Source organism: Kocuria palustris (assembly GCF_007666205.1).
Classification (GTDB): Bacteria; Actinomycetota; Actinomycetes; order Actinomycetales; family Micrococcaceae; genus Kocuria; species Kocuria palustris_A.
Genome location: NZ_VDOR01000001.1, coordinates 113,115 through 338,165 on the forward strand (window position 1 = coordinate 113,115; position 225,051 = coordinate 338,165).

General features: G+C 71.6%; 204 protein-coding genes, 2 tRNA genes, 3 pseudogenes and 1 riboswitch (2 of these 210 running past the window's edge). Of the genes and pseudogenes, 106 read left to right on the forward strand and 103 right to left on the reverse strand.

What is annotated here, in order from left to right:
* Both FSY66_RS00500 and FSY66_RS00505 read right to left on the reverse strand, forming a co-directional pair.
* Nucleotides 1–175, reverse strand: partial view of an RNA-binding S4 domain-containing protein gene (locus FSY66_RS00500; protein WP_144790224.1) — the 5' end (the start) only. Its footprint begins 209 nt before the window's first position; the window shows 175 of its 384 coding nt (coding positions 1–175); the start codon lies at nt 173–175; its stop codon lies off the left edge, out of view.
* A gap of 494 nt (nt 176–669) precedes the next feature.
* Entirely contained in the window at nt 670–1,137 is a 468-nt protein-coding gene (locus FSY66_RS00505) for an SRPBCC family protein (RefSeq protein ID WP_144790226.1), read from the reverse strand.
* Between the two features lie 121 nt (nt 1,138–1,258).
* Between FSY66_RS00505 and FSY66_RS00510 the strand changes: the two genes are divergently transcribed.
* Both FSY66_RS00510 and FSY66_RS00515 read left to right on the forward strand, forming a co-directional pair.
* Nucleotides 1,259–2,233: an N-acetylglucosamine kinase gene (locus FSY66_RS00510; protein ID WP_260853271.1), complete on the forward strand. Its 975-nt coding sequence runs from the start codon at nt 1,259–1,261 to the stop codon at nt 2,231–2,233.
* A gap of 41 nt (nt 2,234–2,274) precedes the next feature.
* On the forward strand, nt 2,275–3,612 hold the full coding sequence (locus FSY66_RS00515) for a hypothetical protein (protein WP_144790228.1): 1,338 nt from the start codon (nt 2,275–2,277) through the stop codon (nt 3,610–3,612).
* Between the two features lie 112 nt (nt 3,613–3,724).
* Here FSY66_RS00515 and FSY66_RS00520 read toward each other — a convergent pair whose 3' ends face one another.
* On the reverse strand, nt 3,725–4,723 hold the full coding sequence (locus FSY66_RS00520) for a hypothetical protein (RefSeq protein WP_144790230.1): 999 nt from the start codon (nt 4,721–4,723) through the stop codon (nt 3,725–3,727).
* 240 nt (nt 4,724–4,963) lie between these two features.
* Between FSY66_RS00520 and FSY66_RS00525 the strand changes: the two genes are divergently transcribed.
* Nucleotides 4,964–5,491: a mycothiol transferase gene (locus FSY66_RS00525; protein WP_144790232.1), complete on the forward strand. Its 528-nt coding sequence runs from the start codon at nt 4,964–4,966 to the stop codon at nt 5,489–5,491.
* 52 nt (nt 5,492–5,543) lie between these two features.
* On the opposite strand, the gene FSY66_RS00530 is transcribed toward FSY66_RS00525, so the two are convergent.
* The 3 genes from FSY66_RS00530 to FSY66_RS00540 form a co-directional block, all read right to left on the reverse strand.
* A complete protein-coding gene (locus FSY66_RS00530; RefSeq protein WP_144790234.1) occupies nt 5,544–6,206 on the reverse strand; it encodes a hypothetical protein in 663 nt (220 codons plus the stop codon).
* A 166-nt stretch (nt 6,207–6,372) separates the two neighbouring features.
* Complete coding sequence (locus FSY66_RS00535) at nt 6,373–7,311, reverse strand: hypothetical protein (protein WP_144790236.1); 939 nt, start codon at nt 7,309–7,311, stop codon at nt 6,373–6,375.
* A gap of 264 nt (nt 7,312–7,575) precedes the next feature.
* A complete protein-coding gene (locus tag FSY66_RS00540; protein WP_144790238.1) occupies nt 7,576–8,499 on the reverse strand; it encodes a hypothetical protein in 924 nt (307 codons plus the stop codon).
* A gap of 222 nt (nt 8,500–8,721) precedes the next feature.
* Between FSY66_RS00540 and FSY66_RS00545 the strand changes: the two genes are divergently transcribed.
* The 3 genes from FSY66_RS00545 (at nt 8,722) to FSY66_RS00555 (ending at nt 11,141) form a co-directional block, all read left to right on the forward strand.
* Complete coding sequence (locus FSY66_RS00545; protein WP_144790240.1) at nt 8,722–9,636, forward strand: HpcH/HpaI aldolase/citrate lyase family protein; 915 nt, start codon at nt 8,722–8,724, stop codon at nt 9,634–9,636.
* A gap of 145 nt (nt 9,637–9,781) precedes the next feature.
* A complete protein-coding gene (locus FSY66_RS00550) occupies nt 9,782–10,603 on the forward strand; it encodes a VOC family protein (protein WP_144790242.1) in 822 nt (273 codons plus the stop codon).
* Nucleotides 10,604–10,793: 190 nt separating this feature from the next.
* On the forward strand, nt 10,794–11,141 hold the full coding sequence (locus FSY66_RS00555) for a cupin domain-containing protein (protein WP_144790245.1): 348 nt from the start codon (nt 10,794–10,796) through the stop codon (nt 11,139–11,141).
* A gap of 18 nt (nt 11,142–11,159) precedes the next feature.
* On the opposite strand, the gene FSY66_RS00560 is transcribed toward FSY66_RS00555, so the two are convergent.
* The 10 genes from FSY66_RS00560 to FSY66_RS00605 form a co-directional block, all read right to left on the reverse strand.
* A complete protein-coding gene (locus FSY66_RS00560; RefSeq protein ID WP_144790247.1) occupies nt 11,160–12,026 on the reverse strand; it encodes a PaaI family thioesterase in 867 nt (288 codons plus the stop codon).
* Nucleotides 12,027–12,103: 77 nt separating this feature from the next.
* Nucleotides 12,104–13,300 carry an MFS transporter gene (locus FSY66_RS00565; RefSeq protein WP_260853273.1) on the reverse strand — a complete coding sequence of 399 codons (1,197 nt, stop codon included), beginning with the start codon at nt 13,298–13,300 and terminating at the stop codon, nt 12,104–12,106.
* A gap of 22 nt (nt 13,301–13,322) precedes the next feature.
* Nucleotides 13,323–13,853 carry a DedA family protein gene (locus FSY66_RS00570; RefSeq protein ID WP_144790249.1) on the reverse strand — a complete coding sequence of 177 codons (531 nt, stop codon included), beginning with the start codon at nt 13,851–13,853 and terminating at the stop codon, nt 13,323–13,325.
* Nucleotides 13,854–13,968: 115 nt separating this feature from the next.
* A complete protein-coding gene (locus FSY66_RS00575) occupies nt 13,969–14,961 on the reverse strand; it encodes a 2-hydroxyacid dehydrogenase (RefSeq protein ID WP_144790251.1) in 993 nt (330 codons plus the stop codon).
* Nucleotides 14,962–15,197: 236 nt separating this feature from the next.
* Nucleotides 15,198–15,818 carry a superoxide dismutase gene (locus FSY66_RS00580; RefSeq protein WP_144790253.1) on the reverse strand — a complete coding sequence of 207 codons (621 nt, stop codon included), beginning with the start codon at nt 15,816–15,818 and terminating at the stop codon, nt 15,198–15,200.
* Nucleotides 15,819–15,932: 114 nt separating this feature from the next.
* Nucleotides 15,933–17,687: an alpha-amylase family glycosyl hydrolase gene (locus tag FSY66_RS00585; protein WP_186304330.1), complete on the reverse strand. Its 1,755-nt coding sequence runs from the start codon at nt 17,685–17,687 to the stop codon at nt 15,933–15,935.
* Nucleotides 17,688–18,693: 1,006 nt separating this feature from the next.
* Nucleotides 18,694–19,656 carry an ABC transporter substrate-binding protein gene (locus tag FSY66_RS00590; RefSeq protein WP_144790257.1) on the reverse strand — a complete coding sequence of 321 codons (963 nt, stop codon included), beginning with the start codon at nt 19,654–19,656 and terminating at the stop codon, nt 18,694–18,696.
* Nucleotides 19,653–20,333, reverse strand: coding sequence for an ABC transporter permease (locus FSY66_RS00595; RefSeq protein WP_144790259.1), 681 nt, complete (start codon nt 20,331–20,333; stop codon nt 19,653–19,655). Before FSY66_RS00595 ends, FSY66_RS00590 begins: the two co-directional genes overlap by 4 nt.
* Nucleotides 20,330–21,067, reverse strand: coding sequence for an ABC transporter permease (locus tag FSY66_RS00600; protein WP_260853274.1), 738 nt, complete (start codon nt 21,065–21,067; stop codon nt 20,330–20,332). Before FSY66_RS00600 ends, FSY66_RS00595 begins: the two co-directional genes overlap by 4 nt.
* Nucleotides 21,064–22,230 carry an ABC transporter ATP-binding protein gene (locus tag FSY66_RS00605; protein WP_144790261.1) on the reverse strand — a complete coding sequence of 389 codons (1,167 nt, stop codon included), beginning with the start codon at nt 22,228–22,230 and terminating at the stop codon, nt 21,064–21,066. Before FSY66_RS00605 ends, FSY66_RS00600 begins: the two co-directional genes overlap by 4 nt.
* Nucleotides 22,231–22,453: 223 nt before the next feature.
* Between FSY66_RS00605 and FSY66_RS00610 the strand changes: the two genes are divergently transcribed.
* On the forward strand, nt 22,454–23,407 hold the full coding sequence (locus FSY66_RS00610; protein WP_144790263.1) for a DUF808 domain-containing protein: 954 nt from the start codon (nt 22,454–22,456) through the stop codon (nt 23,405–23,407).
* Nucleotides 23,408–23,654: 247 nt separating this feature from the next.
* On the opposite strand, the gene FSY66_RS00615 is transcribed toward FSY66_RS00610, so the two are convergent.
* Nucleotides 23,655–25,523 (reverse strand): ABC transporter ATP-binding protein, encoded by a 1,869-nt coding sequence (locus tag FSY66_RS00615; protein ID WP_144790265.1) that lies wholly within the window; start codon nt 25,521–25,523, stop codon nt 23,655–23,657.
* A gap of 167 nt (nt 25,524–25,690) precedes the next feature.
* Nucleotides 25,691–26,161 carry a MarR family winged helix-turn-helix transcriptional regulator gene (locus FSY66_RS00620; protein ID WP_260853275.1) on the reverse strand — a complete coding sequence of 157 codons (471 nt, stop codon included), beginning with the start codon at nt 26,159–26,161 and terminating at the stop codon, nt 25,691–25,693.
* 105 nt (nt 26,162–26,266) lie between these two features.
* Between FSY66_RS00620 and FSY66_RS00625 the strand changes: the two genes are divergently transcribed.
* Both FSY66_RS00625 and FSY66_RS00630 read left to right on the forward strand, forming a co-directional pair.
* On the forward strand, nt 26,267–27,157 hold the full coding sequence (locus tag FSY66_RS00625) for a dioxygenase family protein (RefSeq protein ID WP_144790267.1): 891 nt from the start codon (nt 26,267–26,269) through the stop codon (nt 27,155–27,157).
* A gap of 50 nt (nt 27,158–27,207) precedes the next feature.
* The gene (locus FSY66_RS00630; RefSeq protein WP_144790269.1) at nt 27,208–28,038 is read left to right on the forward strand and encodes a hypothetical protein; all 831 of its coding nucleotides are present in this window, start codon (nt 27,208–27,210) and stop codon (nt 28,036–28,038) included.
* A gap of 312 nt (nt 28,039–28,350) precedes the next feature.
* Here FSY66_RS00630 and FSY66_RS00635 read toward each other — a convergent pair whose 3' ends face one another.
* Entirely contained in the window at nt 28,351–29,097 is a 747-nt protein-coding gene (locus FSY66_RS00635) for an MOSC domain-containing protein (RefSeq protein WP_144790272.1), read from the reverse strand.
* A 208-nt stretch (nt 29,098–29,305) separates the two neighbouring features.
* Between FSY66_RS00635 and nhaA the strand changes: the two genes are divergently transcribed.
* Nucleotides 29,306–30,703, forward strand: a complete 1,398-nt coding sequence (gene nhaA, locus FSY66_RS00640) for a Na+/H+ antiporter NhaA (protein WP_144790275.1) — start codon at nt 29,306–29,308, stop codon at nt 30,701–30,703.
* A 149-nt stretch (nt 30,704–30,852) separates the two neighbouring features.
* On the opposite strand, the gene FSY66_RS00645 is transcribed toward nhaA, so the two are convergent.
* On the reverse strand, nt 30,853–31,323 hold the full coding sequence (locus FSY66_RS00645) for a hypothetical protein (RefSeq protein ID WP_144790277.1): 471 nt from the start codon (nt 31,321–31,323) through the stop codon (nt 30,853–30,855).
* A 103-nt stretch (nt 31,324–31,426) separates the two neighbouring features.
* On the opposite strand from FSY66_RS00645, the gene FSY66_RS00650 reads away from it, so the two are divergent.
* The 3 genes from FSY66_RS00650 (at nt 31,427) to FSY66_RS00660 (ending at nt 34,865) form a co-directional block, all read left to right on the forward strand.
* The gene (locus tag FSY66_RS00650) at nt 31,427–32,287 is read left to right on the forward strand and encodes an SIR2 family NAD-dependent protein deacylase (RefSeq protein ID WP_144790279.1); all 861 of its coding nucleotides are present in this window, start codon (nt 31,427–31,429) and stop codon (nt 32,285–32,287) included.
* Nucleotides 32,288–32,324: 37 nt separating this feature from the next.
* On the forward strand, nt 32,325–33,149 hold the full coding sequence (locus FSY66_RS00655; RefSeq protein ID WP_144790281.1) for an aldo/keto reductase: 825 nt from the start codon (nt 32,325–32,327) through the stop codon (nt 33,147–33,149).
* 183 nt (nt 33,150–33,332) lie between these two features.
* Complete coding sequence (locus FSY66_RS00660; protein ID WP_144790283.1) at nt 33,333–34,865, forward strand: APC family permease; 1,533 nt, start codon at nt 33,333–33,335, stop codon at nt 34,863–34,865.
* 230 nt (nt 34,866–35,095) lie between these two features.
* On the opposite strand, the gene FSY66_RS00665 is transcribed toward FSY66_RS00660, so the two are convergent.
* The gene (locus tag FSY66_RS00665; RefSeq protein ID WP_144790284.1) at nt 35,096–35,971 is read right to left on the reverse strand and encodes a hypothetical protein; all 876 of its coding nucleotides are present in this window, start codon (nt 35,969–35,971) and stop codon (nt 35,096–35,098) included.
* Nucleotides 35,972–36,178: 207 nt separating this feature from the next.
* On the opposite strand from FSY66_RS00665, the gene FSY66_RS00670 reads away from it, so the two are divergent.
* The gene (locus FSY66_RS00670) at nt 36,179–36,496 is read left to right on the forward strand and encodes a glutaredoxin domain-containing protein (protein ID WP_144790285.1); all 318 of its coding nucleotides are present in this window, start codon (nt 36,179–36,181) and stop codon (nt 36,494–36,496) included.
* 278 nt (nt 36,497–36,774) lie between these two features.
* Complete coding sequence (locus FSY66_RS00675; protein WP_144790778.1) at nt 36,775–38,193, forward strand: sugar porter family MFS transporter; 1,419 nt, start codon at nt 36,775–36,777, stop codon at nt 38,191–38,193.
* Nucleotides 38,194–38,322: 129 nt separating this feature from the next.
* On the opposite strand, the gene FSY66_RS00680 is transcribed toward FSY66_RS00675, so the two are convergent.
* From FSY66_RS00680 to arsB, 3 genes and pseudogenes are all read right to left on the reverse strand, one after another.
* A complete protein-coding gene (locus FSY66_RS00680) occupies nt 38,323–39,600 on the reverse strand; it encodes an FAD-dependent oxidoreductase (RefSeq protein ID WP_396350868.1) in 1,278 nt (425 codons plus the stop codon).
* A gap of 96 nt (nt 39,601–39,696) precedes the next feature.
* Nucleotides 39,697–40,086, reverse strand: a pseudogene (locus FSY66_RS12725) (arsenate-mycothiol transferase ArsC); the annotation flags it as partial.
* 46 nt (nt 40,087–40,132) lie between these two features.
* Entirely contained in the window at nt 40,133–41,203 is a 1,071-nt protein-coding gene (gene arsB, locus FSY66_RS00685; RefSeq protein WP_144790782.1) for an ACR3 family arsenite efflux transporter, read from the reverse strand.
* 124 nt (nt 41,204–41,327) lie between these two features.
* Here arsB and FSY66_RS00690 point away from each other — a divergent pair, with 124 nt between their 5' ends.
* Entirely contained in the window at nt 41,328–41,699 is a 372-nt protein-coding gene (locus FSY66_RS00690; RefSeq protein ID WP_144790287.1) for an ArsR/SmtB family transcription factor, read from the forward strand.
* 23 nt (nt 41,700–41,722) lie between these two features.
* On the opposite strand, the gene FSY66_RS00695 is transcribed toward FSY66_RS00690, so the two are convergent.
* On the reverse strand, nt 41,723–43,174 hold the full coding sequence (locus FSY66_RS00695; protein WP_144790288.1) for an MFS transporter: 1,452 nt from the start codon (nt 43,172–43,174) through the stop codon (nt 41,723–41,725).
* 704 nt (nt 43,175–43,878) lie between these two features.
* Nucleotides 43,879–45,327, reverse strand: a complete 1,449-nt coding sequence (locus FSY66_RS00700; RefSeq protein ID WP_144790289.1) for a glycosyltransferase family 39 protein — start codon at nt 45,325–45,327, stop codon at nt 43,879–43,881.
* Between the two features lie 230 nt (nt 45,328–45,557).
* On the opposite strand from FSY66_RS00700, the gene FSY66_RS00705 reads away from it, so the two are divergent.
* Nucleotides 45,558–46,874 (forward strand): glycosyltransferase 87 family protein, encoded by a 1,317-nt coding sequence (locus FSY66_RS00705; protein WP_186304331.1) that lies wholly within the window; start codon nt 45,558–45,560, stop codon nt 46,872–46,874.
* 150 nt (nt 46,875–47,024) lie between these two features.
* Here the strand turns inward: FSY66_RS00705 and FSY66_RS00710 are convergent, their stop codons facing one another.
* The 4 genes from FSY66_RS00710 to FSY66_RS00725 form a co-directional block, all read right to left on the reverse strand.
* On the reverse strand, nt 47,025–48,017 hold the full coding sequence (locus FSY66_RS00710; protein WP_144790292.1) for an alpha/beta hydrolase family protein: 993 nt from the start codon (nt 48,015–48,017) through the stop codon (nt 47,025–47,027).
* Nucleotides 48,014–48,964, reverse strand: coding sequence for an alpha/beta hydrolase family protein (locus FSY66_RS00715; RefSeq protein ID WP_144790294.1), 951 nt, complete (start codon nt 48,962–48,964; stop codon nt 48,014–48,016). The genes FSY66_RS00710 and FSY66_RS00715 overlap by 4 nt, the downstream gene beginning before the upstream one ends.
* Nucleotides 48,961–49,818 carry a sulfurtransferase gene (locus tag FSY66_RS00720; RefSeq protein WP_186304332.1) on the reverse strand — a complete coding sequence of 286 codons (858 nt, stop codon included), beginning with the start codon at nt 49,816–49,818 and terminating at the stop codon, nt 48,961–48,963. The genes FSY66_RS00715 and FSY66_RS00720 overlap by 4 nt, the downstream gene beginning before the upstream one ends.
* A gap of 76 nt (nt 49,819–49,894) precedes the next feature.
* On the reverse strand, nt 49,895–50,767 hold the full coding sequence (locus FSY66_RS00725; protein WP_260853277.1) for an ArgP/LysG family DNA-binding transcriptional regulator: 873 nt from the start codon (nt 50,765–50,767) through the stop codon (nt 49,895–49,897).
* A gap of 82 nt (nt 50,768–50,849) precedes the next feature.
* Between FSY66_RS00725 and FSY66_RS00730 the strand changes: the two genes are divergently transcribed.
* The 4 genes from FSY66_RS00730 to FSY66_RS00745 are packed head-to-tail and all read left to right on the forward strand — an operon-like array spanning nt 50,850 to nt 53,515.
* The gene (locus FSY66_RS00730) at nt 50,850–51,458 is read left to right on the forward strand and encodes a LysE/ArgO family amino acid transporter (protein ID WP_144790298.1); all 609 of its coding nucleotides are present in this window, start codon (nt 50,850–50,852) and stop codon (nt 51,456–51,458) included.
* Complete coding sequence (locus FSY66_RS00735; protein WP_144790300.1) at nt 51,455–52,507, forward strand: dihydrofolate reductase family protein; 1,053 nt, start codon at nt 51,455–51,457, stop codon at nt 52,505–52,507. Before FSY66_RS00730 ends, FSY66_RS00735 begins: the two co-directional genes overlap by 4 nt.
* Nucleotides 52,508–52,565: 58 nt before the next feature.
* A complete protein-coding gene (gene cmtR, locus FSY66_RS00740) occupies nt 52,566–52,925 on the forward strand; it encodes a Cd(II)/Pb(II)-sensing metalloregulatory transcriptional regulator CmtR (protein ID WP_144790302.1) in 360 nt (119 codons plus the stop codon).
* Entirely contained in the window at nt 52,922–53,515 is a 594-nt protein-coding gene (locus FSY66_RS00745; protein ID WP_144790304.1) for a cadmium resistance transporter, read from the forward strand. The genes cmtR and FSY66_RS00745 overlap by 4 nt, the downstream gene beginning before the upstream one ends.
* A gap of 101 nt (nt 53,516–53,616) precedes the next feature.
* Here the strand turns inward: FSY66_RS00745 and FSY66_RS00750 are convergent, their stop codons facing one another.
* Nucleotides 53,617–54,042 (reverse strand): GNAT family N-acetyltransferase, encoded by a 426-nt coding sequence (locus FSY66_RS00750; protein ID WP_144790306.1) that lies wholly within the window; start codon nt 54,040–54,042, stop codon nt 53,617–53,619.
* Between the two features lie 116 nt (nt 54,043–54,158).
* Between FSY66_RS00750 and FSY66_RS00755 the strand changes: the two genes are divergently transcribed.
* The 5 genes from FSY66_RS00755 (at nt 54,159) to FSY66_RS00775 (ending at nt 59,466) form a co-directional block, all read left to right on the forward strand.
* Complete coding sequence (locus tag FSY66_RS00755) at nt 54,159–54,968, forward strand: hypothetical protein (RefSeq protein WP_144790308.1); 810 nt, start codon at nt 54,159–54,161, stop codon at nt 54,966–54,968.
* A gap of 112 nt (nt 54,969–55,080) precedes the next feature.
* Nucleotides 55,081–55,839 (forward strand): helix-turn-helix domain-containing protein, encoded by a 759-nt coding sequence (locus FSY66_RS00760; RefSeq protein WP_144790310.1) that lies wholly within the window; start codon nt 55,081–55,083, stop codon nt 55,837–55,839.
* Between the two features lie 87 nt (nt 55,840–55,926).
* Nucleotides 55,927–56,457 (forward strand): hypothetical protein, encoded by a 531-nt coding sequence (locus FSY66_RS00765; protein ID WP_144790312.1) that lies wholly within the window; start codon nt 55,927–55,929, stop codon nt 56,455–56,457.
* Nucleotides 56,458–56,720: 263 nt separating this feature from the next.
* The gene (locus FSY66_RS00770) at nt 56,721–57,971 is read left to right on the forward strand and encodes a metallophosphoesterase family protein (RefSeq protein WP_260853280.1); all 1,251 of its coding nucleotides are present in this window, start codon (nt 56,721–56,723) and stop codon (nt 57,969–57,971) included.
* A gap of 85 nt (nt 57,972–58,056) precedes the next feature.
* Nucleotides 58,057–59,466 carry a dihydrolipoyl dehydrogenase family protein gene (locus FSY66_RS00775; RefSeq protein ID WP_144790314.1) on the forward strand — a complete coding sequence of 470 codons (1,410 nt, stop codon included), beginning with the start codon at nt 58,057–58,059 and terminating at the stop codon, nt 59,464–59,466.
* Between the two features lie 54 nt (nt 59,467–59,520).
* Here the strand turns inward: FSY66_RS00775 and FSY66_RS00780 are convergent, their stop codons facing one another.
* Nucleotides 59,521–60,267, reverse strand: a complete 747-nt coding sequence (locus FSY66_RS00780; RefSeq protein ID WP_144790316.1) for a TetR/AcrR family transcriptional regulator — start codon at nt 60,265–60,267, stop codon at nt 59,521–59,523.
* A gap of 139 nt (nt 60,268–60,406) precedes the next feature.
* Between FSY66_RS00780 and mhpA the strand changes: the two genes are divergently transcribed.
* From mhpA to FSY66_RS00815, 7 genes are all read left to right on the forward strand, one after another.
* A complete protein-coding gene (gene mhpA, locus FSY66_RS00785) occupies nt 60,407–62,047 on the forward strand; it encodes a bifunctional 3-(3-hydroxy-phenyl)propionate/3-hydroxycinnamic acid hydroxylase MhpA (RefSeq protein WP_222115489.1) in 1,641 nt (546 codons plus the stop codon).
* Between the two features lie 17 nt (nt 62,048–62,064).
* Entirely contained in the window at nt 62,065–63,153 is a 1,089-nt protein-coding gene (locus FSY66_RS00790) for a maleylacetate reductase (RefSeq protein WP_144790318.1), read from the forward strand.
* Nucleotides 63,150–64,055, forward strand: coding sequence for an intradiol ring-cleavage dioxygenase (locus tag FSY66_RS00795; protein WP_144790320.1), 906 nt, complete (start codon nt 63,150–63,152; stop codon nt 64,053–64,055). The genes FSY66_RS00790 and FSY66_RS00795 overlap by 4 nt, the downstream gene beginning before the upstream one ends.
* Before the next feature lie 104 nt (nt 64,056–64,159).
* On the forward strand, nt 64,160–65,107 hold the full coding sequence (locus tag FSY66_RS00800; RefSeq protein ID WP_144790322.1) for an L-lactate dehydrogenase: 948 nt from the start codon (nt 64,160–64,162) through the stop codon (nt 65,105–65,107).
* 98 nt (nt 65,108–65,205) lie between these two features.
* A complete protein-coding gene (locus FSY66_RS00805; RefSeq protein ID WP_144790324.1) occupies nt 65,206–66,804 on the forward strand; it encodes an L-lactate permease in 1,599 nt (532 codons plus the stop codon).
* A 72-nt stretch (nt 66,805–66,876) separates the two neighbouring features.
* A complete protein-coding gene (locus FSY66_RS00810) occupies nt 66,877–67,551 on the forward strand; it encodes a LysE family translocator (protein WP_260853281.1) in 675 nt (224 codons plus the stop codon).
* A 163-nt stretch (nt 67,552–67,714) separates the two neighbouring features.
* Nucleotides 67,715–69,859: a beta-glucosidase gene (locus tag FSY66_RS00815; RefSeq protein WP_144790326.1), complete on the forward strand. Its 2,145-nt coding sequence runs from the start codon at nt 67,715–67,717 to the stop codon at nt 69,857–69,859.
* A 115-nt stretch (nt 69,860–69,974) separates the two neighbouring features.
* Here the strand turns inward: FSY66_RS00815 and FSY66_RS00820 are convergent, their stop codons facing one another.
* Genes FSY66_RS00820 through eat form a run of 5 tightly spaced genes read right to left on the reverse strand, consistent with a single transcriptional unit; the run spans nt 69,975 to nt 75,771 of the window.
* Nucleotides 69,975–70,760 (reverse strand): 3-oxoacyl-ACP reductase, encoded by a 786-nt coding sequence (locus FSY66_RS00820; protein WP_144790328.1) that lies wholly within the window; start codon nt 70,758–70,760, stop codon nt 69,975–69,977.
* Nucleotides 70,761–70,806: 46 nt separating this feature from the next.
* Nucleotides 70,807–72,162, reverse strand: a complete 1,356-nt coding sequence (locus tag FSY66_RS00825) for an aldehyde dehydrogenase family protein (protein WP_144790330.1) — start codon at nt 72,160–72,162, stop codon at nt 70,807–70,809.
* Nucleotides 72,162–72,929: a gamma-glutamyl-gamma-aminobutyrate hydrolase family protein gene (locus FSY66_RS00830; RefSeq protein ID WP_144790332.1), complete on the reverse strand. Its 768-nt coding sequence runs from the start codon at nt 72,927–72,929 to the stop codon at nt 72,162–72,164. The genes FSY66_RS00825 and FSY66_RS00830 overlap by 1 nt, the downstream gene beginning before the upstream one ends.
* On the reverse strand, nt 72,910–74,283 hold the full coding sequence (locus FSY66_RS00835) for a glutamine synthetase family protein (RefSeq protein ID WP_144790334.1): 1,374 nt from the start codon (nt 74,281–74,283) through the stop codon (nt 72,910–72,912). The genes FSY66_RS00830 and FSY66_RS00835 overlap by 20 nt, the downstream gene beginning before the upstream one ends.
* Nucleotides 74,284–74,328: 45 nt before the next feature.
* On the reverse strand, nt 74,329–75,771 hold the full coding sequence (gene eat, locus FSY66_RS00840) for an ethanolamine permease (protein ID WP_144790336.1): 1,443 nt from the start codon (nt 75,769–75,771) through the stop codon (nt 74,329–74,331).
* Nucleotides 75,772–75,953: 182 nt separating this feature from the next.
* Between eat and FSY66_RS00845 the strand changes: the two genes are divergently transcribed.
* From FSY66_RS00845 to FSY66_RS00855, 3 genes are all read left to right on the forward strand, one after another.
* Nucleotides 75,954–76,658 carry a FadR/GntR family transcriptional regulator gene (locus tag FSY66_RS00845; RefSeq protein ID WP_222115490.1) on the forward strand — a complete coding sequence of 235 codons (705 nt, stop codon included), beginning with the start codon at nt 75,954–75,956 and terminating at the stop codon, nt 76,656–76,658.
* Nucleotides 76,659–76,784: 126 nt separating this feature from the next.
* Nucleotides 76,785–77,105: a nucleotide pyrophosphohydrolase gene (locus tag FSY66_RS00850; RefSeq protein WP_144790338.1), complete on the forward strand. Its 321-nt coding sequence runs from the start codon at nt 76,785–76,787 to the stop codon at nt 77,103–77,105.
* Entirely contained in the window at nt 77,092–78,861 is a 1,770-nt protein-coding gene (locus FSY66_RS00855) for a DUF2075 domain-containing protein (RefSeq protein WP_144790340.1), read from the forward strand. The genes FSY66_RS00850 and FSY66_RS00855 overlap by 14 nt, the downstream gene beginning before the upstream one ends.
* 57 nt (nt 78,862–78,918) lie before the next feature.
* Here the strand turns inward: FSY66_RS00855 and FSY66_RS00860 are convergent, their stop codons facing one another.
* Together FSY66_RS00860 and FSY66_RS00865 are read right to left on the reverse strand one after the other, a co-directional pair.
* A complete protein-coding gene (locus FSY66_RS00860; RefSeq protein ID WP_186304333.1) occupies nt 78,919–80,931 on the reverse strand; it encodes a glycoside hydrolase family 3 protein in 2,013 nt (670 codons plus the stop codon).
* Nucleotides 80,932–81,218: 287 nt separating this feature from the next.
* Nucleotides 81,219–82,703, reverse strand: a complete 1,485-nt coding sequence (locus FSY66_RS00865; protein WP_144790342.1) for a protein adenylyltransferase SelO — start codon at nt 82,701–82,703, stop codon at nt 81,219–81,221.
* 70 nt (nt 82,704–82,773) lie between these two features.
* On the opposite strand from FSY66_RS00865, the gene FSY66_RS00870 reads away from it, so the two are divergent.
* From FSY66_RS00870 to FSY66_RS00885, 4 genes are all read left to right on the forward strand, one after another.
* On the forward strand, nt 82,774–83,682 hold the full coding sequence (locus FSY66_RS00870; protein ID WP_186304334.1) for a winged helix DNA-binding domain-containing protein: 909 nt from the start codon (nt 82,774–82,776) through the stop codon (nt 83,680–83,682).
* Between the two features lie 146 nt (nt 83,683–83,828).
* Entirely contained in the window at nt 83,829–85,142 is a 1,314-nt protein-coding gene (locus FSY66_RS00875) for an aromatic amino acid transport family protein (RefSeq protein WP_260853283.1), read from the forward strand.
* 352 nt (nt 85,143–85,494) lie between these two features.
* Nucleotides 85,495–86,193 carry a hypothetical protein gene (locus FSY66_RS00880; RefSeq protein ID WP_144790348.1) on the forward strand — a complete coding sequence of 233 codons (699 nt, stop codon included), beginning with the start codon at nt 85,495–85,497 and terminating at the stop codon, nt 86,191–86,193.
* 29 nt (nt 86,194–86,222) lie between these two features.
* Complete coding sequence (locus FSY66_RS00885; RefSeq protein WP_144790350.1) at nt 86,223–86,798, forward strand: hypothetical protein; 576 nt, start codon at nt 86,223–86,225, stop codon at nt 86,796–86,798.
* A 95-nt stretch (nt 86,799–86,893) separates the two neighbouring features.
* On the opposite strand, the gene FSY66_RS00890 is transcribed toward FSY66_RS00885, so the two are convergent.
* The 3 genes from FSY66_RS00890 to FSY66_RS00900 all read right to left on the reverse strand — a co-directional run bounded on the left by FSY66_RS00890 (nt 86,894) and on the right by FSY66_RS00900 (nt 88,809).
* On the reverse strand, nt 86,894–87,406 hold the full coding sequence (locus FSY66_RS00890) for a hypothetical protein (RefSeq protein WP_144790352.1): 513 nt from the start codon (nt 87,404–87,406) through the stop codon (nt 86,894–86,896).
* Between the two features lie 72 nt (nt 87,407–87,478).
* Entirely contained in the window at nt 87,479–87,763 is a 285-nt protein-coding gene (locus FSY66_RS00895) for a YrhK family protein (protein WP_144790354.1), read from the reverse strand.
* Between the two features lie 74 nt (nt 87,764–87,837).
* Nucleotides 87,838–88,809: a TIGR03571 family LLM class oxidoreductase gene (locus FSY66_RS00900; protein ID WP_260853284.1), complete on the reverse strand. Its 972-nt coding sequence runs from the start codon at nt 88,807–88,809 to the stop codon at nt 87,838–87,840.
* 174 nt (nt 88,810–88,983) lie between these two features.
* On the opposite strand from FSY66_RS00900, the gene FSY66_RS00905 reads away from it, so the two are divergent.
* Together FSY66_RS00905 and FSY66_RS00910 are read left to right on the forward strand one after the other, a co-directional pair.
* On the forward strand, nt 88,984–89,502 hold the full coding sequence (locus FSY66_RS00905; RefSeq protein WP_186304335.1) for a DUF4282 domain-containing protein: 519 nt from the start codon (nt 88,984–88,986) through the stop codon (nt 89,500–89,502).
* 156 nt (nt 89,503–89,658) lie between these two features.
* The gene (locus FSY66_RS00910; protein ID WP_144790360.1) at nt 89,659–90,984 is read left to right on the forward strand and encodes a CHAD domain-containing protein; all 1,326 of its coding nucleotides are present in this window, start codon (nt 89,659–89,661) and stop codon (nt 90,982–90,984) included.
* A gap of 112 nt (nt 90,985–91,096) precedes the next feature.
* On the opposite strand, the gene FSY66_RS00915 is transcribed toward FSY66_RS00910, so the two are convergent.
* Nucleotides 91,097–93,046 carry a BCCT family transporter gene (locus FSY66_RS00915; protein ID WP_260853285.1) on the reverse strand — a complete coding sequence of 650 codons (1,950 nt, stop codon included), beginning with the start codon at nt 93,044–93,046 and terminating at the stop codon, nt 91,097–91,099.
* Between the two features lie 115 nt (nt 93,047–93,161).
* On the opposite strand from FSY66_RS00915, the gene FSY66_RS00920 reads away from it, so the two are divergent.
* The gene (locus FSY66_RS00920) at nt 93,162–93,536 is read left to right on the forward strand and encodes a GNAT family N-acetyltransferase (RefSeq protein ID WP_144790362.1); all 375 of its coding nucleotides are present in this window, start codon (nt 93,162–93,164) and stop codon (nt 93,534–93,536) included.
* A gap of 52 nt (nt 93,537–93,588) precedes the next feature.
* Here FSY66_RS00920 and FSY66_RS00925 read toward each other — a convergent pair.
* The 7 genes and pseudogenes from FSY66_RS00925 to FSY66_RS00955 all read right to left on the reverse strand — a co-directional run bounded on the left by FSY66_RS00925 (nt 93,589) and on the right by FSY66_RS00955 (nt 99,329).
* Nucleotides 93,589–94,760, reverse strand: a pseudogene (locus tag FSY66_RS00925) (thiolase family protein).
* A complete protein-coding gene (locus FSY66_RS00930) occupies nt 94,741–96,135 on the reverse strand; it encodes a class I adenylate-forming enzyme family protein (RefSeq protein WP_144790364.1) in 1,395 nt (464 codons plus the stop codon). Before FSY66_RS00930 ends, FSY66_RS00925 begins: the two are co-directional and overlap by 20 nt.
* A gap of 2 nt (nt 96,136–96,137) precedes the next feature.
* Nucleotides 96,138–96,629: a GNAT family N-acetyltransferase gene (locus FSY66_RS00935; protein ID WP_144790366.1), complete on the reverse strand. Its 492-nt coding sequence runs from the start codon at nt 96,627–96,629 to the stop codon at nt 96,138–96,140.
* Between the two features lie 2 nt (nt 96,630–96,631).
* A complete protein-coding gene (locus tag FSY66_RS00940; RefSeq protein WP_144790368.1) occupies nt 96,632–97,048 on the reverse strand; it encodes a hypothetical protein in 417 nt (138 codons plus the stop codon).
* A gap of 209 nt (nt 97,049–97,257) precedes the next feature.
* Nucleotides 97,258–97,689 carry an acyltransferase gene (locus FSY66_RS12995; protein ID WP_144790370.1) on the reverse strand — a complete coding sequence of 144 codons (432 nt, stop codon included), beginning with the start codon at nt 97,687–97,689 and terminating at the stop codon, nt 97,258–97,260.
* A gap of 31 nt (nt 97,690–97,720) precedes the next feature.
* The gene (locus FSY66_RS00950) at nt 97,721–98,410 is read right to left on the reverse strand and encodes an MOSC domain-containing protein (RefSeq protein ID WP_144790372.1); all 690 of its coding nucleotides are present in this window, start codon (nt 98,408–98,410) and stop codon (nt 97,721–97,723) included.
* Between the two features lie 16 nt (nt 98,411–98,426).
* Nucleotides 98,427–99,329 carry an aldo/keto reductase gene (locus FSY66_RS00955; protein ID WP_144790374.1) on the reverse strand — a complete coding sequence of 301 codons (903 nt, stop codon included), beginning with the start codon at nt 99,327–99,329 and terminating at the stop codon, nt 98,427–98,429.
* 229 nt (nt 99,330–99,558) lie between these two features.
* On the opposite strand from FSY66_RS00955, the gene FSY66_RS00960 reads away from it, so the two are divergent.
* The gene (locus tag FSY66_RS00960) at nt 99,559–100,341 is read left to right on the forward strand and encodes a thioesterase family protein (protein WP_144790376.1); all 783 of its coding nucleotides are present in this window, start codon (nt 99,559–99,561) and stop codon (nt 100,339–100,341) included.
* Between the two features lie 362 nt (nt 100,342–100,703).
* Here the strand turns inward: FSY66_RS00960 and FSY66_RS00965 are convergent, their stop codons facing one another.
* The 4 genes from FSY66_RS00965 to FSY66_RS00980 all read right to left on the reverse strand — a co-directional run bounded on the left by FSY66_RS00965 (nt 100,704) and on the right by FSY66_RS00980 (nt 104,110).
* On the reverse strand, nt 100,704–101,693 hold the full coding sequence (locus FSY66_RS00965; protein ID WP_144790378.1) for a bile acid:sodium symporter family protein: 990 nt from the start codon (nt 101,691–101,693) through the stop codon (nt 100,704–100,706).
* Nucleotides 101,694–101,845: 152 nt separating this feature from the next.
* On the reverse strand, nt 101,846–102,256 hold the full coding sequence (locus tag FSY66_RS00970; RefSeq protein ID WP_260853286.1) for a RidA family protein: 411 nt from the start codon (nt 102,254–102,256) through the stop codon (nt 101,846–101,848).
* Nucleotides 102,257–102,356: 100 nt separating this feature from the next.
* On the reverse strand, nt 102,357–103,553 hold the full coding sequence (locus FSY66_RS00975) for an FAD-dependent monooxygenase (protein WP_144790380.1): 1,197 nt from the start codon (nt 103,551–103,553) through the stop codon (nt 102,357–102,359).
* Nucleotides 103,554–103,624: 71 nt separating this feature from the next.
* On the reverse strand, nt 103,625–104,110 hold the full coding sequence (locus tag FSY66_RS00980; protein ID WP_260853287.1) for a hypothetical protein: 486 nt from the start codon (nt 104,108–104,110) through the stop codon (nt 103,625–103,627).
* Between the two features lie 165 nt (nt 104,111–104,275).
* Between FSY66_RS00980 and FSY66_RS00985 the strand changes: the two genes are divergently transcribed.
* Entirely contained in the window at nt 104,276–105,106 is an 831-nt protein-coding gene (locus FSY66_RS00985) for a hypothetical protein (protein ID WP_144790382.1), read from the forward strand.
* A 111-nt stretch (nt 105,107–105,217) separates the two neighbouring features.
* On the opposite strand, the gene FSY66_RS00990 is transcribed toward FSY66_RS00985, so the two are convergent.
* Together FSY66_RS00990 and FSY66_RS00995 are read right to left on the reverse strand one after the other, a co-directional pair.
* Nucleotides 105,218–105,991: a nuclear transport factor 2 family protein gene (locus FSY66_RS00990; RefSeq protein WP_144790384.1), complete on the reverse strand. Its 774-nt coding sequence runs from the start codon at nt 105,989–105,991 to the stop codon at nt 105,218–105,220.
* 10 nt (nt 105,992–106,001) lie between these two features.
* The gene (locus tag FSY66_RS00995; protein ID WP_144790386.1) at nt 106,002–107,438 is read right to left on the reverse strand and encodes an aminobutyraldehyde dehydrogenase; all 1,437 of its coding nucleotides are present in this window, start codon (nt 107,436–107,438) and stop codon (nt 106,002–106,004) included.
* Nucleotides 107,439–107,626: 188 nt separating this feature from the next.
* Between FSY66_RS00995 and FSY66_RS01000 the strand changes: the two genes are divergently transcribed.
* The 8 genes from FSY66_RS01000 (at nt 107,627) to FSY66_RS01035 (ending at nt 114,205) form a co-directional block, all read left to right on the forward strand.
* Nucleotides 107,627–108,373, forward strand: a complete 747-nt coding sequence (locus tag FSY66_RS01000) for a FadR/GntR family transcriptional regulator (protein WP_186304336.1) — start codon at nt 107,627–107,629, stop codon at nt 108,371–108,373.
* A 19-nt stretch (nt 108,374–108,392) separates the two neighbouring features.
* Nucleotides 108,393–109,061, forward strand: a complete 669-nt coding sequence (locus tag FSY66_RS01005) for a cache domain-containing protein (RefSeq protein WP_144790390.1) — start codon at nt 108,393–108,395, stop codon at nt 109,059–109,061.
* 11 nt (nt 109,062–109,072) lie between these two features.
* The gene (locus tag FSY66_RS01010) at nt 109,073–110,047 is read left to right on the forward strand and encodes a pyridoxal-phosphate dependent enzyme (RefSeq protein ID WP_144790392.1); all 975 of its coding nucleotides are present in this window, start codon (nt 109,073–109,075) and stop codon (nt 110,045–110,047) included.
* Nucleotides 110,048–110,126: 79 nt separating this feature from the next.
* Nucleotides 110,127–110,339: a heavy-metal-associated domain-containing protein gene (locus tag FSY66_RS01015; RefSeq protein ID WP_186304337.1), complete on the forward strand. Its 213-nt coding sequence runs from the start codon at nt 110,127–110,129 to the stop codon at nt 110,337–110,339.
* Nucleotides 110,336–110,521, forward strand: a complete 186-nt coding sequence (locus tag FSY66_RS01020; protein WP_144790396.1) for a hypothetical protein — start codon at nt 110,336–110,338, stop codon at nt 110,519–110,521. The genes FSY66_RS01015 and FSY66_RS01020 overlap by 4 nt, the downstream gene beginning before the upstream one ends.
* Nucleotides 110,522–110,587: 66 nt before the next feature.
* Nucleotides 110,588–112,924, forward strand: coding sequence for a heavy metal translocating P-type ATPase (locus tag FSY66_RS01025; RefSeq protein ID WP_144790398.1), 2,337 nt, complete (start codon nt 110,588–110,590; stop codon nt 112,922–112,924).
* A gap of 161 nt (nt 112,925–113,085) precedes the next feature.
* The gene (locus tag FSY66_RS01030; protein ID WP_260853367.1) at nt 113,086–113,355 is read left to right on the forward strand and encodes a metal-sensitive transcriptional regulator; all 270 of its coding nucleotides are present in this window, start codon (nt 113,086–113,088) and stop codon (nt 113,353–113,355) included.
* 85 nt (nt 113,356–113,440) lie between these two features.
* Nucleotides 113,441–114,205 (forward strand): hypothetical protein, encoded by a 765-nt coding sequence (locus FSY66_RS01035; protein WP_144790402.1) that lies wholly within the window; start codon nt 113,441–113,443, stop codon nt 114,203–114,205.
* A 25-nt stretch (nt 114,206–114,230) separates the two neighbouring features.
* Here FSY66_RS01035 and FSY66_RS01040 read toward each other — a convergent pair whose 3' ends face one another.
* Together FSY66_RS01040 and FSY66_RS01045 are read right to left on the reverse strand one after the other, a co-directional pair.
* Complete coding sequence (locus FSY66_RS01040) at nt 114,231–114,773, reverse strand: VOC family protein (RefSeq protein ID WP_144790404.1); 543 nt, start codon at nt 114,771–114,773, stop codon at nt 114,231–114,233.
* Between the two features lie 151 nt (nt 114,774–114,924).
* Nucleotides 114,925–116,130, reverse strand: coding sequence for a pyridoxal phosphate-dependent aminotransferase (locus tag FSY66_RS01045; RefSeq protein ID WP_144790406.1), 1,206 nt, complete (start codon nt 116,128–116,130; stop codon nt 114,925–114,927).
* A gap of 242 nt (nt 116,131–116,372) precedes the next feature.
* Here FSY66_RS01045 and FSY66_RS01050 point away from each other — a divergent pair, with 242 nt between their 5' ends.
* The gene (locus FSY66_RS01050; protein ID WP_144790408.1) at nt 116,373–118,154 is read left to right on the forward strand and encodes a DUF262 domain-containing protein; all 1,782 of its coding nucleotides are present in this window, start codon (nt 116,373–116,375) and stop codon (nt 118,152–118,154) included.
* Nucleotides 118,155–118,472: 318 nt separating this feature from the next.
* The gene (locus FSY66_RS01055) at nt 118,473–119,915 is read left to right on the forward strand and encodes an APC family permease (RefSeq protein WP_260853291.1); all 1,443 of its coding nucleotides are present in this window, start codon (nt 118,473–118,475) and stop codon (nt 119,913–119,915) included.
* A 12-nt stretch (nt 119,916–119,927) separates the two neighbouring features.
* Here the strand turns inward: FSY66_RS01055 and FSY66_RS01060 are convergent, their stop codons facing one another.
* The 8 genes from FSY66_RS01060 to FSY66_RS01095 all read right to left on the reverse strand — a co-directional run bounded on the left by FSY66_RS01060 (nt 119,928) and on the right by FSY66_RS01095 (nt 128,347).
* Entirely contained in the window at nt 119,928–121,238 is a 1,311-nt protein-coding gene (locus tag FSY66_RS01060; protein WP_144790410.1) for an aspartate aminotransferase family protein, read from the reverse strand.
* A gap of 31 nt (nt 121,239–121,269) precedes the next feature.
* The gene (locus tag FSY66_RS01065; RefSeq protein ID WP_144790412.1) at nt 121,270–122,439 is read right to left on the reverse strand and encodes a M20 metallopeptidase family protein; all 1,170 of its coding nucleotides are present in this window, start codon (nt 122,437–122,439) and stop codon (nt 121,270–121,272) included.
* 29 nt (nt 122,440–122,468) lie between these two features.
* The gene (locus FSY66_RS01070; RefSeq protein ID WP_144790414.1) at nt 122,469–123,641 is read right to left on the reverse strand and encodes an amidohydrolase family protein; all 1,173 of its coding nucleotides are present in this window, start codon (nt 123,639–123,641) and stop codon (nt 122,469–122,471) included.
* The gene (locus tag FSY66_RS01075; protein ID WP_144790416.1) at nt 123,631–124,929 is read right to left on the reverse strand and encodes a glutamine synthetase family protein; all 1,299 of its coding nucleotides are present in this window, start codon (nt 124,927–124,929) and stop codon (nt 123,631–123,633) included. Before FSY66_RS01075 ends, FSY66_RS01070 begins: the two co-directional genes overlap by 11 nt.
* A gap of 126 nt (nt 124,930–125,055) precedes the next feature.
* Nucleotides 125,056–125,925, reverse strand: a complete 870-nt coding sequence (locus tag FSY66_RS01080) for a MurR/RpiR family transcriptional regulator (protein ID WP_144790418.1) — start codon at nt 125,923–125,925, stop codon at nt 125,056–125,058.
* Nucleotides 125,926–126,067: 142 nt separating this feature from the next.
* Nucleotides 126,068–126,247: a hypothetical protein gene (locus FSY66_RS01085; RefSeq protein ID WP_144790420.1), complete on the reverse strand. Its 180-nt coding sequence runs from the start codon at nt 126,245–126,247 to the stop codon at nt 126,068–126,070.
* Nucleotides 126,248–126,342: 95 nt separating this feature from the next.
* On the reverse strand, nt 126,343–127,674 hold the full coding sequence (dnaB, locus tag FSY66_RS01090; protein WP_260853292.1) for a replicative DNA helicase: 1,332 nt from the start codon (nt 127,672–127,674) through the stop codon (nt 126,343–126,345).
* Between the two features lie 397 nt (nt 127,675–128,071).
* On the reverse strand, nt 128,072–128,347 hold the full coding sequence (locus FSY66_RS01095) for a hypothetical protein (RefSeq protein ID WP_144790422.1): 276 nt from the start codon (nt 128,345–128,347) through the stop codon (nt 128,072–128,074).
* 270 nt (nt 128,348–128,617) lie between these two features.
* Between FSY66_RS01095 and FSY66_RS01100 the strand changes: the two genes are divergently transcribed.
* The 4 genes from FSY66_RS01100 to FSY66_RS01115 all read left to right on the forward strand — a co-directional run bounded on the left by FSY66_RS01100 (nt 128,618) and on the right by FSY66_RS01115 (nt 133,018).
* On the forward strand, nt 128,618–129,199 hold the full coding sequence (locus tag FSY66_RS01100; protein ID WP_144790424.1) for a MarR family winged helix-turn-helix transcriptional regulator: 582 nt from the start codon (nt 128,618–128,620) through the stop codon (nt 129,197–129,199).
* 160 nt (nt 129,200–129,359) lie between these two features.
* Entirely contained in the window at nt 129,360–130,496 is a 1,137-nt protein-coding gene (locus FSY66_RS01105; RefSeq protein WP_144790426.1) for an LLM class flavin-dependent oxidoreductase, read from the forward strand.
* Nucleotides 130,493–131,164: a CE1759 family FMN reductase gene (locus FSY66_RS01110; RefSeq protein ID WP_144790428.1), complete on the forward strand. Its 672-nt coding sequence runs from the start codon at nt 130,493–130,495 to the stop codon at nt 131,162–131,164. The genes FSY66_RS01105 and FSY66_RS01110 overlap by 4 nt, the downstream gene beginning before the upstream one ends.
* Before the next feature lie 146 nt (nt 131,165–131,310).
* Nucleotides 131,311–131,403: riboswitch (TPP riboswitch) on the forward strand.
* Nucleotides 131,393–133,018 carry a bifunctional hydroxymethylpyrimidine kinase/phosphomethylpyrimidine kinase gene (locus FSY66_RS01115; RefSeq protein ID WP_186304338.1) on the forward strand — a complete coding sequence of 542 codons (1,626 nt, stop codon included), beginning with the start codon at nt 131,393–131,395 and terminating at the stop codon, nt 133,016–133,018. Its footprint overlaps the riboswitch before it by 11 nt.
* Nucleotides 133,019–133,114: 96 nt before the next feature.
* On the opposite strand, the gene rplI is transcribed toward FSY66_RS01115, so the two are convergent.
* The 9 genes from rplI to FSY66_RS01160 form a co-directional block, all read right to left on the reverse strand.
* Entirely contained in the window at nt 133,115–133,564 is a 450-nt protein-coding gene (gene rplI / locus FSY66_RS01120; protein WP_144790430.1) for a 50S ribosomal protein L9, read from the reverse strand.
* A gap of 18 nt (nt 133,565–133,582) precedes the next feature.
* Nucleotides 133,583–133,819 (reverse strand): 30S ribosomal protein S18, encoded by a 237-nt coding sequence (gene rpsR, locus FSY66_RS01125; RefSeq protein ID WP_006214361.1) that lies wholly within the window; start codon nt 133,817–133,819, stop codon nt 133,583–133,585.
* 115 nt (nt 133,820–133,934) lie between these two features.
* Complete coding sequence (locus FSY66_RS01130) at nt 133,935–134,528, reverse strand: single-stranded DNA-binding protein (RefSeq protein ID WP_144790432.1); 594 nt, start codon at nt 134,526–134,528, stop codon at nt 133,935–133,937.
* Between the two features lie 131 nt (nt 134,529–134,659).
* Nucleotides 134,660–135,007 (reverse strand): 30S ribosomal protein S6, encoded by a 348-nt coding sequence (gene rpsF / locus FSY66_RS01135; RefSeq protein ID WP_144790434.1) that lies wholly within the window; start codon nt 135,005–135,007, stop codon nt 134,660–134,662.
* A gap of 167 nt (nt 135,008–135,174) precedes the next feature.
* Nucleotides 135,175–136,338, reverse strand: a complete 1,164-nt coding sequence (locus FSY66_RS01140) for a hypothetical protein (RefSeq protein WP_144790436.1) — start codon at nt 136,336–136,338, stop codon at nt 135,175–135,177.
* On the reverse strand, nt 136,335–137,591 hold the full coding sequence (locus FSY66_RS01145) for a glycosyltransferase 87 family protein (RefSeq protein WP_260853298.1): 1,257 nt from the start codon (nt 137,589–137,591) through the stop codon (nt 136,335–136,337). The genes FSY66_RS01140 and FSY66_RS01145 overlap by 4 nt, the downstream gene beginning before the upstream one ends.
* The gene (locus tag FSY66_RS01150) at nt 137,584–139,062 is read right to left on the reverse strand and encodes a glycosyltransferase family 87 protein (protein ID WP_144790438.1); all 1,479 of its coding nucleotides are present in this window, start codon (nt 139,060–139,062) and stop codon (nt 137,584–137,586) included. The genes FSY66_RS01145 and FSY66_RS01150 overlap by 8 nt, the downstream gene beginning before the upstream one ends.
* Before the next feature lie 20 nt (nt 139,063–139,082).
* Nucleotides 139,083–140,525, reverse strand: coding sequence for a glycosyltransferase family 87 protein (locus FSY66_RS01155; RefSeq protein WP_186304339.1), 1,443 nt, complete (start codon nt 140,523–140,525; stop codon nt 139,083–139,085).
* Complete coding sequence (locus FSY66_RS01160) at nt 140,522–141,931, reverse strand: CCA tRNA nucleotidyltransferase (RefSeq protein WP_222115491.1); 1,410 nt, start codon at nt 141,929–141,931, stop codon at nt 140,522–140,524. The genes FSY66_RS01155 and FSY66_RS01160 overlap by 4 nt, the downstream gene beginning before the upstream one ends.
* Before the next feature lie 135 nt (nt 141,932–142,066).
* Between FSY66_RS01160 and FSY66_RS01165 the strand changes: the two genes are divergently transcribed.
* From FSY66_RS01165 to FSY66_RS01190, 6 genes are all read left to right on the forward strand, one after another.
* Nucleotides 142,067–142,567, forward strand: a complete 501-nt coding sequence (locus FSY66_RS01165) for an NUDIX hydrolase (protein ID WP_144790444.1) — start codon at nt 142,067–142,069, stop codon at nt 142,565–142,567.
* Between the two features lie 87 nt (nt 142,568–142,654).
* Nucleotides 142,655–144,310 (forward strand): murein biosynthesis integral membrane protein MurJ, encoded by a 1,656-nt coding sequence (gene murJ / locus FSY66_RS01170; RefSeq protein ID WP_144790446.1) that lies wholly within the window; start codon nt 142,655–142,657, stop codon nt 144,308–144,310.
* 95 nt (nt 144,311–144,405) lie between these two features.
* Complete coding sequence (locus FSY66_RS01175; RefSeq protein ID WP_144790448.1) at nt 144,406–145,890, forward strand: hypothetical protein; 1,485 nt, start codon at nt 144,406–144,408, stop codon at nt 145,888–145,890.
* A gap of 195 nt (nt 145,891–146,085) precedes the next feature.
* On the forward strand, nt 146,086–147,111 hold the full coding sequence (gene trxB, locus FSY66_RS01180) for a thioredoxin-disulfide reductase (protein ID WP_144790450.1): 1,026 nt from the start codon (nt 146,086–146,088) through the stop codon (nt 147,109–147,111).
* 46 nt (nt 147,112–147,157) lie between these two features.
* Nucleotides 147,158–147,487: a thioredoxin gene (trxA, locus tag FSY66_RS01185; protein ID WP_144790452.1), complete on the forward strand. Its 330-nt coding sequence runs from the start codon at nt 147,158–147,160 to the stop codon at nt 147,485–147,487.
* 161 nt (nt 147,488–147,648) lie between these two features.
* The gene (locus tag FSY66_RS01190; protein ID WP_144790454.1) at nt 147,649–148,863 is read left to right on the forward strand and encodes an N-acetylmuramoyl-L-alanine amidase; all 1,215 of its coding nucleotides are present in this window, start codon (nt 147,649–147,651) and stop codon (nt 148,861–148,863) included.
* A 263-nt stretch (nt 148,864–149,126) separates the two neighbouring features.
* Here the strand turns inward: FSY66_RS01190 and FSY66_RS01195 are convergent, their stop codons facing one another.
* Complete coding sequence (locus FSY66_RS01195; RefSeq protein ID WP_260853301.1) at nt 149,127–150,167, reverse strand: ParB/RepB/Spo0J family partition protein; 1,041 nt, start codon at nt 150,165–150,167, stop codon at nt 149,127–149,129.
* Between the two features lie 139 nt (nt 150,168–150,306).
* On the opposite strand from FSY66_RS01195, the gene FSY66_RS01200 reads away from it, so the two are divergent.
* Nucleotides 150,307–150,819 (forward strand): hypothetical protein, encoded by a 513-nt coding sequence (locus FSY66_RS01200; protein WP_144790456.1) that lies wholly within the window; start codon nt 150,307–150,309, stop codon nt 150,817–150,819.
* 897 nt (nt 150,820–151,716) lie between these two features.
* On the opposite strand, the gene FSY66_RS01205 is transcribed toward FSY66_RS01200, so the two are convergent.
* The 7 genes from FSY66_RS01205 to rpmH form a co-directional block, all read right to left on the reverse strand.
* A complete protein-coding gene (locus FSY66_RS01205; RefSeq protein ID WP_396350870.1) occupies nt 151,717–152,577 on the reverse strand; it encodes a ParA family protein in 861 nt (286 codons plus the stop codon).
* A 288-nt stretch (nt 152,578–152,865) separates the two neighbouring features.
* Nucleotides 152,866–153,447 (reverse strand): 16S rRNA (guanine(527)-N(7))-methyltransferase RsmG, encoded by a 582-nt coding sequence (gene rsmG, locus FSY66_RS01210; RefSeq protein ID WP_260853368.1) that lies wholly within the window; start codon nt 153,445–153,447, stop codon nt 152,866–152,868.
* Between the two features lie 135 nt (nt 153,448–153,582).
* Complete coding sequence (locus tag FSY66_RS01215) at nt 153,583–154,233, reverse strand: Jag family protein (RefSeq protein WP_144790460.1); 651 nt, start codon at nt 154,231–154,233, stop codon at nt 153,583–153,585.
* Nucleotides 154,234–154,309: 76 nt separating this feature from the next.
* Entirely contained in the window at nt 154,310–155,446 is a 1,137-nt protein-coding gene (gene yidC / locus FSY66_RS01220; RefSeq protein ID WP_144790462.1) for a membrane protein insertase YidC, read from the reverse strand.
* The gene (yidD, locus tag FSY66_RS01225; RefSeq protein WP_260853369.1) at nt 155,443–155,874 is read right to left on the reverse strand and encodes a membrane protein insertion efficiency factor YidD; all 432 of its coding nucleotides are present in this window, start codon (nt 155,872–155,874) and stop codon (nt 155,443–155,445) included. The genes yidC and yidD overlap by 4 nt, the downstream gene beginning before the upstream one ends.
* A 62-nt stretch (nt 155,875–155,936) precedes the next feature.
* Nucleotides 155,937–156,290 carry a ribonuclease P protein component gene (gene rnpA / locus FSY66_RS01230; RefSeq protein WP_144790464.1) on the reverse strand — a complete coding sequence of 118 codons (354 nt, stop codon included), beginning with the start codon at nt 156,288–156,290 and terminating at the stop codon, nt 155,937–155,939.
* A gap of 90 nt (nt 156,291–156,380) precedes the next feature.
* Nucleotides 156,381–156,518: a 50S ribosomal protein L34 gene (gene rpmH, locus FSY66_RS01235; protein ID WP_006214384.1), complete on the reverse strand. Its 138-nt coding sequence runs from the start codon at nt 156,516–156,518 to the stop codon at nt 156,381–156,383.
* A gap of 520 nt (nt 156,519–157,038) precedes the next feature.
* Between rpmH and dnaA the strand changes: the two genes are divergently transcribed.
* The 10 genes from dnaA to FSY66_RS01280 all read left to right on the forward strand — a co-directional run bounded on the left by dnaA (nt 157,039) and on the right by FSY66_RS01280 (nt 168,740).
* Entirely contained in the window at nt 157,039–158,757 is a 1,719-nt protein-coding gene (gene dnaA, locus FSY66_RS01240; protein ID WP_144790466.1) for a chromosomal replication initiator protein DnaA, read from the forward strand.
* Between the two features lie 712 nt (nt 158,758–159,469).
* Nucleotides 159,470–160,594, forward strand: a complete 1,125-nt coding sequence (dnaN, locus tag FSY66_RS01245) for a DNA polymerase III subunit beta (protein ID WP_144790469.1) — start codon at nt 159,470–159,472, stop codon at nt 160,592–160,594.
* Between the two features lie 13 nt (nt 160,595–160,607).
* Complete coding sequence (recF, locus tag FSY66_RS01250) at nt 160,608–161,807, forward strand: DNA replication/repair protein RecF (RefSeq protein ID WP_144790471.1); 1,200 nt, start codon at nt 160,608–160,610, stop codon at nt 161,805–161,807.
* Nucleotides 161,804–162,409, forward strand: coding sequence for a DciA family protein (locus tag FSY66_RS01255; protein ID WP_144790473.1), 606 nt, complete (start codon nt 161,804–161,806; stop codon nt 162,407–162,409). The genes recF and FSY66_RS01255 overlap by 4 nt, the downstream gene beginning before the upstream one ends.
* A gap of 392 nt (nt 162,410–162,801) precedes the next feature.
* Entirely contained in the window at nt 162,802–164,937 is a 2,136-nt protein-coding gene (gene gyrB / locus FSY66_RS01260) for a DNA topoisomerase (ATP-hydrolyzing) subunit B (RefSeq protein WP_144790475.1), read from the forward strand.
* 154 nt (nt 164,938–165,091) lie between these two features.
* Nucleotides 165,092–167,731: a DNA gyrase subunit A gene (gene gyrA / locus FSY66_RS01265; RefSeq protein WP_144790477.1), complete on the forward strand. Its 2,640-nt coding sequence runs from the start codon at nt 165,092–165,094 to the stop codon at nt 167,729–167,731.
* A complete protein-coding gene (locus tag FSY66_RS01270; protein ID WP_144790479.1) occupies nt 167,728–168,276 on the forward strand; it encodes a DUF3566 domain-containing protein in 549 nt (182 codons plus the stop codon). The genes gyrA and FSY66_RS01270 overlap by 4 nt, the downstream gene beginning before the upstream one ends.
* Before the next feature lie 131 nt (nt 168,277–168,407).
* Nucleotides 168,408–168,481: transfer RNA gene (locus FSY66_RS01275), tRNA-Ile, on the forward strand.
* Nucleotides 168,482–168,516: 35 nt separating this feature from the next.
* Nucleotides 168,517–168,645: a hypothetical protein gene (locus FSY66_RS12735; protein ID WP_260853305.1), complete on the forward strand. Its 129-nt coding sequence runs from the start codon at nt 168,517–168,519 to the stop codon at nt 168,643–168,645.
* 22 nt (nt 168,646–168,667) lie between these two features.
* A tRNA-Ala gene (locus FSY66_RS01280) sits at nt 168,668–168,740 on the forward strand.
* A gap of 82 nt (nt 168,741–168,822) precedes the next feature.
* Here FSY66_RS01280 and FSY66_RS01285 read toward each other — a convergent pair.
* Nucleotides 168,823–169,419, reverse strand: coding sequence for an EthD domain-containing protein (locus FSY66_RS01285; RefSeq protein WP_144790481.1), 597 nt, complete (start codon nt 169,417–169,419; stop codon nt 168,823–168,825).
* 43 nt (nt 169,420–169,462) lie between these two features.
* Nucleotides 169,463–170,044 carry an EthD family reductase gene (locus FSY66_RS01290; protein ID WP_144790483.1) on the reverse strand — a complete coding sequence of 194 codons (582 nt, stop codon included), beginning with the start codon at nt 170,042–170,044 and terminating at the stop codon, nt 169,463–169,465.
* Between the two features lie 132 nt (nt 170,045–170,176).
* Here FSY66_RS01290 and FSY66_RS01295 point away from each other — a divergent pair, with 132 nt between their 5' ends.
* The 4 genes from FSY66_RS01295 (at nt 170,177) to FSY66_RS01310 (ending at nt 173,715) form a co-directional block, all read left to right on the forward strand.
* Nucleotides 170,177–170,554, forward strand: coding sequence for a MerR family transcriptional regulator (locus FSY66_RS01295; protein WP_144790485.1), 378 nt, complete (start codon nt 170,177–170,179; stop codon nt 170,552–170,554).
* Between the two features lie 37 nt (nt 170,555–170,591).
* On the forward strand, nt 170,592–171,506 hold the full coding sequence (locus tag FSY66_RS01300; RefSeq protein WP_186304341.1) for an arginase family protein: 915 nt from the start codon (nt 170,592–170,594) through the stop codon (nt 171,504–171,506).
* 8 nt (nt 171,507–171,514) lie between these two features.
* Nucleotides 171,515–172,321: a PIG-L deacetylase family protein gene (locus tag FSY66_RS01305; RefSeq protein WP_144790486.1), complete on the forward strand. Its 807-nt coding sequence runs from the start codon at nt 171,515–171,517 to the stop codon at nt 172,319–172,321.
* Nucleotides 172,322–172,404: 83 nt separating this feature from the next.
* Entirely contained in the window at nt 172,405–173,715 is a 1,311-nt protein-coding gene (locus tag FSY66_RS01310) for an Nramp family divalent metal transporter (RefSeq protein WP_144790488.1), read from the forward strand.
* Nucleotides 173,716–173,821: 106 nt separating this feature from the next.
* On the opposite strand, the gene FSY66_RS01315 is transcribed toward FSY66_RS01310, so the two are convergent.
* Entirely contained in the window at nt 173,822–174,724 is a 903-nt protein-coding gene (locus tag FSY66_RS01315) for a hypothetical protein (protein ID WP_144790490.1), read from the reverse strand.
* Nucleotides 174,725–174,926: 202 nt separating this feature from the next.
* Here FSY66_RS01315 and FSY66_RS01320 point away from each other — a divergent pair, with 202 nt between their 5' ends.
* The 3 genes from FSY66_RS01320 to FSY66_RS01330 all read left to right on the forward strand — a co-directional run bounded on the left by FSY66_RS01320 (nt 174,927) and on the right by FSY66_RS01330 (nt 178,071).
* Nucleotides 174,927–175,469 (forward strand): peptidylprolyl isomerase, encoded by a 543-nt coding sequence (locus tag FSY66_RS01320; protein ID WP_144790492.1) that lies wholly within the window; start codon nt 174,927–174,929, stop codon nt 175,467–175,469.
* Between the two features lie 233 nt (nt 175,470–175,702).
* Nucleotides 175,703–176,500, forward strand: a complete 798-nt coding sequence (locus FSY66_RS01325; RefSeq protein ID WP_260853308.1) for a rhomboid family intramembrane serine protease — start codon at nt 175,703–175,705, stop codon at nt 176,498–176,500.
* A gap of 374 nt (nt 176,501–176,874) precedes the next feature.
* Entirely contained in the window at nt 176,875–178,071 is a 1,197-nt protein-coding gene (locus FSY66_RS01330; protein ID WP_144790494.1) for a globin domain-containing protein, read from the forward strand.
* A gap of 113 nt (nt 178,072–178,184) precedes the next feature.
* On the opposite strand, the gene FSY66_RS01335 is transcribed toward FSY66_RS01330, so the two are convergent.
* Nucleotides 178,185–179,426, reverse strand: a complete 1,242-nt coding sequence (locus tag FSY66_RS01335; RefSeq protein ID WP_144790496.1) for a benzoate/H(+) symporter BenE family transporter — start codon at nt 179,424–179,426, stop codon at nt 178,185–178,187.
* A 212-nt stretch (nt 179,427–179,638) separates the two neighbouring features.
* Here FSY66_RS01335 and FSY66_RS01340 point away from each other — a divergent pair, with 212 nt between their 5' ends.
* Nucleotides 179,639–180,514 (forward strand): helix-turn-helix transcriptional regulator, encoded by an 876-nt coding sequence (locus tag FSY66_RS01340; RefSeq protein ID WP_144790498.1) that lies wholly within the window; start codon nt 179,639–179,641, stop codon nt 180,512–180,514.
* A gap of 81 nt (nt 180,515–180,595) precedes the next feature.
* Here the strand turns inward: FSY66_RS01340 and FSY66_RS01345 are convergent, their stop codons facing one another.
* From FSY66_RS01345 to FSY66_RS01360, 4 genes are all read right to left on the reverse strand, one after another.
* On the reverse strand, nt 180,596–181,459 hold the full coding sequence (locus tag FSY66_RS01345) for an SMP-30/gluconolactonase/LRE family protein (RefSeq protein WP_144790500.1): 864 nt from the start codon (nt 181,457–181,459) through the stop codon (nt 180,596–180,598).
* A gap of 84 nt (nt 181,460–181,543) precedes the next feature.
* Nucleotides 181,544–182,452 carry an SDR family oxidoreductase gene (locus FSY66_RS01350; protein ID WP_186304342.1) on the reverse strand — a complete coding sequence of 303 codons (909 nt, stop codon included), beginning with the start codon at nt 182,450–182,452 and terminating at the stop codon, nt 181,544–181,546.
* A gap of 18 nt (nt 182,453–182,470) precedes the next feature.
* Nucleotides 182,471–183,508 carry an acyltransferase family protein gene (locus FSY66_RS01355; protein ID WP_186304343.1) on the reverse strand — a complete coding sequence of 346 codons (1,038 nt, stop codon included), beginning with the start codon at nt 183,506–183,508 and terminating at the stop codon, nt 182,471–182,473.
* A 333-nt stretch (nt 183,509–183,841) separates the two neighbouring features.
* Nucleotides 183,842–184,960: an alkene reductase gene (locus tag FSY66_RS01360; RefSeq protein WP_144790506.1), complete on the reverse strand. Its 1,119-nt coding sequence runs from the start codon at nt 184,958–184,960 to the stop codon at nt 183,842–183,844.
* A gap of 196 nt (nt 184,961–185,156) precedes the next feature.
* On the opposite strand from FSY66_RS01360, the gene FSY66_RS01365 reads away from it, so the two are divergent.
* Nucleotides 185,157–187,232, forward strand: coding sequence for a fructose-specific PTS transporter subunit EIIC (locus FSY66_RS01365; protein ID WP_144790508.1), 2,076 nt, complete (start codon nt 185,157–185,159; stop codon nt 187,230–187,232).
* 39 nt (nt 187,233–187,271) lie between these two features.
* Here FSY66_RS01365 and FSY66_RS01370 read toward each other — a convergent pair whose 3' ends face one another.
* Together FSY66_RS01370 and FSY66_RS01375 are read right to left on the reverse strand one after the other, a co-directional pair.
* Entirely contained in the window at nt 187,272–189,248 is a 1,977-nt protein-coding gene (locus FSY66_RS01370; RefSeq protein ID WP_144790510.1) for a vWA domain-containing protein, read from the reverse strand.
* An 84-nt stretch (nt 189,249–189,332) separates the two neighbouring features.
* Complete coding sequence (locus FSY66_RS01375; protein WP_144790512.1) at nt 189,333–190,727, reverse strand: sigma 54-interacting transcriptional regulator; 1,395 nt, start codon at nt 190,725–190,727, stop codon at nt 189,333–189,335.
* A gap of 177 nt (nt 190,728–190,904) precedes the next feature.
* On the opposite strand from FSY66_RS01375, the gene FSY66_RS01380 reads away from it, so the two are divergent.
* The 6 genes from FSY66_RS01380 to FSY66_RS01405 all read left to right on the forward strand — a co-directional run bounded on the left by FSY66_RS01380 (nt 190,905) and on the right by FSY66_RS01405 (nt 198,084).
* On the forward strand, nt 190,905–191,510 hold the full coding sequence (locus FSY66_RS01380; protein WP_144790816.1) for an MSMEG_4193 family putative phosphomutase: 606 nt from the start codon (nt 190,905–190,907) through the stop codon (nt 191,508–191,510).
* A 16-nt stretch (nt 191,511–191,526) separates the two neighbouring features.
* Complete coding sequence (locus FSY66_RS01385; protein WP_144790514.1) at nt 191,527–192,249, forward strand: SCO1664 family protein; 723 nt, start codon at nt 191,527–191,529, stop codon at nt 192,247–192,249.
* 328 nt (nt 192,250–192,577) lie between these two features.
* Nucleotides 192,578–194,656 (forward strand): glucose PTS transporter subunit IIA, encoded by a 2,079-nt coding sequence (locus FSY66_RS01390; protein ID WP_144790818.1) that lies wholly within the window; start codon nt 192,578–192,580, stop codon nt 194,654–194,656.
* 82 nt (nt 194,657–194,738) lie between these two features.
* Nucleotides 194,739–196,157, forward strand: coding sequence for a glycoside hydrolase family 1 protein (locus tag FSY66_RS01395; RefSeq protein ID WP_144790516.1), 1,419 nt, complete (start codon nt 194,739–194,741; stop codon nt 196,155–196,157).
* Between the two features lie 106 nt (nt 196,158–196,263).
* The gene (locus FSY66_RS01400; protein WP_144790518.1) at nt 196,264–197,115 is read left to right on the forward strand and encodes a PRD domain-containing protein; all 852 of its coding nucleotides are present in this window, start codon (nt 196,264–196,266) and stop codon (nt 197,113–197,115) included.
* A gap of 90 nt (nt 197,116–197,205) precedes the next feature.
* Complete coding sequence (locus FSY66_RS01405) at nt 197,206–198,084, forward strand: Cof-type HAD-IIB family hydrolase (protein WP_144790520.1); 879 nt, start codon at nt 197,206–197,208, stop codon at nt 198,082–198,084.
* Nucleotides 198,085–198,093: 9 nt separating this feature from the next.
* On the opposite strand, the gene FSY66_RS01410 is transcribed toward FSY66_RS01405, so the two are convergent.
* Nucleotides 198,094–200,151, reverse strand: coding sequence for an NADPH-dependent 2,4-dienoyl-CoA reductase (locus tag FSY66_RS01410; protein ID WP_144790522.1), 2,058 nt, complete (start codon nt 200,149–200,151; stop codon nt 198,094–198,096).
* A 185-nt stretch (nt 200,152–200,336) separates the two neighbouring features.
* On the opposite strand from FSY66_RS01410, the gene FSY66_RS01415 reads away from it, so the two are divergent.
* The 4 genes from FSY66_RS01415 to FSY66_RS01430 are packed head-to-tail and all read left to right on the forward strand — an operon-like array spanning nt 200,337 to nt 205,314.
* Nucleotides 200,337–201,119: a LamB/YcsF family protein gene (locus FSY66_RS01415; RefSeq protein ID WP_144790524.1), complete on the forward strand. Its 783-nt coding sequence runs from the start codon at nt 200,337–200,339 to the stop codon at nt 201,117–201,119.
* Entirely contained in the window at nt 201,116–202,786 is a 1,671-nt protein-coding gene (locus tag FSY66_RS01420; protein WP_260853315.1) for a 5-oxoprolinase subunit B/C family protein, read from the forward strand. The genes FSY66_RS01415 and FSY66_RS01420 overlap by 4 nt, the downstream gene beginning before the upstream one ends.
* Before the next feature lie 10 nt (nt 202,787–202,796).
* Nucleotides 202,797–204,545 carry an acetyl/propionyl/methylcrotonyl-CoA carboxylase subunit alpha gene (locus tag FSY66_RS01425; RefSeq protein ID WP_144790526.1) on the forward strand — a complete coding sequence of 583 codons (1,749 nt, stop codon included), beginning with the start codon at nt 202,797–202,799 and terminating at the stop codon, nt 204,543–204,545.
* Nucleotides 204,546–204,585: 40 nt separating this feature from the next.
* Nucleotides 204,586–205,314: a GntR family transcriptional regulator gene (locus FSY66_RS01430; protein WP_186304344.1), complete on the forward strand. Its 729-nt coding sequence runs from the start codon at nt 204,586–204,588 to the stop codon at nt 205,312–205,314.
* Here FSY66_RS01430 and FSY66_RS01435 read toward each other — a convergent pair.
* On the reverse strand, nt 205,311–206,054 hold the full coding sequence (locus FSY66_RS01435; RefSeq protein ID WP_144790822.1) for a hypothetical protein: 744 nt from the start codon (nt 206,052–206,054) through the stop codon (nt 205,311–205,313). The two genes, FSY66_RS01430 and FSY66_RS01435, sit on opposite strands and share 4 nt — an antisense overlap.
* Nucleotides 206,055–206,227: 173 nt before the next feature.
* Here FSY66_RS01435 and FSY66_RS01440 point away from each other — a divergent pair, with 173 nt between their 5' ends.
* The 3 genes from FSY66_RS01440 to FSY66_RS01450 all read left to right on the forward strand — a co-directional run bounded on the left by FSY66_RS01440 (nt 206,228) and on the right by FSY66_RS01450 (nt 209,475).
* The gene (locus FSY66_RS01440) at nt 206,228–207,382 is read left to right on the forward strand and encodes a GmrSD restriction endonuclease domain-containing protein (RefSeq protein ID WP_260853316.1); all 1,155 of its coding nucleotides are present in this window, start codon (nt 206,228–206,230) and stop codon (nt 207,380–207,382) included.
* A 204-nt stretch (nt 207,383–207,586) separates the two neighbouring features.
* Nucleotides 207,587–208,888 (forward strand): MFS transporter, encoded by a 1,302-nt coding sequence (locus FSY66_RS01445; RefSeq protein WP_144790532.1) that lies wholly within the window; start codon nt 207,587–207,589, stop codon nt 208,886–208,888.
* A gap of 167 nt (nt 208,889–209,055) precedes the next feature.
* The gene (locus FSY66_RS01450) at nt 209,056–209,475 is read left to right on the forward strand and encodes an organic hydroperoxide resistance protein (protein ID WP_144790534.1); all 420 of its coding nucleotides are present in this window, start codon (nt 209,056–209,058) and stop codon (nt 209,473–209,475) included.
* 9 nt (nt 209,476–209,484) lie between these two features.
* Here FSY66_RS01450 and FSY66_RS01455 read toward each other — a convergent pair whose 3' ends face one another.
* Nucleotides 209,485–210,279: a putative hydro-lyase gene (locus FSY66_RS01455; protein WP_144790536.1), complete on the reverse strand. Its 795-nt coding sequence runs from the start codon at nt 210,277–210,279 to the stop codon at nt 209,485–209,487.
* Nucleotides 210,280–210,310: 31 nt separating this feature from the next.
* Entirely contained in the window at nt 210,311–211,648 is a 1,338-nt protein-coding gene (locus FSY66_RS01460; RefSeq protein ID WP_144790538.1) for an NRAMP family divalent metal transporter, read from the reverse strand.
* 251 nt (nt 211,649–211,899) lie between these two features.
* On the opposite strand from FSY66_RS01460, the gene FSY66_RS01465 reads away from it, so the two are divergent.
* The 4 genes and pseudogenes from FSY66_RS01465 (at nt 211,900) to FSY66_RS01480 (ending at nt 215,744) form a co-directional block, all read left to right on the forward strand.
* Nucleotides 211,900–213,708, forward strand: coding sequence for an AMP-dependent synthetase/ligase (locus FSY66_RS01465; protein ID WP_144790540.1), 1,809 nt, complete (start codon nt 211,900–211,902; stop codon nt 213,706–213,708).
* Between the two features lie 101 nt (nt 213,709–213,809).
* Nucleotides 213,810–214,790, forward strand: coding sequence for an LLM class flavin-dependent oxidoreductase (locus FSY66_RS01470; protein ID WP_144790542.1), 981 nt, complete (start codon nt 213,810–213,812; stop codon nt 214,788–214,790).
* A gap of 20 nt (nt 214,791–214,810) precedes the next feature.
* A pseudogene (locus FSY66_RS13075) lies at nt 214,811–215,107 on the forward strand (YdhR family protein); the annotation flags it as partial.
* Nucleotides 215,108–215,255: 148 nt separating this feature from the next.
* Nucleotides 215,256–215,744, forward strand: a complete 489-nt coding sequence (locus tag FSY66_RS01480) for a DoxX family protein (RefSeq protein ID WP_313955525.1) — start codon at nt 215,256–215,258, stop codon at nt 215,742–215,744.
* On the opposite strand, the gene FSY66_RS01485 is transcribed toward FSY66_RS01480, so the two are convergent.
* Nucleotides 215,661–217,583: a BCCT family transporter gene (locus FSY66_RS01485; RefSeq protein WP_144790544.1), complete on the reverse strand. Its 1,923-nt coding sequence runs from the start codon at nt 217,581–217,583 to the stop codon at nt 215,661–215,663. The genes FSY66_RS01480 and FSY66_RS01485 overlap by 84 nt on opposite strands.
* Nucleotides 217,584–217,793: 210 nt before the next feature.
* On the opposite strand from FSY66_RS01485, the gene FSY66_RS01490 reads away from it, so the two are divergent.
* Both FSY66_RS01490 and FSY66_RS01495 read left to right on the forward strand, forming a co-directional pair.
* Nucleotides 217,794–219,128, forward strand: a complete 1,335-nt coding sequence (locus FSY66_RS01490; protein ID WP_144790546.1) for a sensor histidine kinase — start codon at nt 217,794–217,796, stop codon at nt 219,126–219,128.
* Entirely contained in the window at nt 219,116–219,871 is a 756-nt protein-coding gene (locus tag FSY66_RS01495; protein ID WP_144790548.1) for a response regulator, read from the forward strand. Before FSY66_RS01490 ends, FSY66_RS01495 begins: the two co-directional genes overlap by 13 nt.
* 56 nt (nt 219,872–219,927) lie before the next feature.
* Here the strand turns inward: FSY66_RS01495 and FSY66_RS01500 are convergent, their stop codons facing one another.
* Nucleotides 219,928–220,236 (reverse strand): 4a-hydroxytetrahydrobiopterin dehydratase, encoded by a 309-nt coding sequence (locus FSY66_RS01500; RefSeq protein WP_144790550.1) that lies wholly within the window; start codon nt 220,234–220,236, stop codon nt 219,928–219,930.
* Nucleotides 220,237–220,356: 120 nt separating this feature from the next.
* Here FSY66_RS01500 and FSY66_RS01505 point away from each other — a divergent pair, with 120 nt between their 5' ends.
* Complete coding sequence (locus FSY66_RS01505) at nt 220,357–221,364, forward strand: hypothetical protein (RefSeq protein ID WP_144790552.1); 1,008 nt, start codon at nt 220,357–220,359, stop codon at nt 221,362–221,364.
* Here the strand turns inward: FSY66_RS01505 and FSY66_RS01510 are convergent.
* From FSY66_RS01510 to FSY66_RS01525, 4 genes are read right to left on the reverse strand one after another with little or no spacing between them, the layout of a single operon-like run.
* Nucleotides 221,256–221,969 (reverse strand): OBAP family protein, encoded by a 714-nt coding sequence (locus FSY66_RS01510; protein WP_144790554.1) that lies wholly within the window; start codon nt 221,967–221,969, stop codon nt 221,256–221,258. The two genes, FSY66_RS01505 and FSY66_RS01510, sit on opposite strands and share 109 nt — an antisense overlap.
* 52 nt (nt 221,970–222,021) lie before the next feature.
* Nucleotides 222,022–222,969 (reverse strand): VOC family protein, encoded by a 948-nt coding sequence (locus FSY66_RS01515; RefSeq protein WP_144790556.1) that lies wholly within the window; start codon nt 222,967–222,969, stop codon nt 222,022–222,024.
* A gap of 11 nt (nt 222,970–222,980) precedes the next feature.
* Nucleotides 222,981–224,096 (reverse strand): cytochrome P450, encoded by a 1,116-nt coding sequence (locus FSY66_RS01520; protein ID WP_144790558.1) that lies wholly within the window; start codon nt 224,094–224,096, stop codon nt 222,981–222,983.
* Nucleotides 224,077–224,706, reverse strand: a complete 630-nt coding sequence (locus FSY66_RS01525; protein ID WP_144790560.1) for a DinB family protein — start codon at nt 224,704–224,706, stop codon at nt 224,077–224,079. The genes FSY66_RS01520 and FSY66_RS01525 overlap by 20 nt, the downstream gene beginning before the upstream one ends.
* A gap of 209 nt (nt 224,707–224,915) precedes the next feature.
* Between FSY66_RS01525 and FSY66_RS01530 the strand changes: the two genes are divergently transcribed.
* Nucleotides 224,916–225,051, forward strand: partial view of a glycoside hydrolase family 13 protein gene (locus tag FSY66_RS01530; protein ID WP_144790562.1) — the 5' end (the start) only. It continues 1,595 nt past the right edge of the window; only the first 136 of its 1,731 coding nucleotides appear in the window; it begins with the start codon at nt 224,916–224,918; its stop codon lies beyond the right edge, outside the window.

Sequence of the window (225,051 nt, forward strand, 5' to 3'; positions counted from 1 at the left end):
TGACCGCATCGCCCACCCGCAGCGCCTGGGCCGCCTTCACGGGCGCGCCGTTGAGCCGCACGTGGCCGGCCCGGCAGGCCGTGGTGGCCTCCGATCGCGTCTTGAAGATGCGCACCGACCACAGCCACACGTCCAGGCGGACGGAGGAGGGGCCGTTGTCCGAGGGAGCGCTCATGCCCTCCATGATCCCATGCGGCAGTCGGCCGGGTCCTGTCAGGTGTGCTCTTGCTCACATCCGGGCCCGGGAGTAGCGTGCACCGCACCACAGGCCGACAGACGGGAGTCCGGATGGAGAGCGCGTTCCGCAGCGGCACCGAGACGGGCAGGGCTGCCGAAGCCGTGCAGGGACAGGCCGGAGCAGACCGCAGCAGCCGACCGGTTGACGATCGAGCCCAGCACAACGGGAGACGGGTCATCAACACACCGGCGGCGCGCATGCGGCGCAGGCGAGAACCATCGAGAGAGCACGGTGGCGAGCCGACCCCGCAGTAGGACCGAGAAGACCGCAGGACCCCGGAGGCGATCGCGACGCCCCGGGGTCCTCGCATGTCCGGGCACCCGGGCACCCGGACACAGAGCCGCGCCCCCGGTCGTGCAGACCGGGGGCGCGGCTCGTCGTCATCACGCGCCTGCGCTCAGCCGAGCGCGGACGACGCGCGGGTCAGTCGCTCAGGAGGCGACCGCGGAGGCCAGCCGGTTCATGGACTGCTCCAGCTCCTCCTCGGAGATCATCGGGAAGTGGACCTTCTTGAGGATCTCCGGGTTGGCGTCCTTCCAGGTGTAGGTCTGGGTGACGCGCGTCTGGGTCTCGCCCAGGTTCTCGAGCTCCCAGACCCACTCCCAGCCGTTGTCCTCGACCGTGGTGCCCTGTTTGGCGGGCTTCCAGGCGATCAGCTTGTTGGGGTCGAAGCCGGTGACCGTGTTGTCGGTCTTGTACTCCCCGCCCTGGTCGTCGCGGTACATGTCCATCGTGAAGACGTCGCCGACCTTCTCGATGCGCTGGTCCGAGCCGTTCTTGACGCTGCCCGAGCCGTCGATGTCGACGTGGCGGGCAGGGAGGGACAGGACCTCGAAGATGTCGGCGGCAGCGGCGTCGATCTCGCGGGTGACGATGACCGAGGTGTCATTGGTCGTCATGAGGAGGTCTCCTTTCATGAGGTGGCGTTCGCGGGCTCCACAGTAGGAAGCCTGCGGCCCCGATCACAACGACGTTCTCCCGTAGGTGAACACCTCGGTCGCCCCTGGCTAGGCTGAGCGCATGAAAGGGCAGCTGCGGACCGTGCTCGGCCTGGACATCGGCGGGACCTCGACCCGCGGTCTGCGCGCCGACGGCCCCGCAGGAGCGCCGGCGCGCGAGCTGCGCCTCCGCGCGGAGGCCTCCGGCGGCAGCGCGAACATCCAGAACGTCTCGTCGGACGCGGCCCGCGACGTGCTCTCCCGAGTGCTGGGCGAGCTGGGCGCGAAGGACGTCGCCGCCTTCGGACGCACGGACGTCGTGATCGGCGCCGGGGGCGTCGACACCGACGCGGACGCGCAGCGCCTGCGCGGCCTCGTGCTCGAAGCCGCCCCTGGGCTGGCGGGCGCCTCCCTCCGGATCGTGCACGACACGCGCCTGCTGCTGGCCGCCGCCGGCGCGGACACCGGGATCGCCCTGATCGCGGGGACCGGCTCGGTCGCCTGGGGGTGCTCCCCGGACGGGTGCGAGGCCCGCCGCGGCGGCTGGGGCTACCTGCTCGGCGACGAGGGCAGCGCCTGGTGGCTGGGGCGCGAGGCCGCGCGCCGGGCCCTGGCCCGCGCGGACTCCGGAGCCCCCGCCGATGCGCTCGACCGCGCCGTGCTCGCCGCTCGCGGGCTGCGGCGGCCCTCCGAGCTGATCGGCGACTTCCATGCGCACCCGGACCGGACCGCGTGGGCGAGCCTGGCGGCCGAGGTCGATCGCTGCGCTCGGCACGGCCACGACGGCGCCCGCGCGCTGCTCCGGACCGCCGCCGGAGAGCTGATCCGCCTGGCGGCCGGCGTGGGCGAGCAGCTCGGGCTCACGGGCCCGCTCGTGGTCGGCGGCGGCCTGACGGCGTCGTCCCTCCTGGTCGAGGCCCTGGCCGACCGGGCCGGCGGGGCCGGGCTGGCCGCCCCGCTGCCGCTGAGCGAGCCGCCCGTCCGGGGCGCGCTGCACCTGGCCGACCGCCCGCCGGCCCCGGCCGGCGCGCCAGCAGGGGCCGAGCCGCCCGCGTAGGCTCGGGCACGACATCCCTTCCGACGAAAGAGGTGCCGATCGTGTCTCCGAACCGCTCTCGCGGCTCCACCGGAGGATCCGCCGACCGCCCGGACGACGCCTCGTCCGGGCCGCTGTCCTGTCCGTCCCGGCTGCTGCAGGCCGGCCCCGATCAGCTGCGCCCGCTCACCGCGCAGCCCGAGGCCTCCCGCGAGTCGCTGCGCGCCGTCGCCGCGGACTCCTCGGCGGCCGTCGAGGACCGGATCGCCGCGGCCGTCCTGCTGGACGCCGTGCTCGACGATCCCCGCGCCGCGGAGACGGTCGCCGCGGAGGACGCCGAGACGCCGGAGGCGCTGCGCCTGCGGTTCTCCCCTCAGCTGCGCCCGTCGGCGGCCAGGATCCTCGGCACGCCGGCCACGATGCGCCTGCTGACGTGGGCCGCCGAGAGCACCCCGGGGGCTCCGCCCGTCGAGGCCGCGGAGGCCGCCGCGCACCTGGGCGTCGACGACGACGGCCGAATCTACGGGCGCGTCTCCCAGCGAGCCGTGCAGATCGCCGAGCACGGCGGCCTGGGCCGGGCCGCGAAGGATCGCCTGCGCACCTTCACGGACGCGCTCGGGGCCGCGGACCAGCAGGCCAGGAGGCAGCGGGCCGAGCGCGCGGCCTCCCGCCCCGATGTCGCCGCTGCCTCGGAGCAGGACCCCGCTTCGGAGGCGCCCGCCTCCGATCCGCGCACACGGGCGGCCCCCGAGGCCCCTGCCCGCCGGGGCCCTGAGGAGCCGGGGCCGGACCCGCACGATGCCGACGACGACGCGGCACCGGCCTCGTGGACCTCGGCGGACGATGCGGCCCTGGCCTCCATGCTCGGCCACGGCGCCGACGCGCCGAAGGACGAGCGCGGGCTGGAGGACCGCGACCGGGACGGGCAGGGCCCGGGCACCGCATCGGCACGGGACAAGGGCGACGACGGCCGCGGGCCGTCGTCGCCCGCCGTCGGCGGCGCCATCGCCGCCTCCGGATCCGGTCCGGGCCGCGATGCCCCGGCGGATCCGATGGCCGGGCAGCAGCCGCCGGAGGCCCCGGCGTTCGGCCGCCCCGTCGGCTTCGACGGCGGCGCCGACGGCACCGCCGGGTCGGGCGCCTCAGCAGCCGGCGGGCCCGGGGGCCCGCTGGAGGAGGGCGTCGACGACCGGCCGGGGACCGGGCCGGGATACGGCCCCACCGGAGGGACGACCGGCACGGAGCCGCCGCGCTCCTACGACTTCCGCTATCTCGGCGACGACACGAGGTCGCCGAGCAGCGAGGCCGAGAAGGCGGAGTTCCGGACCACGCTGCGCAATTGGGGCCTGTTCGCTCTGGCCCTGGTCTTCGTGCTGATCATCGTGGGCATCATCATCTGATCCCCGTGCCGATCCGGCCGCGATGAAGGCCCTGCCCCCTCGAGGGGGCAGGGCCTTCCGCGGTCCTCGCCGCCGGGCCGGGGACCGAGCGCCTGTCCGGCCGCTCGCCCGATCACTTCGCGGTGAACTCCCACGGGCCGTTGGACTCGACCGTGATGAAGTACTCCTCGTCCGGCAGCTCCATGGTGCCCTCGCCCGGTCCCTGCTCGTTGAAGACCGTCTGCGCGGTGGGGCCGTCCGGGTCGGCCGTCTCGGCCTTGACGATGAAGTTGCCGTCGCCCTCGACCTCGACGTCGAAGCCGGTCTTCTCCTCGCCCTGCCAGTGGAAGACCTTGGCCCCGTCGCCCTTGACGGACTGGCCGGCGGAGACGTCCGGGATGTCCTCGATCGAGTAGACGTCGAACTCCCACTCGACGCCGTCCTCGGCCTCGACCTCGACATCGGTGATCCGATCGTCCATCCAGTAGGGGTCCTCGAAGCTGATGCCGGTCTGGCCGTTGCCGATGCCGCCCATGGACACGGACGATCCGTCGGTGCGCTGGCCCGTGAAGTAGGTGTACGAGTGATTGCCGCCGGTGGCCTTGCGGCTCGTGTAGACCGGGGCGTCCTCGCCGTCAGGGTGCTCGAGGGCGAACGTCGCATTGCCGGTCCCGGACTCCGACTGCGCCGGCTCGGCATCGGGGAGACCGGAGAGCTCGACGGTGCCGCCCGAGGCCGCGGCGGCGCCGGACCCGCTCTCCGCGTCGTCGGCGGAGGGCTCCTCCGACGGCTCGGGCGAGGAGGTCTCGGAGGCGTCCTCCGAGGGCTGCTGGCTGCTCGGCTCCTCCGCAGGCGACGACTCCGCCGACGAGCTCTCCTCGGATCCGCCGGCGCCCTCGGAGGCCGAGGGGTCGTCGCCCCCCTCATCCGCGGACGGGACGCAGCCCGCCAGGACCAGCCCGGCGCTCAGCGACAGCGCGCCCAGGACCAGCGGCGAGCGCCGCCTGCGCGCTCCCTCGTCCGGGCGGGGTCGGCCGATCCCGGCGCCGGGATGTCCGGCGGCGGACTGACCGGCGCCGGTCTGCTCGGGGTTCTGGGGATGCTCGGGGGTCTCGGGGGTCCGAAAGCGCATGGGGGGTCCTCTCCGCAGTGGGTCGGCGGGCGCCGGGGGCCAGCCGTGTGAGGTCCATCATCCTCCGCTTATTCCCTAACGCACATCATTTTCCCAGCATGACCGTCCATGACAGCGACAGGCGGAGCAGCCGGGGTGCCGGCGACGGCCACGCAGTCATAGGCTCGAGGCGGGCGGCATCGTCGAGACGAGCGCGCCCGCAGCCCTTCGCAGGACACGATCGACCCGCAGGAGCAGCAGATGACCGCAGCGCAGCAGATCCTCAGCGACCTCGCCCGTCGCTCCTCCCGGACCGCAGGCCTGGTGCTCGACGGCCTGAGCCTCGAGGATGCGCACACCCAGCCGGGAGGGACCCACAACTCCATCGTGTGGCTCGTGTGGCATGCGGCGCGCCAGGAGGACGTCCAGGTCGCGCAGCTGACCGGCCAGGAGCAGGTCTGGACGGCCGGCGCCTGGGCCGACCGTCTGGGCATCGACCGCGGAGCCGACGACTTCGGCTTCGGGGACACCGTCCAGCAGGTCGGGCAGGTCACCACGACGTCGCTCGACGATCTGGCCGCCTACCTCGAGGCCGTGACGGAGCACGCGGCGCAGCACGTCGAGACCCTGTCGGACGAGGCCCTCGTGGGGGTCGTCGACGACTCCTACGACCCGCCCGTCACGCGCGCCGTCCGGCTGGTCTCGACCTTCGAGGACGCCTCGACCCACCTGGGGCAGGCCGCCTACGCCCGCAGCCTCGTGGAGAGCGGCTGGTCGATCGGCTTCTGAGGCCCCGCCGCCCGCACCGGGACGCTGGACCCCGGCTCGGCCCGTCGACGGGTCAGCCCGTCAGCCCGGAGTACCACCGCCACGTGCGGTCCTTGTCCGCGGTCATCGACCCGGACACGATCCACGCGACGTCGTCGGTGTCCAGCGGGAAGAGCGGGCGCCGAGCCGCCTCCTCCCCCGGGAGGTCGGCGGCGCCGGAGTCCGTCTCCGGAGCGCCGTCGACGAGGCCCGCCCACGGGTCCTCCTGAAGCTCCTCCGGACGCGCCAGGCTCCACAGCTGGGCGAATCCAAGCGTCCGCCCGCACCGGTCGGCCAGCTCACGAGCGGTCTCGTCCGCATCCTGCGCCCCGCGCATCGGCTCCCCGTCCGCGCAGCGCACCTGCTGGGCGCCGCTCGGCGCGGCCTGCTCGCCGGGGGTCCGCGCATCCGCGACCTGCAGGAAGGCCGTCAGCAGCGCCAGGCAGGCATCCAGCACGCGCAGATCCGGGTCCGCTCCCTCGGACGCTCCCGGATGGTCGGTCGCAGCGGACGCCCCTTCGTCGAGCTGCTCCCAGGCCCAGCGCAGCCAGGACCACTGCTCTCGGGAGCCGGGCCGCACCTGGGGCCGCCACCGGGCCGCCGCGCTGCCCCAGCGCTCGTCGAGCTCGACGGCCCCGGCGACCTCGGAGTCCCGGGGCTGCTGCGGCGGAGGCGGGGGCGCGGGGTGGCTGAACATGCTGCCAGGCTACTGACCGCGGCGGGTCGCCGCCGGACACCGCGCAGCGCGCACGGCGCAGCCGCGCCGCGGCACCGCTGTCGAGCGGATCCGCGGCGCGGCTGCGGCACCCCGAGGGGCCGGGGCTCCCCGACCGGCGGCCCGGGCCGATGACCGGGGCTGCCGGTCAGGACTCCGAGGAGGCGCCGGCGGCCTCGTACTCCTCCTCGGTCATCGGGGTGAAGCTCCAGGCGCCGTCGGCCTCGACGGTGATGATGTACTCGCCCTCCTCGATCTCCATGCCGCCGGTGATGGCGCCGATCTCGTTGAACACGTACTGCGAGCCGGAGCCGTCGTCGACCGGGGACTCGCCGTGGACGATGAAGTTCGACTCGCCGTCGTGCTCGACGCCCATGTACGCGTCCTCCTCCGAGTTCCAGCGGAAGACCCCCGGGCCCTCGGCCTCGACGGTGTCGCCCGCGCCGGCCTCCGGCATGGCATCGAGGTCGTAGAAGCTGATCGTGTAGGTCTCCCCCTCGCCGGCTTGCATGTCCCACTCGGAGGTGCTGGAGGCCAGTCCGCCGCTGGAGCCGTAGGGGTCCAGCAGGAACGTGGCGGTCTCGCCCGAGTCCGCCCCGGGCAGCGCCTGGCCCTTGTCGGCCTCGCCGTAGATGTAGGTGTGCTCCTTGTCGGAGGTGTTCTCGAAGACGACCACGAGCGGCTCGTCGTGCTCGGGGACCTCGACGGCGCCGCTGCCGTGACCTTGGACGACCTCGATCGGCTCGCCGTTCATGGCGCTCGCGTCGACGGTGTCGCCGGAGGCGGAGCCGGCCTGCTTCCCGCCCGTCGTCCCGCCCTTGGCGTCGGTGCTCGGCTCGTCGTCCGGCTCGGGTGTCGACTCCTCGGTCGAGTCCTCCGTCGGCTCCTCGGAGGGCTCCTGGGTCTCGGGGGCGGACGGCTCCTGCGTCGGCTCCGTCGTCTCCGTCGTCTCCGTGGCCTGCGTGGTCTCGGTGGGCTCGTCGGGGTCGGCAGCCCCCTGGGGGACGCAGGCGGTCAGGCCGAAGGCCGCGGTCACCGCCAGCATGCCGACGGTCAGCGGGGTGCGGAGAGTGCGGGTGGTGCTCATGACGACCTCCTGGGATCGTGTGCTGCGTGCTGCTCGGGTCGAGTGCTCGTCGGCCCTCTTCGTTCCGACACCAATGAGTTAACCATTGCAAATGTGCGTGTGCAAACCCAGAGGCCCCGGGGGGCGTCGTGTGACGAATATTTTCGTCAGCAAACCGTCTTCCTGTTGCCCCGGCACGGCTGAGGGCCCCGTCCGCGCATCCGCGGACGGGGCCCTGCACTGCGGGTCCGCGCCCAGCCCCTCAGGCCGGCGCCCGACGCCCCGTCACTCCTCGACCGGCTCGTAGTCCGACTCGTAGTCCTCCTCGCTGATGGGGCTGAAGCTCCACTTGCCGTCGGCGTTGACGGTGATGATGTACTCCCCGTCCTCGACCTCCAGGCCGCCGTCGATCTTGCCGATCTCGTTGAAGGCCAGCTGCGACGTGTTCCCCGTGTCCTCGGGGGATTCGCCCTCGACGATGAAGTTCGACTCGCCGTCGTGCTTGACCGCGAAGTAGCCGTCGTCCTCGAGATTGAGGCGGAACAGGCCGTAGCCCTCGGCCTCGGCGCCCTCCCCGTCGGCGACCGTCGGGATGGAGTCCATGGGGTAGAAGCTGATCTTGTAGGCCTCGCCCTCGTCGGCCTCCATGGTCCACTTCCGGGTCGTGGACTCGAGGCCTCCGCTGTAGCCGTACGGGTCGAGCAGGAAGGTCACCGTCTCGCCGGAATCGGCCCCCTCCAGGGACTGGCCGGGATCCGCGGTGCCGTAGATGTAGGAGAACTCCTCGTCCGACTTGTTCTCGAAGACCACGACGAGCGGCTCGTCGTGCTCGGGGACGTCGACGGTCCCGCCGCCCTCGCCCTCGACGACCTCGATCGGATCGCCCGACAGGGCGGTGGCATCGGCCATCCTGCCGCCGCCCGCCGGGGCCGCCCCGCCGGAGTCCTCCGAGGCATCGTCGGAGGACTCCTCGGAGGCCGACGAGGAGTCGTCGGAGGATGCCGAGGACTCGTCCGAGGACGACTCCTCCGCGGGCTGCTCCTCGGCCTGGGTCTCCTGCGGGGTCTCGGGCGCGGCGGCCTCCTCGTTCTGCCCCGAGCCCCCGGAGTCCTCCTCCACGGTCGGCACGCAGCCGACCAGGCCGAAGGTCGCGGTGACGGCCAGCAGGCCGACGGTCAGGGGGGTGCGGAGACGGCGATCCACGCTCATGCGAAGCTCCTCGGGAAGCGGCGCCCGTCATCGGGCGGAGGGGGCGCGAGGACGTGATCGCCCTCGCGCTCGAGACCAGTCCAGGCAACCATCCGGAGCCGCGCTGCAGATGTCGGCGCGGCAAGATTTCAATACATGACGCGGGATGGATATGCAGGAATGTCTTGAGATCCAGCCGGTCGCGGCGCGTGCCGCTCCGGCGCCCGGGCCTAGTCTGGGCCCATGACGACGCGCACCGCCCTGCTCGCCACCGCCCGCACCGCGCTGTTCACGCCGTCGCTGCGGCCCGATCGGATCCTGAAGGCGACCGGCTCGGACGCCGACGTGGTGATCGCGGATCTCGAGGACGCCGTGCCGGCAGCGGACAAGGACGCAGCCCGGGAGCATCTGATCGCTCTGCTCTCCGGGACCCATGATGCCGGCCGGCTCGGAGCACCCGTCGCCGTGCGGATCAACAGCCCCTCGACCGATGCGGGGCGCGCCGACCTGGAGGCGCTGCGCGCGATCGCCCGGCCGGACGGGGGGCGGGGCTCGGCACGGGCCGCAGCGGCGGCGGTCGGCGCCGGGGCACCGGTGGGCCCGCAGACGCCCGATCTGCTGGATGCGGTCCTGATCCCCAAGCTCGACACGGCCGAGCAGCTCCGCGAGGTCCGCGACGGCCTCGGTCCCGGCATCGGGATCGTGGGCACCGTAGAGTCCGCGGCCGGGCTCCTGGCGCTCGAGGAGGTCACCGCACAGGAGGGCATGGTGCGCCTGGCGGTCGGCGCTCTGGATCTGGCCTTCGACCTGGGCTGCTCGGCGGACTCGCGCACCATGGCCGCCGCGATGGCCCGGGTGGTCACGGCCTCGCGGGCCCGGGGCCTGGCCGGGCCGCTGGATTCGCCCACGCCGCAGTTCCGCGAGCTCGACCCGGTCCGCGAGGACGCGCAGCGGGCCAGGGAGGACGGCTTCACCGGCAAGCTGTGCATCCATCCGGCGCAGATCCCCGTCGTCGCCCGGGCCTTCGCCCCCACGGAGGACGAGATCGCCTGGGCGCATTCGGTGGTCGACGCCGCGGACGGCGCCAGCGCCGTGGACGGGGCCATGGTCGATGCCCCCGTGATCGCCCGGGCCCGTCGCATCCTGGCCGGCGGCTGATCCGCCGCGGCGGCCTCCGGCGCGGCGGTCCGCGCTCCGGCGTCCCCGACGCCCCGCCGGGTCCTGCCCCGGCCCGGCCCGGCCCGGAGCCCTACACTCCGAGCGGAGGCCCGGGATCAGCTCGGGCCCGCCGAGAGGAGATCGCATGCCCGCGCAGCAGCTGAACCCCGTCCAGGGCGGGCCCATCTGGATCGATCTGACCACCCACGACCTCGACGGCGCCCGGTCCTTCTACTCCGAGCTCTTCGGCTGGAGCTTCCAGGACGGCGGCCCGGAGTTCGGGCACTACCACATGATCTCCCACGAGGGCCGAGCGATCGGCGGCGCGATGTCCTCGCTCATGACCCCCGACGGGCCCGTCGAGCAGCCCCAGGCCCCGACGGCGTGGACGGTGTACCTGCGCACCGCGGATATCGCCGACAGCGTCTCCCGGGCCGAGGCGGACGGGGCCCGGGTCTCCTTCCCGCCCATGCCGGTGGCCGATCTGGGCATCATGACCGTGCTGAGCGATCCGGCCGGCGCCGCGGTGGGCCTGTGGCAGCCGGGGACCTTCGACGGGATCCAGGCAGCCGCCGCCCCGGGGCTGCCCTGCTGGTTCGAGTGCATGTCGATGGACTTCGAGGCCTCCGAGGCGTTCTACCGCGACGCGCTGGACTGGGACGTCGCGCGCATGGGCGCGGATGATCACGAGCAGTCCGAGGACGCCCCGTCGGGCATGCGCTACTCGACCCACGGCGCGGGCGAGGCCGCCGCGGCGGGGCTGTGCGAGGCGTCGTCGTTCCTCCCTGCCGGCACCCCGTCGTACTGGCGCGTCTACCTCGGCACCGACGACGTCGATGCGGCCCTCGCGACGGCGACCCGACTGGGCGGGACCGTGCTGGACGGCCCCATGGACTCCCCCTACGGCCGCCTGGCCACCGTGGCCGACCCCCAGGGCGCGAGCTTCCAGCTCATCCAGGCGGTCTGAGCCCGGGCCGGGGCCGGTAGACCCCCGGGGCTTCCGGGCACCGCGGTTGATGCGGGTCAAGGCCGCGGGGGCGTCCCCGGGTCACAGTGGACGGTGACCCACGACGGCACCCGCCGTCCGCGCGCGACGTCGCCGCATCCTCCGGCGCGCTGCGTGCCGGTCTGCCGACCGACCCGGAAACGGAGCATCCATGGAGCCGCTGAACCGCATCGTCGACGAGCTGCTCGAGGCGGCGCGCGCCGAGGAGCACGGCCGCGCCGCGCGTCTGCTCGTGCACGACGGCCCGCTGCGCCAGACCCTCGTGGCCCTGAGATCCGGGGCCGTGCTGGCCGATCACAACTCCCCGCCCGCCGCGAGCATGCAGGTCCTGCGCGGGCGCGTGCACGTGACGGCCCAGGAGCACGACGAGCTCTCCGAGGGCGAGATCGCCGCCCTCACCCACCACCGCCACGGGGTGGAGGCGCAGGAGGACTCCGCGTTCCTGCTGACCACCGTCACCGGCGTGCCCGGGATGGACAGTCACGCCGACGGGGACTGAGGCGGCCCGCCTGCCGGCCTAGCTCCGGGCCCAGACGATCTCGCTCGAACCCAGGAGGCGGCCCTGGGGATCCCGCACCCGGGACTGGGTGATCGCGACCCGGCGACCGTCCTTGAGCACCTCGACGCCCACGTCCAGCGTCGGGCCGCCGACGGGCACGGGGCGGTGGTAGGTCGTCTCGATCGCCACGGCGCGCAGGGGCCGGGTCTGCTCCTGCGACTCCGCGCGGGCGGTCAGGACGCGGCTGCCTGCCATCTCGTGCAGGCGCATCTGGATCCCGCCGTGCAGGATCCGAGCGCTGTTCGCCGCCTCGACGCCAGGGACCACAGTGAAGCGGGTCTCGTCGTCGCCGGGAGCCAGGGGGAGGGCCTCGGCCCAGTCCGTCGGGGCGGGGACGTCGCCCCACGCCTCGGTGGGGGCCGAGGCGTCCATCGTGTAGCCGCCCGGGCCGTCGACGGCCATGAACCGGCCGAGCGCCTCGGCGACCGGGCGCCCGTCCTCGCCCACCAGCACGCCGCGAGCGACGATGCCCTCCGGCCGGGCGCTGAGCAGCTGGCCCGCACCGCGCAGCGTCTCACCCGGGAGGGCGGGGGCGAGCTGCTCGAGACGCAGCGACAGCGTGAGCATGGCCTCGCCCGCACCGAGTCCGTCGCGGATCCCCTGGGCGACGGCGATGTCGCAGGCCGCGCCCAGATGGCTCGCGACCGGTGCCTGCGGCATGCGCGACAGGACCGCGAACCGGCCGTCGTCCATGCGCAGCGCGCGAGTGCTCGAGAGAGCATCGCCAGGCTGGCGGGAGGCGAGCACGACGGTGGCGTCGTCAGCGGTGAAATCGTGCCCGATGGCCGCCAGGGCGGGCGAGGGCTGCAGCGGCTGGGAGGACATGGGCGATGCTCCTGAGATCGAGAGGGGACCCCTTCACCCTAGGCCGTCCGCCGCGGCCGCAGGAGGGCCGTCCGCGCTCAGCTGCGGGCCGCGCGCTCGGCGCCCGAGATCGCCAGGACCGCGCAGGAGAGCCAGATCGCGCTCGCCGGCCCGAGCGGGGCGGCCACCGCGCCTGCGATCAGCGGCATCCCCACCTGCCCCAGGCGGTTGGCCATGAGCCGCACGGCCAGCGCCGATCCGCGCCAGCTCGCCGGCACGGCCGTGGTGATCATCGACATCGTCAGGGGCTGCCCGAGGCCCAGGAAGAATCCGCCGATCGCCAGGAGGACGGCGGCGAGCCACACATGCTCCATGACCAGCGGCGGGATGGCGAGGGCGCCGGCCGAGCCCAGCAGGCTCGCCGTGAGCAGGCCGGACCGGGAGAAGCGCACCACCAGCCGGGGCAGGACCACGCGCGAGAGGATCGAGGCCCCGCCGCGGATCGCCAGCAGCACGCCCACGACCACGGGCGCCACACCGGCCTGCTCGCCGACGAGCGGCAGGAAGGCGGTGAGGATGTCGAGCATGGCCAGCAGCCCCAGGGACGCCGCCATCTGCGGCGTCACCCCGGGCGTGCGCATGACGCTGAGGATCGAGGCCTTCGGGGCGCCGTCGTCGTCGCTCCTTCCCGGCCGCATGGCCCCGGAGCTCGAGCGCAGGACGACCGGCACCATGGCCGCGAGCGCGAGCCCCGCGCCGACCCACAGGGCGAGCTCGATCCGGGCCAGGCCGTCGGCGGACCCGGTGACGGCCTGCGAGCCCACGAGGGCCCCGCCCAGCAGCGGCCCGACCATCTGCCCGACGGAGTACGACGCCGTGAACCAGCCGAAGCCGGCGTCGAGCCGGCTGTCGGGGGCGATGCGCGCGATCGACGTCTGCCCGGCGATCGTGAACGCAAGGTGCCCCAGGCCCAGGACGGCGCTGGCCGCCGCGATCCCGAGGACCGAGGGCAGCACGGCCAGGCCGATGCCGCCGATCACCAGCAGGGCCACGCCCGCGCCGAGCATCAGCCGCAGCGACGAGAGGCGGTCCGAGAGCCGCCCCAGCCACAGGGCGGTGAGCAGCGGCAGGACGGCGTAGGCGGCCGTCGTGATGCCGATCGTGAGCGGGCCCGCCCCGAGGGCGATCAGCTTGTAGCTCGTGATCGGCCGCAGCAGGTTCAGCGCGGTCTGGGTGAGCGCCCCGGCCAGGCACAGCAGCCACAGCCACATCAGGGGGCGCGGGGAACGAGTCATCGCAGGCGAGGATACGCCCGCCTCAATCGAGGGGCGCGGCGATCTCCGGGTCCAGGCGCCGGCGGGCGTCGCGGCGGCGCCAGTGCGCGCGCAGGACGATCACGAGCGCGATGAGCACCACGAGGACCGCCGCCGTGATCAGGGGCTCGCGCAGCCACGCCTGGATGACGGCCATGCCGACCGTGCCGTAGATGCACCCCCACATGAAGGTCCCCGCGAGCATGGCGGGGATCCAGCGCACCAGCGGCATGCGCGTCAGCCCGGTCGTGACGATGACGGCGGTCTGGAAGCCGACCGTCAGGAAGCAGGCCGGCACCGCGAGCACGCCCCAGCGGTTCACGAAGGCCTCGGCGCGCAGATAGGCCGGCGAGGAGACCACGCGCTGGACGAGCCGAGAGCGCCGGCCGCCGCTGCCGGCCGCCCGGGCGATCCAGAAGACGATCGACGTCCGCAGGATGCCGACGGCCCAGAAGAACAGGACGGCCCCGACGACCGGCAGCGACTCGATCCAGGCCGCCATCGCTTCGACGACAGAGGAGAGCCGGGCGATCATCCGGCCACCCTACAAGCGCGTCATCGGGCGGCTTGGCGACGGGGTGTCGACCCGACGGCGGCGCCGACCCCACCGGGGGCCGGCGCCGTCGTCCCGGATCGGCAGGCCAGAGGCCTCAGCCCTTCTTCGCCTCCGGGTTCACCGGGTACGGCGGGACGTCGCCGCGCGCGATCGCCAGGGCGTTCTCGGCGCACATCTCGCCCATGCGGGCGCGGGCGGACTTCTCGGCCGAGCCCACGTGCGGAAGCAGGTACGCGTTGGGCAGATCGACGAGTCCCGGGGCGAGCTCGGGCTCGTCCTCGAAGACGTCCAGTCCCGCGGCGGAGATCTCGCCCTCGCGCAGGGCCGCCACGAGGGCCTTCTCGTCGACCACGGGACCGCGAGCCGTGTTGACCAGCACGGCCGTGGACTTCATGGCACGGAGCTCGGCCTCGCCGATGAGGTGCTCGGTGCCCTCCGCCAGCGGGACGTGCAGCGAGATGTGGTCGGAGGTCTCGATCAGCTCCTGGAACGGGACCTGGCGCACCCTCCCGGCCAGATCGCCCAGCTCCTCGTCGGAGACCTCGCGGTCCTCGGGAGCGCGCTGCACGAACACGACCTCCATGCCGAAGCCGAGCGCGCGCCGCGCCATGGCCTTGCCGATCCGGCCCAGCCCCACGATGCCCAGGCGGGTCCCCGAGACGTCCTCGGAGAGCATCTCGTCGGGCTGCAGCGGCTGGAACCGGCCGCCGCTGTCGCGCACGAGCTGCTGCATCTCGTAAGCGCGCCGCGCAGCGCCCAGCAGCAGGAGCATGGCGATGTTGGCCGTGGGGTCGGAGACGACGTCGGGGGTGTTGCCGATGAGCAGCCCGTGCTCGGTGGCCGCGTCGACGTCGAAGTTGTTGAAGCCCACGCCGAAGTTCGCGAAGCCCTTGACCGTGGCCCGCGCCATGAGATCGGCGTCGACCTTCTGGGACAGCTGCTGGATCACGGCGTCGTACTCGCCGCCGGTCACCGCCGCCTCGAAGTCCTCCCGGGAGATCCCCTCGACGACGTCGACCTCACCGGCCTCCCGGAGCATCTCGACCGCGGGACCGGGGACGTTGAAGGTGCACAGGAACGACGGCATGGGGCTTCCTCTCGACGGTCGGACCGGGCTGTGCGCTGGAGGGCCAGCGATCGCGTGCGGCCCGGGTCACACGCGCGCGCGTCTCATCGTCTCCGGGATCGCGCCGGGAGTCCACTGGGCCGGGAGCGGTCCCGCGGTCCGGACACGGCTCCGCCCCCGGCGCCACGCGGCGACGGGGGCGGAGCCGACCGCTCGGCGGCTGCCGGCCGACGGCGGGGAGTCGACGACTCAGCGACTCAGATGAGCGAGGAGGCGCCGGAGCAGGCCTTCTCCAGACGCTGCTGGACGTCCTCCCAGTTGACGATGTTCCACCAGGCCTTGACGTAGTCCGGCTTCACGTTCTGGTAGTCCAGGTAGAAGGCGTGCTCCCACATGTCCAGCTGCAGCAGCGGGAACGTGGCGACGGGGACGCCGTTCTGCTGGTCGTACATCTGCTCGATGACCAGGTTGCCGGCCATCGGCTCGTAGGCCAGGATCGCCCAGCCGGAGCCCTGGATCGTGGTGGCCGCAGCGGTGAACTGCGCCTGGAAGGCGTCGAAGGAGCCGAAGGCGTCGTCGATCGCGGAAGCCAGCTCGCCGGTGGGCTTGTCGCCGCCGTCCGGGGACATGTTCTTCCAGAAGATCGAGTGGTTGACGTGGCCGCCCAGGTTGAACTGGAGGTCCTTGGAGAGCTTCGCCGCACCGGCCGAGTCGCCGTTGGCGCGGGCCTCCTCCATGGACTCGAGAGCCTTGTTGGCCGCCGTCACGTACGTGTTGTGGTGCTTGTCGTGATGCAGCTCCATGATGCGACCGGAGATGTGCGGCTCCAGCGCGGAGAAATCATAGGGCAGGTCGGGCAGAACGAACTTCTCAGCCATGACACTTCCTTCCTCTGTCGATGTGACTCTTCCATCCAATAGACGTGAGTCACGCGGGTCAAGGAGGTTCAGCCGATGGCTGAGCCGCTCGTCGGACCCATGGCGGAGGCTCCCTCAGCGGGGGATGACCCGGATCCAGCGCCACCCGTGGGCCTCCAGGAGGATCCCTTCGCGCAGGTCGATCTCGGAGTCGTCGCGCAGGCGGGTGCCGCGCGGCAGGAACCCGGACAGGGTCTCCCCCGTGACGTACTGGGCCCAGTCGGAGAAGTTCGCCAGGCACAGCACGACCGTCTCGACGGCCCCGCTGTCCGGGTCCGGGCGCATGCGCTGCAGACCCAGCACGGCGGGGTTGCGGGCGTCGAACGGCACGACCTGCTGGCCGTCGAACTCCGGGGCCGACGCGCGCATCTGGGCCAGGCGCCGGATCGAGCCGTAGACCTGGGCGGCCGTGGCGAACAGGTCGTGGCGCTGCGCGAGCAGCTCGGGCCCGATCCGCGGGCGATGCAGCCAGCGCGGGTCCCCCTCGTGGCCGGGCTCCTCCGCCCATTCCACGTCGTTGAGCACCGCGAGCTCGTCGCCGAGCCACAGCTCGGGAACCCCTCCCATGGAGAAGGCGACGGCGTGGGCCAGCAGCAGACGGTCGGCGCCGGGCCCGGTGTCCTCGCGGAGGCCGCTGAGCGAGGCGGAGGTCCCGCACACCCCGGAGACGGTGCGCAGGCACCCGGCGCCGGCGGCGAAGGAGCCGGGGAAGCCCCCGGTGTAGAAGCTCTCCAGGAACTCGCGATGCGCCTGGGGATCCGTGTCGGGCGGGACCTGGCTGTCGTCGAAGCTCCAGCTCAGGGCATCGTGCTGGCGCACCGGCAGGAGGTGCCCGGCTCCCTGCGGAGCCGCGTCCACCGCGCGCTCGAGCATCTCGACGCTGCGGGTGGCCAGCGCGCTCCAGATCAGCGACGTCCGCCCGAGCCCCTGGCCGACCGCAGCCCCGGCGAGGCTCACGTCGCCCGCCTCCTGCGACTCGAGCGTGACCGACGGCGCGGCGATGCGCAGCACCGCGGCCAGCGCCTCGAGGATCAGCAGCCCCCGGCGGTGGGACTCCCCGGCGTCGTCGTCGCCGCACAGCCGCGAGGCGGCGTCGACCCGCAGGACCTGCGCCCCGCAGCCCGCCACGTGCAGCAGCTCGCCGACGACGGCCAGCAGCACGCGCGGCGTGGACCAGTCCAGATCCCACTGCTCCGGCCCGGCCGTCGAGCGCACGAGCCGCGGGTCCGAGGTGCGCGCGGGATCGACCGGGACCCATTCCCCGCCTGCCGCCGAGCGGGCCTGGACCTCGCTCAGCGACAACGGGCGGGACGAGCCGGGACGCGTCCGGCGGCGCATCTGGTAGAGGTCCTCGAAGTACGGGCTGCCCTCGGCCGCCGCCCGGGCCCAGGGGTGGTCCGAGGCCGTCCGGGACGTCACGACGTCGAGCATCAGGGCGATGCCGGACTCCCGCAGCGCCTCGGCGAGAGCCTGCAGCTCCTCGGGGGATCCGAGCCGGGGATCGGTCTGCCGGTGGCTCGAGACGGCGAAGCCGCCGTCGGGATGCACCGGGTGCGCGCGGAACGGCGGCATCAGGCGCAGATGGGTGACGCCCAGCTCCTGCAGGTACGGGATGCGCTCGCGCACTCCGGCGAAGCCCCCCGCCCAGCGGTCGGCATAGGCCGCCGCGGCCAGGGTGCCGCCCGACAGCCACCAGGGCTCGGCACCCTCGGCGGAGGCGTCGGCGGCGCGCAGGGATTCGGGACGGGCGGACCAGGAGTGGGCCAGCACGGAGGCGAGATCGCCGACGACGACCGCCAGCTCCTGCGGCTCGACCCGGTCGCCGTACACCCCGTGGACGAGGTCGACCAGCCCGCCGAGGTGCTCGTCGAGCCGACGGCGGAACTCGTCCGCCCGGGGGAGGGCGCCGATCTGCTCGTCCGCCAGCCGGGCCCACGCGATGCGCAGCAGCTCGGCCCGGGGCTCATCCTGACCCGTCGCGCCCCTCGGCGGCTGCGCGGAGGGGGCATCGAGGCCGACGAGCCGCAGCGATGCGGCTCCGCGCCTGCCTGCCGCGGCGGCGCGGAAGCCGGATCCGCCACGCGGCCCCCCAGCGGGCTCGGGGGCCGGCGGATCGTGCGGCGGCGGCTCGCCGCCGTCGGCGAGGCGGGCGCGGATGGCGAACTGAGTGATGTCGTCTCCCTGGTGTCATCCCGCGCAGCGGATGCGGGAACGGACTCAGGATCGCCATCGACTCCGAGTGGGGCATGCCGTCCGACGAGCGGCTCCTGGGCGCGATCACCAAGGGCGCTTCCAGTCAGGACCCGGCCAGCATAGCGACCGCCTCGCAGGACGCCACTTCGTTGCATGCCGGCCCCGTTTCATTGCACGACGGCCCCGTGGGCCCTTCAGGGGACGTGACGGCAGATGTCGGGAGCTCCGGGCGCCGAGGCGGCGTCGTCCACCGTGACGCACAGGCGGTCCACACGACGATCCACAGAGTTCTCCACAGATGGTGGACAGTCCACGGGATGAGCCACAGGTTGTCCACCGAGTTCTCCACAGGCTCCGCTCGGCAGCCTCCCGGCACGAGCGTCATCGGCACTCGTGAGACCGCTGTTTCCCCTGGTCATCCCCGGGATCATCGTGGTTCGACGATCTCGACGACAGCCCATAGCACACGACGAGGGGCGGTGACGATCTGTGGATCGTGTCCTGCCGCCTGTGGAGACCCGGTGGACAGCGCGGCCTTCCCTGTGGAGAGACCGGGAGGGCCTGGGGATTCCCACAGGGGGGCACTGGCCGACCGCCGCCTCATGACAGGGCGCCGAGTCTCCCCAGGCTGTGGACAGCCGGCTCAATCGATCTGGCGATACCAGTTCTCCTTGAGCCAGTGGTCGGCGGCCTGCTGCGCGGAGACGGCCTCGTCGCCCGAGACCTGCTGATTGAGCTCGATGAGGTCCTCGGTGGTCAGCTTCTCCGAGACGTCGTCCATGACCTCGGCGGCGCCGTCCGGCAGCCGCTGCTGCGCCACGAGCGGGATGACCTGCTGGGCCGCGAAGTTGCTCTCGGGATCTTCGAGGACCACGAGGTTCTCCTCCACGATGGCCGGCGTGGTGGTGAACACGTCGGCGGCATCGGCGTCGCCGCTGGTCAGCGCCCCGATGGTGAGCGGTCCGCCGGCGTCGTTGATCGGGTCGAAGGATCCGGGCTCGCATCCGTAGTGCTCCGCCAGCCCGTCGAGCCCGTAGGTGCGCTCCTGGAACTCCGGCGGGCCTGCGAAGGTCATCTCCCCGCACAGGGGCCCGATGTCCGCGAGGCTGCTCAGCCCGTGCTCTTCGGCCGTCTCCTGGGTGACGACGATCGAGTCCTTGTTCTGCGCCGGAGCCGGCTCGAGCACCGACAGGCCCTCCGGGAGCGCCGAGGGGAGGGCGTCGAGGATCTCCTGCTCCTCGGTCGCCGTGGCCTCCGGATCCATGAAGGTCAGCAGGTTGCCCGTGTAGTCCGGGACGACGTCGATCGAGCCGTCCTCGAGCGCCCCGATGTAGGCCTCGCGAGCGCCGATGCCCAGCTGGGTGTCGGCCTCGATCCCCCGGGAGATCAGGGCCCCCGCATAGATCTCCGCGATGATCTGCGACTCCGGGAAGTCCGCCGAGCCCACGGTGACCGATCCGTCCGGGGTGCTCGCTCCGCCGCCCGTGGCCAGCGGATCCGAGTTCAGGCCGCAGCCGCTGAGCAGCAGCGCGGCCGCCGCGGCTCCGGCCCCCAAGGCGCGGCGCCGGCCCGCGCGGGGTGTCGGATGGGCGTCTGGGCGGCTCATGCGGTGCCTCCGTTCAGGGCGCGGATGCCGGGCGAGGTCAGCCGGCGCTGCAGCAGCGACAGGAGCAGGTCGACCAGGATGGCCAGCACGGCCACGAGCAGCACCGAGCCGAGCATGCGGCCGTAGTCGCGCACGGCCAGTCCGTCGATGAGGTAGCGCCCCAGCCCGCCCAGGTTGATGTAGGCGGCGACGGTCGTGGTCGAGATGACCTGCAGGGCCGCATTCCGGATGCCGCCCATGAGCACGGGGATCGCCAGCGGGATCTCGACGCCCGTGAGCACCTGCCGCGATGTCATTCCCTGGGCATAGGCCGCGTCCTTCACCTGCGGCGGCACCTCTGCCACCCCGGCGCAGGCCGCGGTCAGGATGGGCGGCACTGCCAGGATCACGAGCGCCAGCAGCGGCGGGACGAGCCCGAGCCCCAGCAGCAGCGAGAACAGGGTCAGGAGACCGAGCGTCGGCAGGGCGCGCAGGGCCCCTGCCGCGCCGATCACCAGACCGGCGCCGCGCCCCGTATGCCCCACGGCCGCCCCGAGCGGCACGGCGATGAGCAGGGCGATCAGCAGGGTCAGCCCGGAGTAGAGCAGGTGCTCCAGGATGCGCATGGGGATCCCGGCGTCGCCGCTCCACTGCAGGGGATCGGACAGCCATGCCCAGGTCTGCTCGAGGAGGTTCACGCGGCACCTCCTGCCAGCGCGTTCGGATCGGCGACGGCCGCATCGGGTCGTCGGCCCGGCGCCGGCTCACGGGATGCGGAGGGCTGTGCGGCTCGGCCCCCTCCCGGGCGCTGCCAGCGCGTGAGCACCCGCCCGAGCAGCCGCAGGAGCTGATCCAGCACGAGCGCCAGCACCACCGTGAGCACGACGCCCACCGCGATCTCCTCCACGATGCCGCGGCGCAGGCCGTCGGTGAACAGCGTGCCCAGGGACTGGATGCCGATGACCGCGCCGACCGAGACCATCGAGATGTTGGCCACCAGCGCGGTGCGCACCCCCGCCAGCATGACGGGCACGGCCAGGGGCAGCTCGACCGAGAAGAAGCGCTGCCGCCGGGTGTAGCCCATGGCCGTGGCCGCCTGCAGCACGTGCCGGTCGACCGAGTCGAAGGCGTCGGCGCACGAGCGGACCAGCAGGGCGATGACGTACAGCGTCAGTGCGACGATCACGTTCCACACCGAGGTGATCAGCGTGCCCAGGATCAGCGGGAGGAGCACGAACAGCGTCAGCGACGGGATGGTGTAGAGCAGCGCCGCGCCGTTGACGAACAGGGGCCGCAGCCACCGGGAGCCCACAGCGGCGCGGGCCACCGGGATCGAGATCAGCAGGCCGACGACCACCGGCACGACGGACTGCACCAGGTGCGTGAGCAGCAGCTCGCGCACCCACGGCAGGTTCTCCGGCAGCCAGGTCATCGGCGCGACTCCCGATCGTGACGCGCCGCCTCGATCTCCGCGAGCACGTCCTCGGGGCGCAGGACGCCGCGCACGCGGCCGTCGTCGTCGACCGCGACGGCCAGGCCCGACGGCGAGGACAGCGCCGCGTCCAGGGCCGAGCGCAGCGGGGCGCCCTGCCGGTGCAGGGAGCCGCCGACGCGCTGGGCGTCCTCGCGGTCGCCGAGCTCGGGCTCCGGCTCGCGGCTCCACGGGGCGGCCGGGGCGCGCTCCGGGGAGGGAGCCAGCCAGCCGACGGGGCGGCCGTCGTCGTCGACCTCGAGCGTCCACGCCGCGGCCGGGGCCTCGCCGCCGACGGACGACGTGCGGCCCTGCGGATCCCGGACGCGCACGCCGGTCAGGGCCACGTCGGCCTGATCGAACTCCAGAGCCCGGAAGCCGCGGTCCCGGCCCACGAAGTCGGCCACGAACCCGTCGGCCGGCGCGCGCAGGACCTGCTCGGGGGTGTCGTACTGGGCCAGGCGCCCGCCCTTGGCCATGACGGCCACCCGGTCGCCGAGCAGGACGGCCTCGTCCATGTCGTGGGTGACGAACACGATGGTCTTGTCGAGCCGCCGCTTGAGCGAGATCAGCTCGCGCTGCAGATCGGCGCGCACGAGCGGGTCCACGGCCGAGAAGGGCTCGTCCATGAGCAGGATGGGCGGGTCCGCGGCCAGCGCGCGGGCCACGCCGACGCGCTGCTGCTGCCCGCCCGAGAGCTGCGACGGATAGCGCGATCCCAGAGCGGGGTCGAGCCCGATGGTCTCCATGAGCTCGTCGGCCCGCTCCCGGCCCGAGGAGCGCGACCGCCCCTGCAGCCGCGGCACGGTCATGATGTTCTCGCGCACCGTGCGGTGCGGCATGAGGCCCGAGGCCTGCATGACGTAGCCCATCGACCGCCGCAGCTCGTGGGCGGGGACGCCGGAGACGTCGCGGCCGTCGACCTCCACGGCCCCCGAGGTCGGCTCGACCATGCGGTTGATCATCCGCAGCGACGTGGTCTTGCCGCAGCCGGAGGGGCCCACGAAGACCGTCAGCGAGCCGCGCGGCACCTCCAGATCGAGGTCGTCGACCGCGGTGGTTCCGTCGGGATAGGTCTTGCGGACGCCGCGGAAGGCGATCGCGATCTGGCCGGGTGCGCTCACAGGGATGTCCTGACGTCGGGGAGCTCCCACTGTAATCCGAGTCACCAGCAACTTCTAAGCGCCCTGGCAGTTTCCCGCGACCGGCGTGGCGGCGGAGGTCGCAGCCGACGCATCGGGGCGGCTGCGCTTACTCTGCTCGCATGACCCGGACCCCCGCGATGATCTCGCGCTCCCGCCCCTCTGCGATCGCCCCCCGCGCGAGCCTCCGGATCGGAGCCGCGCGATGAGCGGCGGGCTGATCGCACTGCTCGACGACGTCGCGGCGATCGCCCGGGTGACCGCCGCCTCCGTCGACGACATCGGCGCCGCGGCCGGCCGCGCCTCCGTGAAGGCCGCCGGCGTGGTGGTCGACGACACCGCCGTGACCCCGCAGTACGTCAAGGACGTCGAGGCCTCCCGCGAGCTGCCGATCATCTGGCGGATCACCAAGGGCTCGCTGCGCAACAAGCTGCTGATCATCCTGCCGATCGCGCTGCTGCTCAGCCAGTTCGCGCCCTGGGCGCTCACGCCGATCCTCATGCTCGGCGGGTCCTACCTGTGCTTCGAGGGTGCCGAGAAGATCTGGAGCGCGCTGGCCGGGCACACGCACGAGGAGCCCGCGGTCGACCAGCAGGACGACGCCGACGGCAAGTCGGCCGAGGACAGGATGGTCGCCGGGGCCGTGCGCACCGACCTCATCCTCTCGGCCGAGATCATGGTCATCTCGCTCAACGAGGTCGCCTCCGAGGGCTTCCTGGCGCGCGCGATCATCCTGGCGATCGTGGCGGTGCTGATCACCGGCGTCGTCTACGGCGTCGTCGCCCTGCTGATCCGCATGGACGACGCCGGGCTCAAGCTCGCGGCCACCCGCTCCGGTGCCCTGCAGACGATCGGGCGCTCCATGGTCAAGGCCATGCCGCGGATCCTGCAGGTCATCTCGGTGGTCGGCACCGTGGCCATGCTCTGGGTGGGCGGCCACATCATCCTGGTGGGGCTCGACGAGTTCGGCTGGCACACCCTCTACGGCTTCGTGCACCACGCGGGCGAGGCCGCGGCCCACGCCGTGCCGGTGCTCCAGGCAGCGGTCTCCTGGATCGTGAACACCTTCTTCTCGGCGGTGCTCGGGCTGATCTGGGGCGCGATCCTCGTCGCCGTGGTGACGCTCGCGCAGAAGGCCCGCGGCCGCACGGCCCACTGACGCCCGCCTGCCGCCGTCGACGCTCCCTCCCCTGCCCCCCCCTCGCGCGAGCGGCCGATTCCTCACCGTTCCCTGCGCGAGTGGCCGCTTCCTCACCCTTCCCCCCGCGAGTGGCCGACTTTCCACCGTTTCGACGCTGAAACGGTGAGAAAGCGGCCGGTCGCGGCAAGAGGGGTGAGGAAGCGGCCGCTCGCGGGCAGAGAGATCCGGATGGGGCGGCAAGAGGGGTGAGGAAACGGCCGCTCGGTCACTCCTGGTCGGCGAACTGCGTCTCGTAGAGCTCCGCATAGCGCCCGCCGGCGGCCAGGAGCTGCTCGTGCGGGCCCTGCTCGACCACGCGCCCGGCCTCGATCACCAGGATGCGATCCGCCTTGCGGATGGTCGACAGGCGGTGCGCGATCACCAGCGCGGTGCGATCGGCCATGGCCTCGTCGAGCGCGGCCTGGACGTGGGCCTCGCTCGTGGAGTCCAGCGCGGAGGTGGCCTCGTCGAGGATCACGACCCGCGGTGCCGCCAGCAGCAGGCGCGCGATGGTCAGCCGCTGCCGCTCGCCGCCCGAGAGCCGGTAGCCGCGCTCGCCGATCATCGTGTCGAGCCCGTCGCCGAGCTCGCGGACCACGTGGTCCATGCGGGCGCGCGCCAGCGCCGACCACATCTGCTCGTCATCGGCGTCGGGTGCGGCGAGCGCGAGGTTCTGCCGGATCGTCTCGTGGAAGAGATGGCCGTCCTGGGTGACCATCCCGACGGCTCCCTGGAGGTCCGAGAACGCCGCATCGCGCACGTCGACGCCGCCGATCCGCACGGCGCCCGACGTGGCGTCGTAGAGCCGCGGCACCAGGGAGGCGATCGTGGACTTGCCGGCGCCCGAGGACCCGACGAGTGCGACCGTCTGCCCGTGCTCGACCGTGAAGCCGACGCCGTGCAGCACCTCCTCGCCGGCCCGGGAGTCGAGGGTCGTGACGTCCTCGAGCGAGGCCAGCGACGTCTCCTGCGCCGTGGGGTAGGTGAAGCGCACGTCGTCGAACTCGACCGCCACGGGGCCGTCGGGCAGCGGGGTCGTGGTCTCGCGCTCGCGGATCAGCGGCGGGAGGTCGAGGATCTCGAAGACCCGCTCGAAGCTCACGAGCGCGCTCATGATGTCCAGCCGGGCGTTGGCCAGCATGGTCAGCGGCGTGTAGAGCCGGGTCAGGAGCATGGCCAGGGTGACGACCTGCCCGGCGTCGAGGTTGCCCAGGATGGCCTGCACGCCGCCCACGCCGTAGACGAGCGCCAGCGCCAGGGCAGAGACCAGCGTCAGGGCGGTGACGAAGGTGGCCTGGAGCATGGCCACCCGGATGCCGATCGTGCGCACGCGGCCGGCGCGGCGGGCGAACTCGTCGGACTCGGACTGCGGACGGCCGAAGAGCTTGATGAGGGTCGCGCCGCCGGCCGAGAAGCGCTCGGTCATCTGCGTCGACATCGAGGCGTTGTGCTGGGCGGCCTCGCGCTGCAGCGCGGCCAGGCGCCCGCCCATGAGCCGGGCCGGGATCAGGAAGATGGGCAGCAGCAGGACCGACAGCAGGGTGACCTGCCACGAGATCGAGACCATCACCCCGACCGTGAGGATCAGCGAGACCAGGTTCGAGACCACGCCGGAGAGGGTGTTCGAGAACGCCCGCTGAGCCCCGAGGACGTCGTTGTTCAGCCGCGAGATCAGCGCGCCGGTGCGCGTGCGGGTGAAGAAGGCCACCGGCAGCGTCTGGACGTGGTCGTAGACCGCGGTGCGCAGGTCGAGGATCAGGCCCTCGCCGATGCTCGACGACAGCCAGCGGTTGAGGATGCCGAACGCGGCATCCAGCAGCGCGACCAGCGCGATCAGCAGGGCCAGCCGCACCACGACGTCCACCGCGCCGCTGCCGGTGATCGCATTGACCACCCGCCCGGCCAGCACCGGCGTGATCACGCCCAGCACGGCCACGACCACCGACGTCAGCACGAACGCGAGCAGCATCCTGGAGTGCGGTCGCGCGAAGCGCAGCACGCGGCCGACGGTCTCCCGGGAGATGCGCGAGCCCTTGGCCTGGTCGGAGCGCCGGGCGCTGTACATCAGGGTCCGGGCGGAGTCGTGCATGCTCATTGCGCCAAGAGTAGGCCCGTCCCGGCGGCGACCGGCGCGCCGGGGCCCGACTCCTCACAGGGCGAACAGGGGCGGGTGGACGCCCGGCCGGATGAGCGGGAGCGGTCGTCGCCCCCCCCGGGCACGTCGGGGCCGACCCGCGCGGCCCTGGGCGCCCCGGGCCCGTCTCACACGCGCCGGGGCTCGGCCGCCTCCGTCAGCGCGTGGCCGATCTCTGCGATCTGGTCGACCTGACCGGAGCTCAGGCGGTCGAAGATGATCTCCCGCACGTGCGCCACATGCCGCGGCGCGCCCTGCCGGATCTTCTGCCAGCCCTCCTCCGTGAGGGTGGCCACCACCACGCGGCGATCCTGCTCGTTGGCGCTGCGCCGCACGAAGCCGTGGCGCTCCAGCCGGGCGACGATGCGGGAGAGGCGGGACTGGCCGGTGTAGGTCGCGGCCGCCAGGTCCGACATGCGGTGGCTGCGGTCGGGGGCCTCCGAGAGCATCGCCAGGACCAGGTACTCCGCGAGGCTGAGCCCCTCGTCCTCGATGAGCTGCCGCTCCACGATGCCGGGCATCTTGAACATCAGGGCGACCAGGGACAGCCAGGCCTCGCGCTCATCGTCGGTGAGCCACTCCGTCTCGTGCATAGTCATCACCCTACTGTGCATCTCACATACTTGACGCATCACGCAAAACTGGTAAGAATACTTTCCGACGCAACAGCCAGACGGCTTGCCGCTTCTCGAACGGAGTCCCCCATGTCTGCTCAGCCCACCTCCGCCGGAACCGCCCCGGGAATGGTCGCCCTGGACCGCCACGACCTCACCGCGGTGCCCCGCAGCGCCGCGCAGCGCCGCTGGCAGGAGGGCGACGCACCGCTGCCCGCCTTCTACATCGGCCACGGCTTCCCCGGCCTGCTCGACGACCAGCTGTGGATGTCGGAGCTCTTCGAGTGGGCCGTGTCCCTGCCCAAGCCCAAGGGCATCGTCATCGTCTCGGCCCACTGGGAGCAGGCGCCCACCATGATCACCGCCCCGGCGGCCGGAACCCCTCTGGTCTACGACTTCGGGGGTTTCGAGGACCGCTTCTACCGCCTGCAGTACGCGACCCCGGACGCCACCGAGCTGGGCCTGCGCATCGCCCGCACCATGCCGGACGACGAGCCGCTCTACCAGCACCGCTTGCGCGGACTCGACCACGGCGCCTGGGTCCCCCTGCGCGCCATGTACCCGCTGGCCGACGTCCCGGCCCTGCAGGTGTCCATGCCCACGCACGAGCCGGATCGGCTGATGGATCTGGGCCGGCGCCTGCGGGAGCTGCGCGCCGAGGGCTACCTGGTCGTCGGCTCCGGCTTCATGACCCACGGCCGCCCGGCCGTCCAGCTGCTGCGCGCCGATGACGGCAGCGCCGAGAGCTGGTCCACGGACTTCGACCTGTGGGCCGCGGAGATGCTCGACGCCGGCCGCGTGGACGCGCTGGCCGACTTCCGCACGCAAGCCCCGGGCATGCCGCACGCCCACCCCACGGTCGAGCACTTCACGCCCCTGTTCATCACCCTGGGCGCGGCATCCTCCCCCGACGAGGAGGTCCGCACCCGGATCGAGGGCTTCAAGATCGGGCTGTCCAAGCGCTCGATCGAGATGAGCTGACGCCCCTCGCGAGGCCCGCCCTCCCCCTCTCCTCTGCCAGGATGGACGGCATGGATGATCAGGGAACCTGGCCCGTGCCGCTGTCCGCGCAGGATGGGACCGACGCGCGCGCCTTCGACCGCCAGATGATGGACGAGATCCGCTCGGACCCGCAGGCGCTGCAGGAGATCGGCGGCGTGAAGGGCAATGTGCTGATCGTGCTCGTGCCGTTCCTGGCGGCCGTCGCCGCGGTGATCCTGCTGCTGCAGTGGATGCGCGACGGCTCCTGGATCTGGTTCGCGCTGCTCGCGGTCGTGCTGATCGTCGCGGCGATCATCTGGATCGGACGCCTGCGCGCCGTCATGGGCCAGGCCCGTGAGGTCCTGGGCCGTGCGGCCACCGGCTCGGTCGGCTACGGCATCGGCATCATCCGCGATCTGCACCTCGAGTCGGAGGCCGAGAACGGCATGTCTTCCGACGACCCCGTCGACCCGGCCGAGGAGACGGGTCCCGCGGAGGGGGCCGGGCGGGCGGAGCACCTCGACGACAACCGCACGCGGGCCGGCGTCGACGAGCCCGTGACGGCGGCGGATGCCTCGCAGCCGTCGGGGGCGACGGCGGCGGGAGCGCCGGAGGAGGCGGAGCCGTCCCCGGAGGACGGCGACGACCTCTCGTCGATCGAGGCCCGGCTGACCCTGGCGGTGACGCCGGCGCGGGGCAAGCCGTTCACGGCCGAGCTCACGCAGCGCTACGCCACGATCGACGCCCTGCGCCTGGAGCGGGGACAGCACGGCCCCGTGCGCTATCTGCTGCGCGACCCCGAGGCCACCGCGGCCGTCGACAGCAGCCTCAGCCCCGAGGCCGTCGAGCGCCTGTATCGCGCCGCCGCGCTCAACGGCTGAGGCCCCGCCCGGCAACAGCGAGGCCTCCCGCACCGTCCGGCGTCTGGCGACCGGCCGAACCTTCACCGCGCCGCGAGCGACCGGCCGAACTCTCACCGCACGACGATCCATTGGCCGCTTCTTCACCGATTCCACGACGAAACGGTGAAGAAGCGGCCACTCGCCTCGGGAGGGGTGAGGATTCGGCCACTCGCGTCGGGAGGGGTGAGGATTCGGCCACTCGCGGGGCGCGTCGGGCGGGGGCGCGTCGGCCGGGAGCGGGGCGGGCGGCATCAGGGGCGAGGCGCGCCCCGGCACCTCGGACGGGTCACCTCAGCTCGGCAGCTGCGGATCCGCGCCGTCGGCGAGGGCCTGGAGCCGATCGAGCAGCTTGGGGCTGAGGTCCTCCCCGGCCTCGAGCACCCGGGGCACGAGTTCCCGTTCGAGCGTCCGCGCCCGGAACGCCTCGGCGACCGTCACTCCGTGCCCGGGCCGGGAGGCCACCCGCACCTCGTCGCCGCGCCGGATCTCGCCGGCGCTCTCGACGGCCAGGTACGCCCCGGAGCGCGCCCGCTGCGTGAAGCGGCGGATCCAGCCCTGCTCCTGCATCACCCCGGCGAAGGTGCCGCACGGGATGCGCGGCTCGGTCACGCGCAGCCGGGCCGTTCCGATCTCCCAGACCTCGCCGATCACGGCGTCGTCCACGGCCACGCCCTCGAGCGTGAGGTTCTCGCCGAACATGCCGTCGTCGATCGCCCGGTCCAGCTCGCGCTCCCACCGGTCCAGCTCGGCCCGGTCGAACGCGTAGAGGGCCTGGAACCGGCCTCCGTGGTGCGCCCGATCGCCCACGAAGTCGCCCGCCGCCCCGGAGGCGACCGCGGCGGACGGATCCCTGGGCCCGGGATCGGCGATCGCCACGGGGCCGTCGACGGGCTCCTTGAAGATCCCCGTCGACACGCGGCGCGGCGCCGGGTTCTCGCGCTCGGCGCCGATGTTGAGGCTGCGCACGATCCCTCGGCCCTGGAACGGAGGGTCCGCGGGGGCGCCGCCGTCGTGCGGCTGCGGGAGATGCACGGTCATGTCGGCAGACTAGACCCTGCTGCCTGGGGTCGCCCCGCGCCCTTTGCTACGGTGGCCGCTGGTGAGCCGGGAAGTCTGGTCGGCCCGCGAGAGCGGAATGCACACAGCAGTGCCCGCACGCAGGCCGTCCCCACCCTCCGAAGCGACTCCTTCCCGGTCGTCGTCCGGCGAGGACGCGCTGCTGCGGGACGAACCCCACAGGAGCTCGATGACACCGCCCGCAACGACCGCCGACGCCCCCCAGGGCGACGCCCCCGACAAGCCGACCTACGGCGCCGCCGACACTCCCTCCGAGAGCGGCCTCGGCCGACTGCTGCGCTCGGAGCCGGTCGCCGGCGTCCTGCTGCTGATCGCGACCGTCCTGGCGCTGATCGCCGCGAACGCGCCCGTGCTGCGCGATCTCTACGAGTCGGTCAGCGACTTCCACTTCGGCCCCGTGCTGGGCGATCCGGACAGCCCGCTGCTGAGCCTGGACCTGAGCGTGAGCCACTGGGCCGCGGACGGCCTGCTGGCCGTGTTCTTCTTCCTGGTGGGCCTGGAGCTCAAGCAGGAGTTCGTGGACGGCGAGCTGCGCAATCCCGGCAAGGCGGCCGTGCCGATCGCCGCGGCCGCGGGCGGCGTGATCCTGCCGGCTCTGATCTTCGCGGCCATCGTCTCCGCGGGAGGCGGCGAGGCGCTCGGCGGCTGGGCCGTGCCCACCGCGACCGACATCGCCTTCGCGACCGCCGTCCTGGCCATCGTCGGCTCGCACCTGCCGCTGGCCATGCGCACGTTCCTGCTGACGCTGGCCGTCGTCGACGACCTGATCGCCATCACGATCATCGCGGTGTTCTACACGTCGGATCTGAGCCTGGGGCACCTGGGCGCTGCGATCGTGCCGATCGCGGTCTTCGCCGTGCTGGCCAGGAAGGGCCAGCGGACGTTCTCCGAGAAGGCGTGGACGTCCTGGCTCGTGCTGTTCCCGCTCGGCGCGATCACGTGGGCACTGTTCTACAACTCGGGCGTCCACGCGACGATCGCCGGGGTGGTGCTGGCCTTCATGGTCCCGGTGCACCCGTCCCGGAAGCAGGGCGACGGCACCGGGGCGGCAGGCCTGGCCTCCCACCTGGAGCACCGCGTCCGCCCGTTCTCGGCGGCACTGTGCGTGCCGATCTTCGCGTTCTTCTCCGCCGGCGTGTTCGTGGGCGGATGGAGCGGACTGACCGAGGCCTGGACCTCGGCCACCGCCCTGGGCGTGATCGCGGGCCTGGTGATCGGCAAGGCGCTGGGCATCACCGGCACCACGTTCCTGGTCACGCGGATCAGGCGGTTCAACCTGGATCCGGACATCCAGTGGATCGACGTGCTCGGGCTCGCGCTGCTCGGCGGCATCGGCTTCACGGTCTCGCTGCTGATCAGCGAGCTCTCGTTCGGCTCCGGCTCGGAGCTGGACGCCACCGCGAAGGTCGGCATCCTGACCGGCTCGGTGCTCGCCGCGATCCTGGGCGGCACGCTGCTGTCCGTGCGCAACCGGCACTACCGCAGGCTCGGCGAGGCCGGGCCCCAGGCAGAGGCCCGGAACGAGTCCGGGGACCGCGGCTCGGACATGATCCCCAGCCGGGACTGACTGCCTGCCCCGCACCGCATCGCACCGGATCACGACGACGGGAGGGCCGGGACTCGATGTCCCGGCCCTCCCGTCGTGCGGCGGCGCGGCGGACCCGGCTCAGCCGGAGCGGGGCCGCGGCTCAGCCGCCCGGCGCCCGCCCGCCCGGGTCACTCCCGGGCGCCGGCCGCCGAGGAGCCCGACGGGCGCGCGGAGCCGGGCACCGCGGTGGAGCCGGCGCGGGAGTACGCCGACTTGTCGCCCTTGCCGGGCTTGCCGTCGCGCGGGGCGGGGACGGCGGCGCGCGTGCTCTCGACCGGCTGCCCGTCGGCATCGCGGACGGCGTCGGCCTCGATCTCCGCATCGGGGGCGGCGGCGTCGCGCAGCGCCATGCGCTCGCGCGCGGAGCGATCGGCGTCGCCGGGGCGGGCCGACACGCGGCGGGTGCCGTCGCCGGGGCGGTCGGCGGGCCGGTCGTCGATCTCGGTGACCGCCACGGCCGTGATGTTCAGTGCGATGCCGGCCAGGCCGAGCACCCAGGCGAGGACGAACCAGCCGAAGCTCGCGAACAGCAGGGCCAGGAGGACCAGGCCCAGCGAGGTCAGGACGGCGGGAGTGAGGCGTCGGAAGTCGAACTTCATGGGTCCATTCCATCACAGGCAGATCAGGGGGACCTGCCTGCGCGGATGTGGTGAGCGACTCTCCCAGCAGAGGCCCAGCCGATGAGCGCCTACCGTGGAGGACATGAGCGAGAACCAGAAGGCCCAGGAGCCGGAGGAGTCCCTGACGCAGCGCGCCGGCCGGCTCAACGACCAGCTCCGGGCGATCGGCCCGGACGTGCTCGACCTGTGCCGCTCGGCCTCCAAGGTCGCCGTGCTCTCCGGCGCGGGGATCTCCGCGGAGTCCGGCGTGCCCACGTTCCGCGCCCCGGAGACCGGCCTGTGGGCCCGGTACTCCCCGCAGGAGCTGGCCACCCCCGAGGCGTGGGAGGCCGATCCCGAGCTCGTGTGGGCCTGGTATATGCAGCGAGCGCGATATGTCCGCCAGTGCGCCCCGAATCCCGGGCACCGTGCGCTGGCCTCCTGGAGCGAGTACGCCGAGGTCTCGATCGCCACGCAGAACATCGACGACCTGCACGAGCGGGGCGGGTCCTCGTCGGTCTCGCACCTGCACGGCTCCCTCTACTCGTTCCGATGCTCGCAGTGCGGGCGCCCGGCCGATCAGTGGCAGGTCGCCGACCTGCGCCTCGGGGAGCCGCCCCTGGAGGAGCCGCAGCCCGAGGCCCCGCCCGAGTGCCTGGAGTGCGACGGGCCCATCCGCCCGGACGTCACGTGGTTCGGCGAGGCCCTGCCCGAGGGCGCCTTCGACGAGGCCGAGTCCGCGATGGCCGCGGCAGAGCTGGTGCTCGTGGTCGGGACGTCGGGACTCGTGCAGCCGGCCGCCTCCCTGCCGCTGACGGCCCTGGGGCTCGGCGTCCCGGTCGTGGAGATCAATCCGGAGCCGACCGGCTTCTCCTCCTACGCCGATCACAGCGTCCAGCTCCCGTCGGGGACGGCGCTGCCGCTCATGCTCTCCGCCGCCCGCCGCAGCCCGGGCCGAGCCTGAGCTCGAGCCCCGTCCCGCATCCCCGCAGAGGAGATCCATGACAGCACCCCGACTGACCATGCTCGACGAGCGCACGATCCCGCAGCTGGGCGTGGGCACCCGGACCATGGACCCCGGTGATGTCCAGAGAGCCGTCGAGGCCGCCCTGGAGACCGGGTACCGCCACATCGACGCCGCTGCGCTGCACGGCGGCGAGCAGGCCGTGGCCCGGGCGGTCGCGGCCTCCGGTCTGCCCCGGGAGGACCTCTTCCTCGCGGCCGAGCTCCCGGAGGGGGCCCGCGGGCGCGATGACGTGATGGCCGCCTGCGATGCCGCGCTCGAGCGGCTCGGCACGGACCACGTCGACCTGTGCCTCCTGCGCCGACCGGGTCCGCAGGCCGACGACCGGCCGGCGGCCTGGAGGGCGATGGGCGAGATCCGGGACTCGGGGCTGGCCCGGTCCGTCGGCGTCGCCGACGTCCCCGCCGGGATGCTCCAGGAGGCCGTGGACACGGGCGTCATGCCGATGGTCCATCAGATCGAGCTGCATCCCTGGTTCCCGCAGATCGAGATGCGGGCGGCGGCCGCCGCCCACGGGATCCTCACCGAGGCCCGGTCCCCCCTGAGCCGGGGCGAGCAGCTGCTCGAGGACCCCGTCATCGTCGGGATCGCCGAGGAGATCGGGGCCACCCCCGCTCAGACCGTCCTGGCCTGGCACCTGGCGATCGGCGACGTCGTCGTCCCCACATCCGTCACACCCGAGCACATCCGGGAGAACTGGGGCGCGCTGGACATCGTCCTGGGCGAGGAGGAGCTCGAGCAGATCACCGCGCTGGGCAGGGAGGACGGGCGAGTGGGCCGGACCGCCGCGCAGCTCGGCTGAGCCCGCGCTCCCGTCGTCGCGCGGCATCTCCTGCGCGGACACGGCGGATGTGCCGCATCCGCGACGCGGCGGTCGTACAGTGGGCGCACCCTGTGGGGTCCATCACAGCTTCCTGTGATGCCGTGAGCAGCGCACCACCTGCCCCCGGCAGACCCCTCCGCCACTGTCCCCGGGAGACATCCAGTGAGCACCAACTCGCGCGAGAGCGCGCCGTCCGACCCGCGCGGCACCTCCACAGACGGCGCCCCGCCCATCGAGAGCGGAGACCTGGCCAAGGTCATGGGCCCCGGCCTGCTGCTGCTGTTCATCGTCGGCGACATCCTGGGCACGGGCGTCTACGCCCTGACCGGAACGATCGCCGGCGAGATCGGCGGCGCGGCCTGGGCCCCGATCCTGCTGGCGTTCTTCGTCGCCACGGTCACCGCCTTCTCCTACCTGGAGATGGTGACCAAGTACCCCGGCGCCTCGGGCGCCGCCCTCTACACCCACAAGGCCTTCGGCATCGGCCTGCTGACGTTCATGGTCACCTTCGCGGTGCTGGCCTCGGGCCTGACCTCCGCGTCGACGGCCGCGCGCACCGTGGCCTCGAACCTCGTGGCCGGCTTCGGCTGGGAGGACCCGCCCATCACCGCCGTGACCCTCATGGCCGTGGGCTTCATGTTCCTGCTCATGATCATCAATCTGCGCAGCGTCAAGGAGTCCCTGATGCTGAACGTGGTGCTGACCTGCATCGAGCTCAGCGGCCTGGCGATCGTGATCCTCATCGGCCTGTGGGCGGTCACGCAGGGCAACGCGGACTTCTCGCGGACCATGATCTTCGAGACGCCGGAGGACAAGTCCCTGTTCCTGGTGCTGACCTCCGTCACCTCGCTGGCCTTCTTCTCCTTCGTGGGCTTCGAGGACTCGGTCAACATGGTCGAGGAGACCAAGGACCCGCAGCGGACCTTTCCGCGGATCATGCTGATCGGCCTGTGCATCACCGGCGCGGTCTACGTCCTGGTCTCCATCCTGGCCGTGGCCGTCGTGCCGATCGGCGTGCTGGGCGAGTCCACGACCCCGCTGCTCGAGGTCGTCAACGCCGGCGCCCCGGGTATTCCGATCGGGGCGATCTACCCGTTCCTGACGATCTTCGCGGTGGCCAACACCGCGCTGATCAACATGCTCATGGCCTCGCGCCTGCTCTACGGCATGGCTGCCCAGGGCGTGCTGCCGGGCTTCCTGTCCAAGGTCAGCACCAAGCACTCCGTGCCGTGGGCCTCGGTGGTCTTCACCACCCTGCTGGCCGCCGCGCTGATCCTCGTGGTCGGCCAGCTCATGGCCAAGGAGACCGCCGCCGCGCTCGGCGGCACGACCGCCCTGCTCCTGCTCGGCGTCTTCGCCGTGGTCAACGTCTCCGTGATCGTGCTGCGCCGCGACCGGTCCCGCGAGGGCACCGGGTACTTCCGGGCCCCGACGTTCATCCCGTTCGTCGGCGCGGCCACCACGCTGTTCCTCATCGGCCCGTGGGCCCAGGACCCGATCGAGTACCAGATCGCGGCCGTCCTGCTGGGCATCGGCCTGCTGCTCTCGGCGCTCAACTGGGCCTACAAGCGCTTCGTGAAGCACGAGCCCATGGGCTTCGAGGACACCCAGGCCATCGCCCATCTCGGCGAGGAGCCGCACGGCCACGACATCCGCGGAGAGCATCGCTCGACCCACGATCGCCCGCAGCGGTGATCATCGCCCCGCCCGCGGCGGGGATGCGGTGACCGCGAGGGGCCCGTCGACTCGCTCGACGGGCCCCTCCGCCGTCCCGGTCGCCGGGACCGGGGACTTCCCGCAGGCGCGGGTCGCCAGGACCGACCCTCCGCAGCCGGCCGCCGGGACCGGGGGAGCGGGCAGCGCGCCGCGGCACGACGAAGGGCGCATCTCCCGCGGGGAGATGCGCCCTTCGGACAGCGCGGCGATCAGGCTGCGGCGTCGTCCTCGCGGATGACGGGCAGCTCCTCGGTGTCGGGGCCGTCGTCGAGATCACGGGGCGCGGAGACGGCGGTCGCGCCGCGGGCCCCGGAGCGCGCGTAGGCGGTCTCGACGTCGCTGTAGCGCGGGGCTTCGCGGTGGGCGAGCTTGCGATCGGCGCGCGGGGCGCCCCAGCCGAGGCGATCGGCCAGCGCCGGGACGATCCGGTTGGCCAGACCGCAGCCCAGCACGACGCCGGCCCAGGCCACCGGCAGGGCCAGCACGACGTCGAGCACGTAGGCCGAGGAGGTCAGCAGGGCCGACAGCGCCACCAGGAGGCTGAGCCCGCCGCCGATGGCCAGGATCGGCATGCCGGGGAGGTGGCGGCGCGAGGCGACCAGGAAGGCGAGCGTGATCCCGATCGCGGCGCACACGGGAGCCGAGGGCAGGGAGGAGCCGACCTCAGCGGTCAGCACCCCGTCGCCCATTCCGGGGGCCGGGCGGCCGATGAACTGCTGCGCGGTGCTCGCGACCACGACCATCACCACGGAGGTCACCGCGAACCCGGCGGCATCGCGTCCGGCGCGCTTGACGACGGCCAGCCAGGCGGTCAGCGCGGCGATGATGCCGTAGACCCACGGCGCGCCGAAGATGCCGTGGACGAAGCCCGCGACGGCCAGGGTGAGGCCGGATCGGGCGGGCTCGAGGGCCGCGAGGACCTGGGACTCCATGGCGCCGATCTCAGGCGTGAGGCTCACGATCCGTCCGAGGGCTCCGATCGCCAGGACGACGATCAGCGGGACGATGATCCAGTGCTCCAGCTGCGGCAGGCGCCAGGTGGTCCGGTCCGGCGAGGGGGAAGAAGACTGCGCCGGGATAGACATTCTTCGATTCTGGCATCACGACGCGCGTGACCCGGCAGACACAGCGCGGGGGAACAAAAATGCGCAGGGAATTTTCTCCGTTCCCACAGGTCCTGTCATGTTCACGGGAACAACCAGGACGTCCGGGGCGCTGAAGCATCAGATCCCCACATCACGATCCGATGACCGTCGCGTCATCGCCCGTCAGCACCAGGAGGAGCACGCCGGATGACCCTCGAGAACCGCCCCAGCGCCGATCAGCCCGCCGCGCTGCAGCACATCGCCGACGGCGGCGCCGTCGTCTACTGGCGCCCCGGCTGCGGATTCTGCGCGGCCCTCGACGACTCGCTGGGCGAGATCGGCGACCGCGCCCTGTGGGTCGACATCTGGCAGGACGATGCCGCGAAGGACTACGTCGCCGAGATCAACGACGGGAACTCGACCGTCCCGACGCTCGTGACCACGAAGGCCGCCTTCGTCGTCGCGACCCCCGAGGAGCGGGCGCTCGCCGCGACCGCCCTGGAGCAGGCCGCCCCCGCCGGCTGACCTGCGGGCCCGCCGCCCGCGGCCCCGCAGCGCCCCCGGAGCGCGTCGCCGATCGGCGGCGCGCTCCGCCGTCGATCTGCGACGGCGGCGCCCGATGGACATCGCCCCTGCCCGGACCTACCCTGTGCCCACTGTTCACCTCCGGTTCATCATGGGCGATCCTCCTTGCCCAGCCGCAGGCGACGGCGCGGCGGGCCTGCCCGCGCGCCACCTCCGGCTCGTCGACCACGGGCACGGGCACAGCGAAGGAGCTGAGATTGTCCACCTACACCTCGCCGATGTCCCTGGGCGGGCAGACGGCGAACATGGGCGCGGTCCTGCGGATCAGCCTGGTGGCCGCCATGGGCGGCTTCCTGTTCGGCTACGACTCCGCCGTGATCAACGGCGCCACCAGCGCCATGCAGGAGTACTTCGGCGTCTCCCCCGGGGCCCTGGGCTCGGCCGTCGCCTCGGCCCTGCTCGGCGCGGCCGTCGGCGCGTTCTTCGGAGGCCGCCTGGCCGACAGCATCGGCCGCGTCAGGGTCATGCGCATCGCCGCGATCCTGTTCCTCGTCTCGGCCGTCTTCTGCGCCTGGGACCCGTTCTTCGGCGCTGACACCGCAGGCTTCGCATGGCTGGTCTTCTGGCGCGTGGTCGGCGGCCTCGGCGTGGGCGTCGCCTCGATCATCGCCCCGGCGTACATCGCCGAGGTCGCTCCCGCCGACGTCCGCGGGCGCCTGGGCTCGCTGCAGCAGCTGGGCATCGTGACCGGCATCTTCGCCTCCCAGATCATCAACCGCATCATCGTGGGCGTCGCGGGCTCCGCGGACGCGCATGTCCTGGGCGGCATGGACGCCTGGCGGCTCATGTTCCTGGTCTGCGCCGTCCCGGCCGTGCTGTACCTCGTGGGCGCCTTCCTGATCCCCGAGTCCCCGCGCTGGCTCGTGGGCCAGGGCCGCCGCGACGAGGCGCTGCGGATCATGACGCACCTGCAGGGCCAGGGGCCCGCGGAGCACCGCCTCGGCATCATCGACCGCACCCTGGACTCGGAGCGCAAGCCGCGCTTCTCCGATCTGCGCGGGTCCGTCGCCGGCCTCAAGCCGATCGTGTGGGTGGGCCTGGGCCTGGCCGCGCTGCAGCAGCTGGTCGGCATCAACGTGATCTTCTACTACTCCAACCAGCTGTGGCAGTCCGTGGGCTTCCAGGAGTCCGACGCCTTCACGATCTCCACGATCACCTCGGTGACCAACGTGGTCGTGACCCTGGTGGCGATCGCCCTGGTGGACCGGATCGGGCGCAAGAAGCTGCTGATGATCGGCTCGGCCGGCATGGCCCTGACCCTGGGGACCATGGCCGTCGTGTTCTCGACGGCCACGATCACCGACGCCGGCCCCGTGCTGGGCGACACCGCCGGCCCGATCGCGCTGGTCGCCGCCAACCTGTACGTCGTGTTCTTCGGCGTCTCCTGGGGCCCGGTCATGTGGGTCCTGCTGGGCGAGATGTTCCCCAACCGCATCCGCGGCGCCGCCCTGGCCATCGCGGGCCTGGTGCAGTGGCTGGCCAACTGGGCCGTCACCGCGACCTTCCCGATCCTCTCGGAGGCCTCCCTGGTGCTGGCCTACGGCCTGTACGCGTTCTTCGCCGTCGTGTCCCTGATCTTCACCGCCAAGGCGGTGCGCGAGACCAAGGGCGTCGAGCTGGAGGACATGCAGAACTGAGCTGCGGCTCGGCTTCCGAGCGGCAGGAAACGACGACGGAGGGGCTCGGCGGGATCTCGCCGAGCCCCTCCGTCGTCTCGCGGGAACGCCCGCACCGCGGGCCGGGCCGCCGGTGCAGCCTCGGGGCCCTCAGCCGCAGCAGGCCCCCGCGCCACCCGCCGCCGGTCCGGTGAGATCGGTGGAGCAGACGCCGGTCTCGGGCAGGACCAGGTGGAGGTCGTCGGCGGCCTGCTGGTCGCCGGCCAGGGATGCGGCGATGGAGCGGACCTGCTCATAGCCCGTGACCATGAGGAAGGTCGGCGCCCGTCCGTAGCTCTTCATGCCGACCAGGTAGAAATCCGGCTCCGGATGGGCCAGGACGCGCTGCCCGTGGGGCTCGACCGACCCGCAGGAGTGGAACTCGGCATCGATCAAGGGCCCCAGCTTCCGGGGCGCCTCGACCGCCGGGTCCAGATCCAGACGCACCTCGCGCAGCATCCCCAGCTCGGGCCGGAATCCGGTGGCCGGGATCAGCACGTCCGCCTCCACCTGCTGGTCGCCCTCCGGCCCGCCGACGACGGTCAGCCCCCGGGCATGGGAGTCCACCCGGGTGATCGGAAAGGAGGTGCGCAGCTCGATCGCCCCGGAATCCACGAGCCCCCTCAGCCGCGCCCCCAGGGCGCCGCGGGCCTGGAGCTCGTCTCGCTCGGCACCTCCATAGACACGGTGTGCGTCTGCGGAGCGGATCGCCCAGATGATCCGGGTCCCCGGCGCGCTGCGTGCCAGCTCGGCGAGATCCGTCAGCGCTCCGGCGGCGGAGTGTCCGGCACCCACGACGACGACGCGGCGGCCCGCGAACCGCTCTCGGTCGGTGCCGAGAACGTCGGGCAGCGCAGCGCAGATCCTTCCCTCAGCTCGGGCCCGGGCTTCACCGGGCGCTTCGAGCCCGCCCTGGCCCAGGGGGTTGGGGGTCTCGAAGGTTCCGGAGGCGTCCAGGACGGCTCTGGCCTGCAGGTCCTCGATCTCGCCGCCCGGTCGGCGGACCCGTACCAGGAACGGCGTCCGCTCCCGGTTCGCCGAGCGCGTGCGGTCCATGCCCGCTCGCGAGACCGCCAGGGCCCTCGTACCCGTGCGCAGACGGTCTCCCAGGGCCGTCCCCAGAGGCACGAGGTACTCCTCGACCAGCTCGATACCTGTCGCCAGCCGCTCGGGGTCGGGCGCCTGCCAGCCGCCGGGCTCCAGGAGCCGGCGGGCGGCCTCGTCGATGGAGTAGCGCCACGGAGAGAACAGTCTCACGTGCCCCCAGCGGCGGATGGATGCCCCGACCTGATCGCCCGCCTCGAGGACCAGCGGGTTGAGGCCGCGCTCGAGCAGGTGGGCCGCCGCTGCCAGCCCGACCGGTCCGGCCCCGATCACGACGACGGGCAAGAGCTCCCTCGAGGAGGCATCTCCCGGCGCGAGCGTCGGCTCCCCCGCTTCCGGCGCTGCCGCCGGCCCCGCCAGCTCCTCGAGCAGGCGACGGACGCGGGCGTCGATGTCGTCGCGGATCAGGCGCATCCGCTCGAGGCCCACGATCCCGCGCGCAGAGGGCTCGTCGGTCTCCCACGTCTCCAGCCGCCCTGCGAGCTCCGCCTCGGTGTCGAGCCGGGCCTCGGTGCCCAGCACGATCACGCGATCGGCCCGGCGCAGCAGCTCGGGGTCGATCGGACGCGGCCGCCCCTGGGACATGTCCGCCCCGAGCTCGGCGACGGCCTCGACGGACTGCGCGTTGAGCGCGCTGCCGGGCTCGGTGCCGGCGGAGCTGACGCGCACGGCGCCGGCGGCGCGGTGCTCCATCAGGGCGGCGGCCATCTGGGACTTGCCGCCGTTGCGCACGCAGACGAACAGGATCTCGGGGCGGGTGTCGTCGGTCATCGGGGTCTCCCTGGGTCGACGGGGACGGATCGGAACGGGCCGCGCGTCAGCGGGCGACGGACCCGGCGCGTCCGGGGACCGTGGGGTCGCCGGGGAACAGCCTGGGCGCGGCCCACAGCGAGACGTAGACGAGCCCCACGAGCACCGGCACCTCGATCAGCGGGCCCACGACCCCGGCCAGCGCCTGTCCGGAGGTCACGCCGAAGGTGCCGATCGAGACCGCGATGGCCAGCTCGAAGTTGTTGCCGGCCGCGGTGAAGGCCACCGTCGTGGAGCGGGCGTAGTCCAGGCCGACGGTCTTGGAGACCACCAGCGCCAGGGCGAACATCAGCACGAAGTAGGCCAGCAGCGGCAGCGCGATGCGCGCGACGTCCCACGGGCTGGTGGTGATGGCCTCCCCCTGCAGCGCGAAGAGCAGCACGATGGTGAACAGGAGCCCGCGCATGGCCCAGGGGCTGAGGCGGGGCAGGAACGTCTCCTCGTACCACTGCCGGCCCTTGGCACGCTCCCCCAGCACCCGGGTCAGGAACCCGGCGATCAGTGGGATCCCCAGGAACACCAGGACGCTGAGCACGATCGCCCCGACCGAGAACTCGACGGACGTCGTCGGCAGGCCCAGCCACGACGGCAGGACCTGGAGGTAGAACCAGCCCAGGGCGCCGAACGCGATGACCTGGAAGACCGAGTTGATCGCCACCAGGACGGCCGCGGCCTCGCGGTCGCCGCAGGCCAGGTCGTTCCAGATCAGCACCATGGCGATGCAGCGCGCCAGCCCCACGATGATCAGCCCCGTGCGGTACTCCGGCAGGTCGGGCAGCAGCAGCCAGGCCAGCGCGAACATCAGCGCGGGGCCGACCACCCAGTTGAGCACCAGCGACGTGCCCCTCAGGCGCGGGTCCGCGGCGATGCGACGCGTCTCGTCGTAGCGGACCTTGGCCAGCACCGGGTACATCATCACGAGCAGGCCCAGGGCGATCGGGAGGGAGACGCCGGCGACCGACACGGATTCCAGCGCGGTGTCCAGGCCCGGCAGCAGGCGTCCCAGGGCCAGCCCCAGGGCCATCGCGAGCAGGATCCACACCGGCAGCCAGCGGTCGGCGAAGGACATCTCCTTCATGACGGGCTGCTCGGTCGGGGACGGAGCGGTGCTGGTGGCCACGCGGTGCTCACCTCTCGGATCGACGGATATCGATGCGAAGGCTACGACGACATATCGACAGACGTCAATGTATGATGACGGCATGGTCACCGTCGCAGCCGAGCAGAGCCCCCGGATCGAGTCGAATGCCGCCGTCGCGGCAGGCACCTGCTGCTCGCTGTCCGCCGGCCCGCTGAGCAGGGCCGACGCCGAGCGCTCCGCGGAGATGTTCAAGGCCCTGGCCGATCCCGTGCGCCTTCGCCTGCTCTCCCACGTGGCCGCGCAGGGCTGCGAATCCGTGTGCGCCTGCGATCTCACCGAGCCGCTCGGGATCAGCCAGCCCACGGTCAGCCACCACATGAAGCGGCTCGTGGAGGCCGGGCTCCTGACCCGCGAGCAGCGCGGCAGGTGGGCGCACTACAGCGTGGTCCCCGAGGCCTTCGCGCAGCTGCGCCAGGTCCTCGATCTTCGCTGAGCCGTCCGCCCAGCCCGTGCGGCTCAGCCCGTCAGGGGGTGGGCGATCTCGTCGCGGGGCATCCGGAAGGCGAGCCACACGACGACGGCCATCACCGCCGGCACGATCGCGGCGGCCGCGAAGATCAGGGCCACGGGGACCACCGCGGACAGCGGGCCGACGACGGCCATCGACACCGGCATGAGCAGCAGCGAGACGAAGAAGTCCAGGCTGGACACGCGCCCGAGCATGCGACCGGGCACGCGACGCTGGAGCAGGGTCCCCCACAGGACCTGGCCGATGCCGTCGGTGGCGCCCACCACGATCATGATGGCCACCAGGACCGCCCAGGACCGGGTGAGGCCCACGAAGAGCAGCGGCAGCGTGCCGAACCCCCAAGCGGCCATGATCCAGGTCAGGTAGCGCCGCGGCAGGGGCAGCCCGGAGACCACGAGCGCGCCGACGGCCGAGGACGCGCCGGTGACCCCCAGCAGCAGGCCGACCTCGGCCGCTCCGCCGCCGAAGGAGTCGCGGACGACGAAGGGCAGCAGCACCTCGAGCGGGCCCACGAAGCAGAACACGGTGATCACCGCGAAGATCAGGGTGCCCAGCAGCCAGGCCGTGCGCCGCACATAGGACACCCCGTCCATGATGTCCGCGAGCATCGAGCGCAGCCCGCCCGACGGGGCCTCCGCGGGGTCTGCGGGGAAGCGGATGACGGTCTCACCGTCGTCGTCGTGCCGGAGGGCCTGCCCTGCCGATCCCGCCGGATCCGCCTCCGGGATCCGTGAGGTCTGCTCGCCGACCCGCTCCGGCGCCAGGGCCGGGACCCGCAGCCCCAGGAGGATCACCGCGGCCGCGGCGTAGCACAGCGCTACCACCGCGAAGCCCGCGGTCGGCGAGAGGGCGGCGGCCAGCAGCCCCGCCAGCGCGGGCCCGGCGGCGGTCTGCAGCAGGGGCCGCGCGGAGCCCTCCAGGCCGTTGGCCGCCAGCAGGGCCTCGGCCGGCAGCAGCCGCGGGAGGGAAGCGGAGTACGACGGGTAGAAGATCCCCACCCCCGCCAGGACCAGGAACGACGCCGCGGCCAGCAGCCCCACGCCGAGCACACCGGCGGCGCTCAGGATCGCGGTGGCCGTCGTGACGACCGCGGATGTCATCATCACCGCGCGCAGGACCAGGTGCGGTGGGAAGCGATCGGCCACGACGCCGCCGATCAGAGCGAACATCACCATGCCCATGGCACCTGCGGCGGACACGACGGAGAGCTCGACCGGGGAGCCGCCCTGGGCCATGACCTCGAAGACGATGGTCAGCGCCCATGTCCCCTGGGCGAGCACCACGGCCAGCATGGCCGCAGCCAGCCGCGGGTAGCCCGCATGGCCGAAGGGGGCCACGGCCCGCCGCGCGGCCCGGGACGCTCCCGCCAGGGGATGAGGCCTGCCGTCGCCCCGGCCGGGATCCGGCGAGGGGTTCGGCGGCGGAGCAGTCGGGGTCATCGCGGGAAGTCTAGGTGCTGGTGCTCAGGCGTCGACCAGGGCGGCGCGAGAGCGGCCTGGGCCGCCTCCGGATCGGCACTACAGCAGTCCGCGGATGGTCTGGAAGAGCCCGGCCACGGCTACCAGAGCACCCATCACGCCCATAGGCAGCATGATCCGCGGACCACCACGCGCGATCCCCTTGTTGATGACGCGCCTCACATGCAGCCGATGGCCGGAAGAGAGATCCCAAATACGTCGATCAAAATTCATCGCTCCCTTCATTGATTCAAGGTGACCCCTGCGTTCAATAAGGTCACCCTCGCCAGACTGGCATAGCAAGCAAGAATTATTGAAACTTCCACAGCTATTCAAGAGGTTCTAGCGAAGGCGGGGGTTGCGAATTTGGTCGACCTGGATTCTCTCTCCTGGAGAAAAATGCGAACGAATTTTTCTCTCGGGTCGCGGCGCTGCGGTCGGATGGGCCCGGCGACCCCGGAGATCATATGGACCGGCCTGCGAACCGCAGGCACCGATGCACTGTCTCGACACAGTCGTCGCATTCCCCGCGGTTTGAGAATGCGGCTCTTCTGCGGTTTCGACGCCGACGCGCTCCCTGCGATGCCTCATCGGCGGCAGCCGTCGCCGAACCTGGCGATCATGCACCCTGGGGATCGGCGAGATCCCGATCGAAGACGACCGGCGAAGGAGTTCGGACTCCGACGTCAGGCGGGGCAGTCCATAGTGGTGATGCTGAACCGGGTGCTCGCGTCACGGCCGGTCTCCGAGCAGCCTCGGGCCTCCAGAGTGTCGACGACCGTCTGGTGGTACTTGTTCGAGTGATGGGAGACAACCGCCGTGGGCCCGTCCACGGGCACCTCCCACGCCATCCACCCCTCACGGTTGATGCCCCAGAGCGTGTCCGAGGACAGCCGATCCTCCGCCAGCATGGGGTCTTCGATGGAGTGCCCCAGGGGATGCGCATAGAGAAGGCTCCGATCGACAGCCTCCATGAAGATCACCGACTCGGGATCGCCCATGAACTCCGCGGCAGTGCGGTACTCGTGACCGATCTTGGCATCCTGTTCGTTCTGCCCGATCAGGGAGGGAATGAACCCCGCCACCAGCACCCCGGTCAATGCCACGCTCAACCCACGAGACGGGAGAGTCGCCAGGCTCAATGCGAGCAGCGCGACGACGACCGGGGCGGCGAAGGCCAGATACCGCTCGGTGTAGAGCTGCATGCCCGCAGCGCGAGCGACCAGGAGAGCGACCGCGGGCAGGACGACATAGGCGAGGAGCCAGAACGACAGTCCCCGGTTCCGGGAACGACGCAGTCCGATCACCACGAGCACTGCGCTCAGCAGCGCCAGCCACGGCGCCAGAGCGTGCCCGATGCCTCCCCAATGGCCATCGGCGTTCGCCGGGCTGAAGAAGTACTGGGCCGCCATTCGCTGCAGCATCTCGGGTATGCCCCGATTGATCCAATCGACCTGGCCGCTCTGCGAATACGCCAGCGCGACCAGCGGCGAGACGGGCACGAGAACGACCGCTGAGGCCAGCAGGGTCGGCAGGGCGCGAGTCCTCCCGGCGAGGACAGCTCGCAGGACGAACAGCGGCAGCACGAGGAGCGAGTACATGGTGAAGCCTGCAGCCAGGATCTGGACCACTCCGAAGCCGAGCAGAACCGTGCTGCGGTGCTCACGCAGATAGTTCTCGAAGCACCACAGTGCTACGACGCAGGCCAGCATCCCCATGGCATAGCCACGAGCCTCCTGCCCCGCCCATGTCAGACCGGGAAGCGTCGCGGCGAGAACTGCGGTGAGGGCCCCTGTGATCTCACGGCTGCCCCCCCCCGTCACCGAGGCGGCCCATCTCATGGCGAGCCTGGTGAGCACGCCGCTCATCAGAGTGATCGCGATGGCCGAGGGGGTCCGCATGGCCAGCTCCGACGTCCCGAAGACAGCCGCCCACGGGTGCATCAGCACGTAGTACAGGGCATGCACCGCATCGACATTGCGGAGCATCTGCAGAAGCTCGGGGAACGGACGAGTCACCGCCGAGATCGTGGCGACCTCGTCGTGCCAGAACTCAGGCTGAGTGATGCCCCAGAACGCGGTGCCGAAGCTCAGCACCATTGCCAGGGCAACAGGCCACAGCGGCAGCCGCTGCATGATTCCTGAGTTCGGTTCAGATCCGGTGCGCCGATCACCGATGTCAGGAGCTGCAGTGCTTGAGGGCATGATCCTCCGAGGTCTCGAGAGCGGCGGGTGCGTGGGGCGACCCCGCGCAGAACCCTCCGCGAGACCATGATCATCCGGTTGCCCCTAGGCTATCCCCGTCGTCGCGGCATGCGGCGATGCCCTGGGCCGACCCCCGCGCCCGCGCCTTCCGGAGGAGACCGATGTCGAGCACCCTCTGGCGAGACGTCAGCACAGCCGCCTCAGCCCGCCAGGCTCCGCGGTGGGCGATGCGCGCCGGAGTCGCCGTGATCGGTGTGCTCTTTGCCGCCTATATGTCCGCCATCTACTGGGGCACCCCAGGGCTGGACATGGAGGTCTATTGGCGGGCTGCGCAGGTGCTCCATGGCCTGAATCCGGCGACCGATGAGCTCTATGCCCCCTCTCTGGTGGAGACGCGGAGGTTCGAGCTGCCCTTCACCTATCCGCCATCGGCCGCACTGCTGTTCTTTCCCCTGGGCGGCCTGAGCCTCGAACAGGCTTGGCACCTCATGTGCCTCGGCGGTTCGCTGCTGATGGTCGTTCTGGTGTGGCTGGTCCTGCGCCTCGCGCCGTTCTCCCGCTCGTGGTTCGGCGTCCGGGTGGTTCCCACTCTCGTGGCGTTCTCCCTGGGCTGCCTGGCCGCCAGTCACCTCTACCCGGTGCGCTACACGTTCTTCTACGGCCAGATCAACACGCTGCTCGCGGTGCTGATCCTCTTCGACCTCGGCCGCGAGAGCACCCGTCGTCGTGCCGCTGGCTTCCTGACAGGTCTTGCCGCCGGGCTGAAGATCACGCCAGCCGCCATGGGCCTCGTTCCGCTGGCTCTGCAGCAGTGGCGGACGATCGCGGGCATGGCTGCCGGGTTCGCGGCCACCGTCGTATTCGCCGCCCTGTTCCTGCCCCGGCAGGTGTTCTCCTACTTCACCGACCAGCTGTGGTCCACCGACAGAGTGGGCGATGCCACCCGCCTGTCCAACCAGTCGCTGACCGGAACGCTGCATCAGTGGGGGTTTCCCGACGGGTCCGTCCGCCCCCTGTGGCTGGTGCTGTCCCTGCTGCTGATCGTGGCCGGCGCCCTGGCCATCCGTCGCCTCGCCCGTCACGACGACCTGTTCTCGGCCGTGTGCATCGGCGCGATGGTGATGCTGCTGATCTCGCCGATCTCCTGGGAGCATCACTGGGTCTGGGTTCTGCCGCTGGCCGCGGCCCTCATCCCGCATGCCCCCGCCCAGCGCACGTCCGTCGGCTGGTCCATATCCCTGGCGCTGTTCGCGTCGCTGTGGTTCCTGTTCGCCAACAACCCCGCGCTGATCGCCGCGCACATGCTGGGCGATCTGAATGCTGACTACTACTTCTACCCGGACAGCCGCCTGCAGGCAGTGGTGGCCACTCTGCCGGTGCTGGCCGCGATCGCCGCCGCCGCCTGGATCAGTCTGCGCCCGCAGCGCGAGGTTCAGGAGCCGATGGCCCAGGGCCCCAGCTCACGCACAGATCGATGATGAGCTGCGCATCCGCTTCCCGAGAGTCCCCGCTGGTCTGAAGCTGACTCCGGTGCAGCGATCGGCCTGCGATCAGGCCAGCCGACGCTGCGCTCTCCCTGATCCAGGCCGATACGGCTTCGCGCTCCGGGAGATCCGCGCCGCTGAGCCTCAGCGCCCGCCGGGCGCCCCCACCGCCTCCAGACACACCTCCCGCGCCACGGCCCAGGCGCGGTGCCGGACCTCGATCAGGTCGTTGTGCCCGGCCCCGGCCAGCAGCTCGATGCGCCCGCGGTTGCCGGTGGCGCGCAGCCTCTCGATGTACGGCTCGACGGTCCCCACGGGGACCGTGGCGTCGGAGCGGCCGTGCACGACGTTGATCGGGGCATCCACCGGCAGCTGCTCGAGCGGGGAGGCGCGGCGGTAGCGCTCGGGCACCTGGGAGACCGTGCCGCCCAGCAGATCCACGACGTACTCGTCCCGGTCCTGCTCGACCGCCCGGACCGGATCCAGCACCCCGGCCAGGGACGTCGCGCTCGCGGGCCGCACGCTCGGGGGCCCGGACCCGCCCGTCGATCCGCTGCCCTCGCCCAGACCGGCGAGCCACGCGGCGAGCAGGCCCCCGGCGCTGTGCCCGACCAGGTGGATGCGCTCCGGATCGGGCGAGAACGGGGCGTGGTCGCCCAGGTGCGCGGTGAAGTCGAGGCCGCCCACCGCGTCCTGGAACGTCCCGGGCCATCCGCCCGGCGACGGCGTCCCGCGGTAGTCGGGCAGCCACACCGCCACTCCGTAGCGCGCCAGGTCCTGGGCGGCGCCCAGCACGTAGCCCGATCCGGAGGAGTCCTGCCATCCGCCGCCGTGGAAGAGGACGACGACGGGGTGGCGCGGGCTGTCGGTCCCGTCGCCCCAGGCCCGAGTCTCGGGCAGCAGCAGGCGACCGCTCTGGCGGGACGGATCGTCGCCCCAGGCGATGTCCCCGAGGTCCTGCCAGGATCCCGCTCTCGGGCGCCCGGCCACCGCCTGGGCCTCGGCGCGGGCGGAGCCCAGGAACGTGGTGCCGGCCGCGGCAGTGCCGAGGCCGGCCAGCACGCCGAGCCCGCGCAGCAGCCCTCGGCGGGTCGGACGCGCGGGCAGGCGCCGCGGGCCGGATGGTGCGGAGCTCATCGCGCGAGCTCCGCGATCAGCGCCTGGCGCGCCCGCGCCCAGGGGATGCCGCGGACGTCGGTCCAGGCGTCGTGATCGGTCTGCTCGAGGACCTCGACCACGCCGTCGTTGCCCGTCTCCTCGTGGCGCTGCACGTAGGTCTCGATGCTCCAGGCGGGCACGATCTCGTCGTCCTGCCCATGGAGGACGTTGACGGGCCGGTCGATCGGCAGCTGCTCGATGGGAGAGGCCAGCGCGTAGCGCCGCGGGTCCTGCTCAGGGGTGACCCCGCCGAGCAGGTCCTGGACGAGCTCGCCGCCCGGCACCTCGGCCACCCGGGAGAGGTCGTAGATCCCCGCCATCGCCGTGGCGCTGCGCGGGACGATCCGACCGCCGGCACCGGGGGCATCGTCGGGCAGCCGGTCGCGACCCAGGGCCCAGGCGGCCAGGTGCGCGCCGGCGCTGTGGCCCAGCAGGTGGACGCGCTGCCGATCCGGCTCGAAGCCGCCGGCCTGGCCGAGCTGCGGCACGAAGTCGATCGCGTCGGAGACGTCCTGGAAGGTCTCGGGCCAGCCGCCGGGTCCCGAGATCCCGCGGTAGGTGGGAGCCCAGACGGCGACGCCCCGGCTCGCGAGATCCCATGCCAGATCGGCCATGTACCCCGGGTCGGAGGCGTCGTCCCAGCTCCCGCCGTGGATCATGACCACCACGGGATGGACGGGGCGCTGCGAGCCCTCACCCCATGCAGAGGGATCGGGGACCAGCAGCCAGCCGGTCTGACGCTGCGCGTCCGGGCCCCAGTCCAGGCGCCCGGCATCCCGCGGAGTGCCTGCGGGGACGCGGTCCTCCCCGCCGATGACGGGGATGCGCGACGGCGGGACGGGCGTGGACAGCGCCGCACCGGCTGCCAGCACGGCCGCGGCGCCGCCGATCCGCAGGGCGGTGCGCCGGGGGAGCCGATCGCTCACGGCTCCCGGACCACGGGGCGACGCTGCGGGTCCTCGGTCTCACGGCCCCATTCGGACCAGGATCCGTCGTAGATCGTCAGGTCCCGGTCGTCCCATCCGGCGGCCACGGCGGCGAGCGCCCCGACGCACGCGGAGACGCCGGACCCGCAGCTGAAGGCCACCGGACCGCGCCCGCCCAGGCGCTGCTGGAGCAGGGAGTCCAGCTCGGCGGCGGGCAGGAGGTGCCCGCCGGGGGCCAGCTCGCCGAAGGGCAGGCTCACGGCACCGGGCATGTGGCCGCGGCGCAGACCGGGACGCGGCTCCTCGACCGCGCCGGCGAAGCGCTCGGCCGAGCGCGCGTCGGCCACCGCCCCGTCCCGCTCGGCCAGCCGGCGCGCGACGTCGTCGGCATCCGTGAAGGCGGAGGGGTCCAGTCTCACGCGCGGGGGCGGCGCGGGTGACGGGTGCTCGTCGATCGGCCCCTCGGGTCTGCCCGAGGCCGTCCAGGCGGGGAGGCCGCCGTCGAGCACGAACGGGGTGCCGACTCCGGCCGCGCGCAGCATCCACCATGTGCGGGCGGACGAGAAGATGCCCTGGCGGTCGTAGGCGACCACGACCGTCTCGTCGCCGATGCCGAGCTCGCCCAGCCGTCGGGCGAGCTCCTCGTCGGAGGGCATGGTGTGCGGCAGCTGCGCGTCCTGTACGGACAGCGGCCCGTCCAGGTCGAAGCGGCGGGCACCCGGGATGCCGGTGGCGGCCCCGCGCTCGCCCATGATCGAGGCGTCGACGACCACGACCTCGTCGAGATGATCGGCCAGCCAGTCGACGTCGACGACGGGACCCGCCGGAGGCTGCTCGATGCGTGCGTTGTCCATGTCCGGCATCTTCGCACTCCCCGCTCTCCAGCACAGCGGCTCGGAGCGCACGGGGCCGCGGCCGGCCCGAAAGGGACTACAGGAGATCGCGGACTCCGCGCCGCACGGCTTCCTCCAGCATCGCCAGGGCCGGCAGCGCCGTGGACCAGCGCTGCAGGTGCAGGCTCACCGGCTCCGCGGCGAGACCCGGCACGGGCAGCAGCGGGACATCGACGGCCGCGAAGCGCGCGCCCGGCATCTGCAGCAGAGGCACCATCCCCCAGCCGATGCCGTCGGCCACGGCGCGCACGAAGGCCTCCGCGGACGGCACGCGGTGCTCGGGCGGGCGCCGATCCACCCCGGCTCGGCGCAGCGCCTGGGACTGGAGATCGTCCTTGTCGTCGTAGACCACCACGGGCAGGCGCGAGAGGTCGGGATCCGGCCCGGCGTGCTCCAGCAGCGAGGCCGCCGCCCGCGGCTCGTAGACCATCCGCCCGAGCGGGATAGTGCGGCAGCCGCTGACCGGAGCCGAGGACGTGGTGATCGCCGCGGCCACCTCCCCGGCCAGCAGCAGCCGGCGGGAGTGGTCCTGGTCCACGGAGCGCAGCCGGACGCTGATGCCGGTGCCGGGGGCCGCCAGCTCGGCGAGCACGGGCCGGAACCACGTGGCCAGGGAGTCCGCGTTCACGGCGATGTCCAGGGGCGCGAGCTCCGCCTGCTCCAGACCGAGCTCGACCCGCGCGGCGTCGTGCAGGGACAGGACCTGCCGCGCCATCCGCAGCACGGCCTCCCCCGCCTCGGTCGGCCGCACGGGCGATGACCGGCGCAGCAGCACCCGGCCCGTCCGGGCCTCGAGCGCCTTGATCCGCTGGCTCACGGCCGGCGGGGAGACCCGCAGGCTCGCCGCGGCACGGTCGAACGCGCCCTCGTCCACGGCCGCCACCAGCGTCCGCAGCTGCTCGATGTCCACGCCGCCTCGCTTTCGATTTGCTGAACCAGCGTCAGGATATTTCGCTGGCCTGAACAATCTCGGCTCCGTAGGTTTCCGGCCCATGGACATCTTCTTCACGGGCATGCTCACCGGGCTGGCGCTGATCGTGGCCATCGGGGCCCAGAACGCCTTCGTGCTGCGCCAGGGGATCCGGCGCGAGCACGTCCTGGTCGTCGTGGCGATCTGCACCCTGGCCGACATCCTCCTGATCACCGTGGGCACGCTGGGGATCGGCACGATCGTGGAGCGCGCCCCGTGGCTGCTCACGGCGCTGCGCTGGGGCGGAGCCGCGTACCTGATCTGGTTCGCGATCGGCTCCTTCCGCTCGGCGATGACCGACCACAGCCTCAGCGCCGCCGACGCCCGCGCGGCCGGCACCGGCTCCCTGCGCCGGGTCGCCCTGACCGCGCTGGCGCTGACCTTCCTCAATCCGCACGTCTACCTGGACACCGTCGTGATGCTCGGCAATCTGGCCAATCAGAACGGGGACCAGCGCTGGACGTTCGCACTGGGCGCCTGCACCGGGTCGATCCTGTGGTTCTCGGCACTGGGCCTCGGAGCGCGCGCGCTGGCCGGGCCGCTGGACCGCCCGGGCACTTGGCGCGCCGTGGACATCGGGGTCGGCGCGGTCATGCTGCTGATCGCGGTGCGGCTTATCGTCTCCGGATGAGATCGACGACGACGGCCGAGGGCCGCACCTGGACCGGGACCGTCTTCTGCGGCGTGAGCCTGGACGGCTTCATCGCGCGGGCGGACGGGGACATCGACTGGCTGGAGACCCCGGCCCCCTCCGGGCAGGCGGCCGCCACCGAGGTCGCCCCCGACTCGGATGCTGCCCGCGTTCCGGACGTCGACGCGCTGCTGGCGCGCGTGGACCACCTGGTCATGGGCCGTGCCACGTTCCAGAAGGTCCTGGAGATCGGCTTCTGGCCCTACGATCCCGTCCAGGTCATCGTGCTCAGCTCCACGCTGACCGGCCCGCAGCCCCACGGGGCACTGGTGGCACCGGATCTGCCGGCCGCCGCCGCGCTGCTGGAGTCCCGCGGCGCCCGGGGCGTCTACTGGGACGGAGGAGCCACGATCCAGGCGGCCCTGCGCGCGGACCTGGTGGACGAGCTCGTGGTGACCACCGTGCCCCGGCTGATCGGCGACGGCATCGCACTGTTCGGGCACCTGGACCGGGACGTCCCGCTGCGCCTGCGCGGCAGCCGGGTGCTCGACGGCGGCATGGTCAGCACCCGCTACGACGTGGTGCGGGAGAGCCCGGGGGGCACGCCTTCAGGGCTGATCTCCCGCGCGCCCTCGTCGTATCGTGTCTGCGGATCACCGCCGCGGTGCTCCCCATCCCCGTCGAGAGGACCCGCCATGCCCCAGTTCTTCATCTCCGTGAACCACTCCGACGACGCCCAGATGCCCGAGGACGTCACCGTGGAGCAGCTGCACACCGACGTCATGGCCTTCAACGAGAAGATGGCGGCGGAGCAGCGCGTGGTCTTCGTGGGCGCGCTCGAGCAGCCCGCCTCCGACGCCCACCTGGTCGATGCCACGAGCGGCGAGCCCATGATCGCCCAGGAGACGGCTTCGGGGGCCGAGATCCAGCTCGGCGGCTTCTGGATCCTGGAGGCCGCGACCCAGGACGAGGCGCTCAACCTGGGCGCCCAGGCCTCGGCCGCGTGCCGCCAGCCCGTCGAGGTCCGCAGGATGCAGGACGAGGGCTGAGCCTGCGCCAGGCGGCCCATGCGCCCGCCGATTCAGCATCGGCTGTATAGTTCAGCGCATGCTGACGATCTCCGACCGGCTCGACGTGATGCATCGGCTGGGCCGAGCCATGGCCGACCCGACCCGTTCACGGATCCTGCTGACGCTGCTGGACGGGCCCGCCTATCCGGCGCAGCTCGCCCGCGACCTGGAGCTGACGCGCTCCAACGTCTCGAACCATCTGGTGTGCCTGCGCGACTGCGGGATCGCCGTGGCCGAGCCGCAGGGCCGGCAGACCCGGTACGAGATCGCCGACCCGCACCTGGCGCACGCGCTGGGAGCCCTGCTCGAGGTCACGCTGGCGGCCGATGCGGATACCCCGTGCCTGGACCCGGCCTGCGCGGCTCCCGGCTGCCATGAGGCGGGGGCGAGCGCGTGACCCTGTCCGCGATCCTGCAGGCGATCGGGCTGTGCGTCGCGACGAACATCGACGACATCATCGTCCTGTCGCTCTTCTTCGCCCGAGGGGCCGGTCAGCCCGGCACCACCGCCCGCATCCTGGCCGGTCAGTACCTCGGCTTCGCGGGCATCCTGGGCGCGGCCGTGCTCGTCTCCGCGGGAGCGGGCGCGATCCTGCCCGCGGAGGCCATCCCGTACTTCGGGCTGATCCCCCTGGTCCTCGGTCTGTGGGCCGCGTGGCAGGCCTGGCGCGGGGACGACGACGATGACGACGAGACCGGAGGCAGGAGCGTCACCGCATGGACCGTCGCGGCGGTGACGTTCGCCAACGGCGGGGACAACATCGGCGTCTACGTCCCGGTCTTCCTCAATGTCGGCCCGGCGGCGGTGGCCGCCTGCTGCATCGTGTTCCTGCTCCTGGTCGCGGCGCTCGTGGGCGCGGCCCGGTTCGTCGCGACCCGCAGGGGCATCGCCGAGGTCCTGGAGCGCTGGGAGCACATCCTGTTCCCGATCGTCCTGATCGGCCTGGGCATCGCCATCCTCGTCGGCGGCGGCGCCTTCGGCCTCTGATCCGCTCCGGCGGAAGAGGCCGGGAGGGAGGACGCGACGGACGTGTCGCCGACTGCCCGGATGCCCGGATGCCCGGATGCCCGGATGCCCGGATGCCCGGATCAGGGCATCCGGCGGAACATCCCGGCGGAGACGTCGTAGCGGTCCGCGAAGCCGTGCCGGGCGTAGAGCTTCCGACCCGGGGGGTCGGCCATCATCGAGACGTAGGCCCCGGCCGGCGCGCGGTCGGCGATCTCCTGCAGCAGCCGGGCGAGGACCGCATCGCCGATCCCGCGGCGCTGATGCGCCGGCAGCACGGCCATGTCGACCACCTGGAACATCCAGCCCCCGTCGCCGATCAGCCGGCCCATGCCGACCGCACGGGACTCGTCCTCCTGGGTGACATGCACCGAGGCCCACCCGCCGGCCACGGCGAGCTCGGCCTGCTCCGGGGTGACCGGGGAGAGCCCGGCCTCCCGGCGCAGGGCGGCGAAGTCCTCCGCCGACGGCGCGGCGACATGCAGGTGGTATCCGTCAGGAAGCGTCATGCGGACATTCTGAGGGCTCGGCGGCCCGTCGCGGCCCCGATGCATCAGTGTCTCGATCTCATCACGATCCGCGCGACCGGGTTGGCTCGATCGGGCCCTCTCGACACCGTGGGCCCATGGACACCGACGCCAGGACCCGCCCGCACCACGATCCCGACCCCGGCCGCCCGCCGTCGGCGCGGGAGAGCTCATGGGCCGATGTCGAGGCCGCACAGGCCGATATGCAGGAGCGCCTCCGGCCCCGATGGTGGCTGCGGCTTCCGGAGCTCGCGGCGGCAGCGGGAGTCTTCACCGCGCTGCTCCGTCCCGACGGGTCCGGAGGGCTGCCCTTCGCCCTCCTCTTCCTGCTGCTGCTCCCCATGCTCTCGGCCACGCTCCGCCGGGCGGCCCCGGCCCCGACGGCGACGGCCCCGGCGACCTGGGTCTTCCTGGCGGTCGTGCCGCTCATCGCGGCCACCGCCCTGGGCGCGTTCGGGCAGGAGGCGGAGGACGCGGTCCGGGCCCGTCCGCTGATCGGCGGCCTGCTGCTCGGAGCCCTGTTCTACGGCGCTCTCCTGCTCGCGGAACGACGCTCCGCCCGCCGCCTCCGCCGCGCCGGCGAGCGCCTGGCGGCTGCAGGCGAGCGGGGCGGCACCGGACGGGCTGCGACCTCGCACAGCCTCCTCCGCGATCCCCCGGTCCTGGGCGTCATGATGCGGCTGAGCATGGCCCGGGAGATCGAGGTCAGCGCCCTGCAGCACGACCTGGGCGTCTCGACGGAGCAGCTGGACGGCCTGCTCGGCAGGCTCGAGGACGAGCGGCTGATCAGCGTCTACACGAAGTCCATCACCGGCGGACGCGGCAGCACCTGGGCCGCCCTGTCCCCCGGCGGCGAGCGCGAGCTGAGCCGGCGGCTTGCAGTCCTGGCGAGAGGGGCAGCCAGATGACGATGCCGCCGATCGACCCCCGTCCCGCCTGCCCGATGCGTGGATGTATCGATCCGGTAACCACTGCCGCGTCCCGGTTGAGGACGGGACCCGCTGCCCTCACGGTGGGAGCATGACCACCGTCACTCAGGGACCATCGGGCACCGCGCAGCGCGACGACGTCGCGGCCGCACTGGAAGCCGTTCAGCGCCAGTGCCACCAGCGCTGGTGGTACCACGTGCCGGAAGGGCTGGCTCTGGCCGGGATCGTGGTCTGGACCGTCCATCCGGACATCCCGATCCTGGTCTACACCGCCTCCCTCATGGTCCTGCTCCTGCCCCGCTTCCTGTACCAGAGGCACCGCGGCATGGCCCCTCGCCTCCTGACGAGCAATGCGGCGGTGATCACCAATTTCGTGGGCATCGGCGCCCTGCTGGCGGCCGCGATCGTGGCCGCCCTGATCCCGGGTGGGGCCTCGCCGCTGAAGACGGGGATCCTGGCCGTCGTGATGGCCGCGCTTCTGGCGAGCACCTTCACGATCGCGGACCGGGGCTATGTCCGCGATCTGCCCCGCCTGGGCGTCGACCTGGCCGCCTCGGCCCCCGAGGGCCCCCAGCCCGCCGCCGTGCTCGGGGATTCCCGCGCTCTGCGGACGATGGTGATCCTGGCGGGTGTTCGGCAGATGCGGGGCTGGGCCCTGCGCGATGCCCTTGGCACGACGATGGACGAGACCCGCCGGGCGGTGGAGCCGCTCGAGGGCCAGGGGCTGATCAAGGGGTTCCGCGAGCTCTTCGGGAGCCGCCGCGCAGAGCGCCGGTGGTACCGGATCACAGCTCAGGGCGAGCGCGTCCTGCGGTCGCACCTGGCGGCCCCGGCGAGAGGGACCGCCTGATCACGGCGCCGTCGATCGACCCCCGTCCCGCCGAGCACCTCGGTCGGCGCCTGGACGGACCGGTCCTGGCTGGTCGGGGGCGGCAGCGTGCTGACGACCGTCGTCTGCCTGGCCGAGATGAGGCGTCGTCGGGAGCGCGACGGCGCCGTCGCCCACCAGAGCTATGCCTGGCACGGCCGCCTGGGCTGGGGCTTCGCCGGGCTGTTCGTGGGCATCGTCGCCGCGGGGTTCTGGGCTCCGCTTCTGCTCGAGGGAGTCATGGACCCCGAGAACGCGCCGCCGTGGCTCCAGACAGGACTCTGCCTGGTGCTGGCCCTCGCGTTCTGGGGCGGCACCCAGGCATGGCTGCGGGCCAGGGCCCGGTGCGTCGGCTCTCCGGGCGGACAGAGTCCCGACGTCCCAGACGCTCTCGCTCGCGCTGCCCCCTGCGACCCGCTGGACGCGGCCGTCGCCGATCTGCTGTCCCGGACCCAGACCATGCGCGCCCTCGCCCTGTCCGAGGACCTCATGCTCCCGGCCGAGCAGCTTCGCCCGCGCCTGGACGATCTGATCCGTCAGGGGCTGATCAGCCGGGAGGCCCTGCGACGTCGGTCAGCGACGAGCACCGGGAGCGCGTAGGAGCCGACGACGCGGCGCAGCCGTCGTCGCCTGAAACCCCCGCCGACCGGGCGATCCCATGCGCTGAGAGGCCGCTCAGCGCACGAAGGTGCCCGCCCGGCGCAAGAGGGCGATCCCATGACAATGCACATCAGCGCAGGTCAGCGGACAGTTCTGCGTCATGCCGCCGACGGGAGGCGTTCACGGCCAGGACGTGAGCCGCTCCTAGGTTCGACATCGCCCGCAGCCGTCGCCGCGGGTTCGTCGAACCAGGAGGCACCGTCATGGATCAGCACAGGGAAGACCACTCCGCGCGCAGCGCCTCGGGCATGGACCGCCGCGGCCTGTTCCGCGTCGGCGGCATGGGGGCCGTCGGCCTCGGGGCCACCGCGGTCGCAGGCACCACGGCCGCGAACGCCGCCCCGCCGCGCCGCCACGGCCGCGGCTGGACCGACACCGCCACCGGGGTCAGCACCAAGCCCGCGCTGACGTTCAACATGGACGGCCGCTTCACGATCCTCCAGTTCAACGACACCCAGGACGGCCCGGACACCGACCGCCGCACCCTCGAGCTGCAGCGGAAGGCCATCGAGAAGGAGAACCCGGACCTGGTGGTCCTGGCGGGCGATCAGCTCACGAGCGCACCGCGCTCGGCGCAGGAGCAGAAGCAGGCGCTGAACAACATCATCCGCCCCATGGAGGACGCCGGCGTCCCGTGGGCCCTGACCTTCGGCAACCACGACGAGGACGCCACCGAGCGCACCGGCTTCGGCGAGCCGCAGATGCTCGAGTTCATCCAGCAGTACGAGCACAACATGAACGTCCCCGGCTCCCCCGCCGGCGTCACCGGCACGGGCAACATGAACCTGCTGATCGGCGATTCCAAGACCAACCGCCCGGCCTTCGGCGTGTGGCTGCTGGATGCGGGCCGCTACGCCCCGGAGCGGATCGCCGGCCAGGACTTCGAGGGCTACCCCGACTGGGACTGGCTGCGCGCCGACCAGGTCCGCTGGTACCTCGACTCCTCCCAGATGCTCGAGCAGGAGCTGGGCCGGAAGATCCCGTCGTTGATGTACCTCCACATCGCCCTGTGGGAGCACCGCTTCATGTGGTTCGCCTCCGTCGACTCCCGCACGGAGGCAGACCACCAGCGCGCGCTCGCCAAGCACTCGATCGAGGGCGAGCGCAACGAGGACGAGTGCCCCGGCCCGTTCAACTCCGGCATGTACTCCGCGCTGCAGCACCGCGGGGACGTCAAGGGCGTCTTCGTGGGCCACGACCACACCAACACCTACGTCGGCGACTACTACGGCATCCAGCTCGGCTACAGCCCCGGCACCGGCTTCGGCCCCTACGGCATGGACGGAGATCGCAAGCACCGCAACCGCGGCACCCGCGTGTTCGAGCTCGACGAGCGCGTGGAGGGCCTCTACGCCGACACCCGCCTGGTCTTCGCCCGCGATCTCGGCATCGACATGGCGGTCGGCAAGCAGCCGGTGGACAAGCCGCTCGATTTCCCTCGCGGCGTGCGCTGACCCTGCCCCCTCCGCGCTCGGCACCCCGCGCCCCGGACTCCCACCGAGCGGGCGGCAGGGGTGGGCGGGGGCGTAGCGTGGTGGCATGAGCGAGTTGAGCCAGTCGGCAGATGTCATCGTGATCGGCGGCGGCCCCGTGGGCGAGAACGTCGCGCAGTACGCGATCGAGGGCGGGCTCTCCGCCGTGATCGTGGAGCACGAGCTGCTGGGCGGCGAGTGCTCCTACTACGCCTGCATGCCGTCGAAGGCGCTGCTGCGCCCGCTCGAGGTGGTCGCGACCGCGCAGCAGTTGCCCGGCGCCGCCGGGGCGCGGGCCGATGTCGAGGCGCTGCTGGCCCGCCGCGACGACTTCGTCTCCCACTACGACGACGACGGGCAGGTCTCCTGGGCCCGCGACGCCGGCGCAGAGGTCGTGCGCGGGCACGGCGAGCTGGCCGGCGAGCGGCTGGTGCGGGTGCGCGGCGACGACGGCGAGCGGATGCTGCGCGCCGAGCGGGCCGTCGTGATCGCCACCGGCAGCACCGCGAGCGTCCCCGGGATCTACGAGGGCCTGGGCGCGTGGACCTCCCGCGATGCGACCGGCGTCCGCGAGATCCCGCAGCACCTGGCGATCGTGGGCGGCGGCGTGGTCGCCTGCGAGGCCGCCGCGTGGATGGCCGGGCTCGGCTCCCGGGTCACGATGCTCGTGCGCGGCGAGTCGCTGCTGGGCGGCATGGAGCCGTTCGCCGGCGAGCACGTGGCCGACGGCCTGCGCGCCGCCGGCGTCGAGATCCGGTTCCGCACCGAGGCCTCGTCCGCCTCCCGGCCCGAGGTCCGCGACACGGGTCTGGGCCGCCTCCACGGCGGGCCGGTCGCGCTCTCGCTGCCGGACGGCGAGCAGCTGGAGGCCGATGAGCTGCTCGTGGCGGCGGGCCGGCGCCCCGCCCTGGACGCCGTGGGGCTCGACGCCGTGGGCCTGGAGACGCAGGACGTGCTCGAGGGCCGGCTGCCCGAGTGGCTGCACGCGATCGGCGACGCCGGCGGCCGCGCCGCGCTGACCCACGGCGGCAAGCACGACGCCCGCGTGCTCGGCTCGCACCTGGCCGCCGCGGCCGGAACGGCCCCCGCCGAGAGCCCCGAGCCGGGGACCGTCCCCGTGCCGCAGGTGGTCTTCACCGATCCGCAGGCGGCCATGGTGGGATGCACCGAGGCGCAGGCCAGGAAGCTCGAGCTGGACGTCGTCGTCGCCCGGACCCCCTACGGCTCCGCGGCGGGCACCGCCCTGCTGCGCGACGACGTCGACGGCACCGCGCAGCTCGTGGTGGACCGCGGCGCGGGCACGGTGGTGGGTGCGACGTTCGTCGGCCCGGAGGCGGCCGAGCTGCTCCACGCGGCCACGATCGCGATCGTGGGGCAGGTGCCGGTGCGCCTGCTGCGCCACGCGACCCCGGCCTTCCCGACGGCCTCGGAGCTGTGGCTGCCGCTGCTGGAGCAGCTGCCGCGCGAGCTGCGCTGAGCGCTCAGGGCCGGTCCCGCGGCCCCGCCGGCGAGCGCGGTCGACGAGACCTGATCAGGCCTGCGCCTCGAACGCCTCGCCCGTCGGCAGCGGGCGGCTGACCACCTCGTGGGCCTGCTCGCACGTCAGCCCGACCATGCGCAGCATCCCCTCCGCGAAGTGATCGGCCAGCTCCTCCCGGGCGCGGCCGCTGGTCACCAGATGGATCGCCGAGGACAGCGACCCGAAGGTCGACACGACCGCCATGTCGAGGTCGATCACCTGCAGGCGCCCGGTGTCCATCCCGCGCTGGATGTCCCGGCGAGCCCTCGGGCCCAGGATCTCCACGACCGCCGGGTGGGCCACGCCGAGACGGACGTACATCTGACCCCACAGGGGGTCGCCGAGCGCGTGCCGCACGAGCAGGCGCAGCGATCCGGCGTAGATCTCGGCCGGGTCGTCGGTCACCTCCGCCACCCGGTCCAGCCGACGCCCCACGGAATCGATCTCGCGCTCCACGAGCCGCTGGATCAGCGCCTGAACCGTGGGGAAGTAGTTGTAGACCGTTCCGGCGGCCACCCCGGCCTCCGAGGCCGCCTCCGACATCGTCACGGCGTCGAGCCCCCGCTCGGCCACGAGGCGCCGAGCCGCGTCGAGCAGCCGCGCCTCCGTGCGGGCCCGCTGCCGCCACTGCCGACCGCTGCTGCTCGCCGACGGCCCCGCTGCCGCCCCGGCCGTCGTCCTGACCGGCGCTCGGGCCCCCGTCCCGGCACCCCGCGCGCCGGCAGTCCGGACAGCGCCCGCCTGATCCTCATCGTCCATGGGGCCAGCCTACGAAGTCCCCGGGACGTCCCTGACGGACTCTCGTCGACGTTTTCAAGATTGACTCTTGCTTCAAGACTGAGACTTATCTCATACTGAGAGCCAGTTCACATCACTTCGACGCAGAGGACGTCCGGACATGAGCACTCCGCAGACCAAGGCGATGCCCGTCATCCCCACGAACCCCGAGACCCAGCGGCACCGGGCGGATGTCGCGATCATCGGCTACGGGCCGGTGGGCGCGCTGCTGGCGCTGCAGCTGGCGCAGAACGGCCACAGCGTGGTCGCCGTCGACCGGTGGCTCCAGCCGTACACGCTCCCGCGGGCGGTGACCTACGACCACGAGATCGCCCGCATCCTCTCGACCCTGGGGATCGACTCGGACGACGACCCCGCCGTGGAGCGCCATCCTGAGATCTACTACTGGAAGAACGCCGAGGGCCGCACCCTGCAGGAGGTCGACTGGGGCAGCGACAACCCCTCCGGCTGGGCCACGAGGTACTGGTTCTACCAGCCGGAGCTCGAGGAGCGGCTGCGGGCCATGGCCGCCCAGCACGACGACGTCACCCTCCTGCGCGGCTGCCGGATCCACGACCTGGTCCAGGACGACGACGGCGTCACCCTCAGCGGCGTGAGCACCGACGGCCACGGCGACTCGAGCGCCGTCGAGATCTCGGCGTCCTACGTCATCGGCTGCGACGGCGCCAACAGCTTCGTGCGCGAGCACGAGCAGATGGCCTACGAGGACCACGGATACTTCTTCGACTGGCTGATCCTGGACATGAAGCCGACCGTCGAGCGGGAGTGGTCCCCCACGCACTGGCAGCTGTGCGATCCGGCCCGCCCCACCACGATCGTGCCGGGCGGGCCCGGCCGGCGGCGCTGGGAGTTCATGGTCCTGCCGGGCGAGCAGCCCTCCGAGCTGGCGGCCCCGGAGAGCGCCTGGAAGCTGCTCGAGCCGTGGGACGTCACCCCGGAGAACGCGCAGCTCGAGCGCTCGGCGGTCTACCGCTTCCAGGCCCGGTGGTCCGACGAGTGGCGCCGGGGACGGGCGCTGATCGCCGGCGACGCCGCGCACCTGATGCCTCCTTTCGCCGGGGAGGGCATGTGCACCGGCCTGCGCGACGCCGTCGCCCTGGGGTGGCGCCTGGACCTGATCCTGCGCGGCCTCGCCGACGACGCCCTGCTGGACAGCTACGGCACCGAGCGCCGCGAGCACGTCAAGCACTACGTCGAGTTCTCCATGGAGCTCGGGAAGGTCATCTGCATCACCGACCCGGCCGCCGCGGCGCAGCGCGACGAGCGCATGCTCGCCGAGATGGAGGACTACGACGGCACCCCGGTCAACACCGACATCGGCGTCCTCGGCCCGGGCATCGGCGCGGACGACGACCCCCTGGTGGGCACGCTCGCGCATCAGGGCATCGTCGAGCAGGACGGGCGGCGCGGCCGCTTCGACGACGTCGTCGGCCGCGGCTGGATCCTCGTGGGCCTCGAGCAGGACCCGTGGGAGGCCCTGGACGACGCCCAGCGCCGGGCGCTGCAGGCGCTGGAGACCCGCTGCGTGCGCGTGGGAGCTCCCGGCGGCGACGCCGAGGTGCAGGACGTCGACGGCGTGTTCGCCGCCTGGCTCGGCGAGGCCGGTGCGACCTATGCGCTCATCCGGCCCGACTTCTACGTCGCAGCCGCTGCGCGCGATGCCGAGCATCTGCGAGCCTCTCTGGAGACCGTGATCCCACGGCTGCACCTGACCGACGCCCGCCTCACGGCCACGGCCTGAGCGAAGGAGACAGACCCATGACGTCCTTCACCCACGACACCCTCGGCCAGCGGGTCATCCTGGATGCCGGCCGCGGCGCCGAGCACCTGGCCGAGGAGGTCGAGCGCCTCGGGGGCCGGCGGATCATGCTGATCGCCTCGAGCTTCGAGCAGGAGCTCGCCGAGGGGCTCGTCGGCGAGCTGCCGGTCGAGCTGACCTGGACCGAGGTCCAGCAGCACGTCCCCCGGGAGAACGCCGAGCGCGCCCGCGCGGCGGCAGCCGAGCACGGGATCGACCTGCTGGTCAGCGTCGGCGGCGGCTCGACCACCGGCCTGGCCAAGGCGGTCGCGCTCACCACGGGGCTGCCGATCATCGCGGCGCCCACCACCTACGCCGGCTCGGAGGCCACCCGCATGTGGGGCATGACCGAGGACCGCACCAAGTCCACGGGCCTGGACGACCGCGTGCTGCCCCGCACCGTGATCTACGACTCGACGCTGACCACGTCGCTGCCCGTCGAGCTCTCCGTGGCCTCCGGGTTCAACGGCCTGGCGCACTGCGTGGACTCGATGTGGGCCCCGGCCACCGACCCGATCGCCCAGGCCATGGCCCTGGAGGGCATCCGGGCGCTGAGCGACGGCCTGCCCCGCGTCGTGGCCGACCCCCAGGACCTCGACGGCCGCGACCAGGCGCTCTGCGGGGCGTATCTGTCCGCGGTGTCCTTCGCCTCGGCCGGCTCGGGGCTGCACCACAAGATCTGCCACGTCCTGGGCGGGACCTTCGACCTGCCACACGCGCAGACCCACGCGATCGTGCTGCCCTATGTGCTGGCCTTCAACGCCCCATCCGTCCCGGAGATCGCCGCCCGCCTGGCCCGCGCCTTCGGCGCCGAGGACACATCCGACCCCGCCTCGGCGGCCGTCGGCGGACTCGAGCGCCTGCGCGAGGCCACGGCTGCCCCCCGCGCGCTGCGGGATCTGGGCATGCCGGAGGACGGCATCGCCGAGGCGGTCGAACGCAGCCTGGCGGCGGCGCCGTCGTCGAACCCCACCCCCGTCACCGAGCAGGACCTGACCGATCTCCTGCGCGCCGCGTGGGAGGGAGCAGACCCCGGGAGGACCGCATGAGCACCGAGAACCGCACCCAGAACGTCTCCGCCGAGCAGGCCGAGCGCGAGCAGTTCGTCACCGACATCGCCCTGAAGTCCTTCGAGGACTCCCCCGATGACCGCCTGCGGGAGATCATGCAGTCGCTCACGCGGCACCTGCACGAGTTCGCCCGCGAGGTCCGCCTGACCGAGGACGAGTGGAACGCCGGCATCAGGTTCCTGACCGATGCCGGGCACATCACCACCGACGTGCGCCAGGAGTTCGTGCTGCTCTCCGACACGCTGGGCGTCTCCATGCAGACCATCGCGATCAACAACGAGGCGTACGAGGACGCGACGGAGGCCACCGTCTTCGGGCCGTTCTTCGTCGAGGACGCACCGGAGATCGAGCAGGGCGGGGACATGTCCTTCGGCGCCAAGGGCCAGCCGTGCTGGGTCGAGGGCACCGTGCGCGGCACCGACGGCGAGCCGCTGCCCGGGGCCCGGATCGAGGTCTGGGAATGCGACGAGGACGGGTTCTACGACGTCCAGTACGACGACGACCGCACCGCCACCCGCGCGCACCTGTTCGCCGACGAGAACGGCGAGTACCGGTTCTGGGGGCTCACCCCGGTGCCCTACCCGATCCCGTACGACGGGCCCGTGGGCAAGATGCTGGAGGCCGTCGGGCGCTCCCCGATGCGCGCCTCCCACCTGCACTTCATGGTCTCCTCCCCCGGCAAGCACACGCTCGTCACGCACATCTTCGTCGACGGCGACGAGTACCTGGAGCGCGACACCGTGTTCGGCGTCAAGCCCTCGCTCATCAAGGACTTCGTCCAGCAGCCGGCCGGAGCGCCGACCCCCGACGGCCGCGAGCTCGACCGCGACTGGGCCCGGGTGCGCTTCGACATCGTGCTCCCGCCGGAGACCACCGCCTGACCCTTCCACCCCCGATCTGCGGTTGTGATCGACCTCATGGCAAACAGCGCGGCAATCGCAGGCAATGCCACCCGTAGCCACACAAGCGCTCATAACCTGGGGTCATGAGCAGAAATGGGAAGCTGACCGTCGTCGGAGCCGGAGCCGTGGGTTCGAGCGTCGCGTACGCGGCGATGATCCGGGGCTCCGCCCGCCATATCGCCCTCTACGACATCGCCGCCGAGAAGACCGAGGCCGAGGTCCTGGACCTCTCCCACGGCACCCAGTTCGCCGCCGGGACGGACATCATCGGCGGATCCGACATCTCCGTGACCGAGGACTCGGACATCGTCGTCATCACGGCCGGCGCCAAGCAGCGCCCCGGGCAGACCCGCCTGGACCTCGCGGCCACGAATGCCGGCATCCTGGGCTCCCTGATGCCCCAGCTGCTGGAGGCCTCTCCGGATGCCGTCTACGTGATCGTCACCAACCCGTGCGATCCCATGACGACCGTCGCCCAGCAGCTCTCCGGCCTGCCGCCCGAGCGCATCTTCGCCTCCGGCACCGTGCTGGACACCTCCCGCCTGCGCTGGCTGCTGGCCCAGCACGCCGGGGTCTCCACGACGAGCGTGCACGCCCACATCGTCGGCGAGCACGGCGACAGCGAGTTCGCGCTGTGGTCCACGGCGACGATCGGCACCGTCCCCATCCTCGAATGGACCCAGGACGGCAAGCCGCTGTTCACCGCGGATGACCTCGAGAAGGTCGCCGACGAGGTCCGCGGGGCTGCCTACAAGGTCATCCAGGGCAAGGGCGCGACCAACTACGCGATCGGGCTGTCCAGCGCCCGGATCGTCGAGGCCGTGCTGAGGGACCAGCACACCATCCTCAACGTCGCCCCGGTGCTCTCGGACTTCCACGGCATCGACGGCGTCGCGCTGTCCGTGCCCAGCATCGTCGGCGCGCACGGCGCCGTCCCCATCCGCGAGACGCCGTTCTCCGACGAGGAGCTCACGCGGCTGAAGGCCTCGGCCGACGCGCTCGCCGCGGTCGTCGCCGACCTGGACGGCTGAGCCCGCCGACCCCTCGGCCGCCGTCGTCCACCGCCCGAGCCCGACGACGGCGGCCGCTCCACGTCCCCGCCCGCCCCTGACCGCTGGAGACCCCTGCCATGTGGACCCAGAACATCGACCCCCTCGGAAGCCTGCCCTTGTCGGCTCTCGTGGCCGCGCTGCCCATCATCGTGTTCCTGGCGTGCATGGTGCTGTTCAAGCTGACCGGCCTGAAATCGGGGGTGATCGCCCTCGTCGTGCAGGCCGTCGTGGCGCTGGCCGTGTTCGGGATGCCGGCCTCGGCCGCCGCCGGAGCCGGGCTGCTCGGGCTGCTCACCGCCCTGTGGCCCATCGCCTACATCATCATCATGGCCGTCTGGCTGTACCGGCTGGCAGTGCTGTCCGGGCGCTTCGACGTGATCCGCTCCTCCATCGCGGCCGTCTCGCGCGACCAGCGGATCCAGGTGCTGCTGATCAGCTTCGCCTTCGGCGCGTTCCTGGAGGGCGTGGCCGGATTCGGCGTGCCGATCGCGATCTGCGCGGCGCTGCTCGTGCAGCTCGGCTTCCCGGCCGTGCGCGCGGCCGTGCTCTCGCTGGTGGCCAACGTGGCCGCCGGGGCCTACGGCGCCATCGGCGTCCCGGTGCTCATCGGCGCGCAGGTCACGGGCATGGAGGTCATGGACCTCTCCCGCACCCTGGTCATCCTCCTGCAGCCCCTCACCTTCCTCATCCCGTTCCTGCTCGTGATGATCGTCGACGGCGTGCGCGGGCTGCGCGAGAGCTGGCTCCCGGCGCTCGTGGCCTCGGTGGTCTTCAGCGCGGTGCAGGGCGGGATCCTCTGGTTCCTCGGCCCGGAGCTGGCCGACCTCGGCGCCGGCCTGGCGGCCATGGTCGCGCTGATGGCGCTGTGCCGCGTGTGGTCCCCGCGCCGCATCTCCCAGGCCGAGGAGGCCTCGGAGACCGCGGAGGAGTCGCATTCGGGGCGCGAGGTCCTGGTCGCCTGGAGCCCGTTCTACATCCTGTCGGGGATCATCCTGGTGTGGTCGATCCCGGCCGTGCAGTCCCTGTTCATGACCGGCCCCCTCGGGTTCACCACGCTCGAGTTCCCGATCCCCGGGCTCACCGACCAGATCGCGACGTCGTCCGGCGACCCCGTGACGGCCACCTGGAGCCTCTCGATCCTGGGCGCCACCGGCACCGCGATCCTGCTCTCCGTCATCGTCTCCTTCCTGACCACTCCCCAGGTCTCGCTGAGCGGGCTGCTCGGCGAGCTGCGGGGCACCGTCAAGGATCTGGGACCGGCCATCGTGCTGATCGCGGTGATCCTGGTGCTGGCGAACATCGCGAACTTCTCGGGCGGCTCCACCTCGATGGGCTCGGCCCTGGCCGCGGCCGGCCCCGTGTTCCCGCTGATCGCTCCGATCATCGGCTGGATCGGCGTGTTCCTCACCGGCTCGGTGGTCAACAACAACACCCTGTTCGCGCCGCTGCAGACCGCGACGGCCCAGGGCATCGGCGCCGACCCTGCCGTGCTGGTGGGCGCCAACACGGCAGGCGGCACGACCGCAAAGGTCATCTCCCCGCAGTCCATCGCGATCGCCGCCGGCGCGGTGGGGCTCAACGGCAGGGAGGGCGAGATCCTGCGCGGCTCGATCGCCTACAGCCTGGGCATGCTCGCGGTGATCTGCCTCTGGACGTTCCTGCTCGCAGCGCTCTGAGGACGACGGGAGCCGCGCCGTGCCCCGGCACGAGCGGCTCCCGCGCTCGGCCGATCCCCTAGTCTCACCCGCATGGAGCTGTGGTCGGCCGTCCTCTCGTTCGCCGTCGTCGCCGGGCTGATGACGATCACCCCCGGGCTCGACACCGCTCTGGTGATCCGCACCGGGGCCCGCGCGGGACGGCGATCCGCCATGGCGGCCACCCTGGGGATCGTCAGCGGCATCTTCCTGTGGGCCGTCGTCGCGGCCGTGGGCATCAGCGCGCTGCTGCTGGCCTCGTCGACCGCCTACACCGTCGTGAAGATCGCCGGCGCGGTCTACATGGTCTGGCTCGGCGCGGGCATGATCCTCTCCGCGGTGCGCCGCCGCCGCGAGGAGCCCGCCGCCGACACCGGGATGATCGACGCGACCGCCGTGGCCGAGGGCGCCCGGTGCCGCACCGGGCGCCCGATCGCGTTCTACCGGCAGGGCCTCCTGGCCAATCTCATGAATCCCAAGATCGGCGCGTTCTACGTGGCCCTCATCCCGCAGTTCCTCCCTCCCGAGACCCCGGCCCTGGTCGGCGGCTCCGTGCTCGGACTGGTCCACGTCGTCGAGACCCTGCTGTGGTTCGGGCTGATCATCCTGGCGGTGCATCGGATGAAGGACTTCTTCGCCCGCCCTGCGGTGCAGCGCTGGACCGACGCCGTCGCCGGCACGGTCATCACCGCGCTCGGCGTGCGGCTGGCGCTCGCGCCGTCGGACTGAGGCCGTCGGACCGGGGCCGGTCTGTGGGGAGGGGACCGGCTGATGACGCCGCCCGGCAAGGACCCGCAACCCCTGGCGGCCGCTCGTGCACGCCTGTGAGGCTGGTCTCACCGAGCAATCCCCAGGCGCCGTCGACGACGACGGCCAGAAGGAGGACGACCCCATGAGCACCGACCAGAAGCCCTGGATGGACGGCTCCAAGGCCCCCCGCGAGCGCGCCGAGGCGCTCGTGGAGGCCATGAGCCTCGAGCAGAAGATCGCCCAGCTGCACGGCAACATGGAGACGATCGACATCTACGCGATGACCAATGACGTCTCCAGCAACGACGAGATGGAGCAGCTGGCCGCGCAGATCCAGATCAAGCGCCACGTCGCCGCCACGGAGGAGCTCGACATCCCCCGCATGCGCGTGACCAACGGACCCGTGGGCGTGGGCATGGGCGACGGCACCCCGTCGCCGCCCGCGACCGCGCTGCCCATGACCATCGGGCTGGCCGCCGGCTTCGACCCCGAGCTGGCCCGCGAGTACGGCGACATCATCGGCTCCGAATCCGCGACCCTGGGCCAGCACGTCCTCGAGGGCCCGGGCGTGTGCCTGCACCGGACCCCGATCTCCGGGCGCAACTTCGAGTACTTCTCCGAGGACCCCTACCTCTCCGGCGTGATGGGCGTCGAGGTGGCCAAGGGCATCCAGGACCACGACGTCATCGCGATGGGCAAGCACTACGTGGTCAACGACCAGGAGGTCGAGCGCTTCCGCGCCTCCGTCGAGGTCGACGAGCACGTGCTGCGCGAGCTGTACCTGCTCCCGTTCGAGATGCTGGTCAAGGACGCCCGCATCGCCGCGATCATGAGCGCCTACAACCGCGTGCGCGGCACCTACGCCACCGAGAACCGGTACCTGCTCCACGACATCCTGCGCAGGGAGTGGGGCTTCGAGGGCTACGTCCAGTCCGACTTCTGGTCCTGCCGCTCGACCGCCGCCTCGCTCAGCGCGGGCATGGACCTGGAGATGCCCGACGCCAAGTTCCTCAACGAGGACACGGTCAAGGCCGCGCTCAACGACACCTCGCTCGAGATCGAGACCGTGGACCGCGCGCTCGTGCGCCGCTTCACGCAGATGTTCCGCTTCGACCAGTTCGGCAAGGACTACGACCCGGGCGAGATCGACGCGGCCGCCCACGGCGCCGTCTCCCGCCGCATCGGCTCGCAGCTGGCCGTGCTGCTCAAGAACGACGACGACCGCCTCCCCCTGGACCCCCAGGCCGCCCGGAGCGTCGTGATCATCGGCCAGCCGGACTACGTGGACGTGGCCTGCAACGGCGGCGGCGGGTCGTCGAAGGTGGATCCGCTCTACACCGTGACCCCGCTCGACGGGATGCAGGACGTGCTGCGCGATCTGGGCTCCGACGCCTCGGTCTCCAAGGTCACGGTCTCGCGCGATCTCTCCGACCTGGACCAGGCCGTCGCGGCAGCCCGGGACGCCGATCAGGTGGTCATCATGGCCGGCATGGTCGCGACCGAGGGCGCCGACGGCACCACCTCCCACCTGGGCGACGACCAGGACCGGATGATCGAGGAGCTGCTGGACGCGGCGCCGTCGGCCGTCGTCGTCCTGAAGGACTCGACCCCGGTGCTGATGCCGTGGATCGACAAGGCGAGCGCGGTCCTGGAGGCCTGGAATCAGGGCGCCGAGGACGGGCACGTGGTGGCCGACCTGCTGTTCGGGCGGGTGAACCCGTCCGGCAAGGTGCCGACCACCTACATGCGCCGCGAGCAGGACAGCCTGTACCACGACCGCGCCGAGCGCCACCCCGGCGTCGACGAGGGCGACGGCTACCCCACGATCCGCTACTCCGAGGGCCTGGAGATGGGCTACCGGTGGTTCCAGTCGCAGGGCATCCGGCCGCTGTTCCCGTTCGGCCACGGGCTGTCGTACACGAGCTTCGAGCTCGACGACGTCGCCGTCTCCGAGACCGTCACCGGTGCCACCCACCCGCTGATGGTCTCGGCAACCGTCACCAACACGGGTGAGACGGCGGGCGCGGAGATCGTGCAGGTCTACCTGGGCGTGCCGTCCGCCGGCCAGCCGCCCAAGCGCCTGGTGGGCTTCCGCAAGGTGCACCTGGAGCCGGGGGCCTCGCAGCGCGTGGAGATCGTGCTCAACCCGGAGGCCACCGCCAAGCCGTTCAGCGTGTGGGACTACGAGCTGGGCGAGTTCACGATCCCGGTGGGCGACTTCACGGTCTACGTGGGGACCTCCTCCGAGGACACCCCGTTCACGGAGACGGTGACGGTGCTGGAGTGAGCCTCCCTTCGGGGCGCGCCTGCTGAAGCGGGCACCTGCATCGCGCGAGCGGGCGATCTCATGCGCCATGAGCACTCATAGGGCACGGGATCGCCCGCTCCGCGCGGGTGGGGGATCAGATCTGGTCGAGCGGGGTCACGTAGGCGCTCGAGATGCCGCCGTCGACCAGGAAGGTCGACGCCGTCATGAACGACGAGTCGTCGCTGGCCAGGAACGCCACGGCCGCCGCGAGCTCCTCGGGCTCGGCGAAGCGGCCCATGGGCACGTGGATGAGCCGGCGGGCAGCCTTGTCCGGATCCGTTGCGAACAGCTCCTTGAGCAGAGGCGTGTTCACGGGGCCGGGGCACAGCGCGTTGATGCGGATGCCCTGGCGGGCGAACTCGACGCCGAGCTCCCGGGTCATCGACAGGACGCCGCCCTTCGAGGCGCTGTAGGAGATCTGCGAGGTCGCCGCCCCCATCACCGCAACGAACGACGCCGTGTTGATGATCGAGCCCTTGCCCTGCTCCTGCATGTAAGGGATTGCGGCCTTGCAGCACAGGTAGACGGAGGTCAGGTTGACCTGCTGCACCTTGTGCCAGGCGTCGAGCCCGGTCTCCAGGATCGAGTTGTCGTCATCGGGCGCGATGCCGGCGTTGTTGAAGGCGATGTCGACGCTGCCGTGGGCCTCCTTGGCGGTCGCGAACAAGCTGTTCACCGCGGTCTCGTCGGTCACGTCGACCTGGACGAAGCGTCCGCCGACCTCGGCGGCGGCCTTCTCGCCGGCGGCAGGGTCGATGTCGCCGATGACGACGTTCGCACCCTCCTGGGCGAAGCGCCGGGCGGTGGCGAGTCCGATGCCGCTGGCTCCTCCGGTGATCACGGCGCAACGGCCTGACAGTCGCGCGTTGATATCGGTCATGGTGTCCTCCTGGGTCACTGAGCTGTGGGGGATGCTCCGAGTCGGGTCACTCGGAGGAGATGAAGACGTTCTTGGTCTCGGTGAACGCGTCGGGCGCGTCCGGGCCGAGCTCGCGGCCGAAGCCGGACTGCTTGAATCCGCCGAACGGCGTCCAGTAGCGGACCGAGGCGTGGCTGTTCACCGACAGGTTCCCGGCTTCGACGGCCCGCGAGACGCGCAGAGCCCGACCCACATCGCGGGTCCAGAGGGACCCCGAGAGCCCGTACTCCGTGCTGTTCGCGATCCGGACGGCATCGGCCTCGTCGTCGAAGGGCACGACGGAGATGACGGGCCCGAAGATCTCCTCGTCGAAGTCCGGGGCGCCCTCGCGGGAGTCGAGCACGGTCGGCGGGAACCAGAATCCGCTGCCCGACGGCGCCCGGCCCTGGAAGAGCACGGAGCCGCTGTCGACGTACCCGGCGACCTTGTCGCGATGCTCGGCGGTGATCAGCGGCCCCATCTCGGCATCGGCCGAGCTCGGGTCGGTGCAGACGAAGCCCTTGACCGCCGGCTCGAGCAGCTCGAGGAAGCGATCGACGGCGCTGCGCTCGACCAGCAGCCGCGCCCGCGAGCAGCAGTCCTGGCCCGCGTTGTCGAAGGCCCCGCCGGGGGCTGCGGCCGCGGCGGCCTCGAGATCGGCATCCGCGAAGACGAGGTTCGCGTTCTTGCCGCCGAGCTCCAGGGTCAGCCGCTTCACCTGCTCGGAGCAGCCGGCCATGATCCGCTTGCCGACCTCGGTCGAGCCGGTGAACACGATCTTGCGGACGTCGGGATGCGTCACGAAGCGATCGCCCACGACGGAGCCCTTGCCGGGCAGCACCGTGAGCACTCCTTCGGGCAGGCCCGCCTCCAGCGCCAGCTCGCCCAGGCGCAGGGCGGTGAGCGGCGTGACCTCGGCCGGCTTGAGCACGACGGTGTTGCCCGCCGCGAGCGCCGGGGCGAGACCCCATCCGGCGATCGGCATGGGGAAGTTCCAGGGCACGATCACCCCCACCACTCCGAGCGGTTCCTGGAAGGTGATGCTGACCCCGCCGGGGACGGGGATCTGACGCCCGGACAGCCGTTCGACGCCGCCGGCGTAGTAGGCCAGGACATCGCGGACGTTGCCGGCCTCCCACGTCGCATTGCCGATGGTGTGCCCGGCGTTGCGGACCTCGAGCCGGGCGAGGTGGTCGATGTCCGCGTCGACGGCGTCGGCGAAGCGCCGCAGCAGTCGCGCGCGGTCCGCCGGATCGATCGACCGCCAGGACTCGAACGCGCTCTTGGCGCGCGCGATCGCCGCATCGACCTCCTCCAGGGGAGTCTGCTCGACCTGGGTGAGGGTCTCGCCGGTCGAGGGACTGAGGATGTCGGTGGTGCTCATCAGAGGGGGGCCTCCTGGTCGGCTGCGGATGCTCGGGAGACGTCGCGGCCCCGCAGGGCGTCGACGAACCCCTCGAAGAGCCGCGGGTCGCCGCGGTTCTCCTCGGGGTGGAACTGGACGCCGACGACCCAGCTGCCGTCGGCGGTCTCGACGGCCTCGATGGTGCCGTCGTCTGCGGAGGCGGTGACGGTCAGGCCGTCGGCCACCCGGTCGAGGGACTGGTGGTGGTAGCACGGCGACCAGGCGCGCTCGCCGAGCAGCGTGCGGCAGATCGAGCCGGGGGCCGTGCTGAACTCGACCCGGCCGTACTCGCCGGGTGCCGGCCGGTACTCGTGGGCCCTGTCGGTGATCTCGGGCAGGTGCTGGTGCAGCGTCCCGCCCAGCGCCACGTTGAGGATCTGCGCGCCGCGGCAGATCGCGAGGACCGGCAGCCCCCGATCCATCGCTGCCCGCGTCAGCTCGATCTCGAACGCGTCGCGCAGCGGCTTCGGGTCCGTCTCGGGATGCGGTTCGGCCCCGTAGTGCGCGGGGTCGACGTCCGGGCCGCCGATGATGATCAGGCCGTCGAGGACGTCGAGGGCCGCGGCGTCGATCCCGACCGGCGGAAGGAGCATCGGGGCGCCCCCGGCGGAGGCCACGGCCTCCACGTAGGCGCTCGGCACGATGGCGCCCATCGAGCTCCAGACCCCCCAGGTGCCCTCCTGGTAGTACGTGGTGACGCCGACCCGCGGGCGTCGTGAGGCGGAGTCAGAGACGCTCGAAACCACGGCGCAGCTCCCAGTCGGTGACCTCGCTGTAGAAGGTCTCCATCTCGTCGTCGGCGTAGTGGACGTAGTGGTCCACGACGGAGTCGCCGAAGACCCGGCGCGCCAGCTCGGAGCGATCCAGCAGATCGCGGGCCTGGCTCATGGTCCGGGGCACCACCGGGGCGCCGGACTCGTAGGCATTGCCCTCGGTCATCGGCTCGAGCTCCCGCTCGTTCTCGATGCCGTCCAGACCGCAGGCGAGCATGGCAGCCAGTGCCAGGTACGGATTGACGTCGCCGCCGGGGAGGCGGTTCTCCATGCGGGCCGCCGGCCCCTCGCCGACCAGTCGGATCGCGCAGCTGCGGTTGTCCATGCCCCAGGCCACGGAGGTGGGGGCGAAGCTGCCCTTGGCGAAGCGCTTGTAGGAGTTGATGTTCGGCGCGTAGAAGAGCGTCATCTCCTTCATCCCGTGGAGCACGCCGGCGATGAACCGGTCGTAGGTCTCGGTCCGCCGGCCCTTCGCGTCGTCCCAGAAGACCGTCGACCCGTCGAGGCCGCGCAGCGACATGTGGATGTGGCAGGAGCTGCCCTCCCGCTGGTTCGGCTTGGCCATGAAGGTCACCGACTTGCCCTGCTGATGCGCGATCTGCTTGGAGGACAGCTTGTAGACCACGTGGTTGTCGGCGGTGACCAGGCCGTCGTCGTAGCGGAAGGCGATCTCGTGCTGGCCGAAGTTGCACTCGCCCTTGGCCGACTCGACCGTCATCCCGGCTCGGTACATCGAGTTGCGGATCTCGCGCAGCAGAGGCTCCACGCGCTGGGAGCCCAGGATGTTGTAGTCGACGTTGTACTGGTTCGCCGGCTCGAGGTCCCGGTAGCCGCTGCGCCAGGCGTCCTCGTACGTCGTGTTGTAGACGCAGAACTCCAGCTCGGTCCCGGTGAGCATCTGATAGCCCATCTCCCGGGCGCGCTCGAGCTGCTTCTTGAGCATGCTGCGCGGGGACATGGGGATCGGGTTGCCGGCGGTGTCCGTGAGGTCGCACTGGATCATGACCTGGCCGGGGTTGTGCGGCATGAGGCGGATCGTCTCCAGATCCATGTCGAACCTCATGTCGCCGTAGCCGGCCTCCCAGCTGGTCATGGCGTAGCCGTCGACCGTGTTCATCTCGGTGTCCACGGCCAGGAGGTAGTTGCAGCCCTCCGCCCCGTGGTCGAGCACGGATTCGATGAAGAACTCGGCGTGGCACAGCTTGCCCTGGAGCCGTCCCTGCATGTCCGTGAAGGCCAGCACGACGGTGTCGATCTCGCCCGAGGAGATGAGCCCCCGGAGGTCGTCGACGGAGAGCATGCGGTCGTTGCGGTGCTGCGGGTTCATGGTGATTCCTCACATCGATGGTCGGAGCTCGCGCGGAGCCACGGGTCAGTTCAGGTCTGCTTCTGCGGCTCGGAGCCGGTCGAACTCCTCCTCGGGTGCGCTGGCGACGAGATGGCGGCGGCTGTACAGCAGGAAGTACGCCAGGAAGATCACGAAGATCCCGGCGGTGATGCTGGCCGCGAGGATGTCGACGAAGAACGTCGCGATCACGGCGACGACGGCGAGGACCAGGGCGATGCCGGTGGTGACGACGCCGCCGGGGGTGCGGTAGCCCCGCTCGAGCTCGGGCTCGCGGATCCGCAGCATGATGTGCGAGAGGTTCAGCAGGACGTAGGAGACGGTCGCGCCGAACACGGCGATGTTGATGAGCAGGCCGCCGTCGCGGGTGATGGCCGCCAGGGCGAAGCCGATCGTGCCCGGCACGATCAGGGCCACCCACGGGGTCTTGCGCGAGCCCGTGAGCGACAGCCAGCGCGGGAGGTAGCCCGCTCGCGAGAGGGCGAAGAGCTGGCGGGAGTACGCGAACATGATCGAGAAGAAGCTCGCGACGAGGCCGGCGAGACCGGCGTAGTTCACGATCTGGGCGACGACGCTGTCCTGCCCGTAGGCGCTGCGCAGGGCCTCCGGGAGGGGGTTGTCCGAGGTGGACATGGCCTGCGCGCCGCCGACTCCGGGGACCAGCACGAGCATCAGGGCGCCGGTGGCCAGGAGGATGAGCAGCGCGACGATGATGCCGCGAGGCATGTCCCGCTTCGGGTCGGCGGTCTCCTCGGCGGCCAGGGGCACGCCCTCGATCGCCAGGAAGAACCAGATGCCGTAGACCAGGGCGGCCGTCGCGCCTGCCGCGCCCATGGGCAGGAACGCGCTCGAGCCCATCGAGCCGTCCGGGACGATGTCGAACAGCCGCGCGGCGTCGAACTGCGGGATCAGTGCGATCACGGTGATCACGAGCGCCACGAGGGCTATGGCCGTGATGCCGAACATCAGCTTGAGGGCCTCGCCGACGCCGTACATGTGGATGCCGATGAAGACCAGGTAGGTGACCAGGTAGACGGGCCACGAGTTGGTGATGCCGAACAGGCCGAGCGCCTCGATGTAGCCGCCGATGAACGTGGCGATGGCAGCCGGGGCCACCGAGTACTCGATGAGCACTGCCATGCCTGTGGCGAACCCGCCGAGCGGGCCCAGAGCGCGCCGCGCGAAGGCGTATCCCGCCCCGGCCACCGGCAGCGACGAGGACATCTCCGCCAGGCCGAAGACCATGCACGTGTACATGACGCCCATGAGCAGGAAGGCGATGAGCAGACCGCCCCAGCCGCCCTCGGCCAGGCCCAGGTTCCAGCCGGAGAAGTCGCCGGAGATCACGTAGGAGACTCCCAGGCCCGCCAGGAGCACCCACCCGGCGGCGCCCTTCTTGAGCTGCCGGTGGGCCAGGTACTCCTGGGCGGCGGCGCTCTGAGCGGGCGGCGCGGTGTCATCGCGGGTCATGGGGACCACCTCGGTCTCTGTGCTGGTGCTCCAATGGCCTGTTCGCGGTCCTTTGGAGTCAGGGGAAGTGAAGCACCTCACACAGGGGCGGTCAAGGGCCTCAGCGTAGAGTCGTCGGACGCGTCGCGCGGAGCCCTCTGCCGCTGAGGCGCCCGTGACCTCGCGACCCGTGAAGGAGCCCAGTGGACGAGCTCGGCCGCCCCCTCGACGTGCTGCGACCCGTGCGCTCGGGCAACGCCTTCGAGGAGACCGTCGAGCGAGTGCTCCAGGGGATGAAGGTCGGGCTCTTCGCGGTCGGCGCCAAGCTGCCGCCGGAGCGCGATCTCGCCCGCCACCTGGGGGTCTCGCGCGCAACGCTCCAGGAGGCCCTGCGCGAGCTGCAGGGCGCAGGGCTGCTCGAGACGCGCCGCGGTCGCTACGGCGGGACCTTCATCGTCGACGTGCCGCCCGTCGAGGCTCGTCGCGAGATCCCCGCCGCCGAGTGCGAGGACGTGCTGACCTTCCGCCGCATCGTCGAGCCCGCAGCGGCCGAGCTGGCCGCCCGATCGGAGCCCTCCGCCGAGGCCGGCCGCCACCTGCGCCTGTGCCTCACGGACTGCTCCGCGGCGGACGACGATGTGTACCGCTCCGTCGACGCCCGCTTCCACATCGCGATCGCCGAGCTGGCCGGGTCGCGGACCCTGCTCGACGCGGTCGTGGAGACTCGCGCCCGGGTCAACGCCCTGCTGGAGCACATCCCCCAGCTCACGGCGAACCTGCAGCACGCCGACCAGCAGCACTCGCAGATCGTCGAGGCGGTGCTGGCCGGCGACGCCGCCTCCGCCCGAGCGCTGATGGAGGACCACCTGGCCGGCACGGAGACGCTGCTGCGCGGCTTCCTGCAGTGATCCCCCCTCCCCTCTTCGGCCGAGCGGGCGATCTCATGCGCTGAGAAGGCTCTCAGGGCATCGAATCGCCCGTGCTGGTCCGGTAAGTCCGCCGCCGGGAGATGAGGCCGGTGCTACGTTGACCGCATGTCCTCCGATGACGTGATGCCGCTGCTGCGGGAATTCGTCCGCGAGCGCGACTGGGCGCAGTTCCACACTCCGGAGAATCTCGCCAAGTCCATCAGCATCGAAGCCGGTGAGCTGCTCGAATGCTTCCAATGGTCGCCCGCTGCGGATCAGCGCGAGGTCGAGGACGAGCTCGCGGATGTGCTGACCTACGCGTATCTCCTGGCGGACCGGCTCGGCGTGGAGCCGCACGAGATCATGCGCCGGAAGCTCGAAACGACGCAGCGGAAGTACCCCGTGGAGAAGGCCCGAGGCAGGAGCACCAGATATGACCGGCTCTGAGGACGTCGAGATCCAGTACAAGGTCGAGCAGCTCCCCTTCGACGAGGACGGCGTCGACCAGGGCAGCCGAGAGATCGTGCGGTTTCGAGATTGGCCCGTCGTCTACACGCTCAATGACCGAGAGCGCGTCTACGTCGGCGAGTCCATGAGCGCGGTCAAGCGCATGCGGCAGCATCTCGAGAATCCGGAGAAGCGTTCGCTGACGACCATGCGCCTGATCTTCAGCGAGGAGTTCAACAAGTCGGTGTGCCTGGACCTGGAGTCGAGGCTCATCGAGCTGGTGCACGGCGATGGCCAGTACGTCGTGCTCAACCGCAATACCGGCATCGTGGATGTCGGCTATTACATGCGCGACAGATACCAGGCCGCCTTCGACGGCATCTTCGAGGACCTGCAGGCGCATGGACTCCTCCAGCGATCCGTACGGCAGATCGAGAACTCGGAGCTTTTCAAGTACTCGCCGTTCAAGTCGTTGAACCACGATCAGCATGTGGCGATAGACCAGATCCTGCAGGGACTGGTGCAGGACCTGGAGAACGACCGCCGCGGCGTCAGTGTGGTGCGGGGCGACCCCGGCACGGGGAAGACCATCGTGGCGATGTACCTCTTGAAGATGCTGTGCGACATCGCCGTCCACCCTGCGGATGACGAGGTCGACCCCGACGAGATGTTCTCCGAGTACTTCCAGGACGAGTCTCGCGAGCTCCTGGAAGGGCTGAAGCTGGCCCTCGTGATCCCCGGCAAGGGCCTGCGCGGGACGGTGCAGAAGGTCATCGCCCGCATCCCGGCGATGAAGAAAGTGTTCGTCGGCACGGCGTTCCAAGTGGCTGAGCAGGAGCAGGACTTCGACTTGATCGTTGTGGACGAGGCACACCGGTTGACGCAGTACGGCGCACAGGCCCACGGCACGCTGACGGGGAAGTACCTGAAGATCACGGAGCGGCTCTTCGGGGAGGAGGACTTCTCGAAGAATCAGCTCGACTGGCTCAGGGCGAAATCGCGGATGGTCCTGCTGATGCTGGATCTGGAACAGAGCGTCCGTCCCATCGATATCCCCCGGGCTGAGCTCGACGAGGTCGTCCAAGAGGCCCGCGACGCAGACCGGGTCCACCCCCTCGTCACCCAGATGCGGGCTGTCGGCGGCAACGACTACATCCGCTTCGCACGCCAGCTCATGTCGCAGGCCCCGCCGAAGGAACAGCTCAGCTTCGGCGCTTACGAATTCGCCATGTACGACGAGATGGGTCCGATGGTCCAGCGAATCCGCGACCTCGAGCAGCAGCACGGCCTGTGTCGCATGGTGGCGGGTTATGCGTGGGATTGGACGTCGAAGTCGTCGAAGAAGGACAAGCGGACTCCGCACGACTTCGTGATCGACGATGTGCCCCTCAAGTGGAACGGCACCACAGAGGACTGGATCAACAGCCGGACCTCAGCCGAGGAGGTCGGCTCCATCCACACCCTTCAGGGCTATGACCTCAACTACGCAGGGGTGATCATCGGCCCCGATCTGCGCTTCGACCCTGGGACGCAGCGTCTCTATGCAGATCGGGACCACTACCGGGACACGAAGGGAAAGGCATCCAACCGGAAGCGCGGCCAGGTGACCACGGACGACGACCTCCTGCGCTACATCACCAATGTCTACTCGGTGCTGCTCACGCGGGCCATGCGCGGGACCTTCGTCTACGTCTGCGACCCGCACCTGCGCCGCCACCTGGCACGGTTCATCCCGCCGGCCACCAAGACCCGCTGACCTCCCCGCGCCGAGCGGGGAGCTGGAGGAGACGGGGCAGCGGAGGAGTCCGTGTAATTACAGGCTCAGCCCCGCCCCGTACCCGTAGCGCGTGCCGTCGCGGTCCGTGTAGACGTAGTCATCGCCCAGCAGGGCCCCGGGGACGTCGCGCGGGGAGGCCTCCATCGCCTGGCGATCGGCTGGGAAGGCGAACGGCAGACGCCCGGCGGGACCGCCGTCCTCGCCGGCCAGGGAGCGCAGAAGCTGCTCCGGCTGGATCTCGAAGGTGACCGCCACGGCAGCGGCGTCGGGCTCGATCTCCCCCAGCAGCCACGGATTGGTGGCGTTGACCACCAGCAGGGTCGGCACGGCCCGCTCGATCTCGCGCACCCGGTCCACGTCCGCGCCGTTGTCCCGCGGGTCCACGGACAGGGACACGCCCTCGCGGTCGTCCTCGAACAGCGCGATCTCGGGCCGGAGGAACACCAGCGCCTGATCCGCCTCCTCGGGCGAGGCGACCACCTGAGCACCGGGCCACACGGCAGCGATCGCATCCTCGAGCTTGGCCTGCACCTGCTCGGTCTTGGTGCGCCCGGTGACGCAGGGGAACAGCTTGACGGGGCGCTCCAGAGCCAGCGGGAGCAGGTCCTCAGAGGTGCGCAGCAGCGTCACGGACCGTCGCTGGGCCCGCTCGCCCTTGGCCCAGACCTGCTCGTTGCCGATGACGTGGGCCGCCCGGTCCTCGTCGACGTAGGGGTTCTCGAACAGCCCCAGGGCGAAGATCTCGGTGAGCAGCCGCACCGCGGGTCGATCGAGCTCAGCCGCGTGGAGGTGCCCCTGCTCCACGGCGGCCAGCAGCTGCGCCGGATTCGCCATGTCGGAGAAGATGTCGGTGCCGGCCTTGACCGCGGCGGCGAAGCGCTCGGCCTCCGAGAGCTCCTCAACGCCCCACATCATGGCGTCGATGACCCCGGAGTCGGAGTTCACGTAGCCCTGATGCCCCATGCGCTCGCGCAGCAGGTCCTGCAGGAAGGTGCGGTTATAGGCAAAGGCCACCTCCTCGAACTGGGCGGTCGGCCCCTGCCAGAGATCCTGATCGACCTGTGCGGCCGAGCTGTTCATCGGCCGGGCGTAGTACGGCATGATCGACGCCGCCCCGGCATCGATCGCGGCCTGGAACGGCGGCAGGTGGTAGCGCTCCAGCGCCCCCTCGGTCGGGTACTCGTTGGTCTGACCCCACTCGAAATGCGGGTCGTGGCCGTTGTACCGGACGCCGCCGCCGGGGAAGTGCTTGATCGTGGTCGCCACCGACTCGCAGGACAGCTCGGCGCCCTGCATCCCGCGCACCACAGCGCCGATGTACCGGGAGATCAGCTGCGGGTCCTCTCCGAACGTGCCGTTGAACCGGGACCAGCGCGGCTCCGAGGCCAGATCCGCCATGTACCCGTAGAGCTTGTGGATGCCGCCGGCGCGCCACTCGCGAGCGATCTCGCGGCCGAAGTCCTCCATCATCCCGGCGTCGTCCAGGGCGGCCAGCCCCAGCTCGCCGGGCCACTCGGAGAAGATGCCCGCCGATTCGTTCACGCCGAACTGCGCGACGAGGGCCACATGGTTGCGGGGGTTCGACGCGAAGACCGCCGGGATGCCGTGCGCCGAGCGCTCCGCGAGCTCCTGCACGGCGTTGGTCCACGCGGCCAGCTCGCGCGGTGCGAGATTGTCGCGCACCACGAGGTAGCGCTGGTGCCGGACGTTGATCGCGTTCTCCGACGACGACGTCACCAGCACCGGCTCCGCGAACGGCACTCCGGTGATGGGGTTCTCGCTGCGCCAGACGTCATTGTCGTTGAGCAGCCCCTCCGAGGGCTCCGGCAGGAAGCTCGAGGTCCCGGGGTAGTGGGAGCCGATCACCATGAGACCGGCCTTCTCCTCCGTGGACATCCGCTGCGTCAGGTCCTGGGCGCGCTCGTGCGGGCTGAGCCGCCAGTCCTCGTACGGCGAGAGGACGCCGTCGCCGTCGAGGTCGCGGAAGCGCAGTCCGTCCTGCTCGATGAATCGTCCGGTGCGCGAGCCGAGCTCGGGTGGGGTCGTCATGTCGGGGCCTTCCTCCTGGGATCGCGCGGGCCCGGACGCACCGAGGACGACGCCTGCCCTTCCCCCGATGACCCTCCGCGCCGGCGCGGTGGTCTGTGCGGCCCACCGTAATCCGTCGCGCGCCGCGACTCCGAGGATTGCCGTCAGTTCCCGGCCCCGCCCGCTCACCGCCTCCGCCGAGCGGGCGATCCGAGGCCCTCAGAGGGCCTTCACGACTCAAGATGGCCCGCTCGGCGGGGACAGGAGCGGAGCAGGAGGCCCGGAGCAGCGACGACGGCCGCGGGCGGTCAGGTCCCGCAGAACGTCGTGAAGCGTGTCGTCGGGTCGGCGCCCGAGGACTCGAGCCCCGCGAAGTCCACGTGCTCCTGGAAGGGCGAGCGCACCGCGGCCAGCAGCAGCTCGTACGGCTCCATATCGCCGTCCTCGGCGCGCTCGAGCGCGCGCTGCAGGTGGTGGTTGCGCGGGATGTAGACCGGGTTCACCGAGGCCATGAGATCGCGCTGCTCGTCGGGCGAGGGATCGCCGTGGCGGCCCAGCAGGGCGCGGCGCTCGTCGTCCCAGCCCCGGAAGGCCTCCGGATCGGCGAACAGCTCGCCGGCCGCGCCGAAGGACAGGGCGCGGAAGAAGGCGGTGAAGTCCTGCTGGTGCTCCTGCAGCAGCGTGAAGGTGCGCTCCGTGAAGGCGTCGAGCTCGCTCAGCGCGGCCCGGCGGTCCTCGGCACCCAGGCCGGAGACGTCGAGCCCCAGCTTGGCGCCCAGCCCGCTCGACAGGGCCTCCCGGAACGCCGGGGCGTACTCGCGCAGCACCTCGGTGACGGCCTCGACCCCGGCGTCGGGATCCGACGGGGACACCGGCTCGACGAGGGCCTCCGCGAACCGGGAGAGGTTCCACAGGCCGATGTCCGCCTGACGCCCGTAGGCGTAGCGCGCCCCGCGGTCGATCGAGCTGAACACCGCGCCCAGCGAGAAGGTGTCCACGAACGCGCAGGGACCGTAGTCGATGGTCTCCCCGGAGATGGTCATGTTGTCGGTGTTCATGACCCCGTGCACGAAGCCCACGAGCATCCACTGCGCGATCAGCTCGGCCTGCGCGCGGACCACGCACCGCAGCAGCTCGAGCGGCGGGTTCGCCGCCGACGCCGCGGCCGGCCAGTGCCGCTGGATCGCGTAGTCGATCAGCTCCTGCCGCGTCTCGAGCGAGCGCTGCGTGGCCGCGAACTCGAACGTGCCCACCCGCAGGTGGCTGGCGGCCACGCGCGTGAGAATGGCGCCGGGCTCCGGGTCCGGGCCGCTGCGCTGGATCCGCTCCCCGGTCGTCACGACGGCCAGGCCGCGGGTGGTGGGGATGCCGAGCGCATGCATGGCCTCGCCCAGCAGGTGCTCGCGCAGCATGGGACCCAGCGGCGCCTTGCCGTCGCCGCCGCGGGAGAAGGGGGTGCGCCCGGAGCCCTTGAGATGCAGGTCGTGGCGCTTCCCGTGGGGGTCCACGAGCTCGCCCAGCAGCAGGGCGCGGCCGTCCCCCAGGACCGGGCTGAACTGCCCGAACTGGTGGCCCGAGTAGGCCTGGGCATAGGTCGGGCCCGAGACGGCGCCGGTGAGCAGGGCGAGGCCGTCCTCGGAGCGCAGCCGATCCGGATCCAGCCCCAGATCGCGGGCGAGCTCGTCGTTCACGATCACCGCGCGCGGTTCCCGCGCGGGTGCGGCGGACCACTCCTGCGAGAGGTCGGGCAGGGCCTGCGCGTAGGTGTGCTCGAAGGGGATGGCAGCGGTCATGGGAGCTCCTCTCGCCCGGGCCTCCCAGGCTATCGGCGCCGGACGACAGCCCGGCAAGTACCGTGTGGGCATGCACCTGCCCAGCTTCCGCGGCGTCCTGGCCCATCGCCTGATCCACCAGGCCCTGGTGGCGCCCCGGCCCGATGCCGCGGCCCACATGCTCGCGACGCAGGACCAGATCTACGCCGCGGGCGTGAGCGCGCTCGAGCAGCGCTCGGGCCTGGACGTGCTCGAGGAGATCCGGGCCCAGCGCATCGTGCGCGCGTGGACCCAGCGCGGGACCGTGCACCTGACGGCGGCCGAGGACGTCCGGTGGCTGACCCGCCTGTGCTCGCCGCGCGTCGAGGCCGCCGCCGCCTACGATCGCGCCCACGACGCCCTCCACGAGCGCCTGGCCGACGGACCGCTGACCCGCCCGCAGGCCTACGACGTCTTCCGAACGATCGGGATCACCCCGGAGAACGGCCCCGGCCAGCACCTGCTGCGCAGCTTCGGCGGCCAGGGCGACATCGCGCAGGGCCCGCGGCAGGGCAGCGACGACACCTTCCTGCTGGTCGACGACCTCCCCGTGGCCCAGCGGGAGCTCGACGGCGACGAGGCCCTGCGCGAGCTCGCGGCCCGCTACCTGGCCTCCCACGGCCCGGCGACGGTCCAGGACCTGTCCTGGTGGTCCGGCCTGACGGTCCGAGATGCGCGGCGCGCCGTCGAGCTGGCCGGCGACCAGGCGGTGGCGGTGACGGTCCAGGACCGCGCCGAGCAGCTCTTCGCCGGCCCGGCCGCCGAACAGATCGACGACGCGCAGCTCGAGGCGGCGCTGGCCGTCGAGCTCGAGCTGCCCGCGTTCGACGAGTACCTCATCGGCTACCGCGACCGCTCGGAGTTCCTGCCGGCCGAGCTCGTCCCGGTCGTCGGGCCCACGAAGAACGGCATGTGCCGCCCGTTCCGGGTGCGCAGCGGGATCATCGCCGCTGCGGAATGAACTGCCGGGCGCACCGATGGCGCGCGGCGCTCTGACCAGCGCCGATCCCTCGATTGTTGAACAATTCGATGTGACTTGGTATACCTGTGACTCGAATCACCGAGATGCGCGCCACAGTGCCGCACCCCCACAGGACGGAGACCACGGTGTCCAACGGATCCACCGCGGCCGACAGCACGGCGACGCACGACGACCTCCAGACCCCCGCAGAGGCCGGCACATCCGGGCCCGCCACCGCGAATCGCGGCTTCGAGCTCAGCTGGACGATCTCGCTGTTCGGCACGGCCGTCGGCGCCGGCGTCCTGTTCCTGCCGATCAATGCGGGACTCGGCGGCATCTGGCCGCTGCTGATCGTCACGATCCTCATCGGGCCCATGACCTACCTGTCGCACCGGGCGCTCTCGCGCTTCGTGTGCGCCTCGCCGGATCCGGGCGCGGACATCACCGTCGTGGCGCGCAAGGCCTTCGGCGAGGGTGTCGGGCGCGTCATCACGGTCCTGTACTTCCTGGCGATCTTCCCCATCGTGCTGATCTACGGCATCGGCATCACGAACACGGTGGACTCGCTGATGGTCAATCAGCTGGGCATGGGATCGGTGCCGCGCTGGCTGCTCTCGGGCGTGCTGATCGCGCTGATGATGCTCGTGATGATCTCGAGCCAGCGCATCATGCTCATCGTCACCCAGTGGCTGGTCTACCCGCTGATCGCGATCCTGCTCTTCGTCACCCTCTACCTCATCCCGAGCTGGAGCTTCGAGGGCCTCACGGCCACCCCGAGCGTCGGCGACCTGCTGATGTCGATCTGGCTCGTGATCCCCGTGCTGGTCTTCGCTTTCAACCACTCGCCGGCGATCTCGCAGTTCTCCCTGGCCATGCAGCGCCAGTACGGCGGCCGCGCCAGCGACCGCGCCTCCGTGGTGCTGCGCCGGACCACGACCCTGCTGGTCGTCTTCACCATGGGCTTCGTCTGGTCCTGTGTGCTCTCCCTGGGCGTCGACGGCCTCCAGGACGCCAAGGACGCCAACCTGCCGGTCCTGTCGCACCTGGCCAACGTGCACGGCAGCCCGTTCATCGCCTACCTGGGCCCGGTCGTGGCCCTGGCCGCGATCGCCTCGTCGTTCTTCGGCCACTACCTGGGCGCTGCGGAGGGCGCTGCGGGCATCGTCCGCTCGATGGTCGACGCCGACGGCTCCAAGGTCAGCGACCGCGCCCTGCACATCGGCATCGCGGTGTTCATCTTCCTGTCCACCTGGGCCGCCGCCATCGTCAACCCCTCCATCCTGAGCATGATCGAGTCGATCGCCGGGCCGGTCATCGCCATGATCCTCTACCTCATGCCGATGTACGCGATCCGGAAGATGCCGACCCTGGCCCCGTACCGCGGCCGCCTCTCGAACGTGTTCGTCACGATCTCCGGCCTGGTGGCCGTCAGCGGCATCCTCTACGGGCTGTTCTCCTGAGCTGATCCGCGGCCGACGAATCGGCCCGCGCACCTCCCCGCGAGGAGCGCGGGCCGTTTTCCGTCCCCACTGGGGGAAATGCGGGAATCGCACTGCTCTATCGCCGACGGGAATCCCCCGAGGATCACGGGATGAGGAATAGGTTGATATGTCCTCTGTTGATATGTCCCTATTCCGGTCATCGGCCTGTCTGGGATATCGGATGAATGATTCATCATCTCGACTTCACCCCTCTTTAACCCGCTTCGATGCACTCGTGCATAGAGTCCTGTGCCGTCCCTCGGAGACGCCCGAGCATCTGCCCGGAATCCGCTCGGACATGTCTCACCGTCGAGCCCACAGAGGATGGAACATGAACTGGAAGCGCAAGATCGTCGGAGCCGTCGGCGCCAGCGCCCTGCTGCTGACCGTTGCAGGGGCACCTGCCCAGGCCGCCACCATCGAGGACGAGTACCCGGAGACCCCGGTCGCCAACGCCCAGCTGCCGATCGTCAACACGCAGCACGGCTCCGACCACATCAAGGCGAACATCCTGAATCCCCGCCCGGTCTGCAATCCCTTCGAGGACTACCGCACCGTGGTCTACAAGGTCACCGACGACTTCTCGCCGGTCGGGACCATCTCGACCCACAACCGCAGCGACAGCGCCATCCCGCTGACGCAGGATCTCTCCCGCACCCAGACGATCTCCATGAGCGTCCAGGGCGATCGGACCAACACCACCTCGATCAACGCCGGCGGCGAGAAGGACGGCGGCAGCATCGGCATCGCCCACGAGATCTCCTCGACGCTGGGCTTCCAGACCTCCTACGAGCTGTCCTGGAACGTCGGACAGACCATCGGCCCGTACGACGTCCCCGCCGGGCACACCGGCGAGGCCACCTACGGCTTCCGCACGATCAACATGACCGGCACCCAGCAGTACTGCAAGTCCAACGGCACCTGGTCGACCCCCACCGCCTGGCGCGCGTTCGTCCCGATCAAGAACGACGTCAAGGTCGACGTCTACGAGAACCCCGCCGACTCGTACCGCCCCGGCAAGCAGTCCTGAAACCCGACCGAGATCCGAACGGAGATCCCATGAAGAAGATCCTCTCCCGCACCGCCGCCGCGGCCGTCTCGGCCGGGCTCCTGCTGACCGGCACCGCCGCCGCGAACGCCGCCGAGACCCCCGCCCCCGCGAAGCAGGACCTCGCGGTCAGCTACTCGAGCTCCGCCCTGAAGGCCCCCGGCTACGCCGGCCTCACCGCGATCTACGCGGAGAACGTCGGCTCCGAGCGCTACTACGGCGAGTTCCCGCTCGTGACCTTCCGCGTGGACGTCAAGACCGCCGGGGGGCCGGAGGGCGTGGACCGCCTCATCACCCCGGGCTACTTCAACGGCGCCTACACCCGCGACCTCGGCTTCGACCCGGCGACCTCGACCCGCTCGTTCGAGGTCACCCTGTCCAACCCGGTGGAGAAGGGCGAGAAGCAGCTGATCGCCAACCTCAACTTCGGCGACGGCCTCACCAAGGAGGGGCGCCTGACGAACTACGTCACCGTCACCCAGACCGGCCGCCTGGCCGGGGACACGTCCACCGCCAACGACCAGAACGTGGACTCCCGGCAGCACACCGTCACGGACTTCGGCAACCCGAACAAGGGCATCTTCTGAGCCGACCGACCGGCTGAGTCCGCACTGCGCAGGAGGCGGGCCCCCAGCGGGGCCCGCCTCCTTCTCATCCGCCGACGAGGCTGTCGCGGCCGCGCTCAGCGGCGAGGCTCGACGTCGGCCGGGTGGTCGCCGCCGGGGGACGTGTTCTCCCGGTCGGCGTCCTCACCGGTGTCGAGGTACTGGGTGATCCACCCGACCAGGAACCCGGCCGCGCCCATGACCAGCAGCGGGCGGCGGACTCCTCGACGGATCAGGAAGCGCTCCACGGCGCCGGAGATCGCCAGATTCGCGGCTGCGGAGCCGCTGAGGAGCAGGCTGATCGCCGCCGTGGCGCCCACGAGCGGACGCGTGATCCGGGGCCTGCCCTGCTCCGATCGCGGCGCGCCCGGAACAGCCATGTCCGTCGGGAACCGCTCGATCGCCTCGGCTCCCCGATCGGAGATCACCCAGGCCACCGTGCCGGCATAGGCAAGGCCGGGGGCGGTGATGATCGCCGCCCTGGCCCAGCCTCGCGCTCGGTGGAAGGGGATCATCTCCGCCGCACCGCTCGCCGCGGCGAAGGTCAGGGTCCTGGGTGCGAACAGCCTGCTCAGTGGAGGACGTGCCATGGCCCCACGGTAGGCCCCGGCTGCCGAGTCCGGCCATGGCAGCGGGCTCTCGTCCCGAGCTCCGAGTCGAGCTCAGAAGTCCATGGACGTCTCGTGCGGTCGGACCGGGCGCAGGCGCTGGAGATGCAGCTGTCGCATCAGGCGGATCGTGGGGCGCAGCATCATCTGCACCGAGCCGAGGACGAACAGCCACGTGCCCGCATACGTCGTGTCCTCCCCGAAGAAGAGGATGCTGCCGACCAGGAAGACCACTCCCAGCAGCAGGTCATTGGCGATCGACAGCGTCTCGTAGCGCTGTCGGATCACCAGCTCCTCGGACCCGATGCGGATCTCGAGGTCCCGGTCCTGGTGCGTCATCGCGGCCTCCTGCGCCCTCGTGCCGGCTCCGGTGAGCCGGACGTGTCACGGCCAGTGGACCACGGCGGAGAGGCTCAAAGGTGCGCGACGACCTCGTCGCGCAGCTGCTCGAGGACCTCGCGGGCCGGTCGGTGGTCGGTGGCCTTGGCCAGGATGCAGTGGTCGAGCCCGATCTCCCGGTAGCGGCGCAGGGTCTCCACGAGGGCCTTCGACCCGGTGCGCAGCCCCAGGCTGATCTCCTCGGCGGGGGCGTCGGAGTCCTCGAGCAGATCCAGGCTCATGGACTGGATCAGGGCCGGGTCATTGCCCTGCCCGCGCTTCTCGACCGCCTGGCGCCACAGCCCGAACCGGCCCTTCTGCTCCTCGAACGGGCGGTAGTAGGTGGCCCAGGCATCGGCGTGGGCGGCGTTCCACTGCAGGGTCTGCTTGGCCGAGCCGACGATGACCTGCGGGATGCGGTGCGAGGGCGGGGCCATGAGCTCGTAGCCGTCGGTGGCCTGGAGCAGGTGCCGCCGCTCGTCGTCGATCGGGCTCAGCGCCGAGCGCAGCAGGGCCCAGCGGTCGCGGAACTCGTCCCGGCGATCGTCGAGCGAGGCCCCGAAGAGCTCGAACTCCTCCGGCCGGTCCCCCGTGGCCACGCCCAGCAGGAGCCGGCCGCCGCTGATCCGATCCAGTGAGAGCGCGGTCTTGGCCAGGTGCAGCGGATGGCGCAGAGGCAGGACCGCCGCGGCGGTGCCGATCGCGATCCGCTCGGTGGCTCCGGCGAGCATGCCCAGCCACAGGAACGGGTCGTCCAGGGACGCGGCCAGCCGGTCCTCGCCCTGCGGGATGGCCAGGGGGACGTCGCGGACCCACAGCGCGGCGATCCCCGACGCCTCCGCGAGCCGCGCCAGCTCCCGGGACGTCTGCGGATCCGCCATCGAACCCCCGTGCTGCGGCTGCGGGGTCATCAGCCCGAGCGTCAGGCGACCATCGGGAGACCGGACCGCATCGATCGCCGGTGAGAAGTCCTGGGCCACGGCTGACGTCCTCTCGCTGGGCGGCATCGGTCCTCCCAGCGTATCGAGGCCCGGGTGCCGGGAACCGCCGACCAGGCCGCAGCCGTCACACAAGGCCGGGGGACGGCCCCGGTGCCAGGGGTGCGAGTCTCGCCCCCTACGATGCGAGGCGGGCTGCGCGCACCGCTCGCCCCCCACGGATGCCCACGATCAAGGAGCCTCGTGTCCTACCCCTCGCAGAACCCTCAGAGCCCCCAGGACCCGCAGAACGGCCGGCCGGGTCATGACACCCCGCAGCCGTCGTCACATGCGGTCCCGTCGTACGAGGGCCAGAACCAGCCGGCGCAGCGTCATCAGCCGTCCTACGCCGCCCCGCAGGCCAGCAGCTCCCCGAACGATCGCTACACGCCCAGCCAGCCCGATGGGGAACCGGGGCGAGCGACCAAGGACAAGGGATTCTTCGCGGCGCTGTTCGACCTCTCCTTCAAGAGCTTCATCACGATCAGGTTCGCCTCGATCCTCTACATCGCCGGCATCGTCCTGCTGACGCTGGGCTGGCTGATCTTCACCGTGATGTCCTTTGCAGCGGACCCCGGGGCGGGAGTGGTGGTGTTCTTCGGGGGTCTCATCGGCCTGTTCATCTACATCGTGCTGTTCCGCCTGATGCTGGAGTTCTATGTGGCCACGGTCCGCACGGCCCAGAACACGTCGATCCTGGTGGAGCGCAGCGGTCGTCTCTGACCCAGAGCTCCACCGACCAGCGCCCGCCGAGACGCAGCTCGCGTTCCGGCGGGCGTCCGTCATCCCCGGCCCCGGCAGAGGGCCGCGGCGATAGGATCGGCGGCACGACGCGACGGGGGAAGAACCCCTCGTCGCCGCCCGCGCGAGAGGATCGCCATGCCCGCCCCAGACCCCGCCGATCAGCGCTCCGTGCGCCTGTCGTCGCACACGAGCGCGCAGATCCGGAGGCTGCCGCTGCCCTCCCCCGCTTCCGACGAGCACACGGCCGGCGCCGCCCGCTTCGACACCTCCGAGCGGGCCCTGAGCCGCCGCGGCCTCACGCTGAGCCGCAGCGATGACCCCGAGCGCGGCTGGCTGCTGTGCATCCCGCAGGGCGACGACCACTGGTCGGTCGAGATCCCGCGGCTGCGCAGCGCTCCGGAGCGCATGCCCGCCGCGCTGGTCCAGCTGCTCGACGGGATCATCGGCCAGGACGAGCTGGTCGAGATCGACGACGACGCCTCGGATCGTCCGCAGACGTCGGGCAAGGACAGCTCGACGAAGGCCGGCGGGACGAAGGACTCCGCGCCGACCGGCGTCGACGTCCTGCAGGCCGTGCTGTCCCAGCAGGCGGACGCCCTGGAGCTCTGGGACCTGAAGACCCGGCTGGATCTGCCGGACGCCCTCCATCAGCTGCGGGTCACCGCCCGGTCCCTGCGCGGGCTGCTGAAGTCCGCCCGGCCGTTCCTGGACCGGGAGGCCGCCGACACGCTCGGGGACCAGCTCCAGCAGCTGGGCCGTTTGCTGGCGGCCGCCCGCGATGCCGAGGTCATGGCCGAGCTGCTGCCCGCCCGCGCGGAGGCGCTCCAGGGGCGGATCGGCGAGAAGACCCGGCATGTGCTCGTGGAGACCGCGCAGGAGCGCGCCGAGTCCTCGGCCGCGCAGATCCGCCAGGACGCCTCCCGCCCCGAGTGCCTGGCCGCGCTCGAGAGCGCCCGCGCCGCTGCCCTGCACCCGCCGTTCACGGACAAGGGCGGGAAGAAGGCCGCGGGGCTGACCGCCGAACAGATGAGCGACCGCCTGGTGCAGCGCGCTCTGCGCAAGGCCGCCAAGGAGGCGCAGCGCGCCCTGGACGCGGCACAGGCCGGGGATCTGGAGCCCGAGCAGCGCCTGGAGCACCTGCACACGGTGCGCAAGGCCACCAAGCGGGTCCGCTACGTGACCAAGGTGCTCAAGGCCTCGGGCTTCCGTCCCGCCAAGTCCGTGCGGAAGCTGGGGAAGGCCGCCAAGCGAGCCCAGGACGCCCTCGGCGAGACCATGGACGCCTCGGTGGCCGCGGCCTGGCTCGAGGACTCGTCGGCTCGGCTGCGCAGGGCCGGGGCCGACCCGTACGAGCTCGGGCTGCTGACCGGCGCCGAGCTGCGGCGGGTCGCCCAGGGCCTCGACGAGGGGCACGACGACATCGAGCGGCTCACCGAGCTGCTCGAGCGGCACGCCGGCTGATCCCCCCGAAGAGAACGACCGGGGCCTCCCCCGGACAGGCCGACGGCCCTCCCGCACGACGTGTGCGGGAGGGCCGTCGGACGTCGCGGCGTCGCGCGGGGCCCTGCGGTCCCTAGCGCGGGCTGGGCTCGCCGTCGACGTCGGTGGGTGCTGCCGAGGAGCCGCCGGAGGCCGGGGAGGCCTTCGCGGGCTCGGCGCTCTCGTTCGTCGCCGCGTCGTCCGAGGCTGGCGTGTACCACTCCGTGAGCGCGGGGTCCGTGCTCTCGAAGTCCGCCCCGGCGCCGTCGCCCTCGTCCACGTGGGTGGCGCCGAAGACGAAGTCGTCGCCGTGCTCGTCGATGCCCCGGTGCACGCCCCGGTTGATCGCCTCGCGCGCATAGCGGCGGCGGATCATGTACGGGTCGTTCCGCAGATCCTTGGCCCAGGAGACCATGATCCCGAGCATGATGAGCCCGAACGGCAGGGCGCACGTGACCATGACCGACTGCAGGCCCGACAGCGCGAACTCGCCGCCGGCCAGCAGCAGGAACATCGAGACCAGGCCGAGCGCCAGACCCCACACGATCGTGACCGGGGTGGAGGGGTTCGATCGGCCCGACTGGGACATCGAGCCCATCACGTTGGTCGCGGAGTCCGCCGCCGTCGTGAAGAAGATGAGGATCGCAAGCAGCACCGCGACCGACGTCAGCCCGGACAGCGGAAGGTTCTCCAGCATGTCGAACATGACGTTCTCGCCGCTGCCGTCGATCGCGATGTCCCGGCCCTCGAGGTTCATCCACATGGTGGTGCCGCCGAAGACCACGAACCAGACCACGGAGATCGCGGACGGGGCGAACATCACGACCGTGACGAACTCCCGCAGGGTGCGGCCCTTGGAGATCTTGGCGATGAACATGCCCACGAACGGGGACCACGACGTCCACCAGGCCCAGTACATCATCGTCCAGCTCGCGGAGAACTCGGACTCGACCTCGCCCTGGCTCGGAGCCACGGAGAGCATGGAGAACGCGTTCTGGATCGTCGCGTAGAAGGTCGTGGGGAGCAGGTCGAGCAGGAACAGCAGCGGCCCGGTCACCGCGACGAACAGCGTCAGGGCGATCACCAGGAGCATGTTGGTGTTCGACAGGATGCGGATGCCGCGCTTCACTCCGGAGACTGCGGAGAAGATGAACACCACCGTGAGCACGCTGATGATGACCACCAGGATGCCGTCGCCCTCGAGCGGCCGGCCCGTGACGATCGAGGTGCCGGTGCGGATCTGCAGCGCGCCGATGCCCAGCGACGTCGCCGTGCCGAAGAGCGTGACCATCAGTGCGAAGACGTCGATGATCTTGCCCGGGATCCGGTTGGTGGCGTTCGGGAAGATCGGCTCGAACAGCGCCGAGATCAGCGGCAGGCGGCCGCGCCGGTAGGCCGCGTAGGCCAGAGCGCCGCCGATGAACGAGTACACGCCCCACGGGAAGATCGTGTAGTGCAGGCTAGTCTGCGCCATGGCGGCGGGGACCGCGTCCATGGACCCGGCCTCGACATCGAAGGCCGGCGGCGGGGTCATGAAGTGGCTCAGCGGCTCGAGGGGGCCGTAGAAGACCAGGCCGATGCCCAGGCCCGCGGCGAAGAGCATGGAGATCCAGGAGCCCGTGGAGAACTCGGGGCTGCTGTCGTCGGCGCCCAGGCGGATCTTGCCCGTGGGCCCGTATCCCACGACGAGCATGAAGAGCACGACGAGGGCGACGAGCGAGCCCAGCAGCCAGCCGAAGTGCGTGACCACCCAGGTCTGCATCTGGGGGCCGACCGCGCCCAGATTGTCCGGAGCGATGATCGCCCAGGCCAGCACCGCCGCGACCAGCACGGCGGCCGCGGTGAACACGACCTTGTCGGTCGGGAAGTGGTCCCGGGCGTCCTCGACGTCCAAACCGGGGATCAGCGCGGGGTGGACCCCGCGGTGCCCGGCGGCCGCCAGACGCATGGTGGTCCGGACGCTCTCCGGCGCCTTCTGCTCGCGGAGGCGGTTGTCGATCGTGATCTCGGAATCGGACGGGCTGCCCGATGCGCGATCTCTCATATGAAGCTCCCTGGGTTTCTCGAAGACGTCCGAGGCTAGCGGGACGCTGGGCAGAACCCCAGAAGAGCCTGGCCTCACGGGGCGATGTTCATCCGGGCTTCGCCGTCGGGCGCCGGTGCTGCGGGAGCAGCTGTTCGGCGAGCGACCGGCGATCTTCGCCCACGTGGCCCCCGCACCGGAGGGCACAGGGCGACGGCTCGAGGGATTCGCGCTGTGGTTCCTGAACTACTCCACGTGGGAGGGCACGCACGGGATCTACCTGGAGGACCTCTACGTGCGTCCGGAGGTCCGCGGCGCAGGGCACGGCAAGGCGCTGCTGCGCACCCTGGCCAGGACCGCCCGCGAGCGCGGCTATCGGCGCGTGGAGTGGTCCGTGCTGCAGTGGAACCGGCCCTCGATCGACTTCTACCGCTCGCTCGGAGCGGTTCCGATGGACGGGTGGGACGTCTACCGGCTGACCGGCGACCCCCTCGAGTCCCTCGGCAGCTGAGCCGCGCGAGTCCCCGGCGGGACCGGAGGCGCTCGGCGCCTGAGAGCCGGGTCTAGACCGCCGTCGTCTCGAACAGGGCCGCCGTGCCGATGCCGCCGGCGGAGCTGATCATCGCCAGCAGCGGGCTCCCCCCGGCAGCTCGCGGGCCCTCGCCAGCAGCCGGACCACGGAGACCGCGCCGGAGGCGCCGTAGGCGTGGCCGAGCGCCAGGGCGCCGCCGTCGGTGTTGAGCACCCGCTCATCCACTCCCAGCAGGTCCGTGCAGGCGAGCACCTGCCCCGCGAAGGCCTCGTTGAACTCCACGGCGGCCAGCTGATCTGCCCCCACGCCCTGGTCCTCCAGCAGCCGTCGAGCCGCGACGGCCGCCCCGAGGCCCAGCCGCGCGGGGTCCACGCCCACGGTCACCGCCCCGCGGAAGATCAGCGCCGTGCCGGAGCCCAGGCTCTGCGCCGTCGCCGGGGTCACCACCAGGATTGCGGCCGCCCCGTCCGCATCGCCGCACGAGTTCCCGGCCGTGACCGTGCCGCCGGTCTCGAACGCCGCGGGGAAGCGCGCCAGCAGCGCAGCGTCCAGCCTCCGGCGCGGCCCGTTGTCCGCGGTGACCTCGCCGCGCGCTCCGGACACGGGCACCAGCTCGTCGTCGAACCGCCCGGCCGCTGCCGCCGCCAGCGCCCGGCGATGGCTGCGCAGGGCGAAGGCGTCCTGCCGCGCCCTGCTGATCCCGTGCTCGCGCGCGACGGTCTCGGCGGCGACCCCCATGTCCGGGTCGCCCAGGTGCTCGGGGCTGAACCGGGCGCGGCGGTAGAACTCGACCTCGCCGTCATCGCCCCGACGGCCCCGCAGCGGTGCCGTGCTGATGCTCTCCGCCCCGCCGGCCAGGAAGGCGCTCCCGGCCCCGGCCTGGGCCAGGCGGCAGGCCAGCACGACCGCATCCAGGCCCGAGCCGCACTGCCGATCCACGGTGATCCCCGGGACCGACAGCGGCAGGCCGGCCTCGAGGGCCGCGAGCCGGGCGAGATTGCCGCCGGCGCCCACGGCATTGCCCATGACGACATCGACCACGTGCTCGGGAGCGAGGCCCGACTCCTCCACGAGCCGGCGCAGCACCGGGGCCAGGAGGCGGTGCACGGGCACGTCGTCCAGGGCGGTGCCCGCCCGCGCCAGCGGGGTCCGGCGCCCGAGCACCACCAGCGGGGACGACGGGTCAGCCGAGACGACGGGCACGATGATCCCCTTCGGCGATCCAGGCTCGCAGCCGGGCGCGGCTGAGCTTGCCCCGGTCGGTGACGGGCGGCTCCTGCAGCACCCAGTACTCGTGCGGGCGCTTGGCCGGGGCCAGCCCCTCGGTTGCGCGGCGCAGTCGCTGCCGGGTCGGCGGCTCGTCGACGGGGAGGATGCCGGCCGCGATCCGCTCGCCCCGGGCGGCGTCGGGCAGTCCGACCACGATCGCCTCTGCCACGCCCGGAACGGCGGCCAGCACCGACTCCACCTCCTGCGGGTAGATGTTGACCCCGCCCGAGTTGACCATCTCGGCCGCCCTGCCCAGCACGTGCAGCCGGCCGCCGCGCAGGAAGCCCCGGTCATGAACGGTCGCGATGTCGCCGAACCGGGTGAGGGCCTTGCCGTCGTCGCCCCACAGGTAGCCGTCGCACACGAGCTCGGAGCGCACGCCGATGCTGCCGACGCACCCGTCGGGCAGCGGGCGGCCGTCGTCGTCCAGGATGACCGCCTCCACCCCCGGGAACGCGGTCCCCACGGCGGTGCCGCTGCTCGATTCGCGTTCCCCCGGCAGGTGGCGCCGGGCGGCGACGAAGCCGAGCTCCGCGGCGCCGAAGTACTCCCAGATCACGGCCTCCGGCGCCCAGCGGCGGGCCGTCGCGAGCGTCTCCGGATCCAGCTTCTGCCCGGCGCAGATGATCGCGCTCAGCCCGTCGGCCGTCTCGCCGGCCGCGAGGCCCCGGCCGGCGATCACGCGCAGCATCGCCGGAACGGTCACGAGCCGGGTGACGCCCTCGGCGGCGATCGCCGCGCGCGCATCGGCGCTGTCGAAGCGCGGCAGGGTGACGAAGGCGGCTCCGGCATGGAGGCACTCGGACAGCGCGTAGAGGTTCAGGCTGGCCGAGAGCGGGCCGGGCGCCAGGACCCGGTCCTCGGGCCGCAGGTCGAAGTGCGCCGTCGAGGCCTCGAAGGATCGCCGCCACGAGCCGCGACTGCGGCGGAAGCCCTTGGGCAGGGACGTCGTGCCGGAGGTCAGCCCCACCAGGAAGGCGGAGTCGGCGGGGCCGTCGCGCAGCCGGGCCGGCTCGTCCGAGGCAGGGGCTGCCGCACGGCAGCGGCGCCGCACCGCCTCGCTGAGCTCTTCCGGCCAGGTCGGATCCAGGACGGCGCACATCCGCTGCTCGGCCACTCCGGCGGCCCACCGGATGACGAAGTCCGTGCCGTTGCCCTGCTGCAGGATCCCGGTGGGCTCGCCGGAGGCCGCCAGCGCCGCAGCCTCCGCGCGCAGCCGGCCCCAGCTCAGCCGCTGGCCCGCGCAGGCGACGGCCATGACGTGCGGACGCTCGTCGGCCCAGCGCGACAGGCGATCCAGGAAGGGCACGACTAGGCTCCCCGCAGGTCGAGCTTGAAGCCCTCGTGCGAGCGCTCGAATCCCAGCCGCTCGTAGAACCGGTGGGCGTCGGGGCGCTGCTTGTCGGAGGTCAGCTGGACCAGATCGCAGCCGCGGTCCCGCGCCTGCTCGACGGCCCAGCGCACGAGCGCCCCGCCCACGCCCCGACCGCGCAGGGAGCTGGAGATCCGCACGCCCTCGATCACGGTCCTGACGGCGCCGCGACGCGACAGCGACGGGATGACGGTCAGCTGCAGCGTGGCCACCGCGCGGCCGTCGAGCCGCCCGATCACCAGCAGGTGCGCGGGATCCTCGTCGATTGCGGCAAAGGCCCGCTCGTAGCGGCGGCGGTCGTCCTCCGTGCGGATCCCGTCGCGGACGGCGCCCAGGTGATCGTCGGTCAGCAGGTCGATCAGCTCCGGCAGGTCGGCGGCCGCGGCCTCCTCGAGCACCACCGACGTCCCCGGCAGCTGCATGCTGTCCATCGTCACCACCCCGGCTGATTGCTGCTCGTCCACGGATCGCTGCGATCGCGCCACGGATGCGGGCTGCCGTGGCTGATCTCGCGTCGGATCGCGGTGAGGCGCTCATCGGCCTCCGTCCACCCGAGCACGCTCTCACGATGCACCGCGTGCCTGCCCTCCGTCACGACCAGCGGCACAGCGGCCAGGCCCGCGCGCCGAGCGATCAGGGCGAACGGCAGGGCCAGCCACTGGGCCAGCGACTCCAGCAGGAACAGGGGCAGCAGCGGCAGGATCACGATCAGCAGCAGGAGGCCCAGGAACGCGGAGATCGGGTCGTCCGCGGTGGAGGAGGCCGGCGAGGCCGGCAGCTCGTCCATGAGCCAGGCGATCCAGCGGCGCGTCCGGCTGCGCCAGGGCAGGAGCCGACGACGGGCCTTCATCGACCGCCCCTCTCCACGAGCTGCGCGCAGACCGGTTGCGCCTTCCTGCGGGCAGTCTGCCAGAGGCCGTTCCGGGGAGGCATCGGTCGGGCGCGGGGCAGGGCCCCTGCGCCCTGGCGGCGATCACCGCGGTCCTGGCCCGGGCACGGCAGGCACCTCATCCAGTCGGTCGATATCCACGGGTATCCGCTCGCGGATCATCGGGCTGGTCAGCCCTCGAACCTCGGCGCCGAGCGGACCTGCCGCGCAGGGGATCCGACGACGACGGCGCCCGCCGGCACGTCCTTCGTCACCGTCGAGGCGGCGCCCACCACGGCGCCGTCGCCGATGGTCACACCAGGGAGGATCGTGACGTTGGCGCCGAGCCAGACGTCGTCGCCCAGGACCACCGGCGCCGGGTGCATGTCGCCGCGCCTGGCCGGGTCCATGTCGTGGTTCAGCGTGGTGATCACCGCGCTGTGCCCGATCAGGCAGCGATCCCCGATCGTGATGCCGCCCTGGTCCTGGAACGCGCAGCCGGAGTTGATGAAGACGTCGCGACCGATGCGCAGCCCCTTGCCGACCTGGATGGTCTCCCCGCGGCCCATCCGCTCCAGCAGCTCGTCGCGATCCATGGTGGGCTTCTTCGTCGGAGGCGGCATCCTCGATCCTGGTGAGCCAGTCTTCTCCGCCTCAGCTCGCGTGCCAGACCCTGACAGGGTCCCCCACGCGCACCTCGCCCTCGGAGTCGACCGCGCAGCCGTAGGCCAGCAGGGCCCCGGGGCGGATGCGCCGCAGCAGGCAGTGATCCTTCCGACCGGTGAGCGGGTCGTGGTCGATGATCACGCAGCGCTCGAGCTCCCCCACGACCTGCAGCCGCACCGCGCCGAGCTCCAGGCGCGACCCTTCCGCGAGCGCCAGAGGGGCGGCGCGGTCGTCGATCACGACGTTCGGGCGGTAGCGGTCGGTGTCCGACGGCAGCCCCGCCAGCTCGGAGCGCAGCAGCACGCTCACGGGTGCGCCCCAGACGATGGCGTCCGACCACAGCGTCCGGGCCAGCAGGACCGGACGCCCCGCCTCCGCCGAGAGGCGCTGAGCGAGCGGGCCGTCGTGCACGCGCGCCGGGATCAGGCGGTCGTAGTAGCGGATCCGGGTCTCGGGATGGACCACGTGCTCGTCGGCGGCGGGCAGGTCCCCTGGCCCGACGGCCACGCGGACCATGGCCGGGAACTGCGGGGCCCGCAGGCAGGTCAGGTCATCGGCCCACACCGGAGCCCACCGACGATCGCCGTCCAGCCCGCCCATCGACACCCCGATGCGCTCGTGCGAGAGCCACCCCAGCCCCTTGACCGGGGTCGAGCCGATCCTCTCGACGCTCGCCATGGCGGGGCTCCGGGGCTCAGGCCTCCGGGATCTCCTTGCCGAAGTCCTCGAGAGTGACCTCGTGGGGCTCCGGGCCGCCGCGCTCACCCGTGTCCAGGGCGTCGATCCGCCGCAGCTCGTCGTCGGAGAGCTCGAAGCCGAAGACGTCCAGGTTCTCGCGGATGCGCTCGGGGGTCACCGACTTGGGGATCACCTGACGCCCGCGCTGCAGCTGCCAGCGCAGCATGACCTGCGCCGGCGTCCTGCCGTGAGCCTCGGCGATGCGGGCGATCTGCGGGTCGTCGAACGTCGAGGTCCTGGTGCCGTCGCCGCCGTAGCTGGTGATGCCGCCGATCGGGGACCAGGCCTGGGTGAGGATCCCGTGCTCGCGCCCGAACTGCTCGACCTCGGTGCGCGCGAAGTACGGGTGCAGCTCGATCTGGTTGACGGCGGGCACCACCTCGGTGCGCTCCATGAGCTGCTCCAGATGGCGGACCTCGAAGTTGCTGACGCCGATCGCGCGGACCTTCCCGTCGGCCAGCAGCTGCTCGAGCCCCTGGTAGGCCCGGACGGTGCGCTCGAAGTCGTTCTCGAAGGCCTGGTGCAGGATCAGCAGATCGAGCTGCTCGATCTGCAGCTTGCCCGCGGCCTTGTCGAAGGCATGGATCGCTTCCTCGCGGCCGAAGTCGTTGATCCAGACCTTGGTCTCCAGGAAGACCTCGTCCCGGGAGACTCCGGAATCGCGCAGGCCCTGGCCGACCTCGCGCTCGTTCTCATAGGCCGCGGCGGTGTCGATCAGCCGGTACCCGGCTCGCAGGGCCGCCTCGACGGCCTGCGCGGTGTCCTCCGGCGCGGACTGGTACACGCCGAGCCCGATCACGGGCATCTCGACGCCGTTGTTCAGGGTGAACGTGCTGGTGGGGCTCTGGAGATCGGTCATACCGCCATGATGCTCCCGGCGACCGTGGCTGCGGGAGCCCTTCTCCCCGCCGCGAACACGTGATCGCCGCCACACCGAGCCGCGGGCTTGTGACGTGCATGACGTCCGCGCAGACTGACGTGATGGAGACCCGGCAGCGCGTGCTCATCGTCGCGCCATCGGCGGCCCGCCCGCTGCGCGTCGTCGTGCCCTGATCCGCTCCACGTCACACCCCCGACCCAGGAGACCCATGACCGCCGAGCAGTCCTTCTTCCAGCGCACCGGTCCCACCACGTTCGAGCCCACCGTCAACGCCGAGGGCGCGTGGTCCCCAGAGGACCACCACTTCGCATCCATCGCCGGGCTCGTAGCGCACGAGATCGAGCGGTTCCGCGACGAGCACGGCAGCTCCGACCTGCGGCTGGGCCGGATCAGCTACGACATCCTGGGCCGGCTGCCCATGAAGGAGGTGACGGTCGAGGTCGAGGTGCTGCGCCCGGGTCGGACCATCGAGCTGCTGCAGGCGACCGTGACGATCGACGGCCGCGCCGTGGTCATCGCCCGGGCCTGGTACCTCTCCCGTGCGGACACGCAGGACGTGGCCGGCTCCGAGGGCGGGCCGATGCCCTCTCCGGACCACCCCGGCGCATGGGACATGAGCGGCGTGTGGCCGGGCGGGTACATCGCTCAGCTCGAGGCGCGCGTCGTCGAGCAGCGAGCCGGCCGGGCCGCCGTCTGGCTGCACTCGCCGTCGCAGATCGTGGCCGGGGAGGAGTCCGCCGACCTCGTGCGGTTCATCGCGAACATCGACGCCGCCAACGGGATCGCCCCCCGGCAGGAGATCGGCGCGTGGACCTTCCCCAACGTGGACCTCACGATCCACTTCCACCGGCTCCCCGAGGGAACGTGGACGGGGCTGGACACCGAGGTCGCCTGGGGGTCCGACGGCGTGGGGCTCACGAGCACGACCCTGCACGACGCCTCCGGGCCGGTCGGCCGCGCCGAGCAGATCCTGACCCTGCGCCGCCTCTGACGCCTCCCCGCCGTCGTCATTGCTCCCTGACGCGCCGCCGACGTCGTCGCCCTCTTGGCTCGTCGCCCCCTCTTCACGCCGCCCGCCGGCCCGGCCGCGAGCGGCCGATTCCTCACTCATCCACCCGCGAGCGGCCGATTCCTCACCGTTTCAGCCTCGAATCGGTGAGCATTCGGCCACTCGCGAAGAGAAGGGTGAGCATTCGGCCACTCGCGGAGAGAAGAGGCGCAGAATCGGCCACTCGCAGTCGGGGGGGGGGCAGGGGCAGGCCGGCAGGGCCACGGGCGCTGGACTCAGCGAGGCACCACAAGCGACGGAGCGACGGGTGCAAGACCGCTGCGGACGACGACCGCGAGACAGCGTCAGCGGGCGCGGCTGTCGGCACGATCCGTCGGGCGGCGGCCCCAGATGGACGCCAGGATCCCGCCGGAGATGTTGTGCCACACCGAGAAGATCGCTCCGGGCAGCGCCGCCTCGGGCGTGAAGTACTGCGTCGCCAGCCCGGAGGCCAGCCCCGAGTTCTGCATGCCGACCTCGACCGACACGGCCCGTCGCGATGCCGCGGGGAAGCGCACGAGCGCCGCGATCCCGTAGCCGAGGGCATAGCCGAGCAGGTTGTGCAGGATCACGCCCGCGATCAGCCCCAGGCCGGCTGCGGCCAGCACCTCGCCGGAGCCCGAGACCACCGCGATCACCACGTAGGTGATGCCGAGCACCGAGACCCAGGGCAGGACGGGCTCGATCCGCCGCACGACCCCGGGCGCCAGGGAGTGCAGGATCAGGCCGGCGATGACCGGGACGAGCACGATCTGCACGAGCGACAGCGCCAGGTCGCCCGTCGGGACCTCCAGGAACTGGCCGGCGAGCGCCAGCGTGATCAGCGGGGTCAGCAGCGGCGAGAGCAGCGTGGACAGCGACGTCATGGTCACCGACAGCGCCACGTCGCCCTTGGCGAGGTAGGTCACGACGTTCGACGACGTCCCGCCGGGGACCGAGCCCACCAGGATCATCCCGGCCGCCAGCTGGGGCGGCAGATCCAGCACCGTCGCGATGCCCAGCGCCAGCAGGGGCATGACCGTGAACTGCAGGACGACGCCGGCGATCACGGGCGTGGGCCGCTTCAGCACGAGCGCGAAATCCGGCAGGCTCAGCGTCAGGCCCATCCCGAACATGATGATCATCAGCGCCGGTGTGACACCCGCGCTCCAGCCCTCGAACGCCTGCGGGAACAGCAGCCCGACGGCGGCGCCCGCCAGGATCAGCAGCGGGAAGACCGTCACCGCGCGTCGGCTGCTGCGCTGCTCCCGGGCCGCTTCTCGGGTCGATGCGGCATCTGCCGTCCGCTGGGCCATGGTCCGTCCTCCCTGCGAGCCGTCGATCCGTCGAGCCTATCCCCGCGCCGAGCTGCTCCCGCCTCGAGCGGGAGGTCGCGGATGCAGCGCTTCGGGGCATGAAGACGTGCGGGGGCGGAGGGAAGCAAGCCGCCCCCGCAGGGGGCAGAGCCTCAGCCCAGGTGCGCGATCGCCGAGATCTCCACCAGGAACTGCGGGCGCGCCAGGGCGGCCACCCCGATCACGGTGTGGGTGGGCAGGACGGAGCCGGTGAAGTGCCGGGCCCGGGCCGCGCTGACGGCAGGGGCCTGGCTGACATCGGTCAGATAGGTCGTGGTCGAGACGATGTCGTCCATCGTCCCGCCGGCCTCCTCGACCACGGCGCGCATGTTGGCGAAGACCTGCTCCACCTGGGCCTCGATATCGCCTTCGCCCACGACGGTGCCGTCGGCGGCGAAGGACACGAGCCCGGAGATGTGCAGGTCGTCGCCGGCGCGCACGCCGTAGGAGTAGACGGTGCGAGCGGCCGGCTCGGGCGGCAGCGACGCAGGCATGACGGACTGGATGCGGCGGTTCTCGGTCATCGCGGTTCCTCTCGGGGATGGATCGCGGTCGGGTGATCGTGGGACGCGCAGCTCGGCAAGCCGAGGCCCGGGTCGGAGGCGCGGGCCGACGAGGCCCGGGTCAGCCGGCGACGCCGGAGCTGTCGGGCACCTGCTCGTCGGCGCGGAAGCCGTGGACCCAGGTCAGATGGCGGTCGAAGGCTCCCGGGGCCGCCAGGCGGGCATTGCGCTCCTGCGCGCGCCGGCCGTCGGGCAGATGGAGCATCTCCCCGACGGCCAGGGACGCGTCGACCACGCGACGGGTGCGGCTGCGCCGTCGTCGTTCGTACTCGACCCGAGCGGCATCCCAGTCCTCGGAGGCGCTGAGGAGATCGGAGAGCACGACCGCGTCCTCGATCGACTGATTCGCCCCCTGCCCGTGATGCGGGACGGTCGCGTGGGCCGCGTCGCCGAGCAGGGTGATGCGGCCGCGGGACCAGTGCGTGAGCGGCGGCCGGTAGAACAGGGCCCAGCGCTCGGTCACGGGGACGGCGCCGATCATCTCCTGGACGGGCTCGGCCCAGCCGTCGAAGCGCGCCAGGTGCGAGCCCTCCTCGACCGGCACCACCCAGGAGCGCTCGGCCCACGGCAGCTCCTCGCGCTTGACCAGGAAGAAGTTCTGGTCGCCGCTGCCGATCGGGTAGTGCAGCAGGTGGCCGCCCGGGGCCATCCAGAACTGGATCGCCTCCGGATCCGGCAGCGACGGCAGGAGCTCGGGGGCCACGATGCCGCGGTAGGCGGAGCAGCCCGAGTAGCGGGCGTCGTCGTAGCCGAGCAGCTGACGGCGGGTCATGGAGCGCGCGCCGTCGGCGCCGATCACGAGGTCGGCCTCGACCGCGTCCCCGTCGGCGAAGCGCAGCACGGCGGCCGAGCCGGAGTCGTCGATGCTCTCCACCCGCCGGCTGAGATGGAGGCTGTCCGGGGCGAGGGCGCTGAAGAGCATCGCCTGCAGGTCCGCGCGGTGGATGCCGACGAACGAGGCGCCGAAGCGGCGTCGGTACTCCTCGTGCGAGCAGAGCCGGGCGATCTGCTCGCCGGTGCGGGCATCGCGATAGATCAGGCCGTCGATCTCGGCCCCATGGGACAGCAGGGGCTCTGCCAGCCCGAAGCGCTCCTCGTAGAACCGGCTGGCATTGGCCGACAAGGAGACCGCCGCCCCGACCTCCCGGAGAACGGAGGTCTGCTCGTAGAGCTGGGCGTCGATGCCCTTGCGCTGGAGGTCGATGGCCAGGGTCAGACCGCCGATCCCGGCTCCGATGATGGCGATGCGCTGCGACATGAGGCTCCTTCGCTGGTCTCCGGCGAGCCTACGGGTTCGTGGCGCGCATCACACACCCCGGGCGGCAGGGGTCAGCGGGAGCCCAGCCGCGAGTGGAGCTCCGTCAGGACCGCCGACGCCCGCTCGCCCGCTCGGCAGGTCGACATGGGGACCTGCCCGAAGGCGCTGCGCGGCAGCGGGTCGCGGCACAGCGCGGCCGTGCGTCGCTCATCCCAGTCGACGTGGACGAACCAGTCGTCGCCCTGCTGGACGATCCGGGCGACCGTCCCCACGGCGCACACCTCCTGCCGCTTGGACAGATACGCCCAGATCAGCTCGCCGGGTGCCATCGTGCGGAAGCCCGTCCGCAGGCACCAGCGATGGATCGGCTGCGAGCGCCCGATCGCCCGCCAGACGGCGGTCGCATCCGCGCGAGTGCGCCAATCGGGCGGCTGATGCTCGGCATGGGAGGCGGGGTCGATCGGCAGCAGCCAGTGGATCGGCGGGGACGACGGCTGCCCCGCCGTCGTCCCCGCCGGGTGCGCTCCGGCCTCCCGGGCCTCCTCCGGATTCCTCATGCCCGCAACGTACCGCCCCTCCCGGGGCCGATGCCCCGGCCGCAGGCGGCACGCGGCCTGCTTTCCTGCAGTAATGTATGAATCCGCATACGTGTTGGGCGCATGAGAATCCTCCCGCGGAGGCCTCCCGAGCGCTCACGAGCAGGATCGAGCCTCGGAGGAAGCATGCAGGGAGCCGCAGCACAGCAGCAGGGCGTGGATCGGCGCGCCGTGGCGAAGGGCATCATCTGGACCGTGCCGGCGATCTCGCTGGCCGCGGCCGCCCCCGCCTATGCCGCCTCGCCCACGGGGTGCCACACCCTGAACTGGGCCAGCACCTCGGGCACCGCCACCTCGATCTCCGGCACGGCCACCCGGGACTCCGGCTCCTCGGGGCCGTCGGTCTCGGTCTCGGTGACCACGTCCCGCTCCGGGGGGTCCGCCGTGACCTTCGGCGCGGAGCGCTATGACATGAAGGGCTACGCGGCAGGGTCGCAGGCCGCCGTCGGCTCCAACAACACGCGGAACAACCAGTCCAACAGCTTCGTGGTCGCCCCCGGCAGCACCAGCTCCGTCCTGGTGCTCAACCAGTGGAGCGGTGCGACCGGCCAGCCCACCCGGGCGAACCAGACGCTCACCTTCTCCATCAGCTCGTCGGGGACCACCCGGCTGCCGAGGTCGATCAGCTTCAAGATCTACGACGTCACCTCCCAGGTCAGCGGCGAGAACAGCAAGTTCTACTACTCGGACCGCGTGGCCATCACCGGCGGCACCGTGGCCTTCTCCCAGTTCACCGGGTACTCGCAGAGCTCCTACACCACGGCGAGCAACGGCGTGCTCGACATGAAGGACAAGACGCAGGTGTCCACGCAGACGGGCAACCACGTCACCGCCACGATCACCAACCCGACCTCCAACAGGTTCACCCTGAACTACAGCAACTCCGCGACCCAGGCGCCGACCATCACCGGCAACCAGCAGTACATCGCCCTGGGGGATCTCCGGGTCTGCTACTGAGCGACCCGGGGGCGGCGCAGGGCTGATCGGATCGGCCGAAGGCCGGCGGCCTCTCCCGGTGAGGGGAGCAGCCGCCGGCCTTCTTCGCGCCGATGGCGCAGAACCCGGCGATCAGAAGATGCCGTGTGGGTGCGCGGCCTCCTCATCGGAGGGGACGGCGCCGATCGCGTCCCACATCTCCGCCAGATGCCCGTCGTCGAACCGCCACAGCTCGAAGTAGCTGTGGCGCTGCCCGCCGATCGAGCCCTCGGACTGGGTGAGCACGAAGTCGCCGTCGGCCACGGAGCGGTGGACGCGGTCGTACACCAGGGGCTCGCCGGACTCCTTCAGCTGCTCCAGGAACCGGATCACCGCCTCCGCTCCGTCCGCGATGTCCGGGCTGTGCTGGACGAAGACGTCGTCGCGGGTCAGCTCCCGGAACACGGAGTAGTCCTGCCCGATCAGCCCTCGGCCGAAGAGGATGCCCAGCACCTTCTCCCGATTGCCCTCGGCGTCCTGCCCGGAGCGGGGCTGCGCGGTCCCGTCGAGCTGGGTGCGGCCGCTCGCGTTCGGCTCGGGGGCCTCGGGCACCAGTCCGTCCCAGTGCTCGACCACCTTGCCGTCGGCCACCCGGTACAGGTCGAAGCCGACCAGGGGCGTCTCGTCCAGCCCCGTGAACCGGCCGTGCAGGGCGACGAGATCGCCGTCGGCCAGCTCCCGGGAGCAGGTGTAGGTCAGCGCGTCGCCGGCCTCCTCCACCATGCTGCGCAGCCCCGCCCGGCCGTCGGCCACGAGGGGCGAGTGCTCGATGAAGTCCTCGGCGAAGAGCTCATCCAGCACGCTCACGTCGCGCTGGGCGAAGAGGCGGTGGTGGGCCTGCGAGGCGATCTGCTGGTTCTCGGTCATCTCGGTCTCCTCAGTCCAGTGCGCTCATGACGTGCTTGACGCGGGTGTACTCCTCCACGCTGTAGTGCGAGAGGTCCTTGCCGTAGCCGGAGTGCTTGAAGCCTCCGTGCGGCATCTCGGCCACGAGCGGGATGTGGGTGTTGATCCACACGGCGCCGAAGTCGAGGTCCCGGGAGAAGCGCAGCGCCCGGGAGTGATCGCGGGTCCACACGCTCGAGGCCAGGCCGTACTCGACGCCGTTGGCCTTCTCGAGCGCCTCCCCCTCCCCGGAGAAGGACTGCACGGTGATCACGGGCCCGAAGATCTCCTGCTGGATGGCGTCGTCGGACTGCTCGAGCCCGGTGATCACGGTGGGCTGGAAGAAGTAGCCCGTGCGATCCATGCGCTGCCCGCCCGTCTCGACCTTCGCATGCGCGGGCAGGCCCTCCAGGAAGCCCTGGACCCGCTCGAGCTGCGAGGCGTTGTTGAGCGGCCCGTAGAGGATGTCGTCCTCGTCGGGCTCGCCGACCTTCACGTTCTCGACCTCCTGCACGAGCCGGCGCACGAAGTCGTCGTGGACCTCCTGGTCGACGATCACGCGCGTGGCGGCCGTGCAGTCCTGGCCGGCGTTGAACAGCCCGGTCTCCGCGACGGTGGCGGCGGCCTTGTCCAGGTCGGCGTCGGCGAAGACCAGCACGGGGGCCTTGCCGCCGAGCTCCAGGTGGGATCGGGTGAGGTTGGAGGCCGCGCTGGTGGCGACCTCGACACCGGCCCGCACGGAGCCGGTGATCGCGACCAGGGCGGCCGTCGGGTGCGACACGACGAGGGCGCCGGTCTCCGCCCCGCCCAGGACCACGTTGAGCGTGCCCTCGGGCAGGTGCTTGGCGGCCAGCTCGGCCAGCAGCAGGGTGCTGCCCGGAGTGGTGTCGCTGGGCTTGAGCACGATCGCGTTGCCGCCGGCCAGGGCCGGGCCGATCTTCCACGCGGCCATCATCAGCGGGTAGTTCCACGGCGTGACCTGCCCGACGACGCCCAGGGGCTCACGGCGCACGGAGGAGGTCAGGCCCTCCATGTACTCCCCCGTGGCCGTCCCCTCGAGCAGGCGGGCGGCCCCGGCGAAGAAGCGCAGCTGATCGACGGTCACGTCGACCTCCTCCGCGCCGATCAGGTACTTGGGCTGACCCGTGTTGCGCGCCTGGGCCTCCACGAGCTCGTCCCGGTGGGCCTCGATCTCGGCGGCGACCTTCAGCATGGCGTCCTGGCGCTGCGACGGCGTGAAGCGCCCCCAGACCTTCGCGGCCTCGGCGGCTGCCGCATAGGCCCGGTCGACGTCCTCGGCCCCGGAGCTGGGGGATCTGGCGATCACCTCCTCGGTGACCGGGCAGACGAGATCGAAGGTCTCGTCCGTCGAGGCATCGACGTAGGCGCTGCCGATGAAGTTCTGCAGAACGGCGGTGTTCGGCGACATGGTGACTCTGCTCCCCCTCCAGGGATCCGACGGCGGAGGCTCCTGAACGTGATGCGGATCACCTCCCGTGCCTGAAACATATGGAACCAGATGTTTTCGTGTCAACGATCACGTTTCGTTACGCTCAGGGAGCCCGCCGCCGGTGCCCGCTTCGTCGGCCGGCCGGAACAGACCCCAGGAGGACGTCCGTGCTCACCACCCTGATGACGCCGCTGTCCGCCCCGTCCCGAGCCGAGCAGGTGCAGCGGCGTCTGCGCGGCGCGATCCGCTCCGGAGTCCTCGAGGCGGACACGCAGCTGCCCAGCGAGAAGGAGCTCTCCGAGCGGCTGGGCGTCTCGCCGACCACGGTCCGGGAGGCCCTGGAGACCCTGCGCGGCGACGGCCTCATCACGACCCGTCGAGGGCGCACCGGAGGCAGCTTCGTGAACCGGCCGGCGCCGCAGCAGCCGCGGTGGATCTCCACGTTCGGGACCCAGGAGCTCGCGGAGCTGGCGGAGCACGAATCCGCCATCGCAGGACGATGCGCGATCCTGGCCGCCCGCCGGGCCGCCCGCCGCGAGCGCGAGGGGCTGAGATCGGCGGTGGAGGCCTTCCGCGCGGCCGAGTCCCACGGCGCGCGGGCGCGCTGCGAGTCGGATCTGCTGATCCGCCTGGCAGGCGCGGCCCAGTCGGCACGCCTGACCCGGGAGCAGATCGGGCTGCAGGACCCCTGGGCCTCGGTGGTCGCGGAGGTCTACACGGAGCAGATCTGCGCAGAGCGGGCCGCGCAGCGCTGGCAGAGCCTCACCGACCTGCTGGCCCCGGCCGCCGCCGAGGACTGCCGACGCGAGATCGAGGACCACATCGAAGAGCTGCTCGAAGCGGCCCTCCGGCTCAAGCTGGAGAGCGCCGCGGGCTCCCGGGGAGGCGCAGATGCGGCCGGCCCCCATCCCTGAACCCGCTCGAGCCTCCCTCATGGGGCGGCTCGATGACCTGCTCGGCTCGGCCGCCCATGCGGTGCGCGCCACCCGCGACGAGCTCTTCCCCGCCGACCCGTCTGCCCCCGCGCGATCGCGCCAGCAGACGCTGCAGACCCTGCTGGCCGCGCACCCCGATCTCGACGGCCTCGGCACCGCCCTCACCCACGACGCGGAGCAGGGGGACGGGGAGGTCGAGTGGTACGTGATCGACTCCGGGCACACCCTCCGCCGCTTCGTCGAGACGCGGCCGTCGGTGGCCGGCTACGTCGACTTCCGCACCATGGAGTGGTTCCGCCGTCCGCTCGAGACCGGCCGGCTCGAGGTCGTCGGCCCGTACGTGGACTCGCTGTGCAACGACCAGTACACGATCACCACGGCCCTGCCCGTCCGGGTGCCGGGCACGACCGGCGTCCTCGTGGCCGATCTGCTGGTCGCCCGCCTCGAGCGCGAGCTGCTGCCGGGAATGCTGGGGCTCGCCGGCTCGCTGGGCCGGCCCGTCCTGCTCGTCGACGACGAGTGGCGGGTGGTCCTCTCCACGAGCTCCCGGATGCGCTGCGGCAGCCTGCTGGAAGCCTCCGGCCCTCCGTCCGCCGATGAGCCCGCCGACAAGCCGTCGACCCCCTTCCGGCTGATCGCCCCTCACAGGTTCGAGGGGACCGGCTGATACTGGAGGCCATGCAGCCCACCTCCGACGACGTCCTGTCCGCGGCCCGCGTCCTCGACGGCATCGCCCACCGCACCCCGGTCCTGACCTCCCGTTCGCTCGACGAGCAGCTGGGGTGCCGGGTGCACCTCAAGGCGGAGAACCTCCAGCGCATCGGGGCGTTCAAGTTCCGCGGGGCCTTCCACGCCCTCTCGCGGCTGCCGCACGACGACGCCGTCGTGGCCTTCTCCTCGGGCAACCACGCCCAGGCCGTGGCTCTGGCAGCCCGGCTGCAGGGGCGGGCGGCCGCGATCGTGATGCCCTCGGACGCCCCGGCCATGAAAGCCGACGCCACCCGCGGCTACGGGGCCGAGGTGATCCCCTATGACCGGCGGGGGGAGGATCGGGTCGCCATCGCCGAGCGGATCGCCCGCGAGCGCGGCGCCCACGTGATCCCGCCGTTCGACCATCCGGACATCATCGCGGGGCAGGGCACCGCCGCGCTCGAGCTGCTCCAGGACGCCGGCCCGCTCGACCTGCTCTTCGTGCCGGTGGGCGGCGGGGGCCTGCTCTCGGGATCGCTGCTGGCCGCTCGCCTGCTGGCCCCGCAGTGCCGCGTGATCGGCGTGGAGCCGGAGGCCGGTGACGACGTGCGGCAGTCGCTGGCCGCCGGGCATCCGGTCTCGATCGCCGTCCCGGACACCCTCGCCGACGGCGCCCAGACCACCCGGGTGGGCGATACGACGTTCCCGATCATCCGCGAGCGCGCCGGGGCGATCATCACGGTCCCCGACGGCGCCCTGGTGGCCGAGATGCGCCTGCTGGCCGAGCGGCTCAAGACCGTCGTCGAGCCCACCGGCTGCCTCGGGCTGGCCGGGCTGCGCGCGTGGGCCCGCGAGCACGACGTCACCGGCCTGCGGGTGGGCGCGATCCTCTCCGGGGGCAATGTGGATCTGCAGAGGTTCGCTCATCTCATCGCAGCCTCCGACTCCCCCGCACAGGGTTGACTCCTATGCCCCCTAGGGGTATATCTGGAGGTATCAGATACCCCCTAGGGGTAGTAAGGCGAGACGAAGGAGCATCATCATGACCACCGCCGAGTACCAGGTCACCGGCATGACGTGCGGCCACTGCGAGATGTCCGTGCGCGAGGAGGTCCAGGAGATCCCGGGCGTCCAGGGCATCGAGGTCAGCCATGAGACCGGCCGCCTGTCCGTGAGCAGCGACCAGCCCGTCGACGACGCCGCCGTGAAGGCCGCCGTCGAGGAGGCCGGCTACTCGGCAGAGCGCTCCGCGTGAGCGCCGCCGCCCGCCTCGGGGTCTACCTCGCGGCGCTGGCGGCGGTCTTCGTCGCCGCCTTCCTGATCGGCGGCGCCGTGGTCCCGCAGGAGACCGTCGACGCGTGGACCCAGCAGGCGGAGGACTCCGCACACGTGCAGACCCCCGCCGACGCCGAGCACCCCGCCGGCTCCGATCACTGACACGCCTCCCCGGCCCCCGCACCCGCCGGGCCGGGGAGCACCCCGTTCGCCAGGAAGAAGCACCCCATGACCACGTCCTCCGCTCCGGCCGAGTCGACCCCCGCGCTGCAGCCGTCGGGCTCCGACGTCGAGCTGCTGCTCGGCGGCATGACCTGCGCGTCGTGCGCCAACCGCATCGAGCGCAAGCTGAACAAGCTCGACGGCGTGAGCGCCTCGGTCAACTACGCCACCGAGAAGGCGCGCGTCACAGTCCCGGAGGGCTATGACAGCGCCCAGCTGATCAGCACGGTCGAGCAGGCCGGCTACACCGCCGAGCTGCCCCGGCCCCGCGGTGAGAAGACCCAGGAGCAGGATGGCGAGGAGCCGGCCGATCCCGAGCTGACGTCGCTGCGCCAGCGCCTCATCGGCGCGGGCGTGCTGGGCGTGCCCGTGATCCTGCTGGCGATGGTCCCGGCCCTGCAGTTCACCTACTGGCAGTGGCTGTCGCTCACCCTGGCCGCCCCGGTCATCGCGTGGGCCGGCTGGCCGTTCCACAAGGCCGCCTGGACCAACCTGCGCCACGGCTCGGCCACCATGGACACGCTCATCTCCCTGGGCACGATCGCCGCGTTCCTGTGGTCGCTCTACGCCCTGTTCTTCGGCACCGCAGGCGTGCCGGGCATGACGCACGCGTTCGAGCTGTCGGTCGAGCCCACCGACGGCGCCAGCTCCATCTACCTCGAGGTCGCCGCGGGCGTCATCTTCTTCATCCTGGCCGGGCGCTATTTCGAGAAGCGCTCCAAGCGCCAGGCCGGCGCCGCCCTGCGCTCGCTCATGGAGCTGGGCAGCAAGGAGGTCGCCGTCCTGCGCGGCGGCTCCGAGTCCCTCATCCCGGTCGAGCAGCTCGCCGAGGGCGACGAGTTCGTCGTGCGCCCCGGCGAGAAGATCGCCACCGACGGCGTGGTGGTCTCCGGCTCGAGCGCCGTCGACGCCTCGATGCTGACCGGCGAGTCCGTGCCGGTCGAGGTCTCCGAGGGCGCCGACGTCACCGGTGCGACCGTCAACACCGGCGGACGCCTGGTCGTGCGGGCCACCCGCGTCGGCTCCGACACCCAGCTGGCGCAGATGGCCCGGATGGTCGAGGACGCGCAGTCCGGCAAGGCCGAGGTGCAGCGCCTGGCGGACCGGATCTCCGGGGTCTTCGTGCCGATCGTCATCGCGATCGCCGTCGCGACCCTGGGCGTGTGGCTCGGCGCCGGCTTCCCCCTGACGGCGGCCTTCACCGCCGCCGTGGCCGTGCTGATCATCGCGTGCCCGTGCGCCCTCGGCCTGGCCACCCCGACCGCCCTGCTGGTCGGCACCGGCCGCGGCGCGCAGCTCGGCATCCTCATCAAGGGCCCGGAGGTCCTGGAGTCCACCCGCGAGGTCGACACCGTCGTGCTGGACAAGACCGGCACCGTCACGACCGGAAGCATGGCGTTGAAGAGCGCATATGCCGCTGACGGCACGGACGAGGCGGAGCTGCTGCGCATGGCCGGGGCGCTGGAGGACTCCTCCGAGCACCCGATCGCCCGCGCCATCACCCGCGGGGCCCGCGAGCGCGCCGGGTCGCTGCCCGCCGTCGAGAGCTTCCAGAACCTCGAGGGCCGCGGCGTGCAGGGCGTCGTCGACGGCCGCCTCGTGGCCGTCGGCCGCGAGACCATGCTCAGCGAGTGGTCGCTGGAGATGCCCGCCGATCTCGGGCGGATCAAGGCGGAGGCCGAATCCGACGGCGAGACGGCCGTGGTGGTCGCCTGGGACGGCGCGGTGCGCGGCGTGCTGACCGTCGCCGACACCGTCAAGGAGACCAGCGCCGAGGCCATTCGGCAGTTCCGCGACCTCGGGCTGACCCCCGTGCTGCTGACCGGCGACAACCGCGCCGTGGCCGAGAAGGTGGCCGCCGAGGTCGGGATCGAGAAGGTCATCGCCGGGGTCCTCCCCCAGGACAAGGTCAGCACCATCTCCGAGCTTCAGGACGAGGGCCGCGTGGTCGCCATGGTCGGCGACGGCGTCAACGACTCCGCCGCTCTGGCCCAGGCCGATCTGGGCATGGCCATGGGCACCGGCACCGATGCCGCGATCCAGGCCGCCGACATCACGCTGGTGCGCGGGGACCTGCGCGCCGCCTCGGACGCGGTGCGCCTGTCGCGCAGGACGCTGGGCGTGATCAAGTCGAACCTGTTCTGGGCCTTCGCCTACAACCTCGCGGCGATCCCGCTGGCGGCCTTCGGGCTGCTGAACCCCATGCTCGCCGGCGCGGCCATGGCATTCTCGTCCGTGTCCGTCGTGGCCAACAGCCTGCGCCTGCGCGGATTCCGCAGCCGCTCCGGCGCGGCCCCCGCCGCCTCGCCGGAGGCCCGCGACCGCGAGCCGGCCGCCGCGTGAGCACCCTCGAGATCCAGGAGACCTCTTCCATGAGCACCGATCGCACCGAGCCGGCCGCCGCTGAGCTCGACGAGGCCGTCGTCGAGCAGACCGCGGAGGCCACCGCCGAGAGGCACCCCGACAGCGAGCCGGGCGACGACGGCCACGCCCATCACGGCTACATGTCGGACAAGCAGCGCTACCTGGCCCGCCTCAAGCGGATCGAGGGCCAGGCCCGCGGCATCCACCGGATGATCGACGAGGAGAAGTACTGCATCGACATCCTCACCCAGATCTCGGCGCTGAACTCCGCGCTGCGCAATGTGGGCCTGGGACTGCTCGACGACCACCTGAAGCACTGCGTGCTCGACGCCGCGCAGGCCGGCGGCGAGGAGGGCGACGCGAAGATCCAGGAGGCCTCCCAGGCCATAGCGCGGTTCATGAAGGGCTGACCCCAGGGGCAGCGGTGCGCCGCAGAGGGGACCCCGCAGGACCGCTCTATTCTCGATGCACCACCATCGAGAAGGGACCCCCGCCATGCCCCATCGCCCCGTCCTGCTGTGCAGCGCCGCCCTCCTGAGCCTGGCTCTGGCCGGGTGCTCGGGCGGTGACGAGGGCGAGGACCCCTCGGCCGGATCGTCCTCGCCCTCCGCCTCGGAGACGACAGCGAGCGCCTCCCCCAGCGAGTCGGCGACCCCCGGCCAGGACTCCTCGCCCGAAGCCCCCGCCGAGACGAGCGCACCCGCGGACGCGCCGGCCGCCGCGGAGCCCGTCGAGCAGCCGACGCCGGCAGAGCCCGAGATCCGGGCCGCGGAGGACGCTTCCGGCATGTCCGCCGACGCGCAGGCCTTCTTCGCCGCCGGAGGGGCTTGCGACTCCGACACCTTCCCCACCGGGACGCCGAGCCCGGAGCTCATGGCCGAGCTCCAGAGCATCTGCGCGGCCCAGGCCGGGGACCAGCCCGGCTATGCCGGTCCCGGCTCCATCGACAACTACCCCATGGACCCCGGGACCGCGGAGCAGCCCGGGCATCCCCAGCAGGACGGGGACGGCACGATGGACTCCGACGGCTATCAGCGCCCCGAGCCCGATGCCGACGGGTACGTGGGCCCCTCCGACGAGTACTACGGCTACGACGGCTACGTGGAGCCCGGCTTCGAGTACCAGGTGGGCTCCGAGTGCTTCGACGCCGATCTGGGCCGCTGCAAGACCAGCGGCGAGATCCAGACCGAGTACATGGAGGGCGCCGAGGTCGAGGAGCTCATGCAGGAGCGGGGCATGCCCCTGCCCTCCGAGCAGTGACCGGGAGGCTGCACCGGGTCGTCGATCAGTCCTGCGGCGAGGGCATCCACACCTCGGCCTCGGAGTCCTCGGGGTAGTAGTGGCCGCCGGGGATCGTCTGCAGCTCGATGAGCATGCCCCACGGGGCCCTCACGTACACGCTGCCGTTGCCCGGGGTGTCCTCGTACCGGCTGTTGCCGTGGATCTCGGAGAGCGCCTCGCCGCCGGCGGCCACCAGGCGGTCCCGGCAGCCCTCGAGGTCGTCGCAGTACAGGGCGATGTGGTTCAGGCCGAAATCCGCCAGACCGGCGGCCTCCCGCTGCTCGCCGGAGATCTCGAACATCTCCAGACCCGGGCCCTCACCGATCACGACGAATCGCTGCCGGCGGATGGCCGCGCCCGAGGGAAGGCCCAGCTGGCGCTCGACCTCCTCGCCCTGGCGAGGATCGTCGTCCGCCGACAGGCCGTCGTAGGAGACCTGCGCGCCCAGGCCCTCCTTCAGGAACCTGGTGGCCGCGTCCAGATCGGGGACGGTCATTCCGAGGTGCTGGATGCCGCGGGGCCGCGGCCGATCGGTGCTCTGCGTCATGGACGCGATCCTACGCACGGCTGCCCGGTGTCGTCCCGCGAGCGGTCGTCGATGCCGGTCATCCGCCGCTGAAGGACGGCATCGAGGACCGCTCACCGGGGAGGATCTCCAACGGGTCGTCGGCGGGTCCGGCACGACGACGGGCGGGCCCTCAGCGGCCGTACCGGTCGGCCAGCTCGATCAGCCGCTCGACCGCGGCCACCGCCCGGCCGCGGTCCTGGGAGAAGTTCAGCCGCACGCTGTCGGCGTGGTGGGGGCTGAACTCCGCACCGGGGGTGACGACGACGCCCGCCTGGAGCCGCAGCAGCCTCACGAACTCCTCCGGCGCGACGCTCAGCGCGGGAAGCCGGGGGAAGAGGTAGCTGCCGGCCTCGGAGGGGCGCACCCGGAAGCCGTCCGCCTGCTCGAACAGCCTGACCAGGTCGTCGCGGATGGCCTGGTGAGCGCGGATGCGGTCCTCGAGCCAGCCGTCGGGCTCGTCGAACCAGGTCCGCAGGACCGCCTGGCTGTAGCCCGGTGCGCGCAGGGAGACGATCGCCTGCGCCTGCTCCATCCGCGCGATGATCTCGGCCGAGCCGAAGGCGACCCCCAGCCGGTAGCCGCTCAGCGACTCGGTCTTGGAGGGCCCCATGATCGTCACGCAGTTCGCGGCATCGATCCCGGCGGCCCGCAGGTGGGTGTACTCGGTGCCGGGGTAGAGCAGCCGCGAGTACAGCTGGTCCACGATCACCGTTGCACCGTGCCGATCGGCGAGCTCCGCGACTGCGCGCACCTGCTCGGCGGTCAGCACCGCGCCCGTCGGGTTGCTGGGGTTGGAGATGATCAGCGTGCGCGCTCCGACCCGGAAGGCCTCCTCGAGCCGGCCGAGGTCCAGCTGAGCGGGGCCGTCGTGCTCGTAGGCCAGGCGCACGGGCCGCACCTGCCCGCCGAAGAACTCCACGAGCTTGCGGTTGGCGAAGTAGTCCGGCTGGACGACGGCCACCTGATCGCCCGTTCCCACGAGTGCTGCGATCGCGAGGAACAGCGCCCCCTGCGTGCCCGGGGTGATGATGAGCTCGGACCCCGGCTCCACCGGCGCCCCCGTGAATCGCGCGAGGCGATCCGCCACGAGCTCCCGCAGCTCCGGGCGGCCCTTGTACTCGGTGTAGGCCTGCGCGCCGCCCTCCTCGACGCCGGCGCGGAAGACCTCGAAGGATCCGGGCGTCGGGGTGAAGGCGTCGACGTCGCCGTGGGAGAAGTCCACCGGCTCACCCGGCAGGTCCTGCCCGACCCGCAGGTCCTCGGCGGGGGCGGTGCCCGGCTGCCCGGGGGCGGACCCGACGCCGAGGGCCGCGAATCTCTGCTGCACGGATGTCATGGCCCGGATCCTACGGAAGGACGGCACCGCGCGCCCAGGCCCCCGGGGCGGGGTCCGCCGTCTGACCCGGGGGAGCAGACCCACGGCGAGATGAAGCGCGGGATCAAGAACCGCCATATCCGACTCGCAGCCCTGGAGGGGTCCGGCAGCACATGCAACGTCGCCGCGCGCCCTCTGGGGCAGACTGACGTTCTGGCGGCAAGACATCCCCCGATCTCCGACCCCCCCCCGAAGGAGCACCGATGGGTTTCCAGACCCCGAAGTACGACCTGATCGAGCTGATCCGCGATGCCCAGGACGGCAGGATCCAGCTGCCGGATTTCCAGCGCGGCTACGTCTGGGATGACGAGAGGGTTCGTCAGCTGCTCGTCACCGTCGCCGTCGGCCACCCGATGGGCGTTCTCCTGGTGCTCCAGACCGGGAGCCGCTCAGTCCGCTTCGAGTCGAAGCCGATCGAATCGACGACCCCGGCAGAAGGGACCGAACCGGATCTCCTGGTCCTCGACGGACAGCAGCGCCTCACCTCCCTCACGCAGGCCCTCAGCGGTCACGGCATCGTGAAGACGAAGGACGATGGCGACAGGCGGTACTACATCAAGGTCGCCGATGCCCTGGCCCATCCCCAGAACATCGACGAGGCCATCGTCTCTCTCCCGGCCTCCGGCCTGCTGCGCACCAACTTCGACCGCGATGTGGAGCTCGACGTCTCCACCCGTCAGAAGGAGATCGCCGAGGGCTATCTCCCCGTGACCGAGGTCTTCAGCAAGGAGGGAGCCACACAGTGGGTCTTCGCATGGGCGCAGGAGCATGACCGCGTCAATGACTTCCCCCAGTTCCTGGGCCTGATCAACGAGCCGATGCGCGGGTACGAGATCCCTGCCATCCTTCTCGACAAGGAGACCACGGTCGAAGCCGTGACCACCGTCTTCGAGAAGGTGAATCAGGGCGGTGTGAAGCTGACAGTCTTCGAGCTGCTCACCGCCAAGTTCGCCGGCGACAGAGGCTACTTCGACAGACAAGGGCATGCTTTCCGGCTCCGCAGTGATTGGGAGGAGGTTCGCGAGACCCTCGATGCGTATCGTGTGCTCGAAACCTTCGATAACGACGACTTCCTGCAAGCCGTGACGCTGGTCGCAAGTCTCCATGGCAGCACCGCGACCACCGCTCGCAAGGAAGACGTCCTCAAGCTGCAGCTGAGCTCCTACCTCGAGTGGTCGCCGAAGATCACTGAGGGGCTGGTCTGGGCGGCGAAGTTCCTCGACGGCGAGCATATCCATACCGCCGCCGACCTCCCTTACCCGAAGCAGATCGTCCCCCTCGCGGTCCTGCGCGTGGTTCTCGGCGAGAGAATCGATGCCTACGGCGTCCACAGCCGGGTCCGGCAATGGTTCTGGAGCGGGATCTTCGGCGAGCTGTACGGCGGCGCGATCGAGACCCGGTTCGCTCGCGATGTCGAGCAAGTGCCCTCCTGGGCCTCGGGGGACGCCGACGCGGTCGTTCCCCGCACCGTCGAGGAGTCCTACTTCAATCAATCTCGCCTGCACAGTCTCCGAACGCGGAACTCTGCTGCATACAAGGGGCTCTACGCGCTGCTGATGTCCGAGGAGTGCAAGGACTGGGTCTTTAACCAGTCCTTCGACCGCGCCCATTATCTGGAGCTGCGTGTGGACATCCATCACATCTTCCCGAAGGCCTGGTGCCACAAGAACGAGATCCCCTGGGAACAGCGAGAGAGCATCGTCAACAAGACACCGCTGGCGCGGACGACCAACATCAAGCTCTCCGGCAATGCGCCCAGCACGTACCGGAAGACCATCGAACGCGAGAGCCAAGCGCCTTCCGCACTCATCGACCAGGTCGTCTCCGAGCATCAGATCGACACCGACAGGCTGTGGGCGGACGACTTCCAGGGGTTCTTCGCAGCGCGACGAGAAGCGCTGTCCGCGCTGATCGAGAAGGCGACAGGGAAGCCGGTGACGAGAGACATCGCCGCGGAGACGGAAGACAGCGCCGCGGGCGTCTGACCCCGCAGGCGCGGCCACCTCGAGCTCGTGCGGTGGAGTCGGCCTCCGCCCAGTGCCCCATCGATTCTCCGCCGGACGGATGTGAGCACCCCACCTGAGCCCTGCGCTCGGACCGCGTTGAGCGGTCGCCCCGTGCCGACGCTCGGACATGTACCACGGAGAAAAAGATTGCGGCACCGAGGGTCGCTCTGTAACGTGCATCACACACAGTCGCCCCTTCTCCACAGCCGGCCATCGGCGCCCGACCTGCCCCCCGCAGGCCCGGCGCCCGGGGCGGCGGAAAGCCCGATCCCGATGGCACAGGAACCCGTCCGGCCCGTGAGCCCGCAGGAGGGCTCGTCCACGCCCTCGTCGCCCCGGGAGCTCGCAGGCCGCCTGCGCACCCCCGAGGTCGCCGCCATCTCGGTGGGCTTCATGGGCCCCGTGATGGCCATGAGCCTCAACGGGATCGGGGTGGCCGGGCTGGTGGGCCCGAGCGTCCCCTTCACGTTCCTGGTCTCGTTCCTCGGGACCATGCTCGTGGCCTATGCGTTCATCCGCCTGACCGGCTACGTGACGCACGCCGGGTCGGTCTACGCCCTCTCGGGAGTGACGCTGGGTGCGCGAGCCGGCTTCTTCGGCGGCTTCGCATTGCTGGGGACCTACCTGTTCTTCGCGGTGTGCATCGCCGGCGCCTGCGCGGTCTTCTTCCAGGCCATGGTCGCCGAGCTCGGCCTCCCGTTCGCCGACGGTCTGTGGATCCTGGTCCCCGTGGTGGTCGGGGTGCTCGTCCTGCTGCTGAACCTGCGCGAATCGGCGGTCACGGCCCGGACCCTGCTGGCCATCGGCATGGCCGGCATCCTGGTGATGCTGATCCTCGGCGTCGTGATCGTGGTCCGCGTGGCCATCGGCAGCGCCCCGGTCTCGACCGGCCTGGATCTCTCCACGCTGCTGCCGGGTCAGGCGCCGCTGTCGGCCATCATGACCGCCTCCGTCTTCGGCTTCCTGTCCTGGGCCGGCTTCGAGTCGGGCACGTCGCTGTCCGAGGAGGCCAAGGAGCCCAAGCGGACCATTCCCCGTGCGCTGGGGGCCGCGGTGATCCTGGCCGGGCTGATCTACACGTTCATGATGTTCGCCCAGACGGTCGGATTCGGCACCGACGAGGAGGGGGTCGCCGCCTTCGCGGGGGCCTCGTCCACACTCACCACGCTGTCGTCGACCTACATCGGCCCGTGGTTCGCGGTGCTGATCTCCGTGATCGCCTTCCTGGTGGCCTTCGCCTCGCTGCTCTCCTCGACGGCCGCGGCGGCGCGCCTGCTCTTCGCCCTGGCCCGCGACGGCTTCGGCCCCTCCGCGTTCGCGCGGACGAGCCCGCGCACGGGCGTCCCGGGCCCCGCCGTCGTCTTCGTCGTGGCCTTCACCGTGGTGGTCGCGTGCCTGACCGGGCTCCTGGGCGCGGGCTCCGTCGACGTCTACTACTGGTACGCCACGATCGCGACCCTCTGCATGGTGGTCGCCTACGGGATGACCAGCGTGGGCATCATCCGCTTCATCCTGCACCCCGGCAGCACGATCCCGCGCTGGGAGCTCGTGCTGCCGGTGCTCGGACTGGCCTACCTGATCTTCGTCTACGTGGTGCAGGTCATCGGCCAGGAGGCGCCGTACACCTGGTTCCCCTGGATGGCGGGCGCCTGGTGCCTGATCGGGCTCATCATCGTGATCACCCGCCCGGCCCTGGCCGAGCGCATCGGCCGGCGCATGACGGTCGAGGACCTGGGCTGACCCCGGCGGGTCTCACCAGCCGCCGAACTCGGCGGCCGCCTGCAGGTCCACGCGACCGGCGTCGACGTCCGCGACGGCCTCCCCCAGGATCTCGACGCCCCGCAGGAGCTGGTCCCGGGAGATCGTGAGGGCGGGCGTGAGCTCGATGATGTTGGACTCCGGACCCACCGGATAGGCCACTGCGCCCAGCTCGAACGCGCGATGCACCGCGGCAGCCGTCTCGGGCCCGGCTGCCGAGCCATCCGGGCGCCGCAGCTCGATCCCCGCCACGATGCCGCGGCTGCGCACGTCGTGGACCAGGGCACAGCGCCGAGCGAGAGCCGCGAGCGCAGTAGAGAGCTCCTGCCCCAGATGCGCCGCCTGCTCCGGCAGCCGCTGCGCCGCCACGACGTCCAGCACGGCGAGCCCTGCCGCGGCGCACACCGGGTTCCCCGCCAGGGTCAGCAGGGAGGCGCCGGGGGCCGCGGCCCACACCTCCCGGGGCGCGATGGCCGCCGACAGCGGCATCCCGCCGCCCAGCCCCTTGCCCAGGGTGACGACGTCGGCGACCACCCCGTCGCACCCGCTGGCCAGCAGGGAGCCGGTCCGGCCCATGCCCACCTTGACCTCGTCGACCATCAGCAGCGTCCCGGTGCGGTCGCAGGCCTCCCGCAGCGCGGGCAGGAAGTCCGACGGCGGGATGATGAGACCGCCGTCGGCCATGATCGGCTCGACCACCACGGCCGCGAAGCGCTCGGTCTCGAGCGCGGCGACGGCGGCAGCGGCGTCGCCGTACGGGACCTGCTCGACCCCTCCGTCCAGGGGCACGCCGTCCGCTGCGTAGAAGCCGGAGGCGTGCTGCGCCGGGCCGAGGCCGCCGTGGTACGAGTTCTCGAAGACCAGGATCCCGGGGCGGTCGGACCAGGCGCGGACGGCCCGCAGGGCGGCGGAGTTGGCGTCGGATCCGGTCAGCCCCAGGTGCACGGCGCACGGGCCGAGAGAGCCGCCCAGGGGCACCGACTCGAGCAGGCGCTCCGCCAGCCGCGTGCTCGTGGGGTTGGCGGCCGAGAGGACGCCCACGCCGGGCATCCGCGCAGCCTCCGCCGCCACGGCCTCCGCGACCTGCGGATGGGCATAGCCCACGGCCGCCGCGCCCCACCCCGCCGAGAGATCGATCAGCTCCCGGCCCGCCGGAGTGCGCAGCACGCTGCCGCTCGCGGAGTCGACCTCCAGCGGGAAGAAGCGGAGGTGCTCCGAGACCGCGATGGCCGCGGCGTCGCGCGCGTAGAGGGTTCCCTCCTCCCCCGCCGCATCGGGGGTCCAGTCGGTCCTGCTGCGCGTCATGGCTGCTCCTCTCGGGGCCCGCGGCCCGCTGTCAGTCGGCCGTCGAGTCGGCCTCGATCATCTCGGCGCCGGCGAGATACCCGGCGCACATGGCCTGGGCCACCTGGCGGACGTCGTCGTCGCCCGGCAGGAAGTCGCTCGTGTGCAGGCCGCCGACGGCCCCGGTGCCCACGAACATCATGAGAGCCGGGATGCGCTCCCCGTAGAAGGAGAAGTCGTCGGAGCCCAGCGAGCGCAGGGTGTCCGAGATCGAGAACCCCCGGCCCTCCAGATGCGGACGCGTCAGCTCCGTGAGCTCCGGGTGGTTGTCCAGGACCGGCTCTCCCGGGGTGATCGTCACCTCCGCGCGGCACCCGTACGCGCCGGCCACGCCCGAGGCGACGATCGAGAGCTGCTCCCGCAGCAGGTGCCGCGTCTCCGGGTCCAGGGCCCGCAGCGTGCCCCGGGCGCGGGCGGTGCCGGGGATGACGTTGGCGGCCTCGCCCGCGACGATGGAGGAGACCCCCAGCACGGCCGAGCGCATGGGATCGACCATGCGGCTCACGACCGCCTGCAGCGCCACGACCACCTGGGCAGTGGTCAGGACCGGATCCACCGCCAGGTGCGGGTAGGCGGCGTGGCCGGGCGTGCCGGCGACCTCCAGGACGAACTCGTCGGAGGCCGCGTTGACGCCTCCGGGGACGCAGGCCACCTGCTGATGGGCCAGCGTCGGCTGGATGTGCGCGCCGACCATCGCGGCGCACTCCTGGTCCGCCAGCACCCCGGCGGCCATGATGTCCTCGGCCCCCGACGGGTAGGTCTCCTCCCGCGGCTGGAGCACGGCCAGCAGCGGATGCGGGGCCCCGATCTCGTCGACGGCCCTCGCCAGCGCGACCAGCGCGGCCATGTGGACGTCGTGCGCGCAGGCGTGCATGACCCCGGAGGCGGTCGACGCCCACTCGACCCCGGTGGTCTCGTGGATCGGCAGCGCATCCATCTCCCCCCGCACGCCGATGGCGGGCCCGCGGCCGCCGAGCCGGAGCACCGCCCCGGTCTGCGCCGCATCGGTCCTGCGCATGCCGGGCGGAAGGGCCGCGATGACCGCGTCCCGCGTGGGGGCCTCCTCCCCGGACAGGTCGGGGTTCCGGTGCAGCTCATGCCGCAGCTGCACGGCCGAGGGCAGATGGCGTTCCAGCGCGTCCCACAGGGGTGCGGAGTCCATAGGGTCGGTGCGCTCCTCTCAGGGGCGGGTCAGGTCTGGGCGGGCCGATCCAGTCGGTAGACGCGGCGTGCGTTGTCCCGGCCGATCATGCGCAGGATGCGCTCGGGCTCGTCCCGGGGCCAGTCTCCCTGCTCCACCCACTGCGCCATGACCGCTGCGGTCGCGCGGCGCCACAGCACGGAGCCCAGGTAGTGCAGCTCGGGAGGCCCCCAGGCATCCGAGGAGTACAGCAGCTTGCTGAACGGCGTGAGCTCCATCGACTCGGAGACGATCTGCCGGCTGGCAGCGCCCGAGTAGTTGATGCTCAGGCCCACATCGCAGTAGACGTGCGGGAAGACCTGGGCCAGGTATCCCGCGTGGCGGTGGAACGGATAGCAGTGCAGGAGCATGATGCTGCTGCCCGAGCCCTCGACGTCGCGCAGCCAGCTCGTCAGCAGCAGCGGATCGCAGCGATGCAGGTCGAGGTCGGGATCGCCGTAGCCGCAGTGCAGCTGCAGCGGCAGCCCGGTGTCGCAGGCGACGTAGAGCAGCCAGCGCAGCAGGACGGGGTCCTCGACGCGCAGCCCCTCGGCCGGGGACGGCTGCGCGAGCCAGTCGCGTGCGGCCGCCAGGATCTCCTCGGGCCCGGGACGTCGGGGCTCGAAGTCGAAGCCGAAGCGATACGCGATGATCGACTTCCAGCCCGCGGCGCTCTCGGCCGCCCGGTCGACGGCCGCCTCGAAGCGCTCCTGCAGGTCCTCCGGGGAGCTCTCGGCGGCCACGTGCTCGAGCAGGGCCTCCAGGCGCACGATCTCGTGGGTGCGTCCGCTCAGGCGCGACTGCATCTGCTCGGCGCTCCAGATGGCGTCCGTGCCGAATCCGGTGTCCACGACCCAGTCGGAGACGCCGGCGCCGTCCAGGAAGAGCTCGGCGAGCTCCTGCGCGGAGTGCTCGGCCCGCCGCGCGACGTACTCCTCGGCCGTCGCGCCGGGGGCGAGCCCCAGCAGCGACGCGCAGTGCTGGCGGAGTGCGAAGCCCACCTGGGAGTCGAAGACCGTGGTCCCCTCGGGGATCGGCCGGTCGGACTCCGTCAGGAGCATCTCCAGCTCCGAGCGTCCGACGTCGCCGGACAGCGGCCCGTGGACGTGGTGGTCCACGAGCCGCACCTGCTCGGCGGCCTCCCGGATGGGCTGAGTCCGTGCGCTCGGGTCCTCAGTACGCATCGGCGACCTTGGCGCACACCTGCTCGTCGGTGAGCCCCTCGACGGCCTTGAGCTCGGCGCGCTTGATGTCCAGGTAGGTCTGCAGCAGCTCGGGGTGGAACCACCCGGAGGCCACCTCGTCGCCCGTCAGGCACTCCAGCGCCTCGGCGACCGAGGCGGGCAGGCGCGGGACGTCGGCGAGCTCCTCGGCGGTCGTCTCCTCCGGCCACACCCGCTCCGGCTCGTAGTCGCGGGTGATGCCCTCGAGGCCCGCGCGCACCAGGGAGCCCAGCACGAGCCACGGGTTCGACGTGGCGTCCGCGGAGCGGAACTCGAGGTTGAGCTGCTGGGTGGGATCGCCGCCGCCGATGGTCGAGGTGGGGCAGATGCGCAGCAGCGACTCGCGGTTGCGCTCGCCCAGGAAGATCCCGCCCACGCTCCAGGTGTCCGGGGCCAGGCGCAGGTAGGAGCTGGGGCTGCAGGCGCTCAGCGCAGTCAGCGCCTTGGCGTGGCGCAGGATGCCGGCCGCGAACTTCTGGCCGGTCTGCGAGAGGTTCGCCGGAGCCTCCTCGTCGTACAGGACCGGGGCGCCCGTCTTGGCGTCGTGCAGCGAGAGGTGGACGTGCACGCCGCTGCCGCCGGCATCCGGGGCGCACAGCGGCGCGAAGCTCACGCTGCGGCCGTGGCGCTCGGCCAGGTCGTGCACCAGATCGCGCAGCAGGATCGCGCGGTCGGCGGCCACCAGGCCGGGGGCGGGCTTGAGCGTGATCTCGTACTGCTGGCTGCCGTACTCGGGCAGCCAGTTCTCCGGCTGCAGGCCGACGGAGTCCAGCAGCTCCACGAGCTCGGTGCCGAACGGCTCGGCGTCGCGGAAGCGGCGCAGGGAGAACGGTGCGTTGTCCGCGGCGTCGCGGATCGTGAACTCGTGCTCGAAGGACGCGATGATCTCCAGGCCCGTGTGCTCGGTGAACTCCTCGAGCGCCTTGCGGGCGAAGGTGCGCGGGCAGCAGTGCCACTCCTGGCCGTCCGGGTGGCGCTGCTCGGCCAGCAGGAGGCGGACCTCGGGCTTGTCCTGGCCTGCGGGGATGTCGATCCCGGTCGTGGCATCGGGCACCAGGCGCAGGTCGCCCGTGGAGCCGAAGACGTTGTCCTCGGCGATATGGCCGAAGCCGTCGATCGCGAGGTTGGCGGGAACCCAGCCCACGCCGCGGCGCAGCGCCCGCGTGGTGTCGGCGGACGGGACCGCGCGGCCGCGGGTATGCCCCACCAGGTCGTTGGTGGCGATGAAGGTCAGAGTAGGTGCAACCATGATTCCTCAGATGGGCCGGGGGTCCGGACGAGCATCCGCACCCATGGGTCATCCTGTGTTCCAGAATGACGTGATCTGGTTCATTCTGTGTCGCACGTTACATCCATCATCGCGCCCCGTACAGCCTCAGGATCCGTCCGCCGCCCCTGCCTGGAGCTCGGCCTCGGACTCGAAGCGAGCCACGCGCGTCATGCCGGCATCCCCCAGGATCTCCGTCACCGCCGCCACGAGGCTCTCGGTGATCGCCGTCGCCGCCACGGCGGAGTCGAACGGCGAGGCGCTGTCCACCCGAGCAGGCAGCACGTGCCGCGCGACGTCCGCGATCGGGGAGAGCCAGCTGTCCGTCATCAGCGCCACGGTCGCGCCGCGCCGGCGCATCTCGACGGCCAGCTCCTGGCTGTCCTTCGAGTACCGGCGGTAGTCGTAGACGACGAGCACCGTGGAAGCAGCCGCGGACAGGACGGCGTCATGACGGGCGATGGCCTCCCGCGGCAGCAGCTGCACGCCGGGGCGCAGCAGCTGCAGGTGCCGCACCAGGTAATCGGCCTGGAGCTCGGAGAAGCGGCCGCCGGTGACCATCACCCGCCTGCCGGCGTCCGAGAGCAGACGCGCCACCGCGGTGAACTCGGACTCGGGGATCTGCGCGTACGTGGCCTGCAGGGCTTCCAGCAGGGTGCGCCCCGAGCGGGCCAGGACGCCGCCCTCCCCCTCGGCCTCGCGCTTCTGCTCGTACTGGCGCAGCGGGGAGCCGTCGTCGTTGAGCTCGGCGATCAGCGCCCGCTGGAAGTCCTGGAAGCCCGCATACCCCAGCCGCCCCGCGAAGCGCAGGACCGTCGGCGCGCTGACCTGGGCCTCTGCAGCCAGCTCCGCCACGGTGGTCAGGCCGGCGCCGGGATAGCGCGCCAGCAGCGTGCGGGCGACCTTGCGCTCGGCATTGCTGAGCTCCTCCATGGCCTCCTGCACGCGGAGGCGGATCGAGGGCAGGGGATTCGACATGGATCGAGCCTAATGGCGCGGTCCGGCCGGTCACGCCCGACGGCAGTGCATCGGCCTGCGGCTGCGGGGGCGACAGGGCGAGGAGGGCCCGATCGCCATGATCGGGCCCTCCTCGGGTCATGCCGTCGTCAGCCGGGAAGGATCAGTCGGAGCCCTGCGCAGACGCGGCCTCATCGTCCTGCCGGGGCATCACCTGCTGCGCCGCCTCATCCGCTGCAGGGGTGGCGGCGGTGGTCTTGACGCTCTCCTCGCCGCGTCCGTCCTCCTGCTGCTGCTGCGCAGGGCTCGTGTTCTCGGGCGTGAAGGGGGTGTTCTCGGACATGGTGCTCCTCTCCGGACGGCCGGGCATCGAGAGCCCGTCCGTCTCCTCGGTCGATATGCCTCCAGGCTAGGCGCGCCCCGAGGGGCCCGGGAAGCTCAGAACGCCTCGTTCGCCATGTTCGCGAAGCGCGAGTAGTGCCCCTGGAAGGCCACCACGATGGTCTTGGTGGGGCCGTTGCGGTGCTTGGCCACGATCACATCGGCCTCCCCGGCGCGCGGCGACTCCTTGTCGTAGACGTCGTCGCGGTGCAGGAGGATGACCATGTCGGCATCCTGCTCGATCGAGCCCGATTCGCGGAGGTCCGAGACCATCGGCCGCTTGTCCGTGCGCTGCTCGGAGCCTCGGTTCAGCTGCGACAGCGCGATCACGGGGACATCGAGCTCCTTGGCCAGCAGCTTGAGGGCACGGGAGAACTCCGAGACCTCCTGCTGACGGGATTCGACCTTCCTTCCCGAGCTCATCAGCTGCAGGTAGTCGAGCACGACGAGCTTCAGATCGTGCTTCTGCTTGAGGCGGCGGCACTTGGCCCGGATCTCCATCAGCGACATGTTCGGGGAGTCGTCGATGAACAGCGGCGCCGAGTCCAGCTTGCCCATGGTCGAGGCGATCTTGCCCCACTGCTCGTCCTGCAGCGTGCCCTTGCGCAGGTCCTGCAGATTCAGCGTGGCCTCCGCCGAGAGGATCTTCAGCGCGATCTCGTTGCGCGCCATCTCGAGCGAGAAGATCGCCGTGGTCATGTGGTTCTTGATCGCCGCCGACCGCGCGATGTCGATCGCGAACGTGCTCTTCCCCATGGCCGGCCTGGCCGCGATCACGATCATCTGCCCGCCCTGCAGCCCGTGGGTCAGCTCGTCGAACTCCACGAAGCCCGTGGGCACACCCTGCATGCCGGCCCGCCCGCCGGCGTCCTCGATCTCCTGGACGGTGGACTCCACGACGTCCTTGAGCACCACGTAGTCCTCGGAGTTGCGGCGCTCGGCCACGGTCATGATCTCGGACTGGGCCTCGTTGACCAGGACCTCGACCTCGCCGTCCTGCGAGTAGCCGAGCTGCACGATCTTGGTGCCCGCGGTGACCAGACGCCGCAGCACCGCGCGCTCCTGCACGATCTCCGCGTAGAAGCCGGCATTGGCGGCAGTGGGCACCGAGGAGATCAGCGAGTGCAGGTAGGCCGGACCGCCGGTGCGCTCGAGCTCGCCGCGCTTGGTCAGCTCGTCGGCCACGGTGATGGCGTCGGCGGGCTCCCCCTTGCCGTAGAGGCTCATGATGGCCTCGTAGATCGACTCGTGCGCCGGCTTGTAGAAGTCGACGCCGCGCAGCACCTCCACGACGTCCGCGATGGCGTCCTTGGACAGCATCATGCCGCCCAGCACCGACTGCTCGGCGACGTTGTCGTAGGGGGGTGTGCGGATCGGGTCTTCGTTCACGGCGGGCCTTTCCAGCGGGGACTGCTGCCAGGACGACGACGGCCGCCCGGCCCGCCCATTCTGGCCCACCCCGCAGACGTCGCAGGACGCCCGGCGATGGCTCTTGAAGTTACATGGATGAGGTTTATCCACCAGATGTGGACAACTTGTGGACGGCCTGTGGGGCGCGCCGCGGGAGCCTGTGCGCAGACGGTGCAGATCTTCGTCGCCGCTGTGGATATCCACAGCCCGAAGTGACGTGAACGAAGGGTGAATGCCCAGGTCAACGAGGCGTTTCCGGACTTCTCCACGCCGTGTGCACAACTTTCCACAGCGCATGTCCACACGGGTGAGCGTGTTCCCACAGCCCTGCTGATCGCACCGCGGGGCCGTGGAGAACCAGTCCTCGGCGCCGCGCTCAGGCGCCCAGCGCCAGCTGCAGCAGCAGGATCAGCGTGGCCGGGCTGACCACGACCGACAGGATCATGACGAGCACGTTCCACGGCCGGTGGGGCCGGTGCGAGACCACACTGGCCAGGGCGGTGAGGAACGCCCCCACCTCCGCGATGGTCGCCACGATCAGCCCGCCGAAGAACGATGCCGTCATGACCGCTCCCGACCCGGTGTTGCCGAGCCCGAAGGCGGCCGCGAAGGCCAGCAGGCCCACGATCCACAGGACGATGGCGATCGGCATCAGCCGGGCCTCCGCGCGGCCGCCTCGCCGCTTCCCGCGGCGCGGGCCGCGACCGGGGCCCGACCGCGCGGACGAAGTGCCGGCCGCGGCCGTCGACGGCCGGCTCGCGGCCGGGCGGGAGCTGGAGCGGGGGCGTCGTCGATCGTCGCGGGAGGAGCGGGACATGGCGCAGATGGTGCCACCGGAATCTGTGCGCGAGCGCACGGCAACGTGAGCGGCAACCCGCAGGCCGCGACTGATGACGCGTCACGTGAAAGGTATCCTGGGGGCATGACCTCTGCATCCGACACCGAGCCCCTCGCCGCCCCCGCCGCACAGGACCAGCCCTCGGACCCGGGCACGTCCGCGAGCGAGCGCGGCCCGTCGGCGGATCGGGATGTCGACTGGCTCTCGGCGCACGAGGAGACCGTCTGGCGTCGCTGGCTCGCCGTGAGCAGCCGTGTGCCCACCGCGCTGTCCTCGCAGCTGCAGGCCGACTCCGGCCTGTCCCTGCAGGACTACGACGTCCTGGTCATGCTCAACGACAGCGCCTCGTGCTCGTGCCGCATCACCGAGCTCGCCGGCCTGCTCGACTGGGAGCGCTCCCGCATGTCGCACCATCTGACCCGCATGGAGAAGCGCGGCCTGATCGCCCGCTCCGCGGCGCCGGACGACGGCCGCGCACAGCTCGCCGCGCTCACCGAGGCGGGCCGGCAGGCCCTGGCGGCCGCCGCCCCGGGCCATCTGGGGGCCGTGCGCCGGTCGTTCTTCGACGCGCTGGACGACCAGGACATCGAGGACCTGGACCGCATCACCTCCCGGATCGCGCGGAAGCTCGACATCCGCCGCCCGGACTGCATGCCGATCGACTGAGCCCCGACAGCGACGACCGCCGCACCGCCGCCGGTGCGGGGGTGCGCCGGTGCGACCCAATGATTGACATGTCACTCAAATAGCGCCAGACTCGTCCGTGAAACGTCACGCGAAGGGTCGTCCGCCGGCCCCGCGGCTCGTCACCCAAGGAGTGAGCACCATGCAGTTCGGCATCTTCACCATCGGCGACGTCACACCGGACCCCACGACCGGCAAGGCGCCCTCCGAGGCGCAGCGCATCCGGTCGATGACCAGGTACGCGCTCAAGGCGGAGGAGGTGGGCCTCGATGTCTTCGCCACGGGCGAGCACCACAACCCGCCGTTCGTGCCGTCCTCTCCGACCACGCATCTGGCCTACATCGCCGCGCAGACCGAGCGCCTGCGCTTCTCGACGGCGACCACGCTGATCACCACGAACGATCCCGTGAAGATCGCCGAGGACTACGCCTTCCTGCAGCACCTCTCCGGCGGCCGCGTGGATCTCACGATGGGCCGCGGCAACACGGGCCCGGTCTACCCGTGGTTCGGCAAGGACATCCGCCAGGGCATCCCGCTGGCCATCGAGAACTACCACCTCCTGCGCAAGCTCTGGCGAGAGGAGGTCGTGAACTGGCAGGGCAAGTTCCGCACCCCGCTGAACAGCTACACCTCGACCCCGTGGCCGCTGGACGACACCCCGCCGTTCGTGTGGCACGGCTCGATCCGCTCGCCCGAGATCGCCGAGCAGGCGGCCTATTACGGCGACGGCTTCTTCCACAACCACATCTTCTGGAACATCGAGCACACCGCCTCGATGGTCGACCTCTACCGGCAGCGCTTCGAGCACTACGGCCACGGTGCCGCGGACCAGGCGATCGTGGGTCTCGGCGGCCAGTTCTTCGCCGCCGAGACCGAGGCGGAGGCCAAGCGCGTCTTCCGCCCGTACTTCGACAACGCGCCGGTCTACGGCCACGGCCCCTCGCTCGAGGACTTCAGCCGCATGACTCCGCTGACCGTGGGCACCCCCGAGCAGATCGCCGACCGATACCTGGGCTACGCCGATCAGGTGGGCGACTACCAGCGCCAGATGTTCCTGCTCGACCACGCCGGGCTCCCGGAGGAGATGGTCCTGGAGCAGATCGAGATCCTGGGCCGCGAGATCGTCCCCCGCCTGCGCGAGGGCTTCGAGTCCCGGCGCCCGTCGCACGTCCCCTCCGACCCGCCCACGCACGAGTCCCTGCGGGCCCAGGGGCCGGACTCCCCGCATCGCCAGGTCATCAGCGCCCAGCCGCAGGACGAGGAGGCGCAGACCCGATGACACGGCAGCTCGTCGTCCTCTCGGCGGGGCTGTCCTCGCCGTCGTCCACCCGCCTGCTCTCCGAGCGGATCGGGCAGGCGGTCGCATCCCGGGTCGGCGCCCGCGGCGAGGCCCTCGAGGTCTCCCATGTCGAGCTGCGGGACCTGGCCCTGCCCCTGGCCCGGGCGATGACCACCGGCGGGCTCCCCGACCCGGCGCTCGACGAGGTCAAGCGGCAGATCGCCGGGGCCGACGGCCTGGTGGCCGTCACCCCGATCTTCCGCGCCTCGTACTCGGGGCTGTTCAAGATGTTCTTCGACGTCCTGGACGACGAGGCGCTGATCGATCTTCCGGTGCTCATCGCCGCGACCGCCGGCACCCCGCGGCACAGTCTCGCGCTGGATCACTCCCTGCGTCCGCTGTTCGCCTACCTGAGGGCGGTCGTCCTGCCCACGGGCGTCTTCGCGGCGACCGACGACTTCGGGTCCGGGGACACCGGCGCGCTCGAGGCCCGCATCGCCCGCGCCGCGTCGGAGATGGCAGCGGCGATCGTCTCCGACTCCGCCGGCGTCGAGGGATTCCTGCCCGCCGACGAGCACGAGCCGGGGGCGCGCTCGCGCACCAGCGGCGTGGACCTGGGTCCGGCCCCGGACTTCGCGCAGCTGCTGAAGGGCCATGACGGATCCTGACCCCTGAACCGTCGCAGGCCGCGCCACGGTCCACGAGATGGCCGTTGACATCGGTATATGTTGCATACGACATCCGACACCCACGAGGGCGTCCCGTTGCGGGACGCCCTCGGCGCTGTGACCGGGGCCCGTCTGCCCTACAGTGGGCAGCGGACACGGGGTGCGCCGCGCGCGCTGAGATCACACCCGTGGAACCTGATCTAGCTCGCACTAGCGAAGGGATGTCCCATGATGTCGCCGCTGAACTCCCCCCTCCCCCGAGTGCTGTCGATCGCCGGCACCGACCCCACCGGGGGCGCGGGCACCGCCGCCGACCTGAAGTCGATCACCGCCGCGGGCGGGTACGGCATGGCCGTGGTGACAGCCCTCGTCGCGCAGAACACGCACGGGGTCCGCGAGGTCCATCTCCCGCCCGCGGACTTCCTGACGGCTCAGCTCGACGCCGTCGGCGACGACGTCGAGCTCGATGCGGTCAAGACCGGCATGCTCGGCTCGGCCGACACGATCCGCGCCGTCGCCGACTGGTGCCGCGCCCACCCGCCGCAAGTGCTCGTGGTCGATCCGGTCATGGTGGCCACCAGCGGGGACCGGCTGCTGGAGCCCGAGGCGGAGCAGGCGCTGATCGGCTTCTGCGCCACGGCCGCCGTGATCACCCCCAATATCGACGAGCTCGCCGTGATCACAGGCAGAGCTGCCGCGACCACGGAGGAGGAGGCCATCGAGCAGGCCCGCGGCTGGGCCGCCGCGAACGGCGTCGCCGTCGTGGTCAAGACCGGCCACCTGGGCGGCCGGGAGGCCACGAGCACCTGGGTGAGCCCCGACGGATCCCGGATCGCGGTCCCCTCCGCTCGGGTGGAGACCACCAGCACGCACGGCACCGGATGCTCGCTCGCCTCGGCCCTGGCCACGCGACTGGGGGCAGGCGACGACCCCGCAGACGCCCTGCGGTGGGCCAGCGACTGGCTGCACGAGGCCATCGTCCACGGCGGGTCCCTGCGGGTCGGCTCCGGCAACGGCCCCGTGGACCACTCCCACCGCTCCCGTCGTCTGCAGGCCGCGGGCTCCGCCGATCCCTGGCTCTCCCCCGATGCCGTCCCCGCGACCCTGCAGGCCCCGGAGGACCTCGGAGCGCCCGAGACCGAGCGCGCCGGCTCGGGCTCCGGCGCGGCCCCGCAGGGCGATGGCTCCGGGCCCGAGGCCGCCGTTGAGGCGGCGGGGCCGTGGACGCGGGCGCTGTGGGAGGCGGGGAAGCAGACCGCGGCGGCCATCGACGACTCGATGTTCGTCTGCGCCCTGCTCGACGGGAGCCTCAGCGAGCGGGAGTTCTCGTTCTACCTGGGCCAGGACGCGCACTATCTCAACGGCTACTCCCGCGCTCTCGCGGCGCTGTCCGCGCGCTGCGACGACGCGCAGGACCAGCTCGCCTGGGCGCAGTCCTCCGCGGAATGCCTCACGGTCGAGGCCGAGCTGCACCGGACCTGGCTGGGGTCGCGTCCCGAGGCCGCCGCCGTGCCCCCCGGCCCGGTCACCGCGGCCTACACCGACTTCCTGCTCTCCCGGACCCTCGGCGGGGACCGCTGCGTGGGAGCGGCCGCCGTGCTGCCGTGCTACTGGCTCTACGCCCAGGTCGGGGCGACCCTGCCGGAGGTGGATCACGAGCACCCCTACGCGGCCTGGCTGGAGACCTACCGGGACCCCGACTTCGTCACGGCCACCCGCGACACGCTGGATCGGGTCGAGCGAGAGCTGGCTGCGGCCTCCCCCGCCACGCGCGCAGCGGCCGCCCGGGCCTACCTGACCGCCTGCCGCCACGAGCTGGAGTTCTTCGAGCAGTCCCGTCGCCTCCTGCGCTGAACCGCGCCGTGCCATGCCATGACGACGAGCCGCCGTCCCGGTGCGGGACGACGGCTCGTCGGAGGCGCGGGCCGCTGCCGGCGGCCTGCCGCGGGATCAGGCGGGGACGACCTCGAACTCGATGTTCGCGTTGACGTCCTCGTGCAGGCGCACGCTGGCCTGGTACGTGCCCACGGAGCGGATCTGCTCGCGGATCTCGACCTTGCGCTTGTCGATCTCGCCCAGACCGGCGGCCTTGACGGCGTCGGCGATCTGCTCGGCCTTGATCGAGCCGAACAGGCGGCCCTCGGCGCCGGCCTTGGCCGGGACCTGCACGGTCGCGGAGGTCAGCGAGGCGGCCAGGGCCTGCGCGTCCTCGAGGGAGGCGAGCTCGCGGGCCGCGCGAGCGGTCCGGATCGACTCGATCTGGCGCTCGGCGCCCTTGGACCACGGGGTCGCGAAGCCGCGGGGGAAGAGGTAGTTGCGGGCGTACCCGCTCTTGACCTCGACCACGTCACCGGCGGAACCGAGGTTGGACACCTCGTGCGTCAGGATGATCTTTGCCATGAGTGTGTTCCTTTCCGATCAGCGGCCGGAGCCGGCGTAGGGGAGCAGGGCGACCTCACGGGCGTTCTTGACGGCCTGGGCGATCTTGCGCTGCTCCTGGACGGAGACGCCGGTCACACGGCGCGCGCGGATCTTGCCGCGGTCGGAGATGAACTTGCGCAGCAGCGCAACGTCCTTGTAGTCGATCTCGGTGACGCCTGCGGCCTTGAGCGGGTTGGCCTTCGGCTTGGGCTTGCGAATCTCATGCTTCGCCATCGTGGTGCTCCTTCTGAAGCGTGGAGCCCGCAGTGGTCTGCGGGATGGAAATATGTGCTGTCTTCCGGGGTTCCGCCCGGTCGGTGCGAGGTCTCAGGCGCGCAGGGCCCGACGATCAGAACGGCGGCTCGTCGTCCTGGCCGGTGCCCCAGTCGTAGCTCCCGCCGGCGGACTGGCCCCAGGGGTCGTTCTGCGGGGCCGACTGCTGCCGCCCGCCGCCCTGACCGCCCTGGCTGTAGCCGCCGGACTGCTGGCCGCCGCCTCGGTTCCCGCCGAAGCCGCCGCTGCCGTCCCAGCCGCCGGACTGCTGACCGCCGCCGAAGCCGCCGCCACCGCCGCCGCCTCGGGACTGGCGGTTCACCTTCGCCGAGGCGAACTTGAGCGACGGGCCGACCTCGTCGACCTCGAGCTCCATCACCGTGCGACGATCGCCCTCCTTCGTGTCGAAGGAGCGGGACTTGAGCCGTCCCTGGGCGATGACGCGCATGCCCTTCTGCAGCGACTCGGCGACGTTCTCCGCCGCGTCGCGCCACACCGAGCAGCGCATGAACAGCGTCTCGCCGTCCTTCCAGTCGTTGGACTGGCGGTCGAACTGGCGCGGGGTCGACGCGATCGTGAAGTTCGCGACGGCCGCACCCGACGGCGTGAAGCGCAGCTCGGGATCAGCGGTCAGGTTGCCGATGATGGTGATGATGGTGTCGCCGGCCATGGGGACTCTCCTTCCGGAGAACTCGCAGTTGTGGAGGTGGTGCGCTCCCGCCGCGGCTCAGCCGGTCCGGCCGGTCTGCGGAGGGGAGGGCACCGAGGGCCTCTCGCGCCGCCGGGCGGCGCAGGAGATGCTCAGGCCTCGTCGGCGGCGGCGACGGCCTCGCCGTTGACGTCGTGGTGCGGGTGGATCCGCTGCTCCTCGGGCCGGATGATCTTGGTGCGCATGATCGCCTCGTTGAGGTTCAGCACACGGTCGAGCTCCTGCGAGGTCGCGGGCTCGGCGTGGAAGCGCACGACGGCGTAGATGCCCTCGGACTTCTTCTGGATCTCGTAGGCGAAGCGACGGCGGCCCCAGATGTCGATGTTGTCGACGGTGCCGTTCTCGCGGGTGACGACCTCGAGGAACTTCTTCAGGGTCGGCTCGACCGCGCGGTCGTCCACCTCCGGGTTGATGATGACCATCAGCTCGTATTCGCGCATGGAAAGAACCCACCTCCTTCGGGCTGGAACGGCTGCGGTCTCTCCGCAGCAGGAGGTTCAATGCGTGTCCGTCGCCGCCCGCCCCGACGGGGCTGCGGGCGCACAGACTGGCCGACTCTACACCATCGCAGGCCGCACGGTCGATGGCCCGGGCGGCATGCGCTGCCTCACTCCAGGGCGACGTCGATCTCCGCATCGCTGCCGTCCGATCGGACCTCCGCGCGCACCGGGAAGCGGACGATCTCCTCGACCTGCTGGTCGCCCTCGAGGTAGCTCAGCCGCGCCTCGGCGGTCCCGTGATCGCTCGCGACCCAGTCCAGCGGGGAGTCCGTGGAGTCGTCGGGGACCAGCAGGAGCGAGGGCCGCGAGACCAGCTCCCACTCGATCTCGCTGATGCTCGCCCCGGCCTCGGGCTCGTCGAGCCCGTCCTCGGGCGACTCGATCTCGGCCTCGTCCCCCGCCTCGGCGCGCGGGACCCCGCCCTCGGCCCAGCGTCGGGAGACGGGGCAGTCGTCGGGGCTGACAGAGGAGGCCCGCATGCAGCCCTCGATGCGCTGGGCGATGGCCTCGTCCGTCTTCGCCCACAGCCGGGGGGAGGGCTCGACACCCACGCTCACCCGCTGCGGCTCGGGGTCCTGGAGGCTGACCTCGGCGGGCTCGATCGGCCCGGACGGGATGTAGTCCCCGTCCTCGGGCAGGCCCACCGCGAAGCGCCCGGGCATGGCCTCCCAGACCCACTGCCCGCCGCCCCCCTCGGCCACCGCCCGGTCCTCGGGGTCCAGGGACATCTCCTCCCCGTTGAGGGTGATGTCCCGGATGCCCGGAGCCTCCACCGTCAGGGTCGTGGCATCGACGCGGTCCAGCTCCCACCGGTCGTTGAGCGGCCCGGTGCGGGACACCCGGTGCACGCTCCACGTGTGCTCCTCGCCCTGCTGGGCCCCCTCCGGCACCTCGCCCTCGGGCCAGCGCACGGAGGCGGTGACCCGCGCGGTGTCGCCGTCGCGCTGGACATCGACGATCTCCCATCCGTCGATCCGGCCGCCGGCCTGGCGATATGCCGAATTCGGCATGGCCGCGTTCCCCGTGCCGCCCGTCGGGTCGGCGGTCAGCGCGAGACCCTGGCGCGAGCGTCCGTCGGCGACAGCGTCCAGCCATCCCTCGACGGGGTCCTCGGGGTCCCGGTCCACGAAGACCCAGTTCAGGGCGGTCCCGGCGCCCGAGACGAGCACCACGACGACGAGCAGCCACAGCAGCAGGGATCGGCGCAGGCGGCGCGAGTGCTCGCCGCCTGCCGACCGGCCGAGGCCGGAGGTGCGGCCCGTCGTCGTCATGCGTTCCTCGCCGCCACGCCGATCTGCGTGGCGCGCCGACCCCGCTGCATGTCGACGGCCACGACCACGATGAACCAGAGCAGGAAGAGGTAGCGCGCCGCGGCGAGGATCTCCTGCGGGGCCCAGCCCCAGTCGCCGAACAGCGGCTGGGTCTCCCATGCTCCGGCCGGCGCGTTCATGGTGGCCCAGTAGCCGATCTCGACGGCCTGCCACAGGAAGAACTCGAGCCAGCTGCGCCGGGCGAGGATCACGAGCGGGACCAGCCACACGGACTGCAGCAGCGACCAGTCGCGGGCGAAGAGCAGGAAGACCGCCAGGAGCATGAGCAGCACCTGCACGATGCTGGGCTCCTTGCCCGCCAGGACCGTCACCAGCAGCACCGCGACCACGCCGAGCAGGATCGCGATCATGGAGACCTGATCCAGATTGGCGGGATCGATCGACAGGCCGGTGCGCGGAGCTCCCAGAGCGCTCCACACGGTCCACCCCGAATCGCCCTGGACGGGGGCATCCACGGTCTGGGTGATGCGGTCGCGCCAGCGGTCGAACTCCGAGACCATGAACGGCCCGTTGACCATGGCGAAGACGATCAGGGACACGACGAGCGCGCTCAGGAAGTCGCCGATGTAGCGATAGCGCGCCGCCAGGAACAGGATCGCCGCGAGCACGAGCAGCGGCAGGAAGTTCACGGTGGCGCCGAGCCCGATCCACACGCCCGCGACGCCCGGGGCGCCCCGGATGTACGAGCTCACCGCCAGCATCATGAACATCACGGCCCACAGGTCCCAGGACGTGAACCCCACGAGCAGGACGGTGGGCGCGAAGGCCAGCACCGCGGGGTTCGAGGGCTGCCGGCCGGACAGCGAGGCGACCGTCGTGATCGTCACGACCCACACGAGCGCCGTGAGGAAGACCGTGAGGTCCAGGACCGTGTCCGGAGTGATCTCGAAGCCGAAGGCCTCGGCCAGCCCGGCGGTCATCCAGCCGAGGACCGAGGTGAACATCCCGACGACGATCGGCTGATCGCCCGTGGGCCCGCCCGTGAAGAATCCGGAGAGCATCCCGCTCGGCGTGACCGACAGATCGCCGGGCTGCAGCTCTGCGACGCACAGGCCCGGGAGGCGCTGGTCGATGCTCCACTCCGGCACGCGGCACGGCACGCGCAGCAGGAAGGACAGCAGCACGGCGAGGATGCCGAGCACGAAGAGCACGAGCCCGTTGGTCCCGCGCCTGCCGGGGCGTCCGTCAGCCATGGCGTCCTGCCCCTCCCGCGTCGTCGTCCCGCGCCTCCGTGTCTGGGTCCCCGGTGCGGCTCGGCGGCCACGCGGGAGCGGATCGGGCACTGCGATCCGCGCTCAGGATAGCCGGGGCGCCGGATCGCTCCGCGCGCTCCGACCCGGGCGCGGTGCCGCAGCGGGGTGCGTGACGCCCGGTGTCGCCCGGGCCTCCGGCATCCTCGGAGCCGGGGGCCGCGACGGGCTGCTGCATCTGCAGGACGACGGCGCCGCACAGGTAGAGCAGAGCGGCCGTGTGCAGGCCGACGGCCAGGACGTAGAGCCCGGTCGCAGAGGCCACCCAGGGGGTGTCCCAGGAGCTGGCGTGCAGCCACAGGGAGATCGAGACCCAGTGCAGGGCCTCGACGAGCTGCCACCCCAGGAAGCCACGCAGCCGCGGCCGGGCCAGCAGGACCAGGGGGATCAGCCACAGCACGAACTGCGGCGAGTACACCTTGTTGGTCAGCACGAACGCCGCGACGATCAGCAGGGCGAGCTCCTCGAGCCGAGGCTCGCGCCGGGCGGCGAGCCCGATGGCCAGGATCATGACGCACAGGACGGTGAACAGACCGTAGGCCAGCAGGTTCACCGCACCGCCGGAGAGCGGGGGCAGCCCCGCCAGCGGCCCGAGCGCGGTGTTCCACACGTGGTAGATGGACGAGAAGCCCGCACCCCGCTGGCCGGAGAAGCCCCAGAAGTATCCCCACTGGAGCGGATCGGCCAGCGCGAAGGGCAGGTCGAGCACGATCCACACGACCGCCGCGGCGGCGGTCGCCCGGATCGCGGGCGCGGCGTCGCGCCGGCGGATCGCCAGGACGATCACCGCCCCGAGCACGATGAACGGCCACAGCTTCAGCGCCGTGCCGAGCCCGAGCAGCGCTCCGCCCAGCACCCAGTGCCGCCCGCGGAACGCCCACAGCGCGGCCACGACCGTCAGCACGGGCCACAGATCCCAGTTGATGACCCCCGTGGCGATGAGCCCCGGCGCGACCGCCATGACGGCGGCGGCAGGCCGGGAGGCCATGCGCGCGACCAGCAGGACCGTCACTGCCCAGACGCCCGCGAGCAGGAGGACATTCACGTCGAAGTACATGCTCTGCGCGACATGCACCGAGGTCGCACCGGTGATCAGATGGGTGAGAAGGCCCGTGGCCGTGGCGATCAGGGTCTGCAGCACCGGGTACTCGAGCAGCGCCTCGGGGGACAGGTACGGGAAGTGCCCGTAGGCCATCCCCGTGGTCCGGTAGAGCGTCGGCGGATCGGAGAAGCACATCCCCATGGCCGGCAGCTCCCCGTTCCAGCCCAGCTGCCGGCAGGGCAGGCGCAGCAGCCAGGAGGCCAGCATCCCGAGCAGCGCCAGCCCCACGAGCGCTGCATCCGACGGCCGGGCGTCCGGCTTCTCGCGCACTGCGGCCGAGCGCTGCCGCCCCGCGGCCCTCGCTCCGCTCATGCCGGCCATGGCCGCTGTGCTCACGCCGGCCGTCGCGGCGTGCGGTTCTGACGCCCCTCGCGGCCCACCGCGGGCGCGGCGGAGGCGCCCGGCTCCACGGCCGTCAGGACCGCGGCTGTCGGGACTGCGGCGTCCGGGATCGCGGGGTCCGGGTCTGCGGCGCCCGGCGCCGTGGCCCCCGCGACCGCGGGATCCGGGTCGTAGAGGGGCTCCCCGCGCACCAGGCGCACGACCACGCGGGCACACAGCCACAGCACCGCGACCATGTGCAGCACGACGGCCAGCGCGTACATGCCGCTCAGGGCATCCTCGTTCGGCTGCCCGGTGATCAGGGCGTGCAGCCAGGTGAAGACCGCGATCCAGTGGAAGACCTCGACGGCCTGCCATGCGACGTACTCCCGCAACCGGGGCGCGGCCAGGATCACGAGCGGAACCAGCCACAGCACGAACTGCGGCGAGTACACCTTGTTGGTCAGCACGAACGCCGCCACGATCAGCAGCGAGAGCTCTGCAGGCGTCGGCTCGCGGCGCGCCAGGAGCCCTAGCACCAGGACGCCGACGCAGCACAGGGCGAAGACCCCGTAGGCGATCACGTTGAGCGCATCGGCGGACAGCGGCTGCGCGCCGAGCTCCGGGGCCCAGACGACGTTCCACACGTGGTAGATCGACGAGAAGCCGGCCCCCCGCTCGCCCGAGAATGTCCAGAAGTGGCTCCACTGCTCCCGGTCGGCCAGCGCGAACGGCACGTTCACGACGAGCCACGCGACGACCGCTCCCGCGAAGGCCGCGAGCGCCGGACGGGCCCGGCGCCACCGGATCGAGAGCACGATCACCGCGCCGAGCATGACGAACGGCCAGAGCTTCAGGGCCGCGCCGATCCCCAGGGCGGCCCCGCCCGCGGCCCACCGTCCGCGCTGGAAGAGCAGCAGCCCCGCCACAGCGGCCAGCACGGGCCACAGATCCCAGTTGATGAGCCCGGTCGCGGCCACCGCCGGGGAGAGGGCCAGGGCCAGGGTGTGCAGCCGCGGGGCGCCCATGGCGGCGACCGCCAGGACCACGGCCAGCCACACGAGCAGCAGCAGCACGGCATTGAGGTCGAAGTAGATGTTCTGGACCGTCGGAGTGGCCAGGCCCTCGCCGAGCCCGTAGGCCGCACGGCCCGTGACCGTCGCGATCAGGCTCTGCAGCAGCGGGTACTCGAGCAGCGCGGCCGGATCCTGCGACAGGTACGCGAAATGCCCGTCCGACATCCCCCGGGTCGTGTAGAGATAGCCGATGTCCGAGTAGCACACGAGCTGCTGCGTGTGCGGGCCGTTCCAGCCGAGCCGGTGGCACGAGAAGCGCAGCAGCCAGGACACGAGCATGGTCCAGGCGCCCAGTCCGATGAGCAGCCACAGCCACTGCCCCCGCCGCATGCCCGCGGGGATCCGCAGGCCCGTCCGCTCGACCGCCGGTGTGCTCACGTGGCCTCCCACCATTCGAGGAGACGGCGCCGCGCCTCGTCCTGACCCAGCGCCCCCTCGTCGAGGCGCAGCTCGAGCAGATGCTTGTAGGCCCTGCCGACCTGCGGTCCCGGCGGGATCCCGAGGATCTCCATGATCTGCTGCCCGTCGAGATCCGGGCGCATGGCGTCCAGCTCCTCCTGCTCCGCCAGGTCCCCGATGCGCCGCTCGAGCTCGTCGTAGGAGCGGGCCAGCCGGGCGGCCTTGCGGCGATTGCGGGTCGTGACGTCCGCTCGGGTCAGACGGTGCAGGCGCTCGAGCTGATCGCCGGCGTCGCGCACGTAGCGGCGCACGGCCGAATCCGTCCACTCGGCATCGCCGTAGCCGTAGAAGCGCATGTGCAGCTCGACCAGGCGGGCGACGACCGCGATCGTCTCGTTGTCGAAGCGCAGCGCCTTCATGCGCTTCTTCACGATCTTGGCGCCCACGGTCTCGTGGTGCCGGAAGGTCACGGCGCCGTCGGGCCCGAAGCGACGGGTGGCCGGCTTGCCGACGTCGTGCATCAGGGCCGCGAAGCGCAGCGCGAAGTCCGGGGAGGGCACGGGCCCCTCGTCGTCGCTCTCCAGGTCCGCCGCCTGCTGCATGACGGTCAGCGAGTGCTGGTAGACGTCCTTGTGGTGATGGGCCTCGTCGGTCTCCAGCTTCAGGGCGGGCACCTCGGGCAGCACGACGTCGGCCAGCCCGGTGTCCACCATGATCTCGATGCCCCGGCGGGGAGCGCGGCCGCGCACGAGCTTGATCAGCTCCTCGCGCACGCGCTCGGCGGAGACGATCTCGAGGCGCTGGGCCATCTCCGTCATGGCGGCCAGCACCTCCGGGGCGACCCGCAGGTCGAGCTGCGAGGCGAAGCGGGCCGCACGCATCATGCGCAGCGGGTCGTCGTCGAAGGACGACTGCGGGGAGCCCGGCGTGCGCAGGACGCCCGCCGCCAGATCCCGCACGCCCCCGTGCGGATCCACGAGCTCCAGCGACGGCAGCCGCAGGGCCATAGCATTGATCGTGAAGTCGCGGCGGACCAGGTCGTCCTCCAGGCTGTCGCCGAAGGCCACGACCGGCTTGCGCGAGGACGGATCGTAGGCCTCGGCCCGGTACGTCGTGATCTCGAGCTGCTGATCCCCGCGGCGCAGGCCGATCGTCCCGAAGTCGCGGCCGATCTCCCACGTGGCATCGGCCCACCCCTTCACGGCCGCCAGCGTCTGATCGGGGGTCGCATCCGTGGTGAAGTCCAGGTCCGCGGCCAGCCGGCCCAGGAAGAGGTCGCGCACGGGGCCGCCCACGAGCGAGAGGTCGTGGCCGGCCTCGGCGAAGCGCCGTCCGGCGTCCAGGACGACGGACGGGACGGCGGAGGTGTCGAGCTGCTGGGTCATCGCGCCCATCATTCCAGACCGCAGGACCGGACTCGCGGGCCTCGCCGAGCACCGCGCGGGATGCCTCGGCCGCCCGGCCCGGGGGCTCTCCCGGTCACCCGCCGGTTCCCAGGAGAAGCCGTTACTGTTGACGGCATGGCTTTCCCCGTACCCAGCGCACCCAAGAGGCGGCCCTCCGGGCCCGTCGCTGCGCTGCCCACGGTGGAAGAGATCTCAGCCGGCGGCATCGTCGTCGACTTCGATGCACCGGACCTCCCTGTGGCGATCATCGCCCGCATCAACCGCGGCGGGCGCCTCGAGTGGTGCCTCCCCAAGGGCCACCCGGAGAACGAGGAGTCGGACGGCGTCGCGGCCGTCCGCGAGATCGAGGAGGAGACCGGCATCGCCGGGAGGGTGATCTCTCCGCTGGGCAGCATCGACTACTGGTTCTCCGTCTCCGGGCATCGCGTGCACAAGACCGTCCACCACTTCCTCCTGGAGGCCGTGGGCGGAGACCTGACCACCGAGAACGATCCCGATCACGAGGCCGTCGACGTCGCCTGGGTCAAGATCGACGACCTCGGCCGTCGCCTGTCGTTCCCCAACGAGCGGCGCATCGCGGACATCGCCCGCGAATTCATCATCCACCAGCTCTGAACCGCACCGGCCGGGGCCGTCCGCCGGGACGGCCCCGGCCCCTGCCTGCGGGCCGCTCCGGCGCCCGAGATCCTCGAAGGAGACCACGTGGCACGATCCGGTGCGATGTCCAGCGCCATCATGGCCTCGGGAACGCTGGTCTCTCGCGTCCTCGGCTTCGTGAAGACGATCCTGATCACGGTCGCGATCGGCTCGCTGACCTCGGTCGCGGACATCTTCCAGATCGCCAACAACCTGCCCAACTACATCTACGTGCTCGTGGCGGGCGGCGTGTTCAACGCGGTGCTGGTCCCGCAGGTCATCAAGGCCTCCCGTGCCTCCGCGGACGACGGCGCCGACTACATCTCCCGGCTGCTGACCCTGGCCGTGATCGGGCTTGCCGGCGTCACGCTGGTCGTGGTCGCCTGCACGGTGCCCATCATCCGCGTCATGACGCAGGACTGGTCGGATCAGCAGCTCGCCCTGGGCGTCACGTTCGCGCTGTTCACGTTCCCGCAGATCTTCTTCTACGGCCTCTACACCGTCGTGGGACAGGTGCTCAACGCCAAGGGCGCGTTCGGCTGGTACATGTGGGCGCCCGTCGTGAACAACCTCGTGGCCATCGCGGGCCTGCTCGTGTTCATCCAGCAGTTCGGCAGCTTCGCCGAGTCGGAGCACTCGCTCGAGTCGTGGACCAGCACGCAGACCCTGCTGCTGGCCGGGGTCTCGACGCTGGGCGTGGCGCTGCAGGCCCTCGTGCTCTTCTGGCCCCTCAAGCGCCTCGGGCTGGGCCTGCGCCCCAAGTTCGGCTGGCGCGGCATCGGCCTGTCGCAGGCGGCCAAGCTCTCCATGTGGACCCTCGCCACGGGCGTCGTCGCCAACCTCGCCTTCCTGGCGCTGACCCGCACGGCCTCGATCCCCACCGGGTATCGCGACGAGTACCTGGCCATGGACCCGCCGCAGCACATCGCCGGCAGCGCGTCCCTGGACCAGGCGTCCATGCTCTACTCGCTGCCCCACGGCGTCATCGGGCTGTCCATCGCCACGGTGCTGTTCAACTCCATGGCAGCGGCCTCCGCCGAGGGCGACGACGAGACCCTCAAGCTCTCCCTGTCCAAGGCCCTGCGCTACTCGGGCATCGCCACGGTCTTCTGCACCATGGCGATGATCGTGTTCGCCGGCCCCCTGGGCATGCTGTTCTCGGGCGGCGTCGCCGAGTCGGGCGCGGTGATCGGCCAGGTCTTCGCGGTCATCGCGATCGGCGCCCCGTTCATGACCACCGCCTTCATGCTCGGACGCCTCTTCTACTCCCGCGAGGACGCCCGCACGCCCTTCTTCGTCCAGCTGGTCGTCTCCGTCCTGACGGTCCTCGCGGCCGTCGTGATCAGCCGGACCATGCCCCCGCACCTCGTCGTGTTCGCGGTCGCGGCCTGCTACGCCGGGCAGAACATCGTCTCCACGCTGATCTACCACGTGATCGCCGTGCGCACGGTCGGCGACTACCGCATCTCCGAGATCCTCGACACCCACGTGCGGGCCATCGCGGCGGCGATGGTCACGGCCGTGATCGCGACCGTGCTCCTCTACTTCCTGGGCGGCTGGGATCCCGAGGGCTGGCCGTGGACCTCTCAGCTCACGGCCATCGGGACCCTGGCCGTGGGCGGCGTCGTCAGCGCGATCGTCTACCTGCTCATGCTGCGGGTCGTCAGGCTCAAGGAGCTGCCCGAGCTGATGGGCCCGGTCATGGCGCGGCTGCGCCGCTAGAACCCGCATCGCTTCGCATCCGCCCGCGAGTACACTGCGACAGACCCGCCGACCACCCCGTACCCCCGCGCACTCACAGATCCACAGGAGGCCCCGTGGCCCAGCCGATCAGCCTCGGAACCGTCCTCGGCGGCCGCTACGTCGTCCTCGACGAGGTGCAGACCACCGCCGAGGGAGATCATGTCCTCGGCGGCAAGGACCAGATCCTGGGCCGTGAGGTGACGATCCTGGTGCCGTCGGAGGCGCACACCTCCCGCGTGGTCGAGAACGCGCGCACCATGGCCATCGGAGCCGTCGACGCCGACCTCCACATCCTGGACCTCGGGCAGTCCGGCGCCACCCCCTACCTGGTGACGTCCTTCGCCGCGCCCGCGGTGCTGCTCGGAGAGCTGCTGGCCGATCCCGGCACGATCGACGACGACACCCTCTCCGACGACCTGTTCGGACGCCCCCGCTCCTCCGGGGGCTCGAGCCAGTACGTGGTCGACGACGGCGAGCCGACCGCTCCCCAGTACGAGGACACCGCCGAGGAGGACTACGGCCGCTGGGGGGAGGACGACATCAGCTCCGCCCCCGCCGCGCCCAAGGTCGAGCGGCGACTGGGCCGGCCCCGCCGGGCCCCGGAGGAGTCCACGCGTGCCACGCTGTTCGACCGCGCCGCCGCCGGCCACGGAGCAGGGCCGCAGCAGCGTCCCCAGTCCTCGGACCGGGTGATCGATCCCAGCTACGACGGCGACAACCGCTACGACTCCTATGAGTCCTATGAGCACGACCGCCGGAAGGCGCCGACCGGCGGCCCGCGGCCCCAGGGCGGCGACGGCCGGACCCGCCATCAGCGCAGGTCCCTCGGCTCGTCCCGGGCGGCAGGAGCAGCCGGCGCGGCGGGAGCCGGCGCCGCTGCCGGCGGCGGCTCCTCCCCGGCCCGGGGCGGCTCGTCCGGAGCGCGGACGTCCTCGGGCGCGGGCTCCAAGTCGCGCCTGGGTCTGCTGCTGCTCCTGCTGACGCTCGTGCTCCTGCTGGGCGCAGGCATCATCTTCGGCGGACTGGGGCGGATCTTCGACTCCGGACGCGTCTTCGGCCCGACCCAGGACCCCACGACCGCCTCTCCCACCCAGCAGCCGGTGGCCGCGCCCGCCAACGTGACGCGCCTCGTGCCGGATCAGCCCACGCTGATGGCGGATCAGGACGGCACGCTGACCCAGACGATCGACGGGGATCCCGCGACCAGCTGGGTCAGCTACGGCTTCTCCGGCCCGGACTACGGTCAGCTCGTCTCCTCGACCGCCCTGGCCGTGCGCTTCGAGGAGCCCACGCCCATGAACGAGCTGACGATCGTGCAGGACAGCGGCAGCGGCGGCGCCTTCACCGTCCATGCCGCGGACAGCCCGTCGCTCGACGGCGCCGTCGAGGTCGGCCAGGGCACCTTCGACGGTCCCGAGACCACGGTCGAGCTCTCCGAGGAGGCCTCCGCCGACGACCACGAGTACCTCATCGTGCAGTGGACGGAGCTGCCGAGCCTCGAGCAGCCCATCGCCGGATACGACTACGGCCTGCGCATCGCCGAGCTCGAGGTCTCCTGAGCCGCCGCGCCGACTAGACGTCCGGCCCGAGGGGCGTCAAGTCTGGTTCCATCGGTTGCCGGAATAGCCTGTGCTGTCGCCCCGTTGTGACAGTCGAACGGCGGGGCCGCCGCGCCGGCGCCGATCCCGCCCCACAGCCCGCTCGGCTGCCACCGGGCGGCCCGCACCGGAACCGATGGAAGAAGGACTGCGAACGTGAGCCCAGACTTCAGCCCCGCGATCGATCTCGATCTCTCCAGGACCACGGCGGAGACCTCGGCGGCCGATCCCGTGCCGGCGGATGCGGACGATGCTCTGCACGAGCTCGTCATCGTGGGCTCGGGGCCTGCCGGGTACACGGCAGCCATCTACGCGGCCCGCGCGAACCTCCGCCCGATCGTGCTGGCCGGGTCGGTGACCGCCGGCGGCGAGCTCATGAACACGACCGACGTCGAGAACTTCCCGGGCTTCCAGGACGGCATCATGGGGCCCGAGCTCATGGGCACCATGCAGGCCCAGGCCGAGCGCTTCGGCGCCGACGTCCGCTTCGAGGACGCGCTGTCGCTCCAGCTCGAGGGCGACGTCAAGGAGATCACGGTCGAGGGCGGCGAGGTCCTGCGCGCCAAGGCCGTCATCCTGGCCACGGGCTCCGCCTACCGCGAGCTGGGCCTGGAGGACGAGAAGCGCCTGTCCGGCCACGGCGTCTCCTGGTGCGCCACGTGCGACGGCTTCTTCTTCCGCGAGCAGAGCATCGCAGTCGTCGGCGGCGGGGACTCCGCGATCGAGGAGGCCACCTTCCTCACCAAGTTCGCCTCCAAGGTCACGATCATCCACCGCCGCGACGAGTTCCGCGCCTCCGAGATCATGCAGCAGCGCGCCTTCGAGGATCCCAAGATCGAGATCCTGTGGAACAAGGAGGTCATCGGGATCTCCGGCGAGTCCAAGGTCGAGCAGCTGACCCTGCGGGACACCGTCACCGGCGAGCCCTCGTCGCTGCCCGCGACGGGCCTGTTCGTGGCGATCGGGGCCGATCCCCGCACGGACCTGTTCAAGGACCAGATCGAGCTCGACGCCGACGGCACCGCACGGGTCGAGGGCCGATCGTCCCGGACCTCCCTGCCGGGCGTCTTCGCCGCCGGCGATGTCCTGGACCCCACGTACAAGCAGGCCATCACGGCCGCCGGCTCGGGCTGCGTCGCGGCCATCGACGCCGGGCACTACCTGGACGCCCGCGCCGGCTGAGCGCCCGCCGCACAGAACCCCACCCACCCACCGAGAGGAGCTGTCCATGAGCAGCGCAGCAGATGTCACCGAGTCCACCTTCGAGGCGGAGGTCCTGAACTCCGACAAGCCCGTCATCGTCGACTTCTGGGCCGAGTGGTGCGGGCCGTGCCGCATGGTCGGCCCGGTCCTGGACTCGATCGCCGAGGAGCACGACACCGTCAAGGTCGTGAAGGTCAACGTCGACGACAACCAGGCCATCGCCGCGAAGTACGGCATCACGTCCATTCCGGCCGTGTACGTCTTCAAGGACGGCGAGGTCGCCAAGCAGTCCATCGGCGCCAAGCCCAAGTCGGCGCTCGAGAAGGAGTTCGCCGAGTTCCTCGGCGCGAACTGATCCGCTCCCGCCGCTGCCGTCGGCCCCCGGGCCTCCTGTCCCGTCAGGACGTCCGGGGGCCCTTGCGGTCCGCGCCGGCCGCCGCTCGAGGTGCGCGCGGCCACCGATGCGCTCTAGGATTCACAGCACTTCCGCCGTACCGACGACACCGTAAGGCCGACATGACCGACTCCACTCCCGCCCCCCTCGGCCGGGACGACAGCGACCGACGAGTGCGCGGTCTGCGCGAGCGCCTGATGCGCGCCGGTCAGCTGCCCGAGGGAGCCGATCTGTCCCGCCCGGAGGCCTCCGACTTCGACGCGACGCTCGAGCATGCGGTCAAGAGCTTCCAGCAGTCCCGCGGCCTGATCGCCGACGGCATCGTGGGTCCGGAGACCGAGCGCCGTCTCAGCGAGGCGCAGTACACGCTCGGGGACCGCCCCCTCCAGTGGGACCGCGGCGAGCCCATGCGCGGCGACGACGTCGAGCAGCTCCAGCAGAACCTCTCCCTCCTGGGGCTCTACTACGGCCATCTCAATGGCTCGTTCGAGGAGCGGACCCATCTGGCAGTCCTGGAGCTGCAGCAGAACCTGGGGCTCGAGCGGACGGGCCGAGTGGATCACCGCACCATCGAGGCACTGGCCCGCATCAACAAGAACATCACCGACTCCAAGGCGTTCTCCCTCCGGGACTTCCACAATCTGGAGTCGGCCAACGGCGCCGTGCGCTCACGCAGCATCGTGCTGGTGCCCAAGACCATGCTCGAGGAGCATCCCCGCCCAGCTGAGGCCCCCCAGGATGCCGTGCAGCAGGCGCACGAGTGCTCCCTCGACGTCGCCGCCCGCGCCCACGAGCTCCTGAGCGACATCGGCGCGCACCCCACCGTCGTCGCGGACCGGCCCCTGAGCGCTGCGGACGGCACCAGGATCGAGACGCCCAGGAGCCTCTCCGAGGCCCTCGAGGGCCTCGACCGCCCCGTGGTCATCGTGATCGGCTGCGAGTGGAACGCCTCCCAGCGCGCCAACGGCGTCGCCGCGTTCTACTGGGGCGATTCGGGCGACAAGCAGGAGACGCTGTCGCCGATCGGACGGCGAGGTGCCTCGCTCATCGTCCGCGAGATGGTCGCGCGCACAGGTGCGCTGGACCTCGGCTGCCATGGACGGGAGTGGACCATCCTGCGCGGCACGCCTGCCGCCACGATCGCCCTGGACATCGGGTACCTGTCGAACGCCGGGGAGGCCGCGGATCTGGCCCGAGGGGAGTACCGAGCGCACATCGCCCAGGCGATCGCGGTCGGGCTGCAGCGCATGTTCGCACGGGCGCCGCAGGACCACCCCACGGGGACGCTGAGCACGGACGAGATCGCCCGGGAGCTGCAGCGGAACGCTCGGGGCTGAGACGGCCCAGACCGACAAGGAGCCGCATGTGATATGCATCACATGCGGCTCCTTGTCGCTCTCCCGGATTTCCAGGAAAGCGCCCGCACCTGCTGCTCAGGCAGCAGGCGGCGTACGTCGCACGACGGTGTCTCACCGGCCTGACGGTCCAGGGACCCGCATCGGACGCCGCGCCTCTCTCTCGATGGATGTTCCACGTGAAACGACCCGAGGCCTCCACTGGACTCGGGTCGTTTCACGTGATGCTGATCAGCCAGCCCCGGTCATGACGACGCGCCCTCGCTACCCGACTGCGGATCCAGGACCGAGATGATCCGATTGAGATCCTCCACGGACGCGAACTCGATGGTCATCCGCCCCTTCCGCGCACCCAGATTGATCTTGACGCTCGTGTCGAGCTTGTCGGAGAAGGCGTCGGCGATGTAGTCGAGGCGCTCCCGGTGTCGCTCCTGAGCCCTGGACGGGGTCCTGCGAGCCGGGCCTGTGCGCTTGGCCAGGGATGCGGTTTCCTCCGCGGCCCGCACTGACAGGCCCTCCGCCACGATCCGCTGGGCGAGCCGCTCCATCTCCGCCGGATCCTCGAGGGAGAGCAGGGCACGTGCGTGACCGGCCGAGAGCAAGCCGGCCGCCACTCGGCGCTGTACGAGCGGTGGGAGACGCATCAGGCGCAGGGTGTTGCTGATCTGGGGCCGCGATCGGCCGATCCGCTGCGACAGCTCCTCCTGTGTCGCCCCGAACTCCTCCATGAGCTGCTGGTAGGCTGCGGCCTCTTCCAGCGGATTCAGCTGACTGCGGTGCAGGTTCTCCAGGAGCGCATCCCGCAGCAGATCGTCATCGGAGGTCTCGCGGACGATGGCGGGAACGGTGTCCAGCCCCGCTCGCTGCGTGGCACGCCAGCGCCGCTCACCCATGACGAGCTCGTAGGTGGGCCCACCCGTTTCACGTGACGGGCGGACCACGATCGGCTGGAGAACCCCGAGCTCGCCGATGGAGTAGGCGAGCTCCGCGAGCTCGTCCTCGTCGAAGACCTGGCGCGGCTGCTTCCGGTTCGGATGGATGTCGTCGACAGAGATCTCGGTGAACGTCGCCCCTGGAACAGCTGCCAGACCCGAGGACTCCGTCTCCGGCGTGTCCGCGCCCCCAGAAGCGCTGGACGACTCCGGCGTCACATCAGTCCCGGAGCCACCCGACGTTTCACGTGAAGCAATCCGAGATGCCGGCGGCTCGTCGGGTGCCTTCAGCTCCCCGGCTTCATCCGGGGAGTCCGCCGACTCGGGTGTTGCCGGCGTGGGCGTGAAGAACATGTCCGAGGGGCGAGCGGAGCCCCCACGTTGACGAAGAGCCTCGCCCATATCCAGTCGAGACCGCATAGCGCTCTGCCGTGCCTCAGGACTCACCACCCGTCGCTTTGCGCCTGTTCCACGTGAAACATCCGCGGCTGCAATGCTCGTCGACGCGTCTTCGGCTGCGGGGGACTCTCCGGGCGAGCGCCGCCGCGCTGACAAGGTGGCGTCGCTTTCGGCCACCGAGGTGGATCCTGCATCAGCAGCCCGATCAGCATCGGTCGGCTCTGCGGCCGCTGCCCTCTTCCCGGTCGACGAGGATGCCTTCGAACCGGGGCTCTTCTCGATGGACTTCGACGTGCCACGCCCTCTGCCCGCCTTCTTCGCCGAAGAATCCGAGGTCTTCGATGAGCTGCTGGTGGGCTGGTCCTTCTTCTTTCGAGTCGAACTCCTCGTCACGTCAGATCCGGCATCGGTGGGTGCCGTGCTCTCCACGCCCTCCTCCGCCGTGCTCGAAGCCGGGACTGATTCCTCCTGCGCCGGGGCACTGGGAATCAGGGCTCCGAGCCCCCTGCCGAGGCCCCTCTTGCGCTCCGCCATGGACGACACTCCTCTTCTCGACGACCCGGACAGTCTACGGAGTCGACCCTCTACATTCCGGTGTTCCACGTGAAACACGCGGTGATGCCCGTGAGTCACGGCCCCCGTGGTCGATTCCGGGGGGCCAGCTGACATCTGCCGACGCACTATGCGGGAAGTCAGCAGCGCTCCACAGGGTCGACCGGCTGTGCTGGAACCCGCGGGCGGCCCTCCGGAGTCTGCCTTCCCAATCGGGTTGTTTCACGTGAAACGACGCAGGTATCCCGCGAGACCGAACCCGATCCTGGAACAGGACCCGCGAAACCGGTGCACCTATTCGAGAGATCAGGGCCGTCGGAAACCCGTGAACCAGGCCCATCGATGTTTCCCATGGATCATCTGGAGCGTGGGACGACGCCTGCGACACCGCATCGGTCCTCCGTCGCCCGCGCCTGCTGCCTGCACCGTCGTTCCTCTGCGACCCCTGAACCCGGCCTTGACTGCGGCGAACCACGCACCAGGACGACGTGCTCCCGTCCGGTGGAGCGCGGGATGTCATCTCAGCGACGGGCACAGGAGGTCACCCAGCAGGTGGTTCGCTGCCCGTTCCGCAGCGTCCGACGTTTCACGTGAAACAGCGTCGCGCGCCGACGCGACGACGACCCCGACCGCCGCGCCCCGTCGGGAGGTCATCGTCGGGTCCTTACCTGCGACTGAAGCAAGGGGCACAGCCGCGGCCCGGGCCGCCGTCGCAGACGCAGGCGACCGACCTCGAGGCATGGTCATCGAGGGCGCCCGGTTCCGGGCGGCAGGCCCCGGGCCATCTCCGTCGCCATCAGACGACCTGTGCGCGACCCGCACCGATCGTCGGTCCACAGACCCGGTGGTCGCAGCCCTTTCGTCTCCTCTGCCCGGGCCTTGATCAGCACAACGGCCCCGTTTCACGTGAAACGGGGCCGTTCGCCAGCCATGGGTCATCGCGCGCGCATCGTCAGGAAGCGGTCGGCACACCTCGTGCGGCGATCTCTGCGGCCGCCTCGAGGTAGGAGAGCGCGCCGGTGGACTGCGGATCGTAGGTGATCACCGACTGCTGATAGCTCGGCGCTTCCGAGATGCGCACCGAGCGAGGGATCATCGTCTCCAGGACCTTGTCGGGGAAGTGCTGCCGCACCTCGTCCGCGACCTGCGAGGACAGGTTCGTGCGGCCGTCGTACATGGTCATCAGGATCGTCGAGACGTGGAGATCCGGGTTCAGGTGCTTCTGGATCATCCCGATGTTGTTGAGCAGCTGGCTCAGGCCCTCGAGGGCGTAGTACTCGCACTGGATGGGGATGAGCACCTCCGTCGCCGCGACGAAGGCATTGATCGTCAGCAGCCCGAGGCTCGGGGGGCAGTCGATGAAGACGTAGTCCAGTCGCTCCAGACCCGCAGCCTCACGAGCCTTGGCGTACTGGGCGATCGCACGCGACAGTCGCTGCTCGCGGGCCACCATGGAGACCAGCTCGATCTCCGCGCCGGCGAGGTCGATGGTGGCCGGCGCGACCACGATGCGCTCGGACTCCGGAGACGGTGCGACGACCTGCTCGAGCTCCATCTCATCCACGAGGACGTCGTAGACGCCATCCACCTCGGAGCCGTGCGGCACACCCAGGGCGGTCGAGGCGTTGCCCTGCGGGTCGTTGTCGACCACCAGGACATGGAGGCCCTGCTCGGCCAGGGCGACAGCGAGGTTCACAGCGGTGCTGGTCTTGCCCACTCCGCCCTTCTGGTTGCTCACCGTGACGATGCGGGTCTGCTCGGGCCGCTCGAGCTGCACGCGCTGGAGTCGCCGCCGTCGCTGGTTCTCTTCCACGAGCTTCCTTCCGAGCGGGGTGTCTCCCGCACCTTGTGCCGCCGGAGCGCCGGCGTCCTGACCTGCCGTCATCCGCGATCCGCGATCGGGCTGCACGGCCGTGGGCTGAGCGACCGGATCCGGGGGGAGTCCGAAGTCGTAGCCCCGGGACGACGTGTTCTGCGGCATCGAGCCACCCTCCTGGACCTGATGTGATGTACATCACACCGCAAGAGGCCGTGGCCTCCGGCGGACCAGGCCAACACTACCCAAGGGGGCTCCCGCGCCGCCCAGCCGGAGCCGTACGGGTCAGAGCGCCACGCGGACCACGGTCGTGGGCTCCTCGAGCAGCTCCTGCCCGAGGGAGAGGACCTCCGTCCGCGAGACTCGATGGCGCTTGAGCTGCTTGCGGGCCTTCTCGACCTCGGCCTCCGCCGAGCGGCCCTTGAGCGCCAGCAGCTCCCCGGACCCGTGCAGCAGCGGGAGGGTGAAATCCAGCAGCCCGCTGAGCGCCGAGACGGCGCGTGCCGTGACCACCTGCGGGGCCTCCCCTCCGGGCAGCTCCTCGACCTGTTCGCCTCGGGCGCGGAGGACCTGGACGTTGTCGAGCTGCAGGTCCTCGATGACCTCGTTCAGCCACGTGACGCGCCGCTCGAGCGGCTCGATCAGCGTCAGCCGCAGATCGGGGCGGGCGATGGCCAGGCAGAGCCCGGGCAGTCCCGCACCCGAACCCACATCCGCCACCCGGGCGTCCTGGGGGATCAGGGATTCCACCACCGCGCAGTTGAGCACGTGGCGCCCCCACAGCCGCGGGGCCTCCCTCGGACCGATCAGACCGCGCACGATGCCCGACGACGCCAGGTGCCCCACATACCGCTGGGCCAGGGGCAGCCGGTCGCCGAAGAGCGTGCGCGCGGCCCGGGCCTCCTGGCCCTCGAGCTCGGGGGCCGGCTGCGCGACCGCTCCGCCGGCCCCGTCCTCCGCCGCACCGCCGGGAGCGCGATCAGGCGTCTGCTCAGCCACGCCTCAGCCGTTCGCGGAGACGACGATGTGACGGCCGGGGCCCTCGCCCTCCGACTCCGAGTGCATGCCCTCCTCGGCCACGACGTCGTGGACGATCTTGCGCTCGTACGGCGTCAGCGGCTCCAGGTGCACCGGCTCGCCGGAGTCGCGCACCTGCTGCACCGTGCGGCGCGCCATCTCCCGGAGCTCCTCCGCCCGGGCCTTCCGGTAGCCGGCGACGTCCAGGACGAGACGGCTGCGCTGCTCGGTGCCCGCGAGCACCGCCAGGCGGACGAGCTCCTGGAGAGATTCGAGGACCTCGCCGTCCTGCCCCACGAGCATGTCGAGGCTGTCGTCGTCGTCCTCGGTCACCACGGAGAGATAGGTGCGTCCGTTGCGGACCTCGATGTCGATGTCGCCGTCGAGATCGGCGAGATCGAGCAGCTCCTCGATGTAGTCCGCCGCGACCTCGCCCTCCTCCTCGAGGAGATCGACCTGGTCGCCGTCGGAGTCGGGGGACCCGCCCTGCGCGGCGGCACCGGTCTGGTCCGCGGGGACGTCGACGCCCGCGGCGACCGCGCCGGCGTCGACCTTCCGGCCCGGCTCGAGGTCGCTGACGTCGATCCCCTCGGGGGCCGCGTCCTGCGACGGATCGCTGCTCTGGTTCTCGCTCATGAATCTCTCCTGACGACGGGGTGCACAGGCCGTTCCCGACAGTATGGCGAATGCGGCTGCCCTGTGGGCGGCGGTGTCAGGCCCTGGAGCTGCCCTTGCCCTTGCCCGACTTCCGCTTCCCCGACGAGGCCCCCTTGGAGATCGGCGAGGAGCTGCCGCTGGCCGGCTCGTGCTCCGCTGCGCCCGCGCCCTTCCGAGCAGCGTCAGCGGCACCGCCGCCGACGCGTGCTTGCGGCTCGTTCTTGACGCCCTTGGCCTTCTGGCGCTTCTTGCTCATGGGCTGCTGGCGCTGACCGGCCGCGGCCTTGGCACGCGCCTCCTCGATCTCGGCCTCGTGCTCCTCCTGGGTCTTGCCCAGCGGCGGCAGGCCCTTGGCGGCGCGGCGCTCGTTGAGCTCCCGCTCGGCCTGCGATCCGGGGGTCGGATTGTTGCGGATGGTCCAGTACTGCTGCCCCATGGACCAGACGTTGGAGATCGTCCAGTAGACGAGCACGCCGATCGGGAAGTTGATGCCCGTGATCAGGAAGATGATCGGGAAGATGTAGATGATCATCTGCTGCTGGCGGTACATCGGCGAGTTCTTGGTCGCCTCGGAGACGTTCTTGGACGCCAGCTGCTTCTGCGAGATGAACATGGTGACCGTCATGGCCAGCACGAGCAGTGCGGCGATGATGATGGTCGCCGTGTGGTTGCCGTCCCCGGGGGAGCGCAGCGTCGAGAACAGCGGAGCGCCGAAGAGCGTGCCCTCGTAGAACTGGTGGATCTTGTCCGAGGACAGGACCAGGATTCCCTCGTTGTTCTCAGCGGCCTGCGGGACGCCGTTGAGCACCTGGAACAGGCCGAAGAAGATCGGCATCTGGGCGAGGATCGGCAGGCACGAGGCAAGCGGGTTGACGCCGTGGTCCTTGTACAGCGCCATCTGCTCCTCGGCCATGGCCTGCCGCGACACCTGGTCGGTCTTGCCCTTGTACTTGGCCTGCAGCTTGGTCATCTGCGGCTGGATCTCCTGCATGCCGCGCATCGAGCGGATCTGGCGCAGGAACAGCGGGATGGTCAGCGTGCGCATCACGAGCGTCAGGCCGACGATCGCCAGGACCCAGGTCCAGCCGCTCGCGGCATCCAGGCCGATGAGCGTGAACAGCTCGTGGAACAGCCACAGGATCGCGGAGACGATCCATTTGAAGGGCCAGAGGATGATGTCGAAGATGTTCATCGGGTGGAAGCTCCTTGAGCCGTCGGCGCGGCGGGCTGGTCAGCGCCGTCCTGGCGCCCGGACGTGTTCTCGGCTGCCGGATCGCGCGGCGTCAGCACCGCGGCGCGATCGGCGGGCGTGGGGTGGTTCAGCAGGATGATCCGCGGCAGCTCGGCCTCCGTGGAGAACCGGCGACCGCCCTGCGGCACCCTGTCGATGCCGCCGGCCGCCCAGGGATGGCATCTGAGGAGACGTCGCACGGTCAAACCTAGGCCCCGCACCGCGCCGTGGCGAACCACGGACTCCAGCCCGTAGGCCGAGCACGTGGGGAAGTGCCGGCAGACGTCGCCGTAGAGCGGAGACACCAGCAGGCGATAGAGCTTCAGGCCCGCGATGAGCAGGTTCTGCGGCAGCAGCCACAGCGCCTGCACCGGTCCCGTCGGGCGCACGAAGTCGGAGGGCGCCTCCTCCCAGAGCCGCTCCTCGGCCGTCCGGGGCGCGTCCGGGGCGCTCACGCCGGGACCTCCGCCTTGGCGGCCGCCTTGCGCCACGCGGACTCCCAGTCGCGGCGCAGCTCGTCGAAGCCCGCCTCGGCGGAGGGCGGCAGCGCTCGCACCACGACGTCGAAGCCGTCGGGCCGCCGCTCGATCGTGGTGCCCACGAGCTCGCGCAGGCGGCGCTTCACCCGATTGCGGCACACGGCATTGCCGACCCGCTTGGAGACGACGAAGCCCGCCCGGGCCGGCTGGCCCGCGGCGGTGGCGCGCACATAGACGACGACGTTCCGGCGCCCCTGCCGGGCACCGGAACGTGTGGTCGCTGCGAAGTGCGTGGAGGTGCGCATCCTGTGCTGTGCGGGAAGCACGCGCTCACCCCCTTCGAGCTCGGCGGCGTCCGAGGCCGCGGGCATCCCGGTGGGGGAGGCCGCCGCGGCCGTCGATGGCGACGAGAGGTCTCAGGCCGAGAGGGAGGCGCGGCCCTTGGCGCGGCGCGCCGAGAGGATGCCGCGGCCGGCGCGGGTGCGCATGCGGGCGCGGAAGCCGTGCTTCTTGGCGCGGCGGCGATTGTTCGGCTGGAACGTGCGCTTGCTCATGGTTCTTCTCCGGATGCAGGACGGGCGTGCCCCTGTGCGCTGCGGACCAGGCGCACGCTGCCCGTGCAGCACGGGCGCGCAGCAGGCCTGCCGCGGGCGAGGGGTCCACCGCTGTGGTGGTCGATGGCTGTGCCGCCGCGGAGCGCATGAGCGCAGGACGCAGCTCGGACACAGGACTGACCGATTGTAGGCGCGCAGGCAGGGGCGGTCAACCGAAGCCGTGATGACCGTCCCTCGCCCACATGCTGTGAACTCGCTGCCGAGAATCCTGTGGATAACCGGATTCGCGCGCTTGCCGCCAACGGCGCGCTCTCGCACGTGTAACTACACAACTGTAGTTCCCGAGGGCCCGGATCGAGGCTAGGCCGCCGCTTCGAACGTGCTCTAGGCTGACCTTCGCGCTCGACCCCCGGAGCAGCTGTCCACCGCTGTGAACAACTCTGTGGATGACCGGTCGTCAGAGCCCTCCAGGACCCTGCGTCCGGAGCCGAATCGCCCCCGATCCCGGAGTCCCCAGACCGTGAGTCCTCAGCAGAACCCGGAGCTCGACGCCCAGTGGGCCCAGTGCGTGAGCGCCATGTCCGAGGACCCGCAGATCTCCCCCCGGCACCGGGGCTTCCTCCGCCTGGCCCAGCCGCGGGGCCTGATGGGCACCACGCTGCTGATCGCCGTGCCGAACGAGCTGACCCGTGAGGTCCTCCAGTCCAAGATCGCGCCGGCCTTCAACGCAGCGGTGACGCGGTCCTTCGGCCAGGACACGCTCGTCGCGCTCGTCGTGGACACCGATCTGGAGGAGGTCTCCGAGCAGGAGATCGAATCCGCTTCGCGCGCCTCCCTGCCGCCGCTGAGCGAGCTCGAGGCCGAGCGCGGCCGCACCGCCGCCCCGGCCCCGGATCGGCCGGACGACCAGCTCTCCACCACGAGCTCGGAGTACTCCGGGGCCGTCGACTCGTTCCGCTCGCCGTCGCCGCGCCCGGCCCCCCAGCGATCCGCGGAGCCCGAGCCCGCTCGCCGACCCGACCCCGAGCCGACGGCGGCGCCCGTCCAGGACCTCCGCCCGGAGACCCCGCCCCAGGACGCCCCGCGCCCCGCGGCGCCGCGCTACGAACGGGGTCGGCAGGACACCTTCGCGCCGATCTCGCCGAGCGCCCCCTCCGCCGCGGAGGACCACGGGACCGCCGGCGCCGAGTCCGCGGAGTGGAACTCGAGCGCGCGCCTGAACCCCAAGTACGTCTTCGAGTCCTTCGTGATCGGGCAGTCCAACCGCTTCGCCCATGCGGCCGCGTTCGCGGTCTCCGAGACGCCCGCCAAGGCATATAACCCGCTGTTCATCTACGGCGACTCCGGGCTGGGCAAGACGCACCTGCTGCATGCGATCGGCCACTACGCCAAGCGCCTGTACCCCGGGATCTCGGTGCGGTACGTGAACTCGGAGGAGTTCACGAACGACTTCATCAACTCGATCCGCGACGACGAGGGCTCCTCCTTCAAGGAGATCTACCGCAACGTCGACATGCTGCTGATCGACGACATCCAGTTCCTGGCCGGCAAGGAGCACACGCAGGAGGAGTTCTTCCACACCTTCAACGCGCTGCACAATCACGAGAAGCAGATCGTGATCACCTCGGACCTGCCGCCCAAGCAGCTCACGGGGTTCGCCGACCGCATGCGATCGCGCTTCGAGTGGGGGCTCATCACCGACGTCCAGCCGCCCGAGCTCGAGACCCGCATCGCGATCCTGCGCAAGAAGGCCCGCTCCGAGGGAACCCAGGCCCCGCCCGAGGTGCTGGAGTACATCGCCTCCCACATCTCCACGAACATCCGCGAGCTCGAGGGCGCCCTGATCCGCGTGACGGCCTTCGCCTCGCTGAACCGCCAGGACGTCGATCTGCCGCTGGCCGAGCTCGTGCTCAAGGACCTGATCACGGACGACGACGGCGAGATCACCGCCGCCACGATCCTCGGCCAGACCTCCGCCTACTTCGACATCTCCCTCGAGGAGCTCAAGTCCAAGTCGCGCACGCGCACGCTGGTGACCGCCCGCCAGATCGCCATGTACCTGCTGCGCGAGCTCACGGACATGTCGCTGCCCAAGATCGGCCAGGAGCTCGGCGGCCGCGATCACACCACGGTCATGCACGCCGACCGCAAGATCCGCACGCTCATGGCCGAGCGCCGGCAGATCTTCAACCAGGTGACCGAGCTGACCAACCGGATCAAGCAGCAGCGCGGCGGCTGAGCCGGCTCCCGCCCCCCCTTCGGAAGGCCCCGAGGCCCCGCTCCAGCGGCCTCGGGGTCTTCTGCCATCCGTGCCCGACCCCTCTGTCCACAGGAGTCCGCGGCTCGCTGCCGCCTGTCGACCGGACTTCTCCACAGCTGTGGGAAGGCCTGTGGACGGTCTGTGCACGAGCGGATTCCACCGGCTGTGGACAACTCTGTGGAGTTCTGCCGGATCCCGGTGGAAAACGGCCCGTGATCCGGGGACCGGCCTGTGCACGCACCGCAGATGACATCCATGTGATTACACAGCCGACGGAGGATCCGTGGACGGCGGTGCACAGTCCTCCCACAGCCGGGATCCGCGTCAGTTCAGCGATCCGGGCTCTTTTCCACAAGATCCACAGAGGTTATGAACACTACTGACCATTAACTCCTCCGCCGGACAACGAATGCCCTGCTGCCCGCACCGGGCCCGCCGAGCTCGTGTAATTACACGTTCCGAGCGGGCCGACGGTCGTCCGGACCCGATCCCGGAGCCTCCACATCCGGCGGATTCCTGGAATTACAGGAGTCCCGAGCCTCGACACCCCGCGTCCCCCCTCGCGGCGCCGCTGCGCGCCGCCCGGTGAATGGCACAGGGCACACCGCGCCGATAGCATGCAGACGTCGTCTGTCCGGACTCCGCCCGGACTTCGCGCGGACGGCATCTGCGAACGAAAGGCGCTCACACCGTGAAGTTCTCCGTCGAACGGGACGTCCTGGCCGAGGCCGTGACCTGGACCGCCCGGTCCCTGTCGCCCCGCCCTCCCGTGCCGGTGCTGTCCGGCCTGCTGCTCAAGGCCGAGTCCGGGCAGGTCTCCCTGGCGGGCTTCGACTACGAGATCTCTTCTCGCGTGTCCATCGACGCCCGCATCGAGGAGGAGGGCACCGCTCTCGTCTCGGGACGCCTGCTCGCGGACATCTGCCGCTCCCTGCCTTCGGCCCCGGTCGACGTCGTGACCGATGAGGGCAAGCTGACGCTGATCTGCCGGTCGTCGCGGTTCAACCTCGCGGCCATGCCGGTCGAGGACTACCCCGAGCTGCCCGGGCTTCCCGAGGTCTCCGGAATCGTGGACGGCGCCGAGTTCGCCCAGGCCGTCGCTCAGGTGGGCATCGCCGCCTCCAAGGACGACACCCTTCCGATCCTCACGGGCGTGCGGATCGAGATCGACGGCGAGCGCATGACCCTGCTGGCCACCGACCGCTACCGCCTGGCCATGCGCGAGCTCACGTGGCGCCCCAACAGCAGCTCGCTGCAGACCGCGGCGCTCATCAAGGCCAAGACTCTCAGCGACGTCGCCAAGACCCTCGGGCCGGCCGGCGAGCTCAACCTCGCCCTGTCCGACAGCACGGAGCTCGTGGGCTTCGAATCCGGCGGCCGCCGGACCACGTCGCTGCTCATCGACGGCGAGTACCCCAAGATCCGCTCCCTGTTCCCGGAGTCGACTCCGATCACGGCCGCCGTGCGCACCTCGGAGCTCGTCGAGGCCGTGCGCCGCGTCTCGCTGGTCGCCGAGCGCAACACCCCGGTCCGCCTGGCCTTCTCCGAGGGGCAGGTCGCCCTGGACGCCGGCACGGGCGAGGACGCCCAGGCATCCGAGGTCATCGAGGCGAACCTGCAGGGCGAGGACATCACCGTGGCCTTCAACCCCACGTACCTCTCCGAGGGCCTGCACGCGTTCCACTCGGAGTACGTGCGCTTCTCGTTCACCGCTCCGCCCAAGCCCGCCGTGCTCTCCGCTCAGGAGGAGCAGGACGGCGACGACTCCGTGGCCTACCGGTACCTGCTGATGCCGGTGCGCCTGCCGAGCTCCTGAGTCCCGGGCCTGCGTGCACGTCGACTCGCTGTCGCTGGCGGACTTCCGCAGCTATGAGCGCCTCCAGCTCGAGCTGAGCCCGGGCATCACCGTCATGCTCGGCCCCAACGGCGTCGGCAAGACCAACATCGTCGAGGCGATCGACTACGCCGCGACGCTGACCTCGCACCGGGTCAGCGGCAATGCCCCGCTGCACCGGGCCGGGACCGAGCGCGCCGTGATCCGCACGGGGGTCCGCCGCGCCGGGCACCGAACCGCACTCGAGTTCACGCTCGCGGAGGGCCGGACCCCGACCGTGCGCCTCAACCGCGGCGGGACCGTGCGCGCCCGCGAGGCCCTGGGCGTGCTGCGCACCGTGCTCTTCTCCCCGGAGGACCTGGCCCTCATCAAGGGCGAGCCCTCGGGGCGCCGCAGCTTCCTCGACGTGCTCGGGGCCTCGATGCGCCCCGCGCTGGCTGGCGTGATCGCGGACTACGAGAAGACCGTGCGCCAGCGCAATGCGCTGCTGAAGTCCGCACGGCGGAGCGGGAGATTCACCGAGGCCCATGAGGCCACGCTCTCGGCCTGGAACGACCAGCTGGCGACGTACGGCGCCGCGGTCCTGCAGTCCCGGCTGCAGCTCGTGCTCGCCCTCGAGCCAGAGGTCCGCCGCGCCTACGGGCAGCTCGCCGACGGCCCCCGGGCCCCGGCGCTGCGCTACCGCTCCTCGATCCTCCCCGAGGCCGCCGACGGACGGATCGATCAGCTCGCCCACTTCACCGCCGCGGACCTGCGCGAGCTGATGCTCGAGGCCTGCACGCAGCTGCAGGAGCAGGAGGTCGAGCGCGCCGTCTCGCTGGTCGGCCCGCATCGCGATGAGCTCGAGATCCTGCTGGGCGACCTCCCCGCCCGCGGCTACGCCTCCCACGGCGAGATGTGGTCGTGCGCGCTCTCCCTGCGCCTGGGCTCCTGGTACGTCCATCTGGACGACGACCGCTCCGAGGGCTCCTCCCCCGTGCTGATCCTGGACGACGTCTTCGCCGAGCTCGACGCCCGCCGTCGCAGCCGCCTGGCGGCGATGGTCTCCGATGCTGAGCAGGTCCTGGTCACCGCCGCCGTCGAGGAGGACGTCCCCCGGGAGCTGCTCGACTCCGACTCCGGCCTGCACATCGTCCGGGTCACGCCGGGCGCCGCCGTCGTCGAGCGCGGATCGGACAGGGAGCGGGACTCATGATCCCCGCCCAGCGGCCGCGCTCGGAGCGCGACCGGGACGTCGTCGACCCCGCGGCCGCCGCGCTCACGCGGGTCCGCCGCGCCGCCGAGGCGCGCGGGGAGGGGCGCTTGCACGGTGCGGCCGCCAAGGCGAACCTGCGCAGCTTCGGCGCGGCGATGGAGGCGGCGACCGCCTCTCCCGTGCGACGCCGCGACGCCGAGCGGGATCCCCGTCAGCTCGGCGGCTACTCCGGCGCCGGCGCCTCCCCCCGCGATCCGCAGGGCATCGGCAGCGTCATGGACCGCTTCGTGGCCGGGCGCGGGTGGCGCACGCCGGTGGCTGTCGGCTCGGTCATGACCCTGTGGCCCGAGCTCGTGGGCCCCTACGTGGCCGAGCACTGCGTTCCGGAGTCCTTCGAGGACACGGTCCTGCGGGTGCGCTGCTCCTCGACCGCCCAGGCGGCGAACCTCAGGATGCTCCAGTCGCAGGTGCTGACCGCGATCGAGAAGCGGCTGGGCTCGGGGATCGTGACCCGGCTGGAGATCGTCGGCCCGGTCGCCCCGAGCTGGCGCAAGGGCCGCCGCGCCATCCGCGGAAGGGGCCCGCGCGACACCTACGGCTGAGCCGGTGCGCTGCCCGCCTCGCAGCGCGCGATGGCGGCGCGTCGCAGGGAGGATCCGCCCGGGGCTGCCGGGAGCTCGTGGACGGCCTGCAGAGCGCTCGGACCCTCGGGGGACGGCATCGGGGTCGGTCCGCACCCCCGGAGGCGGTCCTAGGGCCGCTCTGGCGCCGCTGATGCCCGGTTCCGGACGTGCCGCACGGGCGCGCGGCCGCCGTCCGCTATGATGGAGGTCGGATCAGCGACGCGGCGCCCGAGCGCCCCCGGCCCAGCAGCCCCCGATGCCCTGGTGCCGTCCGCTCGCGCGCTGTCGTCGGAGTGCCGCTCTCCCCTCGGACCCGCTTCCCGGGACGAGCGCGGCCTCCGCCCAGACCAGCAGTGAGGAACCAGCAGCCCGTGGCAGATGACAAGAGCACCGACGGCGGCTACGGCGCCAGCGACATCACCGTCCTGGAGGGCCTCGAGGCGGTCCGCAAGCGCCCCGGCATGTACATCGGATCCACCGGGCCTCGCGGCCTGCACCACCTCGTCTACGAGGTGATCGACAACTCCGTCGACGAGGCCCTGGCCGGTCACGCCGATCACATCGAGGTCGTGCTGCGCGCCGACGGCGGCGTGAGCGTCACGGACAACGGCCGCGGCATCCCCGTGGACATGCATCCCACCCAGGGTCGGCCCACGGTCGAGGTCGTCATGACGATCCTGCACGCCGGCGGCAAGTTCGGCGGCGGCGGCTACGCCGTCTCCGGCGGACTCCACGGCGTGGGCATCTCCGTGGTGAACGCCCTGTCCGCGCGCGTGGAGACCGAGATCCGCCGCCAGGGACACGTCTGGCGCATGTCCTTCGCCGAGGGCGGGCGCCCCCAGGGGGAGCTCGAGCGCGGCGAGGAGACCGAGGAGACCGGAACGACCCAGACGTTCTGGGCGGATCCCGAGATCTTCGAGACCGTGGAGTACGACTTCGAGACGCTGCGCGCCCGCTTCCAGCAGATGGCGTTCCTCAACAAGGGGCTGCGGATCTCCCTGACCGACGAGCGCAGGCTGGACGCCTCCGGCGACGAGGTCGCAGGGGAGCAGCCGCGCGCCGAGATCATCACCGAGGTCGAGGGGCAGGATGCCGCCGACGTCCCCACCGCGCAGGTCCCGGCGGACTCCGCCGAGACCGACGGGGCCGAGGCGCCGGAGCGCCGGCCCGAGCTGAACACCGTCGGAGTGACCGCCGACGGTCACCGCCGGGTCATCTACCTGTACGAGAACGGCCTTCTCGACTACGTCCGGTTCATCAACAGCGGCAAGAAGGCCGAGCTGATCCACGACGAGATCATCGACTTCGAGACGGAGGACGTCGAGCGCAGCATCTCGGTCGAGATCTCGATGCAGTGGACCACGGCCTACAGCGAGTCCGTGCACACGTACGCCAACACGATCAACACGCACGAGGGCGGCACCCACGAGGAGGGCTTCCGCACTGCGCTGACCACGGCGATCAACCGCAAGGCCCGCGAGTTCAAGATGCTCCGGGACAAGGACGACAACCTGACCGGCGAGGACGTGCGCGAGGGCCTCACCGCGGTCATCTCGATCAAGCTCGGGGACCCGCAGTTCGAGGGCCAGACCAAGACCAAGCTCGGCAACTCCGAGGCCAAGCCGTTCGTGCAGCGCGTCGTGGCCGACGAGCTGGGCGACTGGATCGAGCGGAACCCGAACCACGCCAAGGACATCATCCGCAAGGCGATCGGCGCCTCGCAGGCCCGCATGGCCGCGCGCAAGGCGCGCGAGACCACGCGCCGCAAGGGGCTGCTGGAATCCGGCGGCATGCCCGGCAAGCTCAAGGACTGCTCGTCCAAGGACCCCTCGAAGTCCGAGATCTACATCGTCGAGGGCGACTCCGCCGGCGGCTCGGCGGTCCAGGGGCGCGACCCCGCGCACCAGGCGATCCTGCCGCTGCGCGGCAAGATCCTGAACGTCGAGCGGGCCCGACTGGACCGCGCGCTGTCGAATGCCGAGGTCCAGTCGATGATCACCGCGTTCGGCTCGGGCATCGGCGACGACTTCGACATCGAGAAGGCGCGCTACCACAAGATCGTGCTCATGGCCGATGCCGACGTGGACGGCCAGCACATCACCACGCTGCTGCTGACGCTGCTGTTCCGCTTCATGCGCCCGCTGATCGACCACGGATTCGTGTACCTCGCGCAGCCGCCGCTGTACCGGCTCAAGTGGTCGAACGCCCCGCACGACTACGTCTACTCCGACGCCGAGCGGGATCGGGCGCTCGCCCAGGGCCAGGCCGCGGGCAAGCGGATCCCCAAGGACAACGGCATCCAGCGCTACAAGGGCCTGGGCGAGATGTCCTACACCGAGCTGTGGGACACCACCATGGACCCGGAGCACCGCACGCTGCTGCAGGTGACCATGGAGGACGCGGCTGCGGCCGAGCAGGTCTTCACCATGCTGATGGGCGAGGACGTCGAGGCCCGCAAGGAGTTCATCCAGCAGAACGCCAGCGACGTCCGCTTCCTCGACATCTAGTCGCACACGGTCATATGTCATCTACGGCATATGACCGGCGGGCGCCGTCGCGGGCGCCCGCCCAGGAGCGGATCAGGCAGCAGCGGAACGGCCCAGCGGCCGACCGAGAGCACAGACGCCCGCGGGCGTCCGGAGAAGGACGGAAAGCGCACGTATGAGCGACGACACCCAGGGCTCGCCCGAGGAGCCGGAGAACCAGCCGGGCACCGAGGCCGAGGCCCCGACCCTCACGGGCGACCGCGTCGAGCAGGTGGATCTCCAGACGGAGATGCAGCGCTCCTACCTCGACTACGCCATGGCGGTGATCGTCGGACGCGCCCTGCCGGACGTCCGCGACGGCCTCAAGCCGGTCCACCGCCGCGTGATCTACACGATGTACGACGGCGGCTACCGGCCGGACCGCGCCTTCAACAAGTCGGCCCGCGTGGTCGGCGACGTCATGGGCCACTACCACCCGCACGGCGACTCCGCGATCTACGACGCCCTCGTCCGCCTGATCCAGGACTGGGTCCAGCGCTACCCGCTGGCCCTGGGGCAGGGGAACTTCGGCTCGGCCGGCAACGACGGCGCGGCCGCCCCGCGGTACACCGAGACCAAGATGGCCCCGCTGGCCATGGAGATGGTCCGGGACATCCACGAGGAGACCGTCGACTTCCAGGACAACTACGACGGCAAGTCGCAGGAGCCCGCGGTCCTGCCGGCGCGGTTCCCGAACCTCCTGGCCAACGGCTCCTCCGGCATCGCGGTGGGCATGGCCACGAACATCCCGCCGCACAATCTCCGGGAGCTCGCCGACGGCGTCCAGTGGTACCTGCAGCATCCGGACGCCTCGCGCGAGGAGCTGCTCGAGGCGCTGCTCCAGCGCGTGAAGGGCCCGGACTTCCCCGGCGGCGCGCAGATCCTGGGGCACAAGGGCATCGAGGAGACCTACCGGACGGGTCGCGGCTCGATCAAAATGCGCGCGGTCGTCTCCGTGGAGGAGATCCACGGCCGCACGTGCCTCGTGGTCACCGAGCTGCCGTACATGGTCAATCCGGACAACCTGGCCATCAAGATCGCGGACCTGGTCAAGGAGGGCAAGGTCGGCGGCATCGCCGACATGCGCGACGAGACCTCGGGACGCACCGGCCAGCGCCTGGTCATCGTGCTCAAGCGCGACGCCGTGCCGAAGGTGGTGCTCAACAACCTCTACAAGCACACGCCGCTGCAGGAGAACTTCTCCGCGAACATGCTGGCCCTGGTCGACGGCGTGCCGCGCACGCTGTCGCTGGACGCGTTCATTTACCACTGGGTGCGGCACCAGATCGAGGTCATCGTCCGGCGCACCAGGTTCCGGCTGCGCCAGGCGCAGGAGGAGGCCCACATCCTGGTGGGACTGCTCAAGGCCCTGGACGCCCTGGACGAGGTCATCGCCCTGATCCGCCGCTCGCCGACCCCCGACGAGGCGCGCACGGGGCTGATGGAGCTGCTCGGGATCGACGAGGAGCAGGCCCAGGCCATCCTCAACATGCAGCTGCGCCGCCTGGCGGCCCTGGAGCGGCAGAAGATCCAGGACCGCTATGCCGAGCTCGAGCAGATGATCGCCCGCTTCGAGGCGATCATCGCCTCGGAGGACCTGCAGCGCCAGATCGTCTCCGAGGAGCTCGAGGAGACCGTCGACAAGTACGGCGACGACCGCCGCACCGAGATCCTGTACGGCTACGACGGCGACATGTCCATGGAGGACCTGATCCCCGAGGAGGACGTCGTCGTCACGATCACCCGCGGCGGCTACGTCAAGCGCACGCGGATCGACCAGTACCGGGCTCAGCACCGTGGGGGGAAGGGCATCCGCGGGGCCAACCTGCGCGGCGACGACGTCGTCGAGCACTTCTTCACGACCACCACGCACCACTGGATCCTGTTCTTCACGACCCACGGCCGCGTGTACCGGACCAAGGCCTACGAGCTGCTCGAGGCCGGGCGCGATGCCAAGGGCCAGCACGTCGCCAACGTCATGGCCTTCCAGCCGGGCGAGCAGATCGCCCAGGTCATGGAGCTGTCCACCTACCAGGACGCCCCGTACCTCGTGCTGGCCACCCGCAGCGGCCTGATCAAGAAGTCGCGCCTCGAGGACTACGACACCAACCGCACCGCCGGCGTCATCGCGATCAACTTGCGCGACGGCGACGAGCTGGTCTCGGCCAAGCTCGTGGATGCCGACGACGACGTCTTCCTGGTCTCGCGCAACGGCCAGTCGCTGCGCTTCCGCGCCGACGACGACGCCCTGCGCCCCATGGGCCGTGCGACCTCCGGCGTGACCGGCATGAAGTTCCGCGGCGACGACGAGCTGCTGGCCGCCGACGTCGTCGAGGAGGGCTCCCAGAGCTACGTCTTCGTCGTGACCGAGGGCGGCTATGCCAAGCGCACCGCCGTCGAGCAGTACCGGCGCCAGGGCCGCGGCGGACTGGGGATCAAGGTCGCCAAGGTCGGCGACGAGCGCGGCAGGCTGGCCGGCGCGCTGATCGTGGGAGGATCCGACGAGGTCATGGTCGTCATGGCCTCGGGCAAGGTCGTGCGCTCCGCGGTCTCCGAGGTCCCGGCCAAGGGACGCGACACGATGGGCGTGATCTTCGCCAAGCCGGCACCCAAGGACGCGATCGTCGGCATGGCGTGGAACGCGGATCGGCACATCGAGGACGCGGTCGAGGAAGCAGTCGAGAGCGGCGCGGTTACCATTGCGGATCCAGCAGCGGATCCGGCGGACGAGGATGCCGTACCGTTGGACGAAGTCAACGACGGAGGTAACGCATGAGCCCCGAGGCACGCACCAGCGCGGCCGGACGATCGACGTCCTCGTCGACCACCGGCGGCGCTGATCGGGGGACCTCGCCCAGCCAGGCCCGGAAGGTCGGCGACGCAGCCAAGGCGCAGGGCGGCGGCCGCACTCCCCAGCGGGCCTCGACCAAGGGCCTGGTCCGCCCCGCCCCGCGCGCCAAGGTCCGCCGCGCGCGCCTGGTGGTCTCGCGGATCGACACCTGGTCGGTGCTCAAGCTCGCGTTCCTGCTCTCGGTCGCCCTGGGCATCGTGCTCGTCGTCGCCTCCGTGCTGAGCTGGATCCTGATGGACATCACGGGCCTGTTCAACGGCATCAACGAGCTCGCCTCCATGCTGGCGGGCCCCGACGGCAGCGCAGAGGTCCAGGACCTGGTCTCCCTGGGGCAGGTCGCGATCTTCGCGACGATCCTCTCGGTCATCAACGTCATCCTGCTGACGCTGCTCTCGGTCCTGGCGGCCATGCTCTACAACCTCGCCGCAGGACTGATCGGCGGCATCGGGGTCACCCTCACCGACGACTGAGCCGCTTCCGGCTCCCGCGCTCGCCGCGGCCGCGGATTGGTCCCGGCCGCGGCGATCGTGTAGAGTCCTTACTCGTTCCGGCAGGAGTGACCGCATGGTCGCAGCCGGACGTGACCGGCACCGCCGGTCACGGGCGTATAGCTCAGACGGTTAGAGCGCTTCGCTGATAACGAAGAGGTCCCAGGTTCAATTCCTGGTACGCCCACGGTTCACAGGCATCCCAGTGCATCGGAGACCGGCATGAGGAACGCTCTGACGGCGATCGTGCTCGTCGCCGGCGCGGCCGGTGCGGGAGCGGCCGCATGGCGGCTGCGCTCCGCGGATGCCGATCGCGCCGCCTGGCGCGACGCCGTGGATCCCGTCGACTGACAGATCGCACGGGCACCCTTCCGGGGGCGTGGCGCAATTGGTAGCGCATCTGCTTTGCAAGCAGAGGGTTAGGGGTTCGAGTCCCCTCGCCTCCACCCGATCTTCGACAGAGGCCCCGCCGGGCGCACCGGCGGGGCCTCTGTCGTTCTCGGGCGCTGCCGGCCCGGCGGCAGCGCCTCAGACGGCGGGCCAGCCCTCGGGGGCGATCATCTGAACGGCGTCCACGATCGCCGCACGTCCGCCGGCCGCCTGCGCGACCTCCTGGGCGACGTCGCGACCGCGCGTGAACACGGACAGGAGCTTGTCGCCGCCGCCCTCGACCGGCACGGCCGAGTCCAGGGAGATCTCGTGGATCGCCCCGACGCGATCGCTCTCCGGGACCGCCGCGGCATCGGCGCCGAGCAGCAGGACGCGGGTGCGCGTCACCTGGCCGCCGCGGATCTCGCGGACCCCGGTGACGAGGGCGGAGAAGCCGTTGTCGACATCGAACATGTAGTCCTCGTCGGGCCGCAGCTTCTCGTTCCAGGCCGGGTGCTCCCAGGCCTTCTCCTCCTGCTCGGGGGACTCGAAGAACAGCTCCGCGATGCCGTGGAACTGGTCCCAGTGCCACTGGTGATCGACGGGGCGGTCCTGCACGTAGCCGACGACCTGCTCGACGGGCATGATGAACTCGCCGTGATCGTCGTTCCAGTGCTCGTGGAACTCGTCGAGCTTCGAGGCGGGGAAGTTCTCGGCGTGGGGGATCAGGAACGCGATGCGGTGGTGCAGGGACATGGTGCTTCCTCTCGTGCGATGGCGGATCGGGGCGGGTGCGGTGTCAGAGGTAGGGGCTCACCGGCGGGGTGATGATCGGCGACGGCGTGACCACGAGGGAGTCGATGCCCTCCGACTCCCCGCCCAGCGCGTCCTTGACCGCGAAGGCGTCGGGCTCGCCGGCGGTCCACACCGACAGGACCGTGCGAGCTCCGGTATGGGTCTCCGGCGCGTCGAGGTGCAGCGTGCTCACGCGCACGGCCAGCCCCTCGGGGATGCGGGACGAGTCGCCGTCGAAGACCAGGACGCGGTGGGCGGTCTGGCGGCCTTCGAGAGCGACCTCCTCCTGGACCAGCGCCGAGAAGGTCTCCTCCTCGACCATGAACGAGTGCTCGTGCTCCCGGATCACCTTCGACTGGTGCGAGTCGAAGGCCTGCTGCTCCAGCGCGGCATCGTCGTAGTAGAGCTCGGCGACGCCGTCGTAGGTGCCGCGGCCCCACTGGGCCGCCACCGGCCGGTTCTGGACGTAGCCCTTGAGATTGACCGTGGGGGTCAGCAGCAGGGCGTGGACCATCTGCCAGTCCAGGTGGAACTTCTCGTACGTGGCGGATTCGATCTTCCGGATGAACACGATGCGATGGTGCACAGCACTCTCCTCCTCGTCAGCAGCGGGGCCCTCTGGGCCTGCTCGTGCTGCGAGCGTAGAGTCTGACGTCGACGTCAAGGTCAAGGACCGACGGCTGGGAGACCGGTGCGTCCGAGGGCAGGGGAGCGGACCATGAAGATCGGAGAGCTCGCGCGGCGGGCCGGAGCGACCACGCGGCAGCTGAGATACTACGAGGAGCAGGGTCTGATCGCTCCGGACCGCACGCACAGCAACTACCGGGACTACGGCGAGGACGCGATCGAGCGCGTCCGGCAGATCCGCCGACTGATCGAGGCCGGCATGCCGACCCGGGTGATCAGGGTCCTGCTGCCCTGCGTCGACGGGCCCGGCGCGGAGCTGCCGCATCACGACAATCCGGAGATGGCGGCCCTGCTCGAGGCCGAGCGCGAACGCCTGCATGAGCAGATCGAGAAGCTCACGCGCAGCCAGCAGCAGGTCGAGTGCTACCTGGACCGGGTCAGGGAGGCCCGCGCCCAGCAGCCCGCCTGAGCACCGGCCGTCGAGAACGAGTGAGGAGAAGGACACCATGACGAGCGAGAGCATCCCGATGGACGACGCGCTGACTCTGCGCCTGGTCTGGCCCCAGTGGCAGGGGGCCGGGGCGGACATGGCCGACTCCTCGGTCCCGGAGGTGCGCCGGGAGCGGGCCCGGCGCGGGTACGAGGTCGGCTCCCGGGTCCTGGACGCCGTGCTGCCCGCCCACTCCGGGCCGACGGAGATCGTCTCCGTCGACGCGGGCGACGCGGAGGAGGGCTCGACCGGCGGGATCGAATCCCGCTCCGCGATCCTTTCCTCGCTGCGCTCCGGCCTGGCCGCCCTGGCCAGGACCGAGTGGGACCGCGTCCTGACCCTCGGCGGGGAGTGCGCCGTCGGCGTGGCTCCGGTCGCCGAGCTGGCGCGCAGGCACGGCGACGACCTGGCCGTGATCTGGATCGACTCCCACCCCGATGCCGACACCCCGGACACCGGCTACGACGGCTTCCACGCCATGGCCGCCTCGGTCCTGCTCGGCCACGGCGATCAGGAGGTGCTCGACCTGCTGCCGGCGACCGTCGGCGCCGATCGGTTCGCCTATGCCGGGCTGCACGACGGGGAGGACGACGCCCTGGGCAATGTCCGCGACTGGGGGCTGCCCGTCTTCGCCCCGGAGGACCTGCGGAAGACCACGCAGCCGCTGCTCGACTGGCTGGCCGCCACGGGCGCGAGTCGCGTCGCACTCCACCTGGATGTGGACGTGGTGGACAGCGACGAGGCGGCCCTGGGCCTGGGCCGGGTGCCCGGCGGCCTGACCCGCGAGCAGGTCCGGAGGGTGATCGCGGACCTCGGCGCCCGGGCGGACATCGTGGGGCTCACGATCGCGGAGTTCGTCCCGCGGAGCCTGCTCCAGCTGCAGGAGATGCTCGACGGCCTGCCGCTCGTCGGGTCGGACGGGCTGGACTGAGCCGCCGCGTGTCCGTCATCGTCTTCCTCCATGCCCACCCCGACGACGAGTCGTCGCAGACGGCCGGCACCATGGCCCGGGCGGTCGCGCAGGGCCACCGGGTCGTCGAGATCTTCGCGACGAACGGCGACTTCGGCACCCCGCTCGAGGCCTCGGACGAGGCCCAGGAGGTGCTCTCCGTGGCCGAGCACCGCCGCACGGAGGCTGCCGCGGCCGCCCGGGTGCTCGGCATCTCGCGCGTCGAGTGGCTCGGCTACCACGACTCCGGGATGACCGGCTGGTCGCAGAACGACGGGCAGAGCTGCTTCCACCGCGCGGACGTCGAGGAGGCGGCCCGGGCCGTCGCGGCCGTCCTGGACGACGAGGGCGCCGATGTCCTCGTGGGCTACGACTGGCACGGCGGCTACGGCCACCCCGATCACGTCAAGGTCCACCACGTGGCCCACCGCGCCGCGGCACTGGCCGCCGACCGGCCGCGGCTGATCGAGCAGTCGATGGACCGCGACCGCATCCGCGGACTGCGCGATGAGGCCCTGGCCGCCGGGGCATCGCCCGATGAGGTCCTGGACCCCGACGGCCCCGGCGACGACGGCAACGGCTTCGGGATCCCCGCCTCCGAGCTGCACTGGCAGGTCGATCTGGACGACGAGCTGCTCGAGCGGAAGCGGCAGGCCATGCAGTGCCACGGCTCGCAGGCCGACGTCCAGGGGATGCTGCGGATGCCCCCGGAGCAGTACCGCGCCTTCTTCGGCGTCGAGTCCTTCCGGGAGCCGGGTCTGGATCAGCGGCTCCGGAGGGCCTGGCCCTTCGACTGAGCCCTGTCTGTCAGCTCGTGCTCAGGACCTGAGTGCGACCTGTGATAGTCATGACGCACGTCACTGCTGCGGAAGGCGGAGTCATGACCAGATCGACGGAGGTCCTGGGGCCCATGCCCCATATCGACCCCGATGAGCAGCTCACGGCGATCCGCCGCTGGAAGATCATCGGACCCGGCCTGGTGGTGGCCGGCACGGGGGTGGGTGCGGCCGACCTCGTGGCCACCCTGACGGCGGGCTCGCGCTACGGCTACGCCCTGCTGTGGGCCGTCATCCTGGGCACCGTCGTGAAGATCGTGCTCGTGGAGGGCGCCGGCAGGTACTCGCTGTCCACCGGCCGCACGATCTTCGAGGGCTGGCGCTCCCTGGGGCGCTGGACGGCGATCTACTTCGCGCCGTACATCATGATCTGGGGCTTCGTGTACGGAGCCACCGCGATGTCCTCGGCCGCGCTGCCGATCGTCGCCCTGTTCCCGGACACGCTCCCGCTGCCCGCCTGGGCCATCCTGATGGGCCTGGCCGGCTTCGCCATGGTGTGGTTCGGCAAGTACGCGCTCGTGGAGAAGCTGACGGCCGTGATGGTCGGCGTGATGTTCGTCGTCGTCGTGGGCCTGGCGATCATCGCGGTCCCGAACATCCCGGAGATGCTCAAGGGCCTCATCCCCATGATCCCGGAGGGCGGGCTGGTCTACACGCTCGCGCTGTCCGGCGGCATCGGCGGCACGATCACCCTGGCGGCCTACGGCTACTGGCTGCGCGAGAAGGGCTGGGCGAGCCCCAGGTGGATGCGAGTCATGCAGCTCGACAACGCGGTGGCCTACGTGGTCACCGGCATCTTCGTGCTGTCCATGCTGATCGTGGGCGCGGAGGTCCTCCACGCCGCAGGTGTCTCCATCTCCGCCAGCGACGAGGGTCTGCTCGACCTGGCCGACGTGCTCGAGGACCGCTACGGCCAGGCCATCGGCACGGCGTTCCTGATCGGCTTCTTCGCGGCGTCGTTCTCCTCCGTGGTGGGCGTGTGGTCGGGCGTCTCGCTGATGTTCGCCGACTTCTGGGGCCATCACCGCGGGCTGCCCTCGGGCCATCCGGACACCCGCCCGGGCGGGAAGTACGTGAAGTTCTACCTGCTGTGGATCACGTTCCCGCCCATGCTGCTCCTGCTGCTGGGGCGCCCGATCTTCCTGATCCTGCTCTACGGCGTCCTGGGTGCGCTGTTCATGCCGTTCCTGGCCATCACGCTGCTCGGACTGCTGAACACCGAGCGCACGCCGAAGCGCTGGCGCAACGGCTGGGTGACCAACGGCGTGCTGCTCATCTGCGCGATCCTGTTCACGATCCTGGGCGTCTACCAGGTGTGGGACACGATCCAGGACGTGATCGGCTCCTTCGGCTGATCCTGGACGACGCACGACGAAGGCCCCCTCACCGACTCGGTGAGGGGGCCTTCGCGGTCCATGCGGGAGCCTCAGGGGCTCAGCCGCAGGAAGCCGGGGGTCAGGCTCAGGCGTTGCCCTGGTGCTTGCCGCCCTGGGCGCCGTTCTTGCCGCCCTGGGTGCCGTTGATCTGGTCCTTGATCTCGTTGACCGTGCTCTTGGCATCCTCGGTGACCGACTTGGCGGTCTGCTTGACGCCCGAGTCGCCCTTGGCGTCGTCGACCTTGACGCCCTGGCCCGCGGCGACCGTGGTGGTCGAGTCGACCGGCGAGGCGGTGACGCGCGGGGAGGTCGAGGCCGGGGTCTTCCAGGGATCCTGGACCGGGCGCGACGCCTTGAAGGCGGCGGCGCCGGCGATCGCGCCGGTCACCACCAGGCCCACGACGAGCAGGCCGCGGCCGTTGCCCTTCTGCGCCTTCTTCTGCTGCTTGGCGTAGTCCTTGGACATGCGCGCGGCGGCCTTCTTGGCGTTCTTGACGGCCTTCTTGTCGCCGGTCAGGCGGACGACGGCGGCCTCGAGCTGCTCGGGGGTGTCCGCATCCGCGAAGCGCTGGGCGAGCTGCGCGGCGGTCGAGTTGTAGCGCTCGGAGACGGCCTGCTTGCCGTCGTTGGCCGCCTTGAGGGCCTTGGCGGCCTGCGGGGTGGCCTTGACGGCCGCGCCGACCGGGGTGACCTTGGCGGCCACCTTGGCGAACTGCGGGGCGGCCTTGGCGGCCTGCAGCGCGGCGCGGGTGCGCAGCTGGGACGAGGTGCCCTTGGCGCGGGCAGCGCCCTGCTCGACGTACGGGGCGGCCGTGTGGAGGCCGCCGGCGACCGAGTTGGCCCCGGAGCGCACGGTGCTCTGCAGGCGCGGCGCCAGGACGCCGATCCCGTCGGCGATCCAGTCGCCGACGCCGACGACGCGGTTCTCGACGGCGGCCTGACGCGCCGCGGCGGCCTTGGCGGCCTTCTTCTCTGCCCTCTTGCTCATGGAAGCTCCCTCTCTCATGGGGTATGTATCTCGGGCCAGCATACGGGGTGAGTCCTGGATGGCCCATGGCAGAACCGGGGTCCTCGCCCAGCATCCAGGGAGTTTTCAGCAGATCGCTGAGCTTTTTCACTCCCGGCGGAACGGCGGGCGTCGTCCTGCGTCGCCGGTCGACTCCGGGGCCCTGCGTGGGATACTGGCGTCCATGACTTCTCTTGCCACTGCAAAGGCGACCATCCACACGAACCACGGCGACATCGTCGTGGAGCTCTTCGGCAACCACGCTCCGAAGACCGTCAAGAATTTCATCGGCCTGTCCGACGGCTCCCAGGAGTGGGTGGACCCGAACACCGGCTCCAAGGGCGAGGGCCCGCTCTACCAGGACGTCATCTTCCACCGCATCATCAAGGACTTCATGATCCAGGGCGGCGATCCGCTGGGTCAGGGCGTCGGCGGCCCCGGCTACATGTTCGACGACGAGATCCACCCCGAGCTCAGCTTCGACAAGCCCTACCTGCTGGCCATGGCCAATGCCGGCAAGCGCGGCGGCCAGGGCACCAACGGCTCGCAGTTCTTCATCACCACCGCGGCCACCCCGTGGCTCAACGGCAAGCACACGATCTTCGGCGAGGTCGTCGACGACGAGTCCAAGAAGGTCGTCGACGAGCTGAACAACGTGCGCACCGGCGGCATGGACCGCCCGGTCGAGGACGCCGTGATCTCCTCGATCGACATCGAGCAGCTCTGATCCGCAGCGCTGCCCCGATGGACCGCCCGCATCGGCGGTCGTCGACCCGGCTCGGAGCCCGTGCCGGCGCATGAGCCCGGACCAAGAGCCCGGACCAAGAGCCGCCGCAGCGGACCGCAGGAGCCCGACCGATCCGGTCGGGCTCCTGTGCTGTCTCCGGGCTCGGCGCAGTTCCCGGGTGCCGCTCGACGACGGCGGGCACCACCCCCCATCAGCACGTCAGGAGCACAGCGATGACGCAGGGACACGACGAGAGCGCCCGGGGCGGCGACGGCCGCCGCGAGCCGGAGCTGCCGCAGTTCGGGCGGATGGCCGACCCCTCGCAGGCCCCGCCCGAGCCTCGGGAGATGGGCCGCGGGCAGACGGATCCCCTGCAGGGAGCCGCGTGGCAGAGCGGCCGCCCGGAGGCCCGGCAGGACCCGGGCCGGGGGCCGCGGCCGCCGCGGCGGCGCGCCCGCCGACGCGGATCGGACATGGCCGTGACCTGGGTGCTGATCGGCGCCTGCGTCGTCGTCTACGCCCTGCAGTGGCTGCTGACGCTGATCGGGATCGATCCCGTCGTGCTGCTGGGCCTGGCCCCCGGCCGCGTCTCCCAGGCCCCGTGGACGGTCGTCACGAGCGGCTTCGCGCATTCGATGGGCAATCCAGCGCACCTGGCGCTGAACATGTACACGCTGTGGATCTTCGGGCGCATGCTCGAGCCCGAGATCGGACGCGGCCGCTTCCTGGCCGTGTACCTGCTCTCCCTGCTGGGCGGCTCCGCGGCGGTTCTGCTGCTGTCCCCAGCGCTGACCTTCACCGTGGGGGCCTCCGGGGCGATCTTCGGGCTGTTCGGCGCGGTGCTGGCCCTCGCGCTGTGGGGCGGCCGGCACCACCGGGAGAACCTCGCCGGGATCGTGCTGCTGATCGTGATCAACACGGCGTTCGGGCTCTTCGTGCCGGGCATCTCCTGGCAGGGGCACCTGGGCGGGCTCGTGACGGGCCTGGTGGTCATGGCTGCGCTGACGGCCATGCGCCGACGCCGGGCATGAGGCCCTCCCACAGCTTCTCCACACCCCCTGTCCACAGCGGTGGACGAACATCATCCGTGTAGTTCCACAGATGTGAACAAGCCTGTGGATACGGATCGAGGCGGATGGGGGCGATCGGGTTCGCACGGATGTTCGATATCTTCACAGCTTTCTCCACACCTGTGGATAACTTCTGACCACCGGGTGGGGACGACGTCGGGGCCGACGGGGCCGGGGCCGACCAGAGTGGCAACCGGTTGCCCGTCCTTGACCCGCGTCAAGATCGGCCCCGGATCCGCGTGCCACGATCGACGGTGCGACCGGAACCGGCCGTCGGCACGGCGTGCTCGCGAAGCGACGCCGTGCGTCCGCACATCGCAGAGGAAGAGGAGCACATGCTCTCCGAGTCAGCCCGTCCGCACATCGAAGCGACCGCGCCCGTCATCGCCGAGCGGCTGCCGGATATCGCGCCGAAGTTCTACAAGTCGATGTTCGAGGCCGAGCCGCAGCTGATCGAGGAGGGCATCTTCAGCCGCGCGAACCAGCGCACCGGCGAGCAGCCGCTGGCCCTGGCGGGCTCCGTCGTCGCCTTCGCCACGCACATCCTCAACCACCCGGACAGCTACCCCGACCAGCTGCTCTCGCGCGTGGCCCACAAGCACACGTCGCTGGGCATCGTGGAGGGGCAGTACCCGATCGTGGAGAAGCATCTGCTGGGGGCGATCGCCGACGACCTCGGCGAGGCCCTGACCCCCGAGGTCGCCGCCGCCTGGACCGAGGTCTACTGGCTCATGGCCGATGCCCTGATCAAGCTGGAGAAGGGCCTGTACTCCGAGCAGGCCAACGACAGCGCGTTCAGCGAGTTCACGCTCGTGGACAAGCGCGAGAGCGGCGAGGGCACCTACGTCCTCACGTACGAGCCCGCCGACGACACCCCCATGACCGATGCCGTGGCCGGGCAGTACGTCTCGATCAAGGTCACGCTGCCCGAGGGCATCGAGCAGTCGCGCCAGTTCACGCTGATCCCCGCCGACTCCGCGAACCAGCGCCGGCTGGCGGTCAAGAAGGACATGGACGGCGAGGTCTCGCCGGTCGTCACCGACATGGAGGTCGGCGACAAGGTGAAGCTGTCCAACCCCTATGGCGACGTCGTGCTCACCGGCTCGACCGCTCCGCTCGTGCTGATCTCCTCCGGCATCGGCGTCACGCCCATGATCGCGTTCCTGGACCGTCTGGCGACTGAGCGCTCGCAGCGCCAGGTCACCGCCTTCCGCGTGGACTCCTCCGACGCCAAGGCACCGCTGCTCGAGGAGCAGAAGGCCCTCATCGAGCAGCTGCCCGACGCCCGGTACGAGCGCTGGACCGTCGAGGAGGGCGAGGCCGACCACATCGGCCGCGCGGACTTCGGCTCCCTGGGAGTGGACTCCAGTGCGGAGGTGTACCTCTGCGGCAGCCTGGACTTCATGAAGGAGACGCGCTCGGCGCTGATCGGCGCCGGCGTCCCCGGCCGCCAGATCCGCTACGAGATCTTCGGCCCGGACCTGTGGATGCTCCACGACGACGCCGTGGAGTACCACGCCGACGCCGAGTGATCTCAGCCGGCGCACCCGCTGCGCGGGTGAGCGGCGCTCGACGCTGAGCCGGGTGACGAGGGCGGGCACCGGCCGGGATCTGCCGGCCGGTGCCCGCCCTCGTCCGCGCGGCGTCAGTCGTCCAGACCCAGATGGTCCTCGGGCTCCACCAGGCGGGAGATGGCGTAGCCGAAGAGGATGCCCCAGAACGCCGCGTGGATGTTGAACAGGTCCAGGCCGGAGACGGTCACGACGAAGGTGACCAGCGCGCCGAACGTGAACCGGGTGGAGAAGGCGGTCACGAACGCCCCCTGCAGGGCCTTGATCATCGCGATGCCGCCCAGAGCCAGCACGAACGCCTCGGGCGTGCCGAGCAGGAACCGGGTGAACAGCGGCGCGAAGAGCGCGAAGACCAGGGACAGCACGGCGTAGACCACGGCGGCCGTGTACTGGCGCTCCTTCTGCCCGGAAGCGGTCAGCAGCACGTTCGTGGGGCCGGTGACGCAGGCGGAGACACCGCCCACCGAGGCGTTGACGAGGGAGAAGAAGCCGGAGGAGACCGCGAACGCGTTGATCGGCGGATCGTGCTGGGCCTGGCGCAGCACGGCGATTCCCTGGCCGTTCTGCACCACCAGGACCGTGATCGCCAGCGGCACGAGCAGCTCGAGCTGGGCGGCGAGCGTGAACTCGGGAGCGGTGAACACGGGCTGGGCGAAGACGGGGCCTCCCGTCTCGAAGCGGAACTGCCCGGTTGCGATCACCGCGATCAGCCCGATCAGCAGCGTTCCCAGCACCGGCGGCATCCGCTTGCCGAGAGCGGGGACCCCAGTCAGCACGATGAACACGATGACCATCGGCAGGGCGATGGCCGGTGCGGACGTGGAGGCATCGACGATGTCCGTGCCGAAGCGCAGGAAGATGGCCGCGACCATGGCCATCACGATCGGCATGGGGATCGCGGCCATGGCCCGCCGGACCACGCCGGTCATCCCCAGCGCCATGACCAGCACGCCCGTCGTGAAGAAGGCGCCCACGACCTCCGGGAAGGACAGGTGCTGCAGCGACGGGCCCAGCAGCACCGTTCCGGGGATCGACCACGCGAAGCCGAAGGGACGCCGGAACAGCAGCGACATGAACAGGGTGGCCAGTCCCGCCGAGAGGAAGATGCCGAAGACCCACGAGGCGATCTGCTCGTCGGACAGGCCGCCGGCGGCCCCCACGGCCAGCGTCACGGCGATCGGCCCGGAGGCCGAGAAGATCAGGCCGATCACGCCGTTGACCGCGTACTCGGGGCTCAGATCCCGCAGCAGCTGACGCGGGCCGGCCGGGGAGACGTCCGGCCGCTCGAGGATCGGAGCGCGCTGCGACGATGACATGGGACCCCCTGCGCGGTCGGACGGGATGGGCGCGATGCCGGACAGTCCACCAGAGCGGGGACCCGGGCGCACCTGGATGCCCGTGCCCACTTGATCCTGGGTACGGCATGCCCAGGATCAGGTGTGCCGCTCCCGCCTCGGCGACGGCATGATGGGGGCCAGACCGCCGCGGGGCCTCAGGACCGGGGCGGGGATCAGGAGGGATGACGGACATGACGGCAGGCAACGAGTTCGGGGACTTCCTCAAGGCCCGTCGAGCGGCCCTGGATCCCGGCGACGACGGATCCCGACGACGCGTCCCGGGCCTTCGGCGCGAGGAGGTCGCCGCGCGGGCCGGCGTCAGCGCGGACTACTACACGCGCCTGGAGCAGGGCCGGCACAAGCGCCCGTCGGAATCGGTGCAGCTCGCCCTGGCCGAGGCCCTCGAACTGGACGTCATGGGCACCCGGCATCTGCAGGATCTGGCCCGCGCCCTGGCGCTGCCGCAGCGGGCCCGCGCGAACGTCCCGGAGCAGCAGCGCCTCAAGCCCTCCCTGCTGGCCCTGCTCGAGACCTTCACCGATCACCCCGCCTTCGTGCGGGGGAGGCGCACCGAGGTCCTGGCCATGAACCCGCTGGCGGCCTCGCTGCTGGCCGACATCCCCGCCCGCCCGGCCGGGCAGCGCAGCCTCATCCACTGGGCCTTCCTGGATCCGCATGCGCGCGAGAAGTACGTCGACTGGGAGAAGATCGCCTCCTCCATGGTCGGGACCCTGCGGCTGGATGCAGGGCGCCACCCCGATGACCCGCAGCTCGCCCAGCTGGTGGGCGAGCTGTCCCTGCGCAGCGAGGAGTTCCGCACCTGGTGGGCGGACCACCGGGTGACCGAGCGCCGCGACGGGCTCAAGCGCCTGGACCACGAGATCGTGGGACGCATCGACGTGCGCTACGAGGCCCTCGAGGTCACGGGCGCCGAGGACCAGATGCTGTTCCTCTACTCGACCGAGAAGGGCTCGGAGTCCGAGGCCCGGCTGCGGACGCTCGCCTCATGGCTGACCGAGGATGCCGCCGGACAAGGCAGTATGCCGGAATCGGAATCCCTGGGCTGAGCTCCCCGTCGCGACCGGGGAGTGCTCGGACCTCGGCTCCACCGAGGCGCCGACCCGGGGGGGCGACGCGTCGGGCGCGGCTCAGCCGGCGAAGGGCTGGGGCTCGAGGCCGCGCACGCCCGGTTCGACCGCGTAGATCGAGCCTGCGGCGGGCTCCTCGTGGTCGGGCAGGTTCTCCCGGGACGACGTCATGTAGAGCCGGTCCAGATCCGGGCCGCCGAAGGTGCAGGCGGTGATCTGCCGGACGGGCAGCTCGATGACCTGCGTGAGCTCGCCCTCGGGGGAGTAGCGGTGCACGGCGGATCCGTGGTTCATGGCCACCCAGATGCCGCCCTCGGCATCCACGGTCAGGCCGTCGGGATGCCCGGTCTGCTCGGGCACGCGCACGAGCGGGCGGGGATCGACGGGCCCGCGCTCGGGGTCGTGGTCGAAGACCGTGACCTGCCCCGTGGGGGTGTCGTTCCAGTAGGCCAGGGCGCCGTCGGGGCTCCAGGCGATGCCGTTGCTGATCGAGGCGCCGTCCCACCCCGTCTGCGGCTCGCTGCCGGGGCCGTCCCAGCGGTAGACCGTGGCGTCGCCCTCCGTCTTCTCGTAGGCCATGTTCCCGAGCCACAGCCGCCCCTGGGGGTCGCAGCCGCCCTCGTTGTTGCGCAGCCGCGGATCGTCGAACAGGGTCACGGCCTCGGCCAGATCCGAGAGGTCGTCCTGCCGGGCCAGAGCGATCCCGGACTCCGTGGCCACGACGGCGCCGCCGTCGACGCGCGGGCGGATCATGGCCGCGATCTTCGACGGGACCTCGAGACGGCGGTGCTGATCGCCGTCGAGCTCGATGATCGCCCCGTGGAGCATGTCCACGAACCGCAGACGGCCCGTGGCCGGCCACCAGCAGGGGCCCTCCGCGTGGTGGGCGATCGACTCCGTGATGCGCTCTGCCTTCATGGTCATGCTCCTTCGGGTAGGACGACGGGCCGGAGCCCGTGAGGGATCCGGCCCGTCGTCATGGTGCGTCGTGCTGCGTCTCGGCGTCGATCAGGCGACCGGGGAGCCGCCGTTGACGTTGAGGACGTCGCCGGTCACGTAGCTGGACTCGGGCGAGGCCAGGTAGACGTAGGCCGGGGCGAGCTCCGTGGGCTGGCCGGCGCGGCCGATCGGGGCCTGGCGGCCGAACGAGGTCAGCTGGTCCTCGGTCTTGTTGTCCGTGACCTGCAGCGGGGTCCAGATGGGGCCCGGGGCCACGGCGTTGACGCGGATGCCGCGCTCGACGAGCTGCTGAGCCATCGCCTGGGTGAAGGCGTTGATGGCGCCGTTCGAGGAGGCGTAGTCCACCAGGGTCTCCGAGGGCTTGTAGGCCTGGACGGAGGTCGTGTTGATGATCGACGAGCCCGCCGGCATCACGTTCAGCGCCGCCTGCGTGACGCGGAACATCGAGAACAGCTTGATGTCGAAGGTGTTCTCGAACTGCTCGTCCGTGATCGCCTCGATGCTCTCCCAGTGGTACTGGCGACCGGCATTGTTGACCAGGATGTCCAGGGCGCCGAGCTCATCGGCGACCTTGCCGGGCAGCTTGCGGGCGAAGTCCTTGTCGCGCAGGTCGCCGGGCAGCAGCAGGGCCTTGCGGCCGGCGCCCTCGATGAGCTCGCGGACGTGCTGGGCGTCCTGCTCCTCCTCGGGGAGGTAGCTGATGGCCACGTTCGCGCCCTCGCGGGCGAAGGCGATGGCCACGGCTGCGCCGATCCCGGAGTCGCCGCCGGTGATCAGGGCCGTGCGGCCCTCCAGACGACCGGTGCCGCGGTAGGTCTCCTCGCCCAGGTCGGCGCGCGGCTCGAGGTCGCGATCCAGCCCGGGAGCCTCCTGGGACTGCACCGGCGGGTCGATCTGGACGTAGCGGTTCGTGGGGTTCTGGAACGTGAGCTGGTCGTTCTTCTCGTTGTTCGTCATGTCCCCCATTTTAGATGATCAGTCCCCTGACTGTCTCCGGGGATGCCGACCACCGGGCCTCGGTTCGCTGTGGGCGTGATGACCGCCCGCCTCCGGCTCCGGGGCCCGGAAGAGCCACGAGAACGGAGCGCCCCGCCGGGACAGGCGGACCAGGATCCAGCTGCCCAGCAGCGCGGCGGCCGAGCCGATCGCCCAGTGCGCCCAGAAGGACTCGATGCCCGCGGTCGCCAGGACCCGGCGCACGACCAGCAGGATCGGCACGTGGGCGACGTACCAGATCATCGACGTGCGCCCGATGGCTCGCACCGCGCTCAGGCGCTCCTGCGGCAGGGCCGCGATGCCGGCGATCAGGGCCAGGATCCCCATGAGCGCGAAGACGGCGAACTCGGCCCGGTACTCGAGCTCGGGCGGCCCGTCGATCCCGTAGGCGGCGAAGCCCAGGCCGATCACCGCGAAGAACCCCGCGGGCACGGGCCGGGTCAGCCGTCGCAGCACCTCGGGGTGGCGGGACAGCAGCTGGCCGAGGAAGAACCAGCCGGCGAAGTACGTGAGCTGGCCGGGCAGGGACCCGTCGGGCAGCAGCAGGGAGGCTCCCCACATCACCGGGATCACGACCCCGGCCGGCAGCGGGCGCAGCGGGATCGCGACGGCGTAGTAGATCAGCAGGAAGAACAGGAACCACAGGTACGACGTGGCGATCCACGCCGTGGGATCGAGCCAGCTGTCCCCGCCGTCGTTGAGGCCCAGGAAGATGAACGCCCAGATCAGATACGGCCACAGCAGGCCGCGCACCTTGCCTCGGGCGTAGCGGGGCAGCCCCTTGGCCAGGGAGCGGTCCAGCAGCATCCCCGACAGCAGCATGAGCGACGGCATGCGGAACGGGACGAGGAACTCGTGCACGTTGCGGAACCACTCGGGCGCGTCGATCCCGAACTCGACGGGCACGGTCGTGGCGTGGCGCAGGACCACCAGGACGATCGCGATGCCGCGCACCGCGTCCATCCACTCGAAGCGCCCGCCCTGGGCGGAGCTCCGGTCGGCGGCGAGGGCGGGCATGCTGCTCCTGGGGGTGGAGGTCTGGGGAAGCGCACAGTCTGCACCGCCGATCCCTGTGCCCGCCCGAGCACGCGCCGGGCGGCAGCTGATGACCTCTGCGGCCGTTCTATGCAGGACCATCATCTCTCGCCGGGGTGGCCGTCGGGTGTCCGCCGCCTCTCCGGGCGGTGTCTGCCCAGGTCCCGACGGGGTCTCGGCGGACGATATGCCGATACCGCCGTCGGACGGGAGGGAGGACGCCGAGGGGGTGCGCCGCTGAACGCGCCCAGACTGCTCCCACGACCCTCCCAGGAGGCAGCGAGGTCATCCGGGGAGGGGCGAGCCGCCCGGGGATCAGGGCCGGGTCATCGCGGGACCCTCCGGAGCGGCGGTCCCGGACACGGCCATCGGGTAGTCGGTGTAGCCCGCGGCGTCGTGCGTGTAGAACGTGCTCGGATCGGGCTCGTTGACCGGCAGCCCCTCCGCCCAGCGCCTCACCAGATCCGGATTGGCGATCAGGGAGCGGCCCACGACGGCGGCGTCGCCGGCCCCGCTCTCCACGATCTCGCGGGCGGCCGCGAGATCCGTGATCTGCGTCCACCCGGTGTTGAGCAGCAGCGGGCCGTCGAACAGCTCGCGCACGACCGCGACCGCCGGGTGCTCCGGGTCCGCTGCGAACAGCGAGATGTAGGCCAGCCCCAGCCCTCCGATGTCCTCGAGCAGGGCCCGGTAGGCGGCCTCGGTCTCCTGGGGATCGGTCTCCGCCGTCCCCTGCGCCCCGTTGCCGGGGGAGAGGCGGATCGCCGTGCGATCGGCTCCGACCTCGTCGACGACGGCGCGCACCACCTCCGCCGGGAACGCCGCGCGGGCTGCGGCCGAGCCGCCGTAGTCGTCCGTGCGCTGATTCGCCCCCGGGGACAGGAACTGGTGGAGGAGATAGCCGTTGGCGCCGTGCAGCTCGACCAGGTCGATCCCGGCGTCGACGGCCCGCCGCGCAGCGGCCGCGAAGCCGTCGCGGATCTCGGCCAGCTCGTCCGTGCTCAGCTCCCGCGGCACGGGGATCTCCTCCTTGCCGCCGTCGGGCAGATGCAGAGACGTGCCCGGGGCGATGGCGCTGGGCCCGACGGGCTGCTCGCCGCCGTTGACCGCGGGGTGCGAGACGCGCCCGCCGTGCATGATCTGCAGGGACAGGCGGCCGCCCTCGGCATGCACCGCCTCGGCCACACGGGCCCAGCCGGCGGCGTGCGCGTCGTCGACGATGCCCGCCTGGCCCGGGTAGGACTTCCCGACCGTCGCGGGGTAGGTCCCCTCCGTGGTCAGCAGACCCACCGAGGCGCGCTGGGCGTAGTACTCGATGTTCAGCTCCGAGGGCGTGCCGTCGGCCTGGGCCCGCAGACGGGTCAGCGGCGCCATGACGACGCGGTTGGGGGCCTGGACGGCTCCGAGGATGAGCGGGTCGAAGAGCGTGGGCATGGGGAGTCCTTCTCGGTGGGCGGGCGACGACACTGCAGGTCAAGCATCCGCAGCTGCCAGGTATTCCGCGTCCGCGAGGGTCGCAGAGCCCCGGCGGCAGTAGAGTTCGCCATGCGAACAGATGAGGGGGAGGGGTGGACGGCCAGGGTGTCCGACGCCCCGCCGCCTTCGACGCAGTACGACGAGAAGAGGCGTCATGTCCGGCCGCAAGAGGATCCTGGCCATCACCGCGTGCCCCACGGGCATCGCCCATACCTTCATGGCGGCGGAGAAGCTCGAAGAGGCCGCCCGCGACCTGGGGTACGACATCGCGATCGAGACGCATGGATCCATCGGGGTGGAGGGCGCCTTCACCGATGAGCAGATCGCGGAGGCCGACGCGGTCGTCGTGGCGGCGGACAAGCAGATCGAGATGACGCGATTCGCCGGGCTGCCCGTGGCCTCGGCCGGGGTGGCCGAGGGCATCCATCACCCGCGTGACCTGATCGAGCGGGCCCTCGGCAGCGAGGTGCTGCAGGGCGAGCGGGCCGTGAACGAGACCGCCGGTGTCGGGAGCGGGCGCATGAGCCCGCTCCAGAGCGTCTACAAGGCGCTCATGAATGGTGTCTCCCACATGATCCCGTTCGTGGTCACGGGAGGCCTGCTGATCGCGATATCGCTGACGCTGGGCGGCGATGCCACTGCGGAAGGACTGGTGATCCCGGAGGGGACCTTCTGGTGGACGATCAATCAGATCGGGGTGCTGGGCTTCACCGTCATGGTCCCCGTGCTGTCGGGGTACATCGCCTACGCGATCGCCGACAGGCCCGGTCTCGCACCAGGGATGATCACCGGCTTCATCGCCGTGACCGGCAGCCTCTACGGCTCCGAGGCGGGCGCAGGATTCCTCGGGGGCATCCTCACGGGCTTCGCGTGCGGATACGTGGCGCTCGCGCTCAAGCGCATCCCCGTCCACAAGTACATCCAGCCGATCATGCCGATCATCGTGATCCCGGTGGTCACATCGGTCGTCGTCGGCCTCCTGTTCGTCTATCTCGTGGGGGCGCCGGTGGCGTCCTTCTTCGGCTTCCTCACGGACTGGCTGGCGGGCATGGACGGCACCAGCGCCGTCGTCCTCGGCGTGATCCTGGGAGCCATGATCGGCTCCGACATGGGAGGGCCGATCAACAAGACGGCCTTCCTGTTCGGCGGCGGCCTGATCGCCGCCGGCAATCCCGGGCCGATGGGCATGGCGGCAGCGGCGATCGCCGTTCCGCCGCTGGGCATGGGGCTCGCGACGCTGCTGAGGCGCGCCTGGTTCACGCCTCAGGAGCGGGAATCGGGGATCGCCGCTCTGTTCATGGGCTTCTTCGGCATCACCGAGGGCGCCATCCCGTTCGCCGCGGCACGGCCGCTCCAGGTCATCCCCGCGAACATGATCGGGGGCGCCGTCGCCGGCGGCCTCGCTGGTCTGGCGGGGGTCGGCGACCACGTCATGCACGGCGGCCCCATCGTGGCCGTGCTCGGCGCTGTCGACAACACGGTCATGTTCTTCGTCAGCGCGCTGCTCGGCACCGCAGTCACCGCAGGGGCGGCCCTCGCCCTGATGGGAGTGCAGCGGAGGCGGATGCTCCGCTCGGCCGAGCAGACGGCCGCGGAGTCCCCGTCGTCGCCCGACGGCGAACCTGCGCAGGAGAGCGGATCCGGACCTGGGGGCTCCACGGCGCTGACCTCGGACGACCCGGTCAGGACCGCGTCGTCCTCTGACCCCCAGAGCCACGGCGGGGTCGCGACGGCTCCCCGGCAGACGGGGGAGAAGTCCTCGCGACGGGCCATTCCGCTGCGCGAATACCTTCGGGAGCCCTCGGTCCTGCTGGACGAGGACCTCAGGACGCGGGACGACGTGCTCAGGGCCCTTGCGGCCAGAGGCGCTGCGTCGGGGCAGATCGCCGATGTCGAGCGGGTGGTCGCCTCAGCCCTCTCCCGTGAGGAGCAGGGCTCCACGGGGGTCGGGAGCGCCATCGCGATCCCGCATGCCAAGTCCGACGGCGCAGCATCGCCGTTCATCGGATTCGCCCGGCTCGCCGACCCGATCGAATGGAGCGCAGCAGCCGCAGAGCCGGTGCGCCTGGTCTTCCTGATCGCCGTTCCCGAGCACGCCGCCGGGACGGAGCACCTGAAGATCCTGGCCAACCTGTCGCGGTCCCTGGCCCGCACGGAGGTCAAGGAACGGCTGGTGTCGGCGTCCACCGCAGAAGAGGTCATCGCCGCTCTGGAGATGCCCAAGCGCTGAGCATTCCGCCCGCCGAGGCGGTGATCGCCGTGGGCAGGATCAGTCGTCGGCGCCCTTGGCCGAGAGGTACTCGTCGAGCACCGCCGAGCCGAGGTCGTCGGGGTCCACCGTCACGACGCGGCCGTCCGCACGGCGGGCCATGGCATTGAGGAAGCGGGTGAGCCCGGGGTCGTCGCCGAGCTGGAAGAACGTGGTCTGCGCTCCCGTGCGGGTGACGCGGTCCAGCTCGGAGACGGTCGCGTGCAGGGTGGGGGCCGAGGTCGGCCAGTCGAAGTGGGCGTCGCCGCTGGGCAGCAGATGGGCGGTGGGCTCGCCGTCGGTGACCACCAGGAGCACGGGCTGCATGGACGGGTGCTTCCGGAAGAACCGCGCGGCCAGCAGCAGGCCGTGATGCAGGTTGGTGCCCTGCTCGTGGACCGGCGGCAGCGCCGTCAGCTCGTTCTCGTCCAGGCTGCGCGCCCAGCGGCCGAAGGAGATCAGCTCCAGGGAATCGCCGCGGAAGCGCGTGGAGATCAGGTGGTGCAGCGCCAGAGCGGTCTGCTTCATGGGCAGCCACCGGCCCTCGGCGGCCATGGAGAAGGACGTGTCGACCAGCAGGGCGACGGCCGCCTGGGTGCGGTCCTCGGTCTCCTGGACCTCGACGTCCTCGACCCGCAGCCGCACGCCGCCGGAGGGGTCGCCGCCCTCGCCGACGGTGCGCTGCACCGCGTTGGTGATCGTGCGGGTCACGTCCCACGGCTCCATGTCGCCGAACTGCCACTGGCGGGTCGAGCCGGTGGCTTCGCCGGAGGCCCCCGTGCGACGGGTGTCGCGGGCGCCGGAGCGCCCGGAGAGCTGCCGGGCGGTGTCGCGCAGCAGGGACCTGCCCAGCTGGCGCACGGCGCGCGGCGAGAGCCGCAGGGTGCCGTCGGTGCCGCGCTGGAGCATCCCGGACTCGCGCATGGCTCGTTCCAGCTCGCTGAGCGTGCGGGCGTCCACGGCGGCGTCGTCGCCGAGCTGGCGGCCCAGGGCCTCCAGGTCGATGTCGTCGAGCGCCGCGCCCTGGTGGCTCTGGGAGAGCTGATCGGCCAGGGCGTCCAGATCCGCGATGTCCTGCAGGGCTCCGGTGCCGTCGCCCAGGCCGAGGCCCTCCTGCCCCTCGAAGCGCTCGGAGCCGGTCCAGTCCTCCCCGGGGCGCAGCGCCTGCAGGTGGGAATCCAGCCGGCTGAGCTGGTCCATGAGCTGGGGCGAGCCGAAGGCCTGGGCGGAGAGCTCCATCAGCTCCTGGCGCTGCTCGGGGGTCATGGAGTTCATCATCCGAGCGGCGGCCGCGGAGCGCTTGGCCATGGCGTCGATCAGCTCGTCGACGCTGCCGGGGTTCTCCGGGAAGTGCTCCCCGTGCTCATCCATGAACCGGCGGAAGTCCTCGTCGGTGTCCTCGCCGCGCGCGTGCGCGGCCAGCAGGTCGTTGAGGTCGCCGAGCATCCGCGAGATCTGCTCGCGGTCCTCGTCGGTGGCGCCCTCGAGCGCCTGCTTCATGCCGGCGAAGCGCTGATCCAGCACCTCGCGCCCCAGCTTGTCCCTGATCTGCTCGAAGGCCTCCCGGGCCCGCTGGGACTGCCAGTCGTAGTCCGCGAGCTCGTTGACGGCCGCGGCCGTGGACGACGGCAGTCCGTCCAGCTGCATCTCGCGCAGCTGACGGTCCGTGGGATCCATCCGGGCATCGCGCAGGAACTGCTCGCGCTCCAGGCGCAGGGCCGTGTCCAGCAGCTGCCGGACCTCGTCCAGGGTGCCGCCGAGGCTGTGGCGGCTCAGCAGCTCCCGGCGGCGCTGATGGACGCGACGGGACAGGTCGTCCAGGCCCCTCTGGCCGCGACCGCCCCGGCGCAGGTGCTCGCGCAGGGCGTCCTGGGGGGAGTAGCCCTCCATGACGTCGCGGCCGATGGCCTGCAGCGCCTGGGAGATGTCCGGCGGCGGGGCCAGGGGGTCCGGGCCGCCGCGATAGCGGCCGTAGCGGCTGTTGCGATAGGCGGGCACGCGGTGCCTTCCTTCCGTGGGCAGGTCGCGGAGCAGGGGCGCCCTGATCGGCTCCGCCGGGAGCGATCCCGGCGCAGTCCCCGCTCAGCCGTAGATGGTGCCGTCGTCGTCGGCGTCCTTGGAGATCTTCTGCGCCAGGAACAGCCACTCGAGCGCCAGCTCGACGGCCGCCGCGCGCTCGCCGGGGGACTGCGCTCCGAAGGCGTCGGCGATCCGTTCGTAGAGATCCTGTCCGTCCTCCGGCAGCTCGGGCAGGCCGTCCAGGAACTCGTGGGCGGGGATGTCCGAGCCGGTGGTGACGGTGACGGTGCCGTCCAGGGCCTCGATCAGCGGGTCCAGGTCGACGTCGTGCAGGCGCGCGGCCAGCGTCTCGGCGGTGGCCCGGCGCAGCAGGTGGTCCAGGACGGCCTGCTCGCGGCCCTCCTCTCCGGCCTCGAACTCGATCTTGCCGGCCAGCACGTCCACCGCGGCGTCGATGTCCACGAGCCGCGCCACCGCGGAGTCCTCCCGGTAGACCGTGGCCCGGCGCAGGGCGGCGGCAGCCGTGGTCTCCGCCCCGGCGATCGAGAAGCGGGCGGAGACGCCCGAGCGCTGATCCACCGCGGGGGACTCGCGCAGCAGCCGGGTGTAGCGGGCCAGGATCTCCAGCAGGGCCTCCGGGACCTCCGCCGCCAGATCGGCCTCCTGCCGTATGACGGCCATCTCATCGACCAGCTCGATCGGGTAGTGGGTGCGGATCTCGGCGCCGAAGCGGTCCTGCAGCGGCGTGATGATGCGGCCGCGGTTGGTGTAGTCCTCCGGGTTGGCCGAAGCGACCACCAGCACGTCCAGGGGCAGGCGCAGGACGTAGCCGCGGATCTGGACGTCGCGCTCCTCCATCACGTTGAGCATGGCCACCTGGATGCGCTCGGCCAGATCGGGCAGCTCGTTGATGGCCACGATCCCGCGATGGGCGCGGGGGATCAGCCCGTAGTGGATGGTCTCCGGATCGCCCAGGCGCCGCCCCTCGGCCACGCGCACGGGATCGACGTCGCCGATCAGATCGGCCACGGACGTGTCCGGGGTGGCCAGCTTCTCCACGTAGCGCTCCGAGCGGTGCCGCCACACGACGGGCAGGGCATCGCCCTCGGCCTCGATGCGGGCGCGGGTGGCGGCCGTGAGCGGCTCCAGGGGATGCTCGTGCAGCTCGGAGCCCTCGACCTCCGGGGACCATTCGTCGAGCAGGCCCGCCAGGGTGCGCAGCAGGCGGGTCTTGCCCTGCCCGCGCTCGCCGAGCAGGACGATGTCGTGCCCGGCGATCAGGGCCCGCTCCACCTGGGGCAGGACGGTGCGGCTCAGGCCGTGCAGCCCGGGCCAGGGGTCTCGCCCCTCCGCCAGGGCGGAGAGGAGGTTGGCCCGGATCTCCTGGCGGAGCGTGCGGACGGGATGGCCGGCGGCGAGCAGCTCGCCGAGGGTGCTGATGTCAGGGCGATCGGTCACGTCTTCACGCTAGACCCGTGGCGCGACAGCACAAGGGCCGGGGCACCCCCCGGCCGCCCGCTTTCGCCGTGAGCGCACCGCCGCCGGAGCTCTTCAGCCCGTGCGGCGCGGCGGTACCGTGGGCGGGTGACCGACAGATCTGCTGACACCGCGACCGACCGACCGACGCTCGTCCTGATGGTCCGCCATGGGCTCACCCCGACCACCGGCAAGGTCCTGCCGGGCCGCGCCCCGGGCCTGCACCTCTCCGAGAAGGGGCTCGCCCAGGCGCAGCGGCTGGCCGAGCGCTTCGAGGGCCTGTCCGTCGATGCCCTCTACTCCTCCCCGCTCGAGCGCACGCGCGAGACGGCCGAGCCGATCGAGCAGGCCACCGGCCTGACGCTCGAGGTCGAGCCGGACCTGCTCGAGTGCGACTTCGGCGAGTGGACCGGCGAGAAGCTCAAGCGCGTGGCCAAGCTGCCCGAGTGGACCACCGTGCAGCACGCCCCGTCGACCTTCCGCTTCCCGGACGGCGAGAGCTTCTCGGAGATGCAGCACCGCATGATCCAGGGCGTCCAGCGCATCCGCGATCGGCACCCGGGGCAGACCGTCGTGTGCTTCTCGCACGCCGACCCGATCAAGGCCCTGCTCAACCACGCGCTGGGCTCCCACCTGGATCACTTCCAGCGGATCGCCGTCGACCCCTGCTCCGTGTCCGCCATCTCGTATCCGACCGGTCAGGCTCCGTCGGTCCTGCGGGTGAACACGACCGACGGCTTCCTGGCCGACCTGCTCGCGGACTGAACGGGCCCTTCCCGCCATGACTGCGCGCAGCGGCGACGCCCCCGGTGACGAGGCCGTCCTGCAGACCGGCGCCATCGAGCTCGTGGGGCTGTTCCGGGAGTCGTCGAACTCCGCGCTGCTCGTCGACGTGAGCGACGACGGCCGCACCGTCCGCGGCGTCTACAAGGCCGAGGAGGGCGAGCGGCCCCTGCGCGACTTCCCGCCCCGGATCTACCGGCGCGAGCGGGCCGCCTACGTCCTGTCGGAGGCGCTGGGCTGGGACCTGATCCCCGCCACCGTCCTGCGCGACGAGGGCCCGTTCGGTCCCGGGTCGATCCAGCGCTTCGTGGACCACGACCCGAGCGAGCACTACTTCACGCTCTACGACTCCCGTCCCGAGACGCACGACGCCCTGCGGCGGATGGCGGTCTTCGACGTCATCGCCAACAACACGGACCGCAAGGCCGGCCACGTGCTGCGCGGGACCGACGGGCACCTGTGGGGGATCGACCAGGGGCTGTGCTTCTCGGCCCCGGACAAGCTGCGCACCGTGATCTGGGAGTTCGCGGGCGAGCCCGTGCCCGATCCCCTGCTGGCGGATCTGGCCCCGCTGCTCGAGCGGCTGCCCGCAGAGCTCGAGGAGCTGCTCTTCCCGGTCGAGCAGCTGGCGCTGCAGCTGCGCGTGGAGATGCTGCTGGCGACCCCGGTCCTGCCGTTCGACGAGACCGGCGGGTACCGCATCCCGTGGCCGCCGCTGTAGCCGCCGCGAGGCGCCGGACTGAGGCGCCGCACCCAGGCGCTGGACCGGGGCGCGCCACCGGGGCCCGCACCGCAGTCCTGGGGGCAAGTTGCCAGGTGAGGTTGCCCCGTGCCGTCGAGGCGGCTTAGATTCGAGGCACAGCGACGGCGGTCACACGTCGTCGCACAGGATTGTTACTCCCGCACGACGACCCGCTCGTCGTCGCCCGAGGCAAGACCTGAGGAGCGCTTCCGCGCGCCTCGGGTCTTTTTTCATATCCGGGCTCGGGAGCACGATCTGCGCCCCGCACGGAGTGCGCGGGGCCGGTGACGAGAAGAGGACGATGACGATGGCGTCAGTCGATTATCCGCAGCTCGCGGATCGGATCCTGGAGGGAGTGGGCGGTCCCGAGAACGTGCGGGACGCCTCGCACTGCGCGACGCGCCTGCGCCTGCGGCTCAAGGACGACAGCAGGGCCAGCAAGGAGCAGGTCGAGCAGCTTCCCGGCGTGATCACCGTGGTCAAGGCCGGCGGGCAGTTCCAGGTGGTCGTGGGGGACAACGTCCCCAAGGTCTACGCGCCGTTCAGCGCCAAGCTCCCCGAAGCCGGAGGGGCAGCCGGTGCCTCGGGCGCCGATGACGAGCCGCAGGAGAAGGGGTCCCTGCTGGACCGCTTCATCCAGCTCATCTCGGCGCTGATCAACCCGCTGATCTGGCCGCTGGCCGGCGCGGGCCTGCTCAAGGCCTTCGTGACGCTCGTGGTCACCCTGGGGTGGCTCAGCGAGGAGAGCAGCACCTTCGTCATCCTCAACGCCGCCGGCGACGGCCTGTTCTACTTCCTGCCGCTGTTCCTGGCCGTCACCTCGGCCAAGCGCTTCGGGGCCAATCAGTTCATCGCCATGGCCCTGGCCGCGGCGCTCGTCCACCCCAGCCTGGTGGCGCTGACCGAGACGGGCGATCCCGTCACCTTCTTCGGCATCCCCGTGGTGCTGATGTCCTACGCCTCGTCCGTGATCCCGATCGTGGTCTCGGTCTGGGTCCTGTCCTACCTCGAGCGCTTCCTGGACCGGATCCTGCCCTCGGCGATCCGCAACTTCTCCAAGCCGCTGCTGGCGCTGCTGGTCATGGTCCCGCTCGTGCTGCTGACGATCGGCCCCATCACCACCTACGCCTCGCAGGCCATCGCCTGGCTGGTCAGCTCCCTGTACGAGGTGGCCCCGTGGCTCGGCGGCGCGCTGGTCGGCGGGTTCTGGCAGGTCCTCGTGATCTTCGGCCTGCACTGGGGCTTCGTCCCGGTCATCCTCAACGACCTCGCCACGACCGGGCAGTCCATCATGGTGGCATCGATCATGCCGGCGGTGCTCGCGCAGGGTGCGGCGACCCTGGCGGTCTTCGCGCGGACCCGCAGCGCGGCGCGCCGCCAGGCGGCAGGTCCGGCGGCCCTGTCCGGGATCCTGGCCGGCGTCACCGAGCCCGCGATGTACGGCGTCAATCTCCCGCTCAAGCGCCCGCTGTACTTCGGGGTCGTCGGCGGCGCGATCGGCGGCATCCTGGTGGGCTTCGCCGGCTCGGCGGCCTCGAGCTTCGTCTTCCCCTCCGCCCTGGCGCTGCCCGCCTTCCTCGAGCACGGCAGCTTCACGGGCCTGCTGATCGGCTGCCTCGTGGCCATGGTGATCGCCTTCGTGCTGACCTTCCTGTTCGTGGATCGCGAGACCCCCGGGACCGGCTCCGACGCCGTGGCCCCGCCGGCCGATGACACGGCCCCCGCACCGGCGGATCCCACGGGGGCCCAGCCGGCGCTCGCGGTGCCCGCGGGCGGCACGAGCGCCGCTGCGAGCGGCAGCGCCGGCGGCTCGACCGCCGCGGGTGCGGCCACCGGCGCGGCTGCGGCCGCCGCGACCCCGTCGGCGACCGCGTCCGGCGGCGACCGCGCCGAGCCCGCCCCCACGTCCGAGCAGGGCTCGGCCGCCCCGGTCGTCGTCGACGTGGACTCGCCGCTGCAGGGCCGGGTCATGGCCCTGGGCGATGTGGCGGATGCCGCGTTCGCCGCGGAGGCCCTGGGCAAGGGCGTCGGCATCACGCCGGAGGAGAACATCGTCCGCTCCCCCGTGGCCGGCAAGCTCATCTCGGTGGCAGGCTCGAAGCACGCCTACGGCATCAAGTCCGACGACGGCGTCGAGGTCCTCATCCACGTGGGGATCGACACGGTCGAGCTCAAGGGCGAGCACTTCACGACCGAGCGATCGCGCGGGGAGCGTGTGGAGGTCGGCGATGTCCTGGCCGAGGTCGACTTCCCGGCGATCGCGCAGGCCGGCTATGACACGACCGTGATCCTGACCGTGACCAACACCAAGAAGCACGCGGAGGTCCTGCCCGCCCAGGCCGGCCCGGTGGCTGCGGGCGACCCCGTCGTCACGGTGAGGCGCTGAGGCCGCGGGCCGGCCGCAGCCCTGCGGCCGCGCGCTTCCGACGACCACCCGACCATCCGTCGAGAGAATTCAGGAGAGACGCATGAGCACGTTCCCGAAGGGCTTCCTGTGGGGCGGGGCGACCGCCGCGAACCAGATCGAGGGCGCCTACGACCAGGACGGCAAGGGCCTGTCCATCCAGGACCTGATGCCCCACGGCATGAAGACCCCGCCCACCGAGGAGCCGGTGCCCGAGAACCTCAAGCTCGAGGCCATCGACTTCTACCACCGCTACGCCGAGGACATCGCGCAGTTCGCGGAGATGGGCTTCACGGTCTTCCGCTTCTCGATCGCGTGGAGCCGCATCTTCCCGAACGGCGACGAGGAGCAGCCGAACGAGGAGGGCCTGGCCTTCTACGATCGCGTGCTCGACGAGCTCGAGAAGCACGGCATCCAGCCGCTCGTCACGATCTCGCACTATGAGACCCCGGCGCACCTGGCCCAGCAGTACGACGGCTGGACCGATCGCCGGCTGATCGAGTTCTACGTCCGCTACGCCCGCGTGCTGTTCGAGCGCTACGGCAAGCGGGTCAAGCAGTGGCTGACCTTCAACGAGATCAACGCGATCATGCACCAGCCGCTCATGGCCGGCGGGATCTGGACGCCCAAGGAGGAGCTCTCCGAGCAGGACCGCTACCAGGCGATCCACCACGAGCTCGTGGCCTCGGCGCAGGTCACCCGGCTCGCTCACGAGCTGATCCCGGACGCGCAGGTCGGCTGCATGGTCATCGCGACACCTAACTACCCCCTGACCCCCGATCCCTCGGACGTCATGGCCGCGCTGCAGGCCGATCAGGCCAGCTACGCGTTCGGCGACGTCCACGTGCGCGGCGAGTACCCCGGCTACTTCAAGCGCGCGCTGCGGGAGAAGGGCGTCGAGCTCGAGATCACGGACCAGGACCGCGAGGACCTCGCGCACACCGTCGACTTCGTGTCCTTCAGCTACTACATGAGCGCCTGCGAGACCGCCGATCCCGCGCAGCAGATCCAGGGCGAGGGCAACATCATGGGCGGCGTGCCCAATCCCACGCTCGAGGCCTCCGAGTGGGGCTGGCAGATCGATCCGCAGGGCCTGCGCTACGCCCTCAACCAGTTCTGGGACCGCTGGCAGAAGCCGCTGTTCATCGTGGAGAACGGCCTCGGCGCCAAGGACGAGCTGGTCGAGGTCGACGGCCGGAAGACCGTCGTCGACGACTACCGCATCGCCTACCTGAACGACCACCTCTTCCAGGTCGGCGAGGCCATCGAGGACGGCGTGGAGGTCATGGGCTACACCTCGTGGGGCTGCATCGACCTGGTCTCCGCCTCCACGGCGCAGCTGTCCAAGCGCTACGGCTTCATCTACGTCGATCGCAACGACGACGGCTCCGGAACGCTGGAGCGCTACCGCAAGAAGTCGTTCGACTGGTACCGCGAGGTCATCGGCAGCAACGGGCAGTCGCTGACGCCCCCGCAGGACTGAGTCCTCGGACGGCGGGTTCCGGACGGCGCACGATCGCCGGCTCGGGGCCCGCCGTCGCCTCGGCCCGCTCGATGCGAGCGGGCCCCCAGACAGAAAGCGAGAGTCCGTGGAGATCCTGCGGGTCTTCAACAACAACGTGGTGCTCGCGCGCCGCGACGACGGCACGGAGGCGGTGCTGACCGGCCGAGGGCTGGGCTTCCAGGCCAAGCCCGGCGGGGCCGTCGACGAGTCCAGGATCGCGCGCACCTTCGTGCCGGTCGACGGCCGCGACCCCGACCACATGGGCGAGCAGCTGGCCGCCGTCTCGCCGGAGCGCGTGCAGCAGGCCGAGGCCGCGCTGGGCGAGGCCGGGCTGGGGGCGCTCGCGAGCCGCAGCCCCTGGCTGCTCATCGCGCTGGCCGATCACCTCGAGTTCGCGATCCGCCGCCAGCGCGAGTCCATCCCCCTGCAGTACCCCCTCGAGGAGGAGGTCAGCCAGCTCTATCCCGAGGAGTTCGCGCAGGCCGGCATCGTGCTCGCCGCCTTCGACCGCGCCGCCGGGGTCGAGCTGCCCGAGGCTGAGCGGGTGGCGATCGCCCTGCACCTGGTCAACGCCGGGTTCTCGACGGGCGATCTGTCCCAGACGTACACCATGACGGGTCTGATCCAGCAGGTGCTCGACGTGATCGGGCGGACCTACGACCGGCCGCTGCAGCGCTCGTCCCTGGGCGTCGCGCGCTTCATCACCCACCTGCGCTACCTCTTCGTGCGGGTGAGCTCCGGGCGCCAGCTGCAGGGCGAGCGATCGAGCATCGGCGAGGCCATCCGCACCACCTACACGGAGGCCCACCGCTGCGCCCTGCGGGTCGCCGCGCTGCTCGAGCTGCGCCTGGACTCCCGGATCAGCGACGACGAGGTCGCCTACCTGGCCCTGCACATCGCGCGGGTCACGACGGACCCGCGCGTCCAGGCCCCCTGAATCTGATCCCCGGACCCGAACGGAGCCGGGGCTCCCGCGCTCCTGGCATGCTGGGAGCAGCACCGAATCCGTCCCAGCACAGGAGACCCCATGACCTTCCGCCTCGTCGCCTTCGACATCGACGGCACCCTGCTGGGCAGCGACCGCCAGCTCCAGCCCGGCACGCGCCTGGGACTGCAGGCCATCCGCGAGAGCGGCGCCCAGATCATGCTGGCCTCCGGGCGCCCGATCCCCGGGCTGAGGGAGCTGGCCGGGCAGTTGGAGATCGGCCAAGACCTGGTCCTGGCCGGGATGAACGGCTCGATCATCGTGGACCAGGCCTCCGGGGAGGTCATCGCCCGCCGCGAGATCGACGAGCCGACCGCGCAGGAGATGATCGACCGCGTGCTGGCCCGCGGCCTCATCGTGATGATCCCCCTCGGGGAGGACCTCTTCGTCTCGGACCCCGAGCACCCGCAGGTCCACCACGAGGCCACCGGCAACGCGCTGACCGTGCACCCGCTGCCCCGGGTGGCCGATCTGCCCGAGCCGCCCACCAAGCTGCTCTTCACGGGCGAGCGCCCCGATCTGCTGGAGCTGCAGAAGGAGTTCGACGCCGACTTCGCCGACCGCGCCGAGTGCACCTTCTCCTCGCCCATCTACTACGAGGCCACCGCCCCCGGGGTGGACAAGTCCTCGGCGATCGCCGACTACTGCGCCGCCCGAGAGATCCCGCTCGAGCAGGTGATGGCCTTCGGCGACAACGGCAACGACGTCACCATGCTGCGCACGGCGGGCCTGGGCGTGGCCATGGGCAACGGCATCCCGGAGGCCCAGGAGGCCGCCGACGTGGTCACGGCCACGAACGACGACGAGGGCATCGCCCGCATCCTGGAGCAGCACTTCCCGTTCTCGCTGGCCGAGGTGGACGCGCAGGACGAGCGGCGCGAGGAGCACACGGACACCCCGCACCCCACGGCCCGCAGCTGAGGCCCGCGCTCACAGCGCGGCTGCGACCTCCACGCCCTGCTTGATCGCGCGCTTGGCATCGAGCTCGGCGGCCACATCGGCGCCGCCGATGATGTGCACCGGGACGCCCGCCTGCTCCAGGGGCTCGGCCAGCTCGCGCTGCGAGACCTGCCCGGCGCACAGGATCACCGAGTCGACGGCCAGGACCAGGTCCTCGCGCGGGGCCTCGGCCGCCTGGCTCCCGGTCTCGCCCGGAACGGTGAGGTGCAGGCCGTCGTCGTCGATGCGCACGTACTGCGCCCCGGTGATCTGCCGGACGCCGCGGGCCCGCAGCGCGGCGCGGTGGACCCAGCTGGTCGTGGGGCCCAGGTCCTTGCCGATCTTGGTGGTGCGGCGCTGGATGAGATGCACCTGGCGGGCTGCCGCCTGCGGCTCGGGCCGGCGCAGAGCGCCGATCTGCGCCTCCGGGCCGGTCAGGGGCGCGACGCCCCATTCCCGCTGCCACTGCTCCACCGGCGTGGGCTGCGGCCCGGCGTGGGTGAGGTACTCGCACACGTCCACGCCGATCCCGCCGGCGCCGATCACCGCGACGCGCTCGCCGGCGCTGCGGCGGCCGCTGATCAGCTCCGGGTAGGGGATCACCGACGGGTGGTCGAGGCCGTCGATCTCGGGGACGCGGGGCTCCACCCCGGTGGCCAGCACCACGTGGTCCCAGCCGCCGTCGATCAGCTCCTGCGCGCCCACCCGGCGGCCCGTGTGCACCGCCACGCCCAGGTCCTCGAGCCGGCGGGTGAAGTAGCGCAGCGTCTCCGCGAACTCCTCCTTGCCCGGGATGCGCTGAGCCAGCGCGAACTGCCCGCCCAGGTGGTCCTGGGCCTCGAAGAGCTCGACGTGATGGCCCCGCTCGGCGGCCGCCGCGGCGCTGGCCAGCCCCGCTGGGCCGGCGCCGATCACGGCGATCCGCTCGGCCGTGCGCGTGGGGCCGAGGACGAGGGAGGTCTCCCGCCCGGCCCGCGGGTTCACCAGGCACGACGCCCGCCGCTGGGAGAACGTGTGGTCCAGGCAGGCCTGGTTGCAGGCGATGCAGGTGTTGATCTCGTCGTCGCGGCCCTCGACCGCTTTGCGGACCCACGCGGGATCCGCCAGGAAGGGACGGGCCATCGAGACCAGATCGGCCTGCCCGGCCGCGAGGATCTGCTCGGCGGTCTCCGGCATGGAGATGCGGTTCGAGGCGGCGACCGGCACCGAGACCTCGGACTTCAGGGCGGCGGTGGCCCGGACGAACGCGGCGCGCGGCACGCTCGTGACGATGGTGGGCACCCGGGCCTCGTGCCAGCCGATGCCGGTGTTGAAGGCGCTGACCCCGGCGGCCTCGAGCTCGCGGGCCAGCGCCGCGACGTCCGCCCAGCTCTGACCGCCGTCGACCAGGTCCATGAGGGAGATGCGGTAGATGATGGGCAGGTCCGGGACCGCCGCGCGCACCGCGCGCACGACCTCGACCGGGAGGCGACGGCGCCGCCGGGCGTCCCCGCCCCACTCGTCGTCGCGCTGATTGGTGTGCGCGGCCAGGAACTGGTTGAGCAGGTAGCCCTCCGAGCCCATGATCTCGACCGCGTCGTAGCCGGCCTCCTGCGCCAGGACGGCGGCGCGGGCGAAGTCCTCGATCGTGCGGCGCACGCCGGCGTCGTCGAGCTCGCGGGCGGGGAAGGGGCTGATGGGCGACTGCGTGGCCGAGGCGGACACGGCGCCGGGGTGGTAGGCATAGCGCCCGGCGTGCAGCAGCTGCACGGCGATCAGCCCGCCGGCCCCGTGGACCGCGTCGGTGATGATCCGGTGCTCCGGGACCCGGGCGGGATCGGACAGCTGCCCGCCGTCGGGGGTGAGGCGTCCGTCGTCGTTCGGGCTGAAGCCGCCGGTGATCATGAGGCCGGCGCCGCCGCGGGCGCGCTCGGCGAAGAAGGCGGCGAGCTCCGGGAACTGCTCGGGATCGTCCTCCATCCCGGTGTGCATCGATCCCATGAGGATGCGGTGCGGCAGGGTCAGCGACCCGATGGCCAGCGGTTCGGAGAGACGAGGGTGCGCGGACATGCGGCTCCTGGTGGCGGGCCGACGACGCGGGCGACGCTCGTCGGCGCCGTGCCGTCGGCCGGAGAGTGTGATCTGCGCCATCATAGTGACGCGGGTCGGACGTCGCGAACATCACATGAGATTGTTGAACAATCGCTTCCGATAGTTCATCCTGTTCCGACCACAGCAAGAGGAGGCCGACTCCCATGAGCGCCATCACCACCGGTCAGCCCCGGATCGATCTGAACGCGGACTGCGGGGAGTCGCTGACGTCCTGGGCCATGCCCGACGGCGCCGAGATCCTCGAGGTCGTCTCCAGCGCCAACGTGGCCTGCGGGTTCCACGCCGGCGATCCGTCGGTCGCGCGCGAGACGTGCCGCATCGCCTCCGAGCGCGGCGCCGCGATCGGGGCGCACGTCAGCTACGACGACCTCAAGGGCTTCGGGCGCCGGTTCATCGACGTCGTCCCCTCCGAGCTCACGGACCAGGTCGTCTACCAGATCGGCGCGCTGCAGGCCTGCGCCCGCTCGGTGGGCGCGCAGGTCCGCTACGTGAAGCCGCACGGCGCGCTCTACAACACGATCGTGCACCACGAGGCGCACGCGGCGGCCGTGGTCCGGGCGCTGGTCGAGCTCGGCGACGAGCTCCCGATCCTCGTGCTGCCGGACTCCGAGATCGAGCGGCAGGCCGCCGCCGCGGGCGTCCCCACGGTGCGCGAGGCCTTCGCCGACCGCGCCTACACCCCGGAGGGCCGCCTGGTCTCCCGCCGCGAGGAGGGCTCGGTGCTGCACGATCCCGCCGAGATCTCCGCCCGCGTGGTGCAGATGGCCACGCAGCGCACCGTCGCCGCGATCGACGGCTCGACCATCGCCGTGGACGCCGCGTCGATCTGCGTCCACGGGGACACTCCCGGCGCGCTCGAGATCGCCCGGCAGGTCTCCGCGGCGCTGGCGGAGGCCGGCGTCGAGCAGCGGTCGTTCCTCTCGTGAGCCGCTACGAGATCCCGCAGCGCCCGCTGCGCCCGGTCGCCGACCACTCGCTGCTCGTCGAGTGCGCGGATCTGGCCGATGCCGTGGCCGTGCACGCCGCCCTGTCCGAGGACGGGTACCGGGGCGTGGGCGGCGCCTCCACGGTGCTTATCCGCACCGCCGACCGCCCCGCCCTCGAGGCCGCCCTCGCGCGCATCCCCCGGGGCTCCCTGGCCGATCAGCCGGGCCGGGAGATCACCCTCGACGTCGTCTACGACGGGGAGGACCTCCACGAGCTCGCCGATTCGCTGGGGGTCTCCGCCGACGGGCTGATCGCCTGGCACACGGCCGAGCCGTGGATCGCCGCGTTCGCCGGCTTCGCCCCGGGCTTCCTGTACTGCGCCCGCTCGCTGGAGTCTGTCGAGGGCCTCGAGCTGCCCGAGCCCCTGCGGGGCACCCCCGAGATCCCGCGCCGCAGCACCCCTCGCACCGCCGTGCCCGCCGGCTCCGTGGGCCTGGCCGGGCAGTTCTCGGCCGTCTACCCGCGCAGCTCCCCGGGCGGGTGGCAGCTGCTGGGGCGCACGACGACGCCCATGGTCGACCTGCGCCGGGATCCGCCGGCGCTGCTGGCCCCCGGCGACCGCCTGACCTACCGTGCGGTGCGCGAGGCCGTGGAGCTCCGGCCCGCTCCCGCTCCCGAGGAGCCGGCGATCGATCCGTCGCACCACCTGGTGCTCGAGACCGCCGGGCTGCAGGCCCTCGTGCAGGATCGCGGTCGCCCCGGCCGGGCGGACGTGGGCATCTCCTCGTCCGGCGCCCTGGACCGGGCGGCCGCGGATCGGGCGGCCCGCCTGGTCGGCAATATGCCGGACACGGCATGCCTGGAGAGCGTGCTCGGCGGTCTGGAGCTGCGCGCCGTGGGCGATCAGGTCCTCGCCGTGACCGGGGCGCCCGTCGAGCTCGAGATCATCGCGGCGCCGTCGTCGGAGCCCTCCGCGGAGGGGGAGGCCCCGGCAGCCCGTGACTGGCGCCCCCGCACCGGGCTGCCCTTCGCCCTCGAGGACGGGCAGCGGCTGCGCGTCGGGGCGCCGGCGGACGGGCTGCGCGTCTACATCGCGGTCCGCGGCGGCATCGACGCCGCCCCGGTGCTGGGCAGCCGCGCCGGCGACACCCTGGCGGGCCTCGGCCCGTCGGCGCTCGCCGACGGCGACCGCCTGGCGGTCGGGCGCGATCCCGGGACCGCCGTCGACTGGCCGCTCGAGGTCGCCGGCGCCGCGGAGGCCCGGCCCGCGCCGCCGGGCGGGCCCGTGGAGGTCCGCGTGGTCCTCGGCCCGCGCGAGGACTGGTTCACCCCGGAGGCCCTGGCGTCCTTCCAGAAGCAGGAGTGGACCGTCTCGGCGGCCTCCGACCGCGTGGGCGCCCGGCTCGAGGGCCGGGAGCTCGCCCGCCGCATCGAGCGCGAGCTGCCCAGCGAGGGCACGGTGCCCGGCAGCATCCAGGTGCCGGCCTCCGGCCTGCCCGTCGTGTTCCTGAGGGACCACCCCGTGACCGGCGGCTATCCGGTCATCGCCACCGTGGTCGAGGCCGACCTGGACCTCATGGCCCAGGCGGCCCCCGGGAGGACGGTGCGCTTCGTCGCCGTCGATCCCGCCGCCGCACCCATCACTTCCCCTTCCGAGACCCGCTGAGGAGCCCATCGTGCAGAAGGTCCTGATCGCCAACCGCGGCGAGATCGCCGTGCGCATCATCCACGCCTGCGCCGAGGCCGGCCTGACCTCGGTGGCCGTCTACGCCGATCCCGACGCCGACGCCCCGCACGTCCACCTGACCGACGAGGCCTGGGCGCTCGAGGGCACGAGCCCCGCCGAGACCTACCTGGACCAGGAGGAGATCCTCGAGATCGCCCGGCGCAGCGGCGCGGACGCCGTCCACCCCGGCTACGGCTTCCTGTCCGAGAACGCCTCGTTCGCCCGCGGGGTCGTCGAGGCCGGCCTGACCTGGATCGGGCCGAGGCCCGAGACCATCGAGAAGCTCGGCGACAAGGTCCAGGCCCGCGACATCGCCCGCTCCGTGGGCGCCCCGCTGGTGCCCGGAACCGACGGCCCCGTCGACTCGGGCGCGGAGGCCACGGCCTTCGCCCAGGAGCACGGCCTGCCGATCATCATCAAGGCCGCCCACGGCGGCGGCGGGCGCGGGATGCGCGTGGTCCGCGAGCTCTCCGAGGTCGAGGACGCCTTCGCCTCCGCGGCCCGCGAGGCGCAGAGCGCGTTCGGGCGCCCCGAATGCTTCGTCGAGCGGTTCCTGGACGAGCCGCGCCACGTCGAGGCCCAGGTCGTGTGCGACTCCCACGGCGCGGTGGCCGTGCTCGGCACGCGCGACTGCTCCCTGCAGCGCCGCCACCAGAAGCTCGTGGAGGAGGCGCCGGCGCCCTTCCTCGGCGACGAGCAGCGCGAGCGCATCCACACCTCGGCCGCTCGGATCTGCCAGGAGGCCGGCTACGTGGGCGTCGGGACCGCCGAGTTCCTGGTCGGGCGCGACGGACTGATCTCGTTCCTCGAGGTCAACACCCGCCTGCAGGTCGAGCACCCGATCACCGAGGAGGTCTTCGGCGCGGACCTGGTCCAGCTCCAGCTGCTCGTGGCCGACGGCGGGCACCTGCCGGAGGGCCTGGGCGAGCAGCCGCAGGGCCATGCCTTCGAGTTCCGCGTCAACGCGGAGGACCCGGGTCGCGGCTTCCTGCCCGGCGGCGGGCGGATCGAGGCGATCGACGCTCCCACGGGCCCCGGCATCCGCGTGGACTCCGGCGTGCGCGCCGGGCAGGAGGTCGCCACGACCTTCGACTCGATGCTGCTCAAGCTGATCGTGCACGCCCAGGATCGGCCGTCGGCCCTCCGCCGGGCGCGCCGGGCGCTGGCCGAGCTGCGCATCCACGGCGCGGCCACCACGCTGCCGTTCCACCGCGCGGTGATCGAGGCCCCCGAGTTCGCGGGCGAGTCCGCCGAGGACTTCACCGTGCACACCGCCTGGATCGAGACGGACTTCGCCGAGCGGCTGGACGACGACGACGGCTACGTCGCCGACTACCTGCGCGCCGCCGAGCTGGGGCGCTCGCGCTTCGCCGTGGACATCGACGGCCGCCGCGTGATGCTCGGCGTGCCCAAGGCGCTGGCCGCCGCTCTGGAGTCCGGAGCGCAGGGCTCCTCGTCGGCCGCGGAGCCCGCCGCCGCCGACGACGGGGCGGTGACGGCCGGCGTCGGCGGCACCGTCCTGAAGTGGCTCGTGGAGGAGGGCGCGCAGGTCGAGGCCGGCGACGACCTGCTGGTCCTCGAGGTCATGAAGACCGAGTCCAAGGTCAGCGCCCCGAGCGCGGGCACCCTCTCCGAGCGCGGCGTGGCCGAGGGCGATGCGGTCTCGGCCGGCCAGGTGCTCGGTCGCATCTCGGCGTGAGCCGGGTCGGCGGGGTCTGCCGCCCTGGCACGATGGCGCCATGAGCGATGCAGCGGAGGCCCCCGTGCCGGACCTGGCGATGGTGGGCCCCATCCGAGTCCAGGTCGAGTCGCAGCACGAGACGCTGGGCGCGGTGGGCCGGGGCGCCGAGGTCCTGCGCCGCGCGGTCGTCACCGGGGTGCTGCGACCGGGCGCCCGCCTGCCCGAGGAGCGGCTGGCCGCGGAGCTGGGCATCTCGCGCAACTCCCTGCGCGCGGCGTTCGACGAGGTCGAGCAGGAGCACCTGGTCGAGCGCGAGCGCAACCGCGGCATCCGCGTGTGCGTTCCGGACGCCTCGACCGTGCACCAGATCCACCGCAACCGGCTGGCCCTCGAGGGCGCCGCGCTGCGCTGGCCCGAGGCCGGGGCTCGGCCGCGGGCGGTCGAGCAGATGCGCCGGGCGGTCGAGACAGGGCGCTGGGCCAGGGACGCGGAGCAGGTCGCGGCCATGGCCGAGGCCAACGACGCCTTCCACCGCGCGGTCGTGTCGCTGTCGGACTCGTCGCGCCAGCTCGAGCAGATGAAGCGCGTGCAGGCCGAGCTGCGCCTGCTCTTCCATACGCTCGACGACACCCCCGCCTTCCATCAGCCGTGGGTCGAGCGCAACGCCGCGCTCGTCGAGCTGGTCGCGCAGGGGCGCGATGCGGAGGCCGCCGAGCGGATCGGGACCTACCTGCAGGATTCGCGGCGCACGATCCTGGAGCTGTGGGGCCGGCCCGCGGGCCGCTAGGCCTGCCCCTGGATGATCGCGATCTTCTGCCAGACCTTGCGGGCCATGTCCGAGGTCAGTGTCTCGATGCCCTCGACCCCGTCGATGACCTCGCCATCCGTCGTGTCCTCGGCGAACAGGGCCGCGGTCTTGCCCACGAGGGAGAGCATCTCGGTGCAGTAGTCCAGGTAGTGGCGCAGCTGCTCGCGGCTCAGGTCCAGGCCGCCGTCGGCGCGGGAGCCGCGCTCCAGGCGCTCGGGGACCTTGGTGAGCTGATGCATGTCGATCACGTGGGCCAGGGAGCGCAGCCGATGCAGCAGGCGCATCACGCGGGCTCGCTCCATCCGCTCCGGCACCGCGATCAGGAAGAACACGGCCAGTCCCGCGAAGACGACGTTGTTGATCACGGTCTCGAGCAGCGGCAGGAAGTCGATCGGGCCGATGGCGTCCGGGTCGGCCCAGATGTCCGCGGCGGCCAGCAGGATCGTGACGGCCAGGAACACGACGATCAGCACGATGGCCAGCCGGGAGAGGACCCGGGCCGCACGGATGCGCCGACGGCTGATGCCGCCCTCGGAGCCGACCTCGTCCACCAGGGCCGCGAGCTCGCCGCAGACCTCCCACAGCCCGCGGTCCGGGAAGCGCGAGCGGATGCGCTGCTGCAGGGCCACGGTGGAATCGCGCACGGCGCCGTGGTCGAGGCTCTGGTAGCGGCTGCCGTCGGGCGGGCTGTCGTCGTGGTCATCGGGCCGGTCGGCCATCCGGTCGAGATAGGACACCAGGAGAGAGTACGGCCAGTCGGGGTGCGCCGATGCACGAGCGGACTGTGATGTGAGGCATGAGCGGCCGATGCCTCACCTCGGCGCCCTCTCGCGGCTGCCCGCGCGGCTCCGGGATCAGCAGGGCGCTGCGCACTAGGATCGATGGCTTCGACGTGACCCCCCCCGACGACGAGGCTGATGTGACCCCTGCGCGCCCCCGGAGCCGCTCCTCCGCGACGATCGGATGCCTGGGCTGCGGCGGCTGCCTGGTGCTGGCGGTCCTCGCGCTCGCGGTCATGGTGGTCATCGGGCTGCTCGTCGGCCCGCAGCCGGAGGACACGGCCGGCGGGGAGCCGACGACGTCGGCGCCGGCGTCCCCTGCTGAGGAGCCCGCCGCGGGCGAGCCGTCCGCCGAGGACGCGTCCCTGGCCCCGCAGGCCGAGGAGGAGGACCCGGAGCAGGAGTCCTCGGGGCCGGCGGCCTCCGAGCAGCGGTCCGAGCACTCGCCCGCGCCGATCGAGGACAGCTCGGCCTCGGACGCCGCGTCGGCGCTGGCCGTCCTGGACACCCTCGAGGTCAAGGGCCGCGCGCCCAAGACGGGCTACGGCCGTGATCGGTTCGGTCCCACGTGGGAGGACGTCGACGGCAACGGGTGCAGCACCCGCAACGACATCCTGGCCCGCGACCTGACGGACCTCGAGCGGGAGGACGGCTGCGCCGTGACCTCGGGGCTGCTCCAGGATCCCTACACGGGCACCGCGATCGACTTCACCGCCGGCGTCGACACCTCCGCCGACGTCCAGATCGACCACGTCGTGGCGCTGTCCGACGCCTGGCAGAAGGGCGCTCAGCAGATGAGCGAGCAGCAGCGGCTCGTCTTCGCGAACGACCCGCTGAACCTCCTGGCGGTCGACGGCCCGACCAATCAGTCCAAGGGCGATGCCGACGCCGCGACCTGGCTGCCCCCGAACCGCGACTACCGATGCCCGTACGTCGCCCGGCAGGTGGAGGTGAAGTCCAAGTACGACCTGTGGGTCACCCAGCCCGAGCACGACCGGATCGAGGACGTGCTCCAGGACTGCGACGACCAGCCGGCGTCCGAGACCTCCGCGGACCCGGCGGCCCCGCCGGCCGACGGCGTCCCGGACCCGGCCCCGGAGCCCGCACCGGAACCGGACCCCGCTCCCGCGCCCGAGCCCGACGCCCCGGCGCAGAGCTTCGGGAGCTGCGCGGAGGCCCGCGCGGCGGGTGCGGCGCCCCTGCACCGCGGCCTGCCCGGCTACTCGCCGCGCCTGGATCGCGACGGCGACGGGGTCGCCTGCGAATGACCGGGCCGCGCCCGATGTGACGAGACTCGCGGGAGTCCGTCCCGCGACGGCCTGGCGGGATGCGCGAGACCGGGCATAGCGTGGCATGCGGTGCTGTGCGCGGACGGCGAGGTCACGCGGCAGCACTTCTCCATGTGCCCGGTCCGCTGCGCGCGACCCGCCGCTCGTGACCCCTCGTCGACCCGTCCCTCCCGGAGGTGCCCCGTGACCGCTGTGCCCGAGACCCAGGCCGGAGCCGGTGCGCCGCTGTCCCCGGCGCGCCGCCGCACCGCGCTGATCGCCCTGGCGCTGGGCGGGTTCGGCATCGGCTGCTCCGAGTTCGTCGCCATGGGCCTGCTGCCGCAGATCGCCGACGCGCTGCTGCCGGAGCTGATGGCGACGCAGCCGGAGCAGGGGCTGGCCCGCGCGGGCTGGGCCATCACGGCCTATGCGCTGGGCGTCGTGATCGGCGCCCCGCTGCTGTCCCTGCTGGCCGTGCGCATGAGCCGGACCCGGCTGATCGTGGTCTTCGCCGCACTGCTGGCCGTGAGCACGCTGGCCTCGGCCGCCATGCCGAGCTTCGAGCTGACGCTGCTGTCCCGCTTCGTCGCGGGGCTGCCGCACGGCGCCTACCTGGGCGTGGCCTCGCTGCTGGCGAGCTCGCTGCTGGGTCCCGGCTCCCAGGGCAAGGGCGCGGCCGTCGCGCTGTCGGGCCTGGCCGTGGCCAACCTGGCGGGCGTGCCCCTGCTGACGGCGCTGGGCCAGGCCGCCGGATGGCGCGCGGCCTTCCTGACGATCGCGGCGGTCTTCGCCCTGACCACCCTCCTGGTGGCCACGACGATCCCGTCCCAGCCCGCGCCGCAGGGCCGCCGCGTCCAGGACGAGCTGCGCGCCTTCTCCCGAGCGCAGCTGTGGGTGGTCATGCTCATCGCCGCGGTGGGCTTCGCCGGATCGTTCGCGGTCTTCAGCTACATCGCCGACATCGGCCGGCAGGTGGCCGGGATGAGCGCCGGCTTCATCCCCGTCCTGCTGGCGGTGGCCGGGCTGGGCATGATCATCGGCAACGCCATCGGGGGCTTCGCCACGGACCGCTCGCTCGAGCGCACTCTGCTCGTGGCCTTCCCGCTCTACATCGCCGCGATGGTGCTCCTGGTCCTCGCGGTCGCCCACCCGGTGGGCCTGACCGTGGGGTTCTTCCTCACCAACATGGGCCACGCGACGCTGGGCCCGGCCATGCAGACCTGGCTCATGCGCGTGGCCGGGCCCTCCGAGATGCTGGGCGCCTCCCTGCATCACGCCGCGTTCAACGTGGCCAATGCCCTCGGCGCCATGCTGGGCGGTGCGGTGATCTCCGCGGGCTTCGGGCTGGCGGCTCCCACGGTGGTCGGCCTGACGGTCGCGACCCTGGGCTACCTCATGCTCCTGGCCTCGTTCGCCCTGCTGCGGATCCGCTCGCGGCGCTTCCGCCGCGAGCTCGACACCGCGCAGGTCCCCGTGCACTCCCCCGAGGACGCCTCGGCCCGCTGAGCTCGGCCGGCCCCTCCTCGCCGCGCGGCTTCCAGGTGCTCGCTCGGACCGGCGCGGCGGCCCGCGCGAGGTGGTCGCGCAGCCGATGCACACATGTCTTGACGGGAGTCCTACGCTGAGAGCACCGCGCGCCGGAGACGCCGGGCGCGGATCACGAGGAGGATGACATGGATCCCCTGTACACCACCGAGGCGCTGGCCACCGGCGCAGGACGAAACGGCAGCGTGACGGTCCCCGACGGGGGCCTGGAGTTCGATCTGGCCTCGCCCCGGGCCATGGGCGGCAGCGGCGACGGGAGCAACCCGGAGCAGCTCTTCGCCGCGGGCTACGCGGCCTGCTTCCACTCCGCGCTGCAGCTCACCGCCAAGCAGCGGGGCAAGGACCTGGGCGACTCCTCCGTGGGCGCCAAGGTCTCCATCGGCAAGGAGGGCGAGGGGTTCGGCCTGGCGGTCGAGCTCGAGGTCGTCATCCCGGGCATGCCGCACGACGAGGCGCAGGAGCTGGCCGATGCGGCGCATCAGGTCTGCCCGTACTCCAATGCCACGCGCGGCAACATCCCGGTGGAGGTCACGGTCTCGGACGACTGATGCGCGGCCTCAGGGCACCTGGTACGACGCGTTCGGCGCGTCCGTGATCAGCATGTGCCCCGGGGCGTGACCGATCGCGAACGGGACGCCGCTGGCCGCGACGGCCGCCTGGGGCGTGACGCCGCAGGCCCAGAACACGGGCAGCCATCCGTCGGGGATCTCCACGGCATCGCCGTAGTCGGGCCGCGCGAGATCCCCGATGCCGATGGCTCCCGGGTCGCCCACGTGCAGCGGCGCCCCGTGCACGGCCGGGTAGCGCGAGGTGATGCGCACGGCGTCGGCCACCATGGCCCCCGGCAGCGGCCGCATCGAGACCACGGTCGGTCCGTGCAGCCGGCCTGCGGCTCCCGCCGGGATCGACGTGCGGTACATCGGCACGTTGACGTCCTGGTCCTGATGCGCCAGCGGCAGACCGGCCTCCAGCAGTGCGGCCTCGAACGTGAAGCTGCACCCGATCAGGAAGGCCACCAGGTCATCGCGCCACAGCTCGGTGACGTCGGTGGGGGAGTCCACGAGCTCGCCGTCGCGGTGGACGGTGTAGCGCGGGATGTCCGTGCGGATGTCGCCGCCGGGCAACAGGTCGCTGCTGAGCTGCCCGGCCTCGAGCACGCCCAGCAGCGGGCAGGACTTCGGATTGCGGTGGGCGAAGAGCAGGACGTCGTAGGCCCAGTCCTGCGGCACCGCGATGAGATTGGCCTGGGCGAAGCCGTCGCACCACCCGGAGGTGGGCGCGGCCCGGCCGGAGCGGAAGAGCTCCCGCGCGGCGGCGGGGCTCAGCCTCGAGACGGGGACGTCGTCGTGCATGGGAGCTCCTTCCGCCGCGCGGGTCGGGGGATCAGGACCAGAGCTTGGCGATGCCGGACAGGGACAGCCAGCCCAGGACCAGCGTCAGGATCCACACCAGCGTGCCGATCAGCGCCAGCCACTTGGGGTAGGCGTACCCGTGGAGCAGGTCGCGGCGGAACCAGGCCACGATCAGGATGACGGTGAATCCGATGGGCAGGATCAGCCCGTTCACGGCGCCGGCCACGATCAGCAGCGTCGAGGGAGCCTGACCGAGCAGGAGGAACACGGTCGCGGAGATCGCGATGAACGCGACCGTCAGGATGTTGCGGGTCCGTCCGGAGGTCCTGTCCGTGGTGATGAACGAGACCGAGGTGTAGGCGGCGCCGATCACGGAGGAGATCGAGGCGGCCCAGAGGATCAGCCCGAACAGGCGCAGGCCGATCTCGCCGGCGGCCGCCTGGAAGGCCTGGGCCGCGATGTTCTCGCCGGCCAGCTGCACGCCGCCGGCGACGACGCCCAGGATGGCCAGGAACAGCAGGAAGCGCATGACGCCGGTGATGACGATGCCCAGCACCGACGAGTTGGAGATGCGGCGGGCGTTCTCGGGTCCGGTGATCCCGGAGTCGACCATGCGGTGCGCACCCGCGTAGGTGATGTAGCCGCCGATGGTGCCGCCGATCAGCGTGGTGATCACGAAGAAGTCCACCTGCTCCGGCAGGACCATGTTCTTCATGGCGTCGCCGACGGGCGGGTCGGAGACGATCGCGACGTATCCGGTCACCAGGATCATCACGACGCCCAGGCCGACCACGATCTTGTCGAGGGCCGCGCCGGCCTTCTTGGACAGGAACACCCCGATGGCCAGCAGGGCGGTGATGAGCCCGCCCCACTTGGCGTCCAGGCCCGTCATGGCGTTGATGCCCAGGCCGCCGCCGGCGGTGTTGCCGATGTTGAAGACGAGGCCGCCGATCGCGACCAGCACGGCCACGAGCCAGCCGAGGCCCGGCAGCACGGCATTGCCGAGCTCCTGGGCCTTGTACCCCGAGACGCCGATGACGCGCCACACGTTCAGCTGCACCGCGATGTCCACGAGGATCGACAGCAGGATCGCGAAGGCGAAGGCCGCGCCGAGCTGGACCGTGAAGTTCGCGGTCTGGGTGATGAAGCCCGGCCCGATGGCGCTCGTCGCCATGAGGAACAGGGCGCCCAGGATCGCCTGACGGGTGGAGGAGGAGGCCAGGGCGGGCGTGGCCGCGCCGGTCGTCTCGACGTCCGAGGCGCCCGAGGCGCCCGAGGCGCCCGGTGCAGGGCTGCTGCCGGAGGGTGCAGCAGTGCGTGCGGAGCCTGCGCCCTCGGCGGGGTTCAGCTCGGGATCGTTCTGGGTCATGGCCTGCCTCGAAGGGGTCAGCGGGGCGCGGAGCGGGCCGCGGCCACCGGTGGTGCGCACCGAGGGGGAGGACCGCCCCCGGCGTGGAGCCCCCGCTGGAGGGGAGCTCCGTGATCAGTGGGGGACACGGTACAGATTGTTCAACAAATTGACGAGAGGTGGGCCACATCGTCGGCGTCGCGCTGTTTTGTGACCTGACTCACGGTCCTTTACCGTGGAGTCTCCGTCCCTGACCCACCAGGAGCCCCTCAGTGCGCGAGATCAGCGTCCCGCTTGCCGTCCAGACCCCCCGAGACACGAACGTGACCGAGCTGCTCCTGCGTCAGGCGCGGAAGCCCTCCGATCCCGCGATCTTCTCCCGGCGCGAGGGCGAGGACTGGGTCGATCTCCGGTCCTCGGACGTGGTCGAGCAGGTCACGGCCCTGGCCAAGGGCCTCGTCGCGGCGGGCGTCCAGCCCGGCGACCGCGTCGGGCTGATGTCCCGCAACCGCCTGGAGTGGAGCCTCGTCGACTTCGCGATCTGGTTCGCCGGGGCGGTCACGGTCCCCGTCTACGAGTCCTCGGCGCCCTCGCAGCTGGCGTGGAACCTCTCGGACTCGGGGGCCTCGGCGCTCGTCGTCGAGACCCCGGAGCACCGGGAGGTCTTCGAGCGGGCCGCCCAGGACACCGTGCTGTCCGCCGTGCACAGCGTGTGGTGCTTCGACGAGGGCGCGACCGATCACCTGCGCGAGGGCGGCCGGGACGTGCCCGACGAGGAGATCGAGCGCCGCTGCGGCCTGGCCGGCCTCGACGACCTCGCCACGATCATCTACACCTCCGGGACCACGGGGAAGCCCAAGGGCTGCGAGATCACCCACGGCAACCTGGTCGAGCTCGCGGAGTCGGCGCTCTCGGCGATGCCGGAGATCCTGCAGGAGGGCCGCCGCACGGTGATGTTCCTCCCGCTGGCCCACGTGTTCGCCCGGTACATCTCGGTCCTGTCGGTGGCCGCGGGCTGCACCATGGCCTACACCGCGGACATGAAGGACCTGCTGCCGGATCTGCAGAGCTTCCGCCCGGACTTCCTGCTCGTCGTCCCGCGAGTGTTCGAGAAGGTCTACAACTCGGCGCAGCAGAAGGCCGAGGCCGGCGGGCGCGGGAAGATCTTCGACCGCGCCGCGGCCGTCTCGATCGCCTGGTCGCGCGCGGAGCAGGAGGGGAGGGTCCCGCTGCCGCTCAGGCTCCAGCACGCGGTCTTCGACCGCCTCGTCTACGCCAAGCTGCGCGAGGCCATGGGCGGGAAGGTCTCGTTCGCGGTCTCCGGCGGCGGTCCGCTGGGCGAGCGCCTGGCGCACTTCTTCCACGGGGTCGGCCTGATGGTCCTGGAGGGCTACGGGCTGACCGAGACCACGGCGCCGCAGACCGTGAACACGCCCCGTCAGCTGCGCCTGGGCAGCGTGGGCCGCCCGCTGCCGGGCAATGCCGTGCGGATCTCGGACATGGGCGAGGTGCAGGCCAAGGGCATCGCCGTGATGCGCGGGTACTGGAACAGCCCGGAGAAGACCGAGGAGGCCTTCGAGGACGGCTGGTTCCGCACCGGAGATCTGGGGGAGATCGACGACGACGGCTACCTGCGCATCACGGGGCGCATCAAGGAGCTGATCGTCACCGCGGGCGGCAAGAACGTCAGCCCCGTCATCCTCGAGGACCAGATCCGCGCCCACACGCTCGTCTCCCAGTGCATCGTCGTGGGCGACGGCCGCCCCTTCATCGCCGCGCTGATCACCCTCGACGAGGAGGCCCTGCCGGGCTGGCTCGAGGCGCACGGCCTGGATCCGCAGATGCCGCTCGAGGAGGCTCGGGGCGATGGCGAGGTCCGCCGCGCGATCGCCGAGGTCGTCGAGACCGCCAATCAGTCCGTCTCCCGCGCCGAGCAGATCCGGGAGCACCGCATCCTGAGCTCCGACTTCTCGCCGGCCGACGGCACCCTGACCCCGTCGCTCAAGCTCCGGCGCCGGCAGGTCCTGCGCACGTACGACGACGTCGTCGAGGAGATCTACGGGGCTCAGCGCCAGGACTGAGGCCGGGGCGCAGGAGGCCTTCGGGGAACCGCGCGGGGAATCAAACGCGGCGGCGGACCGCTGCAGAGAGCAGAGCAGCCCTCGACCCGAAAGGCCCCGTCATGCCCCTCCCCCTCTCCGTCCTCGACTTCGCCTCCGTCCGCAGCGGCAAGACCGTGGGGGAGGCGTTCCAGGAGTCCGTCGAGCTCGCGCAGGCCGCGGAGCGGCTGGGCTACGAGCGCGTCTGGTACACCGAGCACCACAACATGGGCTCGATCGCCTCGGCCGCCCCGGCGGTGCTGATCGCGCACATCGCCGCCCAGACGGAGTCGATCCGGCTCGGCTCGGGCGGCGTGATGCTGCCCAACCACGCTCCGCTGATCATCGCGGAGCAGTTCGGCACCCTGGCGGAGCTGCATCCCGGGCGCATCGACCTGGGACTCGGCCGTGCGCCGGGCACGGATCAGGCCGCCGTGCGCGCCATGCGCCGCGATCCCCGGGCCGCCGAGGAGTTCCCCCAGGACGTCAAGGAGCTGCAGGCCTTCCTGCGCGACGAGTCGCAGATCCCGGGCCTGCGGGCCGTCCCGGGGGCCGGCACGAACGTGCCGATCTACATCCTGGGATCGTCCATGTTCGGCGCGACCCTGGCGGCGGCCTACGGCCTGCCGTACTCGTTCGCATCGCACTTCGCCCCCGAGGCGCTCGAGCAGGCCACCCAGGCCTACCGCGCGCAGTTCCAGCCGTCCGAGGCGTTCGAGGAGCCGTACGTGATCGCCGCGGTCAACGTGGTGGGACGCGACGACCGGGACGCGGCGGCCGAGGAGCTCGAGTGGTACCGCCGCTCGCGGGTGCGCCAGATGGCCGGGCGCGGCCGGAAGCTCTCCGAGGAGGAGCTCGACCTGGTCATGCACTCGCCGGCCGGGCAGCAGATCCTCAACATGATCCGCTACACGGCCGTCGGCGACGGCGCCCAGGTCAAGGAGTACGTCGAGGACTTCGCCCGGCGCGCCGGCGCCGACGAGATCATGGTCGCCCCCGTGGGCTCCACCTCCGAGGGGGCCGTCGACTCCCTGCGCGTGCTGCGCGAGGCCTGGGGCCGCTGAGGCCCTCGACGCACGAACGGATCGGAAGGACACCGACCAAGCCCCGTCTCGTCTGCGTCACCTTCCCCTCCGACGGCCCGTTCGGTGCCGAGGCTGCCGAGGCCTGCGCCGAGCCGGCCCAGGACATCGCCGCGGAGGAGGGCCTGATCTGGAAGGCCTGGACCGAGGACCCCCAGGCCTCCGTGGCCGGCGGCGACTACCTGTTCGCCGATGAGCAGTCTGCGGAGCGCTATATCGACAAGCACACGCAGCGCCTCGGCTCCTTCGGCATCACGGATGGCGAGGTCACGGTCCTGGAGGTCAACGAGGCCCTGTCGCGCATGGATCACACGGTGCTCGAGCGCGACCGATCGCCGGCCGCTCGGCCATGCCGGCGTCGGCGGGCCGCTGCGGGCAGCGCCGGCCCAGCATCCAGGGGCAGCCGATGCGGCGGCGCTGTCCGAGCCGCGAGTCAGGATGGAGTGCATGACGAGCCACGAGAAGCCCAGCAAGGCCGCCCCCGCGCAGTGTCGGCACCGCGCCGACGCTCTGGCTCGCCGCCAGGCACGCATGTATGCCGTCACGGGCATGCTGCATCTGGCAGTGCCCGGGGTCTACGAGCGGATCATCCCCGAGGCGCTGCCCGGCACGCCGCGGCAGTGGGCTGTGGGGTCGGGCGTCGCCGAGCTCGGTGTCGCCGGGCTGCTGGCCATGCCGCGCACACGACGGCTCGGCGGGGCTGCTTCCGCCGCCCTGCTCGTGGGCGTGTGGCCGGGCAACCTCAAGATGGCGCTCGACTGGCGGGACAAGCCGTGGCCGGCTCAGGCTGTCGCGATCGGGCGCCTCCCGCTGCAGATCCCGCTCATCCGCTCCGCGATGACCATCGCCCGCTCAGCGGGTCCACGGAGCCGAACCGCGGGCGGGCCCGTCGGTCTCGGCCGCCGCCTCCTCGCCGGGGTCGAAGGGCTCCCCTGACTCCACGCACGACATCTCGCTCGTCGCCTCGTCGGCCCAGCGGTCCTTCTCGTAGTCGTACTCCGCCGGCTCGCCGTTCTCGTCGGTGCGCCGGTACCACTCCGTGTACTCCGGGGAGGTCGAGTCGAAGTCGCGGCCGGCGGAGGCGCCGTCGGCCTCGTGCTTGACGGACAGGGCGAAGTCGTCGCCGTGCTCGGTCATGCCGGTGCGCATGGCGTCGTCGATCGCCACGCGGGCGTACTGCAGCCGCAGCATCATGGGATCGGTCGAGAGCAGCCGGTAGAACGCCGGCATGATCGCCAGCAGGATCACCGCGAACGGCAGCGCCGCGACCGTCACCAGGTCCTGCAGGCCCTGCAGCGCCTGGGCACCGCCCACCACCAGCATGATCGCCGCGACGCCGGCCAGGGCCAGCGCCCAGAACGCGACGATCGGCTTGGAGGGATTCGGGTTGCCGCGCTGGGACATCGAGGCCATGACCACGGATGCGGAGTCCGCCGAGGTGATGAAGAAGATCGACAGCAGGATCATCACGGCCACCGAGCTGATCTGCGACATCGGCAGGGCATCGAGCATCTGGAAGAGCATGTCCTCGGGAGAGGCGGCGCCGGCGATGTCCGTGCCGGAGCGCTGCAGCCAGATGGCGGTGCCGCCGAAGATCGAGAAGGCCAGCACGCAGATCGCCGTGGGCGCCAGCAGGACCACCGACACGTACTGGCGCAGGGTGCGACCGCGCGAGATCTGCGCGACGAACGCGCCCACGAACGGCGCCCAGGAGACCCACCAGGCCCAGTAGAACAGGGTCCAGTAGCGCATGAACTCCTCGGCGTCCTCGCCCTTGGAGGCGGACATCGCGAGCATGTCGAACATCTCGCCGAAGTACGTGGCCACGACGGACGGGATGAAGTTCAGCAGGAAGACCGTGGGGCCCACCACGAACAGGAAGAACGCGACGACGGCGGCCAGGACCATGTTGATGTTCGACAGCAGCCGGATGCCCTTGGCGATCCCCGAGACGGCCGAGATCAGGAAGCAGGCCGTGAGCACGGCGATGATGCCGATCAGCGCGGCGTTCGGCAGCGGCCCGACGCCCGCGATGACCTCGACGCCGCGGCCGATCTGCAGCGTGCCCAGACCGAGGGAGGCGGCGGTCGCGAACAGGATGCCGATCACCGCGAACGCGTCGATCAGGCGCCCCCACACGCTGGAGGGGGCCTTGGAGCCGAAGATCGCGGAGATGAGCAGCGGTCGCCCGCGACGGTAGGCGGCGTAGCCCATGGCGGCGCCGACCATCGCGTAGATGGCCCAGGCCTGCAGCCCCCAGTGGAAGATCGTCTGCGCCATGGCCGAGTGCATGGCCCGGACGGACTCCGGCTCGGCGCGCCCCGGCGGCGGCGTCATGTAGTAGACGACCGGCTCGTAGGCGCCGAAGAAGATCAGGCCCACGCCCATGCCCGCGGCGAAGAGCATCGCGATCCACGAGGTCATCGAGTAGGCGGGGCCCTCGCCGTCCTTGCCCAGCGGAATGCGCCCGAAGCGGGAGAAGCCCACGAAGAGCAGGAAGATCAGCACGACGGCGGCCAGCAGCGTGAAGATCCAGCCGCCGTAGGTGACGGTGAAGCCCAGCGCGGCGGTGGACGCGGTGGTCAGGCTGTCGGTGGAGAGCGCACCCCACAGGATGAAGGCGACGATGAGTCCGCCGGCCACGCCGAAGGTGATCTTGTCGGTGCGGTAGCGCACCCGCTGCTCGTCCACGGCCACGCCGGGGACGAGCCCCGGATGGGTGCCGTGGGGATACTCGGGGTCTCCGGGCGCGGAGGAACGGCTGGAGGATGACATGAGGACGCTCGGGTTTCGGTGGAGGGAAGCGGACCCGACGGGCCCATGACCCCACCACGGTAGCCCGTCCGCCGACCGGGCCCTCCCCGATGACCTCCGCTCGCGGCGGCCTGCCGGGACCGGGGCGGACGCGCTCGTCGGAAGGGAGGAGCGCCGTCTCGTGCTTCCGGACGGTGCCCCGCGCCCCGCGCTGCTCCTACGCTGAGGACCATGCCCGCCACGTCGTCATCGACCATCGCCCCATGGGTCGCTCGGCCGCCGCGCGGGGCCCCGGGCCGGCGCGGCCGGAGGCTCCAGCGTCCCTGGACCACCGGGATCCTCACACTCGCCGCCCTGCTGCTCGGGCCTGCCCTCGTGAGCCTGGTCCTGCTCGCGGTGCTCGTCCCCGGAAGTCCCCCCGAGCCGTCCGAGCTCTACGGCCCGGGGCGTCCGGTCGTGGCCCTGGCGGTGCTGGACGTGGCCCTGGGGCTGGTGGCCGTGGGCCTGGTCCCGATCGCTGTGCGCCACGGATACGCCGGCGCGGAAGCCGCCGGGGAGCCGGCCGCGCTCGTGGACCGCCCGGAGCCCCGATCGGCGCTGATCGCCGCCGTGGTCATCGGGGTGTTCACCGCCGTGTCCGCCTCGGCGGCGGCGGCGTCGCTGATCACCATGATCTCGGTGTGCTCGCGCGGCCGCCGGTCGTGGGCGGTCGTCGTGTACGGCGTCACCCTCGCGGCCACGGGCGCCGGGTACTTCGTGCAGGGACCGGTCGGCTCGTGGATCGACACGCTGGTCCTCCTCGGCGTCTCGGCCGTCATGCTCCTGGTCCCCGTGCTGATCGGCATGTACCGGTGGTCCCGCCGCCGTCGGATCCGGGCCCTGCAGGCGGAGGCGATGACCGCCCGGCGCGAGGCCGCCGCGCTGGTGCGCGAGGAGCACGCGCGAGCCGAGCAGTCCCGCGCCCAGGAGCGGACCCGGATCGCCCGCGAGATGCACGACACCCTCTCCCACCGCCTCGCGCTGATCAGCACGTACGCCGGGGCGCTGGACTACCGCGAGGACCTGGACCGGGCCACCGTGCGCTCGACCGCCCGGCTGGTGCAGCAGACCGCGGCGACCGCCTCGGCGGAGCTGCGCACGGTGCTCGACGTCCTCCGCGACGATCCCGGGGACACCCGGCCCGAGCCGGATCTGCACGACATCCCGCAGCTGCTCGAGGAGTTCCGCGCCGCGGGCGCCGAGATCGAGGTGATCGGCGATGATGGGATCGATCCCGGGGCGCTGCCCGACATCACGGCGCGCACGCTCTATCGGATCCTGCAGGAGGCGCTGACCAATGCTGTCAAGCACGCACCGGGCGCTCCGGTCACGGTGCGCTGGGCGCGCCGACCCGACGCCGTGTCCCTGGTCGTGAGCAATCCCCTGGTCGCCGACGCGCATCCGGCGCCCAGCGGCTTCGGCCTCGTGGGCCTCGACGAGCGCGCCCGCGGGCTCGGCGGCACGATCGGCACCGAGCGCACCGACACCGCGTTCCGATTGGAGGCGTGCATCCCATGCCGCAGCTAGAGCCCGCGCAGTCCGCGCCCGTGCGCGTCCTGCTGGTCGACGACGAATCCCTCATGCGGGCCGGTCTCCGGCTGCTGCTCGACGGCGCCGAGAACCTGCAGGTCGTGGGGGAGGCCGCCGACGGGGAGGAGGCCGCTCGGCAAGCCCGGGAGCTGTCCCCGGACGTCGTGCTCATGGACATCCGCATGCCCCGGGCGGACGGGATCGAGGGGTGCCGGCTCGTGCGCGCCCTGCCGCGGCCGCCCGAGGTCCTGATGCTCACGGCCTTCGACACGGACTCCTTCATCCTGGAGGCGCTCGAGGCAGGGGCGCTCGGCTTCCTGCTCAAGGACACTCCCCCGCGCCGGCTCGTCGAGGCCGTCCAGGAGGCGGCCGACGGGCGGGCGGCCGTCTCGCCGCAGGTGCTGACGCGGCTGATCGCGGTCGCGACCGCCCAGGGGCGCCGGCCTGCGCCGGAGCAGGCCGGGACGATGATCGCCGAGGCGGCGTCGGCAGCGGACCGGCGCGGGCCGGGCGACGACTCCTCCCGCGCTCCGGCCGACCGGCCGGGGCCCGGCCTCGAGGTGCTGAGCGCCCGGGAGCGCGAGATCGCGGAGGCGGTCGCCCGGGGGCTGACGAACTCCGAGATCGCGGCGGAGATGTTCCTGTCGATCACCACGGTCAAGACCCACGTGGCCAGCATCTTCGCCAAGCTCGACGTCACCAACAGGGTCCAGGTGGCCATCCGCGTCCTGGAGCCCTGAGGACGGCCGGTCCGATCGCGGCGGATCCGACGGGGCCCTCGCGGCGCGTCGGGTCCTCAGCTCGAGGAGATGCCGAGCTGGCCGGCGAGCTCGGAGAGCCGGCGGGCCATGTTGACGTCCTTCTGGGTGATGGCCTCGACGTCGTGGCTGATCAGCGAGAGCTGGACGGAGGGGTAGGTCAGCAGCACGTCCGGGTGGTGGCCGACCTCCTCCGCGATCTCGGCGAGGGTGCTGACGAACTTGAGGCCGCTGGTGAAATCGCCGGTCCCGAACGTCGCGCGCAGCACGCCGTCCTCCACGGTCCAGCCCTCGAGCTGGGCCTCTGCGATCTCCTGGTCGGTGAGCTGTCCGGTGCTGTGATCCATGTCCCTCATGATAATCCGGCGTGTCGGCGCCGACCAGCGGATCCTCCCCCGGGAGGACCTGCCGCGGATCAGCCTTCGGACCGATGTGCCCGGCGCCTCCCTCCTCCTACCGTTCGGGGCATGGACAGCAGCACCGGCACCGGGGGCATGGGCTCCGACGACGCCGACCACATGAGACCCCACGGCACGCATCTCGACAGCTCCGAGGGCACGCACCCCGACGGCCGCGCCGACCGCGAGCGCGCCGAGATCTGGCGGCTGGAGCACCCCGAGCTCGGCGAGCTCTCCGTCGCGGTCGGGACGCAGGATCAGCTGCGCCGGATCGACCTCGGCTTCCTGCCCGAGGAGGGGGACATGGCGCAGGACGGCACGGGTCTCGTCGTCCGCCGCGGCGAGGCCGTCCTGGGGCGCGCCTCGCGCGTGGGCGGGCACCGCGTGGGCGTGTGCCCCCATCGGGATGAGCCGGAGCCCTCCGGGCCGAGGATCCGACCGCTGCTGCTGGACATGGAGAATCCCCGGATCGTCGTGGAGACGGACTGGCGCGACCGCCGGGTGACGCAGGTCCGCTTCCGCGACGAGGACCAGATCGCCGACTTCCAGGCCCCCGAGGGCTCCTGGGCCGCCCGGCGCCTGGCCGCGATCGAGGCATCGCCCTGGAAGCGGGTCGCCTACCCGCTGGCCGCCGGCCTCGGGAAGTCCGGGGCCGCGGTCCTCGGCATCGTGCTCATCCCGCTGCTCCTGCGCCTGCTCGATCCCGTGATCGCGCGGATCTCTCGGCTGCTGCCGGAGATCGACCTCCCCCGGCCGCAGCTGGGCCTGCCCCGCCTCCCCGAGCTGCCCCTGCCGAGCCTGCCGGAGATCGACCTGCCGGGGTGGGCCGAGCTGATGCTGGACTGGTCGAGGGTGTGGGTGCCGCTCCTGCTGGCGGTCGTGGTGGCGGCCGGTGCTGTGCACCGGGCCCGGCGGGCCGAGCGCACCCGCCGGCAGTGGGAGCGCGACCGGGCCGCCGAGACCCCGGATCAGGCCGGATCCGCGTCCGTCACACCCGGGATCGGAGTCGCGTCCGGGAAGTGCTCGCGCAGGGCGTCGACCCCGTGCTGGGGACGGGCCTCGTCCACGAGCGACTGACGCTGCTCGCGGGTGGCGGGGGTGTCCAGATCGAGGGCCTCCTCGCGGTTCTGCTCGAGGCTCGGATCGGCCTCGCCGTCGCGGTTGAAGGACCACATCAGCACGGGATCGCCCAGAGGCAGCTGATGGCCGGGCTGCCCGTCGTGGCGGCCGGTGTGCCATGTGTGCCAGGTCTTGCCGTAGCTGTTCATCAGCCGCGCCAGGAAGGCCTTCTCCGCGGCGGCCGGCAGGCCGGGCGCCACGAGCTGTCCGGAGAGGATCTCGTAGTCGTGCGGGTGCCAGTACGCGCGCTCCTGCTCCGGGAGCTCGTCGAACAGCGCCTCGGAGATCATGTACTCGATGCCGATGAGATTGGCATCGGCCGTGTTGCCGTCGAAGATCAGGCACTGCAGGAAGTCGTCGTTGACCACGTTGCAGTAGTGATGGGCCTCCATCTGCATGTCCGGATCGTCCTTGGCCAGATGCAGTCCCACGACGTAGGCGTCGAAGCCCTTGAGCGGGGAGGTGTCCTGGAGGACGTCCGCGCCCTTCTCCAGCAGTGCGAGCCAGGCGCCCTTGCCGCGGCCGGCCGCCTGGACGGGTGCATGTCGCTGCGGTGCGCTCATGGCCTCAGTCTCGGCCGCGGCCCGCGGGCGCGGCAAGGGGCCGGGCAGGGGCTCAGCCCGCGGCGAAGTGCCCGCGCAGCGCCTCGAGCTCGATGCGCCAGCCCTCGGCCTGATCGTCGTGGGCCGGGCGCCGCTCGTCATCGGTCGCGCCGCCGTCGCGGAAGCCGGACTCGAGCAGCCGCACCATCGTGGTCCCGTCCTCGAGCGGATCCACCCAGAACTGGGTGAGGGTGCGGGGATCGTCGGCGTCCTGGCGGCCTTCCCGGCGGAGGGCGATGTACTCGCCCTCGCGGGAGTCCTCGACGGTCAGCGCGAAGGCCCCGTGGGCGGGATCGGTCACCGTGTGCCGGGCGCCGTCGGAGACGATCTCGTGGTCGCGGATGACGCCGTCGTCGACCCACCAGTCGGGCCGCGAGACGAGGGCCCACACGTCCTGCGCCGGGGCGGGGACGCGGACGGCGCCCTCGATGTGGTGCGGGACCGGCCCCTGCTCCGGAGCCGGCTGCGGCATTCGGTCCTGGGTCTCGGTGCCGCGCGCGATGCGCCGGATGACGTCGATGTCCAGGCGGTGCATGGCCAGCATGGCCTGGGTGCTGCGCCGGGCCACCGCAGGATCGGGGTCCGACTGCAGCTGCGTGAACTCCCGCGGCACGATCTGCCAGCTCATCCCGTAGCGGTCCCTGCACCAACCGCACATCGACTCCGTGCCGCCGCGGGTCAGCTCCTCCCAGTACCGATCGGCCTCGGCCTGGTCGTCGCAGGTCAGCGAGATGGAGACCGCCTCGGTCAGCGGGAAGTGCGGGCCGCCGTTGACGGCTCCGAAGCGCTGCCCGTTCAGCTCGAAGGACACGTGGAGGACCGCACCCTCCTGCGTGTGCGGATTGCCGCCCCGATCGCGGACGACCTCGACGATCCGCGAGCCGGGGACCAGGGAGGTCCAGAACTCGGCGGCCTCGAGGGCCTCGGTGTCGAACCACAGCTCTGTCCGGACGACGGGCATGCCGACCCCTCTCAGCTCAGGATGACCGGGACGGCGCGGAAGCCGCCCATCGGGGGCTGCTCGGGCACGGCGTCCCCTGCGCGCTCGAGCGCACCGGCCGCCAGGAGGGCCCGGGTGAGCTCGCGCAGCTCGAGCCGGGCCAGCGGACGGCCCGGGCACGCGTGCCGACCGATGCCGTAGGTCAGGTTGTCCGCCGCATGGACGTGCGGATCGAGCGCGTCGGGATCCCCGAAGACCTGCGGATCCCGGTTGGCCCGGGCCCAGTCCAGGACGACGCGGCTGCCCTCGGGGATCGGGCAGCCCGCCAGCTCCGTGTCCCGGGCGGCGATCCGCCGGTTCGAGACGAACGGGTCCTCGACCCGCAGGAACTCCTCGAGGATCGCGTCGACCTCCGCATCCGAGGCCCCCTCGGCGATGCGGGCGGCGATCTCGGGATGCTCCAGCAGGAAGTGGGTCACCACGCCGACGCACTGCGCGATCGAGCTGAGGTCGCCGCCGGTCCAGTTGCGCAGGATCGAGACGATCTGCTCGTCCGTCAGGCGTCCTGCCGTGGTGTCGTGGATGAGCGCGTCGGTGACGTCGCGGGTGCCGTCGGAATCGCGCCGGGGCTCGATCACCGAGGCGATCAGCTCGTCGAAGCGCCGCGCCACCGCGGCGGTGCGGGCCCGGTCGCCCGAGCGGGCGGCCTCCTGGTTGGAGCGCACCCACTCGACGAGCTCGTCGGCCATCGACGCGGGCCAGCCCAGCCACGCCGACTGCGCCGCGACCGCGAAGCGGTAGCCGAGATCCGAGACCGCGTCGAAGGCCTCACCGTGCGGCAGATCCGCGACGGCCTCCTCCGCCGCCCGGCGGCACCGCGGCTCGACGTCGGCCATGGCCTGCGGCGTGAAGTAGCGGTCGATCAGGGCGCGGTGCCGCGAGTGCTCGGCGCCGTCCAGGCCGTTGGGGATCTGCAGGTGGCGGGAGACGGCGCTGGAGAAGGTGCTGTCGTCCAGCGCCGCCTGCTGGACGGCCGCGTGGCCGTGGACGGTGAAGGAGCCGTCGTCGTGCTCGGTGATCGCCCGGGGGCTCTGCTCCCCGCGCGTCTCGGCGGCGGCTCCGGCGGGCTCATGCATCGGTGCGCTCATCCGCCGCCTCCCGGTTCTCGTCATGGGTCTGCTCGGCGGCCTCCGCGGCCGCCTCCTCGACCCCCGCCTGCGGCGCCTCGGCGCCGGCGTCCTGCAGGTGGTGGCGGACCTCGTGCAGGAGGTAGTCGATCAGGGCCGCGACCGTGAAGGCGCGGCCGTCGGCCCGCGAGCCGGTGCGCGCGAGCTGCCGCTCGTCGAGCCCGTCCAGCAGATCGGCGCCCAGATCGGCCGACTGCGCGTACTCGGCGGCGACCGCGGCGGGGTCCTGGGCCGCGTAGTCCGACTCGACGGCGACCTGCTCGCCGTCCCAGGAGCCGAACTGCGGATCGTCCTGATCCAGCAGCAGCCGGATGCGCTCGCGGAACAGGTCCACCACGTCGCGGGTGTGGGCCGCGTACTCCAGCGGGGACCAGACCTCGGGCGACGGGCGCTCGCGGACGTCGTCGCGGGAGATGACGCCCTGCCAGGAGGCCGCCGAGGCGCGCAGGGCCTCGGCCGGCGGCAGCTCGTGGCGGCCCGGGGCGAATCCGCAGGCCTCGCACGGCTCGTCGGTCACGAAGGCCCAGTCGACCTCGTCCGGGGGTGTGGGGGTGGTCCTGTGAGTGGTCATGCCCCGACCGTAGGCACGTCCCGCGTCCGGACGCCACGGATTGCCGGAACGAGCACGGCCGGATCGGCCCCCTCCGCCCTCAGGCGCCGGTGGGCTGTCGCGGCCCGTCGGTAGCCTGGAGGCGGCCTGCGACGGGCCCGGAGCGCGAGCGCTCCGCCGCGTCCTCAGCCGCCCCGCCCGTGCGCATCCCCGGCAGAAGGAGAGACCCCGTGAGCATCCCGAGCCCCGACGCCCCGCCGCCGAATCCGGCCTGGAGCTCGCCCGACTGGTGGCGCCAGGCCGTGGTCTACCAGGTCTACCCGCGCAGCTTCCAGGACACGGACGGCGACGGCCTGGGCGACCTGC

What these genes read in the sequence shown, in the direction of transcription:
- FSY66_RS01495 (WP_144790548.1), top strand. Translation starts at nt 219,116, where the DNA reads ATGCCGCAGCTAGAGCCCGCGCAGTCCGCGCCCGTGCGCGTCCTGCTG.
- FSY66_RS00890 (WP_144790352.1), bottom strand. Translation starts at nt 87,406, where the DNA reads ATGGCACGTCCTCCACTGAGCAGGCTGTTCGCACCCAGGACCCTGACC.
- FSY66_RS01270 (WP_144790479.1), top strand. Translation starts at nt 167,728, where the DNA reads ATGAGCCCCGAGGCACGCACCAGCGCGGCCGGACGATCGACGTCCTCG.
- FSY66_RS00985 (WP_144790382.1), top strand. Translation starts at nt 104,276, where the DNA reads ATGCAGGGAGCCGCAGCACAGCAGCAGGGCGTGGATCGGCGCGCCGTG.
- FSY66_RS01130 (WP_144790432.1), bottom strand. Translation starts at nt 134,528, where the DNA reads ATGGCCGGCGACACCATCATCACCATCATCGGCAACCTGACCGCTGAT.
- FSY66_RS01390 (WP_144790818.1), top strand. Translation starts at nt 192,578, where the DNA reads ATGGCGTCAGTCGATTATCCGCAGCTCGCGGATCGGATCCTGGAGGGA.
- FSY66_RS00935 (WP_144790366.1), bottom strand. Translation starts at nt 96,629, where the DNA reads ATGGACAGCATGCAGCTGCCGGGGACGTCGGTGGTGCTCGAGGAGGCC.
- FSY66_RS00535 (WP_144790236.1), bottom strand. Translation starts at nt 7,311, where the DNA reads ATGAGCACCACCCGCACTCTCCGCACCCCGCTGACCGTCGGCATGCTG.
- FSY66_RS01350 (WP_186304342.1), bottom strand. Translation starts at nt 182,452, where the DNA reads ATGACGAACAACGAGAAGAACGACCAGCTCACGTTCCAGAACCCCACG.
- FSY66_RS00955 (WP_144790374.1), bottom strand. Translation starts at nt 99,329, where the DNA reads ATGACCGATCTCCAGAGCCCCACCAGCACGTTCACCCTGAACAACGGC.
- FSY66_RS00525 (WP_144790232.1), top strand. Translation starts at nt 4,964, where the DNA reads ATGACCGCAGCGCAGCAGATCCTCAGCGACCTCGCCCGTCGCTCCTCC.
- FSY66_RS00995 (WP_144790386.1), bottom strand. Translation starts at nt 107,438, where the DNA reads ATGTCGCCGAACACCGCCGTTCTGCAGAACTTCATCGGCAGCGCCTAC.
- FSY66_RS00690 (WP_144790287.1), top strand. Translation starts at nt 41,328, where the DNA reads ATGGTCACCGTCGCAGCCGAGCAGAGCCCCCGGATCGAGTCGAATGCC.
- FSY66_RS00760 (WP_144790310.1), top strand. Translation starts at nt 55,081, where the DNA reads ATGACCACCGTCACTCAGGGACCATCGGGCACCGCGCAGCGCGACGAC.
- FSY66_RS00735 (WP_144790300.1), top strand. Translation starts at nt 51,455, where the DNA reads ATGAGATCGACGACGACGGCCGAGGGCCGCACCTGGACCGGGACCGTC.
- FSY66_RS01355 (WP_186304343.1), bottom strand. Translation starts at nt 183,508, where the DNA reads ATGCCCGCCCTCGCCGCCGACCGGAGCTCCGCCCAGGGCGGGCGCTTC.
- gyrA (WP_144790477.1), top strand. Translation starts at nt 165,092, where the DNA reads ATGAGCGACGACACCCAGGGCTCGCCCGAGGAGCCGGAGAACCAGCCG.
- FSY66_RS00625 (WP_144790267.1), top strand. Translation starts at nt 26,267, where the DNA reads ATGTCTGCTCAGCCCACCTCCGCCGGAACCGCCCCGGGAATGGTCGCC.
- FSY66_RS01460 (WP_144790538.1), bottom strand. Translation starts at nt 211,648, where the DNA reads ATGACCCAGAACGATCCCGAGCTGAACCCCGCCGAGGGCGCAGGCTCC.
- rpsR (WP_006214361.1), bottom strand. Translation starts at nt 133,819, where the DNA reads ATGGCGAAGCATGAGATTCGCAAGCCCAAGCCGAAGGCCAACCCGCTC.
- FSY66_RS01140 (WP_144790436.1), bottom strand. Translation starts at nt 136,338, where the DNA reads ATGACGACGACGGGCCGCACCTCCGGCCTCGGCCGGTCGGCAGGCGGC.
- FSY66_RS00820 (WP_144790328.1), bottom strand. Translation starts at nt 70,760, where the DNA reads ATGACCGATATCAACGCGCGACTGTCAGGCCGTTGCGCCGTGATCACC.
- FSY66_RS01490 (WP_144790546.1), top strand. Translation starts at nt 217,794, where the DNA reads ATGCCCGCCACGTCGTCATCGACCATCGCCCCATGGGTCGCTCGGCCG.
- FSY66_RS01520 (WP_144790558.1), bottom strand. Translation starts at nt 224,096, where the DNA reads ATGAGCGCACCGATGCATGAGCCCGCCGGAGCCGCCGCCGAGACGCGC.
- FSY66_RS12735 (WP_260853305.1), top strand. Translation starts at nt 168,517, where the DNA reads ATGAGGAACGCTCTGACGGCGATCGTGCTCGTCGCCGGCGCGGCCGGT.
- FSY66_RS00635 (WP_144790272.1), bottom strand. Translation starts at nt 29,097, where the DNA reads ATGACCGTGCATCTCCCGCAGCCGCACGACGGCGGCGCCCCCGCGGAC.
- FSY66_RS01195 (WP_260853301.1), bottom strand. Translation starts at nt 150,167, where the DNA reads ATGTTCTTCACGCCCACGCCGGCAACACCCGAGTCGGCGGACTCCCCG.
- FSY66_RS00960 (WP_144790376.1), top strand. Translation starts at nt 99,559, where the DNA reads ATGACCGCCGAGCAGTCCTTCTTCCAGCGCACCGGTCCCACCACGTTC.
- FSY66_RS01430 (WP_186304344.1), top strand. Translation starts at nt 204,586, where the DNA reads ATGAGCGATGCAGCGGAGGCCCCCGTGCCGGACCTGGCGATGGTGGGC.
- FSY66_RS00600 (WP_260853274.1), bottom strand. Translation starts at nt 21,067, where the DNA reads ATGACCTGGCTGCCGGAGAACCTGCCGTGGGTGCGCGAGCTGCTGCTC.
- FSY66_RS00650 (WP_144790279.1), top strand. Translation starts at nt 31,427, where the DNA reads ATGAGCGAGAACCAGAAGGCCCAGGAGCCGGAGGAGTCCCTGACGCAG.
- FSY66_RS00885 (WP_144790350.1), top strand. Translation starts at nt 86,223, where the DNA reads ATGAAGAAGATCCTCTCCCGCACCGCCGCCGCGGCCGTCTCGGCCGGG.
- FSY66_RS00700 (WP_144790289.1), bottom strand. Translation starts at nt 45,327, where the DNA reads ATGCAGCGGCTGCCGCTGTGGCCTGTTGCCCTGGCAATGGTGCTGAGC.
- yidC (WP_144790462.1), bottom strand. Translation starts at nt 155,446, where the DNA reads ATGAACATCTTCGACATCATCCTCTGGCCCTTCAAATGGATCGTCTCC.
- FSY66_RS00710 (WP_144790292.1), bottom strand. Translation starts at nt 48,017, where the DNA reads ATGAGCTCCGCACCATCCGGCCCGCGGCGCCTGCCCGCGCGTCCGACC.
- nhaA (WP_144790275.1), top strand. Translation starts at nt 29,306, where the DNA reads ATGACACCGCCCGCAACGACCGCCGACGCCCCCCAGGGCGACGCCCCC.
- FSY66_RS01160 (WP_222115491.1), bottom strand. Translation starts at nt 141,931, where the DNA reads ATGACCCAGCAGCTCGACACCTCCGCCGTCCCGTCCGTCGTCCTGGAC.
- FSY66_RS00615 (WP_144790265.1), bottom strand. Translation starts at nt 25,523, where the DNA reads ATGAGCATGCACGACTCCGCCCGGACCCTGATGTACAGCGCCCGGCGC.
- FSY66_RS01395 (WP_144790516.1), top strand. Translation starts at nt 194,739, where the DNA reads ATGAGCACGTTCCCGAAGGGCTTCCTGTGGGGCGGGGCGACCGCCGCG.
- FSY66_RS00975 (WP_144790380.1), bottom strand. Translation starts at nt 103,553, where the DNA reads ATGTCGCAGCGCATCGCCATCATCGGAGCCGGGATCGGCGGTCTGACC.
- FSY66_RS01360 (WP_144790506.1), bottom strand. Translation starts at nt 184,960, where the DNA reads ATGCCCACGCTCTTCGACCCGCTCATCCTCGGAGCCGTCCAGGCCCCC.
- FSY66_RS01295 (WP_144790485.1), top strand. Translation starts at nt 170,177, where the DNA reads ATGAAGATCGGAGAGCTCGCGCGGCGGGCCGGAGCGACCACGCGGCAG.
- FSY66_RS01510 (WP_144790554.1), bottom strand. Translation starts at nt 221,969, where the DNA reads ATGAGCGCACCGCAGCGACATGCACCCGTCCAGGCGGCCGGCCGCGGC.
- FSY66_RS01150 (WP_144790438.1), bottom strand. Translation starts at nt 139,062, where the DNA reads ATGAGCGGAGCGAGGGCCGCGGGGCGGCAGCGCTCGGCCGCAGTGCGC.
- FSY66_RS00810 (WP_260853281.1), top strand. Translation starts at nt 66,877, where the DNA reads ATGGAGCTGTGGTCGGCCGTCCTCTCGTTCGCCGTCGTCGCCGGGCTG.
- FSY66_RS01285 (WP_144790481.1), bottom strand. Translation starts at nt 169,419, where the DNA reads ATGTCCCTGCACCACCGCATCGCGTTCCTGATCCCCCACGCCGAGAAC.
- FSY66_RS00620 (WP_260853275.1), bottom strand. Translation starts at nt 26,161, where the DNA reads ATGACTATGCACGAGACGGAGTGGCTCACCGACGATGAGCGCGAGGCC.
- FSY66_RS00695 (WP_144790288.1), bottom strand. Translation starts at nt 43,174, where the DNA reads ATGACCCCGACTGCTCCGCCGCCGAACCCCTCGCCGGATCCCGGCCGG.
- FSY66_RS01410 (WP_144790522.1), bottom strand. Translation starts at nt 200,151, where the DNA reads ATGTCCGCGCACCCTCGTCTCTCCGAACCGCTGGCCATCGGGTCGCTG.
- FSY66_RS01010 (WP_144790392.1), top strand. Translation starts at nt 109,073, where the DNA reads ATGCAGCCCACCTCCGACGACGTCCTGTCCGCGGCCCGCGTCCTCGAC.
- FSY66_RS00825 (WP_144790330.1), bottom strand. Translation starts at nt 72,162, where the DNA reads ATGAGCACCACCGACATCCTCAGTCCCTCGACCGGCGAGACCCTCACC.
- FSY66_RS00630 (WP_144790269.1), top strand. Translation starts at nt 27,208, where the DNA reads ATGGATGATCAGGGAACCTGGCCCGTGCCGCTGTCCGCGCAGGATGGG.
- FSY66_RS01325 (WP_260853308.1), top strand. Translation starts at nt 175,703, where the DNA reads ATGACGCAGGGACACGACGAGAGCGCCCGGGGCGGCGACGGCCGCCGC.
- FSY66_RS00900 (WP_260853284.1), bottom strand. Translation starts at nt 88,809, where the DNA reads ATGCCGCCCAGCGAGAGGACGTCAGCCGTGGCCCAGGACTTCTCACCG.
- FSY66_RS01365 (WP_144790508.1), top strand. Translation starts at nt 185,157, where the DNA reads ATGTCCGGCCGCAAGAGGATCCTGGCCATCACCGCGTGCCCCACGGGC.
- FSY66_RS01105 (WP_144790426.1), top strand. Translation starts at nt 129,360, where the DNA reads ATGCAGTTCGGCATCTTCACCATCGGCGACGTCACACCGGACCCCACG.
- FSY66_RS01450 (WP_144790534.1), top strand. Translation starts at nt 209,056, where the DNA reads ATGGATCCCCTGTACACCACCGAGGCGCTGGCCACCGGCGCAGGACGA.
- rplI (WP_144790430.1), bottom strand. Translation starts at nt 133,564, where the DNA reads ATGGCAAAGATCATCCTGACGCACGAGGTGTCCAACCTCGGTTCCGCC.
- FSY66_RS00505 (WP_144790226.1), bottom strand. Translation starts at nt 1,137, where the DNA reads ATGACGACCAATGACACCTCGGTCATCGTCACCCGCGAGATCGACGCC.
- FSY66_RS00675 (WP_144790778.1), top strand. Translation starts at nt 36,775, where the DNA reads ATGTCCCTGGGCGGGCAGACGGCGAACATGGGCGCGGTCCTGCGGATC.
- FSY66_RS01100 (WP_144790424.1), top strand. Translation starts at nt 128,618, where the DNA reads ATGACCTCTGCATCCGACACCGAGCCCCTCGCCGCCCCCGCCGCACAG.
- FSY66_RS01455 (WP_144790536.1), bottom strand. Translation starts at nt 210,279, where the DNA reads ATGCACGACGACGTCCCCGTCTCGAGGCTGAGCCCCGCCGCCGCGCGG.
- FSY66_RS00550 (WP_144790242.1), top strand. Translation starts at nt 9,782, where the DNA reads ATGCCCGCGCAGCAGCTGAACCCCGTCCAGGGCGGGCCCATCTGGATC.
- FSY66_RS01320 (WP_144790492.1), top strand. Translation starts at nt 174,927, where the DNA reads ATGACTTCTCTTGCCACTGCAAAGGCGACCATCCACACGAACCACGGC.
- FSY66_RS01380 (WP_144790816.1), top strand. Translation starts at nt 190,905, where the DNA reads ATGGTCCGCCATGGGCTCACCCCGACCACCGGCAAGGTCCTGCCGGGC.
- FSY66_RS00540 (WP_144790238.1), bottom strand. Translation starts at nt 8,499, where the DNA reads ATGAGCGTGGATCGCCGTCTCCGCACCCCCCTGACCGTCGGCCTGCTG.
- FSY66_RS01310 (WP_144790488.1), top strand. Translation starts at nt 172,405, where the DNA reads ATGACCAGATCGACGGAGGTCCTGGGGCCCATGCCCCATATCGACCCC.
- FSY66_RS00795 (WP_144790320.1), top strand. Translation starts at nt 63,150, where the DNA reads ATGAGCACCGAGAACCGCACCCAGAACGTCTCCGCCGAGCAGGCCGAG.
- FSY66_RS01190 (WP_144790454.1), top strand. Translation starts at nt 147,649, where the DNA reads ATGACCGACTCCACTCCCGCCCCCCTCGGCCGGGACGACAGCGACCGA.
- cmtR (WP_144790302.1), top strand. Translation starts at nt 52,566, where the DNA reads ATGCTGACGATCTCCGACCGGCTCGACGTGATGCATCGGCTGGGCCGA.
- FSY66_RS01330 (WP_144790494.1), top strand. Translation starts at nt 176,875, where the DNA reads ATGCTCTCCGAGTCAGCCCGTCCGCACATCGAAGCGACCGCGCCCGTC.
- FSY66_RS00555 (WP_144790245.1), top strand. Translation starts at nt 10,794, where the DNA reads ATGGAGCCGCTGAACCGCATCGTCGACGAGCTGCTCGAGGCGGCGCGC.
- FSY66_RS01345 (WP_144790500.1), bottom strand. Translation starts at nt 181,459, where the DNA reads ATGACCATGAAGGCAGAGCGCATCACGGAGTCGATCGCCCACCACGCG.
- FSY66_RS00520 (WP_144790230.1), bottom strand. Translation starts at nt 4,723, where the DNA reads ATGCGCTTTCGGACCCCCGAGACCCCCGAGCATCCCCAGAACCCCGAG.
- FSY66_RS00705 (WP_186304331.1), top strand. Translation starts at nt 45,558, where the DNA reads ATGTCGAGCACCCTCTGGCGAGACGTCAGCACAGCCGCCTCAGCCCGC.
- eat (WP_144790336.1), bottom strand. Translation starts at nt 75,771, where the DNA reads ATGACCCGCGATGACACCGCGCCGCCCGCTCAGAGCGCCGCCGCCCAG.
- FSY66_RS00815 (WP_144790326.1), top strand. Translation starts at nt 67,715, where the DNA reads ATGAGCACCGACCAGAAGCCCTGGATGGACGGCTCCAAGGCCCCCCGC.
- FSY66_RS01030 (WP_260853367.1), top strand. Translation starts at nt 113,086, where the DNA reads ATGTCGGACAAGCAGCGCTACCTGGCCCGCCTCAAGCGGATCGAGGGC.
- FSY66_RS12995 (WP_144790370.1), bottom strand. Translation starts at nt 97,689, where the DNA reads ATGCCGCCTCCGACGAAGAAGCCCACCATGGATCGCGACGAGCTGCTG.
- FSY66_RS00915 (WP_260853285.1), bottom strand. Translation starts at nt 93,046, where the DNA reads ATGAGAGATCGCGCATCGGGCAGCCCGTCCGATTCCGAGATCACGATC.
- FSY66_RS00860 (WP_186304333.1), bottom strand. Translation starts at nt 80,931, where the DNA reads ATGACGACCCCACCCGAGCTCGGCTCGCGCACCGGACGATTCATCGAG.
- FSY66_RS01065 (WP_144790412.1), bottom strand. Translation starts at nt 122,439, where the DNA reads ATGGACTCCGCACCCCTGTGGGACGCGCTGGAACGCCATCTGCCCTCG.
- FSY66_RS00645 (WP_144790277.1), bottom strand. Translation starts at nt 31,323, where the DNA reads ATGAAGTTCGACTTCCGACGCCTCACTCCCGCCGTCCTGACCTCGCTG.
- FSY66_RS00720 (WP_186304332.1), bottom strand. Translation starts at nt 49,818, where the DNA reads ATGGACAACGCACGCATCGAGCAGCCTCCGGCGGGTCCCGTCGTCGAC.
- FSY66_RS01385 (WP_144790514.1), top strand. Translation starts at nt 191,527, where the DNA reads ATGACTGCGCGCAGCGGCGACGCCCCCGGTGACGAGGCCGTCCTGCAG.
- FSY66_RS01525 (WP_144790560.1), bottom strand. Translation starts at nt 224,706, where the DNA reads ATGACCACTCACAGGACCACCCCCACACCCCCGGACGAGGTCGACTGG.
- rpmH (WP_006214384.1), bottom strand. Translation starts at nt 156,518, where the DNA reads ATGAGCAAGCGCACGTTCCAGCCGAACAATCGCCGCCGCGCCAAGAAG.
- FSY66_RS00780 (WP_144790316.1), bottom strand. Translation starts at nt 60,267, where the DNA reads ATGGACGATGAGGATCAGGCGGGCGCTGTCCGGACTGCCGGCGCGCGG.
- FSY66_RS01485 (WP_144790544.1), bottom strand. Translation starts at nt 217,583, where the DNA reads ATGTCATCCTCCAGCCGTTCCTCCGCGCCCGGAGACCCCGAGTATCCC.
- FSY66_RS01145 (WP_260853298.1), bottom strand. Translation starts at nt 137,591, where the DNA reads ATGGCTGACGGACGCCCCGGCAGGCGCGGGACCAACGGGCTCGTGCTC.
- FSY66_RS01085 (WP_144790420.1), bottom strand. Translation starts at nt 126,247, where the DNA reads ATGTCCGAGAACACCCCCTTCACGCCCGAGAACACGAGCCCTGCGCAG.
- FSY66_RS01435 (WP_144790822.1), bottom strand. Translation starts at nt 206,054, where the DNA reads ATGGCCGACCGGCCCGATGACCACGACGACAGCCCGCCCGACGGCAGC.
- FSY66_RS00670 (WP_144790285.1), top strand. Translation starts at nt 36,179, where the DNA reads ATGACCCTCGAGAACCGCCCCAGCGCCGATCAGCCCGCCGCGCTGCAG.
- FSY66_RS00610 (WP_144790263.1), top strand. Translation starts at nt 22,454, where the DNA reads ATGAGCGGCGGGCTGATCGCACTGCTCGACGACGTCGCGGCGATCGCC.
- FSY66_RS01005 (WP_144790390.1), top strand. Translation starts at nt 108,393, where the DNA reads ATGGGGCGGCTCGATGACCTGCTCGGCTCGGCCGCCCATGCGGTGCGC.
- FSY66_RS01115 (WP_186304338.1), top strand. Translation starts at nt 131,393, where the DNA reads ATGATGTCGCCGCTGAACTCCCCCCTCCCCCGAGTGCTGTCGATCGCC.
- FSY66_RS01335 (WP_144790496.1), bottom strand. Translation starts at nt 179,426, where the DNA reads ATGTCATCGTCGCAGCGCGCTCCGATCCTCGAGCGGCCGGACGTCTCC.
- FSY66_RS01315 (WP_144790490.1), bottom strand. Translation starts at nt 174,724, where the DNA reads ATGAGCAAGAGGGCAGAGAAGAAGGCCGCCAAGGCCGCCGCGGCGCGT.
- FSY66_RS00895 (WP_144790354.1), bottom strand. Translation starts at nt 87,763, where the DNA reads ATGACGCACCAGGACCGGGACCTCGAGATCCGCATCGGGTCCGAGGAG.
- FSY66_RS00790 (WP_144790318.1), top strand. Translation starts at nt 62,065, where the DNA reads ATGACGTCCTTCACCCACGACACCCTCGGCCAGCGGGTCATCCTGGAT.
- FSY66_RS00560 (WP_144790247.1), bottom strand. Translation starts at nt 12,026, where the DNA reads ATGTCCTCCCAGCCGCTGCAGCCCTCGCCCGCCCTGGCGGCCATCGGG.
- FSY66_RS00590 (WP_144790257.1), bottom strand. Translation starts at nt 19,656, where the DNA reads ATGAGCCGCCCAGACGCCCATCCGACACCCCGCGCGGGCCGGCGCCGC.
- FSY66_RS01045 (WP_144790406.1), bottom strand. Translation starts at nt 116,130, where the DNA reads ATGACATCCGTGCAGCAGAGATTCGCGGCCCTCGGCGTCGGGTCCGCC.
- FSY66_RS00800 (WP_144790322.1), top strand. Translation starts at nt 64,160, where the DNA reads ATGAGCAGAAATGGGAAGCTGACCGTCGTCGGAGCCGGAGCCGTGGGT.
- trxA (WP_144790452.1), top strand. Translation starts at nt 147,158, where the DNA reads ATGAGCAGCGCAGCAGATGTCACCGAGTCCACCTTCGAGGCGGAGGTC.
- FSY66_RS01060 (WP_144790410.1), bottom strand. Translation starts at nt 121,238, where the DNA reads ATGACGCGCAGCAGGACCGACTGGACCCCCGATGCGGCGGGGGAGGAG.
- FSY66_RS00565 (WP_260853273.1), bottom strand. Translation starts at nt 13,300, where the DNA reads ATGACTCGTTCCCCGCGCCCCCTGATGTGGCTGTGGCTGCTGTGCCTG.
- FSY66_RS01025 (WP_144790398.1), top strand. Translation starts at nt 110,588, where the DNA reads ATGACCACGTCCTCCGCTCCGGCCGAGTCGACCCCCGCGCTGCAGCCG.
- FSY66_RS00970 (WP_260853286.1), bottom strand. Translation starts at nt 102,256, where the DNA reads ATGACCGAGAACCGCCGCATCCAGTCCGTCATGCCTGCGTCGCTGCCG.
- FSY66_RS00770 (WP_260853280.1), top strand. Translation starts at nt 56,721, where the DNA reads ATGGATCAGCACAGGGAAGACCACTCCGCGCGCAGCGCCTCGGGCATG.
- FSY66_RS00980 (WP_260853287.1), bottom strand. Translation starts at nt 104,110, where the DNA reads ATGAGGAATCCGGAGGAGGCCCGGGAGGCCGGAGCGCACCCGGCGGGG.
- FSY66_RS01200 (WP_144790456.1), top strand. Translation starts at nt 150,307, where the DNA reads ATGCTCGTCGACGCGTCTTCGGCTGCGGGGGACTCTCCGGGCGAGCGC.
- FSY66_RS01080 (WP_144790418.1), bottom strand. Translation starts at nt 125,925, where the DNA reads ATGTCGAATCCCCTGCCCTCGATCCGCCTCCGCGTGCAGGAGGCCATG.
- mhpA (WP_222115489.1), top strand. Translation starts at nt 60,407, where the DNA reads ATGAGCACTCCGCAGACCAAGGCGATGCCCGTCATCCCCACGAACCCC.
- FSY66_RS01075 (WP_144790416.1), bottom strand. Translation starts at nt 124,929, where the DNA reads ATGGTTGCACCTACTCTGACCTTCATCGCCACCAACGACCTGGTGGGG.
- FSY66_RS01500 (WP_144790550.1), bottom strand. Translation starts at nt 220,236, where the DNA reads ATGGATCACAGCACCGGACAGCTCACCGACCAGGAGATCGCAGAGGCC.
- FSY66_RS00865 (WP_144790342.1), bottom strand. Translation starts at nt 82,703, where the DNA reads ATGACCGCTGCCATCCCCTTCGAGCACACCTACGCGCAGGCCCTGCCC.
- FSY66_RS00570 (WP_144790249.1), bottom strand. Translation starts at nt 13,853, where the DNA reads ATGATCGCCCGGCTCTCCTCTGTCGTCGAAGCGATGGCGGCCTGGATC.
- FSY66_RS00990 (WP_144790384.1), bottom strand. Translation starts at nt 105,991, where the DNA reads ATGACCGAGAACCAGCAGATCGCCTCGCAGGCCCACCACCGCCTCTTC.
- FSY66_RS00805 (WP_144790324.1), top strand. Translation starts at nt 65,206, where the DNA reads ATGTGGACCCAGAACATCGACCCCCTCGGAAGCCTGCCCTTGTCGGCT.
- FSY66_RS01480 (WP_313955525.1), top strand. Translation starts at nt 215,256, where the DNA reads ATGACGAGCCACGAGAAGCCCAGCAAGGCCGCCCCCGCGCAGTGTCGG.
- rpsF (WP_144790434.1), bottom strand. Translation starts at nt 135,007, where the DNA reads ATGCGCGAATACGAGCTGATGGTCATCATCAACCCGGAGGTGGACGAC.
- FSY66_RS01035 (WP_144790402.1), top strand. Translation starts at nt 113,441, where the DNA reads ATGCCCCATCGCCCCGTCCTGCTGTGCAGCGCCGCCCTCCTGAGCCTG.
- FSY66_RS00855 (WP_144790340.1), top strand. Translation starts at nt 77,092, where the DNA reads ATGACCGGCTCTGAGGACGTCGAGATCCAGTACAAGGTCGAGCAGCTC.
- FSY66_RS00950 (WP_144790372.1), bottom strand. Translation starts at nt 98,410, where the DNA reads ATGGCGAGCGTCGAGAGGATCGGCTCGACCCCGGTCAAGGGGCTGGGG.
- FSY66_RS00730 (WP_144790298.1), top strand. Translation starts at nt 50,850, where the DNA reads ATGGACATCTTCTTCACGGGCATGCTCACCGGGCTGGCGCTGATCGTG.
- FSY66_RS01515 (WP_144790556.1), bottom strand. Translation starts at nt 222,969, where the DNA reads ATGCCCGTCGTCCGGACAGAGCTGTGGTTCGACACCGAGGCCCTCGAG.
- FSY66_RS00510 (WP_260853271.1), top strand. Translation starts at nt 1,259, where the DNA reads ATGAAAGGGCAGCTGCGGACCGTGCTCGGCCTGGACATCGGCGGGACC.
- FSY66_RS00850 (WP_144790338.1), top strand. Translation starts at nt 76,785, where the DNA reads ATGTCCTCCGATGACGTGATGCCGCTGCTGCGGGAATTCGTCCGCGAG.
- FSY66_RS01300 (WP_186304341.1), top strand. Translation starts at nt 170,592, where the DNA reads ATGACGAGCGAGAGCATCCCGATGGACGACGCGCTGACTCTGCGCCTG.
- FSY66_RS01405 (WP_144790520.1), top strand. Translation starts at nt 197,206, where the DNA reads ATGACCTTCCGCCTCGTCGCCTTCGACATCGACGGCACCCTGCTGGGC.
- FSY66_RS01110 (WP_144790428.1), top strand. Translation starts at nt 130,493, where the DNA reads ATGACACGGCAGCTCGTCGTCCTCTCGGCGGGGCTGTCCTCGCCGTCG.
- FSY66_RS01255 (WP_144790473.1), top strand. Translation starts at nt 161,804, where the DNA reads ATGATCCCCGCCCAGCGGCCGCGCTCGGAGCGCGACCGGGACGTCGTC.
- FSY66_RS00665 (WP_144790284.1), bottom strand. Translation starts at nt 35,971, where the DNA reads ATGTCTATCCCGGCGCAGTCTTCTTCCCCCTCGCCGGACCGGACCACC.
- FSY66_RS00750 (WP_144790306.1), bottom strand. Translation starts at nt 54,042, where the DNA reads ATGACGCTTCCTGACGGATACCACCTGCATGTCGCCGCGCCGTCGGCG.
- FSY66_RS01165 (WP_144790444.1), top strand. Translation starts at nt 142,067, where the DNA reads ATGGCTTTCCCCGTACCCAGCGCACCCAAGAGGCGGCCCTCCGGGCCC.
- FSY66_RS01415 (WP_144790524.1), top strand. Translation starts at nt 200,337, where the DNA reads ATGAGCGCCATCACCACCGGTCAGCCCCGGATCGATCTGAACGCGGAC.
- FSY66_RS00910 (WP_144790360.1), top strand. Translation starts at nt 89,659, where the DNA reads ATGCCCGCCCCAGACCCCGCCGATCAGCGCTCCGTGCGCCTGTCGTCG.
- FSY66_RS00835 (WP_144790334.1), bottom strand. Translation starts at nt 74,283, where the DNA reads ATGAACCCGCAGCACCGCAACGACCGCATGCTCTCCGTCGACGACCTC.
- FSY66_RS00880 (WP_144790348.1), top strand. Translation starts at nt 85,495, where the DNA reads ATGAACTGGAAGCGCAAGATCGTCGGAGCCGTCGGCGCCAGCGCCCTG.
- FSY66_RS00655 (WP_144790281.1), top strand. Translation starts at nt 32,325, where the DNA reads ATGACAGCACCCCGACTGACCATGCTCGACGAGCGCACGATCCCGCAG.
- FSY66_RS00870 (WP_186304334.1), top strand. Translation starts at nt 82,774, where the DNA reads ATGCACCTGCCCAGCTTCCGCGGCGTCCTGGCCCATCGCCTGATCCAC.
- FSY66_RS01070 (WP_144790414.1), bottom strand. Translation starts at nt 123,641, where the DNA reads ATGCGTACTGAGGACCCGAGCGCACGGACTCAGCCCATCCGGGAGGCC.
- FSY66_RS00775 (WP_144790314.1), top strand. Translation starts at nt 58,057, where the DNA reads ATGAGCGAGTTGAGCCAGTCGGCAGATGTCATCGTGATCGGCGGCGGC.
- FSY66_RS00545 (WP_144790240.1), top strand. Translation starts at nt 8,722, where the DNA reads ATGACGACGCGCACCGCCCTGCTCGCCACCGCCCGCACCGCGCTGTTC.
- FSY66_RS01340 (WP_144790498.1), top strand. Translation starts at nt 179,639, where the DNA reads ATGACGGCAGGCAACGAGTTCGGGGACTTCCTCAAGGCCCGTCGAGCG.
- FSY66_RS00580 (WP_144790253.1), bottom strand. Translation starts at nt 15,818, where the DNA reads ATGGCTGAGAAGTTCGTTCTGCCCGACCTGCCCTATGATTTCTCCGCG.
- FSY66_RS00965 (WP_144790378.1), bottom strand. Translation starts at nt 101,693, where the DNA reads ATGGCCCAGCGGACGGCAGATGCCGCATCGACCCGAGAAGCGGCCCGG.
- FSY66_RS00940 (WP_144790368.1), bottom strand. Translation starts at nt 97,048, where the DNA reads ATGAAGGCCCGTCGTCGGCTCCTGCCCTGGCGCAGCCGGACGCGCCGC.
- FSY66_RS01095 (WP_144790422.1), bottom strand. Translation starts at nt 128,347, where the DNA reads ATGCCGATCGCCATCGTCCTGTGGATCGTGGGCCTGCTGGCCTTCGCG.
- FSY66_RS00575 (WP_144790251.1), bottom strand. Translation starts at nt 14,961, where the DNA reads ATGCCGTCGTTCCTGTGCACCTTCAACGTCCCCGGTCCCGCGGTCGAG.
- arsB (WP_144790782.1), bottom strand. Translation starts at nt 41,203, where the DNA reads ATGAAGGAGATGTCCTTCGCCGACCGCTGGCTGCCGGTGTGGATCCTG.
- FSY66_RS01050 (WP_144790408.1), top strand. Translation starts at nt 116,373, where the DNA reads ATGGGTTTCCAGACCCCGAAGTACGACCTGATCGAGCTGATCCGCGAT.
- FSY66_RS00755 (WP_144790308.1), top strand. Translation starts at nt 54,159, where the DNA reads ATGGACACCGACGCCAGGACCCGCCCGCACCACGATCCCGACCCCGGC.
- FSY66_RS01505 (WP_144790552.1), top strand. Translation starts at nt 220,357, where the DNA reads ATGGACAGCAGCACCGGCACCGGGGGCATGGGCTCCGACGACGCCGAC.
- FSY66_RS00530 (WP_144790234.1), bottom strand. Translation starts at nt 6,206, where the DNA reads ATGTTCAGCCACCCCGCGCCCCCGCCTCCGCCGCAGCAGCCCCGGGAC.
- FSY66_RS01470 (WP_144790542.1), top strand. Translation starts at nt 213,810, where the DNA reads ATGCCCCTCCCCCTCTCCGTCCTCGACTTCGCCTCCGTCCGCAGCGGC.
- FSY66_RS01215 (WP_144790460.1), bottom strand. Translation starts at nt 154,233, where the DNA reads ATGAGCGAGAACCAGAGCAGCGATCCGTCGCAGGACGCGGCCCCCGAG.
- FSY66_RS01040 (WP_144790404.1), bottom strand. Translation starts at nt 114,773, where the DNA reads ATGACGCAGAGCACCGATCGGCCGCGGCCCCGCGGCATCCAGCACCTC.
- FSY66_RS01015 (WP_186304337.1), top strand. Translation starts at nt 110,127, where the DNA reads ATGACCACCGCCGAGTACCAGGTCACCGGCATGACGTGCGGCCACTGC.